199 protein-coding genes, 1 tRNA gene, 3 rRNA genes and 7 pseudogenes (2 of these 210 running past the window's edge) are annotated in these 230,686 nt (G+C 56.0%); 81 read left to right on the forward strand and 129 right to left on the reverse strand.

The genetic code is table 11. The features are described from left to right. From JW799_RS06780 to JW799_RS06790, 3 genes are all read left to right on the forward strand, one after another. A protein-coding gene (locus JW799_RS06780) for a bifunctional glycosyltransferase family 2/GtrA family protein (RefSeq protein ID WP_205429177.1) crosses the window boundary here: on the forward strand, window positions 1–220 show its 3' portion. Its footprint begins 791 nt before the window's first position; 220 of the gene's 1,011 nt are visible here — the last part of the coding sequence; its start codon lies off the left edge, out of view; it ends in the stop codon at window positions 218–220. Window positions 221–367: 147 nt separating this feature from the next. Beyond that, on the forward strand, window positions 368–1,285 hold the full coding sequence (locus JW799_RS06785) for an aldo/keto reductase (protein ID WP_080832286.1): 918 nt from the start codon (window positions 368–370) through the stop codon (window positions 1,283–1,285). 250 nt (window positions 1,286–1,535) lie between these two features. Next, window positions 1,536–2,843, forward strand: a complete 1,308-nt coding sequence (locus JW799_RS06790) for an ABC transporter substrate-binding protein (protein WP_205429180.1) — start codon at window positions 1,536–1,538, stop codon at window positions 2,841–2,843. A gap of 63 nt (window positions 2,844–2,906) precedes the next feature. Here the strand turns inward: JW799_RS06790 and JW799_RS06795 are convergent, their stop codons facing one another. From JW799_RS06795 to JW799_RS29255, 11 genes are all read right to left on the reverse strand, one after another. Continuing rightward, entirely contained in the window at window positions 2,907–5,636 is a 2,730-nt protein-coding gene (locus JW799_RS06795; RefSeq protein ID WP_205429182.1) for an S-layer homology domain-containing protein, read from the reverse strand. Further along, window positions 5,557–6,258 carry an MIP/aquaporin family protein gene (locus JW799_RS06800; RefSeq protein ID WP_205429184.1) on the reverse strand — a complete coding sequence of 234 codons (702 nt, stop codon included), beginning with the start codon at window positions 6,256–6,258 and terminating at the stop codon, window positions 5,557–5,559. Before JW799_RS06800 ends, JW799_RS06795 begins: the two co-directional genes overlap by 80 nt. Window positions 6,259–6,341: 83 nt before the next feature. Further along, window positions 6,342–7,112, reverse strand: a complete 771-nt coding sequence (locus JW799_RS06805) for an SDR family NAD(P)-dependent oxidoreductase (protein WP_205429187.1) — start codon at window positions 7,110–7,112, stop codon at window positions 6,342–6,344. A 14-nt stretch (window positions 7,113–7,126) separates the two neighbouring features. Then, a complete protein-coding gene (locus JW799_RS06810) occupies window positions 7,127–7,552 on the reverse strand; it encodes a hypothetical protein (protein WP_205429189.1) in 426 nt (141 codons plus the stop codon). Window positions 7,553–7,577: 25 nt separating this feature from the next. Beyond that, window positions 7,578–8,558, reverse strand: coding sequence for a DUF4179 domain-containing protein (locus JW799_RS06815; RefSeq protein ID WP_205429191.1), 981 nt, complete (start codon window positions 8,556–8,558; stop codon window positions 7,578–7,580). Window positions 8,559–8,562: 4 nt separating this feature from the next. Further along, window positions 8,563–9,099 carry a sigma-70 family RNA polymerase sigma factor gene (locus JW799_RS06820; protein ID WP_205429193.1) on the reverse strand — a complete coding sequence of 179 codons (537 nt, stop codon included), beginning with the start codon at window positions 9,097–9,099 and terminating at the stop codon, window positions 8,563–8,565. 290 nt (window positions 9,100–9,389) lie between these two features. Continuing rightward, a complete protein-coding gene (locus JW799_RS06825) occupies window positions 9,390–10,280 on the reverse strand; it encodes an SMI1/KNR4 family protein (RefSeq protein WP_205429194.1) in 891 nt (296 codons plus the stop codon). Next, window positions 10,277–10,834, reverse strand: coding sequence for a Crp/Fnr family transcriptional regulator (locus JW799_RS06830; protein WP_205429195.1), 558 nt, complete (start codon window positions 10,832–10,834; stop codon window positions 10,277–10,279). Before JW799_RS06830 ends, JW799_RS06825 begins: the two co-directional genes overlap by 4 nt. After that, on the reverse strand, window positions 10,831–11,694 hold the full coding sequence (locus JW799_RS06835; RefSeq protein WP_205429196.1) for a MerR family transcriptional regulator: 864 nt from the start codon (window positions 11,692–11,694) through the stop codon (window positions 10,831–10,833). Before JW799_RS06835 ends, JW799_RS06830 begins: the two co-directional genes overlap by 4 nt. Window positions 11,695–12,089: 395 nt before the next feature. After that, window positions 12,090–12,632, reverse strand: coding sequence for a JAB domain-containing protein (locus tag JW799_RS06840; RefSeq protein WP_080832294.1), 543 nt, complete (start codon window positions 12,630–12,632; stop codon window positions 12,090–12,092). Continuing rightward, window positions 12,619–12,753, reverse strand: coding sequence for a hypothetical protein (locus JW799_RS29255; RefSeq protein WP_275901448.1), 135 nt, complete (start codon window positions 12,751–12,753; stop codon window positions 12,619–12,621). Before JW799_RS29255 ends, JW799_RS06840 begins: the two co-directional genes overlap by 14 nt. 226 nt (window positions 12,754–12,979) lie before the next feature. On the opposite strand from JW799_RS29255, the gene JW799_RS06850 reads away from it, so the two are divergent. After that, the gene (locus JW799_RS06850; protein WP_240353188.1) at window positions 12,980–13,360 is read left to right on the forward strand and encodes a helix-turn-helix domain-containing protein; all 381 of its coding nucleotides are present in this window, start codon (window positions 12,980–12,982) and stop codon (window positions 13,358–13,360) included. A gap of 183 nt (window positions 13,361–13,543) precedes the next feature. Here the strand turns inward: JW799_RS06850 and JW799_RS06855 are convergent, their stop codons facing one another. Further along, the gene (locus JW799_RS06855; protein WP_205429197.1) at window positions 13,544–14,431 is read right to left on the reverse strand and encodes an alpha/beta hydrolase family protein; all 888 of its coding nucleotides are present in this window, start codon (window positions 14,429–14,431) and stop codon (window positions 13,544–13,546) included. Here JW799_RS06855 and JW799_RS06860 point away from each other — a divergent pair. The 7 genes from JW799_RS06860 (at window position 14,417) to JW799_RS06890 (ending at window position 20,186) form a co-directional block, all read left to right on the forward strand. Further along, window positions 14,417–14,980, forward strand: coding sequence for a helix-turn-helix domain-containing protein (locus tag JW799_RS06860; RefSeq protein ID WP_205429198.1), 564 nt, complete (start codon window positions 14,417–14,419; stop codon window positions 14,978–14,980). The two genes, JW799_RS06855 and JW799_RS06860, sit on opposite strands and share 15 nt — an antisense overlap. Window positions 14,981–15,067: 87 nt before the next feature. Further along, on the forward strand, window positions 15,068–15,547 hold the full coding sequence (locus tag JW799_RS06865) for a YbaK/EbsC family protein (protein WP_205429199.1): 480 nt from the start codon (window positions 15,068–15,070) through the stop codon (window positions 15,545–15,547). A 63-nt stretch (window positions 15,548–15,610) separates the two neighbouring features. Continuing rightward, the gene (locus JW799_RS06870) at window positions 15,611–16,759 is read left to right on the forward strand and encodes a phosphodiester glycosidase family protein (protein WP_240353190.1); all 1,149 of its coding nucleotides are present in this window, start codon (window positions 15,611–15,613) and stop codon (window positions 16,757–16,759) included. A 447-nt stretch (window positions 16,760–17,206) separates the two neighbouring features. Continuing rightward, window positions 17,207–18,190: a WYL domain-containing protein gene (locus tag JW799_RS29260; protein ID WP_205429200.1), complete on the forward strand. Its 984-nt coding sequence runs from the start codon at window positions 17,207–17,209 to the stop codon at window positions 18,188–18,190. Then, window positions 18,187–18,357 carry a TfoX/Sxy family DNA transformation protein gene (locus JW799_RS06880; protein ID WP_205429202.1) on the forward strand — a complete coding sequence of 57 codons (171 nt, stop codon included), beginning with the start codon at window positions 18,187–18,189 and terminating at the stop codon, window positions 18,355–18,357. The genes JW799_RS29260 and JW799_RS06880 overlap by 4 nt, the downstream gene beginning before the upstream one ends. A 46-nt stretch (window positions 18,358–18,403) precedes the next feature. After that, window positions 18,404–18,769 (forward strand): hypothetical protein, encoded by a 366-nt coding sequence (locus JW799_RS06885; protein ID WP_080832305.1) that lies wholly within the window; start codon window positions 18,404–18,406, stop codon window positions 18,767–18,769. Window positions 18,770–19,562: 793 nt separating this feature from the next. Further along, entirely contained in the window at window positions 19,563–20,186 is a 624-nt protein-coding gene (locus tag JW799_RS06890) for a hypothetical protein (RefSeq protein ID WP_139787057.1), read from the forward strand. Between the two features lie 81 nt (window positions 20,187–20,267). Here JW799_RS06890 and JW799_RS06895 read toward each other — a convergent pair. Both JW799_RS06895 and JW799_RS06900 read right to left on the reverse strand, forming a co-directional pair. After that, window positions 20,268–20,546: pseudogene (locus tag JW799_RS06895) on the reverse strand (transposase); the annotation flags it as partial. A 308-nt stretch (window positions 20,547–20,854) separates the two neighbouring features. Further along, complete coding sequence (locus tag JW799_RS06900; protein WP_080832309.1) at window positions 20,855–21,412, reverse strand: hypothetical protein; 558 nt, start codon at window positions 21,410–21,412, stop codon at window positions 20,855–20,857. 684 nt (window positions 21,413–22,096) lie between these two features. Here JW799_RS06900 and JW799_RS06905 point away from each other — a divergent pair. The 8 genes from JW799_RS06905 to JW799_RS06935 all read left to right on the forward strand — a co-directional run bounded on the left by JW799_RS06905 (window position 22,097) and on the right by JW799_RS06935 (window position 30,059). Then, on the forward strand, window positions 22,097–23,296 hold the full coding sequence (locus JW799_RS06905; protein WP_080835221.1) for an ISAzo13 family transposase: 1,200 nt from the start codon (window positions 22,097–22,099) through the stop codon (window positions 23,294–23,296). 187 nt (window positions 23,297–23,483) lie between these two features. Then, window positions 23,484–24,158, forward strand: coding sequence for a hypothetical protein (locus tag JW799_RS06910; protein WP_205429205.1), 675 nt, complete (start codon window positions 23,484–23,486; stop codon window positions 24,156–24,158). 108 nt (window positions 24,159–24,266) lie between these two features. Next, window positions 24,267–26,003 carry a glycoside hydrolase domain-containing protein gene (locus JW799_RS06915; protein ID WP_205429207.1) on the forward strand — a complete coding sequence of 579 codons (1,737 nt, stop codon included), beginning with the start codon at window positions 24,267–24,269 and terminating at the stop codon, window positions 26,001–26,003. Window positions 26,004–26,180: 177 nt separating this feature from the next. Further along, a complete protein-coding gene (locus tag JW799_RS29965) occupies window positions 26,181–26,783 on the forward strand; it encodes a DUF6431 domain-containing protein (RefSeq protein WP_420830677.1) in 603 nt (200 codons plus the stop codon). Window positions 26,784–26,955: 172 nt separating this feature from the next. Continuing rightward, window positions 26,956–28,338, forward strand: coding sequence for a DDE-type integrase/transposase/recombinase (locus JW799_RS06920; protein ID WP_080832306.1), 1,383 nt, complete (start codon window positions 26,956–26,958; stop codon window positions 28,336–28,338). Further along, on the forward strand, window positions 28,335–29,138 hold the full coding sequence (locus JW799_RS06925) for an ExeA family protein (protein ID WP_205429208.1): 804 nt from the start codon (window positions 28,335–28,337) through the stop codon (window positions 29,136–29,138). Before JW799_RS06920 ends, JW799_RS06925 begins: the two co-directional genes overlap by 4 nt. A 12-nt stretch (window positions 29,139–29,150) precedes the next feature. Beyond that, window positions 29,151–29,372 (forward strand): DUF5348 domain-containing protein, encoded by a 222-nt coding sequence (locus JW799_RS29970; RefSeq protein WP_176220599.1) that lies wholly within the window; start codon window positions 29,151–29,153, stop codon window positions 29,370–29,372. A gap of 93 nt (window positions 29,373–29,465) precedes the next feature. Further along, entirely contained in the window at window positions 29,466–30,059 is a 594-nt protein-coding gene (locus tag JW799_RS06935) for a hypothetical protein (RefSeq protein ID WP_205429209.1), read from the forward strand. A 238-nt stretch (window positions 30,060–30,297) separates the two neighbouring features. On the opposite strand, the gene JW799_RS06940 is transcribed toward JW799_RS06935, so the two are convergent. Then, window positions 30,298–30,885: a hypothetical protein gene (locus tag JW799_RS06940; RefSeq protein WP_080832313.1), complete on the reverse strand. Its 588-nt coding sequence runs from the start codon at window positions 30,883–30,885 to the stop codon at window positions 30,298–30,300. Window positions 30,886–31,046: 161 nt separating this feature from the next. On the opposite strand from JW799_RS06940, the gene JW799_RS06945 reads away from it, so the two are divergent. Next, window positions 31,047–32,240 (forward strand): transposase, encoded by a 1,194-nt coding sequence (locus JW799_RS06945; protein WP_080832042.1) that lies wholly within the window; start codon window positions 31,047–31,049, stop codon window positions 32,238–32,240. Window positions 32,241–32,728: 488 nt separating this feature from the next. On the opposite strand, the gene JW799_RS06950 is transcribed toward JW799_RS06945, so the two are convergent. The 5 genes and pseudogenes from JW799_RS06950 to JW799_RS06965 all read right to left on the reverse strand — a co-directional run. Beyond that, window positions 32,729–33,949: an IS256 family transposase gene (locus JW799_RS06950; RefSeq protein WP_080831775.1), complete on the reverse strand. Its 1,221-nt coding sequence runs from the start codon at window positions 33,947–33,949 to the stop codon at window positions 32,729–32,731. Between the two features lie 202 nt (window positions 33,950–34,151). Next, window positions 34,152–34,511, reverse strand: a complete 360-nt coding sequence (locus JW799_RS06955; protein ID WP_080832314.1) for an MmcQ/YjbR family DNA-binding protein — start codon at window positions 34,509–34,511, stop codon at window positions 34,152–34,154. Further along, window positions 34,508–34,642: a hypothetical protein gene (locus tag JW799_RS29265; RefSeq protein WP_275901450.1), complete on the reverse strand. Its 135-nt coding sequence runs from the start codon at window positions 34,640–34,642 to the stop codon at window positions 34,508–34,510. Before JW799_RS29265 ends, JW799_RS06955 begins: the two co-directional genes overlap by 4 nt. A gap of 99 nt (window positions 34,643–34,741) precedes the next feature. After that, complete coding sequence (locus JW799_RS06960; RefSeq protein WP_080832315.1) at window positions 34,742–35,326, reverse strand: uracil-DNA glycosylase; 585 nt, start codon at window positions 35,324–35,326, stop codon at window positions 34,742–34,744. 117 nt (window positions 35,327–35,443) lie between these two features. Continuing rightward, window positions 35,444–36,964 (reverse strand): annotated as a pseudogene (locus tag JW799_RS06965) (malate:quinone oxidoreductase); the annotation flags it as partial. A 326-nt stretch (window positions 36,965–37,290) separates the two neighbouring features. Between JW799_RS06965 and JW799_RS06970 the strand changes: the two are divergent. Next, window positions 37,291–38,388, forward strand: a complete 1,098-nt coding sequence (locus tag JW799_RS06970) for a DNA alkylation repair protein (protein WP_205429210.1) — start codon at window positions 37,291–37,293, stop codon at window positions 38,386–38,388. A 50-nt stretch (window positions 38,389–38,438) separates the two neighbouring features. On the opposite strand, the gene JW799_RS06975 is transcribed toward JW799_RS06970, so the two are convergent. The 6 genes from JW799_RS06975 to JW799_RS07000 form a co-directional block, all read right to left on the reverse strand. After that, entirely contained in the window at window positions 38,439–39,434 is a 996-nt protein-coding gene (locus JW799_RS06975) for a DUF1835 domain-containing protein (RefSeq protein ID WP_205429211.1), read from the reverse strand. 227 nt (window positions 39,435–39,661) lie between these two features. Then, window positions 39,662–41,119 carry an ABC transporter substrate-binding protein gene (locus tag JW799_RS06980; RefSeq protein ID WP_205429212.1) on the reverse strand — a complete coding sequence of 486 codons (1,458 nt, stop codon included), beginning with the start codon at window positions 41,117–41,119 and terminating at the stop codon, window positions 39,662–39,664. A gap of 131 nt (window positions 41,120–41,250) precedes the next feature. After that, a complete protein-coding gene (locus JW799_RS06985) occupies window positions 41,251–42,117 on the reverse strand; it encodes a carbohydrate ABC transporter permease (RefSeq protein WP_205429213.1) in 867 nt (288 codons plus the stop codon). A 1-nt stretch (window position 42,118) separates the two neighbouring features. Beyond that, window positions 42,119–43,069, reverse strand: a complete 951-nt coding sequence (locus JW799_RS06990; RefSeq protein WP_205429215.1) for a carbohydrate ABC transporter permease — start codon at window positions 43,067–43,069, stop codon at window positions 42,119–42,121. A gap of 93 nt (window positions 43,070–43,162) precedes the next feature. Next, complete coding sequence (locus JW799_RS06995) at window positions 43,163–44,497, reverse strand: response regulator (protein ID WP_205429216.1); 1,335 nt, start codon at window positions 44,495–44,497, stop codon at window positions 43,163–43,165. A 19-nt stretch (window positions 44,498–44,516) separates the two neighbouring features. After that, the gene (locus tag JW799_RS07000; RefSeq protein ID WP_205429218.1) at window positions 44,517–46,352 is read right to left on the reverse strand and encodes a histidine kinase; all 1,836 of its coding nucleotides are present in this window, start codon (window positions 46,350–46,352) and stop codon (window positions 44,517–44,519) included. A gap of 397 nt (window positions 46,353–46,749) precedes the next feature. Between JW799_RS07000 and JW799_RS07005 the strand changes: the two genes are divergently transcribed. Then, window positions 46,750–50,001, forward strand: a complete 3,252-nt coding sequence (locus JW799_RS07005; protein WP_420830678.1) for a galactose-binding domain-containing protein — start codon at window positions 46,750–46,752, stop codon at window positions 49,999–50,001. A gap of 63 nt (window positions 50,002–50,064) precedes the next feature. Here the strand turns inward: JW799_RS07005 and helD are convergent, their stop codons facing one another. After that, complete coding sequence (helD, locus tag JW799_RS07010; RefSeq protein ID WP_205429222.1) at window positions 50,065–52,482, reverse strand: RNA polymerase recycling motor HelD; 2,418 nt, start codon at window positions 52,480–52,482, stop codon at window positions 50,065–50,067. A gap of 405 nt (window positions 52,483–52,887) precedes the next feature. Here helD and JW799_RS07015 point away from each other — a divergent pair, with 405 nt between their 5' ends. Beyond that, entirely contained in the window at window positions 52,888–53,100 is a 213-nt protein-coding gene (locus JW799_RS07015) for a hypothetical protein (RefSeq protein WP_205429225.1), read from the forward strand. Window positions 53,101–53,145: 45 nt separating this feature from the next. Here JW799_RS07015 and JW799_RS07020 read toward each other — a convergent pair whose 3' ends face one another. Beyond that, window positions 53,146–53,559: an NUDIX hydrolase gene (locus JW799_RS07020; RefSeq protein WP_205429227.1), complete on the reverse strand. Its 414-nt coding sequence runs from the start codon at window positions 53,557–53,559 to the stop codon at window positions 53,146–53,148. Between the two features lie 150 nt (window positions 53,560–53,709). Between JW799_RS07020 and JW799_RS07025 the strand changes: the two genes are divergently transcribed. Further along, entirely contained in the window at window positions 53,710–53,976 is a 267-nt protein-coding gene (locus JW799_RS07025; RefSeq protein WP_205429228.1) for a YkgJ family cysteine cluster protein, read from the forward strand. A 137-nt stretch (window positions 53,977–54,113) separates the two neighbouring features. Here the strand turns inward: JW799_RS07025 and JW799_RS07030 are convergent, their stop codons facing one another. Next, entirely contained in the window at window positions 54,114–54,854 is a 741-nt protein-coding gene (locus JW799_RS07030; protein WP_205429229.1) for a glycoside hydrolase family 16 protein, read from the reverse strand. Between the two features lie 148 nt (window positions 54,855–55,002). Between JW799_RS07030 and JW799_RS07035 the strand changes: the two genes are divergently transcribed. From JW799_RS07035 to JW799_RS07065, 7 genes are all read left to right on the forward strand, one after another. Next, the gene (locus tag JW799_RS07035; protein WP_205429230.1) at window positions 55,003–55,923 is read left to right on the forward strand and encodes an ABC transporter permease; all 921 of its coding nucleotides are present in this window, start codon (window positions 55,003–55,005) and stop codon (window positions 55,921–55,923) included. Window positions 55,924–55,942: 19 nt separating this feature from the next. After that, window positions 55,943–56,827, forward strand: coding sequence for a carbohydrate ABC transporter permease (locus JW799_RS07040; RefSeq protein ID WP_240353192.1), 885 nt, complete (start codon window positions 55,943–55,945; stop codon window positions 56,825–56,827). Between the two features lie 30 nt (window positions 56,828–56,857). Beyond that, a complete protein-coding gene (locus JW799_RS07045; protein WP_205429231.1) occupies window positions 56,858–58,522 on the forward strand; it encodes an extracellular solute-binding protein in 1,665 nt (554 codons plus the stop codon). Between the two features lie 150 nt (window positions 58,523–58,672). Further along, entirely contained in the window at window positions 58,673–60,511 is a 1,839-nt protein-coding gene (locus JW799_RS07050) for a sensor histidine kinase (protein WP_205429232.1), read from the forward strand. 3 nt (window positions 60,512–60,514) lie between these two features. Next, window positions 60,515–62,086, forward strand: coding sequence for a response regulator transcription factor (locus tag JW799_RS07055; RefSeq protein WP_205429233.1), 1,572 nt, complete (start codon window positions 60,515–60,517; stop codon window positions 62,084–62,086). 131 nt (window positions 62,087–62,217) lie between these two features. Next, entirely contained in the window at window positions 62,218–64,839 is a 2,622-nt protein-coding gene (locus JW799_RS07060; protein ID WP_205429234.1) for a family 16 glycosylhydrolase, read from the forward strand. 539 nt (window positions 64,840–65,378) lie between these two features. After that, window positions 65,379–66,248, forward strand: coding sequence for a cell wall hydrolase (locus JW799_RS07065; protein ID WP_205429236.1), 870 nt, complete (start codon window positions 65,379–65,381; stop codon window positions 66,246–66,248). A 123-nt stretch (window positions 66,249–66,371) separates the two neighbouring features. Here JW799_RS07065 and JW799_RS07070 read toward each other — a convergent pair whose 3' ends face one another. Beyond that, window positions 66,372–68,156, reverse strand: coding sequence for a helix-turn-helix transcriptional regulator (locus tag JW799_RS07070; RefSeq protein ID WP_205429238.1), 1,785 nt, complete (start codon window positions 68,154–68,156; stop codon window positions 66,372–66,374). Window positions 68,157–68,356: 200 nt separating this feature from the next. Between JW799_RS07070 and JW799_RS07075 the strand changes: the two genes are divergently transcribed. From JW799_RS07075 to JW799_RS07085, 3 genes are read left to right on the forward strand one after another with little or no spacing between them, the layout of a single operon-like run. After that, window positions 68,357–69,268 (forward strand): ABC transporter ATP-binding protein, encoded by a 912-nt coding sequence (locus JW799_RS07075; protein ID WP_205429239.1) that lies wholly within the window; start codon window positions 68,357–68,359, stop codon window positions 69,266–69,268. Further along, window positions 69,265–70,200, forward strand: a complete 936-nt coding sequence (locus tag JW799_RS07080; RefSeq protein WP_205429240.1) for an ABC transporter permease — start codon at window positions 69,265–69,267, stop codon at window positions 70,198–70,200. The genes JW799_RS07075 and JW799_RS07080 overlap by 4 nt, the downstream gene beginning before the upstream one ends. Before the next feature lie 53 nt (window positions 70,201–70,253). Continuing rightward, on the forward strand, window positions 70,254–70,967 hold the full coding sequence (locus JW799_RS07085) for a DUF4097 family beta strand repeat-containing protein (protein ID WP_205429241.1): 714 nt from the start codon (window positions 70,254–70,256) through the stop codon (window positions 70,965–70,967). Between the two features lie 4 nt (window positions 70,968–70,971). Here the strand turns inward: JW799_RS07085 and JW799_RS07090 are convergent, their stop codons facing one another. Then, window positions 70,972–71,874 (reverse strand): methyl-accepting chemotaxis protein, encoded by a 903-nt coding sequence (locus JW799_RS07090; protein ID WP_205429242.1) that lies wholly within the window; start codon window positions 71,872–71,874, stop codon window positions 70,972–70,974. A gap of 258 nt (window positions 71,875–72,132) precedes the next feature. After that, the gene (locus JW799_RS07095) at window positions 72,133–72,963 is read right to left on the reverse strand and encodes a reverse transcriptase domain-containing protein (protein WP_205429243.1); all 831 of its coding nucleotides are present in this window, start codon (window positions 72,961–72,963) and stop codon (window positions 72,133–72,135) included. An 82-nt stretch (window positions 72,964–73,045) separates the two neighbouring features. On the opposite strand from JW799_RS07095, the gene JW799_RS07100 reads away from it, so the two are divergent. Next, window positions 73,046–74,347: an IS1380 family transposase gene (locus tag JW799_RS07100; RefSeq protein ID WP_080832311.1), complete on the forward strand. Its 1,302-nt coding sequence runs from the start codon at window positions 73,046–73,048 to the stop codon at window positions 74,345–74,347. Between the two features lie 172 nt (window positions 74,348–74,519). Here JW799_RS07100 and JW799_RS07105 read toward each other — a convergent pair whose 3' ends face one another. Continuing rightward, entirely contained in the window at window positions 74,520–75,143 is a 624-nt protein-coding gene (locus JW799_RS07105) for a reverse transcriptase domain-containing protein (RefSeq protein ID WP_240353193.1), read from the reverse strand. Between the two features lie 440 nt (window positions 75,144–75,583). Continuing rightward, window positions 75,584–76,462: an AraC family transcriptional regulator gene (locus tag JW799_RS07110; protein ID WP_205429244.1), complete on the reverse strand. Its 879-nt coding sequence runs from the start codon at window positions 76,460–76,462 to the stop codon at window positions 75,584–75,586. Between the two features lie 190 nt (window positions 76,463–76,652). On the opposite strand from JW799_RS07110, the gene JW799_RS07115 reads away from it, so the two are divergent. Further along, window positions 76,653–77,123, forward strand: coding sequence for a sigma-70 family RNA polymerase sigma factor (locus JW799_RS07115; RefSeq protein ID WP_205429245.1), 471 nt, complete (start codon window positions 76,653–76,655; stop codon window positions 77,121–77,123). Between the two features lie 135 nt (window positions 77,124–77,258). Here the strand turns inward: JW799_RS07115 and JW799_RS07120 are convergent, their stop codons facing one another. Next, a complete protein-coding gene (locus JW799_RS07120; RefSeq protein ID WP_240353194.1) occupies window positions 77,259–78,020 on the reverse strand; it encodes a DUF4386 domain-containing protein in 762 nt (253 codons plus the stop codon). On the opposite strand from JW799_RS07120, the gene JW799_RS07125 reads away from it, so the two are divergent. After that, on the forward strand, window positions 77,982–78,860 hold the full coding sequence (locus tag JW799_RS07125; protein WP_205429247.1) for a helix-turn-helix transcriptional regulator: 879 nt from the start codon (window positions 77,982–77,984) through the stop codon (window positions 78,858–78,860). The two genes, JW799_RS07120 and JW799_RS07125, sit on opposite strands and share 39 nt — an antisense overlap. Window positions 78,861–78,986: 126 nt before the next feature. Here JW799_RS07125 and JW799_RS28430 read toward each other — a convergent pair. Together JW799_RS28430 and paiA are read right to left on the reverse strand one after the other, a co-directional pair. Then, window positions 78,987–79,118 (reverse strand): annotated as a pseudogene (locus tag JW799_RS28430) (polyketide cyclase); the annotation flags it as partial. Between the two features lie 52 nt (window positions 79,119–79,170). Continuing rightward, on the reverse strand, window positions 79,171–79,698 hold the full coding sequence (gene paiA / locus JW799_RS07130; RefSeq protein ID WP_205429249.1) for a spermidine/spermine N(1)-acetyltransferase: 528 nt from the start codon (window positions 79,696–79,698) through the stop codon (window positions 79,171–79,173). Between the two features lie 227 nt (window positions 79,699–79,925). Between paiA and JW799_RS07135 the strand changes: the two genes are divergently transcribed. Then, window positions 79,926–80,798: an SDR family NAD(P)-dependent oxidoreductase gene (locus JW799_RS07135; RefSeq protein ID WP_205429251.1), complete on the forward strand. Its 873-nt coding sequence runs from the start codon at window positions 79,926–79,928 to the stop codon at window positions 80,796–80,798. 90 nt (window positions 80,799–80,888) lie between these two features. Here the strand turns inward: JW799_RS07135 and JW799_RS07140 are convergent. Further along, window positions 80,889–82,111: pseudogene (locus JW799_RS07140) on the reverse strand (MDR family MFS transporter); the annotation flags it as partial. Between the two features lie 422 nt (window positions 82,112–82,533). Here JW799_RS07140 and JW799_RS07145 point away from each other — a divergent pair. Next, window positions 82,534–82,905: a MerR family transcriptional regulator gene (locus JW799_RS07145; protein WP_205429253.1), complete on the forward strand. Its 372-nt coding sequence runs from the start codon at window positions 82,534–82,536 to the stop codon at window positions 82,903–82,905. Further along, entirely contained in the window at window positions 82,905–83,666 is a 762-nt protein-coding gene (locus tag JW799_RS07150) for an SDR family oxidoreductase (protein WP_205429255.1), read from the forward strand. The genes JW799_RS07145 and JW799_RS07150 overlap by 1 nt, the downstream gene beginning before the upstream one ends. A gap of 244 nt (window positions 83,667–83,910) precedes the next feature. On the opposite strand, the gene JW799_RS07155 is transcribed toward JW799_RS07150, so the two are convergent. Further along, window positions 83,911–84,435, reverse strand: a complete 525-nt coding sequence (locus JW799_RS07155; protein ID WP_240353195.1) for a TetR/AcrR family transcriptional regulator — start codon at window positions 84,433–84,435, stop codon at window positions 83,911–83,913. 152 nt (window positions 84,436–84,587) lie between these two features. Between JW799_RS07155 and JW799_RS07160 the strand changes: the two genes are divergently transcribed. Together JW799_RS07160 and JW799_RS07165 are read left to right on the forward strand one after the other, a co-directional pair. Further along, window positions 84,588–85,343, forward strand: coding sequence for an SDR family oxidoreductase (locus tag JW799_RS07160; RefSeq protein ID WP_205429259.1), 756 nt, complete (start codon window positions 84,588–84,590; stop codon window positions 85,341–85,343). 106 nt (window positions 85,344–85,449) lie between these two features. Then, on the forward strand, window positions 85,450–86,181 hold the full coding sequence (locus JW799_RS07165; protein WP_205429261.1) for a DinB family protein: 732 nt from the start codon (window positions 85,450–85,452) through the stop codon (window positions 86,179–86,181). 356 nt (window positions 86,182–86,537) lie between these two features. On the opposite strand, the gene JW799_RS07170 is transcribed toward JW799_RS07165, so the two are convergent. Both JW799_RS07170 and JW799_RS07175 read right to left on the reverse strand, forming a co-directional pair. Then, window positions 86,538–87,206 (reverse strand): ABC transporter permease, encoded by a 669-nt coding sequence (locus tag JW799_RS07170; RefSeq protein ID WP_205429263.1) that lies wholly within the window; start codon window positions 87,204–87,206, stop codon window positions 86,538–86,540. Window positions 87,207–87,318: 112 nt separating this feature from the next. Continuing rightward, window positions 87,319–88,518 (reverse strand): ISAzo13 family transposase, encoded by a 1,200-nt coding sequence (locus JW799_RS07175; RefSeq protein ID WP_205429265.1) that lies wholly within the window; start codon window positions 88,516–88,518, stop codon window positions 87,319–87,321. Between the two features lie 224 nt (window positions 88,519–88,742). On the opposite strand from JW799_RS07175, the gene JW799_RS07180 reads away from it, so the two are divergent. From JW799_RS07180 to JW799_RS07190, 3 genes are all read left to right on the forward strand, one after another. Then, window positions 88,743–89,495: a recombinase zinc ribbon domain-containing protein gene (locus tag JW799_RS07180; protein WP_275901509.1), complete on the forward strand. Its 753-nt coding sequence runs from the start codon at window positions 88,743–88,745 to the stop codon at window positions 89,493–89,495. A 254-nt stretch (window positions 89,496–89,749) separates the two neighbouring features. Continuing rightward, complete coding sequence (locus JW799_RS07185) at window positions 89,750–91,108, forward strand: IS4 family transposase (RefSeq protein WP_205432865.1); 1,359 nt, start codon at window positions 89,750–89,752, stop codon at window positions 91,106–91,108. Window positions 91,109–91,312: 204 nt separating this feature from the next. Beyond that, window positions 91,313–92,614 carry an IS1380 family transposase gene (locus JW799_RS07190; protein ID WP_080832311.1) on the forward strand — a complete coding sequence of 434 codons (1,302 nt, stop codon included), beginning with the start codon at window positions 91,313–91,315 and terminating at the stop codon, window positions 92,612–92,614. A gap of 673 nt (window positions 92,615–93,287) precedes the next feature. Here JW799_RS07190 and JW799_RS07195 read toward each other — a convergent pair. The 3 genes from JW799_RS07195 to JW799_RS28435 are packed head-to-tail and all read right to left on the reverse strand — an operon-like array spanning window position 93,288 to window position 96,082. Next, on the reverse strand, window positions 93,288–94,088 hold the full coding sequence (locus JW799_RS07195) for an ExeA family protein (RefSeq protein WP_080832321.1): 801 nt from the start codon (window positions 94,086–94,088) through the stop codon (window positions 93,288–93,290). Next, window positions 94,081–95,433 carry a DDE-type integrase/transposase/recombinase gene (locus JW799_RS07200; RefSeq protein ID WP_080832320.1) on the reverse strand — a complete coding sequence of 451 codons (1,353 nt, stop codon included), beginning with the start codon at window positions 95,431–95,433 and terminating at the stop codon, window positions 94,081–94,083. The genes JW799_RS07195 and JW799_RS07200 overlap by 8 nt, the downstream gene beginning before the upstream one ends. 37 nt (window positions 95,434–95,470) lie before the next feature. Beyond that, window positions 95,471–96,082, reverse strand: a complete 612-nt coding sequence (locus JW799_RS28435; protein WP_338026234.1) for a DUF6431 domain-containing protein — start codon at window positions 96,080–96,082, stop codon at window positions 95,471–95,473. Window positions 96,083–96,161: 79 nt separating this feature from the next. On the opposite strand from JW799_RS28435, the gene JW799_RS07205 reads away from it, so the two are divergent. The 3 genes from JW799_RS07205 to JW799_RS07215 all read left to right on the forward strand — a co-directional run bounded on the left by JW799_RS07205 (window position 96,162) and on the right by JW799_RS07215 (window position 98,664). Beyond that, window positions 96,162–96,968, forward strand: coding sequence for a prenyltransferase/squalene oxidase repeat-containing protein (locus tag JW799_RS07205; RefSeq protein ID WP_420830601.1), 807 nt, complete (start codon window positions 96,162–96,164; stop codon window positions 96,966–96,968). A gap of 39 nt (window positions 96,969–97,007) precedes the next feature. After that, entirely contained in the window at window positions 97,008–97,190 is a 183-nt protein-coding gene (locus JW799_RS07210; protein WP_205429268.1) for a hypothetical protein, read from the forward strand. 253 nt (window positions 97,191–97,443) lie between these two features. Then, window positions 97,444–98,664, forward strand: a complete 1,221-nt coding sequence (locus tag JW799_RS07215; RefSeq protein WP_080831775.1) for an IS256 family transposase — start codon at window positions 97,444–97,446, stop codon at window positions 98,662–98,664. Here JW799_RS07215 and JW799_RS29975 read toward each other — a convergent pair. The 4 genes from JW799_RS29975 to JW799_RS29980 all read right to left on the reverse strand — a co-directional run bounded on the left by JW799_RS29975 (window position 98,567) and on the right by JW799_RS29980 (window position 101,865). After that, window positions 98,567–98,905, reverse strand: coding sequence for a DUF5348 domain-containing protein (locus JW799_RS29975; RefSeq protein ID WP_420830602.1), 339 nt, complete (start codon window positions 98,903–98,905; stop codon window positions 98,567–98,569). The genes JW799_RS07215 and JW799_RS29975 overlap by 98 nt on opposite strands. A gap of 107 nt (window positions 98,906–99,012) precedes the next feature. Next, on the reverse strand, window positions 99,013–99,711 hold the full coding sequence (locus tag JW799_RS07225) for an ExeA family protein (RefSeq protein WP_205429270.1): 699 nt from the start codon (window positions 99,709–99,711) through the stop codon (window positions 99,013–99,015). Beyond that, the gene (locus JW799_RS07230) at window positions 99,708–101,090 is read right to left on the reverse strand and encodes a DDE-type integrase/transposase/recombinase (RefSeq protein WP_080832306.1); all 1,383 of its coding nucleotides are present in this window, start codon (window positions 101,088–101,090) and stop codon (window positions 99,708–99,710) included. The genes JW799_RS07225 and JW799_RS07230 overlap by 4 nt, the downstream gene beginning before the upstream one ends. A 172-nt stretch (window positions 101,091–101,262) precedes the next feature. Further along, window positions 101,263–101,865, reverse strand: coding sequence for a DUF6431 domain-containing protein (locus tag JW799_RS29980; protein ID WP_420830679.1), 603 nt, complete (start codon window positions 101,863–101,865; stop codon window positions 101,263–101,265). Window positions 101,866–102,272: 407 nt separating this feature from the next. Between JW799_RS29980 and JW799_RS07235 the strand changes: the two genes are divergently transcribed. Further along, window positions 102,273–103,040, forward strand: a complete 768-nt coding sequence (locus JW799_RS07235; RefSeq protein WP_205429271.1) for a hypothetical protein — start codon at window positions 102,273–102,275, stop codon at window positions 103,038–103,040. 225 nt (window positions 103,041–103,265) lie between these two features. Here the strand turns inward: JW799_RS07235 and JW799_RS07240 are convergent, their stop codons facing one another. The 9 genes and pseudogenes from JW799_RS07240 to JW799_RS07280 all read right to left on the reverse strand — a co-directional run bounded on the left by JW799_RS07240 (window position 103,266) and on the right by JW799_RS07280 (window position 113,458). Further along, entirely contained in the window at window positions 103,266–104,486 is a 1,221-nt protein-coding gene (locus JW799_RS07240) for an IS256 family transposase (RefSeq protein ID WP_080831775.1), read from the reverse strand. A gap of 248 nt (window positions 104,487–104,734) precedes the next feature. Then, entirely contained in the window at window positions 104,735–104,902 is a 168-nt protein-coding gene (locus JW799_RS07245; protein ID WP_205429272.1) for a hypothetical protein, read from the reverse strand. A gap of 12 nt (window positions 104,903–104,914) precedes the next feature. Continuing rightward, a complete protein-coding gene (locus JW799_RS07250) occupies window positions 104,915–105,763 on the reverse strand; it encodes a serine/threonine protein kinase (RefSeq protein ID WP_205429273.1) in 849 nt (282 codons plus the stop codon). Between the two features lie 12 nt (window positions 105,764–105,775). Beyond that, window positions 105,776–106,189: a hypothetical protein gene (locus JW799_RS07255; RefSeq protein WP_205429274.1), complete on the reverse strand. Its 414-nt coding sequence runs from the start codon at window positions 106,187–106,189 to the stop codon at window positions 105,776–105,778. Between the two features lie 108 nt (window positions 106,190–106,297). Further along, a complete protein-coding gene (rlmH, locus tag JW799_RS07260) occupies window positions 106,298–106,777 on the reverse strand; it encodes a 23S rRNA (pseudouridine(1915)-N(3))-methyltransferase RlmH (RefSeq protein WP_205429276.1) in 480 nt (159 codons plus the stop codon). 181 nt (window positions 106,778–106,958) lie between these two features. Continuing rightward, on the reverse strand, window positions 106,959–109,292 hold the full coding sequence (locus JW799_RS07265; protein ID WP_205429278.1) for a DNA topoisomerase 3: 2,334 nt from the start codon (window positions 109,290–109,292) through the stop codon (window positions 106,959–106,961). Between the two features lie 252 nt (window positions 109,293–109,544). Beyond that, window positions 109,545–111,217 (reverse strand): annotated as a pseudogene (locus tag JW799_RS07270) (glycerol-3-phosphate dehydrogenase/oxidase). A 165-nt stretch (window positions 111,218–111,382) separates the two neighbouring features. Next, window positions 111,383–112,879: a glycerol kinase GlpK gene (glpK, locus tag JW799_RS07275; RefSeq protein ID WP_205429280.1), complete on the reverse strand. Its 1,497-nt coding sequence runs from the start codon at window positions 112,877–112,879 to the stop codon at window positions 111,383–111,385. After that, a complete protein-coding gene (locus JW799_RS07280; RefSeq protein ID WP_028598486.1) occupies window positions 112,880–113,458 on the reverse strand; it encodes a glycerol-3-phosphate responsive antiterminator in 579 nt (192 codons plus the stop codon). Between the two features lie 354 nt (window positions 113,459–113,812). On the opposite strand from JW799_RS07280, the gene glpK (JW799_RS07285) reads away from it, so the two are divergent. Further along, a complete protein-coding gene (gene glpK / locus JW799_RS07285) occupies window positions 113,813–115,357 on the forward strand; it encodes a glycerol kinase GlpK (protein ID WP_205432867.1) in 1,545 nt (514 codons plus the stop codon). A gap of 1,212 nt (window positions 115,358–116,569) precedes the next feature. Here glpK (JW799_RS07285) and JW799_RS28440 read toward each other — a convergent pair. Next, window positions 116,570–117,523: an alpha/beta hydrolase family protein gene (locus JW799_RS28440; RefSeq protein WP_240353196.1), complete on the reverse strand. Its 954-nt coding sequence runs from the start codon at window positions 117,521–117,523 to the stop codon at window positions 116,570–116,572. 313 nt (window positions 117,524–117,836) lie between these two features. On the opposite strand from JW799_RS28440, the gene JW799_RS07295 reads away from it, so the two are divergent. The 3 genes from JW799_RS07295 (at window position 117,837) to JW799_RS07305 (ending at window position 120,308) form a co-directional block, all read left to right on the forward strand. After that, window positions 117,837–118,808, forward strand: coding sequence for a lipoate--protein ligase family protein (locus JW799_RS07295; protein WP_205429281.1), 972 nt, complete (start codon window positions 117,837–117,839; stop codon window positions 118,806–118,808). Between the two features lie 618 nt (window positions 118,809–119,426). Beyond that, window positions 119,427–119,759, forward strand: a complete 333-nt coding sequence (locus tag JW799_RS07300; protein WP_028598482.1) for an ArsR/SmtB family transcription factor — start codon at window positions 119,427–119,429, stop codon at window positions 119,757–119,759. Window positions 119,760–119,795: 36 nt separating this feature from the next. After that, a complete protein-coding gene (locus tag JW799_RS07305; protein ID WP_028598481.1) occupies window positions 119,796–120,308 on the forward strand; it encodes an SRPBCC domain-containing protein in 513 nt (170 codons plus the stop codon). Window positions 120,309–120,384: 76 nt separating this feature from the next. Here JW799_RS07305 and JW799_RS07310 read toward each other — a convergent pair whose 3' ends face one another. Further along, window positions 120,385–121,023: an NADPH-dependent F420 reductase gene (locus tag JW799_RS07310; RefSeq protein WP_205429282.1), complete on the reverse strand. Its 639-nt coding sequence runs from the start codon at window positions 121,021–121,023 to the stop codon at window positions 120,385–120,387. Between the two features lie 137 nt (window positions 121,024–121,160). Here JW799_RS07310 and JW799_RS07315 point away from each other — a divergent pair, with 137 nt between their 5' ends. From JW799_RS07315 to JW799_RS07325, 3 genes are all read left to right on the forward strand, one after another. After that, entirely contained in the window at window positions 121,161–121,502 is a 342-nt protein-coding gene (locus JW799_RS07315) for a winged helix-turn-helix transcriptional regulator (protein ID WP_028598480.1), read from the forward strand. Window positions 121,503–121,635: 133 nt separating this feature from the next. Then, window positions 121,636–122,181 (forward strand): P-loop nucleotide/nucleoside kinase family protein, encoded by a 546-nt coding sequence (locus tag JW799_RS07320; protein ID WP_080832368.1) that lies wholly within the window; start codon window positions 121,636–121,638, stop codon window positions 122,179–122,181. A gap of 273 nt (window positions 122,182–122,454) precedes the next feature. After that, entirely contained in the window at window positions 122,455–123,348 is an 894-nt protein-coding gene (locus tag JW799_RS07325) for an HNH endonuclease (protein ID WP_240353197.1), read from the forward strand. Window positions 123,349–123,391: 43 nt separating this feature from the next. Here JW799_RS07325 and JW799_RS07330 read toward each other — a convergent pair whose 3' ends face one another. The 3 genes from JW799_RS07330 to JW799_RS07340 all read right to left on the reverse strand — a co-directional run bounded on the left by JW799_RS07330 (window position 123,392) and on the right by JW799_RS07340 (window position 124,747). After that, window positions 123,392–123,607 carry a YwbE family protein gene (locus JW799_RS07330; RefSeq protein WP_028598479.1) on the reverse strand — a complete coding sequence of 72 codons (216 nt, stop codon included), beginning with the start codon at window positions 123,605–123,607 and terminating at the stop codon, window positions 123,392–123,394. A gap of 71 nt (window positions 123,608–123,678) precedes the next feature. Beyond that, on the reverse strand, window positions 123,679–124,014 hold the full coding sequence (locus JW799_RS07335; RefSeq protein ID WP_028598478.1) for a hypothetical protein: 336 nt from the start codon (window positions 124,012–124,014) through the stop codon (window positions 123,679–123,681). A gap of 31 nt (window positions 124,015–124,045) precedes the next feature. Continuing rightward, entirely contained in the window at window positions 124,046–124,747 is a 702-nt protein-coding gene (locus JW799_RS07340) for a pirin family protein (RefSeq protein ID WP_205429283.1), read from the reverse strand. A gap of 265 nt (window positions 124,748–125,012) precedes the next feature. Here JW799_RS07340 and JW799_RS07345 point away from each other — a divergent pair, with 265 nt between their 5' ends. After that, the gene (locus tag JW799_RS07345) at window positions 125,013–126,203 is read left to right on the forward strand and encodes a copper amine oxidase N-terminal domain-containing protein (protein WP_205429284.1); all 1,191 of its coding nucleotides are present in this window, start codon (window positions 125,013–125,015) and stop codon (window positions 126,201–126,203) included. A 724-nt stretch (window positions 126,204–126,927) separates the two neighbouring features. Here the strand turns inward: JW799_RS07345 and JW799_RS07350 are convergent. From JW799_RS07350 to JW799_RS07360, 3 genes are all read right to left on the reverse strand, one after another. Further along, complete coding sequence (locus JW799_RS07350) at window positions 126,928–128,574, reverse strand: DEAD/DEAH box helicase (RefSeq protein WP_338026235.1); 1,647 nt, start codon at window positions 128,572–128,574, stop codon at window positions 126,928–126,930. 401 nt (window positions 128,575–128,975) lie between these two features. Beyond that, window positions 128,976–130,757: a cache domain-containing sensor histidine kinase gene (locus JW799_RS07355; RefSeq protein WP_205429285.1), complete on the reverse strand. Its 1,782-nt coding sequence runs from the start codon at window positions 130,755–130,757 to the stop codon at window positions 128,976–128,978. Next, window positions 130,736–131,500 (reverse strand): response regulator transcription factor, encoded by a 765-nt coding sequence (locus JW799_RS07360; RefSeq protein WP_080832359.1) that lies wholly within the window; start codon window positions 131,498–131,500, stop codon window positions 130,736–130,738. The genes JW799_RS07355 and JW799_RS07360 overlap by 22 nt, the downstream gene beginning before the upstream one ends. Before the next feature lie 280 nt (window positions 131,501–131,780). Between JW799_RS07360 and JW799_RS07365 the strand changes: the two genes are divergently transcribed. Genes JW799_RS07365 through JW799_RS07375 form a run of 3 tightly spaced genes read left to right on the forward strand, consistent with a single transcriptional unit; the run spans window position 131,781 to window position 134,878 of the window. After that, window positions 131,781–133,085, forward strand: coding sequence for an ABC transporter substrate-binding protein (locus JW799_RS07365; protein WP_176220601.1), 1,305 nt, complete (start codon window positions 131,781–131,783; stop codon window positions 133,083–133,085). A gap of 24 nt (window positions 133,086–133,109) precedes the next feature. After that, complete coding sequence (locus JW799_RS07370; RefSeq protein ID WP_205429287.1) at window positions 133,110–134,051, forward strand: carbohydrate ABC transporter permease; 942 nt, start codon at window positions 133,110–133,112, stop codon at window positions 134,049–134,051. Next, complete coding sequence (locus JW799_RS07375; protein ID WP_080832356.1) at window positions 134,048–134,878, forward strand: carbohydrate ABC transporter permease; 831 nt, start codon at window positions 134,048–134,050, stop codon at window positions 134,876–134,878. The genes JW799_RS07370 and JW799_RS07375 overlap by 4 nt, the downstream gene beginning before the upstream one ends. 218 nt (window positions 134,879–135,096) lie before the next feature. On the opposite strand, the gene JW799_RS07380 is transcribed toward JW799_RS07375, so the two are convergent. Further along, window positions 135,097–136,266 carry an IS3 family transposase gene (locus JW799_RS07380; protein WP_338026346.1) on the reverse strand — a complete coding sequence of 390 codons (1,170 nt, stop codon included), beginning with the start codon at window positions 136,264–136,266 and terminating at the stop codon, window positions 135,097–135,099. After that, window positions 136,158–136,661 carry a transposase gene (locus JW799_RS29540; RefSeq protein WP_139787343.1) on the reverse strand — a complete coding sequence of 168 codons (504 nt, stop codon included), beginning with the start codon at window positions 136,659–136,661 and terminating at the stop codon, window positions 136,158–136,160. Before JW799_RS29540 ends, JW799_RS07380 begins: the two co-directional genes overlap by 109 nt. A gap of 1,628 nt (window positions 136,662–138,289) precedes the next feature. Here JW799_RS29540 and JW799_RS07385 point away from each other — a divergent pair. Further along, window positions 138,290–139,672: a sulfatase family protein gene (locus JW799_RS07385; RefSeq protein ID WP_205429289.1), complete on the forward strand. Its 1,383-nt coding sequence runs from the start codon at window positions 138,290–138,292 to the stop codon at window positions 139,670–139,672. A gap of 325 nt (window positions 139,673–139,997) precedes the next feature. Here JW799_RS07385 and JW799_RS07390 read toward each other — a convergent pair whose 3' ends face one another. The 37 genes from JW799_RS07390 to rpsF all read right to left on the reverse strand — a co-directional run bounded on the left by JW799_RS07390 (window position 139,998) and on the right by rpsF (window position 185,735). After that, on the reverse strand, window positions 139,998–142,019 hold the full coding sequence (locus tag JW799_RS07390) for an ABC transporter ATP-binding protein (protein WP_338026236.1): 2,022 nt from the start codon (window positions 142,017–142,019) through the stop codon (window positions 139,998–140,000). Between the two features lie 135 nt (window positions 142,020–142,154). Beyond that, the gene (locus tag JW799_RS07395; RefSeq protein WP_205429291.1) at window positions 142,155–143,903 is read right to left on the reverse strand and encodes an ABC transporter ATP-binding protein; all 1,749 of its coding nucleotides are present in this window, start codon (window positions 143,901–143,903) and stop codon (window positions 142,155–142,157) included. 711 nt (window positions 143,904–144,614) lie between these two features. After that, the gene (locus JW799_RS07400; protein WP_080832353.1) at window positions 144,615–145,067 is read right to left on the reverse strand and encodes a hypothetical protein; all 453 of its coding nucleotides are present in this window, start codon (window positions 145,065–145,067) and stop codon (window positions 144,615–144,617) included. A 64-nt stretch (window positions 145,068–145,131) separates the two neighbouring features. Then, window positions 145,132–146,439: a PQQ-dependent sugar dehydrogenase gene (locus JW799_RS07405; RefSeq protein ID WP_205429293.1), complete on the reverse strand. Its 1,308-nt coding sequence runs from the start codon at window positions 146,437–146,439 to the stop codon at window positions 145,132–145,134. Between the two features lie 467 nt (window positions 146,440–146,906). Beyond that, window positions 146,907–147,074 (reverse strand): CxxH/CxxC protein, encoded by a 168-nt coding sequence (locus tag JW799_RS07410; protein WP_080832351.1) that lies wholly within the window; start codon window positions 147,072–147,074, stop codon window positions 146,907–146,909. 14 nt (window positions 147,075–147,088) lie between these two features. Further along, the gene (locus tag JW799_RS07415) at window positions 147,089–148,384 is read right to left on the reverse strand and encodes a S1C family serine protease (protein ID WP_080832350.1); all 1,296 of its coding nucleotides are present in this window, start codon (window positions 148,382–148,384) and stop codon (window positions 147,089–147,091) included. 218 nt (window positions 148,385–148,602) lie between these two features. Further along, window positions 148,603–149,409 (reverse strand): MBL fold metallo-hydrolase, encoded by an 807-nt coding sequence (locus tag JW799_RS07420; RefSeq protein WP_080832349.1) that lies wholly within the window; start codon window positions 149,407–149,409, stop codon window positions 148,603–148,605. 193 nt (window positions 149,410–149,602) lie between these two features. Beyond that, window positions 149,603–150,382: a two-component system regulatory protein YycI gene (gene yycI, locus JW799_RS07425; protein ID WP_080832348.1), complete on the reverse strand. Its 780-nt coding sequence runs from the start codon at window positions 150,380–150,382 to the stop codon at window positions 149,603–149,605. Window positions 150,383–150,458: 76 nt separating this feature from the next. Then, window positions 150,459–151,736 carry a YycH family regulatory protein gene (locus tag JW799_RS07430; protein WP_080832347.1) on the reverse strand — a complete coding sequence of 426 codons (1,278 nt, stop codon included), beginning with the start codon at window positions 151,734–151,736 and terminating at the stop codon, window positions 150,459–150,461. Beyond that, on the reverse strand, window positions 151,733–153,565 hold the full coding sequence (walK, locus tag JW799_RS07435) for a cell wall metabolism sensor histidine kinase WalK (protein ID WP_080832346.1): 1,833 nt from the start codon (window positions 153,563–153,565) through the stop codon (window positions 151,733–151,735). Before walK ends, JW799_RS07430 begins: the two co-directional genes overlap by 4 nt. Beyond that, complete coding sequence (gene yycF / locus JW799_RS07440; protein WP_080832465.1) at window positions 153,565–154,302, reverse strand: response regulator YycF; 738 nt, start codon at window positions 154,300–154,302, stop codon at window positions 153,565–153,567. The genes walK and yycF overlap by 1 nt, the downstream gene beginning before the upstream one ends. Window positions 154,303–155,152: 850 nt before the next feature. Continuing rightward, window positions 155,153–156,727, reverse strand: coding sequence for an amidase (locus JW799_RS07445; RefSeq protein WP_338026237.1), 1,575 nt, complete (start codon window positions 156,725–156,727; stop codon window positions 155,153–155,155). A 410-nt stretch (window positions 156,728–157,137) separates the two neighbouring features. Further along, complete coding sequence (locus JW799_RS07450) at window positions 157,138–158,661, reverse strand: M23 family metallopeptidase (protein WP_205429297.1); 1,524 nt, start codon at window positions 158,659–158,661, stop codon at window positions 157,138–157,140. Between the two features lie 190 nt (window positions 158,662–158,851). Next, the gene (locus JW799_RS07455) at window positions 158,852–159,640 is read right to left on the reverse strand and encodes a hypothetical protein (RefSeq protein ID WP_205429299.1); all 789 of its coding nucleotides are present in this window, start codon (window positions 159,638–159,640) and stop codon (window positions 158,852–158,854) included. A gap of 92 nt (window positions 159,641–159,732) precedes the next feature. After that, a complete protein-coding gene (locus JW799_RS07460; protein ID WP_205429301.1) occupies window positions 159,733–160,740 on the reverse strand; it encodes an ABC transporter permease subunit in 1,008 nt (335 codons plus the stop codon). After that, entirely contained in the window at window positions 160,730–162,031 is a 1,302-nt protein-coding gene (locus tag JW799_RS07465) for an ATP-binding cassette domain-containing protein (protein ID WP_205429302.1), read from the reverse strand. Before JW799_RS07465 ends, JW799_RS07460 begins: the two co-directional genes overlap by 11 nt. A 686-nt stretch (window positions 162,032–162,717) precedes the next feature. Then, window positions 162,718–164,004 (reverse strand): adenylosuccinate synthase, encoded by a 1,287-nt coding sequence (locus JW799_RS07470; protein WP_205429303.1) that lies wholly within the window; start codon window positions 164,002–164,004, stop codon window positions 162,718–162,720. Window positions 164,005–164,319: 315 nt separating this feature from the next. Continuing rightward, entirely contained in the window at window positions 164,320–165,945 is a 1,626-nt protein-coding gene (locus JW799_RS07475; protein ID WP_205429304.1) for a PucR family transcriptional regulator, read from the reverse strand. 38 nt (window positions 165,946–165,983) lie between these two features. Next, the gene (locus JW799_RS07480; protein WP_205429305.1) at window positions 165,984–166,655 is read right to left on the reverse strand and encodes a cysteine hydrolase family protein; all 672 of its coding nucleotides are present in this window, start codon (window positions 166,653–166,655) and stop codon (window positions 165,984–165,986) included. 18 nt (window positions 166,656–166,673) lie between these two features. Beyond that, entirely contained in the window at window positions 166,674–167,684 is a 1,011-nt protein-coding gene (locus JW799_RS07485; protein ID WP_205429306.1) for a formamidase, read from the reverse strand. A 33-nt stretch (window positions 167,685–167,717) separates the two neighbouring features. After that, window positions 167,718–168,896 (reverse strand): BMP family ABC transporter substrate-binding protein, encoded by a 1,179-nt coding sequence (locus JW799_RS07490; RefSeq protein WP_205429307.1) that lies wholly within the window; start codon window positions 168,894–168,896, stop codon window positions 167,718–167,720. 95 nt (window positions 168,897–168,991) lie between these two features. After that, window positions 168,992–169,903, reverse strand: coding sequence for an ABC transporter permease (locus JW799_RS07495; protein WP_080832336.1), 912 nt, complete (start codon window positions 169,901–169,903; stop codon window positions 168,992–168,994). Next, the gene (locus tag JW799_RS07500; protein WP_080832335.1) at window positions 169,900–170,958 is read right to left on the reverse strand and encodes an ABC transporter permease; all 1,059 of its coding nucleotides are present in this window, start codon (window positions 170,956–170,958) and stop codon (window positions 169,900–169,902) included. The genes JW799_RS07495 and JW799_RS07500 overlap by 4 nt, the downstream gene beginning before the upstream one ends. Further along, the gene (locus JW799_RS07505) at window positions 170,955–171,263 is read right to left on the reverse strand and encodes a hypothetical protein (protein ID WP_205429309.1); all 309 of its coding nucleotides are present in this window, start codon (window positions 171,261–171,263) and stop codon (window positions 170,955–170,957) included. Before JW799_RS07505 ends, JW799_RS07500 begins: the two co-directional genes overlap by 4 nt. Next, complete coding sequence (locus JW799_RS07510; protein ID WP_205429311.1) at window positions 171,218–172,489, reverse strand: ABC transporter ATP-binding protein; 1,272 nt, start codon at window positions 172,487–172,489, stop codon at window positions 171,218–171,220. The genes JW799_RS07505 and JW799_RS07510 overlap by 46 nt, the downstream gene beginning before the upstream one ends. 222 nt (window positions 172,490–172,711) lie before the next feature. Further along, on the reverse strand, window positions 172,712–174,457 hold the full coding sequence (gene atzF / locus JW799_RS07515; protein WP_080832333.1) for an allophanate hydrolase: 1,746 nt from the start codon (window positions 174,455–174,457) through the stop codon (window positions 172,712–172,714). Between the two features lie 229 nt (window positions 174,458–174,686). Next, a complete protein-coding gene (biuH, locus tag JW799_RS07520) occupies window positions 174,687–175,373 on the reverse strand; it encodes a biuret amidohydrolase (RefSeq protein WP_205429314.1) in 687 nt (228 codons plus the stop codon). A 1,500-nt stretch (window positions 175,374–176,873) separates the two neighbouring features. Continuing rightward, on the reverse strand, window positions 176,874–178,094 hold the full coding sequence (locus JW799_RS07525) for an IS256 family transposase (protein WP_080831775.1): 1,221 nt from the start codon (window positions 178,092–178,094) through the stop codon (window positions 176,874–176,876). Window positions 178,095–178,415: 321 nt separating this feature from the next. After that, window positions 178,416–179,786: a replicative DNA helicase gene (gene dnaB / locus JW799_RS07530; RefSeq protein ID WP_240353198.1), complete on the reverse strand. Its 1,371-nt coding sequence runs from the start codon at window positions 179,784–179,786 to the stop codon at window positions 178,416–178,418. A gap of 6 nt (window positions 179,787–179,792) precedes the next feature. Further along, complete coding sequence (gene rplI / locus JW799_RS07535; RefSeq protein ID WP_080832330.1) at window positions 179,793–180,236, reverse strand: 50S ribosomal protein L9; 444 nt, start codon at window positions 180,234–180,236, stop codon at window positions 179,793–179,795. Beyond that, on the reverse strand, window positions 180,233–182,200 hold the full coding sequence (locus JW799_RS07540; RefSeq protein WP_205429315.1) for a DHH family phosphoesterase: 1,968 nt from the start codon (window positions 182,198–182,200) through the stop codon (window positions 180,233–180,235). Before JW799_RS07540 ends, rplI begins: the two co-directional genes overlap by 4 nt. A gap of 59 nt (window positions 182,201–182,259) precedes the next feature. After that, a complete protein-coding gene (locus JW799_RS07545) occupies window positions 182,260–183,165 on the reverse strand; it encodes a DUF2232 domain-containing protein (protein WP_240353565.1) in 906 nt (301 codons plus the stop codon). Between the two features lie 11 nt (window positions 183,166–183,176). Continuing rightward, window positions 183,177–183,479, reverse strand: a complete 303-nt coding sequence (locus JW799_RS07550; protein WP_080832327.1) for a MazG-like family protein — start codon at window positions 183,477–183,479, stop codon at window positions 183,177–183,179. A gap of 219 nt (window positions 183,480–183,698) precedes the next feature. Continuing rightward, window positions 183,699–184,127, reverse strand: coding sequence for a CBS domain-containing protein (locus JW799_RS07555; RefSeq protein ID WP_080832326.1), 429 nt, complete (start codon window positions 184,125–184,127; stop codon window positions 183,699–183,701). Window positions 184,128–184,527: 400 nt separating this feature from the next. Next, window positions 184,528–184,857 (reverse strand): 30S ribosomal protein S18, encoded by a 330-nt coding sequence (gene rpsR / locus JW799_RS07560; protein WP_080832325.1) that lies wholly within the window; start codon window positions 184,855–184,857, stop codon window positions 184,528–184,530. 21 nt (window positions 184,858–184,878) lie between these two features. Next, window positions 184,879–185,382 carry a single-stranded DNA-binding protein gene (ssb, locus tag JW799_RS07565; RefSeq protein WP_080832324.1) on the reverse strand — a complete coding sequence of 168 codons (504 nt, stop codon included), beginning with the start codon at window positions 185,380–185,382 and terminating at the stop codon, window positions 184,879–184,881. A 65-nt stretch (window positions 185,383–185,447) separates the two neighbouring features. Beyond that, entirely contained in the window at window positions 185,448–185,735 is a 288-nt protein-coding gene (gene rpsF, locus JW799_RS07570) for a 30S ribosomal protein S6 (protein WP_080832323.1), read from the reverse strand. 224 nt (window positions 185,736–185,959) lie between these two features. Between rpsF and JW799_RS07575 the strand changes: the two genes are divergently transcribed. After that, window positions 185,960–186,142 (forward strand): YjzC family protein, encoded by a 183-nt coding sequence (locus tag JW799_RS07575; protein WP_080832322.1) that lies wholly within the window; start codon window positions 185,960–185,962, stop codon window positions 186,140–186,142. Window positions 186,143–186,736: 594 nt separating this feature from the next. Here the strand turns inward: JW799_RS07575 and JW799_RS07580 are convergent. The 9 genes from JW799_RS07580 to JW799_RS07615 all read right to left on the reverse strand — a co-directional run bounded on the left by JW799_RS07580 (window position 186,737) and on the right by JW799_RS07615 (window position 192,344). Continuing rightward, window positions 186,737–187,063: a hypothetical protein gene (locus tag JW799_RS07580; RefSeq protein ID WP_139787059.1), complete on the reverse strand. Its 327-nt coding sequence runs from the start codon at window positions 187,061–187,063 to the stop codon at window positions 186,737–186,739. Window positions 187,064–187,242: 179 nt separating this feature from the next. After that, on the reverse strand, window positions 187,243–187,473 hold the full coding sequence (locus JW799_RS29985; protein WP_080832308.1) for a DUF5348 domain-containing protein: 231 nt from the start codon (window positions 187,471–187,473) through the stop codon (window positions 187,243–187,245). Between the two features lie 3 nt (window positions 187,474–187,476). Beyond that, window positions 187,477–188,280, reverse strand: a complete 804-nt coding sequence (locus tag JW799_RS07590) for an ExeA family protein (protein WP_080832318.1) — start codon at window positions 188,278–188,280, stop codon at window positions 187,477–187,479. After that, window positions 188,277–189,659, reverse strand: a complete 1,383-nt coding sequence (locus tag JW799_RS07595; RefSeq protein WP_080832306.1) for a DDE-type integrase/transposase/recombinase — start codon at window positions 189,657–189,659, stop codon at window positions 188,277–188,279. The genes JW799_RS07590 and JW799_RS07595 overlap by 4 nt, the downstream gene beginning before the upstream one ends. 172 nt (window positions 189,660–189,831) lie before the next feature. After that, window positions 189,832–190,434: a DUF6431 domain-containing protein gene (locus tag JW799_RS29990; RefSeq protein ID WP_420830679.1), complete on the reverse strand. Its 603-nt coding sequence runs from the start codon at window positions 190,432–190,434 to the stop codon at window positions 189,832–189,834. Between the two features lie 376 nt (window positions 190,435–190,810). After that, window positions 190,811–190,901: transfer RNA gene (locus JW799_RS07600), tRNA-Ser, on the reverse strand. Between the two features lie 41 nt (window positions 190,902–190,942). Beyond that, the gene (locus tag JW799_RS07605) at window positions 190,943–191,170 is read right to left on the reverse strand and encodes a DUF951 domain-containing protein (protein ID WP_080832429.1); all 228 of its coding nucleotides are present in this window, start codon (window positions 191,168–191,170) and stop codon (window positions 190,943–190,945) included. 2 nt (window positions 191,171–191,172) lie between these two features. Continuing rightward, window positions 191,173–192,075, reverse strand: coding sequence for a mechanosensitive ion channel family protein (locus tag JW799_RS07610; protein WP_139787066.1), 903 nt, complete (start codon window positions 192,073–192,075; stop codon window positions 191,173–191,175). A 17-nt stretch (window positions 192,076–192,092) separates the two neighbouring features. Then, the gene (locus JW799_RS07615) at window positions 192,093–192,344 is read right to left on the reverse strand and encodes a putative Se/S carrier protein (RefSeq protein WP_080832430.1); all 252 of its coding nucleotides are present in this window, start codon (window positions 192,342–192,344) and stop codon (window positions 192,093–192,095) included. Between the two features lie 111 nt (window positions 192,345–192,455). Here JW799_RS07615 and yyaC point away from each other — a divergent pair, with 111 nt between their 5' ends. Next, window positions 192,456–193,073 carry a spore protease YyaC gene (gene yyaC, locus JW799_RS07620; RefSeq protein ID WP_080832431.1) on the forward strand — a complete coding sequence of 206 codons (618 nt, stop codon included), beginning with the start codon at window positions 192,456–192,458 and terminating at the stop codon, window positions 193,071–193,073. On the opposite strand, the gene JW799_RS07625 is transcribed toward yyaC, so the two are convergent. From JW799_RS07625 to rpmH, 12 genes and pseudogenes are all read right to left on the reverse strand, one after another. Next, window positions 193,048–193,512, reverse strand: a complete 465-nt coding sequence (locus JW799_RS07625; protein WP_205429318.1) for a DUF4446 family protein — start codon at window positions 193,510–193,512, stop codon at window positions 193,048–193,050. The two genes, yyaC and JW799_RS07625, sit on opposite strands and share 26 nt — an antisense overlap. Before the next feature lie 61 nt (window positions 193,513–193,573). Next, window positions 193,574–194,739: pseudogene (locus JW799_RS07630) on the reverse strand (aminotransferase class V-fold PLP-dependent enzyme). Window positions 194,740–194,847: 108 nt separating this feature from the next. Further along, window positions 194,848–195,696, reverse strand: a complete 849-nt coding sequence (locus JW799_RS07635; RefSeq protein WP_080832433.1) for a ParB/RepB/Spo0J family partition protein — start codon at window positions 195,694–195,696, stop codon at window positions 194,848–194,850. Further along, complete coding sequence (locus JW799_RS07640) at window positions 195,677–196,450, reverse strand: ParA family protein (RefSeq protein WP_080832434.1); 774 nt, start codon at window positions 196,448–196,450, stop codon at window positions 195,677–195,679. Before JW799_RS07640 ends, JW799_RS07635 begins: the two co-directional genes overlap by 20 nt. A gap of 159 nt (window positions 196,451–196,609) precedes the next feature. Beyond that, complete coding sequence (noc, locus tag JW799_RS07645; RefSeq protein ID WP_080832435.1) at window positions 196,610–197,425, reverse strand: nucleoid occlusion protein; 816 nt, start codon at window positions 197,423–197,425, stop codon at window positions 196,610–196,612. 329 nt (window positions 197,426–197,754) lie between these two features. After that, window positions 197,755–198,495, reverse strand: a complete 741-nt coding sequence (gene rsmG / locus JW799_RS07650) for a 16S rRNA (guanine(527)-N(7))-methyltransferase RsmG (RefSeq protein WP_080832436.1) — start codon at window positions 198,493–198,495, stop codon at window positions 197,755–197,757. Then, window positions 198,488–200,392 carry a tRNA uridine-5-carboxymethylaminomethyl(34) synthesis enzyme MnmG gene (gene mnmG, locus JW799_RS07655; protein ID WP_205429319.1) on the reverse strand — a complete coding sequence of 635 codons (1,905 nt, stop codon included), beginning with the start codon at window positions 200,390–200,392 and terminating at the stop codon, window positions 198,488–198,490. The genes rsmG and mnmG overlap by 8 nt, the downstream gene beginning before the upstream one ends. 31 nt (window positions 200,393–200,423) lie before the next feature. Then, entirely contained in the window at window positions 200,424–201,800 is a 1,377-nt protein-coding gene (gene mnmE / locus JW799_RS07660; RefSeq protein WP_080832438.1) for a tRNA uridine-5-carboxymethylaminomethyl(34) synthesis GTPase MnmE, read from the reverse strand. Window positions 201,801–201,936: 136 nt separating this feature from the next. Continuing rightward, on the reverse strand, window positions 201,937–202,554 hold the full coding sequence (jag, locus tag JW799_RS07665; RefSeq protein WP_205429320.1) for an RNA-binding cell elongation regulator Jag/EloR: 618 nt from the start codon (window positions 202,552–202,554) through the stop codon (window positions 201,937–201,939). Beyond that, window positions 202,493–203,362 (reverse strand): YidC/Oxa1 family membrane protein insertase, encoded by an 870-nt coding sequence (locus JW799_RS07670; protein ID WP_080832440.1) that lies wholly within the window; start codon window positions 203,360–203,362, stop codon window positions 202,493–202,495. The genes jag and JW799_RS07670 overlap by 62 nt, the downstream gene beginning before the upstream one ends. Window positions 203,363–203,577: 215 nt before the next feature. Beyond that, a pseudogene (rnpA, locus tag JW799_RS07675) lies at window positions 203,578–203,919 on the reverse strand (ribonuclease P protein component); the annotation flags it as partial. 104 nt (window positions 203,920–204,023) lie between these two features. Beyond that, entirely contained in the window at window positions 204,024–204,158 is a 135-nt protein-coding gene (gene rpmH / locus JW799_RS07680; RefSeq protein WP_019004989.1) for a 50S ribosomal protein L34, read from the reverse strand. A 506-nt stretch (window positions 204,159–204,664) separates the two neighbouring features. Between rpmH and dnaA the strand changes: the two genes are divergently transcribed. The 6 genes from dnaA to gyrB all read left to right on the forward strand — a co-directional run bounded on the left by dnaA (window position 204,665) and on the right by gyrB (window position 211,015). After that, entirely contained in the window at window positions 204,665–206,014 is a 1,350-nt protein-coding gene (gene dnaA, locus JW799_RS07685; RefSeq protein ID WP_080832442.1) for a chromosomal replication initiator protein DnaA, read from the forward strand. A gap of 182 nt (window positions 206,015–206,196) precedes the next feature. Beyond that, window positions 206,197–207,339 (forward strand): DNA polymerase III subunit beta, encoded by a 1,143-nt coding sequence (dnaN, locus tag JW799_RS07690; protein WP_080832443.1) that lies wholly within the window; start codon window positions 206,197–206,199, stop codon window positions 207,337–207,339. A gap of 10 nt (window positions 207,340–207,349) precedes the next feature. Then, window positions 207,350–207,565 (forward strand): S4 domain-containing protein YaaA, encoded by a 216-nt coding sequence (gene yaaA / locus JW799_RS07695; RefSeq protein WP_080832444.1) that lies wholly within the window; start codon window positions 207,350–207,352, stop codon window positions 207,563–207,565. A 60-nt stretch (window positions 207,566–207,625) separates the two neighbouring features. Beyond that, window positions 207,626–208,744, forward strand: a complete 1,119-nt coding sequence (recF, locus tag JW799_RS07700) for a DNA replication/repair protein RecF (protein ID WP_080832445.1) — start codon at window positions 207,626–207,628, stop codon at window positions 208,742–208,744. 27 nt (window positions 208,745–208,771) lie between these two features. Then, complete coding sequence (gene remB, locus JW799_RS07705; protein WP_080832446.1) at window positions 208,772–209,020, forward strand: extracellular matrix regulator RemB; 249 nt, start codon at window positions 208,772–208,774, stop codon at window positions 209,018–209,020. Window positions 209,021–209,104: 84 nt separating this feature from the next. Next, window positions 209,105–211,015, forward strand: coding sequence for a DNA topoisomerase (ATP-hydrolyzing) subunit B (gyrB, locus tag JW799_RS07710; protein ID WP_080832447.1), 1,911 nt, complete (start codon window positions 209,105–209,107; stop codon window positions 211,013–211,015). A 94-nt stretch (window positions 211,016–211,109) separates the two neighbouring features. Here gyrB and JW799_RS07715 read toward each other — a convergent pair whose 3' ends face one another. After that, entirely contained in the window at window positions 211,110–211,886 is a 777-nt protein-coding gene (locus JW799_RS07715) for a YheC/YheD family protein (protein WP_080832448.1), read from the reverse strand. Between the two features lie 115 nt (window positions 211,887–212,001). On the opposite strand from JW799_RS07715, the gene gyrA reads away from it, so the two are divergent. The 5 genes from gyrA (at window position 212,002) to rrf (ending at window position 221,255) form a co-directional block, all read left to right on the forward strand. Then, on the forward strand, window positions 212,002–214,470 hold the full coding sequence (gene gyrA / locus JW799_RS07720; protein WP_205429321.1) for a DNA gyrase subunit A: 2,469 nt from the start codon (window positions 212,002–212,004) through the stop codon (window positions 214,468–214,470). Between the two features lie 28 nt (window positions 214,471–214,498). After that, on the forward strand, window positions 214,499–215,560 hold the full coding sequence (locus tag JW799_RS07725; protein WP_205429322.1) for an HD-GYP domain-containing protein: 1,062 nt from the start codon (window positions 214,499–214,501) through the stop codon (window positions 215,558–215,560). A gap of 498 nt (window positions 215,561–216,058) precedes the next feature. Further along, window positions 216,059–217,609: ribosomal RNA gene (locus JW799_RS07730) — 16S ribosomal RNA — on the forward strand. 376 nt (window positions 217,610–217,985) lie between these two features. Next, window positions 217,986–221,031, forward strand: a 23S ribosomal RNA gene (locus tag JW799_RS07735). A 107-nt stretch (window positions 221,032–221,138) separates the two neighbouring features. After that, window positions 221,139–221,255, forward strand: a 5S ribosomal RNA gene (gene rrf, locus JW799_RS07740). The 16S, 23S and 5S rRNA genes sit together here, the layout of an rRNA operon. Before the next feature lie 282 nt (window positions 221,256–221,537). On the opposite strand, the gene istB is transcribed toward rrf, so the two are convergent. The 3 genes from istB to JW799_RS07755 all read right to left on the reverse strand — a co-directional run bounded on the left by istB (window position 221,538) and on the right by JW799_RS07755 (window position 224,601). Then, a complete protein-coding gene (istB, locus tag JW799_RS07745; protein WP_205428207.1) occupies window positions 221,538–222,341 on the reverse strand; it encodes an IS21-like element helper ATPase IstB in 804 nt (267 codons plus the stop codon). Further along, window positions 222,338–223,561: an IS21 family transposase gene (gene istA, locus JW799_RS07750; RefSeq protein ID WP_205428206.1), complete on the reverse strand. Its 1,224-nt coding sequence runs from the start codon at window positions 223,559–223,561 to the stop codon at window positions 222,338–222,340. The genes istB and istA overlap by 4 nt, the downstream gene beginning before the upstream one ends. 509 nt (window positions 223,562–224,070) lie before the next feature. Further along, on the reverse strand, window positions 224,071–224,601 hold the full coding sequence (locus JW799_RS07755; RefSeq protein WP_205429323.1) for a transposase: 531 nt from the start codon (window positions 224,599–224,601) through the stop codon (window positions 224,071–224,073). A gap of 174 nt (window positions 224,602–224,775) precedes the next feature. On the opposite strand from JW799_RS07755, the gene JW799_RS07760 reads away from it, so the two are divergent. The 7 genes from JW799_RS07760 to holB all read left to right on the forward strand — a co-directional run. Continuing rightward, complete coding sequence (locus tag JW799_RS07760; RefSeq protein ID WP_080831681.1) at window positions 224,776–224,961, forward strand: sigma factor G inhibitor Gin; 186 nt, start codon at window positions 224,776–224,778, stop codon at window positions 224,959–224,961. Between the two features lie 138 nt (window positions 224,962–225,099). Next, complete coding sequence (locus JW799_RS07765) at window positions 225,100–226,590, forward strand: aminotransferase class I/II-fold pyridoxal phosphate-dependent enzyme (RefSeq protein WP_205429324.1); 1,491 nt, start codon at window positions 225,100–225,102, stop codon at window positions 226,588–226,590. A gap of 45 nt (window positions 226,591–226,635) precedes the next feature. Further along, entirely contained in the window at window positions 226,636–228,114 is a 1,479-nt protein-coding gene (gene wsfD / locus JW799_RS07770; protein WP_205429326.1) for a glycan biosynthesis hexose transferase WsfD, read from the forward strand. Between the two features lie 21 nt (window positions 228,115–228,135). Next, window positions 228,136–228,765 carry a dTMP kinase gene (gene tmk, locus JW799_RS07775; protein ID WP_205429328.1) on the forward strand — a complete coding sequence of 210 codons (630 nt, stop codon included), beginning with the start codon at window positions 228,136–228,138 and terminating at the stop codon, window positions 228,763–228,765. Window positions 228,766–228,897: 132 nt separating this feature from the next. Further along, the gene (locus JW799_RS07780; RefSeq protein WP_080831677.1) at window positions 228,898–229,227 is read left to right on the forward strand and encodes a cyclic-di-AMP receptor; all 330 of its coding nucleotides are present in this window, start codon (window positions 228,898–228,900) and stop codon (window positions 229,225–229,227) included. Window positions 229,228–229,255: 28 nt separating this feature from the next. Continuing rightward, window positions 229,256–229,699 carry a DUF327 family protein gene (locus tag JW799_RS07785; protein WP_205429330.1) on the forward strand — a complete coding sequence of 148 codons (444 nt, stop codon included), beginning with the start codon at window positions 229,256–229,258 and terminating at the stop codon, window positions 229,697–229,699. A gap of 14 nt (window positions 229,700–229,713) precedes the next feature. Next, on the forward strand, window positions 229,714–230,686 hold the 5' portion of the coding sequence (holB, locus tag JW799_RS07790) for a DNA polymerase III subunit delta' (protein WP_205429331.1). It continues 5 nt past the right edge of the window; the window shows 973 of its 978 coding nt (coding positions 1–973); its start codon is at window positions 229,714–229,716; the stop codon falls past the right edge of the window.

The following is a 230,686-nucleotide window of genomic DNA, read 5'->3' on the forward strand; positions in this document are numbered from 1 at the left end:
GATGAATCGCAAATTCGTTTTCGCCAAAGGCAGAAAGGCCGCCGTATCCCGGTCGATGCCTAAATACTTCACCCTGGTCGTCCTTATCGTTTTGCTGAATTACGGGGTGCTGCATTTGTTTCATGAACATATCGGCATTCCGCTCGTCCCGGCCAAGCTGATGACGGAAGCCGCCCTGTTCTTGTTCAGCTACTGGGCGCAGCGGAAATTCGTTTATTGAACGGGCTTGGCCGCTCCCGATAAGTTAGTTAGTAAACTCGGGGATATTAAGTAATGAATTTTACAGTTCTTACGGGCGCCTCCGGAATTCGTTACAATTGAACCGTGCCCCATTTTTTATCGAAACGAACCAGGGAGGACATCGACGATGAGAACAATCCCGTTGGGAACAAGCTCTTTAGAGGTACCGGTCGTCGCGGTCGGCTGCATGCGCCTCAATTCGCTGGACAAAGCCGGAGCGGAACGATTCGTCAAAACGGCGCTGGACGAAGGCGCGAACTTCTTCGATCATGCGGACATCTACGGCGCGGGCCGTTGCGAGGAGATTTTCGCGGAGGCGGTCGGGATGAACGCGACGGTTCGCGAAAATCTCATTCTTCAATCCAAATGCGGCATCCGCCAGGGCATGTTCGATTTTTCCAAGGAGCATATCCTGCAGTCGGTGGACGGCATTTTGGAGCGGCTGAAAACCGAGTATCTGGACGTGCTGCTGCTGCACCGCCCGGATGCGCTGGTCGAGCCGGACGAGGTGGCCGAGGCGTTCGACCGGCTGGAAGCGTCCGGCAAGGTGCGCCATTTCGGCGTTTCCAACCAGAACCCGCTGCAAATCCAGCTGCTCAAAAAGTCGGTCAAGCAGCCGATCGTCGCCAACCAGCTGCAGCTCAGCATTACGAACGCCACGATGATCTCCAGCGGCTTCAACGTCAACATGGAGAATGAGTCGGCGGTCAACCGGGACGGCTACGTGCTGGACTACTGCCGGCTGAACGACATCACCGTCCAGCCGTGGTCCCCGTTCCAGTACGGCTTTTTCAAGGGCGTTTTTCTCGACAATCCGGAGTTCCCGGAACTGAACCGGAAAATCGACGAAATCGCCGCCAAGTACGAAGTGAGCAACACGACGATCGCGATGGCCTGGCTGCTGCGCCACCCCGCGAACATGCAGCCGGTAACCGGCACGATGAATGTCGATCGCCTGAAGGACTGCATCAAGGCAAGCGATATTCGGCTGACGCGCGAGGAATGGTACGAGATCTTCCGCGCCGCCGGCAACGTGCTTCCCTGACCGGCCGGCCCGGCATTCCCGAGAAAAACGAGCTTCTTCCTGCGAGCTGCGGAAGAGGCTCTTTTCTTTTTCTTGTTCATGCTCTTCGCCGCCGAATGTGTTTTTCTCTCCCCGCTCGGATTTCATTCCTCTTCCATTTATGTCATAATAAAGGGAGGCATTGTTCCTGTACGCGTTGCTATCGTTTCAGACAAGTTGTCCCGGCCGGAGCATAGAATGGATATAGCCATATCGGGAAGGTGCTGATGGAATGAAAGCGCTTAATGTATGGATCGTGTTGGTCGCCTTTCTTCTTGCAGGCTGCGCGGGAACGAGAACGGGACAGGGGCAAGCGGTCGAAATCGAACGGCTTAAAGTGCTGGATTGGGACAGCGACAGCTTTTATTCCCGATATGGCAACTATTTTCTCTACGAGTTTCCCCAAATTCGTTTCGAGGTTGTCCCGCTGAAACAAGTTTATGCAAGCGGAAGCCCTCCGGAGCAGGAGCAGGAATTGGCCAGGCTGGTTGCGAGCGAGAAACCCGATCTTATGTTTTTAAACCGGATGCAGTACCAGACCTTGCAGGCCAACGGGGATCTGTTTCCGTTAAAAAGCCTGTTGGGAGACCGGGTATTCGAAAGCTTGCACAAGGGCGTTTTCGAGCTGCTGAAGTTTTACGGGGGCGACGAGCTTTACGGGGTTGCCGCTTCCATGAATTCGAGCTTCCTTTTTTATAACCGGGATTTATTCGATCGTTACGGAATCCGGTTGCCGGACGACCAAATGGATTGGGAGCAGTTTGCCTGGCTGGCGATGCGGTTCCCGGCCGGTCGGACCCTGGGGCTGTATTCCCCGAGCCCCGAGCCAAGCTCGTTTTTGACCAATATCGGCGTCTCCGAAGGCCTGTCCTATCTCTCTCCCGACAAAAGCAAAGTGACGATGAACACGGACGGCTGGGCCGAATTTGCGGAGCTGCTCAAATCGCTTTATGCCGGGAAAACGGTGAACGCGTGGGAGACGCCGTACAGCCGGGAAAATCATCCGTTCCTGAACGGGGAGGCCGCGATGACCTTCGGGGATTACGGCTTTTATCGATTGCTGGAGGAACGAAATTTGCCCTTTGCGTGGGGGGTCATGCCGTTGCCCGGCTCGGACCGGACGCGGTCTGCGATCGACCTGGAGCAAGTCGTCTCCGTTTACAAGGACAGCGAAAAGGCGGAAACCGCGGCCAAGCTGATCGAATATATGACCGGCGAGAAAATGACCCGAATGCTGGAACGCACGAAGGCCTCCTTGTCCGCGTCGCTGCATGCTTCGGCCGCTGCGGACGCGGCCCATCCGTTTCATTTCTTGTACGGTCGGAACGCGAATCTGGACGCTATCGCCAGTTACATGAACGTGAGCGAAATGCCCGATGCGTTTAACGCGGAATTTTCGGCTTTCTACGAGGATACGATTCGTAAAATTGTGCAAGATCAAGTCGGGGTAAGGGACGGACTGGCCGAGATCGAAAAGTTCGGCAATGCGCTTATCGCGAATATTCCGGAACCGGCTCTCGACGCCGGCGTTCGACCATAAAGGAAGGGTTGCCCCCGGTCATTCGCATGACCTTCGGGGGCAACCCTTTTTTCGAACTCCTTCTTACTCGACGATCGTTTCGCCGCCTTCCGGACGGCTCGTAAAGTAGTGGTCTCTGGACGCTTCCTCGATGTGATGGAAGGCCCAGTGGCTGGCCGGAACGTCGGACCAGGAGGCTTCTACGCCGTACAGCGGCCCTCTCTCCAGCACCCGGTTGAACACGGTGACGCCTTCGGCGCGGGTCAGAACCTTGTTCGGCTGGAAGCTGCCGTCCGGCATGCCTTCCATGTAACCGGCTTGGTAAACCTTGCCGATCATCTCTTCCGCCCAATGACCGCCGACGTCGGCGAAGCCGTGCTCCGACTCGCCCGCGAGCGCCTTCCAGCGCCCGATAATGACCGCCATTTCCGCGCGGGTAATCTCTTTCTCCGGTTGGAAGCTGCCGTCCGGCATGCCTTCCATGAGACCGGCTTTCGTCACCTGACGAATCGCTTCCGCTGCCCAATGCGTCGCTTTGACATCCGGATAGCTCATCGTGGCGTCTGCCGCCTGCAGATCCAGCACGCGATACAGAATCGTGGCGACTTGCGCCCGGGTCAGCGCGACCGTCGGACCGAACGTTCCGTCCGGAAGCCCGATCATATACGCGCTATGATAGCTTCCTTCGATTCCGTTCCCCAGGGTTCCGTTCGCCCCGTCGTTCAGGTTGAGAATCGTGAAGGTACTGAACTTCTCGATCGTAAAGGTCAAGCCCAGCTTGCCTTCGGCATATTCCCCGATTTCCGGCTTCACGACTTTCCGTTCCCCGTCGCTGTGCTCGATGAAAATGACGAGGTTCGACAGGTACGCTTCTCTTGCGGCCGGGGAAGCCGGCACATGGCTGTCGTTCATCGGCAGCGTGATGTTGACGGAACGGCTCGTCATGTTCGTTTCGATCGTCATCGGGCGATCCACAACGTACACGTTTCCGTTATTCAGGATTTGCCGTACGATCTGTTCCGTTCTCGCCCGCTCTTCCACTTGCTTGCGCTCGCTCTCTTGCTTGATCGGCACCAGGTGGAAGTAAAGATTCGGGTTGATGCCGGCCAGCGAAGCGTTCGGAATGGTGATCATGCCGTTATCGGTGTAAATCTCCAGATCTAGTCCGGCGTCTTGTACGGCTTTCAGCGCCGCATCCGGCAATTCCACGCGAACGTCCTTGACGACGTCCTGTTGGTCCGGAATGACGATGCGGACCGCCGGCGCGTTTGCGGCCAGCGTTTTGTCCACGGCTTCGATAGCTTTGTTCGTCGTAAACGTCACTTTATCGCTCTTCGTGCCGTCCGTGTTCGTCGTTCTCTCGATCTCCGTTTGCGCGACGACGCCATGACCGCTGGCTTCGACGTTAACGGTGATCTTCTCGACGCTCGGCGACGGCGACGGTACCGAAACGACCGGTGCCGCTTGACGCGTTACGGTGATCGTGTACGTTTTTTCGCTGCCGTCCTTCTCTTTGACGACGACCGTCACGACATTGCTGCCTACGTTCAGCGCGATCGGATCGCCGGCTTGTCCGCTCGTTGCGGCCTTGCCGTTGACGGCGATCGTCGCTTCCGGATGAGCGGCCGTCAGCGTAAATTGAAGCTCCGATACGCTGTAGTCCACGCTCATCGCGTAGTCGTACACGCCGGCTGCTACGCTCGGCTCGATCGTTCCCGTCGACGGGACGATCGCTACAAGTCCGCTTTTCAGCGTCAAGGCTTGGCGGGCTGCCTGCAGGGCAGCAAGGGCCGCGTCGACTTCCGCTTGGGTCGCGCCTTCGTTGTTTAGCACCGCTTGCGCTTCCGTCAGCTTCGCCTGGTAGTTCGTCCAGCTTGCGGTCGTGTACTCCGCTTCGTTCAGATCATCTGCACGGTCTGCTTCGGCTTGCAGTGCCGACTTGTCGACGACCGGCGTTTGGACGACTTCTTCCAGCGCTTCTCTTGCCGCCGTCAGGGCTTCCAGGGCTGCATCGACTTCCGCTTGCGTTGCGTCTTCGTTGTTCAGCACCGTCTGTGCAGCTTCCATCGCGTCTTGCAGCGCTTGCCAACTCTCCTGCGTATAACCCTCTGCTTGCAAGTTCTCTTCGTTGATCTCGGTTACTTTTGCTTTCAGAGCCGTCTTGTCAACGGCTGGCTCGGTCGGCTGGTCTACGGTATACGTCTCCGGTTCCGAGGCTTCCGAATCCGTATACGCCGGATTGTCCGACTTCGCCGTCACCGTCACCGTATAGGTGCCCGGCTGAAGCGCCGGATCCAGCGTCGACAGGTCAACGGACGTTCCCGTCGTAACTTCGACTGTCCGGGTCGTGCCATCTTCAAATTCAATCGTTACTTCATATTTGTCCGCATTGGCAACGGCTTCCCATGTCAGATCGTCGCCGGTCAAGTCAACTACCGGCTTCGCCAGCGGAGTCGCCGGTTCAGGTACCGTATACGTCTCCGGTTCCGAGGCTTCCGAATCCGTATACGCCGGATTGTCCGACTTCGCCGTCACCGTCACCGTATAGGTGCCCGGCTGAAGCGCCGGATCCAGCGTCGACAGGTCAACGGACGTTCCTGTTACTTCGACTGTCCGGCTCGTGCCATCCTCAAGTTCGATCGCCACTTCGTACTTGTCCGCATTGGTAACGGCTTCCCATGTCAGATCGTCGCCGGTCAAGTCGACTACCGGCTTCGCCAGCGGAGTCGCCGGTTCAGGTACCGTATACGTCTCCGGTTCCGAGGCTTCCGAATCCGTATACGCCGGATTGTCCGACTTCGCCGTCACCGTCACCGTATAGGTGCCCGCCTGAAGCGCCTTCCAGCGCCTGCCCGCCGAGCAGCAGCGCCGGGCCGAAGCTCCGGGCCGGGTTGACGGAGGTTCCCGTCAGGCCGATGCCGAGGATATGGACGAAGGCCAGCGTCAGGCCGATGACCAGACCGGCTACGGCTCCGTTGCTGGCGGAGGAGGTCACGCCCAAAATTGCGTAAATGAAGACGAAGGTCAATACGATCTCGACGACGACGGCCATCCCCGTCGGAATGCCGATCCCGTAGCCTTCGCCGAACCCGTTCTGCCCGAGGCTGGTGACGGCGGCTCCCGTGGAGTCGATGATCGCGAACAGAACGCCGGCTCCCGCGATGGCGCCGGCAACCTGAGCGACGACGTAGCCGATGAAGTCGGCGCCGGACAACTTGCGGCTAAGCAGCATGGCGAGCGAAACCGCCGGATTGATGTGGCAGCCGGAAACCGGACCGATGGCGTAAGCCATCGCCACGATGGACAGGCCGAACGCGAGGGCGATGCCCAGATTGCCCAGGTTGTCCCCCGCCGTCGCGGCGCTGCCGCAGCCGAACAGCACGAGCACGAACGTCCCGATGAATTCGGCGGCATACTTTTTAACGGATGTGTTCATGTTCTCCTCCTGATTCATAGTCGAAATCGCCTAGCCTATTGTAATCAGGAGGTTTGAACAAATTCTGAACGGGATCCCCCGGATCAGTTGCTGATCCAGCCGCCGTCGACGGGCAGCTCGATGCCGGTGATGAACTTGGATTCGTCCGAAGCCAGGAACAGATAAGCGTTGGCGATGTCCATCGGCTCTCCGGCATGCGGAGGCAGCGGCGCGTGGTTTTTATAATGCTCGCCCATCTCGGCCTGCGATTTGATGCCGGCCTTTTCGACCATGCCGGTAAATACGGCGCCCGGATGAACGGAGTTGACGCGAATGTTGTCTTTGGCGAACCATTGCGCCGTATGCTTCGTGAGCGAACGGACGGCGCCTTTCGATGCGCTGTAGGCGGCGCCTTGCGCGTCGGCCATGCCGCCGATGATCGCCGCGATGGACGACGTATTGACGATCGAGCCTTTGCCGTTCTTCTGCATGTGCGGGATGACGGCTTTCATGCCCAGCCATACGCCGGTCGTGTTGATGTCCATGACCTTATTCCAGTCGGGGACGTCCGCGTCCAGAACGCCTTTGGCGATATGGATGCCCGCGTTGTTGATCAGGATGTCGATTTTTCCGTATTTCGCGACGGTTTCCTCCACGACGGAGTTCCAGGACTCCGGGCTGGAGACGTCGAGCCTTAACGCGATCGCCTCTCCGCCGTTTGCCACGATTTCGTTCACGCGTTGTTGCAGCGCTTCGACGGCTACGTCCGTCGCGACAACCTTCGCGCCTTCTTTGGCGAACAACTGCACGCCGGCCAAGCCCATGCCGCTAGCCGCTCCCGTAATAATCGCTACTTTTCCCGAAAGTCTACCCATGTTCGTCATCCTTTCTATAGTCGGCTATGACAGGTTCCTGCCACTTCAAGTATAGAAAGCACGGAAAGCGCGCTCAATCGGCAAAATATTCGCGCTTTGTACGTTAAACGAACGGGGAAAGCCTTCTGTTCAAAAAAAGAGCGTTCGCGAACAAAAACGGAACGAATTGCTCGCTTGCGGAACTGACGGTTATGGGTGCGCGTCGCCTCGCCCTTAAGCCTACGTTGGAAAACGTCCAACGAAGAGCCGCCAAAAAGCGATCCGCCCCCGCTACGCTGGATTTTATCCAACGGAATCAAGCGATTTGGCTCCATTTGGAGAATACCCGGCTTTTTCGTTGGATAAAATCCACTGCAGCCGGCCGAATCGGCCAAAAGGCGCTTCCTCGTTGGACAAAATCCACTGCAGGCAGTCGCTTTCCCCTCGCCTTCGATCAGCATCCCCTCGGCTCGACTCCTTCCCGATCTAAGGAAGAGGGATTCCCTCGCTTAACTCCTCTCCCGTCCGGTCGAATCCGTCATACGGGACGAGCCTGTATTTCTCCTTCCGGAGATCGATCGGAGCGTATCGGCCATAGGAGATCTCCCCGGCCTCGTCGGATACGTAAGCCTCCCGGTACGTCAGCTCCTCGCCGTCCGCCGATACGATCTTAAAATGGACGGCCTCCGACGCCTCCGTAACGTCATAGTAGACCATCGTCGAGACGGGCGTCGACACGACCTTTGACACCGTCACCTTTTGCCCGTTCTGAAGCCTGACGGTCTTGTTCAGCTCGATCGTCGTCGTGTCCTGCGCCAACCGGCTTGTCGGGACCGAAATGTCGAAGACCCAAGGCTCCTCGATCGGCTTCCGAAGATCGAACGTGTCGTAAGCAAGGGTCACCCGAAGATGCTCGTCATCCGGCAAATCCCGCAATTCGATATCGCCGTAAATCGTATACATGCGGTCGTTGACTTCGATGGACTGTCCTCTTCGCGTACGAACGAGATCTTCACCGTTGACAAGAACGCGCGGAATGAGGTAGGTTCGGTAATCGAACGAAACCCCCGCCGCCGGCTCGTACGTCGAGCTGATGAGCAGGTTGTCGTTATCGACCAGAACCTCGTTCAGGGTCAGCTTGCCGTAGGCGTTTTGCGCCGTTTGGCCGATTTGCGTTTTATAGGCCGAATAATCGAGAAGCTCGTTTTGATCCAAAAAGCGCTCGATAAGCCCCGCCACGAAGGGCACGTTCGCGATCGTCGCAGGATTAAGGGGCACGATCAGCCCCATAGCCAGCAAGAAGGCGGACGCCATGCCGACCCATTTCCCCGATTTTGCCCGTTCGGGTTTCCGCAGCTTCCGAAGTACGCGATGCTCCCACCGCTTTTGCTCCTCCTCGGTCAGAGCCGATTCCTCGAACTGCGAGACGTCCAGCCGCAGTTCGTTCAACTCCCGATAGATGGACATGCCGTCACACCCCGTTTCTTGAAGTGAAAATCCGTCTAAGCTTTTGGCGGCCGCGCGACAGCTTGTTGTGGATCCACGATTCCTTCACGTCGAGCTGCCGGGCCAGTTCGCGAGAGGGGACTCCCTCCAGGTAATATTTCTCGAAAATCATTCTCTCCCCGGCCGTCAGATGGGCCAGCACTTCGTCCACGTCCTGCCGGTCGCAAAGCGGCTGCCGGCCGGGCAGCGTCTCGGCCAATTCCGCATCCGTCAACGGCTCCCGATGCTTCCTCGCTTTCCGATAGCTGTCGATAGCGCGGAATTTGGCGATGGCGGCGATCCATTGTTTGAACGTGTTTTTTTCGGGATCGAAGGCATCGATTTGGTTCCAGACGGCCAGGAGCACGTCATCCAGACACTCCTCGCAATCCCGGCGGTCATAAGGCACGTAGCGCTTGATGATCGACACGAGCAAGCCCCCATAGCATTGAATGAGAAACGCGATGGCCTTTTCGTTCCGGTCCCGGATGTGCCGCACCACGTTTTCCTCGGTTATGTCCACAAACGCTTTCCCTCCTTGCGCTGATCATTGGCGCCTACAGGGTAATTCGTTGCATCACGGGCGATTCTATCATTGGGAAAAAATAAAGCATATATCGGGCCTATCCAGCAATAAAAAGCCCGCCCCTCAATCGGGACGGACTCCTTATCGGCAAAGCTTCCGTTCATCGCTCGAACAACGGAAATAGCTGGTTGTTTGCCGCTTCGAAAAGCAGCTAATCCCTCTTTTGAAGCGTGGCCCGTACGATCGTTCCTATCGCCCGTGCCCGAACGGCGCTCTTTTCGCACCTTTTAGGAAACGTTCACGAGCCCCCGAACGAAGGCCTCGAAATTCGGGGCGAGTCTTGTAATTCGGTACCCGTTCTCTTTATCGACGTAGACAATCTCGGGCTCCCCGTCGTTGCCGCAGTCGCGGTAGTCCAGCATCACCACGCCGGCCTCGGAAGGACAATCGCAAATGACCACGCCGATTTCGGGGTAGCCTCCGTTTTCGATCGTGGCCCGGCTGCCCAAATCCCCGCACAGCGAGCGCTTCTTCTTCCGCCCGATTCCCGAAATTCCCGAAATCTCGATAAAGCCGTCGGTCCCGGAGTCCGATTCGCCCAGCGGATAAAACCGGTTGCGGGGAACGCCCCCGTTCTGTGCCTTCATCATCCGCACGTAAAAAGTTGGCAGCCTGAACACCAGTTCTTCTTCCACGGAAGCGATCAGTTCGTCGCTCGGCCATTCGGAGCTATAGTCGTTCGCCCGCCCGCCTTCCTCCCAGAAGTCCTTCAAATCGATGCCGATATCGGCTTTCGCTTCGGCCTTGGGCGCTTTCGCGGGCTTCTTGGGGAGCTTGCTTTCGATCCAGCCCAAAAACTCCAGCGTGTCCTCGTCCCCGGGCTCCAGCCGGTCGGCCGTTTCAAACGCTTTCCTGGCGTCTTCGTACCGTTCCAAATAATAATAGGCGAGCCCGATGCGGTAATGCCACAGCGGGTCCTCCTTGCCCTCTCTTTTCACCGACAGGAACTGCTTGACCGCTTCTTCATAGCGTTCCAGATTGTTCAGCGCCCGGCCCAGGTGGCTGGTCAGCGCATAGCCCCGGCTTTTCGCCGGAATTTCCGTGACGGCTTCCACGATTTTCTCGTATTCTTCTTCCTCGTGCCATTGTTCCAGCTTGTCCAAGAGCTCTTCGCTCATGCGTTCAGGCCTCCCCCTCGAACTTCCATTGCTGCCATTATACCATTTCCCGCAGGCCGTCTGGAAATGCCGGCCCTCCGGTTTGTCTCGTCATGCTTTTTCTGGAAGCGTTCGAAACGGTGTGGTCGCTGGGGCTGGCTTCGGTCGGCTATATCGCCGTTCACCTGGGCCATGCTTTTCTTCCTCGCTTCCAGCTGATCGAATCGGGCGTACATGTCCCGCTCGGTTTCCAGAGGTCCGACGACCAGTACGCAATCCTCCAGGCACGTAAAGGTATACTCGGAAGATTTATCGGATTTATGGTGATTAAAAACCGCGATCGCCTGCTCTTCCGTATAAAAGTTAGAAGTGACCTCTTTGCCCGCTTCGTCGACCGAATGCTGCCGGATGCAACCCTTCAGTACGAAAAAACAGGTGTCGGGAATGTCCCCTTGCCGGAGGAGCACCGTCCCTTTCGGATATTCCTCGACCCGGATGGCGTCCACGATCGCCCGCTGCTCCACCTCGGCAAGCGTCGTGTGCCGGTTCAGGTACTTGAACAATATGCTCTTCATGCCGGGCCCCTTTCCTTTGTCCTCTCCATCCACAGCTCGTTGGCCTTTTGGAGTTTTTCCGCATACGCGCGATAAGACGGGCTCAACGTTTTCATATTGGCGATCAACACCTCGTCATAACCGCTGCTTTTCCGGAATTCCGACAATGCCTGCCGCAGCTTGTATGCCGGAGTCGTCTTAAACGCATCCGAAGACAGGAACTTCATGTACTCTTCCATGTTCTTTCGATTGTCGGTCATGTAGCCTTCGGGATTTTCGACGGCGTTGTGCAGCGTGCCGGTTATGTGATCGATGTCCTCGGTCCGCATGAGCGAAACATGCTCCAAATCCCTTTCGAGTTCATCCGGGATCTTCAGGTTGTCGAGGAAATCGACGATTTCGGCGTATGCTTTTTCTTGTTCGGCGGTTTCCGCTTTCCCGTCCAAAAACCGGCCGAAATGGATCGACAGGAACGTGCCGTACGAGCCCGGAAAAGACAGCGCCAGTTTTTCCTTAAGGGCAAGCATGCGGTCCAGACCGGTCCGAATTTCTTCCATTGCTTTATCGATATTATAATTTCGGATTAACTGCTCGATTCCTTTTTGTTGTTCGCTTATTCTCTGCTTTTTTAAATCCGTCAGGTATTCGTATTTGGATAAGGTTAACGGCTTGTTCTCGCTTGCAAGCACGTCTTTTATCTCCGAAACGCCCAGCCCCAATTTCCGGAGGACGGCGATTTCCTTCAGCAGGGACACCTCCTCATCGCGATAATTCCGGTACCCGCTATCTCCGACCTCCGGATGCAAGAGTCCCTGCTTTTCGTAATATTCTACCGCCTTCTTGGTAAGCGAGCATTTTTGGCATACTTCGTGAATCAGCATCGCGATCACCTCGAAACCATCATAAACTCATCCCCAAGGCGGCAGTCAAGGAGAAATCATTCCGGACCGTCAAGCGCAAGCGTCTCAAGCAGGCCCGAACCTGCTTTCAATTGCCAACGATGAGGACCCGCTTCCGTCAGGAAGTTCCGCAAACAGTTTTGTATGATATTTCATACAAAAACCCTTCATTTACGGCTTACGCGGTGACTTTTGTACGATTTTTCATACAGAATAGCCTCGTCAGGCGATTCCGTTAACAGTATTTTCGTGCATACCTCCGCCATCTGCCGTTCGTTTATGTTTACGAATGAGGCAACTTCCGAATTGGCCAATTGGAGGAGTAGACAAAAAATACGTCTTCATTCACCGTGAAAACGTACTGGTTAACCTATAAATCAAAACCCGCCCCGAAAAAGCGGGACCGTCTTCATGACGCCGTATTCCCGCAAGCTCAAGTAATCGTCGTCCGCCCCGAGAATCAGATGATCGAGCAGCTGGATGCCCAACAGCTCCCCGGCCTGGGCGAGCCGGTGCGTCACCTTCACGTCCTCCGGGCTCGGGTCCGGATCTCCGCTCGGATGCCAGTGGGCGCAAATGATGGAGGCGGCGTTGGCCAGAATCGCCGTTTTGTACACTTCCCTCGGATGGATCAGCATGCTGTCGAGGGTGCCGATGGCAATGACCTGAAGCGCGGTCGGCCGATTTTTGATGTCGAGGCAAAGCAGCACGAACAGCTCCCGGTCCGACTCCGAGCCGATAAACCGGCGGAACAGACGGTGGGCTTCTTCCGGGGATTCGATCTTGGACAGAGCCAGAATGCTCTTTTCCCTGATCAGCTTCAAATTGACGATATCGACTCGTTTTAGTGGCGCATACTCTTCCTGCTGCACGGCAACCTCCCGCATCGTAACGTGTCCGTTCTCTTCACTCTTCGGCATCCAGATTCAGAAGCTCCGCCACCTTGGCCCGGTACTTGTTCCCTTTTCCGCCGATGAGCCGCGAAAGGCCGTATTCCGGAATGCCGTGCCGCTGGCAAAACGTCTTTTGGTTGACTTGCATTTCCGCCAGTTTTCTCTTGATGGCCCAACCGAAGCTGCTAATGGGTTGCTTTCGCTGCACAAGCTTCCCCCCATATTCCATCATCAAGATCGGAATGTGCTATAATTTACATGCAATCGGATTGCATATCTTTCATTATAGACGCATATGCGCCTATTTTCAATCATTTTTTGTCGAAAATGCGCCAAATTAGGCGATTTATATCTGCGGCTTCGAGGTGTGATAGATGAGCGAAAAATTGAACGCGCACGGGATGCGGATCGCAAGGCGCATCGAGTACGTGCTTGAAAAACGCGGCATCAAGAAAAGCGAGCTCGCCGCACAAACCGGCGTGAGCACGGGCAATCTGGGCGACTGGAAACGGGGAAAGTCGGCGCCCGGCGCAATTGCGCTGATCGAGATTTCGAAGTTTTTGGGGGTCAGCGTCGACTGGCTGCTGGCGGAAGGCGAGCCGTCTTACGAGCTGAAGGAGGGGAGTCCCGCTTATTTTTTTGGCGAAAAATTGCAATCGGATTGCAGCGACGCCGATCTGACCGACGAAGAGCGGAGCTTCATCCGGGAGTACATCGAATTCGCCAGGCATCGGAGACAACGCGGGAAAAACTAAGCGAAGCCGAAGCCTGCCGGCGCAGGCCGACTTCGCTATTCAAGCGGATCAGCGCCGCCCGTGCAGGATCGGCTTTTCCATGTACAAGGCTCTATTTATTTTACACGAAAAACCGTCCCGCAAATGAAAAAAGCCGCTCTTGACGAGGGCTTGTTTACGGATCGGGATCCGGCCGGCCTGCTGCTATTCGTACTGGGCGGCAAGAAACGCCAGCACTTCGGCCTGAAGCCGTTCATGGAACCGTTCCCGGTCAAAACCGGGAGGATCCTGGGCCGGAAGAAACCCGGGGACGGCCATGGATTCCGGAAAAGGACTCAGAAAGGAAAAATGGCCCGCGTTTTCGATCGTCCGGTAATGAACTTTGCGGGGATCGGCTACCCCATTAACGACAATTTGCGCGTGAAAAGGGGGCGTATACGGGTCCCGCTCCGCATCCAGCATGAGAATGGGAAGGTCCACCGCCCGCAGCGCCCCCTCATCGCGAAACCAGACGGATGCCGGGGCCAGCAGCACCAGCGACCGGATTCGGGGATCGGGCGTTACCTCGATCGCCTGCGGCGTACCGTCCGGCGTTTCATGCGGGAAAGCCCTTGGCAAGCCGCCCGCCGCCGCAAGCGCCGTGTACCCTCCCATCGAATGCCCGATGACGGACGCGGCATCCGGCACAAGCTTCCCGCGGAACGCGTCCTGCCCGAAAACCCAATCGATCGCCATCCGGAGATGCCTCGGCCGATACGCGAGATTGCGGGCCGTCCCTTCCAGGCTGTTATCGTTCCGATTATTGTACGGGTGCTCCGGCATGCCGACGACGAAGCCGTTGCGCGCCAAGTGCCGGGCCAGCGTCCGGTAGACGAGCGGCGAGCCGCCCGTGCCGTGCGAGAGGATCGCAAGGGGGAACCGGCCTTCCGCCGGTTCGGCGCCCCTCGCCAGCTCCAGCGCATACGGCCCCAGCCGGTCGGGCCGTTCCGCCGAGGCGGCCGGGTACAGGACCGTCCTTATGTATTGTATATCGATATAATCGTATACTATAATGAACAAAAGGGGCGATTTTTTCCCATGGATCCCATCCATATCCGCATCGGGCACAACCTGCAAAAGATCCGGAAACAAAAAGGGCTCAGCCTGGACAGAGCGGCTCAACTGACGAAGGTGAGCAAGAGCATGCTTCACCAGATTGAACGCGGAGACATTCAGCCGACGGTGACGACCGTCTGGAAAATCGCGACCGGGCTGCATGCTTCATTCTCCGATTTTCTCAAGGACGACGAAACGTCGGTGTCCGTCGTGACGCCCAAGGACGAGCCCGACATCACCGAGGACAACGGGAAATGCAAGCTGTACTTGCTGTTCCCGTTCGACCCGCAAACCCGCTTCGAAATGTTCACGATCGTTCTCGATCCCGGAGGCAGCTATCTTTCTTCCCCGCATAACGAGGGCGTTCACGAGTACATTACGGTGACGTCCGGCGACTTCCGGATCGAGATCCAGGATCGGACCTATACGCTGGGCGAAGGCCAGTCCATCCGGTTCGCCGGCCATGTGCCGCATCGCTATGAGAACCCTTCCGGGGAAAAAACGATCCTGCACGTCACCATGCACTATGCCGAACGGCAGGGATGAAGCCGCCGCCACGACCATGACCATGACCATGACCATGACCATGACCATGACCATGACCATGACCATGACCAAGGAGGAACGTACGCCATGAATTCCATGCTGAACGAAAGCGCGCAGCGGGTGCAGGACTTGCTGCAGCGGCTCGGGCACCCCAACCGGGTCGTCGTCCTGCCGGACAGCGCCCGCACGGCTCAGGAAGCCGCCGACGCGATCGGCTGCGACGTCGCGCAGATCGCCAAATCGATTATTTTCCGGATGAAGGAGTCGGATAAGCCCTTATTGGTCGTTGCCAGCGGAGTCAACCGCGTCAACGAGAAGCGGGTTTCCGAGGCGGTGCGGGAGACGCTCGGCAAAGCCGACGCCGATTTCGTCCGCGAGCGGACCGGGTTTGTCATTGGCGGAGTTGCGCCGCTGGGACATACGGAGCCGGTTCGGACGCTGATCGACGAGGATTTGTTCCGGTTCGAGACGTTGTGGGCCGCCGCGGGTCACCCGAAAGCCGTCTTCGAATTGACGCCCCGGCAACTCGCCGACATGACGCAGGGGCAGGTGCTGGCGATTAAATAGGGGTTCACCCAGCCGATCTTCCGACCGATAAATAAGGAAAAGTAGTCATAAGGAGATCGCGAAATGAGGATAAGAAAGGTTGGGCTGGCGGCTGTCACGGCAGCCCTGTTGACGATGGCGGCCGTTTCGCCGGCAGCGGCGGAGGCCAAGGCGAAAACGTACGGTTATCTGGATCCGGCGTCCGGCCAGACGTTCGTGCCGATCCGGTTTTTCAGCGAGCAGAGCGGGGCGTCGGTCGCATGGGACGGCACCGCCAAGCAGGTGACGATCGTACGGGACGACGTGCAGGTGAAGCTGGGCGTCAGCCGGAAAACCGCGGAGGTCAACGGCGAGAAGCGGGAGCTGAGCGCGTCGCCCTTTACGGACGAAGGCGTCGCCTACGTGCCGCTCCGCTTCGTTGCCGAGGCGCTGGGAATGAACGCCAAGTGGAACTCGTCGCTCGCCTCGGTCGAGCTGCGGCGAGAAAACGGAGTCGCGAAGCTGCCGATCATCGAACGGGGCTCCAAGGCAGCCGTCCGGGAGCCGTTCGAGCGGCAGACCCGCTCCTTCCGCGTCGGGTCACGGACGATCGAAGCCGAGCTGCTCTACGTCTCGCTGCTCGCTCCACGAGTCGATCTGTCCGTCGCGCTCGCGGGCGGCGAAGTCGGCAAGACGGAGGAGCTGAAGGCCATCGCAAACCGGGTGGGCGGGACCGCCGCCGTGAACGGCACGTTTTTCGATGCGTATACGGATTCCGCCTTGAAAAACCCGTACGGCTACGTCGCGAGCGGCGGGGACATCGTCTGGAAGGCGTCCGGGGACAAGCGGACGGTCTTTCTGTTCGACGCGAACGACAACGTGGAGTTCGTGAACGGAGCGGACTTCCCGGAGCGGTTCGGACGGGGCGACGTTGAGGGAGCGCTGCAGGCCGGGCCTCGCCTCGTACGGGACGGCAAGGTGGAGCTGAACGTAGAGGACGAAGGTTTCAAGGATCCGAAAATATTGACCGGCGGCGGCGCGCGAACCGCGATCGGCGTCACGCGCGACCATCGGCTCGTTCTGGCGACGGTGCCGGGCGCGACCATTCCCCAGCTGGCCGAGATCATGAGGCAGGCCGGCGCCCTGCAGGCGATGAACCTCGACGGCGGCGCCTCCAGCGGTCTGTATTACGACGGCAAGTACGTGACGAAGCCGGGCCGTCCGATCGGCAACGCGCTGGTTGTGTCGGAGTAAGGACAAGGAGCAGGCAGGCTCAAGCCGCGCCCGTCAAAGCCGATCGCATTGGGGCGGCGGGTGCGGGGGATGCCATGCGAGATGGCCGCATCCTCAAAATCTGTCTATCCAAAACTGAGAAAACGTCCATTGCGCCCCGCCGCCTCCGAGGGTAAGATGTTAATCGACTCATTTGAGAACGATTATCATCGCAAGGAGAGATTCGCCCGATGTCCTTCCCGTTTCCAAGAAAGCCGCTCATCCCTTTTCTGATTGTCCTGCTGTCGGCAGCGCGGCTGTCCGCCTGCGGCACAGGCCATAACGCCGCTTCCCCGTCGCCTTCCTCCTCCCCGGCCGCGTCCGTGGCTTCGTCGCCGGCCGCGACGGAATCGGCAACCCCGGCAGCCGGCGAAGCGGCGGTTCGCTCCTACATCGGCCTTCATTCTCCGCTCCAACAATCAGTTTTACGTGTACAACAAGCAGCGGCTCGGGCCGACGCTGTACGAAGCGTTCGGCTTCGGGGTACCGCCGAAGGTGGCCGAGCTGTTCGCGGACAAGCCGAACGAACTGTGGGCGGCCATCCCTCTGGAGACACTGCCGGACTATGTCGGCGACCGCGTTTTCCTGGTGTACCAGAGCAATACCGATGAAGCCAAGAAGGCAACCGAGGAGCTCATCCAAGGACCGGTATGGAAAAACCTCCCCGCCGTCAAGGAAGGCAGAGCCTACGTCGTCGAGAGCCGCTGGGCGAAGCAGCTCGCCGAGGAATTCGGCGTTTCGAAGCGGACGATCATTCGCAATATGCAGGATTTGGAGACGATGGGAGTGCCTTTGTTCGTCGAATACGGCGTTAATGGCGGGTACCAGGTTTTAAGAGAGCGGACGCCTTTTCTCCGGGGCCTGCTGGACGCTGCGCTGGATCGAACGCTTCTGGAGACGGTCTATGAATCGGAACGCGGGGTACGAACGCGCAGGATGCTGCCGTTGGGTTTGTATGCGATGAACGGTCTCTGGTACTGTCCGGCTTTGGACGCCAAAAGCGGCCGAATTCGCGTGTTTCGTGCCGATCGCTTTGTCTCCGTTCGCCCGGCCGCGATCGAACCGGCGGAACGGGAGACGGTTGCCCGTTTGCAAACGCAAGTTGATTCGCCCCTTGACCGTTGGCTCGGACCGCAAGAAGACGAACCTCAATTGGATCTCGAGGTGGCGCTTACCCGCCGCGGGGTGCTTCGCTGCCAATCCGACGCATGGCTGGAGAGCGGACTTCAGGTCATGGACGATGGAACGGGACGGATTGTCCGGAAGATGAGCGAATCCTACGTTGAATGGGCGGCGGCTTTTTTCATCTCGTTGGGTTCGGATGCCCGCGTCATGCGCCCGGAGCCGGTGCGGGAACAAATCCGCAGCATCATTGCGGAGCTGACGCCCGTCTACAAGGAGGTTACGGAATGACGAAAAATACCGCCAAAAAGCTGAATTTGAAGAACATCGGACCCAAAACCGAATGGATGCTGCTGGAGATCGGAGTTGACGGATATGAATCGCTGAACCGGATCGGCTCGGTCGAAGCGTACCGGCGGCTTCAGGCGCGTTTTCCCGGAAAGTTGAATTTTGTATAATGGCCATAAGGATTCGAAATATTGGCCGGTTTTGCGGAGGTGCGGGATGGGCGTGTGGGTATGGATTGCGCTTGCGGTTGCGGCTATGGGCATCCTGTTTCTGGCGTTTGCCGGAATTTTGGCTGCCTCCAAGAAGGATGCGGACGTGAGACGGGATGCCCATGGGAACATCATTTTGCTCGATACGCCAAACAGGCGGGTCGGAGCCGCATCCGCCTACGATTCGAACATTGAAATGGAACTGCGAGGCCACAAAATGTCCGACGGCATGAGCTGGAACGAAGTTTGGCTGAACACGATCCGTAATATCCGGCGAAGCACCGAGAATCCCGAGTGGTACGTTCAGTACATCATCGAACAGCGCCGGAAGGCGGGACTGCCGGAGCTTGAAGGCGTCGACGAGGCGAGGTAAGTTTGGCGTTCGTCTACTTCTCTGGCGCCCTTTTCATCCCTTAGAGCGAACAGATGAAGAAAAGACAGAACAGCGGTCAAAATCCCTAGTCGAAATACACTGACCAGATCGCGGCGAAAATGGACAGGACAAGGATGAGCTTAATTTTTTTAACTTCCTTGCTGCCATGACAAACCGGCGGGGATAGCACCATCCGAAACCAAGGAACGAAATATACCCGACAACCGAAGGTACTAATCCTATGTTTCCATTTCCGGATATTCGCGTGGCCGGAATCGTAAAGAAGTCGACAAGTTAAATCATGACCTAGTTTAAAAGCAAAAAAGCAATTGCGCATTTGTCGTAGTTGCGCATTGATTCCCTCCGTTATAAATCCTCAGCAGTTGCAAGTTAGGGAGTTATATACAATTCATAATGTTCTTGAATCATTCTATCCCTACTCCTAAGTTTGATGTCCCTCTGTCAAACGGCCGGAACCACTACACTCGGCGATTCCAACTTCTTGGTGAAGCTCACTCTGATTATCCGTTCAGACAACGGAGCATGACCGCTACTTCCGGTACCCATGTATTTATAGGTTTGCTCTGCCTTTCGCAAGAATTTATATTACTGAAAGGAATAACCACCTCTGTTCTAAAGTGTTGGTTTTTAAGTCTGATGATTACTGTTGAGCATAGTATAAAAAAATTGTGGAATACGATCACAAAATAATAATCAATAACGACATAGAGTGTTGTAAGAACGGGGGCGCGTCACCGTAACTACAATAAATTAAATACCGAGGTGTTGCAAAATGTGGGTTTATGTTTTTAATCCCGGGAGTATTCTTGGAGATACTGAGGAAGTTCGGCTAACGCAATATGTAGCTTCGGTTCCAGGCCAAGCGGGTGGATTCAATGTACCGGTTCGTAAAGGTCACCTTTTGTTTCTCGATTTGAATGGGACTGCTCCTCGTTTCCATACATTCGGAACTGACGGTGTATGGAGAGAAGCTCGAGCTTATCCTGTCAATACCGACTATGGCTATCAAGTTTCGTTTAGCCGACCCGGTGAAGGGACGACTACAGTTACTTGCTACAGACTGAACTACTTTAATTGCAAGACTTACGGTTCCGCCTACTGTTCGATGCCGCTTAACGGAGCATTTGGTTCCGTATACAGTCTACGAAGTAGTGTTACTTGTTATACCGGCGCAGGAACCGGGAGCCAAGTAATTAATTTGAACGAACAAATTGTCTTTGCTCCTGGATACGGTTATTCTAGAGGCGATTTTAACGCCAGCATTCCCAACAATCAACGATTTATCCGGGTTTGGGGTAAAAAAGTCGGCAATATTTATACTGAATTTGTGGGTGACTGGTATGCAGATATTGATTATACAAAATACCCTCACCAGTATTCTATTAATACGTTTTAACTTAAAAGAGGGTGTCCCAAAAGTAAACTCTGGGACACCTTCAGCAGCAAAATAGGACGGCATTCGGAATAAACGAAGGAGCTAAGCGGCCTGTTGTCGCTTAGCTCCTTCGTTTTTGGCGTCCACCACTGCTTTATTGAGCAGATTGTGGGCAAGCGAAAGCCACCCGACCTCCAGACTTACTTTGGGTAAGCCTCGAAGCAGGAACCTTTTAAAGCCTCGGTTGTTCTTCATATCGCCAAACACAGGTTCCGGCTCGATCATACGCCTTACGGCCAGGGCATACCCTTCTTCACTGCGGAGCTTTTCCCTGGCCTGGTTCTTTAGCCGCCAATACTTCATGCTCACTTTGATCTCGCGATGGAGGCATCATACGCTGTACTATGCACTGCTTGAATTCTTTGGTTACGGGATTCAATGTTCTCCACCTCGTCCTCGTTTCTCCCCACTATATATTCATTTTGGGGGCACGACAACTATTCTGACAGAAGGGGAGGGGCACTCAACCTCTTAAACTACATGCTTTATTAGGTTGCCTTAGACATTTTTCGCTCTTGGACCACCAAAAAAGAACCCAAAACCGTCTAGACAGTTTTGGAAATCGGGTTCTTAAATTTCCGTCCCTCTAATCTTATAAAAGAATTATGAAAATTGGTTCTTCGCAACTATTAATTGTTTTTGCCAATGTATGTTTTAATTTTGTTTACCATACTTTTGTCATCATATAGTTGCAGAGTTTCCGTTGCTGCGAAGTACTTATCTGTCTCTAATTCAGGATTAAACACCCAGTGGTTTAAGTCATTCAAAATATAATAAGCATATACTATTGATTGGACATCACGCTTAGCTTTGGCAATATGAATGAGTTTCTTTATATTTTGAAGATCATCATTTATGATTTTCATCTGATTTATTGAAATTGCATTTTCTAAATCTTCTTCATCAAATGAAGCATTTTCAATAAACTCCTGCCAGTATGTATCCGCAAGTATTTCTGTTGTAAAAAAATCAGTACCATCTCCAACTAAAACAGTTAGATTATCATCCATGCTCGAAATCAACTCATCGATTTCCGTTTGCGTTTGAACTTCTTTTTGAACAATGGTTGCATAATCTTCATTTGGAGCTGACTGTATAGTATTATTACTACTTATTAAATAGATGGATATTACAGCAGTAACAATAGTTAGGGCAATAAGTGACGCCCATATTATTCGTGGTTTCATAAAGTACCCCTCCTTTTACTTATACCTTTTAATTAGACTTTGTTATCTGGGAGTAAGTTGCATCTTAGGAGCATCTAATTACAAGCTGTGGTAATGAGGTTATATTGGAGAAAAACCATTAAATGAAAATAAATTATCGAATTATTCGCTCAAAATTAATTTGGGCATTCAAATTGCCTTGGATGTAAACTATTAAATGACGCTGCCAGCTGCTATAATAGCTTCACAATTGGGCGTATTATCCTATTTTGTTATTTTTTAATATGGTATACTTAAAGGGATCAACACATTCCCTCATCAAAACATAATTTATGCATCCCTAGAGGAATCTATTTTATCTTCTAAGATTTCTATTTTAATATTGCTTACATCTTCAGCAATTGATGCATACTGTTTTACTCGTCCCTCAATATTGTCTTGTAATGGTCTCGTGTTGCTTAACTAACCCTTCAAAAAAACTGCTTAGTAATTTCATTAATAAAATTTGTTAATTTGTCCACGCTGGCCTCCGAACCTGTTTCGTGTCGTTTGCTTTCTCTTAAGGGACTGTAGCGAAATAAACACCCTAATAAATTACACATAAGGCTGGAAATGAAGAAAGCGCGATGTAGCGAAATCTGGTAGACTGGTAGAAACAACGGCTTGGCAGGAGAACGGCCTCCAACCCGAAGGAGGAATCCTCTCATGCAGAATACGTTGAAGCAACGTTACGAACAATTGAGCCCCTTTCTGAATGAACGTCAGAGACGATTATTTGCGGCAACTGAAGCCCTCGCTTATGGTCGTGGAGGGATCGCATTCGTCGAACGAGAATTGGGAATCAGTCATAAAGTCATCCAAGCGGGCATTCGGGAATTGAAGAACCCGGAGCAGATCGACCCTGAACGGATTCGGAAATCGGGTGGGGGTCGGAAGCGAACGGTGGATACGGATCCGACGCTGCTGAGCGATCTGGAGAAGTTGATTGATCCCGCTACCCGAGGTGAACCCGACTCGCCTCTGCGCTGGACGAACAAGAGTACGCGTAAACTCGCTGCCGCCTTGAATGAAATGGGGCACAAGACCGACAACAAGATGGTAGCCACGCTATTACACGAGCTCGGCTACAGTCTGCAGGCCAATCGAAAAACAGAAGAAGGCGGTCGTCATGAAGACCGTGATGCGCAATTTCAGCATATTCACGATCAGGTGCAGGCCTTCCAAAACGAAGGAGAGCCGGTGATCTCCGTGGATACCAAGAAAAAAGAGTTGGTCGGCGACTTCAAAAACGGCGGTGTCGAATGGCAACCCAAAGGCAGCCCGGAGAAGGTACGCGTTCATGATTTTCAAATCCCCGAGCTCGGAAAAGTCAATCCATACGGCGTCTATGATCTCAGCGCGAATGCCGGATGGGTGAGCGTAGGCACGGATCACGATACGGCAGCTTTTGCGGTAGAAAGCATCCGCCGTTGGTGGACGGCGATGGGTCAAGCTACCTATCCAAACGCCACGAAGCTCCTGATCACAGCGGATGGAGGCGGAAGCAACGGCTCTCGTGTACGGCTGTGGAAGACGGAGTTGCAGACGTTGTCGGACGAAACGGGGTTGTCCCTATCGGTCTGCCACTTTCCACCGGGGACGAGCAAATGGAACAAGATTGAGCATCGTCTGTTTTCATGCATCACCCAGAATTGGCGGGGAAAGCCGCTAACCAGCCACGAGGTCATTGTCAATCTGATTGCGTCCACGACGACAACAACCGGGCTGAAGGTACAGGCCGAGTTGGACACAACAGCGTACCCAAAAGGAATCAAAGTAACGGATGAAGAACTGGCCCAAGTAAACCTAGAAAAAAATGACTTTCATGGAGAATGGAATTACACGATTTCACCTAGAAATAGGTAGTTTAATTTGCTACAGTTCCTAAGTTGTAAAAATAAAGTGAAGTTGAATAAGAGTGCAAAGCACTGTTCAATTTTACCTCTTACATGTTGCGTATTTTTTACAACATGTTTATTTTCGCCAATGTCACGAACGCATATTCCCTTACGACATATATATTACCATATAAATGGGTGGGTGGTAAAAAAATATGGGAATCAAGGTAAATGAGGACTCTGTGAACATGCTAGCAATGGAATACGTCCAGACCAAAAGCCCTGATAAGTTTCGTGATTTGTTCTTTGAAGTTTATTCATTTCTTCACTTTATGGCCATGAGAGCCAGCAGGAGAGCCGCTAGAACTAGCCTCACAATACCTACTGAGGATTTTGAATCTTATTTTGGACTGGCTCTATATCAAGCAACATTGGGTTATGAAAGTCAGAAGGGTGATTTTATTCCCAGGTACATGAGCTTCATTCGACTGAGAGAAGCCGACGTTTGGCGGAGTTATAGAACAAAAAATTCGAAAGAGATTGAATTTGACGGTGTTCGTTACCATAAAGCACAGTGGGACTCCCTTGATCGAAAAGTAAGCGAGGATGAAGATGGGCCACTCCTTCGGGACGTTGTCCTTCCTTCAAGCCCTTCTGCAGAGGAGGCCTATTTAGAGCTTGTTGAATTACGAAATTTGCGCGAAGACTTGAGGAGAATGAACACCCAGCACGCGAAAATCATCTGTTTAATAGAATATGGAGCAAGTAAAAAAGAGTTGGCTCAAGCATTTGGAGAAAGCGGATATAATGCACGAGTACGGAAGATGGTTCAGCGTGCGCGCTCTTCCTTCCAACGGTTTTTAACCGAACGAAACATGACGAGACAATAACATAAACCAATTTACATCTCATTAAAATTCATTTGCCCCATACCACACAGATCCAATAATTGGGCATATATAACATATTTTATAATTATATCTGAGGAGATGATTGAAATGGATGAAATGGTACTGGCGGTGCAAGAGTGGCTAAACGATACGTATGAAACGGTGTCTGGGTTTACTCCTATTGACGAGGATGGTATTACGGGGTGGGGAACCATCCGTGGCTTAACCATGGCCCTCCAAATCGAACTAGGAATCTCACCAGTTGACGGCAGTTTCGGGCCACAGACAATGAATGCATGTCCAACTCTTTCTACATCATCTGAATCAGGAAACCTTGTTAAAATTGTTCAAGGTGCATTGTTCTGCAAAGGATACGACCCAACAGGTTTTACAGGTACTTATGGTAACGGTACAAAGACAGCCATTTCAAATTTACAATCTGATGCCGGTTTATCGAATCCGGATGGAATTACAACACCAATGATTTTTAAGGCACTTCTCTCCATGGATGCATTTGTTAACCTCGGGGATGCAAATATCCGGACTATTCAACAAAACCTAAACGACGATTACAGTCATGTGTATGGACCACATTTGGGGCTAATTCCATGTGACGGATTGACGTCGAAGAATCTAATTAGAGCCCTTATTTATGCACTGCAAATTGAGACAAATAATCCGGCACCTGATGGAGTATGGGGACCGCAAACCCTTTCTCTAATTCCAACTGTTTCTCAAGGTAGCACTCGGACGAAATTGGTTTACTTGTTGCAATATGGATTGTATCTTAACAATTTTGATCCCATTGTCTTTAATGGCATCTTTGATGCAACTGTAAAGCAACGAGTGTTGGCCTTCCAAGAGTTTTGTAAGTTGACGGCCGATGGTATTGCAGGAAAACAAACATTTGCATCACTATTTATTAGCTATGGTGATAAAAACCGACCAGGTACAGCATGTGATTGCGTAACAACCATTACGCCGGAGCGGGCGCGAACCCTATATAATAGCGGCTACCGCTATGTCGGAAGGTATCTTGTTGGAGATTGGAAAAACATCAAACCGGGAGAGTTGGAAACCATCTTTGCAGCTGGGCTTCGTGTTTTTCCAATTTATCAAACTTCCGGTAATGACGTAAACTACTTTACAACTTTTCAAGGGGCAAAAGATGCTATCACAGCAACTAGCGCTGCAATGAGTTATGGATTTAAAACTAATACTATCATATATTTTGCTGTTGATTTTGATTGTCTCGACGGACAAGTGACGAGCCATATTATTCCATATTTCCGGGCGCTTAATAATACGATGCAATTAGGTGGTGGAAAATACAAAATTGGGATCTATGGACCGCGGAATGTCTGCAGCCGTGTATCCGACCTTGGCCTTGCTGTTACAAGTTTTGTTAGTGATATGTCTTCAGGTTTTAGTGGCAATTTAGGTTACCCGCTTCCATTCAACTGGGCTATAGACCAAATCGCGACGATCACTATTGGTAGTGACGCAGGACAAATCGAAATCGATAAGAATATATACTCTGGGAGAGATCTGTGCGCAGATTCAGTAGAAGATGAATCTGAACTTCCATTCGATCCAGAACTAGAAAACCAAATTTTTTTTGGATATATTGATGAGATTTATCAGCTAGCAATTAATAGAACAAACGGTAACGTATATGATGCAAATCAAAAGGTAATGCAATATATAAGAAAGCAACAGGGATATGATGAATTTATATGGACATTAGCTGCAGGATCAATCGATAATGATTTCTGTGATCTTGTAGATGCTACACTGGGAAATACAGTTGAAAAACTATATGATCCCCGTTTGTTCGCCGCCTGACTTTATGGCGGGAAAAAGGCATGAATTCGCCATTCGGTGTGGCGGAGCCAAACCGAATAAACAGCCGACAATAGCCTAATCCCTTCTGTACAATGACGGTGGATTAGGCTATTGTCGATTAAAAAGGAAAATGCTCCCGAACCTTTGGCGAGGATCCCCGGGAGCATTCACTTCATCATGTCAAAAATACTTTATTTCGGCCTTTCTTGCAAGGCTTATTTACGCACATTCGGAAATCAATCTCCTGACGTCCAGCTCTGCTGTGAAAACTGCGGTCGGCTTCTCCATAAACACGGTCGTTATTGGCGAGGAATTGTGACGAAGCATGAGGTCATCCAGATCCCGATCTACCGTCGATATTGTCCTACCTGTAGAATAACAATCTCCCTCCTGCCGGAGTTCCTGATTCCATGGGCCCGGTATGCGACTTGGGTGCGAGAAGCGGCATTAAAGCGCAAGCACAAGGGATTCTCTTGGCGGCAGACGACAGAAAGCACAACAACTCCTGCCGTGTGTTATAGCCGCCGTACGTTGAAACGCTGGTGGGCAAGACATCTGCGCCGCGCAGCGGATGCAGCACTATGGGTTGCTGGGAAACTCGTAGCCCAGGGGGACGACACGGATATGCTCCACCTTTACCCCACCATGATGAACCCAACGCCAATGGATACATTGGATTGGCTGGACAAACTGTTACCCCGATTCATCCCCGCTGGCGCATCCAGACGGGGCTATTGGACGTTTCTAAATGCGAGGTTACCTGTAGCATCACGCTTATAAATCCCTTCAGCATCCACCGCCAAGGAGCAAGGCAAACGAAAATCGCCTCCAAAATTGCTTTAAAAATCGCCTGGACGGCAAGTTGCCCTCCTGATCCCACAAAATATGCGCCCTCCCTGGCTTCTAGCGTCTATGCGATACTCTCATAGACCACAGGGAGAGGAGATTTAGCATGGATGAGCAAGCAAGGCAGCAAGAAGCCAACTTCCGTTATGGCTTAATTGCATCACTGGTTAGCCGCAAATTGGATCCCGGAGAACAGATGGCGTTGATGCGCGAAATTGTAAGCCATGAGTATGAAACGTCGTCGGGACAGCGAAGGAGAATTAGTCTACGAACGCTTGAGCGATATTTAAAAGCGTATCGCGAAGGCGGATGGGAGGCGCTGTTGCCCTCCGTCCGAGCAGACAAACTCACGACCAGGGAAATCCCCGAGGATGTGCTTGCCAAAGCGATTGCCTTAAAGCAGGAGCAACCCGGCCGAAGCGTCAGGCAGATTATTGCGATTCTGGAACTGGCGGCATTCGTGGCCCCCGGCACCCTGAAAGAAAGCACGCTTAGCAAGCAGCTTCGCCGCCGCGGCGTCACGCGCAAAGCGTTACTGAATACGGGGTGGAGCCACTTTCGCCGGTTTGAAGCCACGCACCGAAATAGCATGTGGCAAGGCGATGTGCAGCATACCCTTTACCTTCCGCATCCGGACAAGCCCGGCAAGAAGGTCATGGCCTATCTGGTTATTTTCATTGACGATTACTCTCGCTTCGTTGTGCATGGCCAGTTCTATTTCGAGGAACGTGTGGCCCGGCTGGAGGATTGCCTGAAGAAGGCGATTTTAAAGAACGGAGTGCCGGAAATGATCTATGTCGATAACGGCGCCATCTATTCTTCACACCATTTTGAGCGGATTTGCGGGCGACTGGGGGCAGAGCTTAAGCATACTCGCCCCGGACGTCCTATGGGACGCGGGAAGCAAGAAAAGTTCTTCCGATTTGTCGACCAGAGCTTTGTGCCGGAGGCATACGACCTGATTGAACAAGGGAAGATCCAGACGCTTAACGATTTGAATCGATTCTTCTCGGCGTGGCTTGAGATTGCTTACCACCAGAAAGTCCACAACAGCTTTAAGCAGCGCCCAGTCGACCGATACCAAAAAGACGACCACCCGATTCGCATGTTGCCGCCGCATGAACTCATAGAAGTATTCTTGCTGGAGGAATCCCGCAAAGTGGACAAAACGGGATGCATCTCGCTGCTGGGCACGATATTCGAGGTCCAGACAGAGCTTGCCGGCTCGAAGATTCAGGTGCGATTCGATCCGCACGACCTGTCCGTCATCCAGGTGTGGAAGGACGGCCAGCGCTATGAAGACGCGAAGCCAATGAAGCTCCGCGATCCGAAAAACCGGCCGAAGCAGGATGAACCGAAGGCCGTCATGCAACCGCCGAAGACGGGCCTCAACTATGTGGAATTATTGGTGGAAGAACAGAAACGGCAGACCCGCGAAGCGCAAGGCGCTGCGCTTTCGCGAGCGATGAAAGAGGTGAATCGCTCATGATTCGTGGTTTCTTCGGGTGGGAGCGCGTTCCGTTCACCCGGGAGATTGAAACACGGCATCTGCACCGCTCCAAGCGATTCGAAGAATGTGTAGCACGGATGCAGTATATGGTGATGACTCGCTCGATTGGCTGCGTCACCGGTGAAATTGGCTGCGGCAAGTCGACAGCCGTTCGCTACTTGAAAGACCAACTGGATCCGAACAAGTACCGGTTTATCTATCTGTCGGATGCGAATCTGAAACCAAGGGACTTTTACCGTGAACTCCTCCACCACTTCGGCTTGCCGCCCAAGTTTCTGCGCAGCGAAGCCAAACGGCAATTCCAGCACCTCGTATGGGATTTGTACGAGAACCAGCAGAAGGTCGCCGTTATTGTCGTGGATGAAGCGCACCTGCTTTCAGGAGACATGCTGCAAGAAATACGCTTTTTGACGAATTTTCGTATGGACTCGATTTCGCCGCTTGCCCTGCTGCTCATTGGACAGCCGGAACTACAGGCCACGTTGCAACTGAGAATCTTCAAGCCGATTACACAGCGGATGAACGTGCGTTTTCATTTGGAATGCTTGTCGCTCGAGGAGTGCCGCGATTACATCTCCCACCAATTGGAGGTTGCCGGAAGTACAGGGCCGGTGTTTACGACAGAAGCGATGGACGCCATATACGCGCATGCTCGGGGGATATGCCGAGAGATAAATAACGTCTGCACCGCTGCGCTTCTGGATGCAGTGCTGCGAAAAGACAAAATGATTGATACCGTCCATGTGACGAGGATCCTAGCTGAATTTAAGGAACAGTGAGGGATGACAAATATGAATGAGATACGATTTCATGGAGATACCGAGCGTTGGAACGTGTACGATGGAGAAGAGTTGCTTTGCTCGCTACGTTGTGGTGATGCCGTGATGATTCAAGTAGGAAAGCACTTCTTGCCATCCAACCTTGAGCTCGATACGGACTGGTACGTGAAGTTTGGAAATTCGAAGTTCTGGCTCCACCGACATGCCAAGTACCGCGTCCGACCGCTGTTCTAACTGCTCTTCGGAGCAGTTTTTTTACGCCGACAAACAAAGGCGAAATATAATTGTCTCCGAAACGGCGGTGAGGAAAGCAAAAAGCCACCGTCATTGGCGGTTCCGAATCTACCGTCAATTAAAGTGGCTGATGACACCCGTTCAGGTGTCGAAATTGATTGTGAACACATGTTGGCTTCCTGCAACGCCTTTACCTATACAATTGGTGAACCTCTGATTAATGAACTAACTAGTATGATAGGAGACCTCATAACTCTCACTGGAGAGTGCGCCGAAGCTGTTCGTAATGGTGAATATTTAAATTCTTATGTTGCAGCTAAGGCCTTAATTGCCCATCCTGTAGAAGGAGGGAGTACACTAAGCTTAGCGGATTTCCTCGCTGACGTAGATGCATGGAATCTCGGGAAAATGATGAATGACGACATAAACCTTCCGATAAACCAAGCAATTCGAACATACTACACCAATTTGAATTACTATAATAAACGGCATGAGTTGTATCTTGAACGTTATGGGAGTTTGGAGCAACTTGAAGATCATACACAGTATTTAATTAATGATGGTCCGTTGGGTTATAATATAATGAGAGGGCAGTTCATTGAAAGGTTTCATGTACCTAATTATTCACAGTCAGATGGAGAAAATATTGCACAGGCATTTCGTGAGTATGTTGAAGAAAGACTCTGATATTGGAGGACTATCCTAGACCATCACCATAAATGAAATTGTACTTGGCCTGTGTATCTACGCATTACATGTTCGAGCTGTAAAACACAGGCCAATACTTTTTCTTAGGACAAACAATCTGGAAGCACAACCCGGTGGTTGTATCCCATGATAACCGCAATTTATAAGAAGAAAGCTCCTTAGTGCAATTGTTATCTATCTTTATTCAAAGTTTTACGCTTTTTAAAAATAAATGCAACTAATGGTAATTATCTAAAATCGGTAGGTGTGTACCATTTTTAAATTCTACAATCCATTTATTATGCTCTACTTGTTTAATTGTTGGAAAACCGTGCGCTAATTCTCTTGAAATAGCTCTCTCTTGTGCTATAGACTCTGTGTTTAACTTTCTATATAGAAAGTTTGCATATTTCTTATAGAAGGTAATTGATCCATTATCTAGTTGATTTGTTTTGCTTCTTTTAACCACTGCATAAAATACCTCCCCTCCCTCCATTGGATAAATCACTTCCTCATCGCCAAGACTCCAAGCTAAAGAAATTAAGATAGCTATGGCGAAGGAAATGGGGATAATTAACAAGGTAATGATTGTGTTATTCATACGATTTGGGTATATCAATTGAAATATAGTGATTATGACAAAAAGTCCAATAAGAATATTAAGTAGGGAAATTAAAAGGTCCTGAGAAAATATAAACCAGAATATAAAAATATCTTGAAAAGTATTCAACAAATAAATACCGACACGAATAAACACAAACAGTAGAAGAATATATAGACTATAGAAATGAGATTTAAAAATCCTGAACCAATCAATTGTTTTCAATCTATAACGCCCCTTACTAGTATTAATTATTAATTTGAGCATTTTGCATTAATCTGAGCCCTTGCTGTACAAAGGTTTTTGAGCAAAAAAAAGGGACTTCACCCCAACTTGGAGAAGTTTTCAAGTGACCAAACCAGAAAACCCAAGGGAGGGAAGTCACTTTGTATATTCTCCAAGAAAGTCTATTTTCCTTTGATGTGCTTCAAAAACTTGAATCTAAAGAACGATTGCCTATCTTTTTCAGCGCCCTGGACTTACGCCCCTATGCCAAGGAATTGAGAAGTCATTCACCCCGAGGTGCCGACGGACATTGCAGGCAAGGGATTCTTCGTGCGCTACTTGCTGCCCCGCTTGAGAACATCGATACATTTACGGGTCTACATCATCGTTTGGATGTCGATCTTCGCTTTCGTTATCAATGTGGACTTAGACTGGACCGTGAGGCTCCTTCTATCGCGACTTTAAGCCGCGTGTTCGCTGAGTTAACCAGCAAGGGGCAAGCTCAGCGCCTGTTTGATGATCTCGTTGTACAATGCAAGAAGGAGGGAATCATCGACGGAAGTCATGTGGCGATCGACAGTGCAGCGATTCATGCTTATGAGAAGAAGCAACCGAAACGGAAAAGCGAACGGACTGGCAATGCCAACTGGGGGGCTAAGTTCGATTCGTTTGGCAACAAGGTCAAGTGGTTTGGCTACAAGATTCATCTCGCCGTCGACACAACAAGCGAGCTGCCGATGGCGCTCTCCGTTACACCGGCTCACGTCAATGACGGCGATATGGCTCCGATTCTCATAGAACAAGTGGCTGCGGGTACACAGGTGAAGTTCTTTATGCTTGATGCCGGTTATGACCAGCTTAAAAACTACGAAGCAGCGCGAAATGTAAAGGCGCAGGCGATTATTCCGATGAACCTTCGCAACGAGAAGGAACCACCTGCGGGCATGACATCCAGTGGCACACCCTGTTGCTCGATGGGCTATGAAATGACTTATTGGGGCGTTGATGGAGAATACCTGAAATTCCGCTGTCCCCATGCCACGGGCAAGGTAGACTGTCCGCTTGGGATGGCTGCTTGCTCATCTTCCAACTATGGAATGGTCGTCAAAGTCGATACGAAAAGCGATTTGCGTCGTTATTCAAGTCCACATCGAGACACCAAACGCTGGAAGGAGTTGTATAACGAAAGAACCAGCGTAGAACGATGCAACTCCAGGTTGAAAACCTATCTCACCGCAGACGCCATGCACGTCTGGGGTATTCAAAAGGTGACAACTCACCAATACCTAAACGCCATTGTGTTATTAGCTTCTGCGTTAGCGATGGCTCGTCAATCCAAGAACGCCGCCGCTTAAATTTTTTGATTCAGTAAAAATTCTGCAGGTCTGCCCATTTTTGAAAATTAAAGTCGATTTAGCTAGAAAGCTGGTTTAATTGGCCCCATAATTCCACTACCTACTTCAAAAACGGAATTATGCAAAATGCTCAATTTAAAAATCCCCTTTATTTGACGTAACTAACAAGGGGAAAGTTTACTCAAATGTTTCTATGGGAACAGCTTTGCCGGATTTTTCATACTTCTGAGAAGACAGCGAATACGCTAGGTAGGGCTATGTTTTCGCCACGACCAACAAACACGATGATCGCGTCCGGCAAAGTAAACTTGGCTTAAGCTTCCGGTGGGGTAATTATCCGGAAATGGGGTGTTCGGCTTTGGACAGGCAGAGAAGATTGCGCAGTTACTGGAGAAGTTACACACGGAGGCGGTCTGAGATACCGGGTCTGTCAATAATTTTGTGTAAACTCTTTTATAGGCATCTCTCCGAAGGGGAGATTAGCCTCCTCAAGGTAAGTGCTGGCCGATCCGGTCCGGAAAGAAGACGGAGAGCTGCAGGAGCATCTGTCCCCAGTTTTGAACACGACCGGTCCATTTGCGGGTGACGTCCATCGTGACTAAGTACAGCATTTTCAGTAGCGCCTCGTCGCTTGGGAAGATGCTTTTCCCTTTGGTGACTTTTCGCAATTGGCGATGATAGCTCTCAATCATGTTCGTCGTGTAGATGAGCTTACGAAGCTCAGGCGGATACTTGAAGAAGGTGGCGAGTTCGTCCCAATTGCTGCGCCATGAGCGGACAATAAGGGGATACTTGGCGCCCCACGTCTCCTCAAAGCGGTCGAGTTCCAGCAGAGCCATTTCCTCCGTAGCAGCCTTGTAGATGGGCTTCAGATCGGCCGTCACCTTCTTCAGATCCTTGTAGGAGACGTAGCGCGTGGAGTTGCGGATCTGGTGGATGATGCACTTCTGAATCTCCGTCTTCGGATAACAGGCAGAGATCGCCTGGGAGAAGCCCGTGAGGTTGTCGACACAGGTGATAAGGATGTCCTGAACGCCGCGATTCTTAAGATCGTTCAAGACGCTCAGCCAGAACTTCGCGGACTCGTTCTCGCCGATCCACATGCCCAGCACGTCCTTGTTGCCGTCCATGTCGATCCCAATGACCATGTAGGCAGCTTTGTTCACGATCGCCCCGTCTTGCTTCACCTTGAAGTGGATGGCGTCCAGGAAGACGACCGCGTATACGCCCTGCAACGGCCGATTCTGCCACTCTTTGATGAGCGGAATGATCTTATTCGTGACATTGGAAATAAAGGTTGGCGAGACCTCCAAACCATAGAGATTCTGCAGATGGTCCTGGATCTCCCGCGTGCTGACGCCTTTGGCGTACAGGGCGACGATCTGATCCTCGATCCCCGTCACGTTGGACTGATGCTTCTTCACCACGAGCGGCTCGAACTCGCCCAGGCGATCCCGTGGCACGGCAATCTCCTGGTCGCCGTACTCGCTAGTGACGATTTTCTTGCTCTTACCGTTGCGACTGTTCTTCGTCTGCTTGTTCTGCACGTCATGCTTGCTATAGCCCAGGTGCGTATCCATTTCGGCCTCTAGCATTTCTTGCAGCGTTTCGGCAAACAGGTCCTTTAGCGCATTCTGCGCATCCTGTGCGGTGACCAGATTATTCTCCTTGATGAAACTCCGCAGCTGCTCTTTCGTCCATAATCCCATGTGTGCTCCCCAACCTCTCCATGATTTCATTTTAGTAGGTTTGAGAGTTTACACAAAGTATTTTACAGACTCGAGATACCTGGGCTACCTTCACCGCGCGCATTTTATGGAATATGCACGATTTGTTCTTCCAGGATATGCATAATTTGAAATAATCCCAGGAGCGTATGGTCGCAACTGCCGCCCCTTCGCTTCCTCCGGTTCACAGCGAACGAATCGCCTCTCGAACGTCTTTCTTCAAACTTTGAAATATCAGCTCATAGGAGTGATCGATCCAGGCGGCCACTTCCTCCTTCGTCAATCGGCCGGTCAAATCGATTGAATTCCAATGCCGCTTGTTCATGTAGTATCCCGGCGTGACTTCGGCATATTGTTCGCGCAGCTCCGCCGCTTTGTGCGGATCGCACTTGACGTTCATGAACGAATCCTTGAACGAAGCGAACATCTTCCCTCCGACGCTCACAACGGGAATATCCGCGCCGAACGGGTAGACGAGAGCGGCACCTTTCTTGTTCAAGCAATACGCGATCCATGTCTGCGCTGGCGAATCCGCAGCCTTCATTCGAGACCGCCCCCCTCTATCAGTTGCTCTACGGCAATCGGCTCCCCGATCTCCAGCCAATCTTCATAGAAGGTTCTGGAACGGTCCATATGTTCCACCTTCAGCACTGCAGAATCGTAACGAAACGTCATGAAATTGCCCTCCCTCAAAGATATTCATATCGAATATATCAAGCGAAGGGCAGTCGTTCTTGAACAAAAACGACATCATCATCGGTCATGAATAAACGCTCAATCGGCCTTCATCGATTTCGTCCACTTGTCTTTAAGCGCAACCAGATCCTCGACAAAAAATTTCATCAAGTTCGGACGCCTTCGGACGGCTAACGGGTGATAGGTAAATCCAATGGGGATGCCCTGGAACTCATGCCAGACTCCTCTTAGTTCCTTAACGCTGGGATTCTCTTTCTCTGGGAGTAACCTTTCCGCCACGACATTTCCGAAGCCGAACAGGACAAGGGGCTGTTTCTCCTGCAGTTGCAACCGCAAATGCGGAAAACACGCGGCCCGAGCCTCCGGCTTGTCGTAGGCGCGGAGCGGCCGGCATTTAAGCAAATAAGTCATATAAACCGCGTCCGCAGGCACCCCCGCCTCCATCATCCCGCGCTGAAGGGTTTCGCGGGTCCCGCACAAAAACGGGTTCCCCTCCCGATCCTCGCGGGCTCCGGGATTATCCAGGATAAGAAAGAGCGGGGCGTCGGGATTGCCTTCTCCCCAAATGACGCGGGACCGCTGACCGGCCAGTTCGCAGCGTTCGCAATGCTTCGCGTCGGGCGGCGCCGCTTCTTCCGGCCACAGTTCAAACGGATGCTCCATCTCGTCCCCGCCGCTCCTTCCCGCTGCCGAATGAACTCATTATGCCCTGGACAAAACAAAAAGAAGCACAAATTGCCGAAACGGCAATTTATGCCTCCTTGCGGCTCGGCCTTCAGGCTAAGCCGTATGAGCTTGCTTTACGCCTGCCAAGCCGAGCGTCCGCGAAGTCGAAGTCTGAATGTCGCGAATCAAATCCGGGTTCTTCAGCAGGGTGACGCCGTAAGACGGAATCATTTCCTTGATTTTTGGCTCCCACGCTTTCAGGTGTTGCGGGAAGCATTTCCGGATGACTTCCAGCATGACGGAAACGGCCGTGGACGCGCCCGGCGAAGCCCCGAGCAAAGCGGCGATCGACCCGTCGGCCGCGCTGATGACTTCCGTCCCGAATTGCAGCGTTCCTTTGCCGGCGGAAGTGTCCTTAATAATTTGCACGCGCTGGCCGGCGACGAGCAAATCCCAGTCCTCGCTTCGGGCGTCCGGAACGAATTCGCGCAAAGCTTCCATGCGCTTTTCCTTCGACAGCATGACCTGCTTGATCAGGTAGGTCGTGAGCGAAGCGTTTTTCACGCCGGCCGCCAGCATCGTCAAGAGGTTGTGCGGTTTGACGGAAGTGATCAAATCGAACATGGAACCGAATTTCAAAAACTTGGGCGAGAAGCCCGCAAACGGCCCGAACAGCAGCGATTCCTTATTGTCGATAAACCGGGTATCCAGGTGCGGAACCGACATCGGAGGCGCCCCGACCGGAGCTTGGCCGTATACTTTGGCATGGTGCCGGGAGACGACTTCCGGGTTTTTGCAAACCATGAACAAGCCGCTGACCGGAAATCCGCCGATGCCTTTCCCTTCGGGGATGCCGGATTTTTGCAGCAGATGAAGGCTTCCGCCGCCGCCGCCGATAAAAACGAATTTGGCCGAAATGCGTTCCACGGCGCCGCTGCCGACATTCCGCACCTTCAATTCCCAGGAGCCGTCGCTGCCGCGTTTAATATCCTGGACATGATGGTTGTAGTTGATGTCGACGTTTTGATTTTTCAAGTGGGTAATCAGCATGCGCGTTAAGGCGCCAAAATTGACGTCCGTTCCGGCTTCGCTGCGGGTGGCCGCGATCGGCTGGTTCCCGGTCCGGTTTTTCATCATCAGCGGAATCCATTCCGCCAGCTTCGCCGGATCGTCGGAAAATTCCATCCCTTGGAACAGGGGATTGTTAGACAACGCTTCGAAACGTTTTCTCAGGAAGGCGACGTCCTTCTCCCCCTGCACGAAGCTCATGTGGGGAACGGACACGATGAAATCCTTCGGATTCCGGATCAGATTGCTCTCGACCAGATAAGACCAGAACTGCTTCGAAACCTGGAATTCTTCGTTGACCTTGATCGCTTTGCTGATATCTACCGATCCGTCCGGCTTCTCGACGGTATAGTTAAGCTCGCACAGGGAGGAGTGGCCCGTTCCCGCATTGTTCCATTCGTTCGAGCTTTCCTCGCCCGGGATGGCCCGTCTTTCGAACAAGGTGATTTCCCAGTCGGGGACCAATTCCTTCAACAGAGATCCCAAAGTCGCACTCATGATTCCGGCACCGATCAAGACAACGTCTGTTTTCGTTTGTTTGCTGCTCATATTTACCGTCCCTAACCCTTTCGATTTGCAGAAAGATGCAGCCGCTCCGGCTTAGGCATCACAGCAAACCAGGTCGCGACTTCGTTATGCATCTATTCTGGACCAATTTTTTAACTCTTTCTATTGTATCACTATGAAAAATAGATTAAAGTATTTAATTCATATTATAAAACATATCTGCTATATATAAGCTGGTAAATGTCGTTGGCGAACTTAAAAAAAGACACTTGCTCCGTAAAATGGAGATAACGGACAGGCTATTTACATAAAGACGACATGTTCTGACCACTTTGTTCCGGTATGATAGGAGGGAATAAAAAAGACATTTATTGGAGGGGACAACGATGGGGGAATTGCTTAAAGACATCTACGATCTGCATTTTTTCGACGGGCTTATTCACGGTTTAAAAAATGAGTATCCGGCCTTTGACGGCCACCGGTTCATGACCGGGGTGCTGAGCGGCGATTGGGACTCGTTGGCGCTGAAACAGCGCATGCGGCGTATAACCGAAGGCCTCGTTCAAGGTTTGCCCGCATCCTATGAAGAAGCATTGGCTGTATTAGCGGCGGTTGCTCCCCATTTTAACGGCTTTGCGTACATGATCTTTCCGGATTTCGTGGAAGCGAGAGGATTGGACGACCCCGATCTCTCCATCCCGGCCCTGGAGCGCTTCACTCCCTATTCGAGTTCGGAATTTGCGGTGCGCCCGTTCATCATCCGATACCCCGACAGAATGCTGAAGCAATTGGAGCTTTGGGCGCAACATGAAAACGAGCATGTCAGAAGGCTGGCAAGCGAGGGTTGCCGTCCCCGTCTGCCTTGGGCGATGTCTTTGCCGCCATTCAAACGGGATCCCGTCCCCGTTCTCCGCATCCTCGAGCATTTGAAAGAAGACTCTTCCCTGTACGTGCGGCGAAGCGTTGCGAATAACTTAAACGATATTTCAAAGGATAACCCCGATATCGTTCTTCAACTGGCAAAGGAATGGCGAGGGAAACATCCCCATACGGACTGGATCCTTAAACACGGCTGCCGCACTTTGTTAAAAAAATGCGATGCCGATGCTTTGGAGCTTTTCGGTTTTATCGGGACGGATGCCGTAGCGGTAAAAGATTTTGCGCTGGAGCCCCGAACCGTCCGCATAGGCGAAGAAGTCACGATGTCTTTTTGCGTGCAAAACGAGTCCGATAAACCCCAAAAGTTAAGAGTCGAGTACAAGGTCGACTTCTTGAAATCGCGAGGGACGTACTCGTCCAAGCTTTTTAAAATTTCCGAGAAGCTCTACCGGCCCGGAGAGACCGCGGTTAGCGTATCCCACTCCTTTAAACCGATGACGACAAGAACCCATTACCCGGGGGAGCATTTCATTTCGGTGATCGTAAACGGAAAAGCCTTGGCGAACCAATCCATGCTTCTGGAACGAGGCGATCCTCCATCCTAATCGGCGAGTCTGTCCTCCCTGCCCGGGCCTCGCCCGGAACGGGAGGATTTTCATTCGCGTTCCACCAACCGCTTCTCCGCCCGATCCCAGCGCCACCCCATATCTCCTCTTACGAACAGGCCGCCATACCGCTCTTCCAGTCCTTTTTCCCTGGCCCAGTCCCTTTCGCCCGCCAACACCTCCTGCCCCATCTTGGTTAAGGACACCCTGCCGTTCCGGCCGGAAGAGCGCTTATCGGAACCATCGAAAAAGGAATCCGGCCCTTCGACTTCCAGGAGCGCATGCGGCGGCTCCGCCATCGTTCTTAACCGGTACCGGAACTCCAGGTCTCCCATCCCCAGCTCGTGCAGCCGTTCCCCCGCTTCCTTAAACAACGCGGAAGGACTTTGCGTTCCGTTTGCGACAAGTTCTAACGCGGTTTGCTCCACGATGCCCAATCCGTTGACCGGCGACGGAAGGCGAGCCAGGTGCATGGCAAACGCCGCATTCGCGAAAGGAAGCGCGGACGTGTCGGACCGCAAAATCCCGATATGCTTTTCGATATCCGGGGAGGCGTACGCCTCCCAAATTTCGCCGCCCAGTCGGAGCTCTTCCTTTCCGATCCGCCTCCACGTGCCCGATAAGGTCTCCAGCTGCTCCGTCGTCAGCTGCCCCAATCCCCGAAACGGGGTCACGCCGGGATATTCTCCGATACACAGCAAATTCAACTTTGTGCTGCCTAACGGCTGCTTTGCAAACCAGGACAATAGAAAACTCAGCATGGTCTGATCGAACAAATCGTGCTCGAACCACAGGACGACCTCGTCGTATTTGCGGAAGTCCCGGAGGCAGCGTTCCTGCGATTCGCAGCTTTTGATGTATTCCGATGCGGGGATGCCCAAGGTTCTTTCCAAATAGGCCGCTCTGAACAGCCTCTCATTTTTCCCGTCCATGTTCTCGAACGCCGGACCTACGGGATAGATTTCTCTCCAGACCAGGACATCTCCCTGCACGTTCCCCTGTTTCAGCTTATCCCCTACGTGATCCCCGTTCACGATATGAAGCATCTTTTCCCCTCCTTGGTACAAGTCTTGAAACACGATTTGCTGCCCTATATTCTAAGTGACATCAACATGGAAAAAGGTTACGCCGTTTCGATGAAAGAGTTAAAAAGTTTCCGCGATTTGCGATTCTTCGGTCCGACGTTCCCGCCGAAAAACGAAAAAGAAGAGCGCCGCTCCCGGCGCTCTTTATCGTAACAAAAGCCGTTATCCGCGTAAATTCGTTTGCGGCGTTACTGCTGCGGAGCCTTGTCGAAGTAATTCTCCTGCACGTATTTGGCCGCGGCGTCCAGCTGCGCTTTGGAGTCGGTGTTCTTCTCCGAGAACGACTCCTGCACGACGTTGGACATGGTCGCGTAGTAATCCTGCGTGCCGAATTGCGCTTCCGGCTTGCCCTCGAGCAGGCCGAACAGCTGCGGATCGTATTTGTACACGTTGTCGTATTTGTCGTAAATGGCTTTCACTTTCGCGGCGTATTCCGAATCGTCGCCGAAATACTCGAGCGGCGTCGGAATGAAATATTTGCCCTCGTCCTTGCGGGCCTTGATCGTATCCTCCACCGACTTCAGCGCGTCGTCCGTGAAATAATCGAACGTGATATAGCGGAAGGCCATCTCCTGCTCGTCTTTCGTCGCGTTCGGATTGATGACGAGGTAGTTGCCGCCCAGAATGCCGTAGTGCTTGCCGCCCTTTTCCGCCGCCGGCATCGGATAGGCGATGACGTCCTCCGGCTTCATGCCGCCCTCGTTCAGCGCCGCCTGGATGACGTCGAACGCCCCGGCCATCACCATCGCCGTCCGGCCTTGCTTGAACGAGTTGATCGCGTCGCCCCAGCCGAGCGCCCAGTCCTGCGGAATCGCGTTCGCTTCCCAGCGCAGCTTCTTGTAGAAGTCCAGCGCCTTGACCCCGGCTTCGGAGTTGAACACCGCCGTCAGCTTCCCGCCTTCGCTCGTCTGGATGTCGCCGCCGGCTTCGAACAGGAAGTTCGTCCAGTTCCAGCCCGCCTCGTTGCCTTTCCCCATCGGCGCGATCCCGGAGATGCCCTTCTTCGGATCGGCCACGGCCTTGGCCGTGTTGTACATGTCGTCCCACGTCCAGTCGAGCGGCGGAAGCGGCACGCCTTTTTCGTCCAGCAGCTTCTTATTGATTACCGTCGAGGTAACGTAGCCGTTTTGCGTAATGCCGTATACCTTGCCGTCGACGATAAACTGGCTTTGCAGCACGGGATTGATCTGATCCTTGTACTCCCAGGCGTTCCAAAGCTCCGTGATGTCGGCCACCCAGCCGCGCTCCACGAGCAGCTGCGCTTCGGTCGCCCACGTATTGTAGAACGTCGGCGCTTCGTTCGACGCCATTTTCGCGCCGATCTCGTTCACGTCGTAGTCCCAATCGTCCTTGACGATCGTTACGTTCGGATATTTCGCCTGAAATCGGGCGATTTTATCGTCCTCCTGCTTGCGCAGCGTCGTTTCGTCCGGCAGCGGATAGTGGATTTTCAGCGTAACCTTTCGCTGCGTAATATCGTCCGCCTCGCCCGCCGCTTCCGTCCCGCTGCCGCCGCTGCCGCCCGTGCCGGCGCCGGCTCCGCCATTGCCGCTTCCCTCCGCGTTATTGCCGCCGCCGCCGCTGCAGGCCGACAGCAAGGCGCCCAACAGCATCAACCCCGTCAAAACCGCCGATAACTTGCGCATGTTCGCTCCCCTTTTCTTCAATTGGATGTTCTTGCCTAATCATCATAAAAGAGAATGTTTTTCCGATCGATGTGCAATCGTATTCCTTTCGTGTGCGGTTCTTCGACATGAAACCGGAACGCGCCGGCCCGCTAGCCCTTCACCGCGGACAAGCTGACGCCGCGCATGATGAATTTCTGGAACGCCAGGAAGACGAAGATCGGCGGAATCATCGCCATGAACAAAATCGTGAACTTCACGTTCGTGTCCAGACTGCGCGCGCCGATGACGTATTTGTAAATGGCGGTCGCCAGCGTGTACTTGTCTTCGGTTTGCATGACGAGCGACGGCCAGAACCAATCGTTCCAGGCGGTGGAAAAAATAAAGATCGCGAGCGTGCCGAAAATCGGCAGCGACAGCGGCACGGCGATCCGGCTGAACCCGATCCATTCCGAAGCCCCGTCGATGCGCGCCGCCTCGAAAATTTCCGGATGCAGGCCGTCGAAAAAATTTTTGATCAGCAGAAAATAGTAGGCGCTCGCTCCCGCCGGCAGCCAGAACGCCCAGAAGGTGTTCAGCAGGCCGAGCTCCTTCAGGTTGACGAAGTTCGGAATCAGGTAGCTGGAAGCCGGGATGAACAGCGTCATCAAAATGAAGAAATAAATCGCCCGGCCGTAAGGCACGCCGATCCGCGACAGGCTGAACGCGGCCAGCCCCAGCACCAGCACGGTCATGATCAGGTTCCCGGCGAAAATCAGCAGCGTGTTTTTCAGATACGTCGCCAGATCGATGTACGACCAGCCTTTGGCGAAGTTTTCCAAGTGCCACTCCCGCGGGAAAAACCGCGGCGGAAACGAGTTCACCTCCGGATTGCTCTTGAGCCCGTTGAACAGCGTCATCGCGATCGGATACAGCATGGTGACGACCATGACGGCGACGCACAGCACCATGAACGCGTAGACGGCTTTGTTGAACGGCTTCCGCAGATCCGACGGCGACAAAATCCCTCTCTCTTTCATGCTAATATTCCTCTCTGTTCAGCTTGTATTGAACGATCCCGAGGACGACCAACGCCAGGAACATCAGCACGCCGAGCGCCGTCCCCGCGCCGTAGTCCAGTTGGGTGAACGCGTATTTCACCGTCAGCAGCGCATAGGTTAGCGTCGCTTTGTTGGGGCCGCCGTCCAGCATCGCCAATTGGGACTGATAGGCCTGGGAGGTTCCGATCAGCTGCAGGATCAGCATCAGCACGATCAAATTTCGCAGCGCGGGCAGCGTAATGTACCGGATCCGGCTCCAGACGCCGGCGCCGTCGATTTCCGCCGACTCGTACCAGTCCCGGGGCACGCTCAGCACCCCGGCCAGATAGATCAGCATCGCCGAGCCGAACTGCTGCCACGTTTCCATGAACACGAGCGAAACCATCGACCAATTCGGATCGGAGACGAACGCGACCGGATCCAGGCCGAACGAGCCGAGCAGCGCATTGATCGGGCCGACCGGGTCGTACATCCACCGCCACAGCCCGTACAGGACGACGCCGGGCACGACGTAGGGCAGATAAGCGGCGATCCGCGCGAAGCCCTGAAAAATCCTTAACTCCGAAATGGCGATGGAAGCCGCGATCGGCACCCAAAACCCGATGACCAGGCAGAGCAGCATGTAATAGAGCGTATTTTTGACCGACAGCAGCACGTCGGGATTGTTCAGCACCTTGGCGTAGTTGTCCAATCCGACGAACGTATTTCCGTTGACGAAATCGATATGGTAAAAGCTGTAGACCATCCCTTTCGCGATCGGCACCCACAAGAAGACGATGAAAATGACGATCGCCGGAACGAGGAACAAGTACCCCGTCCGATATTTTTTTCCGTTCGAGCCCCGCCGCGGAGCGGTTCGAGCCGCCTGCGCCGACGGGCGCTCCGCAGGCCGGCGCCGCCCGCCGTCCGGCGAAAAGGCCGTTTCCCCCATCCGTATCCCTCTTTTCCCGTAATGTCTGGTTTCCATTGTAGAAAAGAGGGCCTGCCGCGAACATGTCTAAAACTATGCGAAAGATGGCCGATCTTACTTCTTCAGCTCGCTGGGGCTGACGCCGAAATATTTTTTAAAAATTTTGCTGAAATGCTCCGGGGATTCGTAGCCGACCCGCTCGGCGATTTCGTACCGGCGCAGGTCGGTGTTCAGGATCAGCGCCTTGCTTTCCTCCATCCGCAGCTTGATGACGTACTCCCACAGGTTGTGCCCGGTATGTTTCTTGAACAGGTAGCTCAAATAGTTCGGACTGACGTGGGTTTTCCGCGCGACCTCGTGAATCGTCAGCCCTTTTTGGCCGTAATTTTCCTCGATGTACGCCTTGGCGCTTTCGACGATCCGGTTGTTTTGCGTGTGAAGCTCTTCCCGGGAAGGGTCCCGGGCATAATGGTGCCAGTTGAAATCGCCGTAATAAAACACGTGGTAATCCCCGTGCTCGCCGCTCCACAGAATCGCCTTGTCCGCCTGGCGGCTCAGCGCGCCGAGAAAGCGGACCCCCTGCATAATCTGGCTGATCCCGACCGTGCACAGGATGCCGAGATATTTATGGATGTGGTGGTGCAGGCTGCGTCCGATCATTTCGAGCCGGTTGAGCTTGTTGACGCCGGGATCGGCGTATTCCGCCTCGCTCCACTGGACGATGACCGCGATCTCCAAATCCCGCGTATAAAAGGACAGCGCGTTCCATTCCCCGTGCAGCAGCTCCTTGACGACGTTCAGCGCGGCATATTGAAACAGCCGGACGTCCCGGTCGGGGGTCCCGGTCCGCTCCTTCTCCCCGGGAAGGGCGAGCTTGAGCTTGATCACGGCAAAATAAGGCCCGGACAGCCCCAGCTCCCGCAGGTCTTCCGCCGCTTCGCCCGGGTCCGCCGCCGACGGCTCGCCCGCTTCCGCCAGCAGGCGGTTCAGTCGCTCGGCATTGTCGGCGTCCGGCTCCTCCATCCGGAAAGGCTCCCGGTCCCCGGACAGCCATTCCTCCGGCTGCGGCGCCGGCTTATCCAATTTCAGCAGCGCGTTGCGCACCGAATCCAGAAACTGCTCGCCGTTGAGCGGCTTGACCAGGTAGTCCCTGGCCCCGAGCCGGACGGCCATTTGGGCGTACTGGAACGTCTCGTGGGCTGAAATGATGATCGTCTGCACCCACGGCTTGAGAATTTTCGCCTGGTGCATCAGCTCGATGCCGTCCATCTCTCCCATCCGGATGTCCGTCACGATCAGGTCGATCTCCTCCATCCGAACGTAGTCGAGCGCCTCATGGCCGCTGCAGGCCGTCACGATCCGGCCGACCGGCAGGCCCGAGGACGCCAGCAGCCCGGCCAGCCCCTGGCAAATCAGCTTCTCGTCGTCCGCGACCAAAATGTTGTACATGCCTTCGTCCCCCTCTGCGTTATGCGCCGAAGCTTTCCGTCCGGGGCAGCGCAATCGTCGCGACGGTGCCGCCCTCCGGCCGGGCCGCGTAGCTCAGGCCGTATTCCTCCCCGAAGTGCAGCCGGATGCGCTGATGAATGTTGCGGATGCCGTAACCGGCGGACGGGCTCGGATTCTCGTCGTTCAACAGCCGGCCGATGGCCGCCGGATCCGGCGCTTTATACCCGTTGTCCTCGATGGCGATCCGCACGCGGCCTTCTTCTTCGGCGGCCCGGATCGCGATTTCGCCGTCTTCGCCCATGTTTTTCACGCCATGGATGATAGCGTTTTCAATCAGCGGCTGGAGCGTGATTTTCGGTATCGCGCACGAGCGCAAAGCCGCGGGAATGTCCCAAATTACCCGGAAGCCGTATTCGTGCCGGTGCTCCTGCAGCTTGATGTAGGCGGAAGCGTGCTGCAGCTCCTCCTCCAGCGTAATCAGCTCCCGTCCGCGGCTCAGGCTGATTTTCATCAGCTTGGACAGCTCCTTGATCATTTCCGCCGAAGATTTGCCCCCCTCCATCGCGCTTTTCCAGTAGATGCTTTCCAGCGTGTTGTACAGCAAATGCGGATTGATCTGCTGGTACAGGATTTGCAGCTGCGCCTCCTTCTGCTTGATGTCCATTTGATATTTGTAGCGCACGAGCCCGTTCAGCCGGCGGGCCATGTCGTAGATGCTGGAGACGAGCACGCCGACTTCGTCGTTTCTTCGCTGCTTCGGCGTTTCCGGCACCGTTTTGCCCGGTTCGTATCTTCGCACGAAATAGACGAGCCGCTGCAGCGGAGCCATCAGCCCTCTCCAGAAGTACAGGATCAGGGCCAGCCCCACCGCGAAATAGGCCACGGAGATGAGCCAAATGATCCGCTTGATTTCGTTTTGCTGCTGCAGCAGTCCCTTCAGCGGAACCTTGTAGACCAGCTTCTGCTGAAGCGCCGCGTTATGATGGACGACGTAAATAAAATCGCGGGTGATGACGTCCCGGCTCCCGGCGACCGGGCCTCCCGCGGCCGCCTCCGCCGGCAATTCCAGCACCCGCCCCGCCTCCGGCGGCAGGGCGAGCTCCCCGTCCGCCCCCGGCATCGCCGCCGTCAAAATCCGGTTGTTCCAGTCGGTGAAATAAAGCTCGCCTTCCGGGACCGAAACGGTTTGCAGCGATTCTCCGATCCGCGCCTCCACGTTCGAGACGACCAGCACGCCGATCGTCCCGCCCTCGTCGATGCGGTTGATCGCCCGGACGTACGCGAGCGTTCGCTGATTTTTTTGCCCTTCGGCCGGAGGCGACAAATGCTCGATCAAGCGCAAATAGCCGTTCCCTTTTTTGGCGACGGCTTCATCGAACCATTCCGGCTTCTCCCGTTCAAGAAAAAAATAAACCCCGGCTTTTCCGGATTCCGGATAATAAGGAGCAAACGAATACGCGTTCGTCGGGTCGTACACAAACAGCGAATAATAGAGCCGCTCATGCTGGCCGGCTTCCTCGGAATAACTGTTGAGCAGATTGCCCAGCCTCTCGTAGGTTTTCACCCGCTCCGTCACCGAACCGTCCGCGGCCGGATCCAGCTGCTGGACCAGCGGATGCTGAAACACCGTCGAGGCCACCTTGTGGATCGATTCGATATCCCGGCTGATCAGCCGAAAGTTTTGATTGTTCAACTCGAGATAGGCGTTGGTGACGTTTCGTTTCAAAATTTGATCCGCTTTATAGTTACCATACGAGTTCAAAATGAACAAAGGGACGACCAGCGCCAAAAACACCAGGATCAGCTGCTGCTTCAGGCCGATCCGCTTGAACGGGCTTTGGAATCCCGCATTCACCTGTTTTCCACCTCCGGCTCTTTCACTATAGCAAGCCCGAAAACCCGCAAGGGATGCGCATTTCTACGCATATCGTGGCGATTCCTAAGATTTGGCGCGGATTCAAAATGAAGTGTAATCAATCCGGCGGTTAAAAGCAACGAAGTTCGTTCGGCCGATGCATAGTCCCGCACACAAAAACGATAGAATCGCTCCTTCATCCGCATGCGCATCTATTTTATGATCGCCTTGCAACACGTCTTGGCAGGATGAAAAAGGAAAGGAGGGCAGCCGGTTTTTTTGATACCGCTTACATCCTCTAGAGGGATGGCTATTCCATTTCGAAGGGAGAATGAAGTTCGTGAACATGCAAAGACGATTAGCCGCCTGGGTCTGCATCCTGTCCATAGCGGCGGGAATGTTCCTGGCCGCCATCGGCGCGCCCGGCCGCGTTCAGGCGGCGGGAGGACCGAATCTGGCGGCGGGCAAGCCCGCGACGGCTTCGAGCCACGCGGACGTGTACGTCGCATCCAACGCGACCGACGGCAATCCGGGCACATATTGGGAAAGCGCGAACCACGCTTTTCCGCAATGGATCCAGGTCGATCTCGGCAGCGCGGTCCCGATCGACCGGGTCGTGCTGAAGCTGCCCGCCGGATGGGAGAGCCGGTCGCAAACGCTGACCGTTCAGGGGAGCGCGGACGGAACGAGCTTCGCGACTTTGAAAGCGTCGGCCGGCTACGTCTTCGATCCGAACGCCGCGAATGCGGCGACGATCGACTTCGCTGCGGCCAGCGCGCGTTACGTGCGGATCCACATCGCCGCCAACACCGGCTGGCCGGCGGGGCAGGTGTCCGAGCTCGAGGTGTACGGCGCTTCCCCGTCCGGAGGCAACGAGACGAACCTGGCCGTCGGCAAGCCGATCGCCGCGTCCTCCTCCACTTTCACCTATGTCGCGGCCAATGCCAACGATAACGACCTCGGCACCTATTGGGAGGGCAACGGCCATCCGAGCACGCTCGCCGTCGACCTCGGAGCCAATGCCCACGTCTCGTCGGTCGTCGTCAAGCTGAATCCGGACCCGGTATGGGCGACGCGCACGCAGACGATCCAGGTGCTGGGGCGCGATCAGAGCTCCGCGGCGTTCGCGAACCTGGTTTCCGCCGCCTCGTATACGTTCGACCCGGCTTCGCAAAATACCGTGACGATTCCCGTCAACGCTACGGCCGGCAGCGTGCAGCTGCGGTTCACGGCCAACTCGGGAGCGCCGGGCGGGCAAGTCGCCGAATTCCAGGTTATCGGCGCGCCGGCTCCGAATCCGGACCTGACGGTCACCGGAATCTCCTGGTCGCCCGCCTCTCCGCTGGAGACGGACGGCCTTACGCTGAGCGCAACCGTCCGAAATGCCGGTTCCGTCGCGTCCGCCGCGACCGAGGTGAACTTCTACCTCGGCGACGACCTTGCGGGAACGGCTTCCGTCGGCGCGCTTGCCGCCGGCGAGTCGGCGACCGTCTCCGCGAACGCCGGACCGAAGGACGCCGGCTCCTATGCCGTCACCGCCAAGGCGGACGAGAGCAACGCCGTCATCGAGACCGATGAAGCGAACAACAACTACACGCACCCCGAGCCGCTTGTCATCGGCCCGATTCAAAGCTCCGACCTGATCGGAACCGTGTCATGGACGCCCGGCAATCCGAACGGCGGCGATGCCGTCGCCTTCTCCGTCACCCTGAAGAACCAGGGCAACATCGCTTCCGCGGGCGGCGCTCACGGCGTTACGGTCGAGCTGAAGAACGCGGCGGGCGCCGTCGTTCAAACGTTTAGCGGCTCCTACAACGGAAGCCTGGCTCCGGGAGCGTCGGCCATCGTGACCTTGGGCTCCTGGACGGCGGCCGACGGCAGCTATACGGTCACGACGACGGTTGCGGCGGACGCGAACGAAGCCGCGGTCAAACGCTCCAACAACGTCAGCACGTCCAGCCTGTATGCCGGCCGAGGCGCGAACATGCCGTTTACCGTCCTGGAGGCCGAGTCCTCCTCCAACGCCACGAACGGCACGAGGCTCGCTCCGAACTTTACGCCGGGCGACTTCGCGGGCGAAGCCTCCGGACGTTCGGCCGTCTATCTGGATGCGACCGGAGAATACGTCGAGTTTACGCTGCCCTCCCCGGCCAATGCGTTCGTCCTGCGCAACGCCGTGGCGGAGAATACGGCCGGAACGATCAGCCTTTACGCGGACGGCGTCGACAAAGGCGACTTTTCCGTCACCTCCAAGTTCTCCTACGTGTACGCCACGCCTTCCACGCTCGGAGAGCTGGGCTATAACAACTCGGGCTCCAAAGCTTACTGGCTCTACGAGGATTCGCAGCTTTTGCTCGATCAAACGTATCCGGCCGGAACCAGGATCCGGATTCAGAAAGACGCCGGAGACGTTCCCTGGATCTACGTGGATATGATCGAGACGGAGCATGTCGCGCCGCCCGCTTCGAATCCGGACCCGGACAAATACGTGGAAGTGTCGGGCGCCAAATCGATCGAGCAGGCGCTGAACGAGTTCAGGCAGGATTCGACCAAGAAAGGAATCTTCATTCCGGCCGGCGAATGGACGCTGTCGTCGAAAATTTACTTGTACGGCCGGGCGACCGAAATTATCGGCGCCGGTCCCTGGCACACGAAGCTGGTCGCTCCGCAAAACCAGACGAATACCGACATCGGCTTCAATATCGGCTCTTCCGCGAACGGCTCCACCATCAAAAACTTGTCCGCCTGGGGCAACTACGTCTACAGGGTGGACGGACCGGGGAAATTCATTGACGGGAACGGCATGCAGAACGTCACCGTCGAGAACGTCTGGGCCGAACACTTCGTCTGTCTGTATTGGGGAGTGAACTCTTCGCACAATACGTTCCGCAACAACCGGATCAAAAACATGTTCGCGGACGGCATCAACATGACCAACGGTTCGTCCTACAACGTCATCGACAACAACTATGCCCGCGCCACCGGCGACGACTCGTTCGCCCTGTTCAGCGCCATCGATGCGGGCGGCTCCTACAACGTCGGCAACGAATACACGAACCTTACGGCCGTCAACGTCCGGCGCGCTGCCGCTTTCGCCGTCTACGGCGGCCAGGACAACCGGTTTCAAAATTTGTACGGCGCGGATACGCTGACGTACCCGGGCCTGACGATCAGCAGCCTAAGCTTCGGATACAACACGCTGGGGTTCGGCGATCTCGATACCGTCATCGACGGCGTAACGCTGGACCGCACGGGCGGCGATTTCTGGACCAGCGTCGGAGCGGACGACAAGATCAACGATTACCAGAACTTCGGCGCCATCTGGTTCTACGGAGGCGATCGGGACTTCAAGAACATTCTGGTGAAAAATGTGGACATCAACGATCCGGTTTACTTCGGCTTGATGTTCCAGTCCAAGTCGCCGGAGAACCTTCCGATGCAGAACGTTCGCCTGGAAAACATCGCGATTAACAACCCGGCCCGCTACGGCATCAAGCTTGTCGCCAAAGCCGAGGAAGGGCAAGGCCCGGTCGTCGGGTCGGCAAGCTTTACGAACGTCCAAGTGAACAATCCCGGCGTCGCAGCCATCTACGGCGAGGACAAATCCCCGAACTTCAACGTCATTCGGATGTCGGGGAATAACTGGTAGCCGCTTCCGCCATGCTGCGCTTTAGGGCCATCCGCAGCGGATGGCCCTTCGTTTGAATTTAACCTATTGCCCCACCTCATACAAGGACTTATCCATCGCCTGAACGAACGGGCTCCACTCGCCGGCCGCGTAAAGCAGCAGCCGATGCATGGCGCGCGTGCACGCCGTATAAAACAGCTTGCGCTCGCTCTCCCGATAATACGTCCGCGAAGAGGCGTCGTAAATCAGAACGGCATCGAATTCGACGCCCTTGGCGAGATACACGGGAATGATCAAGGTTCCCTTCTCGAAGGCGGGCGTGTTCTTCGTCACATGCTTCAGCCCCCGGCAGCCCAGAGACGTCAAGAGATCGTAGGCCTCCTTGCTCTCGGCCGCCGTCTTCGTCACGACGCCGATGGAGGCGAAGCCTTCCGCCTGCAGAGCCGCGAGATCCTCCGCGATGCGCGCCGCCGACTGCTCCGCGCTGTCCGTCTTCGCGAGGAGCGGCTTCTTCCCGCTTCTTTCGAAGGGCACGATCTCCTCGCCGCCCGGCAGCAGCGATTTCGTGAACTCCACGATCTCGCGGGTCGACCGGTAACTGCGAACGAGGCGGAACAACGTTGTTTCAGACTCGCCGTAAAGCCGGACGAGCGGCGAAGCTTCGCCGTACAGCTCCGTAGCCTGAGCGAAGATGGCCTGGCCGAAATCGCCAAGCACGGTCATGCGGGCGCGGGGGAACATTTTTTTGAGAAACTCGTATTGAAACATCGAATAATCCTGACCCTCGTCGACGAAAACGTGCCGGATCTCCGTGTTCGTCCGCACGCCCTCGACGAGCTCTTTTAAATACAGGTACGGCGTCGCATCCTCATAAAAAAGTTCGAGCCGGCCGAGCTTCTCCCGGGTCTGTCGGCAGATTTCCGGCCAGAGCGCGGGAAGGTCCGCTTCGTTCGTCCACTTTGGAAAGGCCCCTTCCTCTTCGAACAACTGGACGTAAAGGCCCGCCATATCGATGAACGACATCCGCTTCACGGCTCGTCTCAGCGGCTTAAAGCGCTCCTTCACGATCATCCGGCGCAGCAGTTCTTCTTCCCGCTCGGCAAAGTCGAAATCGCCCTCGTCCGATCGGCTTTGGCCGGTCAGCCTTTCGCGGACTTCCTCGTAATGTTCGGCAAAATCAAAAACGCCCCTCTCTTTTTGCAGTTGGCCGTACGCCTCGGCGTACTGATCCTTGTCGAGATAATCGAGCTCCTCCCGAACCCAGAACGCCTCCCGCTCCTTGCGCTCCAGCAAGGTCAATTCGCGCAGCAGCCACTCCTGCAGCTGAGCGACGCGGTTGTTCAGGCGAACGGAAGGATCATAGCCGTAAAACTTCGCTTCCATTTGCTCCGCCGTAATCAAATCGCGGTCCTGAAACCGAATGCTCTTGAATCGCATGCCCTCCCGCTCCAACCGCTCCGCATAATTCCGGAGGGCCCGGAGGAACGCCGCGGACGCCTTATACCGCATCCCGTTCAGCCGAGCTTCGTACCCTTGCCCCGATGGTTCGGTCAACACGTATTCGATCTGATCGAAGGGATCCTCCAACCGGAACGTCTTGCCCAGCCAATGGTCCAGATATTCCTGGAAGGTCGTCTGCTGCATGTTTTCTTCGCCGAGCTCGGGAAGGACGGTCGAGACGTAACTGTTAAACATCGGATTCGGAGAAAAAAGAACGATCTGGTCCGCCTTGAGACGCTCGCGGTTTTTGTACAGAAGGTACGCAACGCGTTGTAGCGCCGCCGAGGTTTTCCCGCTGCCGGCCGCGCCCTGCACGATGAGCATGCGGCTTTCGTCGTCGCGGATTATGGCGTTTTGCTCCTTCTGGATCGTCGCGACGATGCTTTTCATCTGGTTGTCCGCGCCCTTGCCGAGCGCCTGCTGCAGCAATTCGTCACCGATCGTCAAGCTCGTGTCGAACACGTTCCGAAGCCTGCCCTCGCGAATCTGGTACTGCCGTTTCAGCGTCATCGTCCCCGCGACGCGTCCCCCCGGCGTGTCATATCCGGCCGCTCCCGGGGAATAGTCGTAGTACATGCTCGCGATCGGAGTGCGCCAGTCGTACACCAGAAAATCCATGCCGTCCGAATCGACGAAGGAGGACACGCCGATATAGATCTGCTCGGTAAAGCCCAAACCGTCCTCGCGAAAATCGATGCGCCCGAAATAAGGAGACGGCAGCAGCCGTTTCATGTTTTTCCATTGCTGCACCCGGAGGCGGTGGCTTCGCTCCCGTTCGGACAACAACGCTTCCTGCTGCTTGATGCTATAGAAGGTCTCTTCAAAATCTTCGTCCGTGCTTGTGTTTACGGTCACTTCCTCCCAAAACCGTTTGCGAATGTCCGCGGCCTGATCGTACAGCCCGGACACCTCCGGCTCCAATTCGGCGATTCTCGCCTGCAGCTTTTCCATAACCGAATCCAGCCGCTCCTGTTCTTGCTTCCAATCCTCAGCGCCGATCATCTTTCGCACCCGCTCCTTCATTCGAATTTGAAGAACAAAAAGGTTTGACAAACCGTCATGCCGCATGGTAAGATTAAATTGTAAATAAGATGGATTAACTTTGCGCAATTTTGAAAAACTGCGCACTGGTTCTCCAATCGTACCACAGTGCTTCTTTGCACGCAACTTTATTTATGCATATGTAAACCCGGCAGCTCTGCCGGGTTTTTTTGAATATAGCGGATTCAGCTCCGGCGGCGCCGGTCGGCCGAGGGGAAGTCCTCGTTGGGAGGCCTCGTATTGGAGTCTACTGAGTTTACTGTGGAGCCTTTTGGAAGGCTATTTGGGAGGCTATTGGGAGGCATTGGGAGGCATTGGGAGGCATTGGGAGGCATTGGGACTTTATTGAGGAGTCATTGGGAGCCTATGTTGGATTTTATCCAATCGACGGAGCGAAAAACGAAAAAGCTTCGATCTAGAGTGGATTTTGTCCAACGAAGAACGGCCATTTCGGCCGAAATGAGCGAAACGGCCTCGCCAGATTGGACAAAATCCACCGAAGCTCAAGGATTTCGCGAAAATGCCGGTTTTGATTGGACAAAATCCACTGTAGCTCCGCCGCACCGCGCTTCTCGATGAAGCTCTTCCGTCCGGATCCGGACAGAAATGCGCAAACAAGCCGAACTATCGTTCCTCCAGAATTCCGCTCATTCTCACTTGCTCGATCATATGTCCGATATTTCCTTCGCCTGCATACAGGGACATATCGAAAAAGTCCCGATGCAAATCCGACCAATATAATTCATTCTCATCCCCGGACACCTGAACGTCGCGCATTAATTTGCCGGCGTACACTTCGACATAGCAATCTTGCAAATAGTAAGTAAAATCCATCAAGTGGCGCAGGACGATATCTTCCTTCGAAATGCCGGTCTCTTCGAACAGTTCCCGGTAAGCGGCGTCGATCCCCGATTCTCCGGGTTCGATTTTTCCGCCGACCAGGTTGCTTAGCCCCTTGTAGGGGTCTTTTAATCTTTTGCACATGAGCAAGCGGTCCATTTCGTTGTTGTAAACCATGAGAACATTATACCCTTGCATGATGGACCTCCGTTTATTTTCTTATGTATGTGTTTTATTCGCCGAATTCTAAAATCCTCCTTCGATCAGGCGCTCTTTGAACTTGCATCCGAGCTTCGAATCTTATACTCTTGTTGAAACGATGGCGATGGATATGAGGGGGCAGCAGCTTTGGAATGTAGAATCGGTTGCGCGGCTTGCTGTATCGTCATCTCGATCTCTTCCCCGATTCCCGGCATGCCCAGCGGCAAGCCGGCAGGCGTTCCCTGCGCGAACCTGACGCCAGACAGGCGCTGCGGCCTGTTCGGCAAGCCGGAACGCCCGGCCGTCTGCGGCAGCTTGCCGCCCTCTCCGGAGATGTGCGGATCGTCGAATGAGGAAGCCTTCGCGATTTTAAGCGAACTCGAACGGGCGACCCGGCCTGACGATGCGCGTTAGCCGCACTTCGCGAGCAAATAACGGTCCCCATACGCCGTTATTGGCGAATTTTCCCGCCTGATAAGCCAATAACGGCCCCGGGAGGCCGTATTGGCGAAAATATCCCCCGCCGCGAGCTAATAACAACCTCCGCTTCCCTACTCGTACAACCAGATCCCCGCTACCGTCATGACCGCCGGCAGCGCGGCTTCGTCCACCGGCACATCGTCAAACCAGCCGCCCACGGCCAGGTTGAGCACGAGGTAGAACGGCTGGTCGAAGGGCATGCCCGGCTCCAGACGGCGCTCGGCGAAGCAGTGCCCGTCGACCAGCCAGCGGATGGAGCCGGCGTCCCATTCCAGCGCATAATCGCGGAATTGGTCGATGGCGCCGTTCTCGAACGCATAGGAAAACTCGTCGATGCTTTTGTTGTCCATATCCTTCCCGTAATGCAGCGTTCCGAGGACTTGCCGGGGCAAGCGGCCTCTCGCTTCCATGATATCGATCTCGCCGGAGGCGGGCCAAGGACCGTAAGCCTGGTCCTGCGGCAACAGCCAGATGGCCGGCCATAGCCCCTGCCCGACCGGCAGCTTGGCGCGCACGACCAGCTTGCCGTTGCAAAAGGAAAGATGGTCCCTCGTGTCCAGACGGGCCGAGGTATAGGCAAAGCTCCGCCCGTCCGTTTCGACGGTTTCGCGGCGGGCGCACAGGTTTAACCCGGATTCGTCGATATACAGGTTGCCGGAATTCCCCGTATAAAACTGCCGCTCCCCGTTGCCCCAGCCCGGGCAGACCGGATTGCCGTCGTTATCGAGCAAATCGTTGCCCAGGCGAATGTTCCATGCGCTCAAATCGGCATGGCCGCCCGCAAAATCCTGCTGCCAAATCAGCTTGTTCATCCTCTGCACGCTCCCTTCGTTTACCCTCAGCATACTTCATTTCCGCGCCCGGTCAAACGAATCCAAAAAAATGGGATAGGGTCAAAAATCATGGCCTTTTTTTCCTATGCCCCTTCTCTTACGATGAGAAAAGAAGGAGGCACGGAGCATGCTTCAATCCAGGACAGGACAAATCAAAACCTTTTTCAGGCAGTGGCAGCTGCAAAGCATGGTCATCCCGGGCATTGTCTGGATGTTCATCTTCTGCTATATCCCCATGTTCTGGCTCATCATCGCCTTTATGGACTACAGCATCGCCAGGCCGATGCTGGAATCGCCCTTCGTCGGGCTGAAGCACTTCGAGGATTTCGCGACGGACGACCGCTTCTGGCGCTCGATCCGCAATACGCTGGGGATGAGCGCCATCAAGCTCGCGCTGGGCTTCCCCATTCCGATTTTGTTCGCCTTGCTGCTGAACGAAATCCGGAACGTTCGGTTCAAGCGCACGGTGCAGACCATTTCGTACCTGCCGCACTTTATCGCCTGGACGATTTTCGGCGGCATTATCCTCAACTGGCTGGGCGAGGGCGGCGTAATCAACCAGCTGATGATGGGGCTGGGGCTTCAGGAGCGCGAAATTCTGTACAACAGCGACCCGAAGTACTTTTGGTGGACTATTTTTTTCTCCGATATTCTGAAAGAAACCGGCTGGAGCGCCATCATCTACATCGCGGCGATCACGAGCATCGATCCGGGGCTGTACGAGGCGGCGGAGCTGGACGGGGCCAACCGCTGGCAGCGAATGTGGCATATCACCATTCAAAGCATCCGCCCCACGATCGCCATTCTGTTTATTCTGGCGGTCAGCGGGATGCTCGGCAGCAACTTCGAGCAAATCTTTATGCTGCAGAACAACATGAACCTGAGGATGGCGGAAAGCCTGGATTTGTACATCTATAACATGGGCTTGGTATCCGGGCGCCATTCCTTCTCGACGGCCGTCCTGTTCGCCCGCTCGATCGTGGCGCTTGGGCTGCTGCTTCTGGCGAACCAAACATCCAAAAAACTGACCGGCGACGGCATTTTCTGATCGGGGAGGCGGCGGATCCATGAACATACGCAGAACGTATCGGCGCATCGGAGCCTTCGAGGTCTGCAATACCCTGCTGATGCTGGCCGTTTGCTTTATCACGCTGTACCCGATGTGGTTCGTCTTCATCAACTCGCTCAATTCGCCGGAGCAGGCGCTGCTCGGCACGGTCAACTGGTTTCCGAAGGAATGGTCGCTGGCCAGCTACAGCGTCGTGTTCAACGACAAAAGCCTGATGAACGGCTTTTATATCACGACTCTGCGCACCGTGATCGGAACCGCGGCGCACGTGCTGTTCACCGCCATCGTGGCTTACGGCATGAGCAAGACCCATTTGATCGGCCGCAAAGTGTACATGAAAATCGCCTTGATCACGATGCTGTTCTCGGGCGGGCTGATTCCCACGTTTATCCTGATGACCAAGCTGGGCCTGTACGACAACTTTTTGGTCTTCATCATTCCGGCGATGTACACGTTTTTCAATATGGTCATTTTCATGAGCTTTTTTCGCACCATCCCCGAAAGCCTGGAGGAATCCGCAAAGGTGGACGGGGCTTCGGACTACGGGGTCCTGTTCAAAATCGTCCTGCCCAACAGCATGGCCGTGATCGCCACCATTTCGCTTTTTTCGGCCGTTTACCACTGGAACGATTATTACCAGGGCGTCATCTACATCTACTCGCAGGAGAAGCTGCCGCTGCAAACCATTTTGTATAAAATCATTGCGGAGAACTCCATGTCGTTCATGCAGCAGCAAGCGATGGCGCAGTTCGGCGCGAGATTGCCCGGCAATTCCATCAAGTTCGCCTCCATGATGGTGGCCACCCTGCCTATACTGGCGTTCTATCCCTTTATTCAGCGCTATCTCGTCAAAGGCGTGATGATCGGCGCCATTAAAGGGTAAGCAATAGACAAACGAAAGGATGATCATGGAATGAAAAGCAACTCCGTCAAGCAATGGATGGCCGTCGCGATGGCCGTCGTCCTGATGCTGGGCTTGGCCGCGTGCACCGGGTCCGGGTCCAACGAAAGCACACCGAGCCCGCAGCCGTCGGGCAGCTCGCAGCAGCCCTCGGGCGAAGCGTCGCCGAACCCCGACGAACCCGGATGGAAGCTGGATACCAGCCCCGTGGATTTGACCTGGTTCGTAGGCGCCAACTGGTACGCCCATTCCTGGGGGGAAAGCCTGGCCTCCAAGTACGTCACGGAAAAAACGGGCGTCAACGTCAAGCTGGAAGTCCCCTCCGGCGAAGCGAACGAGCAGATCACGCTGATGATGACCTCCGGCAAGCTGCCGGACCTGATTACGCTGGGCTCGTGGGAAAACGCTGTCAAAAAGCTGTGGGAAGGCGATCACGTATATGCCCTGAACGAATTGGCGGACCAGTACGATCCCTACTTCTTCAAGGTGGCGGGCGACGGCGCGCTGAAGTGGTATCGCCAGGAAAACGGCAACACGTACGGCGTTCCGAACGATTCCTACAGCCCAAGCCTGATGCGCGAAACCGGCATTTCGGCCGCCAACCAGACCTTCCTGGTGCGCAAAGACCTGTATGAGGACATGGGCAAGCCGGACTTGACCACCCCGGAGGGCTTCCTGAACGCGCTTCAAGTGCTGAAGGATCAGTATTCCGAGTACAAGGGCCAGCCCATCAGCCCCTTCTTCGCGCAGGGGAACGTGCCTTACGGGATGACCGAGTACCTGCAAAACCTGCTGGCCGTTCCGCACGAGAAGGACGGCAAAGTGTACGACCGCATGACCGATCCGGATTATATCGCCTGGCTGAAAACGTTCCGAACCGCTTACGAGCGCGGGCTGATCAACGTGGATTTCCTGGTCGATTCCGATACCCAGGTCGAGGAAAAAACGAACAACGCCCGCTATTTTATGATGATTCGCGAGTGGACGGGAATGACGGCCGTCAACCCGATGCTGGCGGCAAGCGGCAACCCCGATTCGTACTACATCGCCGTGGACGGACCGCAGAATAGCAACGGCGACAGCGCCAAGCTGTTCCCCGGCAACATGGACGGCTGGATGGTGACGATGATCAGCAAAACCACGAAAAACCCGGAACGGGCCATCCGCTTCTTGTCCTATCTGGCAAGCGAAGAAGGCCAAAGGGATTTGTTCCTCGGCAAGGAAGGCGAAACGTGGGACATGGCGGACGGAAAGCCGCAATTGAAGGCTGAAATGGTGCAGCTGCTCGAAACCGATATCGAGAAGCTGGAAAAGGAATACGGCATCGTCGACACCTACTGGATGATGCGAAACCCGGTCCTCGTCAACCAGTGGAGACCGGAGAAAGCTTCGGTTATCAAGCAGATGGAGGACTTCGCCAACGGGCAGGCCGATATCGACGGCGGCATTTACAAGGGCCTGGATCCGCTGGGCGACTCCGACGCGGCGGTAGCCTGGTCGCGAATCTCGCAAAATTGGGAGGAAGTGCTGCCCGAGCTCATTACCGCCAAGGACGAAGCGGCCTTCGATAAAATCTTCGAGAGTTTTCTTGCCCGCCGCCAGGAATACGGCTTCGACAAGGTGATGGAATACCGTCAAGCCGAACTGGACGCGCGCAAAGCCAAAATGGCGGAGTAACCCTGCCTATATCCCGATTGCTGCCGGCCGCCGATAGGGCGGCCGGTGTCCCTGCTTTTTCGGTCCGGAAGGTTTTGGCCGCAACGCCCGGTTACCCGCCAGCCGGTTTGTAATATATGGTATATTACAGAGGTGGGGAGGGCGTTTGCCATGAACGTTTTGCTGACGAAAACGAGGAAGCTTTACCGCAATGCCCGCATCTCGCAAAAGCTGTTTCTGGCCTTCAGCCTGGCGATTGCCATCCCGGCCATTCTGGTCTCCTTTTTATTTATCCGCACGCAGGAAGTTCAGTTGTACGAGGAGGCGATGGCGGCCGGAAACAGCCATGTCTCGCGGTTGAACGAGCAGCTGCGCAACCGGATGGACATGATTGAAAACGCTTCCTCTACGGCGCTGACGCAGAAGGCGTTCGTGGATTTTATCCACTCCAACATGCGCGGGGACGGCCTGGGGCTGGTGAAATTCCGGCAGAACCAGTTCGAGCAGATGCACAACATTATTCAGAGCAACGAGATGATCAGCCAGCTCAGCTTTTATGTCGACAACCCGAACCTGCATGAAATCTGGCCCGAAATCTATCATTACGACAGGTTTTGGCCGCAGGATTACTGGGCGGAGCTTCGGGAGGAGGGCGGCTCGGCCTACCGCTTGTTCGCTTTCAAGGACGGCGAGCATACGCTGTCCTACTACCGGCTGGTCCGCCTTCAGGGCCAGCAGATCAAGCGCCCCAGCATTATGGAAATTCGGGTGGAGCACGAGGCGTTGTTCGGCGACCTGCTGGAGGAGAGCGAGGGAGACTTCTTTTCGGTCGTAATGGAGGGAACGAATCCATCCCGTTATATATACAACCCGGAGCATGCGTTTGCCCGGAACGCCGGGGAGGCGCTGAACGACATCCTCGACCGCGTTCACCGGGAGCTGGACGTGCTTCAGCAGAACAGCCCCATCAAGGTCAGGGCGGGCGATCATGCTTACTATGCGCTGTACCGCTACATCGCCCCGCTGAACGCTTATGTGGTGGACATTGCCTCGCATGACGCGCTGATGAAGGGCCCGCGCAGCTGGTACGGACTGGTGTTGGCGATTACCTTTTGCGTGCTGCTGCTGATCATGCTGCTCGTGTCGCACACGACGCGGCGCATGTTCCGCCGGTTGGACAGCGTGCTGGTTTCGATGCGCCAGGTGCGAAAAGGCCGGCTGGACGCGAAGATCGATACCGGCCTGGGCGAAAATGAAATCGGCGACGAGATCGACGAGGTGGCCGTGAGCTACAACAACATGCTTGACGAAATCCAACGCCTGATGACGCAGGTGGTCGATAAGCAGCTGATCGCCAAAAACGCGCAGCTGCACTCGCTGCATTCGCAGATCAATTCGCATTTTTTGTACAACGCGTTGGAATCGATCCGGATGAAGGCGGAAGTTCAGCGGCAGCCCGCCATCGCCGATGCGCTGGTGTCGTTAGGCTCGCTGCTGCGATACAGCATGCAGTGGCGCAGCGATACCGTCGCCCTCCGCGAGGAGCTGGCCAACATCCGGAGCTATATCCGGTTCGTCAACTTTATGGAAGGCGGCAGCATCGAGCTTGCGGCGGATCTTCCCGAGGAGGTGCTTCGGTATGCCATTCCGAAAATGTGTTTGCAGCCCATCGTCGAAAACGCCGTTCACCACGCGGCGCCCTCGGGCGGCAGCGTACGCATCCGAATCGCCGTGCGGGTAGAGAACGACAGCCGGTTGCTCATCGAGGTCCGGGACGACGGCGCGGGCGTCGATCCGGAGATCCTTTCCCGCCTGCAAGCCGTGCTGCAGGGCGACTCGGATACGCCGATCGTCGCCGGCAACAACGGACTGGGCCTGGAGAACGTGCATAAACGCCTGCAGCTTCATTACGGCAAGGGCTGCGGCCTTTGGATCGACAGCGTACAGGGCTCCTATACCTGCGTGACGATACGCTTGCCTTGGGAAAATGCGAACCTGGGAGGATGGTAGAACATGATCAATCTTCTGATTGTGGACGATCAAAAGCACATCCGCGACGGCCTGCAGGCGATGCTGCGCCAATTTCCTCTGCAGCTGGACAACATTTACTGCGCCGCCAGCGGAATCGAGGCGTTGCAATTGCTGCGTCAGACCGGCATCCAGCTCGTCATTACCGATATCCGAATGCCGGATATGGACGGGCTGGCGCTAATGGCGCAAACCCGAGAAGAACGCCTCAAAGTCGATTACCTGATTATAAGCGGCTACGGCGATTTTGCCTATGCGCAAAAAGCCATCGAGCTCGGGGCCAAGGGCTACCTGCTCAAGCCCGTGAAACGGGAGGATCTGCAAGCCGCGGTCGAGCATGCCTGGCAGGAGATCCGGACGCGGCAGGCGCTCTCGCGCAATATGAAGCATTTCTCCCGCCGCGCCCAGGAGACCGACCGCAAAGAGCTGCGCATGTTCATGCAGGGCGCGGCAAACGATGAGGCGTGGGTCCTTCAGACCCAGCGGCAGCATCCGGAGCTGTGGCGGAACTACCGCCTGTTCCTGCTCCGGGAGAAACGATGGATCAACCAGCCGGGGGCCAGCAGCGCCCACGGCATGGAGTCCATTGCCTACCGGGTTTACGGCAGGCGGGGGTGCCTCTGCCTGCAGCACCGCCCGTACCTGATCCTCGCGGTGGACGCGGCCGCAGATCCGGACGCTTTGCCCGCCGCGCTCGAAGCCGCGCAAATTGACGCGATTGCGGCGATAACCGGCCCGCAGCAAGGCTTGAAGGCGCTGCCGGACAGTTACGCGCAAGCGCTGGAGCTGTACCGCCACAGTTACCTGTTCCCGGATAAGCGCAGCATCCTGCCGCCGCATATCGAGCGGCTGGAGCAGCAGTGGCAGCTTCCCTATGAGGAGCTGTACGCCCTGTTCCAGCTGATCGGCACCAAAAACAGCGGCAAAATCGCCCAAGGGATTTCCATGTTGTTCCACAAGGACGTGCTGCAGCGCTACCACATCCGCTACACGCAGCAGCTATGCCGCGCCGCGGTGGAGATGCTGGAGGAATATGAGCGCGTAATCCGTCCCTACATGGGGGAAGAAGCGCTGGATATCGAGTGCTTGCGCAATTTGTTCGATTATTCGGGCATTCGCGATTATATCCAGGCGCTGCAGCAGCAGCTGCTTCGGCTGAACCAGTTTTATTACGAATATAAGTGCAGCTATCGCAACTCGCAGGACTTGAAGGAAGCCATCCGCTTTATCCACGAAAGTTATCATAAGCCGCTGGACCTGGCGATGGTATCCAACCACGTGTCTTTGAATTATGCCTATTTTTCCAACCTGTTCAAGAAAAATATCGGCAAAGGCTTTGCCGAATACCTTCGCGACGTGCGCCTGGATAAAGCCCGGCGGCTGCTGGCCGAAACCGAATACAAGATCGTCGAGATCGCCGCCATGGTCGGGTACGAAAGCTACAAAAGCTTTACCCGGGCGTTTCGGGACGTGATGAACATGCAGCCGACGGAGTACCGGCAGCTGATGCGGCAGAAGGAGGAAAGCGAGGAGAAATATCGGGATACGGCGCTATAAAAGCCAAAAAATTGGGGCAAGACCAAAATGATTGTCTCTTTTCACCCGATCGATCCTTTCGATAGAATAAAGGTGATCTTCCGTGTAAGCGGTTTCCTCTATTGCCATTTATTTTATCGAAGGAGGCAAGGATGATGCGATTTCACGATCCGGAGAAACGGCTTCAGCGAAAGGTATTGAGCCTGTGGCTGGCGGTCGTCATGCTGGCCGGCGCCGGCCTGTGGCCGGGAGCTCGGGCCGCCGAGGCGGCGGGAACCGCCGTGACCTCGATGGCCTACTTTTCGGCGGCGGACGGACCTGTCATCACGAAATCGGGAGTCGGGCAAGCGAGCTTCGGTTTCGTCATGCCGATCTTCAACGGAGGTTCCGCCACCTGGGCGGACGTTTCCGACGACGTGGGCGTCCGGGTGAAAGCAGGCGGCAACTGGGTCGATATCGACAGCGCCGGCGGCTTCGTCTACAACCAGAATTGGGGGCATTGGAACGACGGCGGCTTTTACGGCTATTGGTTCACCCTTTCCGCTACGACCGAGATCCAGCTCTACTCCAAGGCGAACGGGGTCACGCTGGATTACACGCTTGTTTTTCAAAACCTAAACGAAACCACGATCACGGCGATGACGCCTACGCAAGGGCCGCAGATTACGGCGGGCTTTACGGGCGGCGCGGGCTTTACCTATCCGATTTTCAACAACGATCCGGCCATCACATATGAAGCCGTGGCCGACGACTTGAAGGTGTACGTAAAACCCGTCAACAGCGGCACCTGGGTCGATATCGACAACAATCCGGCCAGCGGCTGGATCTACGACAGCAACTTCGGCCAATTTACCGATGGAGGCGGCGGCTACTGGTTTACCGTAACCGAATCGATCAATGTCAAGCTGGAGTCCAAAACCTCCTCGGCCAGCCTGGTTTATACCATCATCTTTAACGAACCGGTCCGCAACGCCTACACCTTGACCCCCTATGACGGAACGACTTATTCGGCCGACGCGAGCGGCGCCATCGGCATCCCGCTGCCCAAGATCGACGGAGGGGCGCCGATCGGCACCGAGCTCGGGAATTTCGTCTATCAAATCAACGTCGACGGACAATGGGTCGAGCTGGCGAACTCCGGCCAAAGCGGATTCGTCTACTCCGGCAACGGCTACAATAACCTGTCGGCCGCCAATCAATGGGGCTATTGGGCCGACTATATTTACGGGCTTTGGTTCCAGCCCATCCAGGAGGATATGCAGATCCGGATCGGCTATCCGTTGAACGGGCAGGCGGGCGGAAACGTCGGGAACAATTTCGTCACCTACACGTTGATCGGAAACCCGAACGCTCCCCGTCCGGACGAATCCGATCAGGAGGATGTCGCGATCGGAACGCCAAGCGATCCGACCATCGCGGGCATGACGCTCGTCTGGCAGGACGAATTCGACGGAACGGCGCTCGATACGAGCAAATGGAACTATGAGCTGGGCTATTATATCAGCGACGATCCCAACAGCTGGGGTTGGGGCAACGCGGAGCTGCAGCACTATACGAACAGCGCGCAGAACGTATTCTTGCAGGACGGAATGCTGAACATCCGGGCGTTGAACGATCCGAAGTCCTTCCCGCAGGATCCGAGCCGGTATGCGCAATATTCGTCCGGCAGAATCAACACCAAGGACAAATTCTCCTTCCAGTACGGAAGAGTGGATTTCCGGGCAAAGCTGCCTACAGGCGACGGACTGTGGCCGGCCTTCTGGATGCTTCCGGAAGATGCCGTATACGGCGCGTGGGCGGCATCCGGGGAAATCGACGTCATGGAAGCGAAAGGACGGCTGCCCGGCACGGTCAGCGGCGCGGTGCACTTCGGCGGGCAGTGGCCGGTAAACCGGTATATTGCCGGCGAATATCACTTCCCCGCCGGGCAAACCTTTGCGAACGATCACCATGTCTATACCTTGATCTGGGAAGAAGATGACTTCAAATGGTACGTGGACGGCAAGTTCTTCTTTAAAGTCACCCGGGATCAATGGTATTCCGTGGCGGCGCCGAACAACCCGAACGCCCCGTTCGACCAGCCTTTCTATCTCATTATGAACCTGGCGGTCGGCGGGCACTTCGACGGGGGCCGGACCCCGGATCCCTCCGATATCCCGGCGACGATGCAAGTCGATTACGTGCGGGTTTATCATCCGAGCGGCGGCGAGAACCCCGGAAACGTGGCGGTTACCGGCGTTACGTTGAATCCGGCCTCCGCGCAGGTGGAAGTCGGACAGAACGTACAGCTGACCGCCAACGTAGCGCCGTCCAATGCGACGAACAAGCAGGTCTCCTGGTCGGTTTCCAACCCGGCCGTCGCTTCCGTGAATGCGCAAGGCGTCGTGACGGGGCTCTCTCCGGGCACGGCAACCGTGACCGTGACGACCGCGGACGGCAATAAAACGGCCGTCAGCGCCATTACGGTCGTGCCGGAGCCCCCCGCCGTCATCGTCATCGGCGACGAGGTGCGCGGCCTGAAGAAAATCGGCGACGACCTGCTGTTCTACGTGAACGGCGCAACCTTTGCCGATTTGCACTACAAGATTAATAACGGCGTGCAACTGAACGTAGCCATGAACCCGACGGGGAACGGAAATTACACCTACCCCGTCAACAACCTGCAGCACGGGGATACCGTCGAGTACTTCTTCACCTACAATCCGGGGCAGGGAGCGCTGGATACCCCTTGGCAAACGTACGTCCACGGGGTGACGCAGGGGACGCCGGAGTAAGGCGAGGATCCCGATATAGGCCGCGAACAGGCGAGGGGGAAGTCTTACGTCTTCTCTCTTGCCTGAAAGCCTTCCCTCTCCCTCCCGAGACCCGAAGTCGCGCAACAAGCGGATCGACCCATAACGGTGGAGAACCCAGCTTACGGCGAAAAAGCTCGCGAACGACAGGGCCGCGAATCCCCCAATTACTCCGCTGTAGAACGATGCCGGCAGCCCGATCCGATTCAACAGGTCCACTTGATCGACCGTCAAATAAAAAAAATCGTCGCCTCGCTTTGGGGAATCGCCTATATCGGCATGGGGCATGCCGTCTGGTCCGCTCGACAATCGGCGAAAACCCCTTAAGCTGACGCTCCCGCAACCATTAAAATTCCCTCACCATTATCAGAAAAGGAAGACCCCCTATCTGCGGAAAACCCGCATCCTGCCGCGTTTGTTGCGCCTTCGAGGACCCGCTGCCGAATCTCATCATCCTCAATCTTCCAGTCGGACGGCCTTCAATTATGTCGTATGATGTTGCGTTGGGAGGGGAAATGATCGTGTTGAACAAACGTTGGACGATGCCTTTGGGGTTATTGTTGGCTATGGTTGTTTTGGCTTGGCCGGCGCATGGCGTTTCGGCGCAAACGCCGGACCGTACCGCGGTGTACGTCGACGGCCAACGAGTCTCGACGACCGCAATCGTGCAGAACGGATTTCAACTGGTGCCGGCCTCGTTTTTTCGCGGCTTGAACGTCTCGGTCGGCTGGAGCGAGCGTTACCGCTCCGCGGTGCTCGGAACGCCGGCGATCCAAATCGGGTTTCCCGCCGGCGAGCGCCACACCGACTATCAGCATGCCGGAGCGGCGGCCTGGCAGCGGGACTTCCTGGACACGCGGACGACGCTGATCGGCGGAATTGCCTACGTGCCTCTCGCCTATACGGCGAAAAAACTCGGCCTAAGCGTTCATTACGATACGGGGAAACGCGCGCCGGTCATCTCGACGGGAGAAAGCGGTCCCATCGCGCTGGCGAAGCAGAGCCAGCCGACCGACGAAGAGCTTCGCTGGCTTTACCGGATTACGGAAGCGGAGGCGGGAGGCGAGAGCTACGCCGGCAAGGTCGCGGTCGCGGCGTCGATCTTGAACCGGGTCGATCACCCCGATTGGCCGGATACGATCATCGATACGATTTTTCAGGTCGACTATTATAATGGAAAAGCTTACTATCAGTACTCTCCGGTGTTGGACAAGCGCATTCATGCGGTGACGCCGACCCAGGAGACGATTCGCGCCGTGCGCGATGCGCTGAACGGCTCCGATCCGGGGCTGGGAGCCATCGTCTTCTACAATCCGGATAAAACGGACAACGCCTGGGTGCGGAGCCGTCCGGTCACGGTGCGGATCGGGAATCATATCTTTGCGAAATAGTGCAGGCTCGGCGGTTCCCCCGATCCGGGGGGTTCCCTTCATAAAATGCGCAAATGGCCGCCGAAGTCATCGGCGGCCTTTCCGCATGGCCGGGCAAACGGGCGGTTCTCTCCCCCGCCGTCATCAAGTCAGGCTTTCGACCCTCGCTTTTTCAACGGCTTGTTCCCTTCCGTCGACTTGCAGCTTCAGGTAAATGGATGAAATATAATTGCGTACCGTGCCTTCCGACAAATGCAGTCTCAGCGCGATTTCCTTGTTGCGGATCCCTTCCGTCAGGCACCGGAGAACATTCGCTTCCTGCTCGGTCAGCCCGTACGGGTTCGGCGCCTTGTCCCCCGTCTGGTATTGGAACAATCGATGGGCCACGTTTTGAGAGATCATCGTTCCCCCGCCGTAGATGAGCCGGATGGTCGCGGCGAGCTCCTTGGGGTGGATCGATTTCAGCAAATACCCTTCCGCCCCGATCCGAAGCGCCTCGGACGCCAAAGAAACGTCCTCGATCGTCGTCATCATGATGATCCGGATATCCGGCCACGTCTCTTTGATTGACTTGGTCGCCGCAATCCCGTCCATTTCCGGCATGTTGATGTCCATCAAGACGACGTCGGGGCGATCGCTCCCGCAGTGCGCGACCGCCTCCTTGCCGTCGCCGGCGACCGCGACTTCGAAGTCCCTTTCTTCGCCCAGCAGCAGCCGCAGGCTCTCGCGGATCAAGGGCTGGTCGTCCGCGAGCAAAATGCGGATCTTCCGCCCGCTTTCGCGGGACGAATTGGGAATCGTGCAGGTGACTACCGTGCCCGCATCCGCTTGCGAGTGGATATAGAGCTTGCCCTGCAACGGAGCCAGCCGCTCCTTCATGCCGTTCAGCCCGAACCCGTACTGCAGGTTATCGTCGCCTTTGCCGTTATCCTGCACCTGCAGCATCACCTGGGCCTGGTCATATTGGAGAAGGACTTGAATTTTGCCGGCCTGCCCGTGACGGCTGGCATTGGTCAGAGCCTCCTGCAGGCACCGATACAACGCCAGCTTGGCCTGCTTCATAACCGGGTAGGGTTCGCCCATCGTGCGGAACACGACCCGAATCCCGGTGTTTGCCTTGAATTCGTCGATCATCTGCAGCAGCGACCGATCCAGGGGCAGCGCCTCCTCGATCGGATCCATCTGATGAACCTGACGGCGAATGTCGTCCAGCCCCGTTCTCGCCAGCTTGAGCATTCCCTGCAGCTTGGCCTCCCCCTCGCCCGATCGAAGATGGGATTTCAACGTCTCCATCCCCAGGATCAAGGAAGTAAACGTATGCCCGATCGTATCGTGCAGCTCCCGAGCCATGCGGTAGCGTTCCTCCAGCAGCGTCATTCGCTCGATCTGGGAGGAGTACTGCTCCAAAATCGTATACTGCTCTTTGATCAGCGCCAGCTTCTGCCGGATGCCGTTGATTGCCAAGGCTCCTTTTTGCAGAGCGTAACTTATGCCGTAGAGGAAGCTCGCATCGAATAAGCTTTGCCAGATGACGGCGTGCGATAGCGACGAGCCGACGGAATTTCCCGCGCTCAGAACGAACAGCGTCACGGCGACGGGCATCGCGGCCCCATGGGCCCGGCCCCGGCTGTAGAAGGCGACCGTAAAAAGAGCCGGGGGAAACAGCCGGACCAGGCCGAGATCGTAAGCAAGAAATAAAGATACCCCTCCGGCAAAGAAGCACTCCGCAAGCAGGTAGGGATAGTAGCGGCCTTTTATAAACCAAAAAGGGACCAGATGGCACAGCAAAAGAGGAACGAACACCGTCCAAAAAGGAAAGGAAGGCTGATCCCGATACATCAAAATGATGACGGCAACGACCCACAGAACGCGAATCGCAAGCAGAGTCCAATCCTGCCATGACCACCGATGAAGAGCAAGGAAACGCATGAATCCAACTCCGTTCACTCTTGTTCAATTGAGCGGCAACCCGTCCGGGCAAGCCCGATTTTCCTTGTCATGCAAGGCGATGACGCTTTGTCACTGGGCTTTATGACAACCGTTCGGTTACGGTGAGGATGGCCGAGATGATTCCGTCGGAACACGGAAATTATATCTCATTCCAAATGCTAATAAAAGGAGCGGTTAGATTGTCGCTGCTGCAAATTCGCGAGCTGACGAAAAAAATCGGAAACAAGACGCTCGTCGATCGGGTAACGCTGGAGATGGAGAAGGGAGAAATTCTGGGACTGCTCGGTCCGAACGGGGCCGGAAAAACGACGACGATCCGGATGATCGTCGGCCTCATGTCCAAATCGGGAGGCCAGGTGTTCATTAACGGCATGGACGCCCACAAAAACTTCGAACAAGCGATGCGGCATGTCGGCGTCATCGTGGAAAACCCGGACTTGTACAAATATTTATCGGGCTACGACAATTTGCTTCATTTCTCCCGCATGACCCCGGGCGTGACGGAAGCCAGAATCCGGGAAGCGATCGCTCTCGTCGGGCTGGAGAACAGCATCCATGACAAGGTGGCCACCTATTCGCTGGGCATGCGGCAGCGGCTGGGCCTCGCGGTCGTTCTCGTCCATAAGCCTTCCCTGCTTGTGCTCGACGAACCGACCAACGGACTCGATCCGGCGGGGATTCGCGAGCTGAGAAACCATTTGAAGCAGTTGGCCCATCAGGAAGGCGTCGGCATCATGATCTCGAGTCACTTGATGTCCGAGATGGAAATGATGTGCGACCGCGTCGCGATTTTGCAAAAAGGAAAGCTGGTCGGCGTTCATCCCATAGCGGACATGGCGGACGACGAGCGAACCGAAGTCCGATTCGAGGTCGATCGGCCGGACGCGGCGGTGCAAATCCTGCAAACGATCATGGCCGGCGACGAAATCGCGGCCGATCAGCGCCATATTCAAATCCGCATCGACAAATCGCGCATTCCGGAGATCAGCCGAAAGCTGATGGGCGCGGGAATCAACGTGTACGGCGTGAATGCCGTCAAGAAGACGCTGGAAGACAAGTTCATGGAGATTACGGGAGGAGAAGACCATTGATTCCGTTCATTCGCAATGAAAACATGAAGATTTACAAGCGGAAACGCACGTGGGTGATGGTGGCGATCGTTCTGCTGTACGTGCTGCTGCAAATCGTGAATTTGCGGACGGCCGGCGAAGGCACGGCGAGCGACAATTGGCGGGAGCAGCTGGAACGGGAAAATGCGCAGCTCGGCCTGGAAGCGGCCGAACCGGATGCGCTGCCGATTGAAATCAAGCAGGCCGAGAAACAGATCCTGCTGAATCAGTACCATCTGGACCAAAATACCCCGCCCGGCACCAGCGGGTGGAGCTTTGCGGTAGATCAGGTTCGGAATATTCTATTCGCGGCGTCTTTGATCGCCGTCATCATCGCGGGCGAGATCGTGGCGGCCGAATTCGCGTCCGGGACGATCAAGCTGCTGCTGACCCGTTCGGCCAGCCGCACCAAAATCCATCTGTCCAAGTACATCGCCGCCATCCTGTTCGGCCTGTTGGTATCCGCGGCCGGCTTGCTCGCTTCCATTCTCCTCGGAGGGTTCATCTTCGGGTTCGACGGACTGACGGACAGCTTCCTCTATGTCAAAGACCAGGCGGTAAGGGAAGCTCCCGCGCTGCAAGCTTTGCTGTCGGGTTATGCGCTTAATATACCGTTCCTGCTGATCGCCGTTACGCTCGCTTTTATGATTTCCGCCGCCTTTCGCAGCGCGACCTTCTCGATCGTCATTTCCCTGCTGGTCTCGGTCGCCGGATTCGTGATCGCGATCGCCATGGACGGCTGGGCCTGGACGAAATACTTCGTCTTCTCGCACACCGATCTTACGCCGTTACTCTATGGAAATCCTTCCGTCGACGGGGTCACGTTAGGGTTTTCGTCGGCGCTGATCGTGCTTCATCTTGCCGTCATGCATCTGGTCTCGTACCCCTTGTTCGTCAAGCGCGACGTCGTCTGAGAAGCCTGCCGACTTATAGAGTCAAAAAAATTCACAACGAACGGAGAATCCACATGATCAAAGCGAAAATCGTGCAGGGCGCCGTGCTTGCGGCGTTGCTGCTCTTGACGGCGGCCTGCGGGGCAAAGGAACCGTCCGCCGCGACGCCCGCCGAGAACCTGGAGCTGCAGGCGGACGGTCTGACGAAGCTCGTCATCGACCATCGGAACGGGGACATTCGGATTGCCGGCAGCGCCGATACGGATAAAATCGAGGTCGTTCCGCTGGTCAGAGCGGGCGGAGCCGACATGGACAAATTGGAGTTGAGCCTGGAGCAACAGGAGGATGCCGCCTATTTGAAGGCGCAGTTTAAAGCGCAATTCCTGGCCATGGGATCGGGGTCCGTCGATCTGGAAATCCGAGTTCCGGAGCAGCTCGAGCTGGAGATCCGGTCCCATCGGGACGGCCATATCCGCCTTTCGGATCTGTCGTCCGGGGCCAAGATCGACAACGTCAACGGCGATATTCAGGTGTCCGGTCTTTCCGGCCCGCTCGAGATCGAGAATCGGGACGGCGACGTTACGGTTGCCGATATCGGTTCGGACGTAACCATCCGCAATCTCAACGGACATCTTCAGATCGATCGCGTCGGCGGCTCGGCCCGGATCGATGTAGGCGACGGCAGTCTCGAGATCGACCACGTGGAGAAAGATGTGACCGTTACGCAATCCGGCAACGGGGATATTGCCATTGGCGAGGTAGGGGGCCAAATCTTTCGGAAAAATTAGCCATTTAGATATTTTCGGCAACCTTCCGTGCCTGCTCGTCCAACTTTCGGGCAAAGGCAACGATGCCGTCGAAGTCTTCCATGGTCACGCGTATCTGATGTTGACTTTCCGCGATCGAGGACTGGATACGGCCGATCCCGTCCGACATCCCGGATATTTCCTTCGTAATGCCGCTAATGGTGCCCTGAACTTGGATGATGGATTCCGACACTTCATTGGCCAGCTTGCGCACCTCCGAAGCGACGACATCGAACCCTCTGCCATGCGGACCTGCGTGGGCGGCCTCGATGGCGGCATTCAAGGCGAGCAGATGGGTCTGGGAGGCGATGTCGCGGATCGTTCGCACAATTCCCTGGATCGACTTCGCCTGCTCCTGCAGGCTCTTGAGCGCAAGGTTGTTATCCTCCGAAACCTCGGCTATCCGGTCCACGCCGAACAGGAGCTCCCGGCTCCGGTCGATCCCCGCTTCGGCGCGCCGGTTCAAATCATGGGAAGTCGTTTCCAATTCCTTGACCACGGTGGACAAGCTGAATTGGCGTTGCGTGATATCCGTTGCAATTTTCAAGATCCCGATGACTTCGGAATCCCGTTCATCGAATATCGGCATATACGTGGCCTCCAGCCACACCGTTTCGCCGCGGGCATTTTTTCGTTCGATTTTATCCTGAAAGCTTTGCCCGGACCTGAGCTCTCTCCAGAACCGCTCATAGGCCGGCGAGTCGGCAAACGAGTCGAAGCAGAAGTCCCGATGCTGCATCTTGAGTATGTCTTCGATGGAATACCCCATCGTTTTCGCGAATACGTCGTTTACATAGGCAACCTTTCGATCGAGGCTAAAACGAATAACCGCCAGATTCCTCTCCATGGCTCTTACGACCCGTTCGTTCATCGCCGCTTGTTGGATCATCCTTGAATTAGCCGACCTCCATTGAACATGATAAGAAACATTTGGCCTCCTGCGCCCTATCCTCACTTTACCAACGCTATATGCACAAAAAATAAACAAGCTGTAAACGCGAAAATTTTTATTTTCCGGTATGTCTCCGCCTAAGAGGTTCCTGGGCTTCGCTTAGCCCAGGCGGATAATCGGGTAGGAGGCTACCCATTAATTGGGCAGCCGACCTCCCACACCACCGTACGTACCGTTCGGTATACGGCGGTTCCATTAGGAATGCGCAGTAACTTGTCGATAATAATCAGAAAAGAAAAGGAATCCGAGGTTCTTCAGCCTATTGTTACCGAGGGACTTCGAGAGGATTGGGCTATTGGAGATTCTCCAATAGCCCTTTCTTGTGTTTGCGTATTCCCACGCCTTCTGTTCATGAATTCCGAGCGATATAAGCCTTTCGAGTTTCGTCCTCACTCGTTTCCATTGCTTCCAGAAGACCATTCGGATACGCCTTCTCATCCATTTATCAGTGGTTTGGAGTAGTTGTTTCATGTCAGCAAGCTTGAAATAATTTACCCATCCCATGATGTAACGCCTAAGCTTCAGCGCCCGGTCGGTGTTGCCCATTCCGTTGCTTCTCGACGTTAGCTCTTTCACTTTAGCTTTCATCTTGGATACGGATTTGGGATGGATTCTGACCCGCGTTTCCCCTTTGCTCTGGTAGAATGAGAAGCCAAGAAATTTAACTTTTGTCGCATCGTCCACAATCGTTTTCTCCCGGTTTACCTTGAGAAACAACTTCTTCTCGATGTAAGGGAGAATTTTCGTCAGGGTACGCTCCGCACTCCTCCTGCTCCGGCAGAATATGAGCATATCGTCTGCGTATCGCACGAATCGATGTCCTCTTGCTTCCAGTTCCTTGTCCAATTCATTCAGCATGATATTGCTGAGAATCGGACTTAGGTTCCCTCCCTGCGGTACGCCGATTTCCGTGTCCTCAAACTTATGCTTCACGACGACTCCCGCCCGGAGATACTTATGGATGAGCGAGATCACTCGTCCGTCTTTGATCGTTCTTGAACCTGAATTACGAAAGTACCACCTCATAAAAACATGAAAAAGTGCCCAGATCTTTGGTAGAATGGTGTTTGCCTAGAACATCACCAACCAAGAGAGGAGCACCCTTAAGGTGAAGTCTACCACAAAAATCGCGTCATTGAAAACGGCATTTTCTATGAGAAATGCAACAAATTTTGCAGGAAGCAAGGTGATCCTCGGATTTCTTGAAAACATCGGTTTGAATCAAGCCCTTCGGAGCCTTGGACTAGCCAAAGCGGCGAATGCCATCTTTCCGACGCATCGCATTCTGCAGATGCTCATCATCGGCTGGATTTTGGGCTGCGAACGTCTCTTTCATTTCAAATCCCTACAAGGTGATGCCTTGATCGCCCAGGCGCTGGGCGGCCGGGTGCCGCATCACACATTGTTAAACAAGGAATTGCTTCGTCTGGGCAAAGCCCACGACCATTTAGCGCCAGCCCTGCGAAACCTGAATGTCGAAATCATTGCACCGCAGCTACCCGACTCCTTGATTCTCGATCTGGATTCGACTGTTGAGACGGTGTACGGCAACCAGCAGGGAGCGGAAGTCGGTTTTAACAGTCAGAAGCGCGGCCGAAAGAGCTATCATCCCCTTCTCGTGTACGAAGGGCAGTCGCGAATGCTAGTGAATGCCGCGCTGCGTCCCGGCAACACGAGCAGTTCGACCGACGTCCTTTCGTTTGCCCGGCAAACGCTGGCGTTGTTGGAATCCCACCACGTACGCTATGCCCGGTTTGACAAAGGCTTTGGCGGAGAAGACTTCTACGCGTTCTGGGAGTCCCGTCAGATCGGCTACGTCGGCAAGCTGAAATGGACAAGTCGTCTCCAGGACCAAGTCAAAACCTGTGCGCATTGGACACGCTTTGTGGACGAGGACTGGATCATTGAAGGCATCGTGCTGGCCTACCAAGCGATCGGTTGGAAGAAGATGCGTCGTGTTGCTGTCATCCGCAAAATGCCGCGTTGGGACGGGGATCAGTCTCAGTTGGAACTGGATTTGCTTTGGCAATACGAAGCCATGGTCACAACGGAGGAATGGGAAGCCATCGATGTGTGGCGGTTCTACAACCAGCGCTGCTGCATGGAGAACTACATCAAGGAAGGCAAGAATGGCTTTGCCATCCACCGCATTCCAACGCAGTCGTTTGCCGCCAATGAAATCGACCTGCTCTTAAAGCTGCTCGCCTATAATCTCTTTGAGCGATTCAAGCATCATTGTTGTGAGCCGATTCACCGATCCTACACCATCCAGCGGTTCCGGCGAACGTTTTTTGTTTGTGCAGGTGTGTTTGTCCAGCATGCCCGCCAAATGACATTGAAACTGAGTACGTCTTTCCAAAACCAGTGGGCATGGCGACGAATGGAGCGAAAAAGTATTTTATTGGAATAAACGATAATCCCAATTTGTGTCTTGGAAATCCCGTTGCCCCTTCATGTGGGGAGGGGGAAAGTAACGGCATTTTTGCTCGCATTCCATTTTAACTGCATATTCTGCCTCCATAATTGGTTGTGAAATCCAAGTTCTGCGTCTTCAAAAGCCTGATTCTATAGGCTTTCGTAATTTAGGTTGAAAGCACCTCGATGAGCTTGCTTTGGTTGACGGTGTCAAAGTATTTCTCCAAGTCCATATCCACCACGTAACGATATCCCTCTTGCACGTATTGTTGGCTTCGTTTCATCGCGTGGTGTGCGCTCCGTTTGGGTCGGAATCCGTAGCTGTTGTCTGAAAACTGCCTCTCATAAATTGGCGTAAGCACTTGGGCGATTGCCTGCTGGATGACTCGGTCAACCACTGTTGGAATGCCAAGGTTTCTCTTCTTTCCGTTCTCTTTGGGAATCTCTACCCTTCGAACGGGATTCGGGCGGTACTTGCCGCCCAAGATCAGTTGCTTGATGGTCTCGCCGTTGTCTCTGAGATATTGTAGAAGTTCATCTACTCCCATCCCGTCGATTCCGTGCGATCCCTTGTTCGCTTTGACTCTCTTGAATGCTTCGTTCAAGTTGTCCCTGCTAACGATTTTCTCAAGCAACCGGTCCTTCGACTCGGTTGCGTTGGTGTCGTCGGTTTCGGTTATCCTCGCAGGACTGTGCACTCCCGCATATCCTTCGTGTTCCGCACTATTCTTTTGCAAAGAGTCTTCCGTTAGAAGTTGGCTGCCCTTGGCTCCTGTTTCGGTAACTTTCATTGACTTCACCTCCTAAGGTTCAGCCCTTCCCTCGAACCGTCGACTGTTCGCGGTACTATGGCGTCTGCTGACTTCTCATGATAAATCTTGTTTCAACCGTGATTCGAAGTGCATCTCCTCACGTCCATGAGACCTCCCACGGTAAGACGATTCACTTTCCTTCCATATACCCACATCATTTACATTGGTACGTCCGTGTAGTTAATTGGACTTCGTCTTGTTTAGCAGACTCATCCCGTATCCTATGCCTGATGATGTTCGTGTTCCTTGGGCCGGAAGTTTGCCTCCAGCTTCCTTTGGATTCCACCTCGCGGTGGACACCCTTGCTCTTGGCTAGTGGTTGGTAACTACAAACCCCCACAGTGGACTTTCACCACCTAGTTAATCGCCATGCGTGGCACACTAAAAGAACCAAGCCGTTCAGGCTTGGTCAGTCAGGATCAGTGAGCTTTTTTCAAAACCGGGATCCAAATTTCGCTTTTGAAGGTCGGCGAAGCGACGTCCTTGCTCTCGTTCCATAAGATTTCCGGTCCCTTCGCCACCTCGTAGCCGGAGGAGGGAAACCATTCGGAATAGATGCGTCCCCAGACATTTTGCAGCGTATCGGGAAAAGGTCCGACAGCTTCGAATACGGCCCATGCGGAAGCCGGAACGTCCAAACTCGCGAAAGATTCGGGGCACTCTTCGGTCGTGGCCGTGCCGATATAGTGGTCAAGCTCTCCTTTTTCCTCCATTCGCCCCTCGGAAAAATTCGTCGACGCTTGAATCAGGCCCGGAGGTTCGACATTCGAGAGCCGTTTGAGCCTGTCGATGTCGTCGCCGGTCAGGCTTTTCCACATGGACTCGATTTCGGGGTTCACGCCGTTAAATTGAATCGGCACCCTTCTCCTGAGGCCCACGATCCGAAACGGTTCTTTCTCTACGATACGGTATTTCATGGCATCGCCTCCCTGAATGGTTAATTGAAAGGTCAGGCGAGGATAGGCTTTCAAGGACGGGCCATGCGACTTTACCGAAGAGGGCGGAATGCCGTGCAAGCCTTGAAAGGCCCTGGAAAAGGCGTCCGCCGAGCTGTATCCGTATTTGACCGCCACGTCCATAATTCTTGAACCCCCGGTTTGAAGGTCAAACGCGGCAAGCGTCAGGCGTCTGCGGCGAATGTACTCCGACAGCGGGATGCCCGCAAGAAACGAGAACATTCTGGACAAATGATATTCGGAACAGCGTGCCAGCCTCGCCGCTTCTTTGAGGTCTACCTCTTCGGCAAGGTTTTCTTCAATATAACGCATGGCCTCATTCAAATTCGCAAGCCAGTTCATTCGGATGACCTTCCTTCCGTAAACAGGATAACAAGTTTCGGCTGCGCCGGTCCGACATTTCGTGCACCGTTTTGCGGGGTCGCTTATTCTCCTTATATTTGCCTCTCGTCTATTATAGAGAGAAAAAAGCACTGAATTAATTGTAACGAATCCTAAGATTTGCGGATATATAGTCGAAGGGAGTGAGAAGGTGGCGAAGGATTTGGAGGAAATCTATAAAAGTTATGCCAAAAGCGTTTACCGATATTTGCTCAGCCTTACGCATGATAAAGATTTAGCCGAGGAATTGACGGGGGAAACCTTTTACCGCGCCGTATACTCGATACATACCTATAACGGTTCCTGCAAAATAAGCGTTTGGCTTTGCCAAATCGCCAAGCATGTGTGGTATCAGGAGCTTGGGAAAAGAAAAAGGCATCTGAACCAGGAGCTGCGCGAGGACATTCCTTCGCCGAATATGTCGCCGGAGGAAGCCAGCCTGTTCCAGATCGACAAAATGGATTTGTATCGCGCTATTCACCAATTGAGCGAACCGATGCGGGAAATTGTCCATATGCGGATAACCGGCGAATTTTCCTTCGCGGAAATAGGCGAAATCCTGGGCAAAAGCGAAAACTGGGCGCGTGTCACTTTCTACCGGCTTCGGCGAGCGCGATTATAAAGTCATTCTCCGGTTAGGAGATGGCGACATTGTTTTTACATTGGACAACGATGACGAGCGGCACCCTTAGGCGCAAAGGAGAATGACGGGCTCTAAAAGAAAAGCCCCCGCATCGGGGGCCCGTCATCGGGATTCTCACCTTCCGGTCAGCTTTTCGAGATTTTGCTTATGAAACCCCTTCGCGATCAGCCAGACGGCCAAGCTCATCTCATATACGCCCACGGGCAGGGCAATGAATCCTTTGGCCGCGGAGAGAGGTTCCACGATACCGAACATTTCCAAAAGTCCCGCCACGAATACGAGCACGGCCGTAACCATGCCGAACAGCGCTAACGGTCGGGGCACCAACCCCGTTCGGAAAAGCAAGTAGCTGTACAAGACGGTATTGATCCCCAACATAAAGTTCGGGCCCAACATCGACGTCCAACGGTGGAAAGCTTGCAGCATGTATCCGATCTCGAGAAGATTTTCTTTATTTGCCAAGCCGTTAGCCTCATAATGGATACTGAGCTGCAACAAACCTAAAATGCTTACCACGCCGATTGCGATAAGAATGGCTTCCATAAATCGGAAGCACAGATGTCCTAAAGCGATCTGTTCATTCCAACGGCGAAGATACGGAAACAGCATCGCCGCCGTGCCTACGGCCGACACCACGAGCAGCAGATCGTTCACGACGCCGAGCAGTACCCTTGTTTTAAATCCGTTTGCCGCGGACATGTACCATTGTTCCGACAATACCGGCTCGTAAGAAATAACGGCGATGATCGAAGAGACCGCAGCTACAATATAAAAAATGCCGATCAGAATTCCGTTTCTTCTGTCTTGCGTCATCATTCTTGCCTCCTGGAGGTTATTATGGACCATCATGAAGCGATAGAGAGCGCTTTGCTCCATATCGAGAACAACTTAGACCAGCCTTTATCCCTGGAATCGGTGGCCGCTGCCTTCAACATGTCCAAGTTTTACTTTCACCGGCTTTTTTCCGCTATGATGGGTTGTTCTTTGAATCAATACATCCTGTCCAGAAGATTGAACGCCTCGCTGAAGCTCATTCAAGCCGGGCGGGTTCCGCTAACCGATATCGCTTACCAGCTGAACTTCGGAACTCCATCCTCTTTCACCCGCGCTTTCAAACGCCAATACGGCGTGGCTCCAAGCTCTCTGAAAGCCAAAAGTTCGATCTTGCCTGCAAGTCCGGTGCCTGCCGTCGTGAAAAGACCGATTAAAAACATCAACGGCGATGTCGTCGCGGATTTTACCCTGGCGGAGTTCGAATCCATCCGATTGAGCGGGATCGCCTTCGAGGTTGACCTGGCAACGGACGATTACAAAGCGAAAATTCGGTCCCGTTCGGACCAGCTGTTAAAAGAGATCGATCAAACCGTCAACGGCCCCGGTTATGTCGTTTATTCGAATTGCCAGCCCGATTCGACCCGTTTCAAGGTTCTGTTCGGAATTCCTGGCGACATCCGGATCGAGAAGCCGTTTTATTTTACCGTTGACGTGCCGCAGCTGTTCTGTGCCCGATTCAACTACTTCGGCGATCTCCTCGAGATCGGCGATGTCCTCAAAACGGATTACGCAAGGTTTTTGAAAATTTCCAGGCAGGAAACGGAGGACTCGCCGATCGAACTGATTCAGGCTTTCGACGATGTCCGCCGGCTTGATTCTGCTTACCGCATCTATGCGCCGGTCAAAAAATTGCCGATGGACTCGGAATGCGAAGAGCTCTGAACACAAAATAACACAGCGGACTGAAGATCCACTTTCCAAATCTTGCTGTAATGAAAAAAGCACCTCTTTCGAGGTGCTGCCGCTCGCTCCTATTTGTCCAACATCTGCTTGTTCCTCCTCGCGCTTTTAAAACAAACTTGCCAGATGCTCCTTCAGGCGATCCATCGTCTGTTCGGCGCCCGGGACGGCATAGGTCTTCACCTTATCGAAGGTAGCGGCCGTTTCTTCAAAAACCGTGCGATAAGTAAGTATGGTCTTGCATCATAACAAATAAATCATGCGTTCATTTCTTTCCGATTGCTCTCTCGAACTAGCGTTCGCCGTGGAGCTTTTTGGTCATGATAAAATCGGTTTGTTCTTCATCGCCCATATGGAAAGAATGGGCTCCCGTCCGGACAAACCCCATTTTTTCATAAAAGGCAATGGCGTTCTCGTTCTTTTCCCAAACCCCTAGCCAGATTTTCGCTTTATTCCGTTCCGCCGCTATGTCCATCGCTTTATTCAGCAGATATTTGCCAAGGCCCTGTTTATGAAATTTTTTTCGGATATAAATTCTTTCGACTTCAAGCGAATCCTGGCCCATCATTTCAGTTTGAGCATCATCGTCGTTTACCTTCAAATACCCGGCCAGTTCTTCATTCGAGTAAATCAAATAAAATGCCGAAGAGGGATTCGACAGCTCTTTCTCCAACTGGTTCAAGTCAAAAGCTTTTTCCAGGTAGGCTTTCATATTCTCGGGGGAATTTTGATCTTCGAAGGTCTCATTAAAGGTTTCAGCGCCGACTTCCTGAAGCAGGACGAGATCGTCAAGCATGCATCTTTTTATCGTTATCGTCATTTTGGGTTATCATCCTTTTATCCGACTCTGGCCGGTACTGAAAAGTAACTCCTCCGAACTGCCGAGACGGGCTTTGAGTTCGGTTCTCCCGGCTTGCATTTTGTGCATTATACATCGTGGTACCGGCTCCAAGTCAAGTCTCTTGGCCTAACTTGACCTGGAGTCGACTCCAAGTTGTAGAGTATGCATGATCAGGAGAAGATCCCGAGATGAGGAGGAGACGCGCAATGAACAAGGTACGACGCGACAATATCGCGGCGATTACGGGCGCAAGCGCCGGGATCGGGCTGGCCTTAACCCGGAAATTGCTGTCGGAGGATTGGCAGGTGGTCGCTTTGAACCGCTCCGACTTTCCGCCGGACGATAGGACAATCCGGGAAGCGGTCAAGAGCGGACGGCTTCGAGTGTATAAAACGGCCGATCTTGCCGATTATGCCAGCTTGAGACGGACTTTGGAAGAAATCAAAAGCAAGGAGCGGCGAATCGATATTTTGTTCAACAACGCCGGCGGGTCCTTTCCCGAGCTGAGCTATTCGAAACAAGGACGCGAAAAGCATTATGAGCTGATGACGGTCGTCCCGTATATCATTCTGATGGAACTAAAGGAACTCCTGAAAAACGGCCGCTTAAAAACGGTAATCAACACCTCGTCTGCGGCGTTAAAATTTACGAAAGAGTTTACGATTGAAACGCTGGAGAGCCCGAAAATTTTCCGCAAGCTGATCGGTCCTTACGCCACCTCGAAGCTGGCGCTTTCGCTGTGGACTCAGGCCATCGCGCCGCAGCTTGCCAAGGACGGCATCAAGATCCGCAGCGTAGACCCGGGCAGCAACAATACATTAAGAAAAGGGAAAAAATCCGGCCTTCCCCTATTGGTGTTCCCGTTGATGAAGCTGTTTTTCTCGCCGCCAACCCACGGCGCAAACAAGCTGTACGAGGGCGCTCTCGGGGAACATCGCAATGAGACCGGCGTGTTTCTGCTGAAAGGCCGGGTTGCGGAATTAAAATTCAAGGATCAAGCGCGGAACGTTCTGGAAAGGATTCAGGCGATTTACGAACGCGAATTTTTACGGGTTGCCCCTGGCTTTTACGAAAATTGAGAACAGCCGGATGCTCGAGTTCACGAAATCGGCCTGCCCGGAGGCGCGATCGCAAATGTCTCGATTATTTCGCTGCCTCCGGATGTCCCCATAAATACGAAATAACTGAATGTATAGCAAGATACTGATGAACGAAAATACTAAAATGATACTGAATATGCCGATAGGCGGCACCCAACCAGACAGGAAAACGGTCACCGGCGCCAGAAATTTCCCGATCGTGGACTGCAAACTATTGGCTCCCATGTATTGTCCTCTTGCATGCTCAGGGGCATAGTTGCTAATAAAGCTCTGGCTCACCGGGGATCGCACCAGCTCGCCAAAGGTGAAGATTATCGTAACGATAAATAAGAACCATATATTGTTGTTGAGACCAACGGCGAATGTCCCCGCTCCGGACAACAGCGATGAAAGAATAAAGACATTACGCTCTTTCCAATTGCTAAACCACTTCGTAACGGGAAGGATAAACAGGACAAACAAAAGACCGTTGAGACCTAGTACCCATCCAAATATCTCTGAACTGGATAGCATAAGGGAATCGCCATTCCACCTGAATATTGCCTGGGCAGGGACTTCATTGATCACGTATACGGGTAAATAAAGATCCAATTGCATGATAGGTACCAGAGCAAAGATGCCAGCCAAGATATAAAGGAGGAACGCTTTATCCCGAAAAATAATGCGATATCCTTTCCACTGTTCCTTGAATATACGGAAAATCAAAGTTGAATCTTTCTGGAGTTTCGCCGAATTTGGCAATGTTTCATGAACCAAGAAATAAATGGCGATGGAATACAGCAGCAAGACCAATGCACAAGTCCCCAACAGTTCTTCCCGGTAATGGAAGAAGAAGATGGCCCCAAGCGCGGGCCCAAGCACTGCGCCGATGTTATTAGCCGTCGTAAACGTCGCGAATATCTGGCGACGGTTATGTGCGGGAACCACGTCAGCAACCATAGCTGAACTGGCAGGACTATAGAGGGCTCCCCCCAGCCCAATGCCAATAAATGCGATATAATCAATCCAATGGGACGGTGACACCGCAAACCATGCAAACATAACCGTCTGAAGCGAAGCTCCCAGCAACATTACCGGTCTTCGTCCTAACCGATCTGCTAAAGCTCCCCGAGCAGAGTTCCTATCATACTGAATAGAGGAGGGACGATCATTAAAATACCTGCGATATGATTGCCTATAGCCGCGCCAAAATATACGGTCATAAACGGGAAGTACATCCAAAACAGCATGTTATACAAAGCTTCTCCGATTAACCGGACTTTCAAGTTGTTATCCCATAACCGCATTTGCACATTCCTCCTCCTCTCTCCGTCACACCAGCTCCAAGCAAACAAACTATAGAGCTTTTTCCAGAAAAAATATAGACTTATAATTAAGGCTGGTTTATACTAATAATATGAAAGTCAAATTTACGCCGATTTTTTTTAATTGCTTCAAAAACCGAACATTCGTTCCGCAATATGAAAGACGCTCCCATCGGAAGCGTCTTTTTTGATGATCATCAAGCTGGCACCGCTCTAAAACCGCCCTTTAGCTTAATGAAAACGGCAGCTCATCTTTTGGCCCCATGCAAACATTATTTTCGTTATTTTCCCCTTCAAGCGTTCACGTCAGCCTGCCCGTTTGCATGAAACTTCCCTGTTGACTTAAACCATGGTTTAAGTCGTATCATAACCTTGTCGACAACCGAAATAAAAAATTTGGGGGCCTCCGAATGAAGTATTTTTCCATCGGCGAAGCTTCAGCCCAGTCCAGCATTCCGGAATCCGCATTGCGGTATTATGAGAAGAAAGGGCTCCTTCCTCTGGTCGAGCGCGACGAAGCGGGCAGACGGTTATTTTCGGAACGTCAGATGGCGCTCCTTCAAGCCGTTACTTGCTTAAAAAATACGCACATGCCAATAAGCGACATTAAGCAGTATATGGAATGGGTTGTAGAAGGAGATGCCACCATCGAACGCCGGCTTGACATGATGAAAGCGCACAGGCAGAAAGTTTTGGATGAAATTTCATTGATGACGCAGTACCTGCAAGGAATTGATGAAAAGATTGAACGCTACCATAAACAAATCGAGGCGATGCGGTGATGAAGCTTTCCGGCAATACCATACTGATTACGGGCGGCGGCTCCGGAATAGGGCTTTCGTTTGCGGAACGATTTATGAACGCGGGGAATCGGGTAATCGTTTGCGGCCGGCGCGAAAACGCGCTCCAACAAGCCAAGGAAAAACTGCCCGGCCTTATTACTCGCGTAAGCGATCTCGATTTGGAATCGGATCGTATCGCGTTGTTTGACTGGGTAACTGGGAGCTTTCCGGAAGTCAACGTGTTGGTGAATAATGCCGGAACCCAACAACGCTTTAATGTGCTCAAAACGGATGCGAAAAACGATTGGGATTATTACCGCAAAGAAATTACCACGAACTTAGACGCCCCTGTCCATCTGTCCATGCTGTTTGCTCCTTATTTTGCGACCAAAGAAACGGCGGCCATCCTAAACGTTACATCCGGACTGGCTTTTACGCCTTTCGCGATTGCCCCGATCTATTCGGCAACCAAAGCGGCGCTTCATTCCTTTACCATGAGTCTCAGACATCAGCTTTCCGATACGTCCGTCGAAGTCATTGAAGTCGCTCCTCCCGCCGTGAATACCGATCTCGGAGGGGCAGGATTGCATGTCCAAGGAGAACCGCTGGACGAATTCTCGGACGGAATATTCAGCCAATTGGCCGAAGGCAAGCAGGAAATCGGGTATGGCACTTCTGCCGCCCGCTTGCGCATGTCTCGAGACGAAATAGACGCATACACGGAGAAAATGTATCAGGCAACGAAAAGCTTGCTGGAATAATCTGCCTTGGCTTGGCACAGGACGAGCAGATCGTTCCCATCCCGGGAACGAACGATTGGACCGTGTCCATGAGAACCTTGGCGCGCTGCAAGTGAAGCTGACAGCCGACGATTTGGCAGAGATTGAACGCATATCTCCCAAAGGCGTGGCCGCAGGCAGCCGCTTTGGGGCCTTTTGATACCTTTAGCCGTACGGGTGAACTCCCGTACGGCTAAAATTGGCTGTATCGCAACGTTGCTCAGGCTTACCACTCGTTTATCCCCGCTTCGATCAGTTTCCAGACCGCTTCGAATTCGGCTTTGAAATCCATCCTCAGCCAATTGTCCGCGTAAGCCGGCGCGGAAAAATAAGAAAAAGCCAACAAAATCGCATGCAGACGCCCAGTGTCCTCAATGCCGCTCGCCGCCTTCAAGCTGCCCGCCAAATCGCCGATGTGCCGAGCGAGTACCGCCGGATTTCGATCGATATAGGCCGTATACAGCTTAAACATTTCCGGCTCTCGCACATAAGCTTCATATTTCGATTGGCTTACGATCCATAGCCAGTCGTGCACGATGTCCTTCGTAGACGAATACTTATCCGTGTCAAATGGAAAAATCCTCGCCAGTTCACGGTCCAGCCACGACAATGCAAGCTCGGTCCACAACTCTTCCTTGCCCGAAAAATACTTGTAGATCGCAGCGTGAGTCGTCCCCAGCTCGGAGCCGACCTTGGACAGATTCACTTTCTCCATCCCGTGTTCGACGACCATTCGATGTGCGGTTTCCAAAATAAGTTCTCTGCTTAACGTTTTCATGGTCTTATTATAAAGATTGACGCGATCAGTTACAACTATTGACTTTTGTAACTTGGCATTGTATGCTGAATTTGCTCGCAGGTTACAAATATTAAAATGTGTAACTCGAAAAGGAGAGACATCTTATGAAGCTTTCAAATCGTACGATCGTCATTACCGGCGGCACTTCGGGCATCGGACTTGCATTCGCCTTGAAATTGCTGAGTCTTGGCAATAAAGTTATCGTCATCGGCCGGAATCAAGCAACACTCGATCAAGCGACAACCAAACATAAGGGGCTTATCGGGCTGCAAGGCGATGTCTCCAATGCGAACTCCGTTCGCGAAATGGCCGCATTCCTTCGGGACCGCTACCCGGAAGCCTCGATCTTGTTCAACTCGGCAGGGATTATGCGCGCATTCGAACTGATGGACGATAACCTCGATTTGGAGCGAACTACCGCGGAGGTTGACACGAACTTAAACGGGACCATCTGGATGACGGAAGCGCTGCTCCCGCAATTGGCCCAACAAGACGAAGCCATGATCGTAACCGTAAGCTCCGGTCTTTCCTACGTCACTTCGCCCATTCATCCCGTCTATTCGGCTACTAAGGCAGGAGTTCATATGTTTACCGACGCGCTGCGAATCCAACTCAAGAAATCAGGAAAAAATATCCACGTTATGGAGCTTGTCCCGCCCCTCGTTGCGGAAACCAATCTTGAATCGGACAGCCAAAGCGGCGGCCGCGCTCCCAATATGAGCCTGGATACGCTCGTGAACCACGGAATCCGAGGAATGGAGCGCAACAAAAAAAGGGTTGTTCCGGGCTTCTCCAAATTTTTGCGCTTTGCCGGGAAATACTTTCCGGATGCCCTTTCGAATGCAATGGCTCGGGGGTGAGAGGTTAATCTTAGCAAAGCCAGGATAATGAGGACACGCCGTCGAATTAGAACTACATGCGGGTTCTTCCTGTCAAGCTTCCCGATTTTTATTGGAGTTGATTCGAGTGGATTTGGAACAACGAAGGGCCTGGAATGAAAACCATAAGCTGTTAACCGAAATCATTCTAAAACCAAACGAACATTTCCGGGCGCTTGAATTATTTCTTCATCATCACGCTTTGTTGCATTCCTCAAAGATGAGCAACGAATGCATCCCTACATTGGAGGATGTCGTTCTGGAACGCCTGGAGGAACGTACATTCAGGAGATATCCGGTAAATGCTCCGGATACCAAAAATTCAATCGCGTGGCATCTCTGGCACATGGCAAGGGTCGAGGACATGACGATGAATATTTTGGTCGCTGACGGTCAGCAGGTGCTTCACTCCGATCATTGGCTGCAAAAATTGAACATCCGATTTCCCCATAGCGGCAACAGCATGAGCGATGACGATATCGCGGAATTAAGTTCGCATATTCATATAGATGCGCTTTTCGAATATAGAATCGCCGTGGGAAAACAAACGCGGCAAATCATTTCGTCACGGCAACCGGGCGAATTCAGAGACAAAATTCCAGATCGCAGAATCAAAAGGCTGTTCGAAGAAAACGCCATTCTTCCGGAAGCAAGCGGCATTGCCGAATATTGGAGCAAAAAAACGATTGCAGGACTCGTGTTAATGCCGGCAACAAGACATAACTTTTTACACTTGAACAAATGTGTCCGCATAAAGAATAAATGGCAAAAGCAAACTAGCAAATCAAATGGATTCGAGACTAGCTCCCGCCTCCGTTAAAGCCAAATCGGAGGGCATACCCAATCAGGTATCCCTCCGACTCGTTGCAGCCATGCCTAAATCACCTTTTTACCGCAGACAACGCCAAATATCCGCCGCCAATAAGGGTTAGCTCCGCGATTTCTTCCGCTGTTTAAAATCCCTACTCCGTTACAAGAATTCTCGCCAGGCCCGCGCTAACGCCCCCATTCAGGACGAGCGGCAGTTGTACGATTCCATATGCGGACAACACCTGCTCCAAAATAACGGGCAGCACGTAAATTCCGACAAATATGCCGACAATGGCGCCAATCGCGCTAACAACCGCGCTCCCGGTCGCAAGAGCCAACCGAACCCCGTTGGCGGTCATTCCGACGCTATACACCGGATCGATAAGCGTCTGCTGCGGGACGATCGTTGCCGAATTCTGGAATTCGGCATTGTTCGTTTGCGACTGCGGTGGCCTGCGCGTTGTCCTTCAATCGGATCATATAGTCTAGCAAGCCTTCACTGGTTAGCGGCAACGCATTCGATGCCGAAAACGGGGTTTCCCCTGTTAATCGCGCTGAATTGGACATGTTCGCAATGGCCTGATAAATACCGGTTACCAGGTATCGGTTTCGCTGACCCTGTATATACACGACCACGGTGTCGCCGACATCATTGTTGAACGTTCGCGCCACGTTTACCCCGATGGCAATCTCGTTCTTATATTGCGGGTTGCGGCCGGATAATGTTGCATAGCCGAATTCGTCGAGGCTTCCTTCGAATGTCATAATGGCAATCCCGGCCGATTCCGAATCGGAATCGCCCTCCACAATGCCGGTCAGGCTGTGAGCCCGTCCGATGGACAGGATACGACTGTCGGATTGAAGCGCCCGCTCGAATTCATCTCGATTAAAGCCCGACGGATTGAATACGGTGGCGACAACGTCGGAGGTATCGTACCCCCATTGACCCGCTTTCTCCTGCAGGGCAGACATGCTGCTCGTGATCGCATAACCGAACACGATCACGGCGGATGACAAAGCCGCCATGACAAGCATAAGCAAGGAGCCTTTCCGATTGCGCAGAAGGCTTCGAATCCCAATGACGAGGGATACCGGAAGCTTGTCGAAGCCCCAAAATGGCGAGCCTAAGGAACTGTAGCAAATTAAACTACCTATTTCTAGGTGAAATCGTGTAATTCCATTCTCCATGAAAGTAATTTTTTTCTAGGTTTACTTGGGCCAGTTCTTCATCCGTTACTTTGATTCCTTTTGGGTACGCTGTTGTGTCCAACTCGGCCTGTACCTTCAGCCCGGTTGTTGTCGTCGTGGACGCAATCAGATTGACAATGACCTCGTGGCTGGTTAGCGGCTTTCCCCGCCAATTCTGGGTGATGCATGAAAACAGACGATGCTCAATCTTGTTCCATTTGCTCGTCCCCGGTGGAAAGTGGCAGACCGATAGGGACAACCCCGTTTCGTCCGACAACGTCTGCAACTCCGTCTTCCACAGCCGTACACGAGAGCCGTTGCTTCCGCCTCCATCCGCTGTGATCAGGAGCTTCGTGGCGTTTGGATAGGTAGCTTGACCCATCGCCGTCCACCAACGGCGGATGCTTTCTACCGCAAAAGCTGCCGTATCGTGATCCGTGCCTACGCTCACCCATCCGGCATTCGCGCTGAGATCATAGACGCCGTATGGATTGACTTTTCCGAGCTCGGGGATTTGAAAATCATGAACGCGTACCTTCTCCGGGCTGCCTTTGGGTTGCCATTCGACACCGCCGTTTTTGAAGTCGCCGAGCAACTCTTTTTTCTTGGTATCCACGGAGATCACCGGCTCTCCTTCGTTTTGGAAGGCCTGCACCTGATCGTGAATATGCTGAAATTGCGCATCACGGTCTTCATGACGACCGCCTTCTTCTGTTTTTCGATTGGCCTGCAGACTGTAGCCGAGCTCGTGTAATAGCGTGGCTACCATCTTGTTGTCGGTCTTGTGCCCCATTTCATTCAAGGCGGCAGCGAGTTTACGCGTACTCTTGTTCGTCCAGCGCAGAGGCGAGTCGGGTTCACCTCGGGTAGCGGGATCAATCAACTTCTCCAGATCGCTCAGCAGCGTCGGATCCGTATCCACCGTTCGCTTCCGACCCCCACCCGATTTCCGAATCCGTTCAGGGTCGATCTGCTCCGGGTTCTTCAATTCCCGAATGCCCGCTTGGATGACTTTATGACTGATTCCCAATTCTCGTTCGACGAATGCGATCCCTCCACGACCATAAGCGAGGGCTTCAGTTGCCGCAAATAATCGTCTCTGACGTTCATTCAGAAAGGGGCTCAATTGTTCGTAACGTTGCTTCAACGTATTCTGCATGAGAGGATTCCTCCTTCGGGTTGGAGGCCGTTCTCCTGCCAAGCCGTTGTTTCTACCAGTCTACCAGATTTCGCTACATCGCGCTTTCTTCATTTCCAGCCTTATGTGTAATTTATTAGGGTGTTTATTTCGCTACAGTCCCTGAGGCACTTTGGGAGAAAGTTCAGTACCTCCGTAGCAAGAAGTCTTTCGAGTCACCTAAGCACTTTGACGGCAAGTTCCTGCTGACAGGCCTCCTCCGCTGCCCACAATGCGGCGCAGCCATGACCGCCAGCGTCACCAAGAACACCGCGAAGGACGGCAGCAAGATAGTACGAACCTACTATTCCTGCGGCAACTTCCGCAGCAAGGGGAGCGCCGTGTGCAGCGCCAACAGCATCCGCAAGGACGACGCCGAGCGGTTCGTAACTGACCGAATCCGGGAAGTGCTCGTCAAGCCACACATCCTCCGAGGCATCGTCGCCAGCATCAACAATCGGAAGAAGAACCGGATCAAACCGCTCCAGGAGGAACTCGAGGCGATCAGCGAAAGGATCGCGAACATCGAGGAAAAACGGAAGAAATACTTCGATCTTTATGAGATGGATGACTTCGACCGTGAGCTCTTTTCAGGAAGGATGAGCGAGCTTGACGCCGAACGCGACCAACTGCTTACGCGGAGGTCCGAGATTGAGTTCGAGCTAAGCGGCGATAATTCTCAGACGGTCAGCTACGAGCAAGTGAGCTCCCTGATCGAGCGTTTCGAGTACCTTCTACAAAAGTCATCCTTTGACCAGCGTAAGACCCTGTTGCATCTCATCATCCAGAAAATCACGCTAAATGACAAGCGTCGGATCGACAAGATCGAGATGGCCTTCGACGAGACAACCGAACACCATTTTTTAAGCGTGGCCCCTTCTGCCGACATTGCGGAAGGGGCATTTTCTTTCAACGGGAAAGCCCCAAAAATCAAACACAAGCTAATAATCATCATTTAATCATTTAATCGAACGTAAAGATCATCCTTATCACCGATCGACGATCCAACCCCTACACCGGAAGAAAATGCGTGAAACTAAATTACAGATAGTATCTAACTCAACTTTCGCAGAGCAATAATGACGATAATCCTTTGATAGGATTGGGTTTGTGCTGATTTGGTTCTGGGGTTGACGAAATGAAAAACACCGTTCTGTGTGGTATAATTGGAATTGTCGAGATCCCAAAACCACGCAGAAAAGGTGTTTCCTACATGATAAAACAAAATGAGCTATTCAATCAACTGCCAAAAGAAATCAAGCCGGCCTTTCAAGACTTGAACGTCATCAAACACTTGAACGGCGCGGGTTTCAAGAAGAAATTCGGATTTACTTGCGCGTTTTTGTTTACGCTTGTATTTGTTCTTCTCTTCCACCAGAAGAACTGGTTTCGCCTGCTGGAGAGCAAGAAAGGCGAGTCTCTTCCGGGAAAGGATACGCTCTATCGATTTCTCAATCATAGCGGGCACCCGCGGCGGAAATTTTTGTTATCGCTGAGCAGCGACATAATTCAGCGCGTCGAAAAGTTGACCTCCAACGACCGGGATACCGCGTTCATTTTTGACGACTCGATGTTCGAACGCAATCGAAGCAAAAAAGTGGAACTGCTCGCCCGCTTTAAAGATCATGCGACGGGTGCGTTCTACAAGGGATTTCGCATGCTGACGATGGGCTGGTCTGATGGCCATTCGTTTATCCCGGTCGATTTTAGTTTGCTGAGCTCCGTGAAGTCCAATATCAACGGGATGATGAAGGAAATCGATAAGCGAACTTCCGGCTATAAGCGTCGCCAGGAAGCGCTTCTCCCCGCACCGCAAGTTGTCGCGGCTATGCTGGACCGCGCGATTGCCGCAGGGATGACTGCTTCCTATGCCCTGATGGACAGTTGGTTTACTCATGCGCCTCTTATTCGAGAAATCGTCGAGCGCGGCGTCCATGTGATTGGCATGGTTAAAAACGATACCAAGCGCTACATCGTTGACGGCCAACGACTTTGCTTGAAGTCGCTGTATGAAGCTGCGCCACGAGTGGAAGGCAAGAACCGCAACATTCTGCGTCTTATTCGAACGGAGCTCGCGCCGGGCATTCCCGTGACGGTGTTGTTTGTCCGCCATCGCTCCAAGAAAAACGAAGGGCTCGCCATCCTTTCGACTGACCTCGCCTTGACTGCTGAGGAGATCATCCGGATCTACAAAATGCGCTGGGACATAGAAGTTTTCTTTAAGTGCGCAAAGTCTTTGCTGCGCCTGCAAAAAGAGTTTCAAGGCCGTTCGTATGACTTGCTGGTCAGCCACACGACGGTTGTGTTTACGCGGTACATTCTGCTCGCTTGGCAACATCGACAAAGCACCGATCAACGCTCGTTTGGCGGCCTGTTCTATTTGCTATGCGATGAAGTTGGCGCAATTGACTGGGCAGTTGCCTTGCAACAACTGATTGATCTGATCAACGAAATCGCTACGAAAGCCGGTAAGAAGATTTCAACGCTTATTCAGCGTCAACTCCAGCAATGGATTGCGGCTTTACCCAACTACATCAAGGCTTATCTGCCGATTTCAAGCTGCGAAAGTTGAGTTAGGAAGTCCCTCTGCCTTAATCTTCTTTTTTTTTCTTAATAACATTCAGCAATTCTTTTTGTATTTCCAGAAGATCATTAAATTTTTTATTAACCTGAATTACGAAAGTACCACCTCATAAAAACATGAAAAAGTGCCCAGATCTTTGGTAGAATGGTGTTTGCCTAGAACATCACCAACCAAGAGAGGAGCACCCTTAAGGTGAAGTCTACCACAAAAATCGCGTCATTGAAAACGGCATTTTCTATGAGAAATGCAACAAATTTTGCAGGAAGCAAGGTGATCCTCGGATTTCTTGAAAACATCGGTTTGAATCAAGCCCTTCGGAGCCTTGGACTAGCCAAAGCGGCGAATGCCATCTTTCCGACGCATCGCATTCTGCAGATGCTCATCATCGGCTGGATTTTGGGCTGCGAACGTCTCTTTCATTTCAAATCCCTACAAGGTGATGCCTTGATCGCCCAGGCGCTGGGCGGCCGGGTGCCGCATCACACATTGTTAAACAAGGAATTGCTTCGTCTGGGCAAAGCCCACGACCATTTAGCGCCAGCCCTGCGAAACCTGAATGTCGAAATCATTGCACCGCAGCTACCCGACTCCTTGATTCTCGATCTGGATTCGACTGTTGAGACGGTGTACGGCAACCAGCAGGGAGCGGAAGTCGGTTTTAACAGTCAGAAGCGCGGCCGAAAGAGCTATCATCCCCTTCTCGTGTACGAAGGGCAGTCGCGAATGCTAGTGAATGCCGCGCTGCGTCCCGGCAACACGAGCAGTTCGACCGACGTCCTTTCGTTTGCCCGGCAAACGCTGGCGTTGTTGGAATCCCACCACGTACGCTATGCCCGGTTTGACAAAGGCTTTGGCGGAGAAGACTTCTACGCGTTCTGGGAGTCCCGTCAGATCGGCTACGTCGGCAAGCTGAAATGGACAAGTCGTCTCCAGGACCAAGTCAAAACCTGTGCGCATTGGACACGCTTTGTGGACGAGGACTGGATCATTGAAGGCATCGTGCTGGCCTACCAAGCGATCGGTTGGAAGAAGATGCGTCGTGTTGCTGTCATCCGCAAAATGCCGCGTTGGGACGGGGATCAGTCTCAGTTGGAACTGGATTTGCTTTGGCAATACGAAGCCATGGTCACAACGGAGGAATGGGAAGCCATCGATGTGTGGCGGTTCTACAACCAGCGCTGCTGCATGGAGAACTACATCAAGGAAGGCAAGAATGGCTTTGCCATCCACCGCATTCCAACGCAGTCGTTTGCCGCCAATGAAATCGACCTGCTCTTAAAGCTGCTCGCCTATAATCTCTTTGAGCGATTCAAGCATCATTGTTGTGAGCCGATTCACCGATCCTACACCATCCAGCGGTTCCGGCGAACGTTTTTTGTTTGTGCAGGTGTGTTTGTCCAGCATGCCCGCCAAATGACATTGAAACTGAGTACGTCTTTCCAAAACCAGTGGGCATGGCGACGAATGGAGCGAAAAAGTATTTTATTGGAATAAACGATAATCCCAATTTGTGTCTTGGAAATCCCGTTGCCCCTTCATGTGGGGAGGGGGAAAGTAACGGCATTTTTGCTCGCATTCCATTTTGACTGCATATTCTGCCTCCATAATTGGTTGTGAAATCCAAGTTCTGCGTCTTCAAAAGCCTGATTCTATAGGCTTTCGTAATTTAGGATTAATATTCCTTAAAGATATCTCTATTCCTAGAAGAATCAATATTAGGAAAATAAGCACAACATTTGACAACATACAATCCCCCCTTTCCCGAAAAACCAATTATACATAAATCTACAAAAAAATACAAAAATTATAAAAAAATAGTACCACCGGTCCTGTAATTAATTTGCAAAACATTTAAAATAAAGCAAGGTGGTGCAGATGAATGAAAATGGTTAAACTTATTCTTATAATGTCTATGTGCTTTGTGTTACTTTCATGTACATCGAATAGTGAAACTCAAAGTCATCAAGTTCCCAAATTAGTTAAAACAATAGATCTATACAACGCTTTTTATTATTCAAAGATATCCCAAATAATTGATAAGAGTTTTTGTTATATTGATTTAAGTTATTACTGTTACTGCCAACGCATAATGCCCGCCAGTTGACGGTGTAAGTTGTCCTGCTGGTGATGGTCAATCTGTCCCCTGATGTTTAAGGAAAAGGGAGAATCACGATAATTCTCCCTGGATGACACGCTTGACCATATGATCGTCAATGATCCGATGTTTGTTCTGTGAGCCGTAGATGAGTGCATGTGTACATACTTTGTTGATCAGCCTTGCGGCGCCGCTCGAGAATCGGTAGATGTCGTCGATCGCGCTGTCGGTAAAGATGTCATGCTCCGCGCCAGCGAACGTCATGTGACGCCTAATGTAATCGCCGGTCTGGGCACGATCATAGTGCGGCAGCTTGCACTGCAGGTCGATCCGCTGGCGGATCGCCGCATACGCTTGCATATTCAGGCGATCCCACAGCTCGCTTTGACCGACCAGGATGAGCGCCATAGGGCTCTGTGCATCCATCTTGAAATTGAGCAGGAAACGCACTTCCTCCAGCATTTCGCGATCCAGCAGATGGGCCTCGTCGACGACGACAACCGGCTGCAATCGATGAATACCGCGCATAAGCTCAATCTCGCGGTGCAGCTGGCGCTTGGCATCGCCGCGGTAGAACTTCGATTCGCAGCCGAGTTGTTCGAGCAACCCCTTGTAAAAATGCCGCGGCGTCAGCTTAGAGTCCGATAGGTAGAGCACCTTGTACTTTGCCGGATCCAGCACTTCGGTGAACCGCCGAATCGTCGTCGTCTTCCCCGTGCCGCAATCGCCGGTAACAACCGCAAACCACTGCCGCTGGGCAGCGTACTCCAGACGCCCGAGCGTTTCCTCGAGCGTGACCGATTCGTACAACTCGCTGGTCGAGATGTCCCGGGAGAATGGTGAGCGGGTAAGGCCGTAGAAGGACTCAAACATGACCGTCCTCCTTGGTCATCCGGCGATAAGCCACGGCCGGCGCCTGCTCCGCTTTGCGACTCCTGCTGCGATCCTCCGCTGCCGCGAGCAGCCTTGACGCATCTGCCGGCAGCGGACCGATATGCTCCGGAAGCTGCGGCCGCTTGCCTGCGCGTTCGCCGATGATGAGTTCCCGCACGCGCCAAGGTATATGGCCTTCGTACTCGATCGTAAGCTCGGTGATGTCCGCAGGGTCGAACACCACATCCACCGTGCAGCCGATGAACGGCAGGCCGACCTCGTACTTCCGGTCCATGAAGCTGATGCAGCCGGATTTGTCGACCTTGCGTGTCTCGCAGTGCAGGAATGCATTCGCGAGCTCGTCCGGATCCACGAACCGAAGCGCTTGCTTGTCGCTACGGTACGCCGTTTCCGGACTACGCTTGTTCTCCAGCGCCGAATGCGGCTTGTTCTGATAGCACTCCGACAGCCATACGGCAAACAGTTCGTTGAGCCGCTCGAGCGTTTTCGGTTTCTCAAGCGCGGACTCGCTCAGGAACGCATCCACCACGCGATTAAACCGTTCGACCTTGCCGGTCGCCTCCGGCGAGTAGGGCCTCGCGAATAGCAGCCGGATCCCGAGCTTGGAGCATGCCCTCGTCATCCATTTGGTCCGGTACTGCTTGCCGTTGTCGAAATAGACCGCCTCGGGAGCGCCGAACTTCTGAATGGCTTGGCGGAAGCAGTGCTCCACGATGGTCTTGTCCATGACCGGGTAGAATTCGCCATGAAGCACAAACCGCGTCGCGTCGTCGATAAACGTCACCAGAAATACCTGCTTCATGGTACCTCCGGGGCCGATGGGCAAGTACGGGCCATACTTGATATCCGAGTGCCACAAGCGATTACGATGGCGCTTTTGGAACCGCCGTGCGGCGACGCCCGATTCGGCGTACATGCGCATATGGCGCGTGCTGTAACCGCGCTCTGCTAATCTTTCCTGCAGCGTGCTGCGCTTGATCTGCCCGGGTTTTATACGGCCTTCCCATTCCAGGATCTGAATGAGCTGGGCAACGCTTCGGCCGGGCACCTCCCGGCGCAGCAAAATGGCCTGCTCCACAATTTCTGGTGGAATGATCTCCTCTGACGGCTGGCGTCCCTTGCCTCGTGGCTTCAGGCCGCCGAAGCCGTCTTGGCGATACTTGGCCAGATACCGGCGCAGCGTCCGCTCGGAGAGTCCAGTTTGCTCACATATCTGTCGCTTGATCTGGCTGGCTTTGGCGGTGTCCAGCCCTTCCGCCAGCAGCGGCGACAGGAGCTGCATGCGTTCCGACGCGACGGCCTCTGCTTTCTTCTGATCTTTCATCTGTTCTGCACCTCGCTTGGTAGACTTCCAGATGAGTCTACCGCAGCATCTTGCCGGACAAGAATGCAGAACGGGTATGTAACCACAAATTTGAATTTGCGACCGGGCGGACAATTCGCGCCAGCCAGCCGGGGGCGTCCCCGACGTAGTGTCCGAAAGGGTGATGTGCAGTCTGCGTAGAGACGGACGGCTTCTTCGCAGGGTCCTGATGAAAGCGAATGGCGATAGATCTTAGAGCTCCGAGCAGGTATGTGGTCTGTTCGCGAAACCAGTTCTTCCAGCGAAGCAAAGTCGCGTCATCTGCCGCTACCGTAGATGGAGCCGCATGTTCCGATACGACTTGTTCCACGCATGCCGATTCGTACCGTTTGTACGGCACCACACAATCCGGGAGCTCATGGTGGATCTTCCGGCATTGTGTACAACGCAGCCGGCGAATGACGAGCAAGCGGCGATCTCCGTCCTCGCTGGTGAGCTTCCGCTTCCGACTGCCAATGACACTAAGCGCTTCTCCACAGCAGGGAGAGGGAACCAATTCTGCACATCGAACAAAAAACGCCGGGTGACTTCTCATCCAGCTCATACTTTGATACAATGACCATGTTGTTTGGGGGATGCATCCCGTGAGCCTGTTCCCGCAGGCCCACATACATGGGAGGCATCCTTTTCCTTTTCTGTGATACGGTCATTATATTCAGCAACTCTCGGACAGGCAATCCCGCCAGCAATTGGACGTTATCTTTCGGCGGCAACATTATTACACAAACACTCCTTCATTCTTTATTAATAGTAGCAATTTTGACAATTTGTCCAATATTTATTATACACTGAGTATTTTGAATTATCAAAAGGATGAATTGGAAGATGATTTTAAAAAGGCCATATTCAATTACTTGGAGAGTTTACAGTCGAATATAGGGAACTTTGGGTTCTCTATAATTGATAGGGAAAATATCGATAGAGAAAAAAACGGTGGGAAGGAAACGTATTTATCAACCTACTATGCAATAGAGTCGTATCATCTCTTAGGAATGGAGATGAAAGATAGTACAAAATATAAATTAATGAATTGGTTTAAAAGTAAACTTGAGGATGATGCCTTCTGGAGAGAAATAAACTTTTCTGGGATTGGACATTTTTATATTTTTTTAAAAAGCGCAAAAGCTGTAAATTTTGACTTAACGAATTATAATCAAAAAATTAAACAAAAGATTAGTGGATCTATCGCTGAAATGAAACAATCTTATGATACTGAAGAAATTACAATGCTAGATATAAATAGCTTATCTCATTTAGGGGCAGATTATAAGTTGAATTTAACCGATATATTTAATCCTGCTTTTTTTAAGGATTATGTTTTGGAAGACGGCGGTTATTCACTTTTTAAGGACGAAGAAAACAGCCATATTCTTGCAACTAATTTAGCGTTGGAAGCTCAAGTAATTAATGGGATTCGAATCCAAGAATTGAGCAATTATGATGATCTTGTGAATACTTTGGACAATTTTGGTAGTGCGTCCTTTTGTAATCTTTAGCCCCCACTTATTTCAAATAAAAAAAATGGAGGAAGATTAATGAAATTAAACAAGGTTGTCTTGTCATTATTTTGTATGATTTTATTTGCTGGAACTACAAGTGCATATGCAAAATCTAATTCACAAGATCCTGTGTTTCACAAGATAATTGTGAATGGACAACAAGTTACAATTAAAGAGTATGAAGACAAGGGTATAAAAATTTGTCATCAGCCACTTTAATTGACGGTAGATTCGGAACCGCCAATGACGGTGGCTTTTTGCTTTCCTCACCGCCGTTTCGGAGACAATTATATTTCGCCTTTGTTTGTCGGCGTAAAAAAACTGCTCCGAAGAGCAGTTAGAACAGCGGTCGGACGCGGTACTTGGCATGTCGGTGGAGCCAGAACTTCGAATTTCCAAAGAGTCTGTAAAATACTTTGTGTAAACTCTCAAACCTACTAAAATGAAATCATGGAGAGGTTGGGGAGCACACATGGGATTATGGACGAAAGAGCAGCTGCGGAGTTTCATCAAGGAGAATAATCTGGTCACCGCACAGGATGCGCAGAATGCGCTAAAGGACCTGTTTGCCGAAACGCTGCAAGAAATGCTAGAGGCCGAAATGGATACGCACCTGGGCTATAGCAAGCATGACGTGCAGAACAAGCAGACGAAGAACAGTCGCAACGGTAAGAGCAAGAAAATCGTCACTAGCGAGTACGGCGACCAGGAGATTGCCGTGCCACGGGATCGCCTGGGCGAGTTCGAGCCGCTCGTGGTGAAGAAGCATCAGTCCAACGTGACGGGGATCGAGGATCAGATCGTCGCCCTGTACGCCAAAGGCGTCAGCACGCGGGAGATCCAGGACCATCTGCAGAATCTCTATGGTTTGGAGGTCTCGCCAACCTTTATTTCCAATGTCACGAATAAGATCATTCCGCTCATCAAAGAGTGGCAGAATCGGCCGTTGCAGGGCGTATACGCGGTCGTCTTCCTGGACGCCATCCACTTCAAGGTGAAGCAAGACGGGGCGATCGTGAACAAAGCTGCCTACATGGTCATTGGGATCGACATGGACGGCAACAAGGACGTGCTGGGCATGTGGATCGGCGAGAACGAGTCCGCGAAGTTCTGGCTGAGCGTCTTGAACGATCTTAAGAATCGCGGCGTTCAGGACATCCTTATCACCTGTGTCGACAACCTCACGGGCTTCTCCCAGGCGATCTCTGCCTGTTATCCGAAGACGGAGATTCAGAAGTGCATCATCCACCAGATCCGCAACTCCACGCGCTACGTCTCCTACAAGGATCTGAAGAAGGTGACGGCCGATCTGAAGCCCATCTACAAGGCTGCTACGGAGGAAATGGCTCTGCTGGAACTCGACCGCTTTGAGGAGACGTGGGGCGCCAAGTATCCCCTTATTGTCCGCTCATGGCGCAGCAATTGGGACGAACTCGCCACCTTCTTCAAGTATCCGCCTGAGCTTCGTAAGCTCATCTACACGACGAACATGATTGAGAGCTATCATCGCCAATTGCGAAAAGTCACCAAAGGGAAAAGCATCTTCCCAAGCGACGAGGCGCTACTGAAAATGCTGTACTTAGTCACGATGGACGTCACCCGCAAATGGACCGGTCGTGTTCAAAACTGGGGACAGATGCTCCTGCAGCTCTCCGTCTTCTTTCCGGACCGGATCGGCCAGCACTTACCTTGAGGAGGCTAATCTCCCCTTCGGAGAGATGCCTATAAAAGAGTTTACACAAAATTATTGACAGACCCTTTCCAAACTTCACGTACCAGTCCGTATCGAGCTCAAGGTTGGATGGCAAGAAGTGCTTTCCTACTTGAATCATCACGGCATCACCACAACGTAGCGAGCAAAGCAACTCTTCTCCATCGTACACGTTCCAACGCTCGGTATCTCCATGAAATCGTATCTCATTCATATTTGTCATCCCTCACTGTTCCTTAAATTCAGCTAGGATCCTCGTCACATGGACGGTATCAATCATTTTGTCTTTTCGCAGCACTGCATCCAGAAGCGCAGCGGTGCAGACGTTATTTATCTCTCGGCATATCCCCGAGCATGCGCGTATATGGCGTCCATCGCTTCTGTCGTAAACACCGGCCCTGTACTTCCGGCAACCTCCAATTGGTGGGAGATGTAATCGCGGCACTCCTCGAGCGACAAGCCTTCCAAATGAAAACGCACGTTCATCCGCTGTGTAATCGGCTTGAAGATTCTCAGTTGCAACGTGGCCTGTAGTTCCGGCTGTCCAATGAGCAGCAGGGCAAGCGGCGAAATCGAGTCCATACGAAAATTCGTCAAAAAGCGTATTTCTTGCAGCATGTCTCCTGAAAGCAGGTGCGCTTCATCCACGACAATAATGGCGACCTTCTGCTGGTTCTCGTACAAATCCCATACGAGGTGCTGGAATTGCCGTTTGGCTTCGCTGCGCAGAAACTTGGGCGGCAAGCCGAAGTGGTGGAGGAGTTCACGGTAAAAGTCCCTTGGTTTCAGATTCGCATCCGACAGATAGATAAACCGGTACTTGTTCGGATCCAGTTGGTCTTTCAAGTAGCGAACGGCTGTCGACTTGCCGCAGCCAATTTCACCGGTGACGCAGCCAATCGAGCGAGTCATCACCATATACTGCATCCGTGCTACACATTCTTCGAATCGCTTGGAGCGGTGCAGATGCCGTGTTTCAATCTCCCGGGTGAACGGAACGCGCTCCCACCCGAAGAAACCACGAATCATGAGCGATTCACCTCTTTCATCGCTCGCGAAAGCGCAGCGCCTTGCGCTTCGCGGGTCTGCCGTTTCTGTTCTTCCACCAATAATTCCACATAGTTGAGGCCCGTCTTCGGCGGTTGCATGACGGCCTTCGGTTCATCCTGCTTCGGCCGGTTTTTCGGATCGCGGAGCTTCATTGGCTTCGCGTCTTCATAGCGCTGGCCGTCCTTCCACACCTGGATGACGGACAGGTCGTGCGGATCGAATCGCACCTGAATCTTCGAGCCGGCAAGCTCTGTCTGGACCTCGAATATCGTGCCCAGCAGCGAGATGCATCCCGTTTTGTCCACTTTGCGGGATTCCTCCAGCAAGAATACTTCTATGAGTTCATGCGGCGGCAACATGCGAATCGGGTGGTCGTCTTTTTGGTATCGGTCGACTGGGCGCTGCTTAAAGCTGTTGTGGACTTTCTGGTGGTAAGCAATCTCAAGCCACGCCGAGAAGAATCGATTCAAATCGTTAAGCGTCTGGATCTTCCCTTGTTCAATCAGGTCGTATGCCTCCGGCACAAAGCTCTGGTCGACAAATCGGAAGAACTTTTCTTGCTTCCCGCGTCCCATAGGACGTCCGGGGCGAGTATGCTTAAGCTCTGCCCCCAGTCGCCCGCAAATCCGCTCAAAATGGTGTGAAGAATAGATGGCGCCGTTATCGACATAGATCATTTCCGGCACTCCGTTCTTTAAAATCGCCTTCTTCAGGCAATCCTCCAGCCGGGCCACACGTTCCTCGAAATAGAACTGGCCATGCACAACGAAGCGAGAGTAATCGTCAATGAAAATAACCAGATAGGCCATGACCTTCTTGCCGGGCTTGTCCGGATGCGGAAGGTAAAGGGTATGCTGCACATCGCCTTGCCACATGCTATTTCGGTGCGTGGCTTCAAACCGGCGAAAGTGGCTCCACCCCGTATTCAGTAACGCTTTGCGCGTGACGCCGCGGCGGCGAAGCTGCTTGCTAAGCGTGCTTTCTTTCAGGGTGCCGGGGGCCACGAATGCCGCCAGTTCCAGAATCGCAATAATCTGCCTGACGCTTCGGCCGGGTTGCTCCTGCTTTAAGGCAATCGCTTTGGCAAGCACATCCTCGGGGATTTCCCTGGTCGTGAGTTTGTCTGCTCGGACGGAGGGCAACAGCGCCTCCCATCCGCCTTCGCGATACGCTTTTAAATATCGCTCAAGCGTTCGTAGACTAATTCTCCTTCGCTGTCCCGACGACGTTTCATACTCATGGCTTACAATTTCGCGCATCAACGCCATCTGTTCTCCGGGATCCAATTTGCGGCTAACCAGTGATGCAATTAAGCCATAACGGAAGTTGGCTTCTTGCTGCCTTGCTTGCTCATCCATGCTAAATCTCCTCTCCCTGTGGTCTATGAGAGTATCGCATAGACGCTAGAAGCCAGGGAGGGCGCATATTTTGTGGGATCAGGAGGGCAACTTGCCGTCCAGGCGATTTTTAAAGCAATTTTGGAGGCGATTTTCGTTTGCCTTGCTCCTTGGCGGTGGATGCTGAAGGGATTTATAAGCGTGATGCTACAGGTAACCTCGCATTTAGAAACGTCCAATAGCCCCGTCTGGATGCGCCAGCGGGGATGAATCGGGGTAACAGTTTGTCCAGCCAATCCAATGTATCCATTGGCGTTGGGTTCATCATGGTGGGGTAAAGGTGGAGCATATCCGTGTCGTCCCCCTGGGCTACGAGTTTCCCAGCAACCCATAGTGCTGCATCCGCTGCGCGGCGCAGATGTCTTGCCCACCAGCGTTTCAACGTACGGCGGCTATAACGCACGGCAGGAGTTGTTGTGCTTTCTGTCGTCTGCCGCCAAGAGAATCCCTTGTGCTTGCGCTTTAATGCCGCTTCTCGCACCCAAGTCGCATACCGGGCCCATGGAATCAGGAACTCCGGCAGGAGGGAGATTGTTATTCTACAGGTAGGACAATATCGACGGTAGATCGGGATCTGGATGACCTCATGCTTCGTCACAATTCCTCGCCAATAACGACCGTGTTTATGGAGAAGCCGACCGCAGTTTTCACAGCAGAGCTGGACGTCAGGAGATTGATTTCCGAATGTGCGTAAATAAGCCTTGCAAGAAAGGCCGAAATAAAGTATTTTTGACATGATGAAGTGAATGCTCCCGGGGATCCTCGCCAAAGGTTCGGGAGCATTTTCCTTTTTAATCGACAATAGCCTAATCCACCGTCATTGTACAGAAGGGATTAGGCTATTGTCGGCTGTTTATTCGGTTTGGCTCCGCCACACCGAATGGCGAATTCATGCCTTTTTCCCGCCATAAAGTCAGGCGGCGAACAATTTTTGACCCTCAGTTATATTTCCCAAGAACAGAGCGAGGGAAACTAAGGGAGTGGTCTTATTTTCCATCAGATATTGACACGACAATTATTTCCAATGAATCGTGGTGGCAGAAAGTTGTTCGAGATATTGTAGTTACTTGTCAAAGGATCAACTGTCACTCAGCTTGTTCTCCAGTGTTTGCTCCTAGGTCATATACCAACGATTATTACTCTATGATGATCAATATTGGAAATTACTTTGCTGGTGAAATTAATAAAATAAATGTAACTCCGCTCCAAACAGTTTTAGTAAGTCTAAATGATTTATCATCTGAACAGAGATCGCAATATATTGCATCAGTTGTTAGTCAAACAATTGCAGAACGAGTTTATTTAGTCTTTGTAAGTGATGTTGTTCCACGTAGAGAGTTTACGAATGCTGATGAGCTAAAGAATGCAATGAAGCTGATAAGTATTTTGGAGGATTCTGGAATAGAAATCCTCGTTGGTTTCTGTTCATCTGATTTTGTTCTTTGGAAGGCAGCCGGAGCTACATCGTGCGCTACTGGGAAGTTTTTCAACTTACGAAGATTTACAAGTTCTAGATTTGATGAACCAACCGCGGGCGGAGGACAGTTGCCCTACTGGTTTGAAGAAAACTTAATGGCATTCCTGCGAGAATCGGATGTTATTCGTATTCAAAGAAGTAACTTAATAAGCGAGGTAAGCCAAAACAACCCTTTTTCTCAATTGATTTTAGAGCATATGAGGATGTCGCCGGGAACGGCATGGTTAAGTCTAAGTTGGAGACAGTATATGTATGCTTTTGCTGATCTTGAAAATCGAATAGACCTGGGTAAAGTTGTGGTTAGCAAGCTGTTGAAACAAGCAGAGGACAATTGGTTAGAGTTGGAAGATAAAAACATACTTTTGGAAGAGGCTAGGAATAATGGAGAATGGATAAGATTGTGGAGACGAGCTTTGTCTGAATATTCGCAGTAGCAAGCTTAAGGTCTTGACTAAAATTGATAGTGGAAGCTAGAACTCGAACAAGGAACGTAGTAAAGCATGTCTCGTGTCGAGGACATGCTTTAGATATTCGCTTATGTCCAGAGAAGTCTCTAGCTAATTACAAGTTGGTCGCTATTTAGGCGCAACGTGAGGGTCTGTCAATAATTTTGTGTAAACTCTTTTATAGGCATCTCTCCGAAGGGGAGATTAGCCTCCTCAAGGTAAGTGCTGGCCGATCCGGTCCGGAAAGAAGACGGAGAGCTGCAGGAGCATCTGTCCCCAGTTTTGAACACGACCGGTCCATTTGCGGGTGACGTCCATCGTGACTAAGTACAGCATTTTCAGTAGCGCCTCGTCGCTTGGGAAGATGCTTTTCCCTTTGGTGACTTTTCGCAATTGGCGATGATAGCTCTCAATCATGTTCGTCGTGTAGATGAGCTTACGAAGCTCAGGCGGATACTTGAAGAAGGTGGCGAGTTCGTCCCAATTGCTGCGCCATGAGCGGACAATAAGGGGATACTTGGCGCCCCACGTCTCCTCAAAGCGGTCGAGTTCCAGCAGAGCCATTTCCTCCGTAGCAGCCTTGTAGATGGGCTTCAGATCGGCCGTCACCTTCTTCAGATCCTTGTAGGAGACGTAGCGCGTGGAGTTGCGGATCTGGTGGATGATGCACTTCTGAATCTCCGTCTTCGGATAACAGGCAGAGATCGCCTGGGAGAAGCCCGTGAGGTTGTCGACACAGGTGATAAGGATGTCCTGAACGCCGCGATTCTTAAGATCGTTCAAGACGCTCAGCCAGAACTTCGCGGACTCGTTCTCGCCGATCCACATGCCCAGCACGTCCTTGTTGCCGTCCATGTCGATCCCAATGACCATGTAGGCAGCTTTGTTCACGATCGCCCCGTCTTGCTTCACCTTGAAGTGGATGGCGTCCAGGAAGACGACCGCGTATACGCCCTGCAACGGCCGATTCTGCCACTCTTTGATGAGCGGAATGATCTTATTCGTGACATTGGAAATAAAGGTTGGCGAGACCTCCAAACCATAGAGATTCTGCAGATGGTCCTGGATCTCCCGCGTGCTGACGCCTTTGGCGTACAGGGCGACGATCTGATCCTCGATCCCCGTCACGTTGGACTGATGCTTCTTCACCACGAGCGGCTCGAACTCGCCCAGGCGATCCCGTGGCACGGCAATCTCCTGGTCGCCGTACTCGCTAGTGACGATTTTCTTGCTCTTACCGTTGCGACTGTTCTTCGTCTGCTTGTTCTGCACGTCATGCTTGCTATAGCCCAGGTGCGTATCCATTTCGGCCTCTAGCATTTCTTGCAGCGTTTCGGCAAACAGGTCCTTTAGCGCATTCTGCGCATCCTGTGCGGTGACCAGATTATTCTCCTTGATGAAACTCCGCAGCTGCTCTTTCGTCCATAATCCCATGTGTGCTCCCCAACCTCTCCATGATTTCATTTTAGTAGGTTTGAGAGTTTACACAAAGTATTTTACAGACTCTCGCGATATCCGTCCCGATGACCAATGTTGTTTCAGAAATTCTCGAAATCCGTTGATTTTGCTTGCTCGATTGGTTAAACTTCATAGTGAGCGTCCTCCTCTTAATTAGGGCAGTGAATGTGCACCATTCCGAGACCCAGCATACAGGAGGCGCTTTTTGTTTTGCAAACCGCATTTTAATTCATTACAGGAATGGCTCCTTTTTGCCTCATTCCTACCACTTGAGCAATAACTTTTTCCTCGTTGTAGTTAACCGGACTAAGAACTGCTCCTTTATATTGATTCAGATTTTGATCTGATACAAGATTAATCGTGTCATGTCCCATCTGATGATAGCTACCCATACATAAATCCCCCTATACTTTGTATAAGTTCCAAGCATCCTTCAGTTGTTTCGGTGTTCTATATCTACCAATCGGCCAAGGGGAGACCATTTTGAATAATACGTCTAGCTTACATTCTCGGCAAAAGTGTTCAAATTCTGTACTAAAATTGCTACGTCTTATTATTCTATTAACAACATCACCTGGATCATCTCCGATAAAACCGTAAGGATGCATACCTAACAAAGATAACGAAAAAGTAATGCCTAGGGAAAATTGATCGGACCTCCAGTCAATTAGTTCTTTTTGATTGTTAAGTTGTTCTGGAGATGAAAAATATGGTGAACCTGGACCTTGCATCAGCCAAGTTTGAGTTAATGACTCGCTGTTCAAATCCCTGACTAAACCAAAATCAACAATGACGGGGGTTAAACCATCTTCCCTGAACATAATATTATCAGGTTTTATGTCCCTATGTACTAAGCCATGAGACGAAATATGAGAAAGTGCGTCGATTAATGAATTACCTATAAGATAGAACTCGCTAATATTCATGGTTCTGAGCTTTAATTTTTCTGTCAATGTGCCGCCTAGCAGAAACTCTTCAAGTAAATATAAATAATTCTGACCTTTGTACTCGTATTTAGTAACCTGAATAAGCTTCCCTATGTTGGGATGATTACAAACAAGCATTGCATCTATTTCTCGTTTCGTTCTCTCGCTTATTTTACCAGATTTGAAAACCTTTAAAGCAATGTTAAATCCATGCTGATTAATGACATGGTATGTCTCCTTAAATGTTCCCTCCCCGCTGCCACCAATAAAATCTAAATTTAACTCATCACATATAGCCCGAGCGACATCCTCCAGAACAGTCGACATAAGATCGTCCCCCTAGCATTGAACAAACTCTAATGCTCTCTCCCTAAGCCATGGTTGCAGTGGTTCAGAGTCACTTGCATCCTGAACAATACTTATACCCTGATCCGTAATACAGCACAGACCAACACCTCTCTTACTGAACTCTAAATTATGCTTAACAGCGTTATCCACTTCCGTTTCAGGGAGAAGCACATATGATAAGTCGGCAAAACACTGATTGCGATAAGCTTGCTGTAATGCTTGTTTCCATTTAATGAGCTTGGCCTCAATTGCAATAACTTTTCCGTTTGTAGAGACAGCAACGATGTCTGTTCTTCCTCGCTGGTAATCAAATTCCGTTGCACACTTGACTTCACCCCACGGTGAGATATTAGTATGTAGTTGACTCACAAAACTTAGTACCAAAGTTTTTTCATCTGAAAACACCCTATGTTCCCCCATTCAATTGCAATTCATGTTGGTTCGTGCCTCAAGACATCTGATACCCCTAATTTTACCATATAAATTATGGTTACTGAATAAAAATCGTTGCCGTTATTTATGATACGGTTCCCCCCGATTAATCCGAAACGCCCGATACACCTGCTCCACCAGGATCAGCCTCATCAGTTGGTGCGGGTAGGTGAGACGGCCGAAGGAAAGCTTCTTGTCGGCGCGCTTTAAGACGGCGTCGGACAGGCCGAGGGAGCCGCCGATGACGAAGGCGACGTGGCTGGAGCCGTAGGTGGCGAGTTTGTCGAGATGGGAAGCGAGGTCTTCGGACGACCAGAGCTCGCCGCCGATGGCGAGGGCGATGACGTGCGCGTCGTCCTTCAATTGCAAAAGGATGCGCTCGCCCTCTTTGTCCTTGACCTGGCGTTCTTCGGCGGGGCTGAGGATTTCGGGGGCTTTTTCGTCGGGGACTTCGGTTAGGGTGATGCGGGCGTAGGGGCCGAGGCGCTTGACGTATTCGGCGATGCCCTGGACGAGGTATTTTTCCTTCAGCTTGCCGACGGAGACGATCTGGATATGCAAAAAGGGTTCTTCCTTTCCGGCCAAGCCGCGCGGCGGCCCGGGTTCTGAGTGAAGGGGATATCGCGATAAAGCGAAAAAAAGGGAACGATGACGCACCGGCCCCGAAGACCGCGCACCCCGCGATTCCTCCTCCCGGGACGCGGCCATCGTTCCCTTTCCGAAATCCGGCATCTCCGGACGGTCAAGCTTCCAGCGCCAGCTCACCCGTGCCCGGATTGACCAATAAAATGCGAGCCTCGTACGCTTCGCCAGCGCCGTTCTTGAATTTAAGTTTGCCCGTTTTGCCCTTTTCGATCAGGCTGCGGACCATGGCGTCGGTGAGGCTGCGGCCGAAGCTCATCTTCCAGATGACGAAGGAGCAGCCGGTTTTGTAGTGGCTGCAGCCGTAGCCTTTGCGGCCCATGAAGATTTGGCCGCCGCAGCCCGGGCGCGGGCACGCGCCGATGACGGCGGGCGCGGCAGGGGCGGCGGACGGCGCGGGGGCCGCGGCTGTCGCGACCGCGCTGCGGCGGCGCGTGCGGGCGGGCGCAGCCGCGCCGGCGGCCTTGCCCGCGGCCCGGCGCGACTTGCCGCCCGCGGGCGCGGAACCGCCGCCGACGCCGCCAGCCTCGCCGCGCCCGAAGGCGGTGCGGACCGCGGGCGGCTGCACGCGGACCTTGTCGACGATCTGCACCGTGAACCGCTTCACGTTGTTCATGAACGTCTCCGCCGACGCCTGGCCGCGGGCGATTTCGTTCAGGCGCTTCTCCCACTGGCCGGTCATCTCCGGCGAGGTGAGCAGCTCGACGCCCGCGCCGCGGATAAGCTCGACGGCGGTGCGGCCCTTCGGCGTAATGACGATCTTCTTGCCCTGCATGTCGATGTAGCCGACCTGCTTCAGCCGCTCGATCGTCGCCGCGCGCGTGGCCGGGGTTCCGAGCCCCGAGTCCTTCATCGCGTCGCGCAGCTCGTCGTCCTCGATCTGCTTGCCCGCGCTTTCCATCGCCTTGAGCAGCGTGCCCTCCGTATAGTGCTTCGGAGGCTGCGTCTCCTTCTCCTTCGCTTCCGCGTCGGCGCACAAGACAGGCTGCGAAGCGTCCAGCTCGAACGGAGCGTCCGTCTCCTCGAGCGGCTCCTCCTGCTCCTTGTCCCCGCTGCCCGAAGCGCCCGCCGAGGCCCCGCCGCCGCCGCGCGCTTTTTTCCCGCTGCGTCCGCCGTCCTTGCCCGCGCCGCCGTCCGGCAGCAGCGCCTTCCAGCCGAGCGACAGCAGCTGCTTGATCGTCGTTTTGAACCGTTCCTGCTCGACTAGCGTCATCACCGTATGCACCTTGTACTCCGCCGCCGGATAGAAATGCGACAGGAACCGCCGCACGATCAAATCGTACACCTTTCGCTCGTCCGGGCTCAGCGCCCCGGCCCGCTTCATCGTCGGCATGATCGCGTGGTGATCCTCGACCTTGGCCGGATTGCAGACGCCCCGGTTCCCCTTGTGCACGAACCGCTTGTCCGCTCCCGCGACGAAGTCCCGGTAGTCGTCCGCCCCGCGCAGCGAGTCGAGGATGCGGTGCATTTCCGGAATGTTTTCCTCGTTGACGTAGTTGGAGTTCGTGCGCGGGTAGGAGATGACCTTGTGCTTTTCGTACAGCGCCTGGGCGACGTCGAGCGTCTTTTTCGCGGAAAAACCGAACTTGCCGTTCGCGTCCCGCTGCAGCAGCGTCAGGTCGTACAGCTTGAACGGATACTCCTTCGTGTCCTTGACCTCGTAGCTCTCGACCGCGCCGGTCTTGCCCTTCGCCTTGGCCGCGATCGCCTCCGCCTTCGCCGGATCGAGAATCCGGTCGCCCTGCCACAAGCCGCGGTAAGACGTCGCCCCCTGCTCGAACAGCCCGGCCACCTCGTAAAACTTCATCGAATCGAACGCCTCGATCTGTTTTTGCCGATCGTAAATAAGCGCCAGCACCGGCGTCTGCACCCGGCCGACCGACAGCAGCTCGTTATGCTTCGTCGTGAACGCGCGCGACCCGTTCATCCCGATCAGCCAGTCCGCTTCGCTCCGGGCCCGCGCCGCTTCGGTCAAGTTCGCGTACTCCGCCTCGTCCTTCAGCTCCTCGAACCCGCGCCGGATCGTCTCGGCCGTCAGGTCGGAAATCCACAGCCGCCGCACCGGCTGCCGCAGCCCCAAATGCCGCCGAATCAACGAAAAAATATGCTGTCCCTCCCGCCCGGCGTCGCACGCGTTCACAAGCGAATCGCAGCGCGAAGCCAGCTCGCGGATAACGGCAAGCTGATCCTTCGTCTTCGGGTTCGGCAGCAGCTTGAACTGCTCCGGAATGATCGGCAAATCGCCGAAATTCCATTTTTTGTACTTGTCGTCGTAACGATCCGGCTCCGCCAGTCCGATCAGGTGGCCGATCGCCCACGTGATAATGTACCGCTCCCCCTCCAGATAACTCCGCATGTTTTTCGCTTTCGGCTCGATGACCGAGGCGATGTTGCGGCCCATATCGGGTTTTTCCGCGATTACCAGCGTTTTCACAAGGCATGTCCCTTTCCGGATTCACTAGAATACGCGACGGAGGCTTTCCGATCCGCAAGGCTTTGTTCCATTTTACCACATCCGGCCCCGCTGCCGGCCCGAAAATCGAAACGCGAAAAAACCCATCGCGGGGTTCATTCCGACCCTGCGACGGGTTTTGCTTGCTTTCGAGTCGTACACGCCGTGCGCGCCATGCGCTCGATGGGCGTCCTGCATCAAGCGCGCGCCGCGCAAACAACGCCTCCGGGCCCCTTAACGGCCGCCGAGCGATTCGCTCGGCGTCGACGCCGCGGCCAGCTCCCGCTCCAGCTCTTCCGTATACTCGCGCTTCTGCTCGTCCGAATAGGCCAGGCAGTCCGCCATGAAATCGATCGCGGCTTCCTTCCAGCGCTTTGCCCAGTCGATGTCGAACAGAACGGCCCCCGTTCTCCGCAGAAAGAAATCGACGGGCTTGACCGCCATCTCCTCCTCGATCGCGTACAGCAGCTCCGCCCGCAGCTCGGGCGGAAGCCCGTTCGGATCGGCCTTCCCTTTCCCGTTCCGGATCCGGTCGTGCACGGCCGTCACGTTCGACCCGTACCGGCGGGCGAGCCGCTCCGCCGCCTCCTTCGTCAAGCCGAGCTTCACGCCGGCTTCCGTCATCTTCTGCACGAAGGACGGGAACTGCCGCGATCCCCCCACGTCGCCCCCGAGATCGGCAGCGTCTTCGTGCCGCACGGCTCGAACGGCCCGCGCCCGGCTTCCCGCAGCTTGGCCGCGAGAAGGTCGGTCACCGTTTCCGCCATTTTGCGGTAACCGGTCAGCTTGCCGCCGGCGATCGTGATCAGCCCGGAAGCCGAGACGAAAATTTCGTCCCGCCGCGACACTTCCGACGGCGACTTGCCCGCTTCGTAGATCAGCGGACGCAATCCCGCCCAACTGGACTCGACGTCCGCTCCGGTCAGCTTCAGGTCCGGGAACATGCCGTTGGCGGCGGCCAGGATATAGTCCCGATCCTCCTCGCTCATGCGGGGATGGACCGTATCTCCGGCGTAGTCGGTGTCGGTCGTGCCGACGTATGTTTTGCCTTCGCGGGGAATCGCGAACACCATCCGGCCGTCCGGCGTATCGAAATAAATCGCCTGACGAAGGGGAAACCTCCGTCCGTCGAACACGAGATGAACGCCTTTCGTCAGCCGCAGCGTCTTCCCTTCCTTGGAGCGGTCGAGCTCGCGCAGCGTATCCACCCAGGGACCGGTGGCGTTGACCACCTCGCGCGCCTTGATCCGGTACGTCCCGCCGCCGATGACGTCCCGGGCGACGACTCCGACGAGCTTGCCCCCTTCGTACAGAAGCTCCTCCGCCTTGACGTAGTTCGCCGCGCGCGCTCCGGCTTCGACCGCTTTTTTCATGACCTCGATCGTCAGGCGGGCATCGTCCGTCCGGTATTCCACATAGTAGCCGCCGCCCTTCAGCCCTTGCCGCCGCAGCAGCGGCTCCTTGGCCAGCGTCTCTTCCTTGCTGAGCATTTTGCGGCGCTCCTCGCGCTTGACCCCGGCCAGAAAATCGTATACGCGCAGCCCGATCGACGTCGTGAACGCCCCGAACGTCCCTCCCTGATAGAACGGCAGCAGCATCCATTCCGGCGTCGTCACGTGGGGGCCGTTCTCGTAGACGACCGCGCGCTCCTTCCCGACCTCGGCGACCATCTTCACCTCGAACTGCTTCAAATACCGCAGCCCCCCGTGCACGAGCTTCGTCGAACGGCTCGACGTCCCGGCCGCGAAATCCTGCATTTCGATCAGCGCCGTCGACATCCCCCGCTTCCGGGCGTCCAGCGCGATGCCCGCGCCCGTAATCCCGCCGCCGATAATCAAAACGTCGAACACGCCGTCTTCCAATTCCGACAGCCGTCCCCGGCGATCCGTACCGTAGTTTCCGTTCATCCGTCATCCCTCATTTTCCCGTTAATGTAAAAAAAGAACCACTGCCATCCCGCCGCGCAAGCGCGGCGGGAACGTCCGTGGTTCTCCCGATCTCCTACCGTGTATGAACTTGTTAAAGTGATTATAGCATTTTACCCGAAAGAACGAAAGCAAACGGCCGCCCCATTACGGCTTGAACGCCATGGCGGCCTGGACCGCCTTCTTCCACCCCGCGTACGCGCGGTCCCGCTCGACTTCCGGCATCGCCGGCCGGAACGTCCGCTCCAGCTTCCAGCCGTCGGCGATCTCCTGCTTATCCGCCCAGTAGCCGACGGCAAGCCCGGCCAAATACGCCGCTCCGAGCGCAGTCGTCTCGTTGACGACCGGGCGCTCGACCTCCGCCCCGAGCAGATCGCTCTGGAACTGCATCAGAAAATCGTTGCGCACCGCGCCGCCGTCCACGCGCAAGCCTTTGAGCGGCAAGCCCGAATCGACGGCCATCACGTCCAGCACGTCCTTGGTCTGATAGGCCAGCGATTCCAGGGTCGCCCGAACGAAATGCTCCTTCGTCGTTCCCCGCGTAAGCCCGAATACGGCTCCCCGCATTTCGCTGTCCCAATAGGGCGTGCCCATGCCGACGAAAGCCGGCACGACGTACACCCCTTCCGACGACGACACCCGGGTCGCGTACGTCTCGCTGTCCGCGGTCTGCTTCAGCATCCGCAGGCCGTCCCGCAGCCATTGCATCGCCGATCCGGCGACGAATACGCTCCCTTCCAGCGCGTATTCGACCCGGCCGCCGATGCCCCAGGCGATCGTCGTCAGCAGCCCGTGCTCGGAGCGGACGGCTTCGTCGCCCGTGTTCATGAGCATGAAGCAGCCGGTTCCGTACGTGTTTTTGGCCATCCCTTTTTCGAAGCAGGCCTGCCCGAACAACGCCGCCTGCTGGTCGCCCGCGATGCCGGCGATCGGCACCTCGTTGCCGAAAAAGTGGTGCTTGACGGTCCGGCCGTACACCTCCGACGAAGAGCGCACCTCCGGCAGCATGGACGCCGGAACCCCCAGAATGTCGAGCAATTCCTCGTCCCAGGCCAGCTCGTGAATGTTGTAGAGAAGCGTCCGGGACGCGTTGGAATAGTCGGTGACGTGAACCTTGCCCCCGCTCAGCTTCCAGACGAGCCAAGAATCGATCGTGCCGAACAGCAAATCGCCGTTTTCCGCCTTCTCGCGGGCTCCTTCGACGTGATCGAGCAGCCACTTGATCTTCGTCCCGGAAAAATAAGGGTCGATCAGCAGGCCCGTTTTCCCGCGGAAGCGCTCCTCATGCCCTTGCCGCTTCAGCTCCTCGCAAATGTCCTGCGTTTGCCTGGACTGCCAGACGATCGCGTGATGGATCGGCCGGCTCGTATGGCGATCCCATACGACCGCCGTCTCCCGCTGGTTCGTGATGCCGATCGCCTCGATCTGCTCGGGGAGAATTTCCGCCTGGGACAGCGAGCTGGCGATCACGCCCAGCACCGATACCCAGATTTCGCTTGCGTCATGCTCCACCCAGCCCGGCTGCGGAAAATATTGCCTGATCTCCTGCTGCGCCGTGCTGACGATGCGGCCCTGCCGGTCGAACACGATCGCCCGGGAGCTCGTCGTCCCTTGGTCAATCGCCAAAATGTATTTCTGCGACACTCAACCTTCCCCTTTCCGCCCTGCGGGCTCGAAATGCTTCCACAGCTCGTAATTCGACGTCGTTACCGCCGACGCCCCGGCGCGAAGCGCCTGTTCGACGTCGTTCACCGTCCGGATCAGGCCGCCGGCGAAAATCGGAATCCCCGTCCGTTCGGACACTTCCGCGATGATGTGCGGAATGACGCCGGGAAGGACTTCGATGAAGTCCGGCTTCGTCCTCTCGAACATGGCGTAGCTTTTTTCCAGGGCGTTCGTATCGAGCAGGAACAGCCTTTGAATCGCCAGCAGCCCGTTCTGCTTCGTTTTCCCGATGACGCCGGCCCGGGTGGACACGATGCCCGCCGGCTTTACGACCTGGCACAAATACTCTGCCGCGTATTCGTCGTTTTTCAGTCCTTCGATCAAATCCGCGTGCAGGATCGGCTTCTTGCCATGCGATTTCGCCAGATCGACGATCGGCCGGATCTGACTGATGTGGGTGTCGAGGATCACGATATATTCGTACGACAGCTTGATCAGCTTCTCCAAATCCTTCACTTTCCGGGCAGCAGGCAATACGCTCTGGTTACGGAAATTCATGTCGGCCTCTCCCTCCGCTCCCCTGAACGGGGGGCTTAAATGACAAAAAAGGAGAATGACGAACCGGTCCGACGAGGACCCAATTCGCGTGTTCTCCTTTTCTCCGCCACACATATCAACTTGAGCACATTATAAACCAAACGGAAAGGAGTGTCTATATGAAAGCGTCTTTTTTCGGATGGCATTCGGCTTGCCAAGCATTGACATCCTGAATTTGTCAAGTATGATAGAAAATAAATTAATCTGCAGGCTGCCACGGAGAAGCAGAGCCGGCAGCTAGTCCTTGCGTACTCGCGAAGGGCTAGCTGCCGGCTTTTTCTTTTTGCGTGCGCTCCGCACAAGGAGGTTACCGTCATCCGCCAAAACGCCGAAAACGCCGGGAACGCCAAGTACGTCCTTACGCTGGATCAGGGCACGACCGCCTCCCGCGCCATTCTGTTCGACCGCAAGGGGAATCCGAAGGCCGTCGCCAAAAAAGAATTCAAGCAACATTATCCTAGGCCCGGCTGGGTCGAGCACGACGCCGAGGAAATTTGGGAGAGCCAGTCCGCGGTCATGTACGAGGTTTTGCAGCGGGCGGACGTCGCCCCCGAGCAGATCGCCGCGATCAGCATCACGAATCAGCGAGAAACGACCGTCGTCTGGAACCGGCTGACGGGCCAGCCGATCTATCGGGCGATCGTCTGGCAGAGCAAGCAATCGGCGGACATCTGCAACCGCCTGAAAGCGGAAGGCTTCGAACCGGCGGTGCGGGAAAAAACGGGGCTCATTCTCGACCCGTACTTCTGCGGCTCGAAAATCCGGTGGATTCTGGACCATGTCCCCCAGGCGCGCGAGATGGCCGAGCGCGGGGAGCTGCTGTTCGGCACGATCGACACCTGGCTGCTGTGGAAGCTTACGGACGGCAAGGTGCATGCCACCGATTGCTCCAATGCCTCCCGAACGTTGCTGTTCAACATTCATGAGCTCGAGTGGGATCCCGGACTGCTGCGCATGCTGGATATTCCGGCTTCGATGCTGCCGGAGGTCAAGCCTTCCAGCCATATTTACGGCTACGTTTCCGAATCCCTGTTCCCCGTCCCCATCCCGGTCGCGGGGATGGCGGGCGACCAGCACGCTTCCCTGTTCGGCCACGCCTGCTTCGAGAAGGGAATGGCGAAGAACACGTACGGGACGGGCTGCTTTTTGCTGATGAACACCGGCTCGGAGCCGGTTTCGTCCGACAACGGGCTGCTGACGACGATCGCCTGGGGCATCGACGGCAAGATCGTTTACGCGCTGGAGGGGAGCATCTTCATTGCCGGCGCGGTAGTCAAATGGCTGCGGGACGGGCTGAAGACGATCTGGAAAGTATCGGATTCGGACGAGCACGCGGCGGCCGTTCCCTCGGCCGACGGGGTCTATTTCGTGCCGGCGTTCGTCGGCCTCGGCGCCCCTTACTGGGACATGGAGGCGAAAGGAGCCATCTTCGGGCTAACCGCGAGAACGACGGAGGACCATATCATCCGGGCGGCCGTCGAGTCGATCGCGTACCAGACGAAGGACGTCTTGACGGCGATGGAGGCGGACTCCGGAATCAGGCTCGTCAAGCTGACGGCGGACGGAGGCGCCGCGGCGAACGAATTTCTGATGCAGTGGCAGGCGGACTTGCTGAACGTCCCGATCGAACGGCCGAGGGTGCTCGAGACGGCCGCGCTCGGAGCCGCGTACCTGGCCGGACTTGCCGTCGGGTTGTGGAGGGATCAGGAAGAGATTTCCCTGCAAATTCGGACCGGCAAGGATCGAACGTACGAACCCGATCTGGCCGAGGAGGTCCGGCAGGAGCGGTACGAAGGATGGGTGCAGGCCGTTCATGCCGCGATGGCCTTCAAAACGAAGAGCCCAAACGGCAAACGATAAGCAAAAAGCCCTTCGGCAGACGGCGCGCAGCCGCCAGGCCGAAGGGCTTTTTTAGGTGTCGTCAGACCAGATTCCAGAACAACGCCGTGTTCGCGACCGTAATCATGGTGAACAGGATCGTATTCACGAAGGAGGCGAGCCAGACGTTGTTCGTTTTCTCGAACAGCTTGCGGGCGTAGACCGCCGCGACGACCAGGCAAGGAACGAGCGCGAAGAGCAGAATGCCGTTCAACGCTTGATCCGGGTACAGCGAGACGCCGGTCAGGAAGTCTTTGCCGTATTGGGCGATCAGCCACAGCACGAGCCCGCCTACGTTCAGAACGACGGACAGCAGATAGCCGCCCTTGCGTCCCCGCGTGTTCGCGTTGAGCGCCACCACGCTGACGAAATAGTAGAACAGGAAGAACGGCAGGTACCGCAGCGCGGTGACGACGTGCTCCATTTCGAACGTGCGGACCGCAAGCACCCACAAGCGGAAGTCGGTTCCGAAAACGGCCTGCAGCGCGAACAGGAGCGCATAGCCGACGACGACCGCGATCGCCGCCGTGCACAGGCTGGCGACGATGACGACGGGGTTCAGGCTGATGCCGTACTGGCCGAACGAGGTTCCCGCCCCTTTATTCGAGAAGTAGTGGAACGCCATCGTCAGGAAGGCAAAGATCAGCGCCACCGAAATCGCCCAATAGCCGATCTGGTTCGTCGTCGGTTCGTTGAACGTCGATCCGAGCTGCAGAATCGATCCCGCATTGTCGAAGACGAGCCACATGACGAGGGACACGACTGCCAGCAGCGCGCTGCCCGTGCCGATGTTTCTTTTCTTCGCCGCGAAGCCGGCGATCGCCCCGACAACGCCCAGACCGAGCAGGACGAGGGAGATGACGACAAGGGCGTTCATTCCGCCCTCTTGTTTGTCCATCAGCGTCGGGAACAAAATCGCCGGGATGAGCACGCTGAAGGCGAACGCGATCCAGAAAAGCGCTTTTTGCAAGCCGGTCGCCGGCGCCGGTACGGCGGCCGTCGATTCCGTCACGGACTTGCGCAGGAACGGCGCTTTGAGCAGCAGGCCGATCAGCGGGACGAACATCAGGAAGAAGCCGACGAGCGCGACGCCGTTGAAGGCTTCCTTCAGCCACCAAATTTGATTGCCCGAGCCCAGCTCCGACCGGATGTCGGACGTGGCGACGCCTTCGAACGCATGGTTGTAAAAATCGATCAAGTTGGCCGTGACCGTCGGCGAGAAGTGGTTCCACGGGTGGGTCTGATTCGGCGTGAAAATGATGCGCTCGCCCGTCTCCGAAGGCCGGACCGCCTTCTCCTCCACCAGAACGTCGCCCGACTGCACGGTATAAAACTTGCCGGCCTCGGCCTGCTGATCCGCCGGCACGCCGAGAAACGATTTGCCCGACAGCGTCGCGACGAAATCCTTGCGCGTAACGGTTCCCTGCACTTCCAGCTCCGACGGAGTTTTCTCCGCGTCTGATTTGTTGAAGAAAAATTCATCGTATTGCCCCCGATCACCCCGACCGTGCGGCTGCCGAAGGCGGCCTGGAGCTGATCCTGCGGCGCGACCGCGGAGGCGTAGGAGAAGTCCGCGCCGACGGCGATGCCCGCATGAATCATGCGGTGCCCGGCCTGCAGGGCGTTCATCTCGTCGAAATACATGGCGAGCAGCGACGAGAACCCGCCCATGGAGTGGCCGCTGACGGCGACGTAGGCGTTGCCGTTCTCGTCCTTCAGGGTGTACGGCTGGTCGTAAATATATTTGGCCGCGTCGAACTGGGAATAGATCCAGAACGTCGAGAACATCTGGTCGACCGGAATGTCGGTCGTCCAGCGGGAGTCGCCGTGGTCGTATTGGTCCAGCGCCAGGACGATGTAGCCCCGTCTGGACATTTCGATAGCGGGCGCGTCCTGCATTTCCTTCGAGTTCAAATAGCCGTGCGTCGTCACGATGACCGGCCGCGGATTGTCGGGGCCCGCTCCCTCCGGCATGTACAGCAGCCCGTGAAGCTGGCCGTGATCGGCATCGAACGAGATTTCCTTTACTTTTACCGAGTAGAACGAGGTGTGGAACATGCCGGCCAGGAAGCTTCCGACGATCATAAGCGCCAACGAAATGGCCAGCAGCCCCTGCGGCTTTTTCCAAAACGATCGAGATTGTGCCATGTGCAGACTCCTTCTGAGTTTTATTAGCGGGTGACAGCGCTGTCATTCCCTTGCCGAATGAAAAAAACCACAACGCCATCGACCGCGCGATTCGCGCAGCCAAGTGTTGTGGTGTCTCCCGTTCTCCAACCCGCTATTAATTTGTGATCATTATAACACGGAAAATTTGGGTTGAATAGCCCTTCGCGGGAGTTGGGCCCGGACGGGAGGCCTGCTACAATAAAAGGAACCCCTGCCGGATTCCCGGCGGCGGTCATCGGGCATGATGCGCAGTACCTATTCGAAAATAGACCGGACGAAGGAGCGGCTGAAGATGAACGACGAAACGTTGGACTGGGCCGGCGCCATGAGGCTCGTGGATCGGCTTGACGCGGAGGCCGCCGCCGATCCGCTGGAGGCGTTCGCTCTCGACGAGCTGCTGTGCAGGCGCGCCGGCGAGACCGGGGAGGCTTTCTGCCATATGTGGCGGCATCCGAACGCCTTCGTGCTCGGGCAGCGCGACAGCCGGCTGCCGCACGCGGCGGAGGCGGCGCGCTGGCTGGAATCGCAGGGCTGGCAGGTCGTCGTGCGCCATTCCGGCGGCGCGGCGGTGCCGCTCGATGCCGGCGTCGTCAATCTCTCGCTTATTTTTCCGAAAAGCGGCGGCGCGGGCGCGCATTTTCGCCAGGACTTCGAGCGGATGTACGCGCTCGTTCGCGAGGCTCTCGCCTTCGCCGGCGTCGCCGTGGACAAAGGCGAGATCGCGGGCGCCTATTGCCCCGGCGACTACGATCTTAGCATCGCGGGCCGCAAGTTCTGCGGCATCGCCCAGCGCCGGCAGCTGCGCGCCGCCTGCGTGCAGGCGTTCGTCGTCGCGGGCGGAGCCGGCGACGACCGGACGCGCCTCGTGCGCGCGTTCTACGAACGCGCCGCGCCAGGCGCGGAGCCGTCCGCCTACCCGCGGGTGGCGGACGGCAGCACCGCCAGCCTCGAAGAGCTGGCGGGCTTTGGCGCGAACGCGGCGCGCGCGTTCGCGGACGCGGTCCGGCGCGCGATCGGGCGCCGGCAGGGCGCGGCGGGCGCCGCTGCGGCATTCGGCGCCGCCGGGGCAGCCGCCGCCGGGACCGCCGGGGCCGGGGCCAACGCCGCCGGCGAGCCCGGCCCGCTTGCCGGCCGGCCCGCCGAACCGGCCCCGCTCGCTGTCCCGGCCCCGCTTGCCGTCCCGCCCGCCGAACTGCCGGCCGCGGCCGACATCCGCGCCATGGCCGAAACGCTTCGGCAGCGGTACCGCCCGCGGAGCCAGTAGCTCGTTCCTGCCGAGCAACATTTGTGCTCGGCTATGAGGCTTTCGACCGTCCCGGCCCGGTTATGGGCGGGAACCCGGGAACCGAATGGGGTTGGGGTCGGTTTGGCTTTGACGCGGCGGGATGCGGTTATGCCGATTGGCGCCAAGCGCTAAGACGAAGGTTCGTACGAAACCATACAAAAACGTCCACAGAACCGCCCAACAGACCGATTTTGTATGAAAAATCATACAAACGGCATCACAAAAGCGCCAAATGACGGAGTTTTGTATGAAATATCACACAAAAACGCCAGCAGAACCGCCCGACGAGCCAATTTTGTACGAAAAATCATACAAATGTCTTCGAAAAAGCGCCAAATGACCGGATTTTGTATGAAATATCACACAAAAACGCCAGCAGAACCGCTTGGAGGCCGGCTTTGCAGAGTAATCGTATGGTTCACGGACAGGCGGATGGAGAAATTTTAAATATTCCTTTACAAGAATATTCCGTTCATGGTATATTCGATTCGAGGTACGGTTTACGAACCGAGGAAACGAGGTGGATCGCATGATTCAAACCGAAGTTGCAATCTCCGCCGTACTTCGCGCAACATGGCTTAAAGGAATGGCCAGATGATGGAAACCGCGATATTCAGCGCGCTGGCCGAGCCCCATCGGCTGCGCATCGTCGAGCTTTTGAAAAACGGTCCCCTGACGGTGAACGAGATCGCCGAGCGCCTGCAAATCCGGCAGCCCCAAGCCTCGAAGCATTTGCGCGTCCTGCTGGAGGCCGGGCTCGTCGAAGTCGAAGCGGTCGCCAACCGCCGGAATTACAGGCTGCGGTCGGAGCCGTTCCAGACGCTGTACGATTGGCTGAAGCCTTACCTCAACGTTTGGAACGAGCGTTTCGACAATCTCGATATTTACCTGCAGAAGCTGCAAGCCCAGGAAGACGATCAGCCCGAATAATGACCCTGTCAACCCAAATCCAGGGAGGAGTCGCGCATGTCGAACCGGATGTCGATCAAAGCGGAAGGCCGGGAGTTTACGATGGAGAGGATTTTCGATGCGCCCCGCGAGCTTGTGTTCAAAGCGTTTTCGGAAGCGGAGCATTTAAAGCAATGGTGGGGGCCGAGAGGCTGGGAGCTGACGGCGTGCGACATCGATTTCCGTCCCGGCGGCGTCTGGCATTACTGCATGAAATGCATGGACCCGAATCAGGGAGATTTCTACGGCATGGAATCCTGGGGCAAATCGGTCTATCAGGAGATCGTCCCGAACGAAAAGATCGTCTATATCGACTACTTCTCCGATGCCGAAGGCAACATTTCGGAGGACATGCCGGCTCCCGAATCTACGGTGGTTTTTCAAGAGCATGAGGGCAAGACCAAGGTAATCAGCATTTCCCGGTACGATACCCCCGAAGCGCTCAAAACCGTTGTGGATATGGGCATGGAGGAAGGGGTCACCCAAACGTGGGATCGTCTGGCCGAGCACCTGCAGGCGGCACAACCATAAAACGGCGTTTTCCGAGGGGGTGCCGCGGCGGATTTGTCCGCCCGCCGGCAGCCCCTTCCCTTTTCGCAAGCGGAGCTCATCCCCGCAGCAGCGCAAACGCCATGCCCGGCGACCCCAGCCGAATTTCACTGATGACGCAGGCCAGCATGAGCGCCTCCTGCAGCCGGCTTTGCCGGATGTCTCCCAGATCGATCATGTCTCGCCAGCCCAAGTCCTCCAGCAGCGATTTGACCTGATTTTTCGCGCGAGCGTCGTTGCCCGACACGAACATCGCGGGCATGCCGTCCCGGAAGCTCGGATGGACCATCCGACGGTCGCTGACCGTGTTCAGCGTTTTGACGACGCTGCTGTCCGGCAGCCACCGCTGAACGAGCTCGCCGGCCGACGTGTCGCCGTACGTCAACCGCGGACCGTCTTCGAAACGGACGGCGTTGGTGACGTCGACGACCGTTTTGTTTTTCAAAACTCCGGGCTCCAGACGTTCGAGCGCCTCCTTCAAGCCGTCCCAGGGCAAAGCCGCGAAGACCGGATCGCCGAACCTTGCCGCTTCGTTCAAGGATACGACGTCCCCTTTTCCCCCCGCCTCCCGCTTCCATTCCCGATGCTTCGCATGCTCGGGGTCGCGGCTGCCGATGCGGACTTCATGACCCGCCCGGATCAGCCCCTCGCCTATGGTTTTTCCCACGCGTCCTGCGCCGAAAATGCCGATCTTCATGAATACCCGCTCCCTTCTACGGGAGATTATAGGAGCCGAGCCCGCGGGCCGGCAATAAGGCACTTTTTCGTTTCCCGCCCATGCCGCATGCGAATGCATTATAATATGAATAAAAAAACGGAGGACGCGATGAAACGATGCCCGCTCAATTGAACGATTGTCCCGTGGAGCGCGTGTTTTCGATGCTGAGCGGCAGATGGAAGATCCCGATTTACCGACACTTGCACACCAGCCGGGGGCCCGTGCGTTACAGCGAATTGCTGCGCCATCTCCCCGCCATTTCCGGAAAAATGCTGACCGAACAACTCCGCGAGCTGGAAGCCGACGGGATTGTCGAAAGAACGGTCACCCCGGATATCCCGCCCAAAACAAAGGTCGAATACTCCCTCACGCCTCAAGGGAGGTCCATGATCGGCTTTCTGGATCGGATGAGCGAATGGGGAATCGCGCATATCCGGAACTTGGGCCCCGAACAATGACAGGATGGCGCCGCTCCAACGTCCCGCCGACGCAAAGGCGCAATTTTTTATCGCCATTCGGCAACCTCCGGAAGGAGTCGGCCCGCCGGGAGACGAATGTGTTCACGATGATTCCGGCAAAGGAGGAAAACCGATGAACGCCGGGCAGCCCTTTATTTTACTCGTCACCGGAATTATGGCGAGCGGCAAATCGACCGTCTCGCAGCTGTTGGCCGAACGGTTCGACCGGTCCGTGCATTTGCGCGGGGACATTTTTCGAAAAATGATCGTCAACGACCGCCGGGAAGTGCGGCCGGACTCGGACGACGACGGGCTGGACCAGCTGCGGCTCCGCTACCGGCTGGCCGCACAGGCCGCGGATGACTATCTGGAGGCGGGATTCAACGTCATCGTCCAGGACGTGGTCGTGGGACGAGTGCTGGAGGACTTTGTCTCGTACGTGCGGAACCGTCCGTTTTACGTCGTCGTGCTGTGCCCGAACGCGCAGGCCGTCGAGGCGAGGGAAGCCGCGCGGCCCAAGAAAGGCTACGGCATCTGGACCGTATCGGGCCTGGACGACGTGCTGCGCAAAGAGACGCCCCGGATCGGGTGGTGGCTGGATTCGTCCGAGCTGACGCCGGAGGAGACCGCCGACGCCATTCTGCGGCAATTCCGGGAAAAGGCGCTTGTCGCCGAGTAGCGGCGCTGCGATCCGACGAAGGATAAGCCCGTTTTCCATCAGCCGGTGCCGGAAGCCGCTTGTCCGAGAACGACGCGAGCCTGCTCGGCATGAGCACGACACGCTCATCCCCGCCGACAAGGTGCAGGGTCCCGCGCGGAACAGCCGAATTTTGCACGCTGCCGAACTGCGGCGGGACGGGCTCGAGCAGCTTCGGCAGGCCCGCGCGAGCATAACCGGTAAAATGAAGTCTCCCGACAGACTAGAGCCGCGCAGGTATGATATACTCGGGCTATGACAAACGAGACGATGCATCGCGATAAAGGGGCCTCCGGCAAAACGTGCCGGCAATGCCTCGAATTCAAGCCGCTGGCGGAGTTTTCCGGCAGAAGCGGCAGAAGATCCGGCCGCAGGAGGCGCCGCGGCGTCTGCCGCGAATGCCGGCGGAAGGAGCGGTCCGGCGCGGCGGCAAGCCCGGCCCTTCCCGCGCCGGCGGCTTCGGGGCCCGCCGCCGCGGACGCGGCGCCCGGGTCGGCGCCGGCAGTTCCGCTGGCGGCAGTTCCGCTGACGCCGGCGCAGCCGGCCGGCATGAACGCCGCCGGGCTCGCGATCCCGGACCCCGGTGCGGCGGCCCCGGAGTCCGGCGCGGAAACCGCGGAAGCCCCGGCGGCGGACGCTCCCAAGCCGAAGCGCAAGCGGCGGCGGCGCAAACGCAAAAAAGCGCATGCGGCGAACCCCGCTGCGCCTTCCGCCCAAGCTCAACCCCAAGCCCTGGCCAAAGCCAGGCCCGTCAAGCTCCCGGCCGATCCTCCTCCGGCTCCGGCCGGCCTGAGACCGACGAAGCAGGGCTTCGTCCGCATGCTCGGCAAGTCCGATAACGGCCGCCGCTGGTATCAGGAGATCGAGCCGGAGCTTGCGTTCATTCTCGTGCGCGAGCGCGCCGCCGTCGTCGCGAGCCGCCACACGATCCGGCGCCTGTACAGCAACAAGGAGTTTCGCCGGCTTATTCTGGAACGCGACAAGTATACGTGTTACTTCTGCGGACAATACGGGGACACGATCGACCATCTGCTCCCCCGCGCCAAAGGCGGCCATACGACTCCGGTCAACTGCGTTTGCGCCTGCAACCTGTGCAATCAGTCGAAAGCGGACCGCGACCTCGACGAATTCATTCGCGCTTCGGATTGAAGCGCCGAACGAACCCGCCGGGACGCGTCCGCTTTCGGCCGTTTCAGTCTTCGTTCGGCTGCGAAACGATATGCCGGACCCGGCCCACCTGGCCGTCCGTCAATCTCACCTTGATGCCGTGCGGGTGAAACGCCGACTTCGTCAGCAAATCCTTCACGATGCCGCGCGTCGTTTTGCCCGTTCGCTGGTCCTGCTTCAGCACGATGTCCACTTCCAGTCCCGGCCGGACATCGCCGCGGTTTTTCCCGTTTCCTTCCACCTGTCGTACCCTCCGCTGTCGGTATCTGTTCTGCCATCTTACCATACCGCAAGCCGAGGACGAAATTTCGGTCAGCTCAAATACCGGTCGGGCACGTATTCGATTTTCGATTCGGCGTCGATCGTCAGCGCCTGCCGACCGTCGTCGTACGCGACCGGTCCGTCTTTCACGTAGAACCACGTTTTGATCGTCGGCTCGTTTTCCTCCGAGTAATCCCGGAACACGAACACGTTAAGCTCGCGAGCCAGCTCCAGCAGCTCCTCGATTTCCGGGCCGCGGGGCGTCGTCACCGTAAACCGGTAGCCGCCGTCCGCTTTTTCCTCCAGCTTGTACGGAACGGGGCGCTTGCCCGTATCGATAAAAATTTTGCCCCCTACCGCATGCTTGACGATAAACGTTTCCTTCATCCCAAGCTCCCTCCTTTCGGCTTTCGGCCGCTTACGGCAAATCGATCAGCATCAAAAACGTCTCTTCCCCGCCGGCCGCAAGCGCGAGCTCCGGTTCGTCCGCGATCCGGGCTTCGTCGCGGGTGCCGAGCGCCAGGCCGTTCGCCGTCAAGCTTCCTTCGATAACAAACAGGAAAACCCGCCGTCCCTTCTCCTGCCGGAACGCAAGCTCCCGCCCCGCGTCCAGCCGGCTCAAATAAATCGTCAGGTCCTGCTCGACCTTGGCGACGCCTTCCGCAGGAACGGCCGCCGCCACCGGCAGCAGCGCATTGCGCAGCTTGGCCTGATCGTACCGGGCCGTCTCGTAGGAAGGCGTCAGCCCTCTTTCCCTCGGCATGAACCACAGCTGGAGCAGGTTCAGCTCCTCCGATTCGGACGGATTGTACTCCGCGTGAACGACGCCGCTGCCCGCCGTAATCCGCTGCACTTCGCCTGCCGATGCGATTTCGACGTTGCCGAGGCTGTCCTCATGGCGGATTTGCCCCTTCAAGATGATCGAGACGATCTCCATATCGCTATGCGGATGAGCGCCGAAGCCCCGTCCCGGAGCGACAAAATCGTCGTTGCACACGCGCATGACGCCGAAGCCGCTGTTTTCCGGATCGACATATTCTCCGAACTGGAAGCTCGGGCGGCTTTTCAGCCAGCCCAGATCCGTCTTGTGGCGCAATCGCTCGGGATAAAGTTGAATCATGGGACGCCTCCTCTTTTTTATAAAATCGAAAGTAACTAACCGAATTGTAGTTGAATCTCGGCGGAATCACAACCGCGTTTTTGGCGGACATAACGGGAGCCCCGCTTCGAACGTCTCCGGAGCCCGGAACGGCGGGGGTTCGCCGTCTTTGCCGTCACCTTTTGCCCTTGTTTTTCCAAGCATAAGCTTCTTTTGCGAAACTAATTCCGCATGGCCCGCGTCTAATCAATGGATCTTATTTCCAATGTCGCAGGAGGCTCCCGATATGCAGGCTTCATCCTTGATTAGCAAAAAATGGATCGCTTTAACCGCCGTGTTCGCGTTGGCCGCGGCCTTGTTCGCCGGTTTCCGTCCCGGCACCTCTTCCGCCGCCGGAACGCCGGACGATCCGCCTCCGGTTAACGTCCCCTCGTACCAGTGGGCGTACAACATCAAGCAATCGAATCCGGAAATCGCTTTGAAAAAAGGCACGACGTTTCTGTCGCTGAACGAGCTGTCGACCCTGTTCTCCGATCTGGTGCTGTCCTACGACCAGACGACCCGCTACCTGATCGCGACCGCTCCGAACCTGCGGCTGAAGTGGCGCGTCGGCTCTTCCAAGGCGCTCATCAACGACTCGGTGCATGCGATGTCGACGGCTCCATTTTTGAAAAACGGAACGCTGTTTGTTCCGCTGAGAGACATCGTCATGGTCGCCGGCGCTACGATGAAGCTGGACACGAGCGGCACCCTGCTCGTCGACTACGGCCCGCGAAGCCTGCTTGGAGGCAGCCCGGCCGGCTGGTACTGGGTGCGCAAGGACAACGGAAACGTCTATACGGCAGTCGGCTCCGAAATGCCGCGAAGAATCGGCTATTCCGGCGTACGGGTCACCCAATACGGGTACCTCGACGTGAAAAAGACGGGCGAAACCTCGCTGCTGCTTACGGTCACCCATTCGCACGGCGAGCCTGCGCTCGGCACCGACATTTATCGCCTGGTCGTATCCGGAGGAAAGCTCGTGCGGGAGACGGCCGTGGAATACTACGGCATGGCCCGCGCGCAGAGCGTCGAGGAGGCGGACGGCCTGCTCGTCCTGCTGGACGGCTCGGAGCTGCAGCTCGTCCGCCCGGACGGCTACGTGCAGGAGCGGTTCGATCTGAAGGCGCTGGGCGGCTACGACGACACGTATACCGTGGAGTATGCATCGGTCGAGGATCGGCTGCTGCTGATCCGGCCTTATATCCGCGGCACGACCCTGCTCGTCGATTTGCGGGACGGCTCGGCTGCCGCGCTGTACAAGGAGCTTCTGTCCGAGGAGGAAATTACGCGGATCGAAACGACGGAGCCCAGTCCGTTTGTTCCGGATGCGGCCGACAATTTAACGTTCGTGAAGCGCGACGGAGACAGCTTCGTTTTCGACTATCGCAACCTGTTCACCGGGGAACAGTCGCAGCTGACCTACACGCTGCAATAGCGCCGCCGCGCGCATACGGTTCATAAGCGAACGGGGCTGTCCGCCAGGTCAGATTTGACCCTGTGGACAGCCCCTCGCATGATGCGCCGCCGGGCCGATTGCGCCCCATGAGGTGCACATGGTGCGCTTCTTCGGCCTCGCCGGCGCCGTTAGCGCCCCATGTGGTGCACGGGGCGCGCTTCTTCGGCCTCGCCGGCGCCGTTAGCGCCCCATGTGGTGCACGGGGCGCGCTACTTCGGCTTCGCCGGCGCCGCTTGCGCCCCATGTGGTGCACGGGGTGCGCTACTTTAGCTTCGCCGGCGCCGCTTGCGCCCCATGTGGTGCACGGGGTGCGCTACTTCGGCCTCGCCGGCGCCGCTTGCGCCCCATGTGGTGCACGGGGTGCGCTTCTTCGGCTTCGCCGGCGCCGCTTGCGCCCCATGTGGTGCACGGGGTGCGCTTCTTCGGCTTCGCCGGCGCCGCTTGCGCCCCATGTGGTGCACGGGGTGCGCTTCTTCGGCCTCGCCGGCGCCGTTAGCGCCCCATGTGGTGCACGGGGTGCGCTTCTTCGGCCTCGCCGGCGCCGCTTGCGCCCCATGTGGTGCACGGGGTGCGCTACATTAGCCTCACCGGCGCCGCTTGCGCCCGTGTGGTGCACGGGGTGCGCTACTTCGGCTTCGCCGGCGCCGATACTCCCTCACGTTTCTGCCTCATGCAGCCCGCCGGACGGACTTCTTCGGCCGCTTTACCTTCTGCCCCGCTGCGGCTTCGGCTTCCCGCCGCCGCCCGGTCCTTTGCGGCCGGCCGATGAAAACGCCGGCTTGGGCGGGCGGCCGCCCCTGCCTCCGGGGCCCGCCTCCCTGCCCGGTCGGCCCGCGGGCCCGGCTCCCCTGCCGGTCCGGCCGCCAGCCCCGGCACCGCGGCCCGCTTGCCCGCCGGCTCGCGAGCCCCATGCGCCCGGCGCGTTTCCGCCGTCGCCGCTCCGGGCGCCAAAGCCGCGCCCGCCCGGCGGCCTGCCGCTCGCGCCGGATGCGCCGCCCCGGCCCGCGCCGCCGCCGAACGCGCCGCTCCGCTCGCCGCGACCGGCTCTGCCTCCGGGCCCGGCGCTTCGCCCGCCCCGCTCGCCGCCGCCCGCCGCGGCTCCGGTCCTACGGCCGGCGCTTCCGGGCGCCCCGGCTCCGCCGCCAGCGCCCGCGAACCGCCCGCCGCGAGCCCGCGGTTCCCGCTCGCCTGCGCCCGCACCTGCTTCAGCGCCGTCGGCCCGAGCCCCGCGCGGCGTCGGCACGCCCGCCCGGCGCTCCAGCTCCTGGCCGATGCCGTATTCGATGACGCCGAGCTCGGCCCGGTCCTTCGGCGCGACGAACGTAATCGCCATGCCCGCGCTTCCCGCACGGCCCGTCCGGCCGATGCGGTGAATGTAGCTTTCGGTGTCGTGGGGAATGTCGTAGTTGTAGACATGGGTCACCCCTTCGACGTCCAGACCGCGCGCGGCGATGTCGGTCGCCACCAGCAGCTGCAGCTTCGCCTCGCGGAACCGCTTCATCACCTGCTCCCGCTTCGCCTGCGACAAATCGCCGTGAAGCTCGTCGGAGGCATAGCCCATCGCCTGCAAAGCGGCGTTAAGCGTCGAAGCCCGGCGTTTCGTCCGGCAGAAAATCATGCCCAGGAAGGGCTGCGTCTCCTCCAGCATCGCTACCAGCGCCGCCTGCTTGCCCCGGTCCGTCGTTTCGACGACGAGCTGCTTGATGTCTTTTACCGTTACTTTCGGGCTTTTGACGGTGACATGTTCCGGATTCCGCAAAATCCGGCCCGCCAGCTCGCGGATTTTCTCCGGCATCGTCGCCGAGAACAGCAGCGTTTGCCGCCTCGCCGGCACCGCCCGCAAAATGTCCTCCACCTCGGTCAAAAAGCCCATGTGCAGCATTTGATCCGCTTCGTCCAGCACGAGCGTCGAAACCGTCGACAGGTCCACCGTTTCCCGGCGCATATGATCGAGCAAACGGCCCGGCGTCGCGATGATCAAATGAACCCGCCCGGCCAGCTTCTTCATTTGCGCTTCAACGTCCTGCCCGCCGTAAACGGCAAGCACGCGCACGCCCTCGTCCGGAACGAGGAACCGCTTCACTTCCTCCGTAATCTGCAGCGCCAGCTCCCGTGTCGGCGTCACGATCAGCCCTTGAAGCGACTCCGAACCAACGTCGATCTTCTCCAAAATCGGCAGCACGAACGCCAGCGTTTTGCCCGTGCCCGTTTGCGCCTGGCCGATCATATCCTTACCTTGCATGACGACCGGAATCGCCATCTCCTGAATCGGAGTCGGCTGCTTTATCCCTTGAACGTTCAGAACGGCCGACCGTTCTTCCGAAATTCCCAACTTCGCGAAGCTTGTCACGAAAGCACCCCATATTCGAAAAATGTAACGCCATCTGCCGTCCGCCGGCCGCAAGCCAAGGCGGCAAAGCGGCCGCTTCTGTCCGCCGCTCCGATCGCCGTTCGCATCCTTCCCGGCCGACCGCCGCGCGGCAACGTTTCACCTATCGTACCATAACGGCGGGATGCTGAGCCAACGGGATATCGGCGAGAGGTCCGAAAAAAAGCAAAATCCGGATCCCCGATTTCCTCGCCGAATCCGGACCGCCATTCCGAATCCGGCCTTGCTCCGGACGCGCAGCTCCCCGCCCGAGAGTCCGGACAGCCGGATGCGCTTGTTCAGGCCGATCACGATCCGCCGTAAGCATCGCGCCCTCCCGCCCGCCCGGCCGGCCTCGCCGCTTCCGGCACCCGCGTCCGTCCCTATCGTCCGACCCCGATCCGGATGACGACCGCCGTTCCGAACCCGGCCTTGCTCCAGACGCGCAGCTCCCCGCCCGCGGGATCGGACAGCCGGATGCGCTTGTTCGTGTTCGCCAGGCCGATGCGATCGCCCGTCTCCGAATCGCCGGCCTTCGAATCGCCCGCGCTCTCCAACCGGGCCCGGATTTCCGCCAGGCGCCCGCGGCTCATGCCGACGCCGTTGTCGACGACCGCGATGCGGAGAAAATCCGCATCCCTGTCCATTTTAACCAGAATCGCGCCGTTCCCCTCTTTTTCCTTGATGCCGTGGTACAGGCTGTTCTCGATCAGCGGCTGCAGCAGCAGCTTGACGATCCGGCAGCCCCGGATTTCCTCGGGAATGTACCGCCACCGCACCTCGAACTTGTCCCCGTACCGCTCCTTCTGGATGGCGATGTAGTGCTTCGTGTACGTAATCTCCTCTTCGACATCGACGACCCGGTCGGGCGTATCGAACGAATACTTCAGGATTTCCGACAGGTGCCCCAGCATGCCGTTCGCCTCGTTCGGCCCGCCCGTCAGCCCCATCACCTTCCAGTTCAGCGTTTCCAGCGTATTGAACAAAAAATGCGGATTGATCTGCGACTGCAGCGCCAGCAGCTCCGCGGCCTGCAGCCGGTATTTTTTCTCCGACAGCTGCACGGTCAAGTAATGCTGCTCGATGAAATTGCGCGTCATCGTCTGGATGATGTAGTTGTACTCGTCCTGTCCCCTGGCCGGCTTCACTTCGGGAAGCGGAAGTCCCTTGCCGGCCGCTTTGATGATCGCGATCATCTGGCGGATGTGCCGCAGCGACCGCCGGGTCAGGAAATACGTCAGCACGAGTCCGAGCGCGAACGACAGGAACACGACGTACACCGTAAACTGACTCAAACGGAACGGCACCTGCACGAGCTCGTGCCGGGGAATGAGCGAGACGAACGTCCAGCCGCTGCTGGCCATCGTCAGCTTGGCGCCGTTGTAGGCGACGCCGTCCAGCTCCATGTCGAACGAATCGTCCTGCGCGGCAAGCCCGGTCGGCAACGATGCGCCGAACTCCGCCCCGCCGCCGGACTGAAACAGCGGCGTTCCGTTTTCGTCCAAAATAAAAAGCCGCTGGCCGGGCACCTGCTCGATGGACCGGAGCGTTTTGTCCATGTAATCGTTGTACACGTTCATGACGATGACCGCGTACGGCTTGTCGGTCAGCACGGAAGGGAGCGTCTTGTAGAAGGTCGTGACGGAAATCGGCCCTTCGAAGGAATAGCGGGTAATTTGCCGGCGGGAGGTCCACCTGTCTCCGGCCCCCGCGCGCGCTTCGAACTCGGCCTTCCACCCGACGTCGTGGAACCGGTCGAAGCTCGTGAGCCCCTCTCCGCTCGCGAGAAACTGCCCGTACGGATTAGGCACGTACATATAGATCGATTCGATGAAAGGCCGGGCGTTGGCCGGCGCGTTGACGTAATTGACCATCGATTCGATCAGGCGCAAATTGTCGAGCGACACCGTCAGCGTCCGCAGCACTTCCTCCACGCGAAACAGCGTCTGGGAATTGCCGAACACGATGGCGAGCGAGTCCATCTCGTTCAGGATCATGTCGGCGTTCCGTTCCAGCTGCTGCAAAATTTGCGTCTGCGTCGTATGAATCTCGCCTTGAATGTAGCGTTGGGTCAAATTAATCGACAGCACGCCGAGGACGCACGTCGGAATAAGCAGCGGAATGAGGAACAGCAAAAGGTTTTTCAGGAAAAATTTTCGGCGCATGGCGGTGCGGCGTCGGTGCGGCTGCTGCGAAACTCGCGCGGACTGAGCCCGAAATGCTTGCGGAACGTCCGGGTGAAATTTTTGGCGTAGCCGTAGCCGACCATTTCGCTGATTTCGTAGGTTTTGTAGCGGATATCCATCAACAGTTCGGCCGCTTTGGCCATTTTGACCCCGACGAGATAATCGGAGAACGTGTCTCCCGTCTTGTCCTTGAAGTATTTGCTCACGTAATGCGGGTTCATGTGCACCCTCGCGGCCGCTTCCTCGAGCGTCGCGTTCGGATAGTTTTCTTCCACGTAGCTTTTGATCGCGGCGATCACCTTCTCGTCGAAGGAAGCCCCGGAGGCGGGCGCGCCTGCGGACGAGCTTTCGTCCAGCTCCAGCTTGAGCGACGTAAACACCCGGCTCAGCTCGCCGAACTGGGTAGGCTTGACGATATAGTCGTGCACGTCGTAGGAAAGTGCCTGTTTGGCGTATTCGAAGTCTTTGTAGCCGCTCAGGAACACGACCTTCGTTTTGCTCTTCGTCTCGTGAAGGCGCTTGGCCACCTCCAGCCCGTTCATGACCGGCATCCGGATGTCGCACAGCAGCACGTCGACCGGCCGGCTGTCCATAAACCGGAGAGCCTCCTGTCCGTTCTCGCACAGGCCGACAAGCTCGTAGCCGGTTTCCGCCCAAGGGAAATACTGGGACAACCCGTTCCGGATCTCCTTTTCGTCGTCCGCCAGCAGCAGCTTATACATGAACGCGCACCTCCAGGCTGTGATCGAAGTCATATGCTACCGCATTCACCAGAATAATGGATTTCTTCTTTTTTTTACAGGGCGCCGACATAACCGTCCGCTCCTGCCCAAAACGCATTTGCACTCCGGATTCTCCCGGACCCGGGAATCCGGATACCTTTTGCGCAAACAAGCGGTTTACGGATACCTTTTGCCGTTTTGTATGCCTTTTCATAACCGGAGACGCCTCGTTATAGTAAGAGGGCAACCATATGAAAACAACCGAGGGGGCTTCATGAACATGAAACTGAAACGTTTCTCGAAGTGGGCCGGGCTGCTGTGCCTGGCGTTGACGGTCGCGGTGACGGCGGCTTGCTCGTCCGATTCCGGTTCTTCCGGAGCGGAAGAGGCCAAAGAAGAAAAAGCGACGCTTCGCTTCTCCTGGTGGGGGTCGGAAGTGCGGCATCAGGCGTTGCTCGAGGCTATCGATTTGTATATGGAGAAAAATCCGAACGTCACGATCGAGCCGGAATACGGCGGCTTCGACGGCTATTACCAGAAGCTGGTCACCCAGTTCGCCGGCGGAACCGCGCCCGACCTGACGCCGCTGTCCGTCGACTGGATCGAGGAGATCGCGGTCAAAGGCAATCTGGTGCTCGATCTGAACACGCTGAAGGATCACCTCAACCTGGATGCTTTCGATGCTGAGTTTCTGAACGATTACGCGACCTTCGACGGCAAGCTGATCGGGCTGCCGATGGGCGCGAACGGAATTGTAACCCTTTACAACCGGGAGTTTTTCGAAAAGTTCGGCATTTCGGAAAATACGAAATGGGACTGGAACACGATTCACGAAATCGGCAAAAAAGTCCACGAGCAGGACCCCGACGCCTATCTGCTCGGGCTGTTCGATTACCGGATTTTCCTGCAGCCGTTCGTGAACCAATTGACCGGCAACCAATGGATCAACGACGACAAATCGCTCGGCTTTGATGCCGCGGCGGCGGAAAAAGCCTTCGCCTACTACCGCCAGTTGCTCGACGACGGCGTCATTCAGCCGGTGGAAGAAAGCAGCCTGTATCCCGATTTGGCGGAAAACCTCCAATGGCAAAACGGCAACATCGGCATGATGTTCACGCTCGCGTCCACGATCGCCAAAGTAAAGTCGTACACGCCGGACGTCGGCGTCAGCATGTTCCCGGTGCCGGCCGACGCGAAAACGTCCGCCGTGCTGGTCAATCCGAGCAACCCGCTCGCGATCAACAAAGATACGAAGTATCCCGAAGAGGCGGCCAAATTCGCCAGCTGGCTGCTCACCGACCCGGAAGCGGCCCGGATTCTGAAGGACGTCTACAGCGTTCCGGCCGCCACCGCGAACGCGGCCATGCTCGCCGAGGAAGGGCTGATCGATCCGACCGTCGCCGAAGCGGTCGAGATCGCCCTGAGCAATCCGGGAGCGCCCGTCAACGGGCTCAGCAACAACAACGAGCTGAACCAGATTTCCCAGGACATTCTGGAGCGCGTCGCCTTCCGCAAGCTCGAACCGGCGCAAGCCGCCGAGGAGCTGACCTCGCGCCTGGCCGACAAACTGCAAACGATTAAGTAAAAAACGACGAACGGGGGCTTAAGCATGAGTACCAGACTCGACCATCGTCGGCAGCCCGCTGCGGCTCCCGTACGGAGAAAAAAACGCAAAGGCCAGGCCATCGGACTCGCCTACATCAGCCCGTGGCTGATCGGCTTTCTCGTCCTGACGCTGTTTCCCTTCGTCGCCTCGCTCGTCTACTCGTTTACCGATTACAACATGGTCGGCAGCTTCCATTTCGTCGGGCTGGCCAACTATGTCGAGATGTTCACGAACGATCCGACGTTCGCGCAATCGCTGAAAGTGACGCTGCTCTACGTGCTGATGGCCGTACCGGCCAAGCTGGCCATCGCGCTGCTCGTCGCCATGGCGCTGAATATCAAGATGAAGGGCATCGGTTTCTACCGGACGATCTATTATCTTCCGTCCATTCTGGGCGGCAGCATCGCCGTGTCGGTGCTGTGGCGGTTTCTGTTCATGAAGGAAGGGCTCGTCAACTCGATGCTGTCCTCCCTGTCGATCTCCCCGATCAACTGGCTCGGGGATCCGAAGCTGGCGCTGTTCACGATTTCCTTGCTGCCGGTATGGGAATTCGGTTCCTCCATGGTGCTGTTCCTCGCGGGTCTCAAGCAGGTGCCGCAAGAGCTGTACGAGGCGGCGAAGGTGGACGGGGCCGCCCGGATCCGGACGTTTTTCCACATTACGCTTCCGCTGCTGACGCCGATCGTCCTGTTTAACCTGATCATGCAGACGATCAACGCATTTCAGCAATTTACGGCCGCTTTCGTCATTACCGACGGCGGGCCGATGAAATCCACCTATTTGTACGGGCTTATGCTTTATGACAACTCGTTCCAGTTTTTCAAAATGGGGTACGCTTCCGCCCAATCGTGGATTTTGTTCGTCATCATCCTGCTGTTCACGCTCGTGCTGTTCAAGACGTCCAACCGCTGGGCGCACTATGAAGACGGAGGCGATGGCAAATGACCTTGCGCAAAATATTGACCGTCTTCGGCCTATCCGCGTTCGGGCTGCTGTTCTGCTATCCGCTGCTTTGGCTCGTCGGCGCTTCGTTCAAGCCGAATCAGGAGGTGCTGTCGACGATCGGCCTGTTTCCGTCCGAGTTCGTCTGGGACGCGTATGCCCGCGGCTGGAAAGGCGTCGGCAAAACGAGCTTCGGCACCTTTTTCGCCAATACGTTCCTGCTGGTCGTCCCGGTCGCGGCGCTGACCGCCCTGTCCAGCACGATCGTCGCCTACGGCTTCGCCCGCTTCCGCTTTCCGCTGAAGGGGTTGCTGTTCACCCTGATGATCTCGACGCTGATGCTGCCCGACGCCGTCATCATGATTCCGAGGTACATCCTGTTCAAAAATTTCCACTGGCTCAACACGTATTTGCCGTTCTACGTCCCGGCCCTGCTCGCCGCCAACGCCTTCTTCATCTTCCTGCTCGTCCAGTTCCTGCGCGGCATTCCGCGCGATTTGGACGAAGCGGCGGTCATCGACGGCTGCAACTCGTTCGGCATCCTCGTCCGGGTGCTCGCCCCGCTCATGGTGCCGGCGATCATCTCGACGTGCCTGTTCCAGTTCATCTGGACGTGGAACGAGTTTTTCAACGCCTTGATCTACATCAACAGCGTGACCAAGTTCCCGGTGTCGCTCGGCCTTCGCCTCGTCCTGGACACGGAGGGCGCCGTCAACTGGAACCAGATCATGGCGATGTCCGTCGTGACGATCATTCCTTGCGTCGTCATTTTCTTCATGGCGCAAAAATATTTCGTGGAAGGCGTCTCGACGACCGGCTTGAAGGGATGACGGCACGGCAAGAATTACTCAACGGAGTGCGGCGGCATGCGCATGGTCGGATTGACGTATGGCGGATTGAGATGAGTAGCTACGACTCAATTGGATTGTTAGCGTGCTTGCGAAGACGACTCAACTGGGTCGATAGCGTGCGCACGAAGGCGCGAGATGAGTCGTGGTTACCGGTATTTGTCAAGATAGTTGTCGCGATTCCTTAGGGAAAGTAAATGTTAAGATAGCGATTTTTTTGCAGCCGGAATAAGCGTCACTTTTTCAGGATTCAGCCAGACTTCATCTTTCAGGCTCCAGTCGCGAATGGTGCCAGACCAGCGATTAGGGTTTCTGGCTTTTGCGGCCAAATAAATCTCCTTGCGTTTCTCAAACACTTGGTGTGCTAATCCTTCATGCCGCTGGTTAGGTGTAATAAAATTCAGTCCGCTGTGTCGATGTTGTTCGTTGTACCAGCGAACAAATCGCATGACCCATTCACGCGCCTCTGACAAGGCCTTAAAGCCTTCCGTTGGATAGCCAGGACGGTACTTGCATGTGCGGAAAATCGATTCTGCGTAAGGGTTGTCGTTGCTGACGCGTGGTCGGCTTCGAGAGGGGGTAATGCCCAAACTGTACAGGGTCTCCAGCAACGTGGCCCCCTTCATCGGGCTTCCGTTATCCGAGTGAAGCACAAGCGGCTGCCGACGAATCACGCATTGCTCTCGCACGACCGTACGACGGATCAATTGACTGGCATGCTCGGCAGACTCTTCTTCCCAAATCTCCCAGCCTACAATTTTACGGCTGTACAAATCCAGGATGAGATACAGGTAGAAGAACAACCCCTTCACGGGCCCGGGCAACCAAGTGATATCCCACATCCATACTTCATTCGGGCCGCTCGCAGCGTGGCTGGTGATGGGTTTAAGGGTGCGTTTCTTGCTGCGCCCGCGATGGTGCTGCTGATTGTATTTATGCATCACCCGGTAAAAGCTGGACTCGGAGGCGATGTAGGTTCCTTCATCGGCCAGCGCCGGCACAATCTGGCTTGGCGGCAGGCTCCTGTACGGCGGCTGCTGAAGAACCTCCAGCACCTGCTGCTCTTCTGCATCGCTTAGCTTGTTAGCGGGTGTCGGCCGTTTGGCGTGAGGGCGTCCGTCTACGGTACCGCCTTGCTTGCGCCAGCGTTGCAGCGTTCGCTGAGTCAGTCCGAGCTCTCGGCAAGCAGCCGCTTCTCTTGCGCCGGCAGCAACGGCTTCTTGAATCAGTGTAAGGGCATGCTCGCGATCTGAGGCACTGATCATTCGTCCTCTTGGTCCCCCCAGATCGCTTGGGCCTTTTTTCGCAACACCAACAAGGCGGCGGCTTCGGCGAGCGCTGCTTCTTTGCGCTTTAGCTCTCGATTTAATGCCTTGTTCTCTTGCTCTTTCTCGCGGAGTTCCTTCTGAAGCCTGTTCGCTTGCGAGGCCATTCCGCCATTAGCTTGCATACACGCATCGCGCCATGCTTCCACCTGCTCAACAAACAGCCCTTTTGTCCGACAATACTCCGCCAGCTCGATTTCGCTCAAACTTGCGGTTTCGACAACGACAGCGAACTTCTCCTGCGTACTCCAACGTTCGGGCTGTACGTCATCGGCAGGCGTCATACCTTGTGCTTTTGCCGCCTTCTTCCACTTAAATAAAGTCGTCTCCGATAGACCGATTTCCTTAGCAAGCCGACTGACCGGCTCGTTGTACGGGGGCATCATACGCTGTACAATGCTTTGCTTGAATTCTTTGGTTACGGGATTCACGTTCTCCACCTCGTCCTCGTTTCTCCTCACTATATATTCAATTTGGGGGTACGACAACTATTCTGACAGAGGGGGTTACTCAAATGAGTCCGGCTGCATGCGCATGGCGGGCTGAGATGAGTAGCTACGACTCAACTGGGTCGATAGCGTGCGTACGAAGGCGCGAGATGAGTCGTGGTTACTCAAATGAGTCCGGCTGCATGCGCATGGCGGGCTGGGATGAGTCGCCACGACTCAACTGGATCGTTAGCGGACCTGCGAGGGCTGCGAAATGAGTCATGGTTACTCAAATGAGTCCGGCTGTATGCGCATGGCGGGCTGGGATGAGTTACTACGACTCAATTGGATTGTTAGCGGACCTGCGAGGGCTGCGAAATGAGTCGTGGTTACTCAAATGAGTTCGGCTGTATGCGCATGGCGGGCTGAGATGAGTAGCTACGACTCAACTGGATCGTTAGCGTGCGTGCGAAGACGGCGAGATGAGTCATGGTTACTCAAATGAGTTCGGCTGCATGCGCATGGCGGGCTGGGATGAGTTACTACGACTTAACTGGATCGTTAGCGGACCTGCGAGGGCTGCGAAATGAGTCGTGGTTACTCAAATGAGTTCGGCTGTATGCGCATCGCGGGCTGAGATGAGTCGCCACGACTTAACTGGGTCGATAGCGGACCTGCGAGGGCTGCGAAATGAGTCATGGTTACTCAAATGAGTCCGGCTGTATGCGCATGGCGGGCTGGGATGAGTTACTACGACTCAATTGGATTGTTAGCGGACCTGCGAGGGCTGCGAAATGAGTCGTGGTTACTCAAATGAGTTCGGCTGTATGCGCATGGCGGGCTGAGATGAGTAGCTACGACTCAACTGGATCGTTAGCGTGCGTGCGAAGACGGCGAGATGAGTCATGGTTACTCAAATGAGTTCGGCTGCATGCGCATGGCGGGCTGGGATGAGTTACTACGACTTAACTGGATCGTTAGCGGACCTGCGAGGGCTGCGAAATGAGTCGTGGTTACTCAAATGAGTCCGGCTGCATGCGCATGGCGGGCTGAGATGAGTCGCCACGACTCAACTGGATCTTTAGCGGACCTGCGAGGGCTGCGAAATGAGTCGTGGTTACTCAAATGAGTCCGGCTGCATGCGCATGGCGGGCTGAGATGAGTCGCCACGACTCAACTGGGTCGATAGCGTGCGTACGAAGGCGCGAGATGAGTCGTGGTTACTCAAATGAGTCCGGCTGCATGCGCATGGCGGGCTGAGATGAGTCGCCACGACTCAACTGGATCGTTAGCGGACCTGCGAGGGCTGCGAAATGAGTCATCGTTACCCGGTCAGCGTGCGTGCGAAGGCGGGGGAGCACGAACCCGGAGGAGCTCTCGGCGAAGCTTCGTTGGATTTTGTCCAATCAAACCGGCTTTTTCGCGGAACTCGCCGGCTCCGTTGGATTTTGTCCAATCTAGCGGGGCCTTTTCGAGGATTCCGCCCGATTTCGTCGTTTCTCATTGGATAAAATCCACTCCAGACCGAGGTTTCCCCGTTTTTCGTTTCGCCCATTGGACAAAATCCAACGTAAGTTCCACGCTGCTTCGCTATATATCTAGAATGGGTAAGCAACAATCAAACAAAGGAGGCCAAAACCATGCAACCGTCCGCCAACCCGAACGCAAAAGCCGCGGAACGGCCGAACGTCATCGTGTTTTTCACCGACCAGCAGCGCTGGGACACGACCGGCGTTCACGGCAATCCGCTCGGCCTGACGCCGAATTTTGACCGGATGGCCCGGGAGGGCACCCATCTGGAGTACGCCTTCACCTGCCAGCCGGTGTGCGCGCCGGCCCGTTCCAGCCTGCAAACCGGCCTGTACGCGACCGAAACCGGCTGCTATCGCAACGGTATTCCGCTTCGGGAGGAGCTGCCGACGCTCGCGGATTATTATAATGAGGCGGGCTACGATACCGGGTACATCGGCAAGTGGCACCTGGCCGTCACCCGCGACCGGCCGGTGCCGCCCAACCTGCGGGGACGCTACCGCTACTGGCTCGCGGCGGATTCGCTGGAGCATACTTCGGACGCCTACGACACGACGGTGTACGACAACGACGGCCGCCCCGTGAAGCTGCCGGGCTATCGGGTCGACGCGCTGACGGACGCCGCCATCCGGTACGTCGCGGCTCCGCGCGACAATCCGTTTTTTCTGTTTCTGTCGTTTCTGGAGCCGCACCATCAGAACCATCGCGACGATTACCCCGCTCCGGACGTCTACCGGGACGCCTACACGTCCCGTTGGACGCCGCCCGATCTGGCCGCGCTGACGGGAACGGCGCCGCAGCATCTCGGCGGCTACTACGGCATGGTCAAGCGGCTGGACGAAGCGCTCGGCCGGATCATGGACGCGCTGCGCAGCCTTGGCCTCAAGCGGAACACCATCGTGCTGTTCGCCTCCGACCACGGCTCCCACTTCAAAACGCGCAACGGCGAATACAAGCGCTCGTGCCACGAGAGCTCGATCCGCATTCCTTGCGCGATCGGCGGTCCCGGCTTCGACGGCGGCGGGCGGATCGACCGCCTCGTCAGCCTCGTCGATCTGGTGCCGACGCTGCTCGAAGCGTCCGGCATCGAGGTGCCGGAACGGATGCAGGGCAAGTCGATCGTCCCGCTCGTTCGCAGGCAGCCGTCGGATTGGAACGACGAAGTGTTCGTGCAGATCAGCGAATCGCAGGTCGGCCGGGCCATCCGCACGAAGCGCTGGAAATACGCCGTGCACGCGCCGGACCGCGATCCGATTCGCGATTCGCACTCCCTGCGGTACGAGGAGCAGTTCCTGTACGACCTCGCGGCCGACCCGTACGAGCTGACCAATCTGGCCGGCTTCCGCTCCCACCGGGAAATCGCCGACCGGCTGCGCGAGCGGCTGATCCGCCGCATCGTCGAGGCCGGCGAACCGGAGCCGGTCATCGCGGAGGCTCCCCCGGTCGAGCCGGGCCAGCGCTACTTGCGGGAAGGCGAGGAGCTTTGGAGCTGACGGCAAAACGCGGCGGGAGACAGCAACCGGACCAGCCGAACTAGCTGAACCAGCCGGACCGTTCGGCTGGCGGGATGTTCCTTGGGGTCGACGGCGCCCGTTTCTCGCTTCGCCGCGCTCCCCCAGCCGAGACCCGGAAAATGCCGCATCGGCCGTCCGAACCGACAAACGCCTCCCTAACGAGAAGGAATCGCCGGCCCTTAGCGGCAATAGAAAAAGCCCGCCGATCGCGCGAAGCCCGCACCCCCGGACCGGGGATGCGGGCTTCGTATTTTTGCGATCCGATGGGCTATCGTAAGCCGCCGCCTCGCTAAGCTAAGCCAAGCTAAGCGCTCAGCACGGGCGCGCCGCCCTGCTGCAGCTGGTACATCGCGTAATATTTGCCCCCGTGCTGCATCAGCGTCTCGTGGTTGCCGCGCTCCACGATTTCGCCGCGGTCGAGCACGAGAATCTGGTCCGCCTGGCGGATCGTCGACAGCCGGTGCGCGATGACGAACGTCGTCCGCCCCTGCTTCAGCACGTCGAGCGCCTGCTGGATGATCGCCTCCGTCTCGGTGTCGATGCTGGCCGTCGCCTCGTCCAGGATCAAAATCGCCGGATCGTAAGCGAGCGCCCGCGCGAACGAAATGAGCTGCCGCTGACCGGCGGACAGTGTGCTGCCCTTCTCCAGCACCGGCTCGTCGATGCCGCCGGGCAGGTTCATGAACATGTCGTACGCGCCGACATCCTTGAGCGCCTGCACCACCTTGTCCCGGGTGATGGCCGGATTGTCAAGGCTGACGTTCGAAGCGATCGTCCCGGTGAACAGGTACGGGTCCTGCAGCACGATGCCCATATGCTGGCGCAGCAGCTGCTTCGGAATGTCCCGGACGTCGGTTCCGTCCACCTTGATGCTGCCCTTCTCGATGTCGTAGAAGCGGAACAGCAGGTTCAGGATCGAGCTCTTGCCCGAGCCGGTATGCCCGACCAGCGCCACCGTTTCCCCCTGGCGCGCTTCGAACGAAATGTTTTTCAGCACGTAATCGTCGTTCTTGTAGGCAAACGTAACGTCTTCGAAACGCACCTCGCCCTTGTAGCGCGGAAGCGCGCCCGTCGCCACGTCCGTGCCCGGTTCGTCGAGCAGCCGAAACACCCGCTCCGCCGACACCCGGGCCGTCTCCAGGTTCGCCAGTTGGTTCACGATGCCGACGATCGGCTGGAACATCCGGTTCATGTAATCGATAAAAGCGTACAATACGCCGACCGTCACGATCGAGCCGAGCCAGTCGCCCCAGAACAGCCAGATGACGACGATGAACAGCGCGTTCCGCACGACGTTCACCAGGTTGTGCGAAGTCAGCGAGTTCAGGTTGAGCAGCTTGTTTTGATATTTGTAAAATTCCTTGTTGTGCTCCTCGAATTCCTCCATCGTCCGCTTGCTCCGGCGGAACGCCTGGATGATCGGCATGCCGAGGATCGACTCGTTGATCATGGCGTTGATGTCGCTCAGCTTGTTGCGAATCACCTCGTTGTACCGGCCGGCGAATTTGCGGTACACGACGATCCAGACGGCCAGAATCGGCACGATCGGAAGCGCGAGCGCGGCGAGCCACGGCTCAAGCATGAACAGCGCCCCGAAGATGGCGACCATATAGACCGCCCCGGCAAAAAAGTTCGTCAACACCGCGACGAACAGCTCGCGCACCGCCTCCGTGTCGTTCGTGATGCGGGAAACGACTTTGCCCGCCGGCAAGTTGTCGAAATACTGCACCGGCAGCCGCTGCGTATGCGCGAACACGTCCTCCCGCATCCGCTGCACGATCCGGTTGGCCGACTTCTGCAGCAGCAGCCGCTGGAAGTAGGTAAACACCGCGGCGACCGCCAGCAGCCCCAGGTAGGCGGCCGCCAGCGTAAGCAGTCCCGGCAGCTCCGGCTTGTAAAACCGGTACAGCTCCTCCGACGTCAGCGGGGTAACCGGATAGACGGCCGCGGTCCCGTCTTCGGCGGTTACGGTAAGCGTTCCGTCCGTCACCGAGCGCTTGCCGTCGAACGCCAAATCGCCGCGCAGGAAGTAATTTTTCCCTTCCATCTGCAGCACCCGGGCGACTTCGCCTTTCGTTTCGTCCCCGGAAAAATGATCCTCTCGCTTGTAGCGCACGCCTTCGTACTCGACGCCGTACCGGCTTTCGGACGCTTCGACGTGCCACTTCTTTTCGATGCCCATAATATTGTTGTCGATCATCCGCTGCGCGATGAGCGGCCCGAGCAGCTCGACGCATACCGCGATGAGCATGAACCCGAGCGCCGCAAAAATCGGCTTCTTATACAGCATGGCATAGCGGAACAACCGTTTGCCCGTACTTCCCACGTTCGCACCTTCCTTCGTTCGTGACGCCCTGGCGGCGTCGGCTTGCGGGACTCCCCGCTTCTCCTCCGGTTTGCCGGCCTGCCCGTTCTCCGTCAGATCGCTGCCCGCTCTTCCATGCGCCTTCCGGCGCCGGCTTTACGAAGCCTCGACGTACGCCTCCAGCTGCTGCCGGTCGTATTGCTCCCGGTACCAGCCTCCTCGCTGCAGCAGCTCCTCGTGCGTGCCGCTTTCCACGATCCGGCCCTCGTCGAGCACGACGATCAGCTCGGCGTGCTGAACCGCCGACAGCCGGTGCGTCGCGATCAGCGTCGTCTTGCCCGCGCGTTCCGTCCGGATGCCGTCGATGATCTCGGCCTCGGTCTTCGCGTCGACCGCCGACAGCGCGTCGTCCAGAATCAAAATTTCCGGATTCGCGATCAGAGCCCGCGCGATGCTGACCCGCTGCTTCTGCCCGCCGGACAGCGCGACGCCCTTCTCCCCGACCAGCGTCTCCAGGCCGTCCGGGAGGAACGCGATATCCTTCGCGAACGAAGCCCGCTCCAGCGCCCGCCGAAGGTCCTCCTCCGTCGCCCGTTCCGCCCCGAACAATATATTTTCGCGAATCGTCCGCGAGAACAAAATCGGCTGCTGCGGCACGTATCCGATCCAGCCGATCAGCCGGTCGATTTCCAGCTTGCCCAGCGGCACGCCGGACACCGAGATTTCGCCGCTCCCGAGCGGATATTCGCGCAGCAGCTGCTTGAGCAGCGTCGTTTTGCCGCTTCCGGTGCGTCCGACGATGCCGAGCGTCTGTCCCGGCTTCAGCGTGAACGACACGTTCGCGAGATTGTCCGTCACCGAGCTCGGATACCGGAAGGTGACGTTGTCGAACGCGATCTCGCCCGGCTTTTCCATCGCGACGAGCTCGTCCCCGTCCTCCACGTCCGGCCGATAGCCGAGGGTTTCGGATACCCGGTCGAGCGACGCGTTGCCCCGCTGCATGATGTTGATCAGCTCGCCGATCGCGAACATCGGCCAGATGAGCATGCCGAGAAACACGTTGAACGATACGAGCTCGCCGAGCGTGATCTCGTTGCGGAACACCAGGTAGCCGCCGTAGCAAAGGCCGATCAAATAGCTCATGTTGACCAAAATCTTGTTCGTCGGCTCGAACAGCGCGTCGATCTTCGCGACGGCGATGTTCTTCGCCAGCACTTCCGACGTTTTCGCGTGAAACCGGCCGCGGTCCGCTTCCTCCTGCACGTACGCCCGCACGACCCGAACGCCGGACACCGATTCGAGCACCTGGTCGTTCAGCTCGCCGAACGCGTCCTGCGATTTCATGAAACGCTCGTGGATGCGCTTGCCGAACGTCTGCATGAGCAGCGCGAGCAGCGGCAGCGGCAGCAGCGCCGCCAGCGTCAGCTCCCAGCTGATCAGCACCGCCATCATGAACAGCACCGTCAGCATGAACAACGTCGAATCGATCAGCGTCAGAATGCCGAAGCCCGCCGTATTCGAAATCGCCCACAAGTCGTTCGTCGAGCGGGCCATCAAATCGCCCGTCCGGTTGCGCTCGTAAAAGGTCGGCGTCATTTTGAGAAAATGGCGCATGAGCCTTCTGCGCAGCAGCAGCTCCAGCAGAAACGCCCCGCCGAACAGCTGCCGCATCCACACGTACGTAATCGCGTAGCTGCCGACCGTGATGCCGATCAGAATGAGCAGCGTTTGAACGAATTCCTCCCGGGTAAGCGTTCCTTGGTGAATGCCGTCGATGACCGTCCCCATCATTCGGGGAGGCAGCACGTCGATGACGCCGACGATGGCCAGCAGCACGACCGCCACCGAATACCTGCGCCAGTGCAGACGGAAAAACCATCCGAGCTTTCGCAATACCGTAAACATTTCCTTTTTCCCGCCTCGCTTTCTTGCTTGTTGGCCCAAGTCGATTCCAAATAAAAAACGTACCGCTCGCAAGCGATACGCCCTGCCGCGAAATCCCGAACAAACGTTCGATTTCAGCGGCGCAAAAAGGGCGCACGATTACGAGAACGTAACCATGCGCCCGATCTTCTGTCGTTAATCGTGCGCTATCGGATTACGTTCGGCGACATACCGACGGCAAACATGGGGTAACCGTTATCGACACGCATCGAACGCACTCCTTTCTGAAAGTGAAATCTATTTGTCACTTTACCATCCCATGGAAGGACTGTCAATCGGTTTTTTCAATCGGCAATATGCTTTTTTTCGCTTCGCCCGCTTCGAACCCTTTCCGTTCCGCCGCCTTCTTCGCCCCCGGCAGCGGGCAAAGCGCAAGCCCGGAAACGCGCTCCGGGCTTGCTCGAGAGACGATTAAGTTTTACCGGAGCGGTTAGCCAGACCGACGATCATGACCACAAGCGCAAGCAACTGGATGAGAAGTTCGGAGCTCATTCCATTCCCTCCAAATCGGCGGAATGCTCCTTCGCCGGCTTCTCCTCTCCCGCCGGATCGACGTTTCGTCTCCCGCTACCATATCTATGCGCGCGTCCGCGGCAATATGAGAACGGATGGACGGCTCAAACGCCTGCCGCCTTCAGCTTGCCGTCGAGAAACCGTTTGGCGCGCGGAAAGTCATGACCGGAAAAGCTTCAACCGCTCGTACCCGTTAAGGGTCAAAAGCGCCACCCAGGTGGACAAAACCGCCAGCAGCAAATGCATCGCGATGCCCAACAGGCTCGACCAAGCGAATCCGTCCGCGGCGGCCAGCGTCCACCAGAACAACGGCGGCAGCTGCCCCGCGATCAGCAGCAGCGCGGCCAGCAGCCCGAATCCGAGCGTGGCGAGTTTGAAGGGCCGGGATTGGGAAAGATTCAACAGAAAGGAGGCGGCAAAAAGGACGATGCCCCCGAAGACGGCGTACGTTGCCCATAATTCGCTCTGGCCTTCCACCCATTCGGGACCGAGGCCGATGGCCGGGACGGCAATGCGGAAGCCGGACGACGGAATGTACAAAACGCCCATGACGACGGACATGACGGCGGCCGCTCGGATTAACGCCGCGTTGCTGAATTTGGTTAACACCATCGGGGACACCCCTTCAACCTTTGTTATACATTTGACGATCCCCGATGACCGATTGTTTCGCGTTTCAGGCTGCCAATAGTCGCCAAATGCCCCTCGGCGAGCACACGTACAATTCGCCTTTCGCGTCGATGCCGAACGACATCACGTTCAGTCCGGATTCGAGCAGCAGCCGATTGTCGGCGCTCCCGTCCTCGCGCTGCCGCAGCGCCCATATTTTGCCCGAACCGTAGTCGCCGTAAACGTACCAGCCCTCCAGGCCGGCGAGCTGGCCGCCGCGGTAAACATAGCCGCCCGTCACCGAAATGCCCTCGTCGCGGCCGTACTCCCAGACCGGGTCGATCAGCCCGTCGCTCTCGCAGCCCTCGGCCGGCTCGAAGCAGGCGGTGCCCTCCTTGACGTTCCAGCCGTAGTTGCCGCCCTTTTCGATCCGATCGATCTCCTCGATCTCGTTCTGTCCGACGTCGGCCGCCCACAACCGGCCCGTAGCCGGATCGAAGCTGAACCGCCACGGGTTGCGCAGCCCGTAGGCGTAAATTTCCGGCGCGCCGCCGCCGCTCGCGAACGGATTGTCCCCGGGAATCGCGTAGGCTTTGTTCCCGTCCGTCCGGTCCACGTCGATGCGCAAAATTTTCCCGAGCAGCGCGTTTACGTTTTGCCCGTTTCCATGCGGATCGCCGCCGCTTCCCCCGTCGCCTGTCGCGATGTACAAATAGCCGTCCGGGCCGAAGGCGAGCTGGCCGCCGTTATGGTTCGAATACGGCTGCTCGAACGTCAGCAGCACGCGTTCGCTTGCCGGATCGGCTTTGCCCGCCGCGGGGTCGGCCTCGTACCGGGCGATGACCGTATGGGTTGCGGTCGTGTAATTGACGTAAAAGTAACCGTTCGTTGCGAACCGAGGGTGAAAAGCGAGACCGAGCAAGCCTTGTTCCATGCCCTCGTCATGCACGCGGTCTCGAATGTCCAGCAAAAGGACCGGCTCTTTCCCGGGATCGGCCGGATCGACGGCCGAGATCGTTCCCGGCTGATCGACGACGTAGATGACCTCCGGATTCCCGGGCGCGACCTCGATTCCGACCGGGGACTCAAACACGCCTTCGCCGATCAGCGGCTCCAGCTTGACTTCCGGCAGCTCGGCCTCGTTTCCGCCGCCGCTCGCGGACGGGTCAGCCGCGCCTGTCGCCGTTTCGCCGGCCGGCTCGCTCTCTCCCGCATCCGTTTCGCCGGACGGTTCGGCCGCCCCTGCGTCCGATTCCGCCTGCGCCGGGACTTCCGTCTCGTTCCCCGTCGACCCGGCGCTCCACGGGAGCCAATCGCACCCCGCGCACAGAACGATCAGTATCGCTATCGCCGCTATTCGTCCGATTTTTTTCATCCTTCTACCCCCTTGTTGTAGGCCTGATTCATGCCCGATAAGCTCCGGTCGACCATTGCTCCATGCCTTTACGCGGCGCGAGACTATCGCTGCCAGGCAGAGCTGTGACGGACTCGTTGCCACGTTGTACAGTATTTGACATGAGCGACCCGTTTCCTGCCGAAGGACGGCCGCATGCGGGGACGGGTTAAGATGAGTCGCCATGACTCAACCGGATCGTCAGCGGGCATGCGGGGGCGGCAAAATGAGTCATTTTTACTCAACTGCGTGCGGCCATATGCGTTTGGAGGGTCGAGATGAGTCGCCACGACTCATCTGGATCGACAGCGGACATGAGAAGGCGGTGAAATGAGTCGTTTTTACTCAAAAAACCCCCGATCCCGCGGGATCGGAGGTTCTCCTTGTGTCTTCTTCGTTTGCGCCCGACATCTTGGCCGGTTCAGGCTTGCGCCCGACTGCCGGCCGACTCAGACGACCAGCACGATCGCCGGTTCCTCGCACCAATCGCAGCTCTTGGGCGGATCCCAATCGGAAAACTTCGTCGTTTTCAGATCGACCAAATCCGGCGCATCCTCATACTCGTCGACGAATTTGTCGATCGCAAGCTCGACGTGCTCCTTGCAAACACAATACATTCCGTTAGTCCTTCCTACTCGGTGTCTTCGTCTTTTTCGATCAGCTTCACGGCGATCTCCATCTTCTCGCTTCCGCGATAGAACGTTACCGTCAGCGTTTCCCCGATTTTCTTGCGGTTATACAGATGCTTCCGAAGCTCCATCGTGCTGCCGACGCTCGCGCCGTCCAGCTTGACGATGACGTCGTTGAGCATGAGACCCGCATCCTTCGCCGGACCGACCGCTTCCAGCACGACGACGCCTTCCTTCACGCTGTCCGGAATGCCCAGCATCTCCTCGGGCGATTCCTCTTCGCTCGTCTCCGGCGATTCGCTTTCGTCCTCTTCGAACAGAAAGTCCTCCGTCGCGTTGTAATCGAGAAAAGCGGACAAATCCATCGAGTAAACGCCCAAATACGGGCGAAGCACCTTGCCGCGCTCCTCCAGCTCCTTCACGACCGGCATGACGTCATGGATCGGCAGCGCGAACCCGATGCCCTCGATGCCCATGTCCGCAACCTTCATGCTGTTGATGCCGATCAGCTCTCCATCCAGATTGACGAGCGCGCCTCCGCTGTTGCCGGGATTGATCGGCGCGGAAATTTGGATGACTTCTTCTTCCCAGTCGTAAATGCCGTCCTGATTGAGCGAAACCGGGATGATCCGGTTCAGGTTCGATACGATGCCGTCCGTCAGCGAGTCGTTGAACCCGAGCGGGTTGCCGATCGCGATGACCGTCTCGCCTTCGCGAAGACGCGTGGAATCGCCGATTTCCGCGACGGTGTCGATGCCTTTGCCGTCCACTTCAAGCACCGCCAAATCGGCAATCGAATCCTTGCCGACGATGGTCGCTTCCTTCTGCTCTCCGTTCAGCAGCGCGACTTGCACGTGCGCGGCGTTCTGAATGACGTGAGCGTTCGTAATAATTCGCGCTTTGCCGCCCTTTTTCTCGAAAATGACCCCCGAACCGAGGCTGGCGTTCGTCAGCGAATCGTCGCCTTCGTCCCCGGATCCCGGCTCCTCCGCCCGGTTGACGATGCTGACGACGGCGGGCCGGACTTTGGCCGAGGCGGTGATGATCCGCTCCGAGGTCTCGATCACCGGCTGCCCGGTGACGACGGCGGGACGACTCTCCGAACCTCCCGGCCGAACGATGAAGGTAAACAAGAGAGCGACGGCAAGCGAACTGACTAAAGAAGATATGATAGCCACCCGAAACATCGAGGCTTGCGAGCGGCCGCCGTTTCCGAACGAACCCGGCCACTCGCGCCGTCCGCCTCTGCTTCTTCGTTTTACTCGGGTCGAAAAAAAATCGTCGTCAAAAAAGCTCATGCGCTGCACCTGCTTTCAGGGAGTCCCGCTCCCGATGCCGTAAGCCGGAATTCGCCGCAAACGAGCGATTCCGCGAATCCATGAACGGCTTCCAAATGCGCCGAAAATGACTGGTTTGTCTAAAATACTAATTGAATTCGGCAAGCGAAGCAAGAGTCCCCGAACCCGCATTCGGTATGTAAAGATAGGAAACGGAACCAATTTTCCCGAATTCCGCTTCAAGCCTTCACCAGATCCCACGGCGTCGGACGATCCGCGTACGTTTCGCAAAGCGCGAATTCATGTTTTTGATAAAAATAACCGTTGTCTTCGAGCACCGTATTGACGGTCAGTTTGGCCAAATCCATCATGTTGTGCTCCTGGCTCAAATGGGCCAGATACACCCTGCGCAAATCTCCCGAATCCAGCAGCCGGCAAAGCGCTTCGCCCGCCGCCTCGTTCGACAGATGGCCGCTGTCCCCGAGAATCCGGCGCTTGATGTTCCACGGATAACGCCCCATCCGCAGCATGTTGATGTCGTGATTCGCTTCCAGCACGAGCACGTCGGACTGCTTCAGCTGCTCCATCACCTTGTCGCTGACGTAGCCGAGGTCCGTCGCCAGGCTCAGCTTGCGGCCGCCCGCGCGGAAGCAGTAGCCGACCGGCTCCGCCGCGTCGTGCGAGATGGCGTACGATTCGATGCGCAAGTCGTAGATTTCCATTGCGGTCCCCGTCGGCAGTATATGCCGCTGCTCGTCGGGTAATTCGCCTATGCTTTTGTGCATCGCGGTCCATGTTTTCTCGTTCGCGTACACCGGCAAATTGAACTTGCGCGCCATCGCCCCGAGTCCCTTGATATGATCGGAATGCTCGTGCGTGACGAAGATGGCGTCCAGATCCGCTCCGGACACCTCGCGCTCCTTCATGAGCTCTTCCACTTTGCGGGCGCTCAGGCCCACGTCGACGAGCACGGTCGCCGCGTCGGAGGACACGACGGTCGCGTTGCCGGTGGATCCGCTGCACAATACGCTGAATTGCAATCCCATGATGAAAAATCCTTTCCTCTCCCAGTCCCGCGGGTTCCTTGCGCGCCGGCGGCGCGGGATGCCGGCCGCATCGGCCGCGCGCCCTTTCGGGCGCGAACCGAAACTCCTCGATCCTTACCGAAACGTCTATTCTGCATCCGTATCGCCGCCGAAATGCTCCTTCGCCGTCCGGGGACGCCGGCCGTCGATGCGGCTACCCGGCTTCGGAGGAAGCCTCCTCCATCTCCCCGCCGGCGGCGGCGTTATCGGATTTGTTCGTGACGACTTCGCTGCTAATGGCATGTACATAGTAAACTTCGCCGTCTTCCAGCAAAACCCTCCAAGAAGGCGCGGCAACCTGGGTCTCCGAATCGAAAATAATTTGGCCGTGGTAGCCGAGCTGGACTTCCTTGATGTTCGACCCGGCCGGCAAATAGTTTTCGATCAGGTTTTTGACCACTTTGGCGGCCGGCAGCACCTTCTGGGCGGCGCCGCCTTCCGACGGCAAAATCGAAATGACGTCCTGCGTGTAGCCGTTGATTTTTTGATTGCTGTAGTAAAGCTCCAGCCAAACGTCGAAAATCGGCCACCCGCCCTCCGTCCGGTTCAGCACGAAAACGCCTTCCCGGCTTGCCCAGTTGTCGAAGCGGTATTTGGCAAGGTCGGGGATGACGCCCCCCAGCTCCTGCCGCAGCTCCTGCTCCGCGAACACGATGCGCGAATCCTTCGGGGGTTCGATCGCCTTCACGCGGCCGCTGCCCTCCTGCTCCAGCTTGTAGGTGATTTCCTGCATCGCCGGCGTTTCGGTCGGAATTTGCGCTTCCACTTTAATCGATTTTTCCTGCATGACCTGCTGCGTCTCGGGAGGCAGCGACGTCCAGTCGACGGCCGTATCGAGCCGCTCCTGCAAATTCAGCCACAGCTGATACCCGAGCAACGCGTTCAGCAGCAAAAAAGCGAAGATGAGCACGCTTTTCGTTCGGCCCCAGTCCATGATCGCCCCTCCTTTGACTCCTGTTCGTTCGCCAAGCGCGCCGGCCGTCAGCCGATCGTGCGAACTTCGCCCGTCGTCAGGCGATCGTGCGAACTTCGCCCGTCGTCAGGCGAATCGCCCATACCGGCGTCAGCGTCAGCGAATTTTCGCCGAGCTCCGGCCGATAAGCCGGATAGACCGCTTCGACGATGCCGCCGTCCGCCGCTTCGCGAATCCGCTTCTTGAGCGGGTCTCCCGCCTGCAGCTTGCGCTGCTCCGTCTTCGCGGGCTCCGGGTCGAGCATGATGAGCGACCGCTCGTACGAGGAGACGACGCCCTGCTGAATGCTGAGCTGCATGTAGCCGAACCGGAATCCGTCGTGCGAGACGATCGGCAATCCGTTCATGTATTGCTGAAACCATACGACGTCCGTTCCGGCGGTCGCCTCCGTGCGCTCGAGCCGATGCGTGCCGTTCCAGCCGCCGTGCTGGTTCACGAACTGCACGGCGCTGGCGATGTTGTCGGTCAGCTTGTTTTCGCTGTCGGTCGGAGCCACCGGATCGGTGTACGTCAGCCAGCCGCCCTCCTGCTCCACCTTCAGCCCCCGCTTGCCGTCGGTATAAATTTCCGTTCCGTCCTGCCGGTCCTGGATGGTCCGGGTCGTGGTCGGATCGAGGAACAGGTTGCGCTGCATCTGTTCCGGCGTAAGCCGGCTGTAGGTCGCCTGGACGGCCGGGTAGCTCTTTTCCTGCATCGGGACGTAATAGCCGTCCCAATATTCATAGGGCGTCCAATACTCCCCGAAGCCGGTGTACTGCTGAACGTCCTGCACGGTCAGATCGGCCCGCAGCGACTCGTACACGCTGACGCCGTCCGCGCTGAAGAAAAACGTGCGAACCTCTTCCCTGTCGTCGCGCGAGAAAATCCAGATCCGGGTGACGGAGTCGCCCGAGAACAGAAAGTCGGAATCGACCTTGAACACCCGCTGCACCAGTTCGAACGGAATCGGCCGGCCGAAGCGAACCTCGACGCCCCGGTATTCCCTGCGCACCTCGTCCCAGTCGACCGATTGGATCGAGTCGCGCTGAAACCCGGTGAATTCGCGGCTTTGCAGCTTCGTCAGCACCATATCGTAAAACGTATCCTGCGGGTAAAAAATCGTATGCCGGTCTTCCCCCATGTGCAGGATGAGCTGCTCGGGAAACAGCAGATTTTCCACCTTTTCCTCCGGTCCGAGCGGCTCCATTTTCACGTAATCCTGTTCGATGCCGACCTGCGTCTCCATGCCGGGCGTGCTGTACATCAGAAAGTAGCTCTGCACGAGGCTAAGCGCGACAAGCAGCGCCAGCAGCACGGTCTTCGCGCCTTCGATCATGGCCGCTCACTTCCTTCCTGCGCCGCCGGCACGGTGACCGTTACCTTCGTTCCGACGCCGGCCTCGGATTCCAGATGAATATGGCCTCCGTGGGCGCGGACGATTTCCCGGGCAATGGACAGCCCGAGCCCGGTACCGCCCATGCTGCGGGAACGGGCCTTGTCTACCCGGTAAAACCGTTCGAAGATGCGCTCGATGTCTTTTTTCGGGATGCCGATGCCCGTATCCTGAACGGCGATTTCCAATTGCCCGTTCTCGCCCAGCCGCGCCGCCAGAAGCACCCTGCCGCCGTCCAGCGTGTACTTGATCGCATTGGACACCAGGTTGTCGAGCACCTGGTCGATGCCGTCGCGGTCCAGCCATACTTGCGGCAGGTTCGCTTCGACCTGCACCCCGGCGGTAATCGCCTTCTGCCTGAGCTGCAGCGAAAACCGGTCGACGACGTCTTCCATGATCTCCTCCACGTCGACCATCTGCCGCCAGAGCTGCGACTGCTTCGAATCGAAGCGCGACAGGTGCAGCAGATCCGTCACAAGCCGGATCATCCGCTCCGTTTCGCTGCGGATGACGCCCACGAAACGCTCGGCGAGCGGCGGCTCGCTCAGCGCCCCGTCGTTCAGCGCTTCGGCGTAGCTCTTGATCGTCGTGAGCGGCGTCCTTAGCTCGTGCGACACGTTGGCGACGAATTCCCGGCGGGATTGCTCCAGCTTCTCCGACTCCGTGGCGTCGTGAAGCACCGCGATGGCGCCGACGACCCCTTTGTCGCGGCGGCGGATCGGCGTCAGCGTCACGCGGAACAGCAGCGCCTCCTCGCCATCCTCCCCCGCCCGCTCGATCAGCAGGGTAAACTCCTTGCCCTGCAGCGTCTCCGCGATCGACTCCTTGTCGATGTTCAGGCACTCCGACATCGTCATGCCCTCGATCCGCTCCAGACCGAGCATGCCCCGCGCCCGGCGGTTGGCCACGATGACGCGGCCGAGCTCGTCGGAAGCGAGCACGCCGTCGCTCATATTCGCCAGGATGGAGGAGAGCTTCTCCTTCTCCTCCTCGTTGAGCGACAGCGCTTCGCTGAGCCGGTCGGTCATTTCGTTGAACGCCGTGCTGAGCTGGCCCAGCTCGTCGTTGCCGAACACCGGCACCCGCTCGTCGAAGTTGCCCTCCGCCACCGCGGACGCCTGCCGCGTCAGCGCCTTGATCGGCTGGGTGATCGTGCCGGCCAGCAAAATCCCCAAAATCGCGGTCAATCCGAGCGCGAGCAGCATGCCCGTCACGAAAATCCGGTTCACCCGGTCGATCGTGTCGTACATCTCCTTCATCGAGGCGACGATGTACACCGCGCCGACGATTTTGCCGTTGCTGATGACGGGCTTCGCGATGACCTTTTTGCGGACGTTGTCCTCGTCGATGATCTCCTCGGAGTTGTCGCTGATCCCTTGCAGCGCACGGCTGACGAGCAGCGACGTGTTCTTGCGCCCGACATACGACTGGTGCGACTGCATCGACGTCGCGAGCACGCGGCCGCTGGCATCCAGCACCTGGGTTTCCGCCCCGTTGATGTTGAACAGGTTGCTGACCAGCTGGTTCAGCTCGGCGCTCGTTTCCTCCGCCGGATTGCCGGTATCGCCCTGACGCTCCACGAGCGCGCCTTCCGCCAGCACGGTCAGCAGCCGCGCCTGCGAATTGATGCCGTTCGTGAACGACTCGATGAGCGAGCTTTTCATCGTGCTTATAAAATAAACCCCGATCAGCTGCACCGCGATCAGGATCAGAAGCAGTACCATAATGATGAACTTCACCTGAATGGTACGGAAAGGGCGGAACAGATTCATCATCCGTAACCGCCCGTCATTTTCGGATTGCGCATTAAGTAGCCCAGGCCGCGCCGGGTCAAAATGATTTCCGGCCGTCCCGGATCGTCCTCGATCTTCTCGCGCAGCCGCCGGATCGTCACATCGACCGTGCGGACGTCGCCGAAATATTCGAAGCCCCATACCGCCTGCAGCAAATGCTCGCGGGTCATCACCTTGCCGCTGTTGCGGGCAAGATAATGCACGAGCTCGAACTCCCGATGCGTCAGATCGAGCGGCTGCCCGTTCTTGTACACGACGTACATATCCGTGTCGATGAACAGGTTGAACAGCTTGAGTCCCTGCCGCTCGTTCTCCGCCGCCGCCTCCCCTTCCGGGCGCGCCGGCCCTTCCTTGCGCTGGCGGCGCAGATGCGCCTTCACCCGCGCGAGCAGCTCCCTCGTCCCGAAGGGCTTGGTCACGTAATCGTCGGCGCCGAGCTCCAGCCCGAGCACCTTGTCGATTTCCGTGTCCTTGGCCGTCAGCATGATGATCGGAACGGACAGCTTGCTGCGCACCTCGCGGCACACGTCCATGCCGTCCTTCACCGGCAGCATGAGGTCGAGCAAGATCAAATCGGGCCCGGTCTCGAACGCGAGACGAACGGCCTCCTCGCCGTCGAACGCGCAGACGACCTCATAGCCCTCTTTTTCCAGGTTGAATTTCAAAATATCCGCAATCGGCCGCTCGTCGTCGACCACCAGTATTTTACCCGGCATATACGTTAACGCCTCCTCGTCTCCCGGAAGCTGCATTGTCCCTTCTATATTACCATACCTGGGCGCTCTCTCCCAACGAATCGCCGGCGCCAGCGATTGGAAATGATTCGGAGCCGTCGGCCATCGCGGGTCGGCTCCGTTACGGTCGTTCTGCTTCGGGCGTCTTCTTGCGATCGCGCCGCTTCTCTCATCTTAAAAACGGATCAACTGCTTCTCGTGAACATGGGCCTGTTCGCGATTATACGCGATTATTAGAGAGGTTGCAGCATGGCGGGATTTGACGGACTCCTAGGCAGACGGGCCCGAGTTTGGGCAGAGCTTCAGTGGATTTTGTCCAACCGAAATCGGCTTTTTCGCGCAATCCGTTAGCTTCAGTGGATTTTGTCCAATCTGGCGAGGCCTTTTCGGAGATTCGTCTCTCATTCCCGGTTTCTCGTTGTATAAAATCCACTATAGACGGAGGGTTTCACCGTTTTCCCTTCTGTAGATTGGATAAAATCCAACGAAGGCTCCCTCCGCCCGGGCCCGTCCCCGTTTCCGCTGTCCGCAAGCCGTGCCGCTCGCAGCCCCGGCGCGCAAAGGTGAGCTTCGCAGGGCATGACGAGCAAAGGCGGAACTTCATGGCGCCTGGCGCGCGGAGGCCGCGGCTGCGCAATGACCAAATCACGCTCGCGCCCATATGCGGCGCAAACGCGAAGCAAAAAACCGTCCCCCTGAATCGGCAGTCGCCGAGGAGGACGGCTATCCCTCTTCCCCGGTTCGGCATTTGCCGAGGGGGACGTCTATCCTTTTCCCCGAACCGGCACCTGACGGCCAGGGAAAGCTTTTTTTCTACCCTCTATCCTTCCCCTTAAGGCTTGACGACCAGCGTCGGCGCAACGCGATATTGCGTGGCCCGCTCGTAGTCGAATGCCATGCCGAGCAGGTCGGCTTCGCTCCACAGCTTGCCGAGAAACGCGAGGGAGAACGGGGCGCCGCTGTCGTAGTAACCTGCCGGCACCGTGATCAAAGGAACGCCTAGAATGTTGATTTCCGGAACGGTCGTGTCGTAAATCCGTTCCTCTCCGTCCAGCAGCGGCGTCTCCTCGTACATTTGCGGGAAAACGAGCGCGTCCAGATCGTTGTTGTCCATGACGTCGTTGAAAATGCGAAGCAGCTTCGTGCGGGCCGCCGCATACGTCGACAGGTCCGGAATTTCGTCCGGATTTTCCAGAGCTTCCTTATATCTCTCGAACAGCGAGGGCGTTTCGCCCGTTTTTGCGATCAGCTCCGTTACCGATTGAATCGGCGAGTCCGGGCCGAGGCGCTCCAAATATTGTTCCATGTCGTATATCAGCGATTCGAGACCGAGCGATCCGACCTCTTTCGCGTATGCGGCGAACTCCGAACCGGCAAAAGGATCGGTGACGACGACCGCGCCCTGGCTTTCCAATTCCTTGACGGCGCGATCGTACAGCGCCTGCGTCTCCTTCGACATTTCCTGGTCGAGCCAGCCCGGCCCGTAAAGGCCGATCCGCTTGTTCTTCAGCGCCAGCGTGCTGAGCTTGGACGTATAGCCGTTGCGGGGAATGTTGCCAATCGAGGCGACCGTCTTCGGATCTTCCGCCGAATAGCCCGCAATGACGTCAAGCATGAGCGCGGCGTCCCGCACCGTTCGCGCATGCGGCCCGATGACGTCTCTCGTGCTTCCGCCCAGCGGCACGACGCCCGCGTTCGGAACGAGGCCGAACGTCGGCTTAATGCCGACGAGCGCCTGCGCCGCCGCCGGATTTTGAATCGAGCCGCCGGTTTCCTCCGCGATGCCCAGCACCGCGAAATTCCCCGAGACGGCCATCGCGGTTCCGGAGCTGCTCGCCCCGGGAACGAGCTTGCGGTCGACGGCGTTGTACGTGTCGCCCGCCCAGCTCGTGCTCGCGCGAGTACCGTCGGCGCTGAACGCCGGAATGTTCGTTTTGCCGAGAATGATCGCCCCGGCCGCCTTCAGCCTGGCGACGACGGGCGCGTCTTTTTCGGGGATGATTTCGATTCCTCCCGACTCCTTGCTGAGCGGCGCCCATCCGAACGTCGAAGGGAAGCCGGCGACGTCGACCGCTTCCTTAATGACGATCGGCACGCCCGCCAGCGGCCCCAGCTCCTCGCCGGCCGCCCGGCGCCGGTCGATTTCGCGCGCTTCCGCCAAAGCCTCCGGATTCATCATCGTAAAAGCGTTATAGTTCGGTTCATAGATTTCGATGCGATCGAGGTACGACTGTACGACTTCCTCCGCCGTATATGCCCCTTCTTCGTACCCTTGCTGCAAATCTTTTACCGTTATTTCTTCATAGGAAAAGCTTTCGGCCGCAGATACGGTCAGGCCGCTCATCAAAAGACCCGTCAATAGCGACATGAAAACAACACGCTTGAAAAAAAGACTTCGCAAATTCACTTGGTCGTCCTCCCAAAGAGTAGTTTCATCGTCCGCTTCGTTCTTGTTGTCGGCATGCGTTTTCCGTTCCCGATCCACGGCATTTACGTTAACATACATAACACTGCTTTTCGTTATAAATCGCATATCCTCCTTTATAAAATAGGAATTATATCCATATTTTGCAGATACACTTGCATGGTACGCCCTATACATGTCAGATGTCAATCTATTTTTCTCTTTCTTCCGACCATATTGTCAAATTACTTAACATTTCCTAGGGTGAATTTCGACAAGGGGGTACCTAGCCCCGGCGGGTCGTCCGACCGAAGTTCGGGGAGGCCGTTTTATTCGACAAAAAAACCGACCCGCCCGGCATCGAAAGGCGCCAAACGGATCGGTCTTCTCTCTGTATCTGTTTATCTTTTCTATTATAAATAACTCGTAGGATTGCGAATGACGCCGTTCAAATGAATTTCGAAATGCAGATGAGTGCCGGTGGAGCGTCCTGTATTTCCCATGACGCCGATGGAATCGCCTTTCGAGACGACCTGGCCTTCCTTGACGCTGAAGCTTTTCAGGTGGCCGTAAAGCGTTTTGAAGCCGTTGTTGTGATTGATGATGATCGTGTTGCCGTAGCCGCTCTTCGTGCCGACGAATTCGATCGTGCCGTTGTCGGCGGCCATGATCGTCTTGCTGCCGGTCAGGTCGATGCCTTTGTGCGTGCGGCCCCAGCGCTTGCCGTAATAGCTTGAAATTTTCGCGTTCGATACCGGCCAGGCGAACGTTCCGGTGCCTTCGCTCGGAATGACTTTCGTTCCTTTTAAAATGACGGTCGAAACGGCGGGCACCAGCACTTCGCTGGACACCAACTCTTCTTCGATAGCCACTCCGTTCTGCTTGACCAATTTGTAGGTGACTTTCCGCTTGCCGTTCGTGCCTTCCCGCACCGTCTTCGATTGGCCGAGCTTCAGCTCGTCCGTCTTGCGGATTTCGACCGGCGGATCGATCACTTCGATTTCCGTCACCTGTTCTTGCGTTTGGACGTTCAGCACCGGTTGAATTTGGGTAAGGTTAAGTACGTCCCCGACATCGATTCGATCGTCTTCGATCCAGGTGTTGTTGGCGTAAATGAGAGATTCCGAAACGCCCTGCTTCTGCGCGATGCAGCCGATGCAATCTCCCTCCTGAACGGTGTAGGTAACCGTTTCGGGATTGCCGGTCGTCAGCAGCTGGTAAAGCTCTTCGGGATCGTCGATGTCGGCCTTATACAGATCGACCGGGATCGTGTTCACTTGCTCCAAAAATTGAATCGACTCGACGATGCGCTCTTCTCCGGGCGTCGCATTCGCCGAAGCGGCGGTATCCGCAGCGGCGGTCGCGCCGGCGCTGTAAGAAAGCGCCTGAACGTTCGATTTGACCTGGGCCGAGGCGGGAACGAACTTTTCCTTGACTCGCGCCAGAATGGCGTCCGCCGTGGCCTTGTCCTTGACGATGCCGACCTCTTTGCCGTTGATCATCAGCTTGACGCCCGTAGGATGCGTCTTCAGGCCCGCAGCCACGAGCTCGAGCGTCGACTCGTCGTCGGGCGTTTTCTTGTAGGCGGTTTCAGGCTCGAAACTCACCTGGTCATCGTACAGCTTGTAGACGACGTCGCCTTCGGCGGCGGCGAGCTCCTTCGCCTTTTCGTCGAGTAAATCCTGAACCAGCTTCGTATCGCTTATATCTCCGATCGGCTCTCCGTTTAATAGAACTTGATAATAGGAGACCGAGTTCGCCTTCACATATTGGATCGAGCCGACGAAAACGCCCGAAACCGCGATAAGCGCGGCCGCCGTGGCGAGAATCGGTTTCTTGTAATGTTGCCAAAAACTTGCGGACTCGAGATCCCGGATGCGTTGTCTAATGGAAGACCGCACGTTCCGGATCGGGCCCGCTTTCTTAAAAACGGCCATGATTTTCTCCTTTTCGCTTCCATTCGGTAAACTTTTCCGTTTCTTTTGTCGCAGCCTGTCTATTACTTTAGCATACCTTTAACAAACCCATCAATGAATATAGCAAAGCGTGAGAGAATTCTAATAATAGCCAAAAAGACCTCCGAATCTCGTTCGAAGGTCCCGAAACGTTTTATAAAAGGGTCCTGACTTACGGTTGATCCTCTGGCGGCGATTCGCCAAGAAGCTCCATCATTCGCGCAAATTCATCGTCGTCCAGCACGCCGCGCAGCATCCGCTCCAATTCCGCCAATTCCTCCGCCGATACGCCCTCCGACAAATAGCCGCTCATTTGCCGGAGCTGGGCCGAATCGAGCTTCGACACGACGAGCGAGAACAGCTCTTGCCGCTCGCCGTCGGACAAGCCTTGAATCGCGCCGATCGCTTCGTCTTCGCCGATGACCGGCACCGTGTCCGGTTCGGCCGCCCCGTCTTCGCCGTCGAGGCCGCCGCTTGCGGGCGCGTCGTCCGCTCCTGCCTCCGGCGGTTGTCCGGGTCCGCCGGTTCCATCGGCTTCATTCGCTCCATCCGTTCCATCGGTTCCATCCGTTCCATCCGTTCCGCCCGCGCCCGCAAGGCCGCTTTCCTCCGCGCCCGGCTCCGGCGGTTCCGCCTCGCTCCCCCCGCCGATTCCGTTCTCCGGGCCGGGATCCGCGCCCGTCTCGCCGCGCTCCGAGCCGGTTGCCGCCTTCTCGCCCGGCGCGGGTCCCGGCTCGGGAGATTCCGCCTCGGCGTCCGCGGCCGCGGGTTCCTCGGCTCCCCACAGCTGCCCCCATACGCCCGACAACGCGAACGGCTGCACCTCGAGCGGGATGTTCATTTGCTTCAGCAGCGTTTCCACGTAGCTGTTCACAATGTACCCCGTCGTCCAGATGCACAGAAAACTGAGCAGCAGCGCGCTTGCGATCAGGCGGCCGAGCCAGCCTATCCATTTGAACATCCTTCTTGCCCTCCTGCCAAACTATGATCATAGTTTTCAGTATGGGCAAACCGGGCTTCTCGCATTCTTTTTTTCCGGAAAATGCCTTTCTTCTATGATTTCAACCGAATTCTTTTTAACTTGGCCGTCAGCAGGAGACTTGCCGCGCAGCCGATCGCCAAACCGAACAAAAATCCGAGCCGCCCGTCCCCCAACCGAACGACCCCGGCCGCGAAATTGCCCGCAAGCAAGGAAGCCAGGACGACGATCGCGGTCTGGACAGCCAGCTCCAGCCAGCCGAACATCAGGAACTTCCCGTTGTTTTCCGGCTTGTTCCGCTCATAGCCCCGCATTCCAAGCAGGACAAGCGCTCCGGCAACAAGAGCGAATACAACCATTTTCCCCCACGTAATGAATTCATAGCTTAACGCTATGTACCCCGGAATATTAATAAAATCCTGCAACTCCTCGTATAAATACGAATCGGGAAAAAGATCCCGTCCGAACATAATCCCAAAGCTCTCATCCGCGACAATGTACATCGACATAGGCGCTGCCCACAGGAACAACGAGAGCGTCGTTTGGGAAGCAACCGTGCCCGTTATCGTCCCGACGAGCGCAACGAACGAATAGGCCGCAAGAAGGAGGACGATCGAGTACAGCCATTGCGTAAAGTGATAGCCGAGGCTGAACAGCTCCGCCGCCGGCGAGGACAGCACCGCGACCATGTCTATTGCCGTATTCAGGCTGAACGTACTTACGATCAGCGCGGCTCCGAACAGCCATTTCGTACAAAAAATCCTTCGCCTCGAATAAGGCAAGGAGAACAGAAACTCCTGCGAGCCATTGCGCCGCTCCGTTCCGAACTGGACCAACGCAAGCACGAACGCGGCGAGCAGCATCCATCCCCTGCCGACCGACTCCAGATTCCCGAACTGGTAGACCTGCATCGCGTCTCCGGAGCGAAGCGCGGCCTCCAATCGCTCCGGGCTCCGGCTGCCGTCGAACAACAAGTCGTTTATTCGGGCGAAGCCCAGCGTAAAGAAGTGAAGAGCCGGCACGAACCAGACGAACAGCTTGGCCTGCGCATACTCCCGGCTCCATAACGCCTTATCCCGCATTGGTCGGCCCTCCCAGCTTCCATTCGAACATGTCCTCCAGCTTCAGCGGCAGCGGCTCCAGCAGCAGCGGCTCCATCGCTTCCAACTCCCCGTAAGCGGAAGCTTGCGGCTCCGCACCCGCAAGGAACGCCCGCGGTCCGGCCTCGTTGCCGAGCAGCAGCGTATACACCTTGCCGACCCGCTCCAGCACCTTGACCCGAGGCGAAGACAGCCACTCCTCCGGCGCGTCCCCGCGGAACACGACCTGTACCTTGACGAGCTCCGGATAGGCATCGCCGTTCCGGTCGTGCACCTCGATCGTGCCGTCCTTCAGCAGCAAAACCATGTCCGCGATCCGTTCGAGCTCATCCAGCATATGCGACGAAATGACGAGCGCCGTCCCGTCGGCCGCCGCCTCCATCAGCAGCGTCAGCATCTGCTTTTTGGCGATCGCGTCGATGCCGTTCGTCGGCTCGTCGAGCAGCACGAACCCGGCTCGAGTAGCCAGGCCGAGCGCGGTGCCGAGCAGCATTTTCATCCCTTTGGAAAAATGCTTGATGTTTTTGCCGACCGGCAGGCCGAACCGCTTCATCGCCTCCAGGAAAAACGTCTTGTCGAAACGGGGGTAGATCATCCCGTACAAATCGGCGCACCCGTACGCCGTGTACCCGTACAGCGCCTCCGGCGAGTCCGGGATAAACACGACTTCGCGCTTCGCCTCCGGATGCGCGTGAATCGGCATCCCTCCGCAGCTCACCTCCCCTTCATCCGGCGTCAGAATGCCGGCCAGCGTTTTCAGCAGCGTCGTTTTACCCGAGCCGTTCCGGCCGATCAAGCCGGCGACTTGCCCGGGGGCAAGCGAGAAGTCAATATGATGAAGCACCGGCTTGCGTTCAATCGTTTTGCGCAGATTGCGTGCCGTGAGCATGCATTTCCCCCCGTAACGTGCGGTTTCTTCTTCGATCCAGGCTTTAAGCTGACTTTCGCCAATGCCCAGGTGATGGGCTTCGACCACTAGCAGCCGCAGCCGCTCCTTCAGCTCTCTCAGCCGCTCCGTCAGCATGCCCGGCGATTCAGCCGCCTTGGCGACATAAGCGCCCTTGCCGCGGATCGACAAGATCACGCCTTGCCGCTCCAGCTCCTGATACGCCTTCGCGACCGTATTGTGGTTCACGAGCAGCGTGGCCGACAGCTCGCGGACCGAGGGAATTTTGTCCCCTTCGACAAGCGCCCCTTTTGCGATCAGTTCTTTCACCTGGCTCACGATTTGCTCGAATATCGGCAGAAGACTCCGTTCATGGATTTGGATCATGCGGCATTCGTTCGGCTCCTTCCTTTTTCCGTACCGGGTTGTTGCGGACGACTGTACTACTTTATCTAGTACACATTGTACAGTTGATTGGCGGGGATCGCAAGAGGCTGGATTCGGCCCGCGGACGGGAACGCGCTCTCTCCGGCAATTTCCCGGCGATCTAACGTTTGGTATCTCGGTGGAGGCGGATGGTTGGAGTTGGTGGAACGGGTGATTAGGCGATTTGGCGGGGCGGCCGGATTGGAGGTTGGTTGAGGGGGCGGGTTGGAGAGGCCAATCGATTTAGAGCAAAGCCAGGTTCGGGACAATAGGCAGCAGTTGCAGTTCCGCGCGTATAAAGGCCTCGTTGACCCGTCTTCCCGCGATTGCCCTATACACGACGCCATACTTCGGCCCGATGACGCCGCCCTGCTGCCCCGACAGCCCGCGAAAAACACGAAAAACCCCCCACGGAGCTTCACGCTCCGCAGAGGGCATCCCTCTATTGCGCTATGACCTTCGCGTCGGATCCCTCCAGGATTTGCTGCGCGCATCTCGCTTGGCATCCGTGCTGCGCATCTGGTTCAGCATCCGCGTTCGCTTCCGGCCTTTCGCTAAAATATCCTATTCCGCATTTAACTTCCGCCTATCGCCACTAACTTTCACTTATCGCCATTTAACTTCCGCTTATCGCCTTCAACTTCCGCTTACTCGTAAATCGCCGTCACCTGATTCGTTTGCTCGCGGTTGCGGCCGACGGAGAAGATGGCGATCGGAATGCCGGTCAGCTCCGATACGCGCTCGACGTACTTGCGCGTGTTCTCCGGCAAATCCTCCAGCGTCTTGGCGCCGGAGATGTCCTCGCTCCAGCCCGGCAGCTCCTCGTACACCGCCTCGCACTCCCCCAGCACCTTCAGGTTCGCCGGATAGTGGTGAATGATTTCGCCGCGGTACTTATAGGCCGTGCAAATTTTCACCGTTTCCAGCCCGCTGAGCACGTCGAGCGAGTTGAGCGAAAGGCCGGTAATGCCGCTGACGCGGCGCGCATGGCGGACGACGACCGTGTCGAACCAGCCGACGCGGCGCGGGCGTCCGGTCACGGTGCCGTATTCGTGGCCCTTGTCGCGAATCCATTGGCCCAGCTCGTCATGCAGCTCGGTCGGAAACGGGCCGTCGCCGACGCGCGTCGTGTACGCCTTGGCGACGCCGATGACCTGGCGGATTTTCGACGGGCCGACGCCCGATCCGATGCAGACGCCGCCCGCGGACGGGTTGGAGCTCGTGACGAACGGATACGTGCCTTGGTCGATGTCGAGCATGACGCCTTGGGCGCCTTCGAACAGCACTTTGCGGCCTTCGTCGATGGCGTCGTTCAGCACGACCGACGTATCGGTCACGTAGGGGCGCAGCTTCTCGGCCAATGCCAAATACTCGGAAATGATCTTGTCGGCATCCAGAGCCTCGCCTTGATACATTTGCGTGATGATCTGGTTTTTCTCCTCGATCAGGCGGCGCGCCTTCTCCGTAAATTCCTCCGCCACCATCAGGTCGGCGATGCGGATGCCGTTGCGCGCGGCTTTGTCCATGTAGCAGGGGCCGATGCCTTTGCGGGTCGTGCCGATTTTGTTGTCGGCCTTGCGGTCTTCTTCCAGCCCGTCGAGCACGAGATGATACGGCATGATGACGTGGGCGCGATCGCTGATCCGCAAATTGTCGACGCTGAATCCGTTATCGATAATGTATTGAATTTCTTCCACGAGCGCGGCGGGGTTGATGACCATCCCGTTGCCGATTACGCATACTTTGTTTTGATTGAAAATTCCGGAAGGAATCATCGTCAGTTTATACTTTTTGTTTTCAATGAGAATCGTATGGCCGGCATTGTTGCCCCCTTGATAGCGGGCGACGACGTCCGCCTTCTCGGCGAGAAAGTCCGTGATCTTCCCTTTGCCTTCGTCTCCCCATTGCGTTCCTACGACAACGACTGTAGACAATGCAATCCCTCCACCCGGCAGCTTCGTTCCCGCCGGCATGATGATGCTCCCGTTGCGCCGATGAATTCCCGTCCGGCCGTTGCCGGAAGGCACGCGCAAGCGCATCGGAGACGGCTTTCGTCCCGACGCGATACCAAATGGCCGCAAGGCAGCAACATTAGTGTAGCAATCCGAGCAGACGAAGTCAACTCAAAAAGCCGAACAATTGTACAATCACCCATACAATCGTTCGGAATTTTTTCAAAATATGCGCTTCCTTTCCGGACAACCCGCAACTAAACCGGATTCGTTCCGAAAGGAGCCCGTCTTTTCCCGTCAGGCAAGCTCCTTGATTTCATGCAGCTTGAGCGCCAGCTGCAAAACGAACTTCGTATCGGGGTCGTCCAGCCTCATGCCCAGCTCGCCCTTGATCCGTTCCAGCCGGTAAATGATCGTGTTGTAGTGCACGAACATCCGTTCCGCCGTTTCCTTTGCATTGCAGTTGCATTGAAAATACGTCCGAAGCGTGCTGAGCAAATCCCCCTGCTGCTTCCGGTCAAGCTCGAGCAGCGGATGCAAATACAGGCGGCGGTATTCGGCCAGCTCTTCGGTGCCTTTCAGTCGGTACAGCAGCAAATAAACGCCCAGATCCGCATAATGCAGCACGGGAGAAGTCAAAAAGCAAATTCCGGCGATCTCCAGCACGCGCCGCGCGTCGATGTAGCTGCTCGCAGCCTTGACCTGGTCCCCCGCCTCCCGGCCGAGGCAAAGCGACACGCCCGACTCCGGAACGGCTTGCTGGAGCAAGGTCGAGACTTCGCTTAGCAGCTGCTGGCGATCGGCCGCCTTATCCGGTTCCGAATGCGTCAGCAGCACGACGAGATCGCCCTCGAGAACGGTCCATTTCGCTTCCAGCTTGCGGGCGGCGCACTCCCAGTTCAGCCGTTTGGCCAGCTCCTGCAGCCCCTTCACTTCTAACTTCCGGTTGTGAAAATAAACGACGCCGGATGTGTAGTGCGCCGCTTCCGCGAGCGGCCAGCCGCACGCTTCGGCCCGCAGCCGCAAATCGACCGCGGTGACGATTCTTCCCGCCAGCCAGTCCTGCAGAAACTGGTCGGCGTATTTCGTTTCGATATGCGAACGCGCCTGCATGTTGCTGATTTCGAACTCGAGCAGCCTTCCCGCCCAGTTCAGCGTCAGCGTATCGACGACGTTGTATTCGTTTTTCCGGTCGATGACGAGCAGCAGGTAAGGCTGAAGCTCGTCGTCGTTCACCACTGCGACGTGAACGCGGATGCTGGATTCCTTTCCGCCGATCACGTTCGTCTCCAATGTTCTTTCCTTCCGGATGCGGTCCCATTCCTCCGGGCCGATACCGCCGCACAGAGGCATCGCTTCCGGAGACGCCACGACCCCGTTTTTCGGATCGAGGAGCACGACCGGGTTTTTGATCATGAGCTCCAAATGCTGCAAAAACGCGGGAAGCCCATCCCCGTGCAGCAGCACGTGGGACAGGCGCTGCACCCGTCCTTGGAGGATCGTCAAATCCTTGAACTCCGAGACGAGCACGCGTTCCATGATTTCGCGGACGGCGTCCGAAAACGTCGTGCCCGGCGGAAGCTCGATCAGCGGCAAGCCGTGCCGCTCGGCGGCTGCGATCGCGGCGGGCGGCACCTCGTCGAGGAAGCGTTTCGTCTTGATGCCGAGCGCGACGACTCCCCGCTGGGCCAATTGGCCGATCAGCGTCGCCAGCACCTCCGGGTTGTCCCGGAACGGATACCCGGTCGTCATCAGAAATTCCCCCGGCCGCACCCAATCGATGACGTCCGGGACTTCCATGACGTTGACGCGGCTGATCACTTTGTCCGCGTTGGCGCCGCCGCCGAGCAGAACGGCGTCTTTAAAGTGGGGGATCATAAACAAATCGCTCACGGTGAACCCGACTTTGGCCAGCTGTTCCATTCAGGTCATCTTCCTTTCTCGGCGGCGGCCGGTCAGCGTCAAACTCGCAAAGATCGGATAAAAGCCGCCGAAGACGACGTCCAGCCGAAAATGCCGCCCTGCTGGCGAACCATATGAAGCGCCGCCTCGTGGTCGGCCGGATCGAACGCCGCCGTCGCATCCTCGAGCACCAGGCAGCGGTACCCGCGGTCGTTCGCCTCCCGCAGCGTCGTATGCACGCAAACGTGCGTCGTCACCCCGGTCAAAATCAGATGCTCGATTTCCCGTTCCCGGAGCATCCGCTCCAAATCCGTTGCGTAAAACGCCCCTTTGCCGGGCTTGTCGACGATCGGTTCCCCTGCCGCCGGCGCCAGCTCGGCAACGATATCGTGGCCGCGTTCGCCGCGGATCAGGATGCGCCCCATCGGCCCCGGATCGCCGATTCCGGCCCCTTGCTTCCGGCTCCGCTCGAGCTTCGCCGGCGGACAATCGGACAAGTCGGGCAGATGGCCCTCCCGCGTGTGGATGACGAGCAGCCCCGCTTCGCGCGCCGCCTCCAGCACCCCGGCAATCGCCGGAATGATGCGGCGGGCGGGAGCGATATCGTTGCCGAGCCGCTCGCCGAAGCCGCCCGGCGCGCAAAAATCGTTCTGCATGTCGATGACGAGCAGAGCCGCGCGGCCGGCTTCGTATTCGAACGGATAGGGAAGCGACGCGTTTACTCGTTTCATCGAAATCGACCTCCCCGCCTACTTCGTTCCTTCGAGCGTTCCTTGATACGTTCTCGTCGGCTTCGGAAAGCCTTCGGACGTGCCGTCCTTGACGACGACCTCGTCCTCCCACGGGAGCCGGTAGTTCCCGGCCGCCATGTCCTTCATATAGGTATAAGGGCAATCTTGCGCTCCGCCGTCGACCGCGACGTAGCCGCGATGGCCGAGCTGGTAGATGTTATTCTCCACGCCCCACAGCCGCCGCGCCTCGCGGGCGAGCGCCGGACGGACTTCGCCGGCGACGATTTCGTCCGGCCGTCCGCCGCCTTCGACGAGCGGAACGCCGTCGAAGCCGACGATCATCGCCTCGCCCATCGAATCGAACGTGCCGTCGCTGCCGCTCATGCAGACCGAGACGGTATACATGAGATTGCAGAAAGCGTTCGCCTGGTTGGTGATCTTCCAGGCGTGGCGAATCGGCGCCGTGTACCCGGCGGTCCGGATCATGATGTCCGCGCCCCGGTACGCGCATTCCCTCGCCATTTCCGGGAACATGCCGTCATGGCAAATAATCAGCGCAAGCTTGCTGCCGTTGGGACCGTCGCAAACCGGGATGCCCAGATTGCCGGGCTCCCACGGCTCGACCGGCACCCACGGGTGCAGCTTCCGGTAATTCAGCCGAATTTCGCCTTCATTGTCGATAATGAGGCCGGTGTTGTACGGATTGCCGTCCGGGTTCGCTTCCATGATGGAGAAGCAGCCCCAAATGTCGTTGTCCCGGCACGCCTGGCGGAACGCTTCCACCTCCGGGCCGTCGACCCGGCACATCAGCGCCGGATCGGTATTCATCGAGAGCCCGTGGAGCGAATATTCCGGAAAAACGACGAGATCCATATTTTTCAGTCCGCGCTTCGCCTTGGCCGTCATGTCCACGATTCGCCGGGTTTGTTCCGCCAGCTGCCGCGGCGTGTCGACGACGGGCAGCTGCATCTGGACGAGACCGATGACGACGCCGTCGGGCGATTTGTTGAGTCCTCCCAATCCGCTCATTCCGATCCGCTCCCCTTTCCTCGCGCGTTCTTTTTACTGGCTGATGTTGCCGATGACGCCTTCCACGAGGAAGTCCGTCGCTTCCAGCTCGTCGATCGTCGGCGTCGTGCCCTCCGCGAAACGGACCGTGCCGGCCTGATCCTTGACCGGACCCGCGAACGGATGAAGCTCTCCGCTGATCAGCTTGGCCTTCGCCTCTTCCACCGCCGCTTTGACGTCTTCCGGAACGTTTTTGCCGAACGGCGCGAGCTGAACGACGTCGTCGGCCAGCGTGCCGCGGAATTTGCCGTCATAGATGCTGCCTTTGAAGCTGCCGTCGACCGCCGTTTGCACCATGTCGACGAACAGATCCGGCCAGTTCCATACGGAACCCGTTATCCAGCCTTCCGGAGCGAGCGAGGACGAATCGGCATGGTAGCCTACCGTCATGACGCCGCGGCGTTCGGCCGTTTCGACGATCGTTTTGCTGCAATCCTGGTGCTGGGTCAGCACGTCGGCGCCGCCGTCGATGAGCGAGTTCGCCGCGTTCGCTTGCTGGCCCGGGTCGCACCAGCTTCCCGTAAAGACGACGGACGTCGTCGCGTTCGGGTTGACCGACTTCGCGCCTTGTTCGAAGGCGTTCACGTTAAGCAGCACTTGCGGGATCGGAACCGAAACGATGTAGCCGAGCTTGCCGGTTTCGGACATTTTGCCTGCCGCTACGCCCGCGAGGTATACCGGCTCCCACATCGTGCCGAAGTAGGTACCGAGGTTTTCCGCCGTTTTCAGGCCGCCCTGGTGGTAGAACACGACGTCCGGGTGGCGTTTCGCCACGTTGAGAGCCGGATCGAGATGGCCGTAGGAGGTCGGGAAAATGATTTTCGCGCCTTCCTGGATCATCTGCTCCATGACGCGCTCGGCTTCGGCCGTTTCCGGCACGTTCTCGGCGCGAAGCACCTTCAGGTCGGGGAACGCTTCCTCGACGGCCACGCTGCCTTGGTACGCCGCTTGATTGTAGCCGTAATCGTCCTTCGTTCCGACGAAAATAAAGCCGACGGCCGAGCCGCCCGTGCCGATCGCTTCGCCCGAACCCGACGCCGCCGCGGACGGCGAGGCGCCGCTTGACGGAGCGCTGCTGTTGCCGCCAGGCTGGCTGCATCCCGCGAGCAGCGCGATCAGGGCCATCAGGCCGAATACCATGCTTTTTGCCAACTTTTTCGTTTGTTTTCTCATTGGTTTCTCTCCACCTTTGCCCTTTTTATATGGAAATTGCCTTGTTGCCTCTCTTTAATAGAACGAACAGGGCGGGATCGCCGACCCAAGGCCGATCAGCCGCTTCCTTCGCCGGCGAACACTTTGCCCAGCGCCTCCGGGGTCGTGCTTCGCTTCCGCCGCTCCACGATAAGAAGCGCGGCCAGCGTCAGCAGGTACGGGACCATGAACAGGAAAAACGGGGAAATCGGAAGCCCCTGCTGCTGCACCGTAAGCTGCAGCGCCTGGGCGGCGCCGAACAGATAAGCGCCGAGCATCGCCCGTCCCGGCAGCCACGAGGCGAAAATGACGAGCGCGACGGCCACGACGCCGCGGCCTTGCGCCATGTTTTCCACCCAGCTGTGGGTGAACGCAAGCGACAGCTGAGCGCCGCCGAGGCCGGCCAGGAAGCCGCCCGCCAGCACGCCGGCGTATCGGACGAGCTTCGGGTTGATCCCGCTCGCGAACAGCACTTCCTCCCGCTCGCCCGCGGCTCTAAGAATCGTGCCGACCCGGGTTCGGAACAGCACGAACCATAAGCAAGGAACAAGCAGAATCGAAAGGTACGTCAGCGGATCGTGGTTGAACAGGATGCCGCCGATGAACGGAATGTCCGAAAGCAGCGGGATCGGCACCGGATTGAAGCCGACGATCTGCTCGCTAACGAAATCCCGGCCGAGAAACGAGGTAAGGCCCATTCCGAAAAACATGAGCGTAAGCCCCGTGGCCAGCTGGTTCGCGCCCCGGCTGATGACCAGAAACGCGTGAATCGCCGAGAGCAGCATGCCGCAAACGCCGCCGGCCAAAGCGCCGAGCCACGGGTTGCCGGTCCAGACGGTAACGGCGAAGCCGCCGAGCGCGCCGGCCAGCAGCGACCCTTCCGTTCCCAAATTGATGACTCCGGCCCGCTCCGAGACGAGCTCGCCTTGCGACGCCAGCATGACGGACGTTCCGGATCGGATCGCCCCCGTAAGAATATCCGCAATCATCGCTTCGCCCTCCTTCCGCTTCCGAGAATGAACAGAAGCACCAGCGCCATCAGGATCATGACCGAGGAAGACGGCAATCCGGAACGGATTTCGAGCGTATTGCCCGCCACGCTGATCATGCCGAGGAGAAACGCGGTTCCCAACAGCTTCAGCGGACTGTTCCATGCCATCATCGCCGCGAGAAACCCGAAGTAGCCGTAGTTGACGCCGGTCGTCGGACGAAGGCGCCCTTCGATGCCGGCAATTTCGATCATGCCCGCGACGCCGGCGACGGCGCCGGCCGCGATCAGCACCCAGAAGTACGTTTTATTGATGCTCATGCCGGCTCTTTCCGCCGCGTACCGGTTGCTGCCGAGCACCCGGATCCGGAAGCCGAGCCTCGTTTTCGCCAGCACGTACCATGCCGCCAAGGCCAGCACGATCGCGATTGCAAAGCCGATGTGCAGCCGCGTGCCGTTAAAAATCGGGAGCCGCAGCGACCAGGAAATTTCCGGAGAAAACGGCCAGTTGAACGATTCCGGATCTTTCAGAAACCCGTGAACGCATAAGCTGACGGTGTAAGCCGCGACGTAGTTGAGCAGAACGCTCGTAATCGTTTCGTTCAGGCGGCCTTTGACTTTGAGCAGCGCGATGATCGCTCCCCATGCCGCGCCGCCGAACGCGCCGGCCAGCAGCATGAGCGGAATGCCGATCCAGGCGGGATAGGAGCCGAGGACAAAGACCCCCGCCGTCGTCGCGAACAGCGCCCCGATCGCCAGCTGCCCTTCCCCGCCGACGTTGACCAGCCCCGCTTTGGCGGGCAGCGCCGCCGCAAGCCCCGTCAGCACGAACGGCGTGGCTTTGAGCAGCACTTCGCCGAAGCCGTACAAATCGCCGAACGTCGATTGAATCATCGAGGCGTACAGCTCGAGCGGGTTGACGCCATAGAACAGCAGGAAAATGCCGTACAGCACGAACGGGGACAGCCAGACGAGCGCCTGTTTGCCGATCGGGGCCCATTTGCTCCGCGCGGCACCGGAAGCTTCGGGCAAGATCGCGGATGCTTGATGGCTCATGCGGATTCCCCCTTCAACATGCGGTTGCCGATTTGCGAAATATCGGTTTCGGACGGCAGATACGGCCCGAGCAGCCGTTTGCCCGACAGCACGACCAACCGGTCCGACAGCTTGAACAATTCGTCCAAATCTTCCGAAAACAACAGAATGGCGGTTCCTTGCTCGGCCAGCTCGATCAGGCGCTGCTGAATCGTTCTCGTCGTGCCGATGTCGAGGCCGCGGCTCGGATAGCTGATCACGAGAATGTCGGGCTTGCGAATCAGCGCCCGGGAAAGGACCATCCGCTGCACGTTGCCGCCGGACAATTGATCCGCTCTCCGTTCGGGAGCGGCGAGGGCCAGCGACCTCGCTTCCTCGCTCGCCTCGAGCTCCGACCGGAGCCGTGCCCAGTCGATGCCCGCCCCTTGTTGCGGACCGGCATGCCGTCCAGCACCATATGCTGCAAAATCGTGAAGCCCGGAATGACCGATTCCTTGATCGGATCCTCGGAGACGAAGCTAACGCCCGCTTCCAGAAACGCCTTGACGTCGCCTTTCATCTCCTTGCCGTGCACGGCGAGCGTGCCGGCGGACAGCTTGCGAAGGCCGAACAGCGTTTCCGCCAGCTCTCGCTGGCCGCTGCCGGAAATGCCTGCGACGCCGACGATTTCGCCTTTCCGCAGCGAAAGCTTCACGTCGGAGAGCACCGCCTCGCCGTGATCGCCTTTGATCGTGCCGTTGTCGAGGCGAAGCACCTCGGACGGCGTTTCCGACAAGTCGGGAGCCGGCTTCACGACGGCCTTCAGCGACTTGTCGCCCATCATGGCCGCGACGAGCGCGTCTCCGTCGAGCCCCTCCTCGCGGGTCACCTGGTGCGTGATTTTTCCCGCTCTCAGCACCGTCGCCTGGTCCGCGCAGGCGAGAACTTCGTTGATTTTATGAGTGATGAGCAAAATGCCGTAGCCGTCCTTGCGCAGCAGGTCGAGCATTCGGAGAAAGGATTCCACTTCCTGGGGAACGAGCACGCTCGTCGGCTCGTCGAAAATAATGATTCTCGTGCCCGGAACGAGCAGCACTTTGACGATCTCCAGCCGCTGCCGCTGTCCCAGGTCAAGCTGCCATACGTAAGCGTCCGGATCGACCGCCAGGCCGTATTTGGCCGAAATTTGCCTGATTTGCTCCCGCAGCTGCTTTCTCCGCAGCCGCCAGCCTTTTCCGACCGCCAGCGCGATGTTGTCCAGCACGGTCAGCGCCGGAACGACCCGGAAGTCCTGAAACACCATCCCGATCCCTTTCGCCCTTGCCTTCGTCGGCGGGTGAAGTTCGACGACCTGTCCGTCCATCAGGATTTGGCCTTCATCGGGCACGTACACGCCGTAGAGCATTTTCATCAGCGTGCTTTTACCCGCGCCGTTTTCCCCGAGGATGGCATGAATGGAGCCCGGTCTGACCTCAAGGTTAATCGACTCATTCGCCGTAAGGATTCCGAACCGTTTCGTCAAGCCTTGCGCCTTCAGAAGGCAGGAGTCCGCGTCGATATCGTGCGCCTTCATCGAATCGCCCCCTTGGTGTAAAAATTCATAACACGATTCATTAGATTTGTTTACTTTAACTCATTATAGACGATAATTCTAGTCGTTTCTTTATAAATATCTAATATAATTGACATGAAAATATTGTAAGCCACAAATAAACATAACATATATATTACACAAAAAAGAAGGCCTCCCGATCCGATCGGCTTCAGCCTTCTTGCGCAGGGTTCGATATGACGATTATGGAACGGCGCGCCAGCTTCCCAGCGCCGTTATTTTTTCTCCCAGGGCTTCCGCATAGCCTTCGCAAATGAACCCCGGAACCTCGGTTCCGTCCTGCAGCTCCACCTTGCCGATGCCGAGAGGCGCTGCGATTCCCGTCACGAACGCGCCGAACGACTTGACCGGCACTTCCCACAGCTCCAGGCCGATCGAGGCGCCTCCGTCCGTTTTTTTGATCAATCCGGGCCTTGGCGGCGTCGCGGCGAGCTTGATCATCTCGTACTTCGGAGCGGTCCGGTCCTCCCGGACGAATCGGGCGCCCATGCCCAGCATTTGCTTCTCGAGCGGAAAGCCCCGCATATGCAAGCCGCATACCGCGACCAGCGTTCGATCCGCTTCGCCGGACGGCCATGGGCTTCCGTTCAGAAACGTTTCGGCCGCGCTTGCGACCAGGCCTTCGTTTGCCGCGAGCGCAAAAAACGTAATCCCGAACGGCAGACGGTCCGCCGCGCTCGCCGCCGGAACCGCCGCCGCGCACAAATCGAGCAGGTTGCAATGGTTCGTATAAATACCCATTTCGCTGTTCGTTTTGATCGGGTCGGCCCGCACCTCGTCTCTCGTCCAGGTGCCGCCCGCAGTCGGCATGACGAGCACCGCGTCTTCGAGCAGCTTGCCCGCTTCCAGACGGTAGGCTTGCAGCTCGTGAAGCGATTTGAACAAGGATGCCGCGCGGTGGCGCTCTTCCGCTCCGGAACGCAAAACCTGCTCGGTCACGGGAAACGCGCTTCCGGGATGATGCTCAACGAAGCCTCCTAAACTCGCCCAGCGTTCCGCCACATACGGGCCGCTGTAGAGCATCGCCGCCGCCTGCATGAACATCCCGATGTCGACCGGCTCCCAGTCCGCGCCCATCGCGGCAAGCCGCCGCTTCGCCTCCTCCCATGCCGCTTCGTATTCCTTCGCGAACGGTCCGAAAAACCGCAGCGGCTCCTTCGGCAGCAGAAAGCGCTTCGGCTTCCTTGGCGCGGGCGCGGGAATGTCCTTCGACCAAGGGTCGCCGGCGTCGAATCCTCTCGCAACGCGGTCGACGGCCAGCGCATCCTCCAGGCTCCGGGCGAACACCGTCACGCAATCGAGGCTGGCCGAGGCCGGCACGACCCCTTTTGTCGGCCAGGCGCCCAGGCTTGGCTTGTAGCCGACGATGCCGTTCAGCGCCGCGGGCACCCGGCCCGAACCGGCCGTGTCCGTGCCGAGCGCGAAAGCGGCCTGGCCTCTCGCCACCGCTACGGCCGACCCGGAGCTGGAGCCTCCGCTGATCAGTTCGCTCCTTAGCGCATTATGCGTCTCCCCGTAAGGGCTTCTCGTGCCGACGAGTCCCGTGGCGAATTGGTCCAGATTCGTCTTGCCGAGCGGAATGGCCCCGGCCGCGACGAGACGTTCCACGACGGTCGCGTTTTCCGTCGGCATATATTGATAATCCGGGCATCCCGCCGTCGTCGGAATGCCGGCGCAGTCGATGTTGTCCTTGATCGCGAACGGTATTCCCCACAAAGGCAAAGAAGACGGATCGGTCGCTTCGAGTCGTTCCAGATACGGCCGGATTCGTTCCATGCGCGGAGGCGTAATCCAGATGTTCATGTCCGCGTCCGCTTCCGCGCGGGCGATCAGTTCGCGGATCACGTCCTCCGGCTCCAATTCCCGATTCGCGTAAGCCGCGCTTAGCCACTCGATGGTTAGGTCGGTCGGAATGTGGCGTTTCCCCATAGGATCGGTCTCCTTCCTGCAGCTTCGGCCAAATCGATGTTCGATGACAGGCCTTCTCTTTTTTCATCCATGCGCCAGCCATCGCTTCCTGCGCTCGCTTTTCGGCTTTTATGGCTTCTGACTTCTTTCTGACTTCTTTCTGACTTCTTTCTTGCTTCTTTCTTGCCTCTTACTTCTTTTTTGTTTCTTGCTCCTTACTTTCCGCAATCCCTCGTCCGTTTTTCGCCATTCAGGCCAAGCCGCCCAAAGCCGCGATGACCTTCTCCGAGTCGGACACGCTGCCGAACACGCCGCCTTGCATCTTCACCATCTGGAGAGCGGCGAGGTGGTTGTTGAAATCGGTCGCGCCGGTGCAATCCTCCAAAATCAGACACTCGTAGCCCCGGTCGTTCGCCTCGCGCATCGTCGTATGGACGCAAACGTCCGTCGTAATGCCGGTCAAAATGAGATTGCGGATCCCTTTCGTTTTCAAAATCAAATCCAGATCCGTCGCGTAAAAGCTTCCTTTGCCGGGTTTGTCGATGACGATTTCCCCTTCGGCCGGCGCCAGCTCCTCGATAATTTGCCAGCCGGGCTCGCCCCGGACCAGTATTTTTCCGGCCGGCCCCTGCGAGCCGATTTCGGCCCCGATCTGCTTGCTCCGCCATCTCTTGTTTTCGGGCAAGTCGGACAGGTCGGGACGATGGCCTTCGCGCGTATGAATGACCGTAAATCCGGGAATCGCCCTTGCGGCGGCCAGCAGCTTCCGGATCGGCCCGATCGCCCGCCGGGTCAGCGAAAGATCGTACCCCATCCGATCCACGTACCCGCCGGGACCGCAAAAATCCGTCTGCATATCGATCACGATCAGCGCCGTATTGCGAGCCGTTATATTTCCGTCAAAAGGATACAGGTAAGGATCCGCTTGAATATACATGTTCATCGCTCCTTCTTTCGTTCATGTCATGGTTTCAGGCAGCTTCGCTTCTTTTGTAATATTATATAACACCAAAATTCGAAGATCATTGTAAGTTCATAACATATGTTTGTTGATTTTTTTATAATTCGCTTATAAATGGCACGTCGGATGCCGAAATCTCAATAATCCACGCTCGGGTTGGGGGCGAATAGCTGACATGGAGATCGGCCAGAGTGCAGCCGGATACATGCGGCAGGTTGAGATGAGTCATCACGACCCAACTGGACCGTTAGCGGACTGCGAGGGCGGCGATATGAGTCGTGGTTACTCATTTGAATGCGGCTTTATGCGTATGGCGGGTAAGATGAGTCATCACGACCCAACTGGGTCATTAGCGGACCTGCGGAGGGGGTGAAATGAGTCGCGGTTACTCAAATGAGGGCGGCTTTATGCGTATGGCGGGTCAAGATGAGCCGTCACGACCCAACTGGATCGTTAGCGGACTGCGAGGGCGGCGAAGTGAGTCGTGGTTACTCATTTGAGTGCGGCTATATTGCGCATTGCGGGTCAGATGAGTCGCCACGACTCATCTGGATCGCTAGCGGACTGCGAGGGCGGCGAAATGAGTCGTGGTTACTCATTTGAGTGCGGCTATATTGCGCATTGCGGGTCAGATGAGTCGCCACGACTCATCTGGATCGCTAGCGGACCTGCGGGGGTGGCGAAGTGAGTCGTGTTTACTCAAATGAGGGCGGGTAAGATGAGTCGTCACGACCCAACTGGACCGTTAGCGGACTGCGAGGGCGGCGAAATGAGTCGTGGTTACTCAAATGAGGGCGGCTTTATGCGCATGGCGGGTCAAGATGAGTAGCCATGACTCAGTTGGATCCGCCGGGGAGCACGCCGACCTCCGGAGTGGATGGGAGAAGATGAGGTGCTCTGGAGAAATGAGCTGAAAAAGAGAGCGGTCCCCATGAAAATCGCAATATGAAGTGAAAAAGAAGATGATGGCCATAACCTTGCATCTCGCCGCGAACCCGGCGACTTCCATTTCGACGGCAGCCTGTCCGAATGCGAAAGGACGACATCGGCTCCTTAGGCTGCGGATTCGTCCGCGTACATACGTCAGTGTCTCACAACTAACATTAAGCGTCTCTCTGCGCTGCAACCTTCTTTGCTTACTTTATGACAAACTCAATAAACGTTATAATAAATCACAGATAGTGGTCGGTGGGTGCTCGGTGCAGTTCCTTCGAAAGGAGGGATGCCCGTGAATCATGACAAGTTGTTCGACGTCCTTAAGTGGATTTCCATGCTTATGACACTGTTTTTTAGTGTTCGGAAATTCGCTCGCTGGATACGTCGAAAGCTTCGTAACATGAAAAAACCCACCGCTTAAGCTTGGTCTGCTTCGGTGGGTTTTGCAGTTACTGCGCGCCGTGGTTGCCCACTAGGGTCTGTCAATAATTTTGTGTAAACTCTTTTATAGGCATCTCTCCGAAGGGGAGATTAGCCTCCTCAAGGTAAGTGCTGGCCGATCCGGTCCGGAAAGAAGACGGAGAGCTGCAGGAGCATCTGTCCCCAGTTTTGAACACGACCGGTCCATTTGCGGGTGACGTCCATCGTGACTAAGTACAGCATTTTCAGTAGCGCCTCGTCGCTTGGGAAGATGCTTTTCCCTTTGGTGACTTTTCGCAATTGGCGATGATAGCTCTCAATCATGTTCGTCGTGTAGATGAGCTTACGAAGCTCAGGCGGATACTTGAAGAAGGTGGCGAGTTCGTCCCAATTGCTGCGCCATGAGCGGACAATAAGGGGATACTTGGCGCCCCACGTCTCCTCAAAGCGGTCGAGTTCCAGCAGAGCCATTTCCTCCGTAGCAGCCTTGTAGATGGGCTTCAGATCGGCCGTCACCTTCTTCAGATCCTTGTAGGAGACGTAGCGCGTGGAGTTGCGGATCTGGTGGATGATGCACTTCTGAATCTCCGTCTTCGGATAACAGGCAGAGATCGCCTGGGAGAAGCCCGTGAGGTTGTCGACACAGGTGATAAGGATGTCCTGAACGCCGCGATTCTTAAGATCGTTCAAGACGCTCAGCCAGAACTTCGCGGACTCGTTCTCGCCGATCCACATGCCCAGCACGTCCTTGTTGCCGTCCATGTCGATCCCAATGACCATGTAGGCAGCTTTGTTCACGATCGCCCCGTCTTGCTTCACCTTGAAGTGGATGGCGTCCAGGAAGACGACCGCGTATACGCCCTGCAACGGCCGATTCTGCCACTCTTTGATGAGCGGAATGATCTTATTCGTGACATTGGAAATAAAGGTTGGCGAGACCTCCAAACCATAGAGATTCTGCAGATGGTCCTGGATCTCCCGCGTGCTGACGCCTTTGGCGTACAGGGCGACGATCTGATCCTCGATCCCCGTCACGTTGGACTGATGCTTCTTCACCACGAGCGGCTCGAACTCGCCCAGGCGATCCCGTGGCACGGCAATCTCCTGGTCGCCGTACTCGCTAGTGACGATTTTCTTGCTCTTACCGTTGCGACTGTTCTTCGTCTGCTTGTTCTGCACGTCATGCTTGCTATAGCCCAGGTGCGTATCCATTTCGGCCTCTAGCATTTCTTGCAGCGTTTCGGCAAACAGGTCCTTTAGCGCATTCTGCGCATCCTGTGCGGTGACCAGATTATTCTCCTTGATGAAACTCCGCAGCTGCTCTTTCGTCCATAATCCCATGTGTGCTCCCCAACCTCTCCATGATTTCATTTTAGTAGGTTTGAGAGTTTACACAAAGTATTTTACAGACTCGCCCACTACGCTATCGAAGCGGTGTCGTGTTGGCGCACGGCACCGTTCTTTATTAGGATTACCATTATTATAACGCGAAAAACATGGATATACAATCGTCAACTAAACGGTTTACACTATACGCTCAAAAGGATCAAAAAACACAAACTCTTGCGTCTCGCTATGCCGCAAACTGCGCGAACTCTTGCGCTTCGCATGCCGCAGATGCGCGAGCCCCCTCCGCTCAAGCCCCCCGTTGCCCGCTTCCGCTCACGCGGTGCCGGCCAGTGGATCGCTGTGGGAGCGGTCGAGGCTGACGAACTTGTTGAAGTTCTTCAAAAAGACGAGCTCGACCGTGCCGACCGGCCCGTTCCGCTGCTTGGCGATGATGATCTCGATGATGTTCTTCTTCTCGGTATCCTGATTGTAGTAATCGTCACGGTACAGGAACGCGACAATGTCGGCGTCCTGCTCGATCGAGCCCGATTCCCGCAAGTCAGACATCATCGGCCGCTTGTCCTGCCGTTGCTCGACGCCGCGGGACAGCTGGGACAGCGCGATGACGGGCACTTCCAGCTCCCGCGCGATCTGCTTCAGCGTCCGCGAAATTTCCGATACTTCCTGCTGCCGGTTTTCCCCGGGCTTGCCCCGGCCCTGAATCAGCTGCAGGTAGTCGATCAAAATCATGCCCAGCCCTTTCTCCTTCTTGAGACGGCGGCACTTGGCGCGGATGTCGGCTACCGTAATGCCGGGCGTATCGTCGATGTAGATTTGCGCCTCCGACAGCGAGCCGATCGCCATCGACAGCTTTTCCCAGTCGTCTCCCTCGAGGAAGCCGGTCCGCATCCGGCCCGCGTCGACGTTCGACTCCGCGCAAATCATCCGGTTGACGAGCTGCGCGGCCGACATTTCGAGACTGAAGATCGCGACGGTTTCCGAAGCGCGCACCGCGACGTTTTGCGCGATGTTGAGCGCGAAGGCCGTCTTCCCGACGGAAGGACGGGCCGCGACGATGATGAGATCGCTTCGCTGGAAGCCGGACGTCATTTTGTCGAGATCGGGAAACCCGGACGGAATGCCCGTCGTGCCTCCCTTATGGTTGTAAAGGAACTCCACGCGCTCGAAGACGTCCATCAGGACGTCGCGAATGCTGATGAACCCGTGCGCCGCCCGCCGGTTGGACAGCTCCATGATCCGCGCTTCGGCGTCGTTCAGCAGCGCTCCGACGTCGTCCTCCGTCGTGTAACCGCTGGAAACGATTTGCGTCGCGGTCCGGATGAGCCGGCGCAGCATCGACTTCTCTTCGACGATCTGCGCGTAATACTCCACGTTGGCGGCCGTCGGCACGGCGTTGGCCAGCTTGGCCAGGTAACTGACGCCGCCGATTTCCTCGAGCTGCCCGCGGTCCTGAAGCAAGGCGGTGAGCGTGATCAGATCGAGCGGCTCGTTGTTTTCGTTCAGATCGATCATCGCTTCGAAAATCCGCTGGTGGGCGACGCTGTAGAAATCCTCGGACCGAAGCCGCTCCATCGCCGTGATGAGCGCTTCGATTTCCAGCAGGATGGCGCCGAGCACCGCTTGTTCCGCTTCGAGATTTTGCGGCGGAACCCGGTCGTACAACATCGTTTCCCCGCTTGCCATTGCCGGTTACTCCTCCGCGACTTGCACGTTCAGCGTGCCTTTCACTTCAGGGTACAGCTTGAGCGGCACTTGCGTCACGCCGAGCGTGCGAATCGGCTCGTCCAGGTCGATCTTCCGCTTGTCGATGGCGATGCCGAGCTTCTCGAGCGCCTCCGCGATTTGCTTGCTCGTGATGGCGCCGAACAGGCGGCCGCCCTCGCCGGCCTTCGCCTTGATGACGACCGTCGTTTCGCCAAGCTTCTTGGCAAGCGCCTGCGCGTCTTCCTTCTCTTTCGCCTTGCGCTTGTCGGCGGAGGCTTTCATTTGGTCGAGCGTCTTTTTGTTCCCTTCCGTCGCCACTTGGACATAGCCCTTCGGCAGCAGAAAATTGCGCGCATACCCTTCGGATACTTCTTTCACTTCGCCCTTCTTGCCTTGTCCCTTTACGTCTTGCAGGAAAATGACCTTCATTCCAGAATCCCCTCTTCCTCTTCCAGTTCTTTTAACGCTTTTTTCAACTTGGCGGCCACTTCCTGCGGCGTGCCCTGCATTTGGCACGCCGCGTTCGACAAGTGTCCCCCGCCGCCCATGCGTTCCATGACGACCTGTACGTTGATCTGCCCGAGCGAGCGGGCGCTGATGCCGACGAGCCCGTCGGCACGCATCCCGATGACGAACGAGGCGCGAATGCCCGTCATCGTCAGCAGCGTGTCGGCTGCCTGCGCGATGAGCAGCTGCGTCACCGGCTGCGTGCCGCCGGCGACGGCGATCGCGATGTCGCCGCGGTAAATTTCGGCGTGCTGGATGATTTGCGCCTTTTTGATGTATTCCTCAAGGTCCTCCTTGAGCATCCGCTGGATGAGCATCGCGTCCGCCCCGTTGCGGCGCAGGAACGATGCCGCTTCGAACGTGCGGGAGCCGGTCCGCATCGAAAAGCTTTTCGTGTCGACGGTTATGCCCGCGAGCAGCGCGGTTGCCTCCCTGACGTCCAGCACGATCCGGTCCTGGATGTACTGCAGCACCTCGGTGACCAGCTCGCATGTCGAGGACGCATACGGCTCCATGTAGACGAGCACGGCGTCGTCAATGAACTCCTCGCTGCGGCGATGGTGGTCGATGATGACGATCCGTTCCGTCTGCTGGAGCAGCTTCGGTTCCGCGACCATCGAAGCCCGGTGCGTGTCGACGACGACGGCGAGCGTCCGCTTGCCGATCATGCCCAGGGCCTGCTCCGGCGACACGAACCGTTTGTAAAGCTTCTCGTCCTCGCGAATCATATCGACCATCCGCACGATGGCCGGATTGACCGATTCCAGGACGATGTGCGCTTCCTTGCCGAACTGCCTGGCCGCTTTGACGACCCCGATCGCCGCGCCGATCGCGTCCATGTCCGGCATTTTGTGCCCCATAACGATAATGTTGTCGCTCTCCTTGATCAAATCCCGCAGCGCGTGGGAGATGACGCGGGCGCGCACCCTCGTGCGCTTCTCGACCGCGTTGCTCTTGCCGCCGTAGAAGCTCTGCCTGTCGCCGACTTTGACGACCGCCTGGTCGCCTCCGCGCCCGAGGGCGATGTCCAGGCTCCCCTGCACGAGATGCCCCAGCTCCTCCATATTGTCGGTGCCCGAGGCGAAGCCGATCGACAGCGTCATCGGGAGCTTCAGATCCATCGTGATCTCCCGCACCTCGTCGAGCAGCTCGAAGCGCGACTGCTCCAGCCTGCGCAGCGCGCTCTGGTTCGTGATGACCATATATTTGTCCGACGAAAGCCGACGGAGCAGCAGCCCGTACTCCCTCGACCATTCGTTGATTTCCCCGGTCACCTTGGACAGCATAAGCGCCCGCTGCTGCTCGTCCATTCCTTGCGCGACTTCCTCCAGATTGTCCATCATGACGATGCCGAGCGCCAGCTTTTCGTTTTCGTACTTTTGCTTGATCGTCCAGCTCTCGGTGATGTCCGTGGCGTAGAGGACTCTTTCGCGGGTACGGAACAGCATTTCATAGACCCGGCTGTTCAGCGTCATCTCGATCCGGTGCGCGTCCTTTTCCTTGACGGGGACATGAATGCCGGGAAAAAGATCGGTCAGCGTCAAGCCGACGATATTCGACCGGCCCGCCATTTGCGCGAGATAATTGTTGTGCCATTGGATTTCCCGGTCTTCGTTGTAGAGCGCGATGCCGAACGGAAGCGTGCCCATGACATCGTTGCCGACGCCTTTGATGCGGTAGGACAGCGTGAGGACGTAGTCGTCCAAATCTTTGCGGAACGCCCGTTCTGCCAGCAGCGCGTACACGGTCACGCCGGCGCCCAAAACGAGCGCGATAAGACCGAGAACCCACTGATACAAGGCCAAAGCGACCGTCAGCAGCAAAATGAGGACGAGCGCCCATACATTGTGCATACCGTGCCATCGCTGAACGAGAAACTTGGGCATGTCATGCTCCGCTCCCTTGCTCGGTTAATTCTTGTACTTTCCGCCCGTGCCGCCCGCCGTCAATTTTTAGTAAAATGCTTGCGCAGCGGGAACGCCACGTCTAACAACCCGATCAGGTAAAATGGAGGATACAGCAAAATCGGCACCGCGATTGCGATCGGAACCGCCTTATGCCACCGCTTGACGCTCGCGAGGAAAAAGAAAAAGGCGATCGCCTGGATCGTAAAGGCGAACCGTAAAACCGGGACCGCATTGGCGACGACCAGCGTCAGAAAACCGGGATCTTCCGCCGAAACCATAAAACTGAGCACCAGGGCGATCAAATAATAAAACACCAGGCTGCGGGGCAGCATCCACGTTTTCATCTGGGGCATCGACGGGGTTTGAATCCCGGTGAGCGCCAGCGCGCGCCGGGACAAGAAATGCGTCAGCCCGGCCAGCCCGAACGAAGTAAGCAGCAGCAGCGCCGGCAGCATCGTCATGATCGTATCGGTCAACTGACTGGCCGTATCGGCCGCCCAGCCTTCCGGAAGAAGCGTTCCGGACGTATCCAGCGCCTGCGAGGCGTCCTCCAGCAGCACCGTCAAATAAGAAGTCAAATCGACGTCGTACTGCGACGAAAAAATCATCAATTCCACGAGCAGCTGCGCCAAGATCACGACGAACCCGATCAGAACGACCCGTTTCGGGGCCGCCCTTTTTTTATACAGGTGTCCCATGACGATCGACGGAATCAGAAAAAACAAGCCGAAGGTCAACGCAACCAGAGCGTAGGATCCCGACAGCACGAAGGCTGCGGCGACGACGCACGCCATATGCAGCGCAAACGACAGCGGTTTAAGCATCGTGTACAGCACGACCATCGGGGTCATCAGCAAAAACAGCGTAACGATGTTGAGCGACGTCGGAATGCTGAGCAACAGCAAAAGCGCCGTCGCGCTCCAGGCTACGGACTTCCAGCCCATGTTCAATGAGGTCACCTCTTGCGAATATGTTCTTCGAGCGCCGACAAATCCTTGTACTGGTCCTCGAGCTGATGGCCTTCCTGCCGGAGCCGGACGACCTTCTCGGCAACCGCCTTGTCCAGTTCTTTATAGGAAATGCCGAGTCTCCGTCCCAAAATGTACCCTCCGGCGATCAAGCCGGCCAAACTGTCCGCAATGCGAACGGTGCTCCCATCCCACATCGCCTTGAAAAGCCGGGATACTTGGTCAAGCAGTTCCGTCTTCAACCATTCAATCAGTTTCGCCCGGGTGGCGACATCCAGTTCGCGTTCCATCGCTTGAACCCATCCCTTCCTTCGGATTCTTTCAAGCCCAAACTCGGTGTCTGACCGCAAAAGCTGCAATCTCCATTATAGCACAAATTGCCCTCGCACCAAGCATCCCCGCAACATCGCAAAGGCGCGCCCCCTGCTGTGAAAATAAAGCAAATAACGGCCAAAAAGCGACCGTTATCCGCAAAATACGCTGCGTTTCCCGCAAGCCGTATGCGATTGTTAAGCGCTTCCGTTATCCTTCGCGGGAGCCAGCATGAGCCGGGCGCAGTAATCGATCACGTCGCTGCGGCGGACGATGCCGATGAACCGCCCCATGTCGTCCACGACCGGCACGAAGTTTTGCGTTTTGGCGAGCGAGATCAAGTCCTCCATATTCGCATCGATGCGCACGGGAAGCACGTTTCGGCGGAACTCGATTTCGGACAGCGTGACGCGGTGGGCGTTATCGAATTGGATGTCGGGACTGTTTTTCAAAAACCAGAGCAGGTCGCCTTCGGTTACGGTGCCGATATAAACGCCCTCGTCGCTCAGGACGGGAACGGCGGTATAGCGGTGGCGCTCCATCCGCTCAAGCGTCTGCCTTAACGTCGCGGTCTCCGGCAAACAAACGACCTCTTGCTTCGGCAGAAGAAAAAAAGCGATATTCATAATTCCTCTCTCCCTGTCGCGAGGGTTTCAAGCAAAAACGGCCGAAGCGTCTGAAGCTCCGACCGTTCCATTATATCACGCCGAGGCATGGCCTCACCACGACCGGGCGAAACCGCCGCGAGGGAAATTGTGCTTGGCGAGGATTCATTTTACCGTCGGGTGCCGTCGGGGCCGGCCTCAAGCTTCGGGATGATCGACATAGGCGAATTGTCGAATGCATGAAATGGCGCTATTCGCTCTATCGTCCGTTTCGCCGGAACAACCAAGCAAGAGAATCAGCGAAGCACATAGAAAGAACAACGTACGAATCATCGCATGAACTCCCTTCTTCCTCAGCGCGGCGCAAAAAAACCCCACCAAGACGGCTTGACCGGTTTGGTGGGGTTTTGCGCGCTTTGTCTTACTCCGTCGTGTAAGGCAGCAATGCCATTTGGCGGGCGCGTTTGACCGCAACCGTCAGCATGCGTTGGTATTTCGCCTTCGTGCCGGTTACGCGGCGCGGCAGGATTTTGCCGCGTTCGCTGATGAACTTGCGGAGCAAGTCCAGGTCTTTGTAATCGACGTGCGTAATTTTATTAACCGTGAAGTAGCACACTTTGCGGCGCTTGTTGCGGCCGCGGCGGAATTTGCGGGGCTCGCGTTGTTCGCGGCCTTCGCCTCCCGGTCCACGATTTTCGCGGGGTGCGCGCTCTTCACGAGCAGCTGGCGCAGTTTGTTGTTGTTCGCTCACGTTTTCTCCGTCCTTCCTGTCTTAGAATGGCAAATCATCGTCCGATATATCGATCGGCTTGCCGTCATCCGCAAACGGGTCCCCGTTGTTGCTGCCGCCACGCGATCCGGAACTGCGGTTTCCGCCGCCGTATCCGCCGCCTCCGCCGTAATTCCCGGACGGTGCGCCGTAATCGTCGCGTCCCTGTCCGCCGCCGCCTTCGCGGTTCGGCGATTCGAGAAAACGCACGTTATCGGCCACAACCTCCGTCACATAAACCCGGCGGCCTTCGTTGTTCTCGTAGTTGCGCACTTGCATGCGCCCTTCCACGGCGGTCAAGCGACCTTTCCGAAGGTAATTCGCGCAGGTTTCCGCCTGTTGGCGCCATACGACGATCGGAATAAAATCGGCTTCGCGTTCTCCGCCTTCGCGGGAAAACGGCCGATCCACCGCAAGCGTAAATTGCGCAACGGCGACGCCCGAGGGCGTGTAACGAAGCTCGGGATCCTTGGTCAGGCGTCCGATCAGAATGACCCGGTTCAACATCGTGGATTCCCCCTAACTATGACGGCCTCGGGCGGCGAGCCGCCAGGCTGTCGTGCAGTGTTCAATTAAGCAACGACTTCTTTGACAACGATGTGGCGAATGACTTCGTCCGAAATTTTCAGGACGCGTTCCAGTTCGGTCACAACCGATGCCGGCGCCGAGAAATGAACCAGCACGTACGTACCTTCGCGGTACTTCTTGATCTCGTAAGCCAGGCGCTGTTTCTTAGGCGCTTCCGCTTTCAAGATCTCGCCGCCGTTCGCGATGATGCCCTGGAATTTCTCCGTGACAGCTTGAACGGCTTCTTGGTCCACGTCCGGACGGATGATGTACATCAACTCATAGTTGCGCATGTCCGTTCTACCTCCTTTTGGTCTTTGGCCCCCCGCTTGTCATACCGCGCGGCAACGCCCGCGGCCGAGGAGCAAGGAGTATACGATAAGGGGAATTGCTTAAATCGCATACCTGACTAGATTACCACATCGCAGCCCAAAACTCAATAGATCTGCCGCTTCCGCTTTGCTGTCCCGAATCGCCCGGCCCCTTTCGCGGAACACTACAACCGGAGGTGAGCACGATGGGAGAATGGAGCGAATTCGAGCCCGGCGACCGCGCGCCCAACGACGGCGTGTACATCGAGATCGGCGAGGCGTCGTTTCATACCGGAATTACAGATCCGAAAAGAGTGCATCTGAAGAAAGGCGAGCGTTTCCCGGAGACGCAAAACAAAAATCGCAAGTGGAAAAAATTCAACAGCTGATTTCCGAAAACCGCGCATAGGCGATTCCGGTTCCGGACATTCTAATTACCGGCGACGAACAGAGAGGTGTGGTTCCATTGAACCCTGTGAGGCAACAGCCGGATTTTGGCAAGCCGGAAGGTTCGTACCAAACGGAGTAGGAATGGAGTGTTGCGCCAAAGACACGTTCTAGGCAACACCGCACAGCCCTTGAGGCTCGGCATCCGAATCGCCGGTGATCGCCCTCTGGGGTATTGCCTTGAAGGCAACGTTTAGGAATACGACTTCAACTCATCCATCGTCGCCCGGAGGGCCCCGCAAGGGGCCCTTCGTCATAGTCTGTTAAGATATCACTCATGCTATGTTCATTCCTCTAGCCCAAACCCTGTTCATACATCCTACGGAGTAAAAGTTATGGTTCCCGACAATACCTACAAATAATTTTTTTATTTTGGTTTTATTCTATCGGTTCACCCCCCATTGTAGGCCAAACCTTTCAAAAAAATCTGATCCTTCTACAAATTATTACAAACTTTTCAATTAAATGGTGGTATCATTGGGATGTAATTATCTTCATTTTAAGGGGGGATCTTATGATTCAAGAGTTATTTTTTTCTAAGATATTTTAGGCATGCCAAGACAATGATTACTATTACTACAATTCCGAGTAACCAGAAAAAAATTCCTAATAACTGCATCCCTAATACACTCATCACGATTTTCCTCCCTATTTGTATAAGTAAATTTTATACCACTATATAATAACATTGAAAAGGATAGGATAAAAATGAAATATTTTTCTCTTAAGTTTTCTAAAGTGTTTTTATCAATTAGCGTGCTTTTTCTTGTCTTTTCGTCCAATATTTCAGCATCCACTGAAAGTAATTCCAGTAAAATTTCTGTTCGAGACATTGTTCCATCTGAATATTTAGCTGCATACAAGGGTAAGTTTTCTTCCTACGAAGAAGTGAACCACGTAGCAGGGTGTCATCAGCCACTTTAATTGACGGTAGATTCGGAACCGCCAATGACGGTGGCTTTTTGCTTTCCTCACCGCCGTTTCGGAGACAATTATATTTCGCCTTTGTTTGTCGGCGTAAAAAAACTGCTCCGAAGAGCAGTTAGAACAGCGGTCGGACGCGGTACTTGGCATGTCGGTGGAGCCAGAACTTCGAATTTCCAAACTTCACGTACCAGTCCGTATCGAGCTCAAGGTTGGATGGCAAGAAGTGCTTTCCTACTTGAATCATCACGGCATCACCACAACGTAGCGAGCAAAGCAACTCTTCTCCATCGTACACGTTCCAACGCTCGGTATCTCCATGAAATCGTATCTCATTCATATTTGTCATCCCTCACTGTTCCTTAAATTCAGCTAGGATCCTCGTCACATGGACGGTATCAATCATTTTGTCTTTTCGCAGCACTGCATCCAGAAGCGCAGCGGTGCAGACGTTATTTATCTCTCGGCATATCCCCCGAGCATGCGCGTATATGGCGTCCATCGCTTCTGTCGTAAACACCGGCCCTGTACTTCCGGCAACCTCCAATTGGTGGGAGATGTAATCGCGGCACTCCTCGAGCGACAAGCCTTCCAAATGAAAACGCACGTTCATCCGCTGTGTAATCGGCTTGAAGATTCTCAGTTGCAACGTGGCCTGTAGTTCCGGCTGTCCAATGAGCAGCAGGGCAAGCGGCGAAATCGAGTCCATACGAAAATTCGTCAAAAAGCGTATTTCTTGCAGCATGTCTCCTGAAAGCAGGTGCGCTTCATCCACGACAATAACGGCGACCTTCTGCTGGTTCTCGTACAAATCCCATACGAGGTGCTGGAATTGCCGTTTGGCTTCGCTGCGCAGAAACTTGGGCGGCAAGCCGAAGTGGTGGAGGAGTTCACGGTAAAAGTCCCTTGGTTTCAGATTCGCATCCGACAGATAGATAAACCGGTACTTGTTCGGATCCAGTTGGTCTTTCAAGTAGCGAACGGCTGTCGACTTGCCGCAGCCAATTTCACCGGTGACGCAGCCAATCGAGCGAGTCATCACCATATACTGCATCCGTGCTACACATTCTTCGAATCGCTTGGAGCGGTGCAGATGCCGTGTTTCAATCTCCCGGGTGAACGGAACGCGCTCCCACCCGAAGAAACCACGAATCATGAGCGATTCACCTCTTTCATCGCTCGCGAAAGCGCAGCGCCTTGCGCTTCGCGGGTCTGCCGTTTCTGTTCTTCCACCAATAATTCCACATAGTTGAGGCCCGTCTTCGGCGGTTGCATGACGGCCTTCGGTTCATCCTGCTTCGGCCGGTTTTTCGGATCGCGGAGCTTCATTGGCTTCGCGTCTTCATAGCGCTGGCCGTCCTTCCACACCTGGATGACGGACAGGTCGTGCGGATCGAATCGCACCTGAATCTTCGAGCCGGCAAGCTCTGTCTGGACCTCGAATATCGTGCCCAGCAGCGAGATGCATCCCGTTTTGTCCACTTTGCGGGATTCCTCCAGCAAGAATACTTCTATGAGTTCATGCGGCGGCAACATGCGAATCGGGTGGTCGTCTTTTTGGTATCGGTCGACTGGGCGCTGCTTAAAGCTGTTGTGGACTTTCTGGTGGTAAGCAATCTCAAGCCACGCCGAGAAGAATCGATTCAAATCGTTAAGCGTCTGGATCTTCCCTTGTTCAATCAGGTCGTATGCCTCCGGCACAAAGCTCTGGTCGACAAATCGGAAGAACTTTTCTTGCTTCCCGCGTCCCATAGGACGTCCGGGGCGAGTATGCTTAAGCTCTGCCCCCAGTCGCCCGCAAATCCGCTCAAAATGGTGTGAAGAATAGATGGCGCCGTTATCGACATAGATCATTTCCGGCACTCCGTTCTTTAAAATCGCCTTCTTCAGGCAATCCTCCAGCCGGGCCACACGTTCCTCGAAATAGAACTGGCCATGCACAACGAAGCGAGAGTAATCGTCAATGAAAATAACCAGATAGGCCATGACCTTCTTGCCGGGCTTGTCCGGATGCGGAAGGTAAAGGGTATGCTGCACATCGCCTTGCCACATGCTATTTCGGTGCGTGGCTTCAAACCGGCGAAAGTGGCTCCACCCCGTATTCAGTAACGCTTTGCGCGTGACGCCGCGGCGGCGAAGCTGCTTGCTAAGCGTGCTTTCTTTCAGGGTGCCGGGGGCCACGAATGCCGCCAGTTCCAGAATCGCAATAATCTGCCTGACGCTTCGGCCGGGTTGCTCCTGCTTTAAGGCAATCGCTTTGGCAAGCACATCCTCGGGGATTTCCCTGGTCGTGAGTTTGTCTGCTCGGACGGAGGGCAACAGCGCCTCCCATCCGCCTTCGCGATACGCTTTTAAATATCGCTCAAGCGTTCGTAGACTAATTCTCCTTCGCTGTCCCGACGACGTTTCATACTCATGGCTTACAATTTCGCGCATCAACGCCATCTGTTCTCCGGGATCCAATTTGCGGCTAACCAGTGATGCAATTAAGCCATAACGGAAGTTGGCTTCTTGCTGCCTTGCTTGCTCATCCATGCTAAATCTCCTCTCCCTGTGGTCTATGAGAGTATCGCATAGACGCTAGAAGCCAGGGAGGGCGCATATTTTGTGGGATCAGGAGGGCAACTTGCCGTCCAGGCGATTTTTAAAGCAATTTTGGAGGCGATTTTCGTTTGCCTTGCTCCTTGGCGGTGGATGCTGAAGGGATTTATAAGCGTGATGCTACAGGTAACCTCGCATTTAGAAACGTCCAATAGCCCCGTCTGGATGCGCCAGCGGGGATGAATCGGGGTAACAGTTTGTCCAGCCAATCCAATGTATCCATTGGCGTTGGGTTCATCATGGTGGGGTAAAGGTGGAGCATATCCGTGTCGTCCCCCTGGGCTACGAGTTTCCCAGCAACCCATAGTGCTGCATCCGCTGCGCGGCGCAGATGTCTTGCCCACCAGCGTTTCAACGTACGGCGGCTATAACGCACGGCAGGAGTTGTTGTGCTTTCTGTCGTCTGCCGCCAAGAGAATCCCTTGTGCTTGCGCTTTAATGCCGCTTCTCGCACCCAAGTCGCATACCGGGCCCATGGAATCAGGAACTCCGGCAGGAGGGAGATTGTTATTCTACAGGTAGGACAATATCGACGGTAGATCGGGATCTGGATGACCTCATGCTTCGTCACAATTCCTCGCCAATAACGACCGTGTTTATGGAGAAGCCGACCGCAGTTTTCACAGCAGAGCTGGACGTCAGGAGATTGATTTCCGAATGTGCGTAAATAAGCCTTGCAAGAAAGGCCGAAATAAAGTATTTTTGACATGATGAAGTGAATGCTCCCGGGGATCCTCGCCAAAGGTTCGGGAGCATTTTCCTTTTTAATCGACAATAGCCTAATCCACCGTCATTGTACAGAAGGGATTAGGCTATTGTCGGCTGTTTATTCGGTTTGGCTCCGCCACACCGAATGGCGAATTCATGCCTTTTTCCCGCCATAAAGTCAGGCGGCGAACAACCAGAGACACGCCTAATGGCATCGGCTATATACAGATTACATTGTATATTACATCGGGTGTTCATACAGAAAACCCGTTAAAAATTCAGAGTTCAAGTACTTTTATCTCGTACGTGAATCAAAATGGGCGAGAAATAAAAAAACAGCCCCTGCCGGGACCGTCGTTCGATGTTCGATATTCAGGTGGCGGAGAGGGTGGGATTCGAACCCACGCACGCCTTGCGACGCCTAGTTGATTTCGAGTCAACCCCCTTGGGCCTCTTGGGTACCTCTCCGCAACAGGAGTTATCATATCATAATTTCGCTGGACATGCAACTATGAATTCTCCTGCCCGCTGTCCGTCTCCTGCTTGCCGGCAGACCGCAACACTTTCTTCATGCTCTTCTCGAACTTCGCCCGAGGCAGCAAAATGCTATGCTTGCATTTCACGCATTTGATGCGGATGTCCATCCCCATCCGGATGATTTCCATTTCGTTGGCCCCGCACGGATGCTGCTTTTTCATCTGGACGATATCGCCGAGCTCGAATTCTTTTTTATCCATCGTCATCCCACCACCCGTTCATTGGCCTCGCGGGAAACATAGCGCGGGTTGCCCGCGTTTTCGAACGCTTTCTTGATTTCGGCGTTGAGCCGTCGGGAAACCGCAGCTTGCGTGTTCGGCTTGCAGACAGCGGTCATTCTCAGCACGACATCGCTTGCGCTTATTGTCTGGATGCCAAGCAGCTCGGGCGTGCCGACGACGTTGGCATCCTCGAACCGCTGCAGCACGCCGCGGACCGTTTCCATCGCTTCTTCCACCGAGTCGGTGGCGGCGACCGAGACGTCGACGACCGCAAGCGATTCGTTGACGGAATAGTTGGTCACGTCCACGATCGAACCGTTCGGGATAATATGAATTTCCCCCGTCCAGTTGCGGATTTTCGTCGAGCGAAGCCCGATCATTTCGACCGTGCCCTTGAACTTACCCGTTTCGATGACATCCCCGACCGAGAAATGATCCTCGAAAATGATGAAAAAACCGGTGATGACGTCCTTCACGAGACTTTGCGCGCCGAAGCCGATCGCAAGGCCCACGACGCCCGCGCCGGCGAGCAAGGGCCCGAGACTGATGTTGAATTCGCCCAGAATAAGGAGAATGACGATGAAGTTGATGACGTAGCCGGCCGTGTTTTTCAGCAGCTTGCCCACGGTCTGGAAGCGGCGCGTGCGGACTTTGATCCGTTTCGGCGAACGCACGTTGGTGAACTGGTCGATCATTCGGTTGACGATTATGCGGACGATTCGGCTTATAATCAAAATGGCGACAATCCGCAGCAGCACCGTGAGCGCCGCCATCCACATCGCGGTATCGTTCAGCGTATTCCAGATGCTATCCATAAACTCTTGCCATAGGCCGATATCGGCATTCCCGGCAAGCGTCCATCCCCAATGACTGCTCCCCTTCAAGGCTTCTCCTCCTCCTCTTACATGTCGATCTGTTCGTACCCCCCCGAACCAAGGGGCCGGAACATTCCCCGAATTTCAACCTTTTCGCCGATCAGCACCGTCCGCGCCTGCTCCAGCTCTGCCTCGGGAAACTCGATCGACAACGCGCACCCGGCCGTGATTTCCTTCGGCGTCGGGCGAATATCGATATTGATTTCGGCGTATTCCAGCAGCATTTCCGCCCGCAGCGCTTGCTGCGTCGAATCGAAAGCGATCAGAAGCGAATCCATCCGTGAGCCTCCTTCTCCTGGACGCCCGCAAAAGCCCGTCCCAATTGAGTATAAAAGCGTTATTCCGTCCATATACTAGTAACAACCTATGGGAGGAGGCGAAGCAGACGAATGAACGGCGCTTGGGAGAAACGGCAGCAATCATCCGGCGAATCGGCTGCGCTCTCTTTAAAAATTCATTACAACGAACCTGCCGTCCATCATCGATTGACCGAACGTTTGAGAACTCAACTGGAGTCCCTGCAGCCGGACAGGCCTATCGCCGTCGTCTGCGTAGGCACGGACCGCTCCACGGGCGATTCTCTCGGCCCGCTTGTCGGCAGCCTGCTCTCTCGGGAGACGAACCCGCAATTCGACCTGTACGGAACGTTGGACGAACCCGTCCACGCCATGAACCTGAACGACACGCTTGCGAAAATAATGCGGACGCCGCGCCAGCCGTTTGTCATTGCCGTCGACGCTTGTCTCGGACAAGTCTCCAGCGTCGGCTGCATTCAGCTGGGCATCGGTCCCGTCCGTCCCGGCGCTGGCGTCAACAAGGACCTTCCGCCCGTCGGGGACGTTCATCTGACCGGCATCGTCAACGTCGGAGGCTTTATGGAATATTTCGTCCTGCAAAACACGCGCCTGAATTTGGTGATGAAGATGTCGGACATCATCGCCCAAAGCATCCTTCTCGCCATCCGGACGGCGAGATCGGCTCCTATTCCTTTTGCAGCGCCTGATTGATCGCGGTCTTTTCCTCGGGGGTCAGCATGTAAGCCGACTGGCCTTTGTCGAGCGGCTTGGCGTACAAAAACGCCTGTTCCCGGCTGTGAATGCCGGTAATGACGACCCCGTCCTGCTGGTCGTTCACGATCGCGACGGAAAAGCTGAGGTCGCTGCCCGTATCCGCAAACGCGTTGAAACGATGAACGCCGATCCGTCCTTTCAGCGCGGTCAGGCGTTTATCCTGTTTATTCTGGCGCGCTTCAAGCTCGTCTTGGCGCGCGCTCGTTTCGCCGAGTTTTCGATGCAGCGACTCCATCACCTCTTCCAGCTTCGGCACGCCGGTTTCTCCGACGAGCTGGCGATGGGACTTTTTCAGTTTGCGAACTTTGACACCCAATACGATCAATCCGATCAACGCCGCGGCAACCATCAGGCCTTCCAATGCAACGATCGCCAACCAAACTTCCTCTTCAAGCCCGAACATGCCTTCTCCCCCATGCCCATTCAATCGATATTAGTTATGTTTTACCCCGTGCGCCCGACAGTTCGCGCACCGCTTCGATCAACGACGCGATTTCCGATTCGGTCGTAAAATATCCGGGACTGGCTCGCACCGCTCCCGTCTCCGTCGTCCCCGCGCTCTCGTGGCCGAGCGGCGTGCAGTGATAGCCAGCTCGGACGGCGATGCCGAATTCGCGGTCGAGCCGAAACGCGATTTCGGAAGGATCGGCCCCTTCCGTCAGAAACGAGACGATCGCGGTGCGTTCCTCCGCGATGCCGGGTCCGAGCAGCTTGACGCCCGGAATCGCCTCCAGCCCTTCCATCAGTCGTCTCGTCAACGCAAGCTCTCGCTCGTGAATCCGCCGCGGCGTTTGTTCCAGGATGAACTTGACTCCTGCCGCAAGCCCGGCGATCCCCACCGTATTCGGAGTGCCCGCCTCATACCGGTCCGGCCGAACCGCCGGCTGCTCCGGCGCTTCGGATTTGCTGCCCGTTCCGCCGTGCATGAGCGGCTCCAGATCGAGATCGGGGTGAATATACAGTCCCCCGTCCCCTGCGGCCCCAGCAGCCCCTTATGGCCGGGAAAAGCCAGCATGTCGATCCCCATCGCCTCGACGTCGAGATCGAGCACGCCGGCGCTCTGCGCCGCGTCCACGAGCAGCTTGACGCCAAGCTTTCTGGCGATTTCGCCGATCTCGCCGACCGGGGCGATCGTGCCGAGCAGATTCGAACTATGCCCGAGCGCGATAAGCCGCGTTTCCGGCCGGATCGCCTCCCGGACTTTTCGCGGGTCGAGGCGGCCCTGCGCATCGGTTCCTACGTAAGTAACGTTTAAGCCAAGCTTCCGTTTCATCGCTTCCAGCGGCCTGCGTACGGAATTGTGCTCGACGCTGGTCGTCACGACATGATCGCCCGCCCGAAGCCATCCGGCAAGCGCCATGTTGAGCGCATGCGTCGTATTGAGCGCGAACGCGATATCGTTCGGATTGCCGACGCGAAACAGCTTGGCCAGCGCCTTGCGGCCCTCGAACAGCACCCGGCTCGCCTGCACCGCCATGCGGTGGCCTCCGCGCCCCGGATTCGCGGCCGCTTCCCGCATACAGCGTTCCATCGCTTCCATGACCTGCGGCGGCTTCGGCCAAGTCGTGGCCGCGTTATCCATGTATATGATTGCTTTATCCATCGTATCCATCAGTATTCCCCTTCATCGTCATCCTGACGCAAGGATAGCATACCTCAGTTTAATCTTTTGGTAAAAAGATTACAACTTGGGTATGCCATCCGATTGTCATTATGCCAACGCCTGAAGAATTTCCAAAATCCGTTCCAGATCGTTTTTGCTGAAATACGTCAATTCAATGCGGCCTTTATCTTTGCTTGCCTTGATTCGCACGGTCGTCTTGAACTTTTCTCGAAGCATCGCTTCCATCTCGTCGATGTAGGGATCGCGTTTTTTCGCTTTCGGTTTTTCCTTCCCTTTCGCTTTGACGTCGAGTTGTTGGACCGCATCCTCCAGCTCCCGCACGCTCCAGGAATTCGCCACCGCCTGCTTGGACAGCTCGATTACTTTTTTATTTTCTTTGACCCCGGCGAGCGCTCTCGCGTGTCCCATGCTCAATGTTCCACGTGAAACATGTTCCTTGATTTCGTCCGGCAGCGCCAGCAATCTCAAAAAGTTGGCGATATGCGAACGGGACTTCCCGACCTTGAGCGACAGCTCCTCCTGGGTTAACGAAAACTGATCCATAATCGCCTGATAGGCGACCGCGACCTCGATCGCGTTCAAATCTTCCCGCTGCACGTTTTCGATCAAGGCGATTTCCATCACCTGCTGATCGCTGTACGTGCGCACGACCGCCGGAATCGTCGGATTGCCCAGCAGCTGCGATGCCCGGAACCGCCGCTCGCCGGCGATGATTTCGTAACCGCGCAGCGCCGCCCGTACGACGATCGGCTGAATGACGCCGTGCTCGCGAATCGATTCCGCCAGTTCCTTTATCGCGTTCTCGTCGAACGTTTTCCGAGGCTGATACGGATTCGCCCGCAATTGCGCGAGAGGAATCTCTATGATTTTATCGTCTTCATTGATCGACAACGAATTGAATAAGGCGTCAATTCCCTTACCTAGCCGCTTGCTCATACGTAATCACTTCCTTCGCCAGTTCGAGGTATACCTCAGCGCCTTTGGATTTAGGATCGTATGTGATGATGGATTGACCATGCGAAGGGGCTTCGCTCAGTCGAACGTTTCGAGGGATGACCGTCTGGTACACCTTTTGTTGAAAATACTTTTTGACTTCTTCGATGACCTGAATGCCCAAATTCGTCCGCGCGTCGAACATCGTGCACAGAACGCCTTCGATTTGCAGCGACGTGTTCAAATGTTTCTGCACGATCCGGATCGTGTTCAGCAGTTGGCTCAATCCTTCGAGGGCGTAATACTCGCACTGAATCGGAATGAGCACGGAATCGGCGGCCGTAAGCGAGTTGATCGTCAGAAGGCCGAGCGAAGGCGGACAATCGATTAAAATGTAATCGTAGTCGTTGCGCACCGTCGCCAACGCTTTCTTCAAACGAACCTCCCGCGAAATCGTCGGCACAAGCTCCACTTCCGCTCCGGCCAATTGAATCGTGGCGGGAATCAGCTTCAAATTCGGAAGCCCCGTCTCGACGATCGTTTGGCTCGGATGGACATCGTTGATCAGGATGTCGTAGATGCAATATTCGACATCCGCCTTGTTAATTCCGACACCGCTCGTCGTATTCCCTTGGGGATCGATGTCGACAATGAGCACCTTGCGGCCCAATGTTGACAAGCAGGCCCCCAAATTGACCGATGTCGTGGTTTTGCCGACGCCGCCTTTTTGATTGGCTATGGCAATAATTTTAGACAAACTCATTCACCTCAATATAAACTGCTCTTGCATAATGCGGAAAAGAAGAACATGCGGCCCGTATTCGGCACCGCATGTGCAAGTGTCCCAGGAGTTTATCCGCCTTGCGGCGCCGCTTCGATGCCGAAACAACCGGCAATGCCGGACGTCGGACAATCGTTACCGCTTCGGAATATGGATGACGATCTCAATATGGTCTTCGCAGTCGCGTTCGCTCGATTTGATCGGGATTCCCGAACCGGTAACCATGTCGACCGATTGGCGAATCGTATTCAGCGCAAGACGCACGTCCTTCGTGAAGGAAACCCGCTTGGATTTCGGCTTCTTGTTCGCCTCCAGCAGGAAGGCGATTCTCGTTTCCGTCTGCTTGACGTTCCATTCTTTGTCGATGATGTCTTGCAGAACTTTATTTTGCAGTTCCTCATCGGGCAAAGCCAGCATGGCGCGAGCATGCCGCTCGGTAATCTTCCGTTCGAGCAGCGCGGTCTTTACGGTTTCCCCCAACTGAAGCAGCCGAATTTTGTTCGCGATGGTGGATTGACTCTTCCCGAGTCGCTGCGCAAGGCTTTCCTGCGTCAATTGATGGAGATCCATCAATTTCTGATAAGCGACCGCTTCCTCGATGGCCGTCAACCCTTCGCGTTGAAGGTTTTCGATCAATGCCATCGATGCCGCTTGCGAATCGTTAATTTCGCGTACGATTGCCGGAATGTTATCCATTCCGAGCTTGGTCACGGCACGCCAACGACGCTCGCCGGCAATCAGCTCATATTTGCCGTTGCGAAGACGGACGACGACCGGTTGAATGACACCAAGCGTTTTGATCGTTTGACAGAGTTCGTCGATTCGTTCGTCGTCAAATACCGATCGGGGCTGATACGGACTCGGAACGATATCCGCAACAGGGATTTGCTTCACTTCTTCCTGATTGCTCCGATCCGACAGCCCGAAAATACGCGACAACGGTTCTCTCATATTCCTTTTACCACCACGTTCATATTATATAGGAGATTCTAAACCAGCGAAACACAAACGAGCCTAAACTGCTTTTGGAAAATAACGTCTTCTTGCGATTTCCGGCTTGACTTCACAAAAACGCCGCTGCATATTGACGAAAAAGCGCCGCATTTCCACGCCTTTACAGCGCATATGCGGCACGTCGCTTTTCTCCGTATGTATTTAATTCGCTATCGAAAGCCATTCTCCTGCTTTTGAAAAAACTTTCATAGCTTTGACAAGAAAAAAATGTTCCACGTGAAACACGTTCGGCGCGAACGCCGTCATGTTCCACGTGAAACATTCGATCAAATGCGGATGCCCCCGGACAACAATGGGGTTTTGAGCGGTATGCCCGCTTTTCGCGGATATGCCTTTGGCGTCGAATCCTTTTTGCTCATGACGATCAAATGACGCTCGGACTTTTCGATCGGCAGCTCCAGCCGCTTCGTCCATTCGATTTCGGCATTCAATTTCCCCGCGCTGAATTTGCTTTCCTCCAGCTCTTCGGCGATATCCGAACCCTTCATGGCGATAAACCTGCCTCCGGGTTTCGCAAAAGGAAGACAAAGTTCGTTGAGTCCGGCAAGGCGGGCCACCGCTCGCGCCGTCACGATGTCGTGTCGGTCCCGTTGTTCGGGAAGCCGGGCCACATCCTCCGCCCGACCGTGCAGACAGGCAACATCCTCCAATCCGAGCGAAGCGACGACTTCCTCCAAAAAACGAATGCGCTTGGCCAGCGAATCGACGATCGTGACCCGAAGCGCCGGGAACGCGATTTTCAGCGGGATCGACGGAAAGCCGGCTCCCGAACCGATATCCGCAAGAGAAGCCGGTCCGGAAAGATCGGCGACGGTCGCCGGCGTTAACGAATCGTAAAAATGCTTTTCGTAAACGGCTGCTCTTTCCGTGATGCCGGTCAAATTCATTTTTTCGTTCCACTCGACAAGAAGCCGGTAATACGTTTCGAACTGATCCAACTGCCGAGCCCCGAGCTCGATGCCGAGGCCGGCGGCCTCGTTTTTCAGCCAGGTTTGGAGCTCATCCATGCTGCACCCGCGCTGCCGTCACCCGGTTGTAATGCTCCAGATGCACGAGCAGAATCGATAGGTCGGACGGCGTGACGCCCGAAATCCGCGATGCCTGGCCGAGCGAGATCGGTCGGATTTTATCGAGCTTTTGCCGGGCTTCCGTCGCGAGCCCGTGAATAACGCTGTAGTCGATATCGTCCGGAATCCGCTTTTTCTCCATTTTGGCCAATCGTTCGACTTGCTGAAGCTGCTTTTCGATATATCCGGTATACTTCGTTTGGATTTCGACTTGTTCCTTCATATCGTCGGTCAATTCGAACGGCGACGGCGACAAAGCTTCCAAGTGCGCGTACGTCACTTCCGGACGGCGCAGCAGCGTCAACCCGTCGACCGAATTGACGATCGGCGCCGAACCTGTCGAAGCGAGCATCGCCTGCACGCGTTCGTCGGGACGGAATTTCGTTTCCTTCAATCGTCCGATTTCCGCTTCCACGGTGTTTTTCTTGTGCAGGAATTTTTGATAGCGTTGTTCGGAAATCAAGCCGATTTCGTAGCCGAGCGGCGTCAGCCGCAAATCCGCGTTGTCGTGGCGAAGAAGCAGCCGATATTCCGCCCGCGAAGTAAGCAGACGATACGGCTCGTTCGTTCCCTTCGTCACCAGGTCGTCGATCATGACGCCGATATAGCCCTGCGAACGATCGATAATGACCGGATCGAGGCCTTTCGCTTTCCGCGCCGCGTTGATCCCGGCCATAATTCCTTGTCCGGCCGCTTCCTCGTACCCCGACGTTCCGTTGATTTGGCCGGCGGTGAACAGGTTCGGGACCTGCTTCGTTTCCAGCGAAGGCCAAAGCTGCGTCGGCACGACCGCGTCGTATTCGATCGCATAGCCGGTGCGCATCATTTCGACCTTTTCCAATCCCGGAATGGAACGCAAAATGCGCAGCTGCACGTCCTCCGGCATGCTCGTCGAAAGGCCTTGCACATAGTATTCCTTCGTATTGCGGCCTTCCGGCTCCAGGAAAATCTGATGCTTCGGCTTGTCGGCGAAGCGAACGATTTTGTCCTCGATCGAAGGGCAGTAGCGCGGTCCGGTGCCCTCGATCGCACCCGAGAACATCGGGGCCCGGTGCAGGTTATCGTTAATGATCTTGTGCGTTTCTTCCGACGTGTACGTCAGCCAGCACGGCAGCTGCTCGTTCGCCCGCTCTTCGTACTCGGTTTCGAACGAGAAATATTTCGGCTGCGCGTCGCCGGGCTGAATTTCCGTTTTCGAAAAATCGATCGTATCCTGGTGAACGCGCGGCGGGGTCCCCGTTTTGAAGCGAACGAGCTCAAGGCCCAGGTCCTTCAGCGATTGCGACAGCTTGACCGAAGGCTGTTGATTGTTCGGACCGCTCTCGTACATCAGCTCGCCGATGATGACTTTCCCGCGCAAGTACGTCCCGGTCGTCAGTACGACCGTTTTCGCGCGATATTCGGCCCCCGTTTTCGTCACGACGCCGCGGCAAACGCCGTCTTCGACGATCAGTTCCTCGACCATGCCTTGGCGAAGCGTCAGCTTCTCCTGCTTTTCGATCGTTTCTTTCATCATATGCTGGTACAAAAATTTATCGGCTTGCGCCCGAAGCGCATGCACGGCCGGACCTTTGCCCGTGTTCAGCATGCGCATTTGAATAAACGTCTTGTCGATATTGCGGCCCATCTCGCCGCCGAGCGCGTCGATTTCGCGGACGACGTGGCCTTTGGCCGGGCCGCCGATCGACGGGTTGCATGGCATAAACGCCACCATATCCAAATTGATCGTCAGCAGCAGCGTTTCGCATCCCATCCGGGCCGCGGCCAGCGCTGCTTCGACGCCCGCATGGCCGGCGCCGACGACCAATACTTCGTATTGTCCTGCTTCGTAACTCATTTTCGTCCCTCCTTATAGCTAACCCATTATATCATTTGCCCAAGCAAAATTTAGAGAAAATTTGATCCAGCAGCGACTCTCCGACGGAATCGCCGACAATTTCGCCCAGCGTCTCCCACGCCGAGGAAAGATCGATTTGAATCAAATCGATCGGCACGCCGCTCTCCGCTCCCTCCATCGCATCCCGAAGCGACGATACGGCCTGGTGAAACAGCGCGATATGGCGCGCATTGCTCACGTACGTCATATCCTCCGTCTCGACTCCGCCGCCCAAGAACAGGCCGGAAACGGCTGCTTCCAAGTTTTCCAGTCCAGTTCCTTCCTTCGCTGACAAATAAATCAATCGTTCCTTCGGGAACCTCTTCTCCACCTCTTCGATCTCCAGCTTGCGCTCGAGGTCGATTTTGTTGATAACGGCGATGGCGGGGCGATCTTGCAGTTCGTCCAGAAGGCGGAGCTCCTCTTCGTTAAGCGGTTCGTTCATATTCAAAACGAGCAGGATCAGATCCGCTTCGTTCAAAGCTCCGCGCGAGCGTTCCACGCCGATCTTCTCCACCACGTCGCTCGTTTCCCGAATGCCCGCGGTATCGAGCAACCGCAGCGGAATGCCGGCGAGCGATACCGACTCTTCTATAATATCGCGCGTCGTCCCGGGAATGTCGGTCACGATCGCCTTGTTTTCCCGAGCGAGCGCATTTAATAAGGAAGACTTGCCCGCGTTCGGCCGGCCGACGATCGCCGTCACGATCCCTTCCCGCAAAATCTTGCCTTCGTTTGCGGATTTCAATAAACGCTCGACTTCTTCCAGCACTTCGGCGCATCGCTCTTTGATCATTCCGGCCGTCACTTCGGCTACATCGTGCTCCGGATAATCGATGTTCACCTCGACGTGGGCCAACAGCTCGATCAGTTTGTTCCTGAGCGGAGCGATCCGCTGCGACAGCAGCCCTTCCGATTGCCGCTTCGCTACCTGGAACGCCCGCTCCGACTTCGAGCGGATCAGATCGATGACCGCTTCCGCCTGCGCCAGATCGATGCGGCCGTTCAGGAACGCCCGTTTCGTAAATTCGCCCGGCTCCGCCAGGCGCACTCCGCTGCGAAGCACGAGCGCAAGTACCGCCTGAACCGCGACGATGCCGCCGTGGGTGCTGATTTCCACCACGTCTTCGGCCGTGAACGACCGCGGCCCCTTCATCACCGACACCAGCACTTCGTCGATTTTGCCGCCGCTGGCCGGATCGACGATATGGCCATAATGAATCGTATGCGAATCCGCCTCGCGCAAATCGATTCTCGATCGGAACAGGGAGGCGATTTTCGTTATCGCTTCGGGACCGCTCACCCGGATGACGGCAACGCTGCTCTCTCCCATCGCGGTGGCGATCGCCGCAATCGTATCTTCGGTCATGCTGCATCCCTCCAATATCGGTTCGCTTCCTTAATGCAAGTAAAACGGCTGCGCCAGCTTGCCCAGGCGCACCCGTTTCCAGAAAAAACGCAATGTCCCGCAACTCGTTGCGGTTTCCATTGCGCAGCTGCATCGATTATTTCAAAGCGATGACGACGCTTCGATTCGGTTCATCGCCTTTGCTGTACGTCTTCACCAGCGGATGGGATTGCAGACGGGCGTGAATCACTTTGCGCTCCTGCGAGGACATCGGTTCGAGCACGACTTCTTTCCGCGTTTTGACGACTTTATCCGCCATTCTCTCCGACAGCGACTCCAACGTCGTCTGACGGCGTTCGCGAAAATTTTCGGCATCGAGCACGATCCGCAAATGCCGGTCCGAATGCCGGTTCGCCACGATGTTCATCAAAAACTGAAGCGAATCCAGCGTCTGGCCGCGCCGTCCGATCAGCATGCCGAGGTCCGAGCCCGTCAAATTGATCCGCACGCCGTCGCGGTCGTCCGACCGCTCCGCTCTTACGTTCACGTTCATGGCTTCGGTCACTTCGCCGAGAAAGCGCATCGCTTCTTCCACGCCGTCGGGAATCAGCTCGAGCTCCACTTTCGCATCCTTGGCTCCGAACAGACCGAATAACCCCTTGCTAGGTTGCTCCAGGACCGCGACTTTTACCCGATCCTGGCCGACACCGAGCTCATTTAGACCGTTTTTTAGTGCTTCTTCCACCGTTTTTCCTGACGCCACCAGCTTTTTCATGAGCTTTGGCCTCCTTGCCAGAAGTCGCTTCCGGTTTCGGGGAACGTCCGCGTCCGTACATAAAGTAGTTTTGGATGATCGTATAGATGTTGCTGTAAATCCAGTAAAGCGGCAAAGCGACCGGGAACGAGAGCGCCATGACGAAGATCATGATCGGGAATACGAACATGAGCACCTTCATCGGTCCCATTTGCTGCTGCGGCTGAAGAGCGATCATCATCCACGATTGGACGAACGTCGTCAGCGCGGCGACGACCGGGATCAAATAATAGTACCAGGTTCCGGACTGCGACGGGGACAACCCGAGCTCAAGTCCGATAAACGTATGGGTCCGAATCGCGCTGTTCATGAAAATCGAGTTATAAAGCGCGATGAAGATCGGCATCTGGATGAGAAGCGGAAAACAGCCGGCCAGCGGGTTGACCTGATTTTCCTGGTAAAGCTTCATCATCTCTTCCTGCATTTTCTGCGGGTTGTCCTTATGCTTCTCCCGCAGCTTCATGATTTCCGGCTGCAGCTTCTGCATCGCCTTCGAACTCTTGTACTGTTTGATCGAAAGCGGCAATATAAGCGTCCGCACGATAATGGTCAGCAGTAAAATGGATAACCCGTAAGACCCCTGGAACCAATCCGCGAACGTGTCCAGCATAAGCGAAAACCAGTAAACGACGTTTCGCTGCCACCATCCGCCCTCCAGCATATCTTCGGTCGTCGTCGTCGCCGTATTGGTAGGCGCGCATCCGGACAACACCAGAATCGCCGTCAGCAGCAAGCCGCCGGCAATCCACCATTTGCGATTTCGCAGCAACACCAAAAACTCCTCTCGAGCATGTGCGTAAGCAAGCTTGGCTTGTCCAAGCAGAAACGCCGGAAAATATCGATACGATTCGATTGAGTTAAAACGATTCCATCTTCCAATATACCATAAGACTAAAGGCAAAGAAAAGCGCGCGGCTGACCGTTTTTCGACTTGGGGGACACGCCTCCGGCCCCTCTCCCTTTAGGCGATTTCTCGGGAGGAACGGAACCTTTCGTCAAACCCGCTTTTCGCAGCACGTGCAGGATGCTTTTTTCCATTTCCCAATAAGAGAGAGAAAGCGCCGGTTTGCGAACGATAAGGATGAGGTCGTGGCCTTCGTTCAACTTGTGCGCATTGCGCCGAACGATTTCCTTGATCATTCTGCGAAGCCGGTTGCGAACGACCGCGCCCCCCAGCTTGCCGCTGGCGGAAATGCCCAGGCGGAATTGCTCCGTCTCCGGGAACTTGCGCCAGTAGACGACAAACTGCGAGTTGGCAAACGATCGTCCGTGCCGGTATATTCGGTTGAAATCCTCCCTGTTCCGCAGCCGCAGTTTTCTTTGCATCCTTCAACGCTCCATTGCCCGTCATTCTTTTTCTCGCGAAAGCATCCTCATCCAGTATCGTCCGGATATAAAGAAAAAAGACCACCTCACGTGGTCTTTATCGATTAAGCGGACAGCACTTTCCGTCCCTTTTGACGGCGAGCTTTCAGAACTTTACGTCCGTTCTTCGTGCTCATGCGCTTGCGGAAACCGTGAACTTTCTTCCGCTTGCTTACATTCGGTTTAAATGTCGGACCCACCGTTCAATACCCCCTAACTTGAAAACTCAGGTCTTTCTATTAAAGCACAGCGCCTTCGGATTGTCAAACCAAAAAAACGGCGCCAAGTTATCCCTATCTCTATATAGAAAGAACGCGTTAATCGAAAATAATTATGCACATGTGAATAAAAGAAACGAAAAAGACGGTCTTTGCGACTGTTTGTCGAATTATCTCACAATTTATCAACAATATCTTGTGTTGTGCACAGAATTCATCCACAAGTTATTGAATTTGTGGATAACGTCCGCAAATTCGTTGAATTCCGCGGGTTGATCTGCTATGATTAGTTCGATATTTTTCCGTGGATAACCGAATTTAACCTCAAAATTATCAACAGATTGTGTATAACATTGTGAACAACATCCCCTTCTTATGGACATCTATATAAAGAATTCAGGGAATTTTGTGGATAACTTGTCGATCTCGCCTTTTTTTCGACATTTCCTCTCCCTCGTCCGCCTGTTGGGTTAAAGGAGTGACTTCATGTGGACAACCGAAGCAGCGAGATCTGGCAGCAAGTATTGTCGGTCATTCAAACCAAGCTGAGCAAACCTAGCTACGATACGTGGTTCAAGGCAACGAAAGCGACGTTCCTGGACGAAGGCACCGTTATCGTTACCGCTCCTACGACGTTCGCGGTCGAATGGCTGGAAACCCGCTATACGAAGCTGGTCGTCTCGACGCTTTCCGAATACTTGGGAACTCCCGTGGAAGTGAGATTCGCCATCGAGGAGAACCGACCGACCGAGCCGCCGGCTCCGTTTCTTCAAGCTCCCGTAGTCAAACCTGCGGTTGCCGAAGAGAACGTCTCGATGCTGAATCCGAAATATTTGTTCGACACGTTCGTCATCGGGGCGGGCAACCGGTTCGCGCACGCCGCTTCGCTCGCCGTCGCCGAAGCGCCGGCGAAAGCGTACAATCCGCTGTTCCTTTACGGGGGCGTGGGCTTGGGCAAAACGCATCTGATGCATGCGATCGGGCACTATATTTTGGAACACAATCCTCATATGAAGGTTCTGTACCTGTCGTCCGAGAAGTTCACGAACGAATTCATCAACGCGATCCGCGACAACCGCGGAGAAAGCTTCCGCAACAAGTACCGGAGCATCGACGTGCTGCTGATCGACGACATCCAGTTTCTCGCGGGCAAGGACGGGACGCAGGAGGAATTTTTCCATACGTTTAACGCACTGCATGAAGAACATAAGCAAATCGTCATCTCCAGCGACCGGACGCCCAAAGAAATTCCGACGCTCGAAGAGCGGCTTCGCTCCAGGTTCGAATGGGGATTGATCACCGACATCCAGCCGCCGGATCTCGAGACGCGCATCGCCATCCTCCGGAAGAAGGCGAAAGCCGAAAACCTCGACATTCCGAACGAAGCGATGGTCTATATCGCCAACATGATCGATTCAAACATTCGCGAGCTGGAAGGCGCGCTCATCCGCATCGTCGCATACTCGTCCCTGACCAATCAGGACGTCACGACGCATTTGGCCGCGGAAGCGCTCAAAGACATTTTGCCCAACGGACGCAACCGGATGATCACGATCCAGGATATTCAGCAGCGGGTAGGCGAATTTTACGGGCTCAAGCTGGAGGATTTCAAAGCGCGAAAACGGACGAAAGCCGTCGCGTTTCCCCGTCAGATCGCCATGTATTTGTCGCGGGAGCTGACGGACTACTCCTTGCCGAAAATCGGCGAAGCGTTCGGCGGGCGGGACCATACGACCGTCATCCATGCCCACGAGAAAATAACCGGACAACTGAAAGTCGACCCGGAGCTTTACAAAATCGTGCAGAACCTGACGGAGAAAATCAAAAACCTGTCCTGATTCGGCAACAAGAACCAAAAAACGCAGTGGAAAAACCGGAAGCCTGTACACAAAGCATACACATGTGGATAGGCTCCGTTTTCGCGTTTTTTCGACTTATCCACATATTCACGCCGCCTACTACTACGGCCTTAATGATTTTATAAAACAGCTACTTTAAAACTGAACGACGAGGTGCGCCCATGAAACTGACCATATCACGCCACGAATTGAACGAAGCGGTGCAGCAGACAGTCAAAGCCGTCTCGTCCCGCACGACGATTCCGATTCTGAGCGGCATTAAAATCGACGCCAACGAGCGGGGAATCACCCTTACCGCCAGTGACACCGATATTTCGATCCAAAGTTACATCCCGGCCGAAACTCCGGAAAAAAGCGTAGCCGTCATCTCCAAAAGCGGCAGCGTCGTGCTTCCCGCCAAGTTTTTTTCCGAAATCGTCCGCAAGCTTCCGCATGAGGAAGTCAATATCGACGTCGGAGACCGGTTCCAGACGGTCATCCATTCCGGAACGAGCGAAATTCAAATCGTCGGCATGGATCCGGAGGAATTCCCGGTTCTTCCAAATCTGGAAGAAGACAAAGTGTTCAGCGTTCCCGGCGATCTGCTTCGATCAATGATTCGCCAGACCGTGTTTGCCGTCACGACGAACGAATCGACGCCCGTGCTGACCGGCGTGCTGTGGAGCCTTCAGGACGGAGTTTTCAAATTTCTCGCGACCGACCGTCACCGGCTGGCGACGGCTTCCATCCAGGTCGAAACCGATTCGGACATCCGCTTCGCCAATGTCGTCATTTCCGGGAAGACGCTGGGCGAATTGTCCAAAATCATTCCCGACCAGATCACGCTGGTCGACATCGTTGTCGCCGAAAGCCAGGTGCAGTTCAAACTCGGAAATGTGTTATTCTATTCCCGGATGCTGGACGGGACGTTTCCGGACACTACAAAGATTATTCCGACCAGCTACAAAACAGAACTCGTTCTGCCGACGCGGGTGCTCAGCGACGCGCTCGACCGGGCCTATTTGCTGTCGCGGGAGGAAAAAACGAACATCGTTCGCCTGTCGACGACGGAAAACGGCGGCGTCGAAATTTCGTCCAGCTCCTCCGAGCTCGGACGGATGCAGGAGCAGCTGGAAACGACCGAATTGACCGGGGATCCGGTGCGCATCGCGTTCAACTCGAAATATATGCTCGACGTGCTCAAAGTAACGGACAGCGAGCAGCTTTTTATCGGCTTTACGGGATCGATGAGCCCGATCATCATCAAACCGCGGGAACACGATAACGCCTTGCATCTTATTCTTCCGTACCGGACCACGAATTGAGGCGGCGAACATGAAAGAAATTTCGATTCGGACCGAATACATTACGCTCGGACAGCTGCTGAAGCTGGGCGATTGCGTCGGAACGGGCGGAGAAGTCAAATGGTTCGTCAAGGAGACGCCCATCCGGGTCAACGGAGAAGCGGAAAACCGCAGGGGACGCAAGCTCGTTCCGGGCGATAAAGTCGAGGTGGAAGGCTTCGGCACGTTCGTCGTGAGGTCCATTTGAGTTGAGGCGGAATCGCGCGGGTTGCGTCGTCTCCCGGATTCCGAGGAAAGGAAACAAGGCATGCAATTGAATCGGCTCACTTTGCAGGGCTACCGGAATTACGAGCGGCTTTCGCTGAATACGAGCGCGGGCGTGAACATTTTAGTGGGGCCGAACGCCCAAGGGAAAACGAATTTGCTCGAAGCGATCCACGTGCTGGCGCTGACCAAATCCCACCGCACGTCCAAGGACAAGGAACTGATCGGCTGGAACCAGCCGTTCGCGCGCATCCGCGCGGAGCTGACCCGCAAATACGGGGACATCTCGATGGAACTGCAGCTGTCCCCGCAAGGAAAGCGAGCGAAAGTGAACGAGCTCGAGCAGCGCAAGCTGAGCGGGTTCGTCGGCACGATCAACGTCGTGCTGTTCGCGCCGGAGGATCTCGATATCGTCAAGGGAGCGCCGGGAGTGCGCCGCCGATTCATGGACATGGAAATCGGCCAGGTGCATCCCGGCTATTTGTACGATCTGCAGCAATATCAGAAGATCATGCAGCAGCGGAACAACTACCTGAAATCGACCGATCTCGCCCGCGCTTCGCAAGCGATGCTCGACGTCTGGAACGAGCAGCTCGCGGCCTCAGGTGTTAAAATGATGCAAAAAAGGAAAACCTTTATTCATAAGCTTCAAGGATGGGCCGAGAAGATCCATCGCGGAATTACGGGCGGAGGCGAACTCCTGACGGTGGAATACCGGCCGTCGTTCGGGGGCTCGGAAGACGGCGCTTCGCAAGATGAAGCTTACTTATTCGAGCAATTTATGTTAAAGTTAACACAAGGCAAAGAACAGGAATTCCGCCGCGGCATGACGCTTGCAGGACCTCATCGGGACGACCTGGCTTTTTTCATTAACGGCAAGGACGTTCAATCGTTCGGGTCGCAAGGGCAGCAGCGGACGGCGGCCTTGTCGCTCAAGCTGGCCGAACTGGAGCTGATGCGGGAGGAGATCGGGGAATATCCGCTCCTCCTGCTCGACGACGTTCTGTCGGAATTGGACCAACAGCGGCAAACTCACCTGATCGAGACGTTTCAGAGCCGGGTGCAAACGTTCATTACGACGACCGGCCTGGAAAGCGTGAATATGAACCGGCTCCATGACGCGGCCGTCTACGAAGTCCGCAACGGGGAGATCGTGAGCTGAAACGAACTTTGCAACGGGAGGCGCGGCATGTACATCCATCTCGGCGGAGAGAAGATTATCCGTACGTCGCAGCTTGTGGCCATTTTCGATATTTCCATCGAGCAGTCTTCCAAGTTGTCTAGGCAATTCGTAACGAACGCCCGCAAAAACCGCGAGGTGGAGACGATCGGGGAAGAAGAGCCGAAATCGATCGTCGTTACGGAAGAGAAAGTCTATTATTCGCCTATTTCATCGTCAACGTTGAAAAAAAGGGCTCATCTATTACTCGATTTATAGCGGGGAGACTGCGGCGCATAGGCGCCGTTTCGCCTGTCGGTGCCATAATCGCGTTTACGAAAGAAGGCGGTGGAGGGTTTGTCCGTGAATACGCAACAGAATACGTATGACGAAAGTCAGATTCAGGTCTTGGAAGGTTTGGAAGCCGTCCGCAAGCGTCCGGGCATGTACATCGGCTCGACGAGCGGCAAAGGGCTGCACCATCTCGTGTGGGAAGTCGTCGACAACAGCATCGACGAGGCGCTCGCCGGCTATTGCAGCCGGATCGATATCATCGTACACGAAGACAACAGCATCACGGTTATCGATAACGGCCGGGGCATTCCGGTAGGCGAACATCCGAAACTGAAAAAGTCGACGCTCGAAGTCGTCATGACCGTTTTGCATGCCGGCGGGAAATTCGGCGGCGAAGGGTACAAAGTATCCGGCGGCTTGCACGGCGTCGGGGTTTCGGTCGTCAACGCCTTGTCCGAGCATGTGACCGTTCAAGTCAAACGCGACGGCCACGTCTACAAGCAGGAATATCGCCGCGGGGCGCCGCAATACGACGTGGTCATCGCGGGCGATACCGACGAGACCGGGACGCAAACCCGTTTCAAACCGGATCCGGAAATTTTCACGGAAACGACCGAATACGACTACGATACGTTGGTTGGACGGATTCGCGAACTGGCGTTCCTGAACAAGGGAATCGAGCTCAACATCAAGGACGAAAGAACGGGCAAAAGCGATACCTTCAAGTACGACGGAGGCATCAAGGAGTTCGTCCTCTATTTGAACCGGACCCGGGAAGCGCTGCACGAGCAGCCGATTTACGTCGAAGGCAGCAAGGATTACATCCAATGCGAAATCGCGATGCAGTACAACGACGGATACACGGAAAATATTTATTCGTTCGCGAATAACATCAATACGCACGAGGGCGGGACGCACGAATCCGGCTTCAAGAGCGCTCTTACCCGCATTATCAACGACTATGCGCGCAAATCGGGCATGGTCAAGGAGAGCGAAGGGAACTTGACCGGCGACGACGTGCGGGAGGGACTCACCGCGATCATCTCCGTCAAAATTCCGGACCCGCAGTTCGAAGGCCAAACGAAGACAAAGCTTGGCAACAGCGAAGTGCGCGGCATCGTGGAATCGCTGTTCGCGGACAAGCTGCTGGAGTTCATGAACGAAAATCCGTCGATCGCGCGGAAAGTCGTCGAAAAATCGCTCCAGGCGTCGCGCGCCCGCGAGGCCGCGCGCAAGGCGCGCGAGCTGACCCGGCGCAAAAGCGCGCTCGAGGTCAGCAGCCTGCCCGGCAAGCTGGCGGATTGTTCGTCCAAGGACGCGTCGATCAGCGAGCTGTATATCGTCGAAGGCGACTCCGCGGGCGGCTCGGCCAAATCCGGCCGGGATCGGAATTTCCAGGCGATCCTGCCGCTGCGGGGCAAAATTTTGAACGTCGAAAAGGCGCGGCTGGACCGCATTCTTTCCAACATGGAAATTCGCGCGATCATTACGGCGCTCGGAACGGGCATCGCCGAAGACTTCGACATTGCGAAGGCGCGGTATCACAAGATCATCATCATGACCGACGCCGACGTCGACGGAGCGCACATCCGCACGCTATTGCTGACCTTCTTCTACCGCTACATGCGGGAGCTGATCGAGGCGGGCTATGTCTATATCGCGCAGCCGCCGCTGTTCAAGATCGAGCGGAACAAAGTCGTTCGCTACGCGCAAAACGAAGCCGAGCGCGACCGGATTATCGCCGAGTTCGGCGAAGGCGCCAAGGTGAACGTCCAACGGTACAAAGGTCTCGGCGAAATGAACGCGGATCAGCTGTGGGACACGACGATGGACCCCGAAACCCGAACGATGCTGCAAGTCCGCATCGAGGAAGCGATGAAGGCCGACGAGCTGTTCGACATGCTGATGGGCGACAACGTCGAGCCGCGCCGGGAATTCATCCAGCAGTACGGCAATCTGGTGAAAGATCTCGATATTTAATCCGCCGCGATTTCAGGGTTGTTCACCCGCCATTGCACCGTACCCGAGCAGGCCGTTTTAAGCTCGGCGTTGCGGCAACGGCGGGTGTTTGATTTCAACTGCCGCTGCGGTTGCGCCGAAAGCGCCCGTAAGCGTTGGCATAGCGATAAATGCGGCGGAAAATCGCCGAATTCGGCAGCTTCCGGAAAATATACGGATCAGGCAAGGTGTTGACCTCGAGAATCCACGGTTTCAGATTCCGGTCGACGGCGATATCGATGCCGATTTCCTTGATTCCGGGAAAGCTGCGTTCGAGCGTGACGGCGATTTTTTTGCCCAGCCCTTTCAGTTTGTCCTGAAAAGCGTTTAATTTTTCGCCGCTGCCAAGATAGCCGCCCATCAGCTTTTCGAACGGGTAAAGCGTTCCGCCGCTGTGATAGTTGGTCACGATTTTGCGGGGATGGGCAAGGCGGCCGATAATGCCGGTCGCTTCCCATTCCTTCGCCGGGTTGATCTGGACCATCACGCGCAAATCGAACCGGCGCTTATTGAACTTTAGCAGCTCGATGCCCTGTTGGGAGATGTAGCGCCTGCGAAGCTTGACGCGAAGAAGCTTCGCATACATTCCTTCGAACGTGCGGAAGCGGTATTTTCGCTCGCCGGATTGCAGGGAATAAGGGAGCAGCAGATCCGGGTTTCGTTCCAAGCGGATAACGCCCTTGCCGAAAGTGCCGTTCACCGGTTTCACGTAAATCATGCCGTATTTGTGCAGCATGTCATGGACCGTATTCCGGTTGAATTCGCGGGTTTCGGGGATGGAGTCTTTCAATTCGGGGTTAGCCAGCAGCGCAACGGTTTTGGCCCGTTTACTTTGAACGCGGCGGATCGGCATCGGGCTTCATCCAACCTTTCCCGTAGACATTATGCTATAATAAATTCATTCATCCTTTTTACTTTATGACGATTGTACGGTTGGTGTTCGTTGGTAACAAAGAAGGAGGATCCACATGTCGGAAGAGCAACGCTCCCAAGTTCGGGACCGCGATATCGGTCTTGAAATGCGGGAATCGTTTTTGAGTTATGCCATGAGCACGATCGTATCCCGCGCCCTGCCCGACGTTCGGGACGGTTTGAAGCCCGTGCACCGGCGCATTTTGTACGGAATGTCGGAAATGGGCGTTACGCCGGACAAGCCGTTCAAGAAGTCGGCCCGGGTCGTCGGCGACGTCATGGGGAAATACCATCCGCACGGCGACTCGGCGCTTTACGAAGCGATGGTCCGGATGGCGCAAGATTTCTCCATGCGGTATATGCTGGTCGAAGGCCAGGGGAATTTCGGTTCCGTCGACGGCGACGCCGCGGCCGCCATGCGGTACACGGAATCGCGCCTGTCGAAGATCGCGATGGAAATGCTGCGCGACATCAACAAGGAAACCGTCAACTTCGTTCCGAACTACGACGGCGAGGAAGTGGAGCCCGAAGTGCTTCCGGCGCGGATTCCGAACCTTCTGGTCAACGGTACGACGGGGATTGCCGTCGGGATGGCCACGAACATTCCTCCGCACAATCTGACCGAAGTGATCGAGGGGGTCCAGGCGCTTATCCATAATCCGGATCTGACGGCTCTGGATTTGATGGAATATATCAAGGGACCCGATTTCCCGACATCCGGCATTATTTTGGGCCGGGAAGGGATCCGTTCGGCATACGCGACGGGAAGGGGTTCCATTACGATCCGCGCGCGGGCGGTCATCGAGGAGACGAACGGCAAGGCCCGGATTATCGTCACCGAAATTCCGTACCAGGTCAACAAGGCGCGCCTCGTCGAGAAGATCGCCGAACTCGTCCGCGAGAAGAGGATTGACGGGATTACCGATTTGCGCGACGAATCGGACCGTACCGGGATGCGGATCGTCATCGAGCTCCGCCGGGACGTCAATCCGAGCGTCGTGCTGAACAATCTCTATAAGCACACGTCCATGCAGTCGTCGTTCGGCATCAATATGCTCGCGATCGTGAACAAAGAGCCGAAAGTGCTGAACCTGCGCGAGGTGTTGGGCTACTATCTGAAGCACCAGATCGAAGTCATTCGCAGGCGGACCGAGTACGACCTCAAAAAGGCGGAAGCCCGCGCGCATATTCTCGAAGGTTTGCGCATCGCGCTCGACCATCTCGACGAAGTCATCGCCTTGATCCGCTCTTCCCGTTCCGACGAGGAGGCCCGCAACGGGCTGATCGAGCGCTTTGGGCTGTCGTTCGACCAGGCCCAAGCGATTCTCGACATGCGTCTGCGCCGGCTGACCGGCTTGGAACGCGAGAAGATCGAAGAGGAATACAACGAATTGCTGCAAAAAATCGCCGAATACAAGGCCATTCTCGGAGACGAGCAGCTGGTGCTGGGCATCATTCACGACGAGCTGGAAGAAATCAAGCTCAAATTCGGCGACGAGCGCCGCACGGAAATTACGGCCAGCGACAACGAAATCCTCGACGAGGACTTGATTCCGCGCGACGAAGTGGTTATCACGATGACCCATACCGGGTACATCAAGCGTTTGCCGGTTTCCACGTACCGCAGCCAGAAGCGTGGCGGAAGAGGCGTCGTCGGGATGGATACGAAGGACGACGATTTCATCGAGCATCTGTTCGTATCCAACACGCACCACTACTTGCTGTTCTTTACGAACCGCGGACGGGTGTTCCGGCTTAAAGCGTACGAAATCCCGGATTTGAGCCGAACCGCCCGGGGGACGCCGGTCATTAACCTCATTCAGATCGAGCAGGGCGAGACGATCAACTTCGTCATTCCGGTCGAGTCGATGGAACCGAACCGCTACCTGTTCTTCGCCACCCGGAACGGGATCGTGAAGAAGACGCCGCTGGACGATTACGCCAACATCCGCAAAGTCGGGCTGATTGCCATTTCCTTGCGCGAAGACGACGATCTGATCGGCGTCAAGCTCACCGACGGCAAACAGGAAATCGTCATGGGCACGGCGCAGGGCATGTCCATACGCTTCTCCGAGCAGGACGTCCGCGCCATGGGTCGCTCGGCTACCGGGGTCAAAGGCATCCAGCTCGACGAGAACGACAGCGTCATCGACATGGATGTCGTCGATCCGGAGCGGGACGTGCTGATCGTGACGGCCAAAGGCTACGGCAAACGGACGCCGATGACCGAATACCGTACGCAGACGCGCGGCGGGAAAGGGATCAAGACGCTGAACGTCACGGACAAGAACGGCTCGATCGTCAGCCTGAAGGTCGTCCAGGACGATGAGGATTTAATGATTATCACCACCAACGGAACGTTGATTCGGATGAGCATGTCCGGCATCAACACGATGGGACGCATCACGCAGGGCGTCAAGCTCATCAACGTGAAGGAAGACGAGTCGGTCGCTACCGTCGCCCGTGCGCCAAGCAGCGCGGACGACGAAGAAAACGCGCAAGAAGCAAGCGAAGACAGCGAGTAATCCAGCGAATTGTTCAGGGGGAAGCGTCATGCCGGTATTGCCCGTGGCGCAGGTGCAGGAAGGCGACTGCCTGACCTCGGACGTGATCACGTCTTTGGGCAGCTTATTGCTGCCCGAAGGCCGGATTTTGTCCGATCGCGATTTGGAGATATTGCAGGCTTTTCTAATACCGAACGTAGAGGTTCGCCGCAACGGTTTGATCGAAACGACGGAGAAATCCGAAGAGAACGTTCCGGAGAGCGAAGTTCAGCCGCTTCAGCAGAAATTTCTGGAGATGGAAAAGCTGCTGAAGCATTCGTTCGACAGGACGGGGCCGGGAGATAAGCTGCCGGTACTGGAACTTCGGAAATCCCTCCTTGAGCTCATCGATCGCATCGAAGAGTACAACGTATTGACGTTCGTTCCCGTTCAGGATGGAAGTCCTGTCGAACGATGGATTCGCAACAGCGTTCTATGCGCCCTGACTTCGTACAAGCTCGCCAAATGGTGCAAGCTGCCGGAAAAGGACTGGACGCAAATCGCGCTTGCCGGGCTGCTGCACGATATCGGGAACGTCCGGATCGACCCGGCGATTTTTCATAAGCCGACCCGGTTGACGCCTGCGGAAATTCAGGAGATGCGGCAGCACACGGTGTACGGATTCCGCCTTCTCGAGGGCGTTCCTTCCTTGAGCCAAGGGGTAGCCCTGGCCGCGCTGCAGCATCATGAGCGATTGGACGGCAGCGGGTACCCGATGAAGCTTTCCGGGGACAAAATCCACCAATACGCCAAAATCGTGGCGATCGCGGACATGTATCATGCGATGACGACCACGCGCAATGAACGGAAAGGCCAGTCGCCCTATTTGGTGCTGGAGGAGCTTCAGTCCGAGTCGTTCGGCAAGCTGGATCCGTTGTTCGTGCGTACGTTCATCGACCGGGCAACTCATTTTCACAACGGGATGCTGGTTCAGCTTAACGATAACCGCGTAGGCGAAATCGTATTTACCGACGTCCAAAATCCGACGCGGCCGATGATCTCGATCTATGGGGAAATCGTGAATTTAAGCAAGCAGCGGGATCTGTACATTTGCGCGATCTATTCCGCCTGACCGGCTAACTGCCGGACGAAGCGCGAAACCGGAGCGAAGACCGATGGCGGTCGGGCTCCGGTTTTCGTTTATTATTTCGATATCTCGCGCAATATATTGATCTTGAACGGCGCGAACCCACCATCCTCCGAAAGCGATCCGTTGCCAAGGCGGAAGATCGTCCGTTCAAGGCAGAGAAAACGGAAAGCGGCGGGCCATTTGCATGGGGAAATCTGTCAGTTAAAAAAAGCGAAAAAAACAGTTGCATAGGCGATTCAAACGTGATATATTATTTAAGTCGCCGCTGAACGGGCGACGCGAAAGCGAAGGCCTTCGGGCTAACGCGATTGCTCCTTGAAAACTGAACATCGAGCGTAATTGGAAACAAGTCGAATGCAGGCTTTGAGCCTGTGCGAGACAAACCAGCAATAACTTTTTGAGCCTAAGGGCTCTTCAATAAAGTAGTTGGACATTTTGACTCTCAGGATTTCCTTCGGAAACCCTGCCGTCAAAAGTCCCTTTATGGAGAGTTTGATCCTGGCTCAGGACGAACGCTGGCGGCGTGCCTAATACATGCAAGTCGAGCGGATCTTTTTAGGTAGCTTGCTACTTAAGAAGGTTAGCGGCGGACGGGTGAGTAACACGTAGGCAACCTGCCCTTTAGCCTGGGATAACATTCGGAAACGAATGCTAAGACCGGATACGCAGCTTGGTCGCATGAGCGAGCTGGGAAAGACGGAGCAATCTGTCGCTAAGGGATGGGCCTGCGGCGCATTAGCTAGTTGGTGGGGTAACGGCTCACCAAGGCGACGATGCGTAGCCGACCTGAGAGGGTGAACGGCCACACTGGGACTGAGACACGGCCCAGACTCCTACGGGAGGCAGCAGTAGGGAATCTTCCACAATGGGCGAAAGCCTGATGGAGCAACGCCGCGTGAGTGAGGAAGGCCTTCGGGTCGTAAAGCTCTGTTGCCAGGGAAGAATAAGGGCTAGTTAACTGCTAGCTCGATGACGGTACCTGAGAAGAAAGCCCCGGCTAACTACGTGCCAGCAGCCGCGGTAATACGTAGGGGGCAAGCGTTGTCCGGAATTATTGGGCGTAAAGCGCGCGCAGGCGGTTCTTTAAGTCTGGTGTTTAAGTGCGGGGCTCAACCCCGTGACGCACTGGAAACTGGGGGGCTTGAGTGCAGAAGAGGAGAGCGGAATTCCACGTGTAGCGGTGAAATGCGTAGAGATGTGGAGGAACACCAGTGGCGAAGGCGGCTCTCTGGACTGTAACTGACGCTGAGGCGCGAAAGCGTGGGGAGCAAACAGGATTAGATACCCTGGTAGTCCACGCCGTAAACGATGAGTGCTAGGTGTTGGGGGGTCCACCTCTCGGTGCCGAAGTTAACACATTAAGCACTCCGCCTGGGGAGTACGGTCGCAAGACTGAAACTCAAAGGAATTGACGGGGACCCGCACAAGCAGTGGAGTATGTGGTTTAATTCGAAGCAACGCGAAGAACCTTACCAGGTCTTGACATCCCTCTGACCGGTCTAGAGATAGGCCTTTCCTTCGGGACAGAGGAGACAGGTGGTGCATGGTTGTCGTCAGCTCGTGTCGTGAGATGTTGGGTTAAGTCCCGCAACGAGCGCAACCCTTGATCTTAGTTGCCAGCACTTCGGGTGGGCACTCTAAGGTGACTGCCGGTGACAAACCGGAGGAAGGCGGGGATGACGTCAAATCATCATGCCCCTTATGACCTGGGCTACACACGTACTACAATGGCCGGTACAACGGGAAGCGAAAGGGCGACCTGGAGCCAATCCTAAAAAGCCGGTCTCAGTTCGGATTGCAGGCTGCAACTCGCCTGCATGAAGTCGGAATTGCTAGTAATCGCGGATCAGCATGCCGCGGTGAATACGTTCCCGGGTCTTGTACACACCGCCCGTCACACCACGAGAGTTTACAACACCCGAAGCCGGTGGGGTAACCGCAAGGAGCCAGCCGTCGAAGGTGGGGTAGATGATTGGGGTGAAGTCGTAACAAGGTAGCCGTATCGGAAGGTGCGGCTGGATCACCTCCTTTCTAAGGAACCCTTCGGGGAATAAAGTCCGATTACGCTCGAGTTCAGTTTTGAAGGAGGAATCCTTCAATCCTATCGCTTGCCTCGCTGGAAAGATTTGCGTCTTGAGAGCGGAAGGGCAATGTGATAAGATGATATTCTGTCGCCGATTGGCGATGGGGATTTGCTAACAACCGACACGCGGCGAACGCCGCAGGGTAACGGTTGCAGCTTGCACCTTGACAACTGGATACGAAACGAAAGCAACGAACCGACACGCAGCGAACGCTGCTGGGTAGCGGTTAGTTGTAGCGCAAAAGAAGATCATCTAATGACCTTATGTGTTGTGGAGCGGAGAGTACGAAGGTACTTGAAGTGAAAATGGCAAGCTAACCGAGAGGTTAAGCTAATAAGGGCGTACGGAGGATGCCTAGGCGCCAGGAGCTGACGAAGGACGCGGCGAACAGCGAAATTTCCTCGGGGAGCCGTAAGCAGGCTTTGATCCGGGGGTGTCCGAATGGGGAAACCCGGCTGTGGTAATGCACAGTCACCCATGAGTGAATTCATAGCTCATGAGGGAGCATACCAGGGGAACTGAAACATCTAAGTACCCTGAGGAGAAGAAAACAAAACAGTGATTCCGTCAGTAGCGGCGAGCGAACGCGGATTAGCCCAAACCAGGGAGCTTGCTCCCTGGGGTTGTGGGACGTCTTACACGGAGTTACAAAAGAGCAGGTTAGGCGAAGAGGTCTGGAAAGGCCCGGCAAAGAAGGTAAAAGCCCTGTAGCCGAAAGTCTGCTCTCTCCAAGACGGATCCCGAGTACCGCGGGACACGAGAAACCCCGTGGGAATCCGGCAGGACCATCTGCCAAGGCTAAATACTCCCTGGCGACCGATAGCGAAGCAGTACCGTGAGGGAAAGGTGAAAAGCACCGCGGGAGCGGAGTGAAAAAGAACCTGAAACCGTACGCTTACAAGAAGTCAGAGCCCGATTCTTAAGGGTGATGGCGTGCCTTTTGTAGAATGAACCGGCGAGTTACGTTTACGTGCGAGGTTAAGCTGGAGAAGCGGAGCCGAAGCGAAAGCGAGTCTGAATAGGGCGATTGAGTACGTAGGCGTAGACCCGAAACCGTGTGATCTACCCCTGTGCAGGGTGAAGGTGAGGTAACACTTACTGGAGGCCCGAACTCATGAACGTTGAAAAGTTCTGGGATGACGTGGGGGTAGGGGAGAAATTCCAATCGAACTCGGAGATAGCTGGTTCTCCCCGAAATAGCTTTAGGGCTAGCCTCGAGGTTGAGCATCGTGGAGGTAGAGCACTGATTGGGTGCGGGGCCCGCCAAGGGTTACCAAGTTCAGTCAAACTCCGAATGCCACAGATGTATACTCGGGAGTCAGACGGCGAGTGCTAAGATCCGTCGTCAAGAGGGAAAGAGCCCAGATCATCAGCTAAGGTCCCCAAGTGTGTGTTAAGTGGGAAAGGATGTGGAGTTGCGAAGACAACCAGGATGTTGGCTTAGAAGCAGCCACCATTTAAAGAGTGCGTAATAGCTCACTGGTCGAGTGACTCTGCGCCGAAAATGTAACGGGGCTAAACACACCACCGAAGCTATGGCAGGTCGTCGTCTTCACTTTGTTCTGGTAGAACCGGGACATTTGGTCAGAATCAACCGTAAAGGTTGTTCAAAGATTCTGACCCAAATGCCCCAGCTAAACACACCAGGGTGAAGTGAAGACGACGAACTGGGTAGGGGAGCGTTGAATGCGGGTTGAAGTCGGACCGGAAGGACCGGTGGACTGCATTCAAGTGAGAATGCCGGTATGAGTAACGAAAAGACAGGTGAGAATCCTGTCCGCCGAAAGCCTAAGGGTTCCTGAGGAAGGTTCGTCCGCTCAGGGTAAGTCGGGACCTAAGGCGAGGCCGAAAGGCGTAGTCGAAGGACAACAGGTTGAAATTCCTGTACCACCGTAAGCCGTTACGAGCGATGGGGGGACGCAGGAGGGCAAGAACGCGAGCTGATGGATATGCTCGTCCAAGCAGCGAGGCTGATGCGCAGGCAAATCCGCGCATCGAAAAGGCTGAGCTGTGATGGGGAGGGAAAATCACAGTACCGAAGGTTCCGTGCTCACGCTGCCGAGAAAAGCCTCTAGCCAGGCGAAGGTGCCCGTACCGCAAACCGACACAGGTAGGCAAGATGAGTATTCTAAGGCGCGCGGAAGAACTCTCGTTAAGGAACTCGGCAAAATGACCCCGTAACTTCGGGAGAAGGGGTGCCTCGGTAGGGTGAATAGCCCGAGGGGCCGCAGTGAAGAGGCCCAAGCGACTGTTTAGCAAAAACACAGGTCTGTGCGAAGCCGCAAGGCGAAGTATACGGGCTGACGCCTGCCCGGTGCTGGAAGGTTAAGGGGAGCGGTTAGGAGCAATCCGAAGCTGTGAACCGAAGCCCCAGTAAACGGCGGCCGTAACTATAACGGTCCTAAGGTAGCGAAATTCCTTGTCAGGTAAATTCTGACCCGCACGAATGGCGTAACGACTTGGGCGCTGTCTCAACGAGAGATCCGGTGAAATTTTAGTACCTGTGAAGATGCAGGTTACCCGCGACGTGACGGAAAGACCCCATGGAGCTTTACTGTAGCTTGATATTGGACTTTGGTACGGTCTGTACAGGATAGGTGGGAGCCTGAGAAGTCGGTGCGCAAGCATCGATGGAGGCGCCGTTGGGATACCACCCTGATCGTATCGGAGTTCTAACCTGTCACCGTGAATCCGGTGAAGGGACCGTGTCAGGCGGACAGTTTGACTGGGGCGGTCGCCTCCCAAAATGTAACGGAGGCGCCCCAAGGTTCCCTCAGAATGGTTGGAAATCATTCGAAGAGTGCAAAGGCATAAGGGAGCTTGACTGCGAGACCTACAAGTCGAGCAGGGACGAAAGTCGGGCTTAGTGATCCGGTGGTACCGAATGGAAGGGCCATCGCTCAACGGATAAAAGCTACCCTGGGGATAACAGGCTTATCTCCCCCAAGAGTCCACATCGACGGGGAGGTTTGGCACCTCGATGTCGGCTCATCGCATCCTGGGGCTGAAGTAGGTCCCAAGGGTTGGGCTGTTCGCCCATTAAAGCGGTACGCGAGCTGGGTTCAGAACGTCGTGAGACAGTTCGGTCCCTATCTGTCGCGGGCGTAGGAAATTTGAGAGGGGCTGTCCTTAGTACGAGAGGACCGGGATGGACGCACCGCTGGTGTACCAGTTGTTCCGCCAGGAGCATGGCTGGGTAGCCAAGTGCGGGAGGGATAAGCGCTGAAAGCATCTAAGCGCGAAGCCCGCCTCAAGATGAGATTTCCCAATTCGTAAGACCCCTGGAAGAACACCAGGTTGATAGGCTCGGGGTGGAAGCGCGGCAACGCGTGGAGCTGACGAGTACTAATCGGTCGAGGGCTTATCCTAAAGCGAAGCGCCTGCGGGCACGGAGCAGACGGGAAGCAAGCCAACAAACAACAATGCGCAATCGTTTCGTATCCGGTTATCAAGGCGCAAGCCTTGAAGAACTTCGATCTGGTGGCAATGGCGGAGGGGTTCCACGCGTACCCATCTCGAACACGACCGTTAAGCCCTCCAGCGCCGATGGTACTTGGACCGCAGGGTCCTGGGAGAGTAGGACGTTGCCAGGTTGGAGAACAGGAAAGCACCTCATTTGGGGTGCTTTTTTGTGCTTCTTTTTTGGCTTTTTCGCTTGATATGCTTGATATAAGGTTGGTTCGAGTACTTCTTCAAATTTAAGGTATGGGCTGTTATATGGATGCATGTGAACTCCTGGCGTGATCACTCAGGCGCGAAAACGGCATTCTCCTCCAAAAGTCGTACACTGGCGAGCTCTGTGCGAATGGTACTTGGGCAACGGCCACCGGGGAGCTCTGCGAATGGGTACTTGGGTAAGGATGTCAACGCCGGAATTAAATTGACCCACTAGCGCCGGGATAATTTTGACCCACCTGTGCGCTTGGTGACGAATAGATTCCGGTTTTTAGTTTTTCTTTAAGCCTGTAGCTGTTCCCACGGATGTTTACTACGTGGGAATGATGGAGGAGGCGATCAAGCACGGCCGTTGCAAGAACGGCATCTCCCATAAGTTCGCCCCACTCACCAAAGCTTTTGTTACTGGTCAGGATCATGCTGCTTTTCTCGTACCGAGCACAGACCAGTTGGAAAAACAGGTTCGCACCCAGTGGGTCCAGGGGGAGATAGCCCACCTCGTCGACGATGAGTATCCGAGGACGAAGATAAACCCTCATTCGCTTCTCCAATCGGTTTTCCTCGTACGCCTTTCGCAAATCGCTAACTAGTTGAGCGAGCGAAACGAAATACACCGGCAAGCCTTGTCCAATCGCCTCCATCGCAATTGCGACGGCTAAATGGGTCTTCCCGACGCCGGGAGGGCCGAGAAAGAGAACATTCTCCTGCCTCCCAACGAATGTTAATGCAGCAAGTTCACGAATCAGGCGCTCATCAAGCCCAGGTTGAAACGTGAAGTCGAAATCACTTAGCGTTCGTCGATACGGTAGATGCGAAAGTTTCATTCGTACCTCAACGTTTCGGCGTTGACGCTCCAAAATCTCAGCCTCCAGCAACTCGTTTAGGAAAGTGAGGTAAGTGCTTTGGCTTCTGCCGGCGGCCTCTAACTTTGCATCGAGAGCTTGGGCAGCTTGTTCTAAGCCGAGTTCCTCCAGACGGAGGCGAGCTTGTTCTAGTGCAATCATGCGCCCACCTCCACAAGGCGATCATAAACATCGAGAGATCGCACCTCCACATCTTGTTCAGGTATCTGAAGCCCTTGAGGCCTTGGGTAGGCATAGCCTTGCGCCGTACTCAGGTTGGTGTACTGGTTCTCGCACATGACAAGCGTTCGTGATCGGTATTGCTTTTCATGCTGGGCAATGAGCTGCTTCTCAGAATAAATCTCGACTATGCCATTCACTTCACGCACCTTCACATCACGGCCACTGAACCGCCAAGGAACGCCGTACCGTACGCCATCGTAGCTGACGAATCCGTCCCGGCTGGCCTTTCGAGGCTCGAATCGGTACTTTTCCCAGCGCTCCGGAGTTGGCAACGGCCCAAGCGCTTCATTGGCCAAACGGTCGAATGGTCTTTCGCCGGTTGTGCCATGAATGCGGCGATTTTGTTCGTCACACCACTTCCGGGCCTGGCGGTTCAGATCACCGAGATCCGTGAATTGTCTTCCTGGCATGAAGTTCTGCTCGATGAACTGAACGCTTCGTTCGACTTTGCCTTTGGTTTGTGGACGTCGTACGCGGCAGACCTTAGGGATCATGCCGATGGCTGCGGCGAAGTCTTCAAACAACGGATGCCAGCGCGGCTTTCGGTCGTCGCCCATGCCCAAGATGACGGTTTTCATCTGGTCGGTGAGCATCGTTTTCGGGACGCCGCCAAAGTATTCTAGGGCGTTCATCAAGCAGCGTAGAAAGCTGTGGATGTCACAGCGTTTCGTAAACTCCATATACGTCGCGCGGGAGTGGCCCAAAACCATTGCAAAGACAGGGATCTTCCGAACCTCCCCGGTTAGATCGACGTACTCGCAAATCTTCCAGTCTACCTGTGCTTGTTGTCCAGGTTTCGTCTCGTAGCGTTGCACAGCCGGCGCCTGTTTTGGAGGACGATGCGGCTTCACATAGTCCTTGATGATCGTAATTCCACCGCCATATCCTTGTTCTCTTAAGAGACGTAGTAGAACTTCACAATTGAATATTCCTTTGGCCAAGTAAAGATCCAACTGGGACTTGTATGGATCTAGTTTGGAAGCTCTTTTCTTGCGGGGATTGGGTTCAGGGATACCATCGGCTCTAAGATATTTACGAATCGTATTTCTCGAATGACCCGTCTCCCGCATGATCTCACGGATACTCTTGCCGCTAGCTTGAAGTTCATGTAATCTAATCACTGTCCCACTCCTTAGCATATTTCCTCCTCTCCAAATATCTTGGCCGATATTCTCGAGGAGATATATTCTACAGGGGTGGGTCATTTTCATTCCGGCGCTGGTGGGTCAATTATATCCCGGCGGTGACAAAGGACAACGGTGAGCTGCTATGAGTGACATGGGCGGCGGAAACCTGCGGGTTCCGCCTATGTTGGATTTTATCCAACCGACGGAGCAAGAAATGCGGAAATGTTGATCTACAGTGGATTTGATCCAACGAGAAACGGGAAAATCGGGCGAAATCCCCGAAAGGGCCGCTCCTGATTGGACAAAATCCAACCAAGCCGGTGGGTTTCGCGAAAAGGCCGGTTTTGGTTGGACAAAATCCAACGTGGCCAAGGCGAGCCAAGCAAGCTGAACCAGAACCAGAACCGAACCAGGAACCGGAATCCTAAGAAGACGGCAAGCCGGTCTTACTGGAGAGTAGGACGTTGCCAAGTTGGAGAAAAGGAAAGCAATATAAACATGTCTAGCGCTTGGTTGCGAAGTTAGCGGTGATAATAAGAAACTTCATCCGAGGACAATCGCAGGACGCCGTCTCCTTTTTCCCCGATCATATTGAACAATAGCGTTACCCGCGGCGTAAGCAGCCAGAAATGCCAATAAACCAACGAAACGAGCAAGGAAGAATGGGCCCAGGGATATAGCAGGCCGACAATGCAGCAGCCGACGATAAACAGGTGAAAATGAAGCCTGCGAAACAGCCACAGCGTCGTATCCATCACCGGCAGCGGTCCGAACCACGGCCAATCGTAACGGAACGCCCAGCGCTTCATCGAAGGCTCGTCCACGCGGCGCAGGGTCAGCCTCAGAACGACGGCATGGATAGCCGTCATGATCAGGAAGCCAATGAGCGTATTGAGCAGTCCCTGCCAGCGGTATATGGCGGTTATTGCCCCGATTCCCATGACGGCGGTCGTAATGTAACTATACCTAGCCTCGGGGCGGAGGGGAATTTTGCGAATCAGCTTGTAATGATAGATGACCGGATCTTGGTTCAAAAGCGATTCGGAAGCCATGCTTTATTCTCTCCTTCTGCCTGCGGAAAGCTTCGCTACTTCTTATCATCGGTTGTTTGGCGAGCGAATGTTATGAATTCGGGCGATCGGAACGAATTTTTGCTAGGAAGCACGTTTATTTTCATAGAATTCGATCCATACTGTATATAATAGAGCCTGAAGGGGGCAGTGTCGATGGATGCAACCGATCTGAAAACATGCATTATATGCGGGGAGCCGAAGCAAGAAGGCATTACCGTCGTGAGCGAATTCATCTGTCAATCTTGCGAAGCCGAAATGGTTCATACGAAAGTGGAAGACGAGAGATATCCTTTTTTTGTTCGCCGTCTGAGGCAAATATGGGTTCGTTTCCACGCGTGAATGTTCGCGCGCGTCGCCGTATCCGCTTTTAAACCGTCAGATCCTTATGCGGGGGCTGGCGGTTTTTGCCGTATGCGTTTTTATTCCCGGTCATTTTGTTATAATGTACCATAAGTAAACGGAAAGGCGACGTTCGATATGCAAAAGCCGATTGACTTGGCGGCCGCCAGAGCCCCGCTTTATGAAGCGCTGGAACGCCATGCGAAAAGAAACGGAAAGCCGTTTCACGTGCCGGGGCATAAACAACGCGCCGCGTGGAACGATGAAGGGGCAAACGCCCGGTTTGCTTCCATCCTGCCGATCGATCTGACCGAGCTGTTGGATACCGACGATTTGCACCATCCCGAGGGTGTCATTGCCGAAGCTAAGGCGCTTGCCGCCGATTGTTTCGGGGCGGAGGAGACTTGTTTTTTGGTAGGGGGAAGCACGGCGGGCAATCTGGCGATGATATTGGCCGTCTGCCGGCCTGGCGATCTCGTTCTCGCGCAGCGCAATTCGCATAAATCGATCATTCACGGGCTTATGCTCGCCGGCGCCAGGGCGGTTTTTTTGCAGCCCGAACCGGAAGAGGCGTCCGGTCTTGCCGTAACCCCGTCGGCGCAAACGATCGTTCGGGCAATGGAACGGCATCCGGAGGCGAAAGCCTTGCTGCTGACGAACCCGAATTATTACGGCTTGAGCGTCGATTTGAGCGCCATTGCGGCCCTGGCTCACGAGCGCGGACTTCCGGTATTGGTCGACGAGGCGCACGGGCCGCATTTCGGCCGGCATGCCGCTTTTCCGGGCGGCGCGCTGCAGGCCGGGGCGGATATCGTCGTTCAATCGGCGCATAAAATGCTGTCCTCGCTTACGATGGGCGCGATGCTCCATATGCAAGGCGGTCTCGTCGACCGGGAGGCCGTGAGGGAAATGCTGCGCATGGTGCAAAGCTCGAGCCCGTCCTATCCGATCATGGCTTCGCTGGATTTGGCCCGGCGCGAGCTGCACGTTCGGCGCGAGCGCATGTTCGAGCTTGCCGTGCGAACGGCCGAATGCGTTCGGGACAAGCTGGCCGATGCGCCTATTCGACCCGTTCGCCCGATCGAGCCGGTGAGGCTCGACCCGCTGAAGCTCACGCTTTACGACACGTCCGGCCGCCTGTCCGGCTACCGGCTGCGGGACGAGCTGGAGAGCCGCGGCTGCGTGCCCGAAATGGCGGACGACCGGTTCGCCGTGCTCGCGCTCGGTGCCGGGACGGTGCCGGAGGACGGCGAAGCGCTCGTCCGCGCGCTATGGGATATCGCGGCAACGTTCCGGCTTGACCGGCTGCCGGAAGCGCCGGACGGCGAGCCGGCCCGCCGCGCGGCAGCTGCCGCCGCCGAAGCGTTCCCTTACCGCGAGCTGTCCGAACCGGTGGCCTTCGACCGGAGCCGAGCCGCCACGGAGAAGCTGCCGCTGGATCGGGCAGCCGGCCGGACGGCCGGGGAATGGGTCATCCCTTATCCCCCGGGCATCCCGCTGCTCTATCCGGGCGAGCCGATCACGCCGGATGTCGTAAGCGCGCTGCGGAAGCTGCGGCAGAGCGGGGCGAAGTTCCAGGGCGCCGAGGATTCCGCTTTGGAATCGATCCGGGTCCGGCTGCAAGAATAAATCGGAATTTGTCCATCCGTTCCATTACGACAAGCGAGGTAAAGCATGAAACGTTTTTTTGCTCGTATTCGCGATTATCGCAAGCCGATTGCCTGGATTTCGGTGCTGGGCGCGGCCGTTCTGCTCGTTTATATGCTCATGGTCCCTCCCGTCGTCGGCGTGGCCGACAACGGCGATTTCGCGCGCGTCATGGGCGCATCCGGCATCGCGCCGCTCGATCCGAACGAGTCCTACGACGATCGGTATTTTGCCTATTCTCATACGAAATATGCCTACGGCGGCTATGCCGCCGGCGGATACGTGTCCACCCACATTTTTCTCGTCGCCCTCTCCGGCTGGATTTCCCGAATTTTCAGCTGGCAAACGTACGATATCCGATTTTTGGGCGCCTGCTACATCGCCCTCTTCGCGACGGCCTTATATTTGCTGGCGCGCCATACGCCCGCCGCAACGGGCAAAAAAACGACGGCCATAGCCGCCTCCGTCGTCGCGCTTCTCGTCGTCTGGATCTTCGGCGATATCGGGTATGCGGCGTATTTCCAATCGTTTTTCGGCGAGCCGTACGCGCTGGTCGGCATGCTGCTGGCCGTCGCCTCCGCCTTCGCGATTTCGACGACCGAGAAGCCTACGGGCAAACTGCTTGCCCTGTTCATCGGAGCCGCGCTTGCCATCGCCAGCTCGAAAATCCAGAACGCACCGCTGGGCTTTGCTTTCGCCCTCCTTGCCTGGCGAATGATGGGCCTCCGCCCGGACCGCCGATGGCACCGGCAGGTGCTGGCGGGCGTCTGCATTCTTATCGCGGGATCCGTTCTCATGATCGTGGCCGCGCCCGACCGCCTGAAGCATACGAACCTATACCAGTCGATCTTTTTCGGGGTGCTCAAGGATTCGCCCGACGTCGCCGGGGATATGCGCGAGCTCGGCATTCCGGAGAAATACGCGGTGCTGGCGGGCACGAACTATTTTCAAAAAGATACCGCCATCCCCCAGCGCGATCCGACGCTCCGGGAGGAAGTGCTGGAACGGCTGAGCCACAAGGATATCGCGATGTTTTATCTCAAGCACCCGGGCCGCTTTATCGGCAAATTGGAAAAGGCGGCGGCGAACGGCGCATCGATCCGGCCGTATTACCTGGGAAATTTCGACCGCGAGGCCGGAAAGGCGCCGGGGACGATTGCTTATACGTTCAGCGGATGGAGCGAATGGAAGGCGAACCGGATGCCGCATACGCTCGGATGGTTCGCCGGTATCTACGCCGTCTTTATCGCGGGACTGGCCGTCTGGTGGCGGCTGCGGTCCGACCGGAAATCGAGGCTGAAGGCGGAGACGCTGGCGATCGTGGCGCTGACCGGCCTGATGGCGATCGTCATTCCGATCGTCGGGGACGGGGAAGCGGATTTGGGCAAGCATTTGTTTATGTTCAATGTCAGCTTTGATATGATAGTGGTGAGCATCCTCGCCTTTGCGGCGTACGGCTTGCTGAGACTGCCGGCGCTGATCGGGGCGCGCATGCGGAAGGGATAGAAGCGGGAAGGGGCCGTATCGGTGTCGAAAGGGAAGTTCATTACGATAGAAGGCGGAGAAGGCTCCGGAAAAACGACGCTGATCGGGCGATTGGCGGATCGGATAAAAGAAAAGGGCTATGAAGCGGTGACGACGCGGGAGCCGGGAGGCAGCCCGATCGCCGAAGCGATTCGGAACGTCATTCTCGAGCGCAGCCACACGAAGATGGACGGCCGCACGGAAGCGCTGCTGTACGCGGCTTCGCGAAGGCAGCATTTGGTGGAAATCGTCGTTCCCGCCATCGAGAGAGGCGCGGTCGTTCTGTGCGATCGCTTCATCGACAGCAGCCTGGCTTACCAAGGGCACGCCAGGGGGCTCGGCATGGAAGCGGTTTGGGAAATCAACCGGTTTGCCGTCGACGATTGCATGCCGGATCTGACGCTGTTCCTCGATCTCGAGCCCGAGGCGGGCTTGGCCCGAATCGAGGCGAACGCCCTGCGGGAGGTTAACCGGCTCGATCTGGAAGGGCTCGCGTTTCACCGGAAGGTCAGGGAAGGCTATTTGGAAGTTGCTGGGCTGTTTCCGGAACGGATCGTGACGATCGACGCGATGCGGTCGCCGGAATTCGTACTGGAGGATGCTTGGCGATATTTGGAGGCAAGGCTCGGATAAATTCGGAAAAGAGGAATTTGACCGGAGCGTGTATAATTAATATAAGTAGGAAGAAAACGACATCGCGGTTTCACAACAACGGAGAATGTCGTTTTTGCAAAAAATCTGGATAACTAAAGGAGGAGTATGCCGATGAAGCTTGTGATAGCGGTTATACAGGACAAGGACAGCAATCGTTTGTCAACGGCTCTGATCAAAGAAGGCTTTCGCGCGACGAAGTTGGCCAGTACGGGCGGGTTTCTGAAAGCCGGCAATACGACGTTTCTGATCGGGATCGAGGACGACCGCGTGCAGCAGGTGCTGGACGTCATTCGCTCCAACTGCAAAGTCCGCGATCAGCTCGTTACTCCCGTGTCCCCCGTTAGCGGAGCGGCGGATTCGTATATTCCTTTTCCGGTGGAAGTCCAGATCGGCGGAGCGGCCGTTTTCGTTCTGCCGGTTGAACGCTTCGAGCATTTCTAACTAGAGCGAACGCTGGCGGTGATGGATTGTGAAAATCGAACCGGGCTACTTTCCCCGGAACAAAACGGTGCAGAGAAACGATCTGCCGTCCCGCCCTCCCCAAACGCAGACGTTTGGCGATTTCCTGCAGCAGCAGGAGGGGGAACGGACCGAAGAGGAGCTTCAGCGCAAGCTCGAGGACATCCGGGCCCAGGGAGACCGTCTCATGCGTTCGATGACGGTGCGCGAGCTTCGCTTGTACCGGAACATGGTCAAAAGCTTTTTGGAAGATACGCTGCGCCGCGGCGTCGGGCTGAAGGAAACGAGAGGCTGGGACCGCCGCGGACGGGGCAAGCGATATAAAATTTTGGAAGAGGTCGACGAGATGCTCGTCCGAATGGGAGAAGAACTGCTCGAGACGGAAGAAGGCCGGCTGGAGCTTCTGGAAAAGGTAGGGGAAATCCGCGGACTGCTCATCAACCTCGTCTTTTAAGGGGGATTCACACGATGCCGATGCGCGATATCCCCGGGCAGCACCGGGCCAAAGCGCTGCTGCGGCAGGCGATCCGCACCGGCAAAGTGGCGCACGCCTATTTGTTTGCCGGGCCTTCGGGCAGCGGCAAGCGGGCGATGGCCGAAGCGCTGGCGCAGACGCTTCTGTGCGAGCGGCAGGGGGAGGACGCCTGCGGGGAATGCTTGTCGTGCCGGAAGGTCATGCACGGCAATCATCCGGACTGGCATACGATCGTCCCGGACGGCACGGCGGTCAAGATCGAGCAAATCCGGGAGCTGCAGCGCGATCTTTCGTACCGCAGCTCCGGAGCGGGCCGCAAAATCTACAAAATCGAAGGCGCCGAATCGATGACCGTTCAGGCCGCCAACAGTCTGCTTAAATTTTTGGAAGAACCTCCGTCGCCGGTCGTGGCGATTCTTATCGCGCCGACCGCGCAATCGCTGCTGCCGACCATTCTGTCGCGATCCCAGCTCATTCCGTTCGTGCCGGGCCACCCCGAGGAAATGGAGCGGATTCTTGTCGCCGAAGGCAAACCGCCGCTCCTGGCGCGAACGGCCGTTCATCTGTCCGCAGGGCTCGACGCAAGCCGCGAGCTGATCGAGCAGAATTGGTTTGCAGAAACTCGAAACGTAGTGATACAATTGGGGAAGGAGATGTCTTCCCGGTTCCCTGGCGTTTTGCTGACCGCTCAACAACAGGTGTTTAAGACGGATCTTGCAAGTCATGTAGAAACGTTACTGCAAATGTTCGCTCTGTGGTATAGAGATATGATATACGCGATGACGGGGCGTCATCAAATGATGGTGTTTTCCGATCAGGCGGATTGGATTGCAAAGCATGCCTGGAGCCGGAGCATCGGGTCTTGGGTTCATGCGATGGAAACGGCGCTGACGGCGGCTCGCCGCATCAAGGCTCATGTGCAGCCGCAGTTGGCCATGGAGCAATTTCTGGTAAACTCGCGGGAGG

Source organism: Cohnella algarum (assembly GCF_016937515.1).
Classification (GTDB): Bacteria; Bacillota; Bacilli; order Paenibacillales; family Paenibacillaceae; genus Cohnella; species Cohnella algarum.

Excerpts from the sequence above, each read along its gene's own strand:
- JW799_RS07725 (WP_205429322.1), top strand. The coding sequence starts at position 214,499 with ATGCCGGTATTGCCCGTGGCGCAGGTGCAGGAAGGCGACTGCCTGACC.
- biuH (WP_205429314.1), bottom strand. The coding sequence starts at position 175,373 with ATGTATATTCAAGCGGATCCTTACCTGTATCCTTTTGACGGAAATATA.
- JW799_RS07465 (WP_205429302.1), bottom strand. The coding sequence starts at position 162,031 with ATGATCCAAATCCATGAACGGAGTCTTCTGCCGATATTCGAGCAAATC.
- JW799_RS07200 (WP_080832320.1), bottom strand. The coding sequence starts at position 95,433 with ATGAAAGATCAGAAGAAAGCAGAGGCCGTCGCGTCGGAACGCATGCAG.
- JW799_RS06865 (WP_205429199.1), top strand. The coding sequence starts at position 15,068 with ATGAATTCCATGCTGAACGAAAGCGCGCAGCGGGTGCAGGACTTGCTG.
- JW799_RS07230 (WP_080832306.1), bottom strand. The coding sequence starts at position 101,090 with ATGGATGAGCAAGCAAGGCAGCAAGAAGCCAACTTCCGTTATGGCTTA.
- dnaN (WP_080832443.1), top strand. The coding sequence starts at position 206,197 with ATGAAACTGACCATATCACGCCACGAATTGAACGAAGCGGTGCAGCAG.
- JW799_RS06830 (WP_205429195.1), bottom strand. The coding sequence starts at position 10,834 with ATGAAGAGCATATTGTTCAAGTACCTGAACCGGCACACGACGCTTGCC.
- JW799_RS06900 (WP_080832309.1), bottom strand. The coding sequence starts at position 21,412 with ATGAAACCACGAATAATATGGGCGTCACTTATTGCCCTAACTATTGTT.
- JW799_RS07455 (WP_205429299.1), bottom strand. The coding sequence starts at position 159,640 with ATGTTCAAATGGATAGGCTGGCTCGGCCGCCTGATCGCAAGCGCGCTG.
- recF (WP_080832445.1), top strand. The coding sequence starts at position 207,626 with ATGCAATTGAATCGGCTCACTTTGCAGGGCTACCGGAATTACGAGCGG.
- JW799_RS06925 (WP_205429208.1), top strand. The coding sequence starts at position 28,335 with ATGATTCGTGGTTTCTTCGGGTGGGAGCGCGTTCCGTTCACCCGGGAG.
- JW799_RS29970 (WP_176220599.1), top strand. The coding sequence starts at position 29,151 with ATGAATGAGATACGATTTCATGGAGATACCGAGCGTTGGAACGTGTAC.
- JW799_RS07210 (WP_205429268.1), top strand. The coding sequence starts at position 97,008 with ATGAAATTAAACAAGGTTGTCTTGTCATTATTTTGTATGATTTTATTT.
- rsmG (WP_080832436.1), bottom strand. The coding sequence starts at position 198,495 with ATGGATGAGCTCCAAACCTGGCTGAAAAACGAGGCCGCCGGCCTCGGC.
- JW799_RS06915 (WP_205429207.1), top strand. The coding sequence starts at position 24,267 with ATGGATGAAATGGTACTGGCGGTGCAAGAGTGGCTAAACGATACGTAT.
- JW799_RS06825 (WP_205429194.1), bottom strand. The coding sequence starts at position 10,280 with ATGAGCGAAGAGCTCTTGGACAAGCTGGAACAATGGCACGAGGAAGAA.
- JW799_RS07780 (WP_080831677.1), top strand. The coding sequence starts at position 228,898 with ATGAAGCTTGTGATAGCGGTTATACAGGACAAGGACAGCAATCGTTTG.
- walK (WP_080832346.1), bottom strand. The coding sequence starts at position 153,565 with ATGAATCTGTTCCGCCCTTTCCGTACCATTCAGGTGAAGTTCATCATT.
- JW799_RS07045 (WP_205429231.1), top strand. The coding sequence starts at position 56,858 with ATGAAAAGCAACTCCGTCAAGCAATGGATGGCCGTCGCGATGGCCGTC.
- JW799_RS07420 (WP_080832349.1), bottom strand. The coding sequence starts at position 149,409 with ATGGGATTGCAATTCAGCGTATTGTGCAGCGGATCCACCGGCAACGCG.
- JW799_RS06815 (WP_205429191.1), bottom strand. The coding sequence starts at position 8,558 with ATGTCCATCTATCGGGAGTTGAACGAACTGCGGCTGGACGTCTCGCAG.
- JW799_RS28440 (WP_240353196.1), bottom strand. The coding sequence starts at position 117,523 with ATGGCACAATCTCGATCGTTTTGGAAAAAGCCGCAGGGGCTGCTGGCC.
- JW799_RS07225 (WP_205429270.1), bottom strand. The coding sequence starts at position 99,711 with ATGATTCGTGGTTTCTTCGGGTGGGAGCGCGTTCCGTTCACCCGGGAG.
- JW799_RS07160 (WP_205429259.1), top strand. The coding sequence starts at position 84,588 with ATGAAGCTTTCAAATCGTACGATCGTCATTACCGGCGGCACTTCGGGC.
- JW799_RS07030 (WP_205429229.1), bottom strand. The coding sequence starts at position 54,854 with ATGAACAAGCTGATTTGGCAGCAGGATTTTGCGGGCGGCCATGCCGAT.
- JW799_RS07325 (WP_240353197.1), top strand. The coding sequence starts at position 122,455 with ATGACAAACGAGACGATGCATCGCGATAAAGGGGCCTCCGGCAAAACG.
- yycI (WP_080832348.1), bottom strand. The coding sequence starts at position 150,382 with ATGGACTGGGGCCGAACGAAAAGCGTGCTCATCTTCGCTTTTTTGCTG.
- JW799_RS07370 (WP_205429287.1), top strand. The coding sequence starts at position 133,110 with ATGAGTACCAGACTCGACCATCGTCGGCAGCCCGCTGCGGCTCCCGTA.
- JW799_RS07295 (WP_205429281.1), top strand. The coding sequence starts at position 117,837 with ATGAACGACGAAACGTTGGACTGGGCCGGCGCCATGAGGCTCGTGGAT.
- JW799_RS29265 (WP_275901450.1), bottom strand. The coding sequence starts at position 34,642 with ATGACGTTTCGTTACGATTCTGCAGTGCTGAAGGTGGAACATATGGAC.
- JW799_RS07170 (WP_205429263.1), bottom strand. The coding sequence starts at position 87,206 with ATGCTTGTCATGGCGGCTTTGTCATCCGCCGTGATCGTGTTCGGTTAT.
- JW799_RS07315 (WP_028598480.1), top strand. The coding sequence starts at position 121,161 with ATGCCCGCTCAATTGAACGATTGTCCCGTGGAGCGCGTGTTTTCGATG.
- JW799_RS07385 (WP_205429289.1), top strand. The coding sequence starts at position 138,290 with ATGCAACCGTCCGCCAACCCGAACGCAAAAGCCGCGGAACGGCCGAAC.
- JW799_RS07365 (WP_176220601.1), top strand. The coding sequence starts at position 131,781 with ATGAAACTGAAACGTTTCTCGAAGTGGGCCGGGCTGCTGTGCCTGGCG.
- JW799_RS07005 (WP_420830678.1), top strand. The coding sequence starts at position 46,750 with ATGTTCCTGGCCGCCATCGGCGCGCCCGGCCGCGTTCAGGCGGCGGGA.
- yyaC (WP_080832431.1), top strand. The coding sequence starts at position 192,456 with ATGAACGGCGCTTGGGAGAAACGGCAGCAATCATCCGGCGAATCGGCT.
- JW799_RS07400 (WP_080832353.1), bottom strand. The coding sequence starts at position 145,067 with ATGGTGTTAACCAAATTCAGCAACGCGGCGTTAATCCGAGCGGCCGCC.
- JW799_RS07605 (WP_080832429.1), bottom strand. The coding sequence starts at position 191,170 with ATGGATAAAAAAGAATTCGAGCTCGGCGATATCGTCCAGATGAAAAAG.
- JW799_RS06985 (WP_205429213.1), bottom strand. The coding sequence starts at position 42,117 with ATGAAAGAGAGAGGGATTTTGTCGCCGTCGGATCTGCGGAAGCCGTTC.
- JW799_RS07555 (WP_080832326.1), bottom strand. The coding sequence starts at position 184,127 with ATGAATATCGCTTTTTTTCTTCTGCCGAAGCAAGAGGTCGTTTGTTTG.
- JW799_RS07760 (WP_080831681.1), top strand. The coding sequence starts at position 224,776 with ATGGATGCAACCGATCTGAAAACATGCATTATATGCGGGGAGCCGAAG.
- ssb (WP_080832324.1), bottom strand. The coding sequence starts at position 185,382 with ATGTTGAACCGGGTCATTCTGATCGGACGCCTGACCAAGGATCCCGAG.
- JW799_RS07085 (WP_205429241.1), top strand. The coding sequence starts at position 70,254 with ATGATCAAAGCGAAAATCGTGCAGGGCGCCGTGCTTGCGGCGTTGCTG.
- JW799_RS29975 (WP_420830602.1), bottom strand. The coding sequence starts at position 98,905 with ATGACAAATATGAATGAGATACGATTTCATGGAGATACCGAGCGTTGG.
- JW799_RS06835 (WP_205429196.1), bottom strand. The coding sequence starts at position 11,694 with ATGCTGATTCACGAAGTATGCCAAAAATGCTCGCTTACCAAGAAGGCG.
- JW799_RS07305 (WP_028598481.1), top strand. The coding sequence starts at position 119,796 with ATGTCGAACCGGATGTCGATCAAAGCGGAAGGCCGGGAGTTTACGATG.
- JW799_RS07525 (WP_080831775.1), bottom strand. The coding sequence starts at position 178,094 with ATGGGATTATGGACGAAAGAGCAGCTGCGGAGTTTCATCAAGGAGAAT.
- JW799_RS06990 (WP_205429215.1), bottom strand. The coding sequence starts at position 43,069 with ATGGGGGAAACGGCCTTTTCGCCGGACGGCGGGCGGCGCCGGCCTGCG.
- JW799_RS07185 (WP_205432865.1), top strand. The coding sequence starts at position 89,750 with ATGATAAAACAAAATGAGCTATTCAATCAACTGCCAAAAGAAATCAAG.
- JW799_RS06855 (WP_205429197.1), bottom strand. The coding sequence starts at position 14,431 with ATGGATGGGATCCATGGGAAAAAATCGCCCCTTTTGTTCATTATAGTA.
- jag (WP_205429320.1), bottom strand. The coding sequence starts at position 202,554 with ATGAAAAAGCTGGTGGCGTCAGGAAAAACGGTGGAAGAAGCACTAAAA.
- JW799_RS29965 (WP_420830677.1), top strand. The coding sequence starts at position 26,181 with ATGTCAAAAATACTTTATTTCGGCCTTTCTTGCAAGGCTTATTTACGC.
- JW799_RS07095 (WP_205429243.1), bottom strand. The coding sequence starts at position 72,963 with ATGAGGTGGTACTTTCGTAATTCAGGTTCAAGAACGATCAAAGACGGA.
- dnaB (WP_240353198.1), bottom strand. The coding sequence starts at position 179,786 with ATGGCAAGCGGGGAAACGATGTTGTACGACCGGGTTCCGCCGCAAAAT.
- JW799_RS07250 (WP_205429273.1), bottom strand. The coding sequence starts at position 105,763 with ATGTCGACTGTTCTGGAGGATGTCGCTCGGGCTATATGTGATGAGTTA.
- JW799_RS07430 (WP_080832347.1), bottom strand. The coding sequence starts at position 151,736 with ATGATCGAAGGCGCGAAGACCGTGCTGCTGGCGCTGCTTGTCGCGCTT.
- JW799_RS07195 (WP_080832321.1), bottom strand. The coding sequence starts at position 94,088 with ATGTTTGAGTCCTTCTACGGCCTTACCCGCTCACCATTCTCCCGGGAC.
- JW799_RS07545 (WP_240353565.1), bottom strand. The coding sequence starts at position 183,165 with ATGGGCTGGAAGTCCGTAGCCTGGAGCGCGACGGCGCTTTTGCTGTTG.
- mnmG (WP_205429319.1), bottom strand. The coding sequence starts at position 200,392 with ATGAGTTACGAAGCAGGACAATACGAAGTATTGGTCGTCGGCGCCGGC.
- JW799_RS07415 (WP_080832350.1), bottom strand. The coding sequence starts at position 148,384 with ATGAGCTTTTTTGACGACGATTTTTTTTCGACCCGAGTAAAACGAAGA.
- JW799_RS06810 (WP_205429189.1), bottom strand. The coding sequence starts at position 7,552 with ATGCTGATCGAAGGCGAGGGGAAAGCGACTGCCTGCAGTGGATTTTGT.
- JW799_RS06785 (WP_080832286.1), top strand. The coding sequence starts at position 368 with ATGAGAACAATCCCGTTGGGAACAAGCTCTTTAGAGGTACCGGTCGTC.
- rpsF (WP_080832323.1), bottom strand. The coding sequence starts at position 185,735 with ATGCGCAACTATGAGTTGATGTACATCATCCGTCCGGACGTGGACCAA.
- JW799_RS07495 (WP_080832336.1), bottom strand. The coding sequence starts at position 169,903 with ATGATTGCGGATATTCTTACGGGGGCGATCCGATCCGGAACGTCCGTC.
- JW799_RS07550 (WP_080832327.1), bottom strand. The coding sequence starts at position 183,479 with ATGGAACGCGAACTGGATGTCGCCACCCGGGCGAAACTGATTGAATGG.
- JW799_RS07460 (WP_205429301.1), bottom strand. The coding sequence starts at position 160,740 with ATGCGGGATAAGGCGTTATGGAGCCGGGAGTATGCGCAGGCCAAGCTG.
- JW799_RS07240 (WP_080831775.1), bottom strand. The coding sequence starts at position 104,486 with ATGGGATTATGGACGAAAGAGCAGCTGCGGAGTTTCATCAAGGAGAAT.
- JW799_RS07345 (WP_205429284.1), top strand. The coding sequence starts at position 125,013 with ATGCAGGCTTCATCCTTGATTAGCAAAAAATGGATCGCTTTAACCGCC.
- JW799_RS06885 (WP_080832305.1), top strand. The coding sequence starts at position 18,404 with ATGGGCGTGTGGGTATGGATTGCGCTTGCGGTTGCGGCTATGGGCATC.
- JW799_RS06960 (WP_080832315.1), bottom strand. The coding sequence starts at position 35,326 with ATGGAGCATCCGTTTGAACTGTGGCCGGAAGAAGCGGCGCCGCCCGAC.
- JW799_RS07215 (WP_080831775.1), top strand. The coding sequence starts at position 97,444 with ATGGGATTATGGACGAAAGAGCAGCTGCGGAGTTTCATCAAGGAGAAT.
- JW799_RS07410 (WP_080832351.1), bottom strand. The coding sequence starts at position 147,074 with ATGTATTGTGTTTGCAAGGAGCACGTCGAGCTTGCGATCGACAAATTC.
- JW799_RS07340 (WP_205429283.1), bottom strand. The coding sequence starts at position 124,747 with ATGATTCAACTTTATCCCGAGCGATTGCGCCACAAGACGGATCTGGGC.
- JW799_RS28435 (WP_338026234.1), bottom strand. The coding sequence starts at position 96,082 with ATGTGGGCCTGCGGGAACAGGCTCACGGGATGCATCCCCCAAACAACA.
- JW799_RS06870 (WP_240353190.1), top strand. The coding sequence starts at position 15,611 with ATGAGGATAAGAAAGGTTGGGCTGGCGGCTGTCACGGCAGCCCTGTTG.
- JW799_RS29990 (WP_420830679.1), bottom strand. The coding sequence starts at position 190,434 with ATGTCAAAAATACTTTATTTCGGCCTTTCTTGCAAGGCTTATTTACGC.
- JW799_RS07040 (WP_240353192.1), top strand. The coding sequence starts at position 55,943 with ATGAACATACGCAGAACGTATCGGCGCATCGGAGCCTTCGAGGTCTGC.
- JW799_RS06920 (WP_080832306.1), top strand. The coding sequence starts at position 26,956 with ATGGATGAGCAAGCAAGGCAGCAAGAAGCCAACTTCCGTTATGGCTTA.
- JW799_RS07280 (WP_028598486.1), bottom strand. The coding sequence starts at position 113,458 with ATGAATTTCCGTAACCAGAGCGTATTGCCTGCTGCCCGGAAAGTGAAG.
- JW799_RS07145 (WP_205429253.1), top strand. The coding sequence starts at position 82,534 with ATGAAGTATTTTTCCATCGGCGAAGCTTCAGCCCAGTCCAGCATTCCG.
- yaaA (WP_080832444.1), top strand. The coding sequence starts at position 207,350 with ATGAAAGAAATTTCGATTCGGACCGAATACATTACGCTCGGACAGCTG.
- JW799_RS06905 (WP_080835221.1), top strand. The coding sequence starts at position 22,097 with ATGCAGAATACGTTGAAGCAACGTTACGAACAATTGAGCCCCTTTCTG.
- JW799_RS07475 (WP_205429304.1), bottom strand. The coding sequence starts at position 165,945 with ATGGAACAGCTGGCCAAAGTCGGGTTCACCGTGAGCGATTTGTTTATG.
- JW799_RS07110 (WP_205429244.1), bottom strand. The coding sequence starts at position 76,462 with ATGAACTGGCTTGCGAATTTGAATGAGGCCATGCGTTATATTGAAGAA.
- JW799_RS07765 (WP_205429324.1), top strand. The coding sequence starts at position 225,100 with ATGCAAAAGCCGATTGACTTGGCGGCCGCCAGAGCCCCGCTTTATGAA.
- istB (WP_205428207.1), bottom strand. The coding sequence starts at position 222,341 with ATGATTGCACTAGAACAAGCTCGCCTCCGTCTGGAGGAACTCGGCTTA.
- JW799_RS06880 (WP_205429202.1), top strand. The coding sequence starts at position 18,187 with ATGACGAAAAATACCGCCAAAAAGCTGAATTTGAAGAACATCGGACCC.
- JW799_RS07490 (WP_205429307.1), bottom strand. The coding sequence starts at position 168,896 with ATGAGAAAACAAACGAAAAAGTTGGCAAAAAGCATGGTATTCGGCCTG.
- JW799_RS07590 (WP_080832318.1), bottom strand. The coding sequence starts at position 188,280 with ATGATTCGTGGTTTCTTCGGGTGGGAGCGCGTTCCGTTCACCCGGGAG.
- JW799_RS07485 (WP_205429306.1), bottom strand. The coding sequence starts at position 167,684 with ATGAGCGGATTGGGAGGACTCAACAAATCGCCCGACGGCGTCGTCATC.
- JW799_RS07120 (WP_240353194.1), bottom strand. The coding sequence starts at position 78,020 with ATGGAGCAAAGCGCTCTCTATCGCTTCATGATGGTCCATAATAACCTC.
- mnmE (WP_080832438.1), bottom strand. The coding sequence starts at position 201,800 with ATGACCGAAGATACGATTGCGGCGATCGCCACCGCGATGGGAGAGAGC.
- JW799_RS06970 (WP_205429210.1), top strand. The coding sequence starts at position 37,291 with ATGGGGGAATTGCTTAAAGACATCTACGATCTGCATTTTTTCGACGGG.
- JW799_RS06975 (WP_205429211.1), bottom strand. The coding sequence starts at position 39,434 with ATGCTTCATATCGTGAACGGGGATCACGTAGGGGATAAGCTGAAACAG.
- JW799_RS06910 (WP_205429205.1), top strand. The coding sequence starts at position 23,484 with ATGGGAATCAAGGTAAATGAGGACTCTGTGAACATGCTAGCAATGGAA.
- JW799_RS07480 (WP_205429305.1), bottom strand. The coding sequence starts at position 166,655 with ATGAAACGAGTAAACGCGTCGCTTCCCTATCCGTTCGAATACGAAGCC.
- JW799_RS07375 (WP_080832356.1), top strand. The coding sequence starts at position 134,048 with ATGACCTTGCGCAAAATATTGACCGTCTTCGGCCTATCCGCGTTCGGG.
- JW799_RS07575 (WP_080832322.1), top strand. The coding sequence starts at position 185,960 with ATGGGAGAATGGAGCGAATTCGAGCCCGGCGACCGCGCGCCCAACGAC.
- gyrA (WP_205429321.1), top strand. The coding sequence starts at position 212,002 with ATGTCGGAAGAGCAACGCTCCCAAGTTCGGGACCGCGATATCGGTCTT.
- JW799_RS07175 (WP_205429265.1), bottom strand. The coding sequence starts at position 88,518 with ATGCAGAATACGTTGAAGCAACGTTACGAACAATTGAGCCCCTTTCTG.
- JW799_RS07105 (WP_240353193.1), bottom strand. The coding sequence starts at position 75,143 with ATGAAAGTTACCGAAACAGGAGCCAAGGGCAGCCAACTTCTAACGGAA.
- JW799_RS06800 (WP_205429184.1), bottom strand. The coding sequence starts at position 6,258 with ATGAACACATCCGTTAAAAAGTATGCCGCCGAATTCATCGGGACGTTC.
- JW799_RS06980 (WP_205429212.1), bottom strand. The coding sequence starts at position 41,119 with ATGCGCAAGTTATCGGCGGTTTTGACGGGGTTGATGCTGTTGGGCGCC.
- JW799_RS07070 (WP_205429238.1), bottom strand. The coding sequence starts at position 68,156 with ATGCGTTTCCTTGCTCTTCATCGGTGGTCATGGCAGGATTGGACTCTG.
- JW799_RS07510 (WP_205429311.1), bottom strand. The coding sequence starts at position 172,489 with ATGAAGGCGCACGATATCGACGCGGACTCCTGCCTTCTGAAGGCGCAA.
- JW799_RS06950 (WP_080831775.1), bottom strand. The coding sequence starts at position 33,949 with ATGGGATTATGGACGAAAGAGCAGCTGCGGAGTTTCATCAAGGAGAAT.
- JW799_RS06890 (WP_139787057.1), top strand. The coding sequence starts at position 19,563 with ATGTGGGTTTATGTTTTTAATCCCGGGAGTATTCTTGGAGATACTGAG.
- JW799_RS07755 (WP_205429323.1), bottom strand. The coding sequence starts at position 224,601 with ATGGCTTCCGAATCGCTTTTGAACCAAGATCCGGTCATCTATCATTAC.
- JW799_RS07135 (WP_205429251.1), top strand. The coding sequence starts at position 79,926 with ATGAACAAGGTACGACGCGACAATATCGCGGCGATTACGGGCGCAAGC.
- JW799_RS06955 (WP_080832314.1), bottom strand. The coding sequence starts at position 34,511 with ATGAAGGCTGCGGATTCGCCAGCGCAGACATGGATCGCGTATTGCTTG.
- JW799_RS07310 (WP_205429282.1), bottom strand. The coding sequence starts at position 121,023 with ATGAAGATCGGCATTTTCGGCGCAGGACGCGTGGGAAAAACCATAGGC.
- JW799_RS06790 (WP_205429180.1), top strand. The coding sequence starts at position 1,536 with ATGAAAGCGCTTAATGTATGGATCGTGTTGGTCGCCTTTCTTCTTGCA.
- JW799_RS07360 (WP_080832359.1), bottom strand. The coding sequence starts at position 131,500 with ATGTATAAGCTGCTGCTGGCGGACGACGAAAAGGAGATCCGGAACGGG.
- JW799_RS07125 (WP_205429247.1), top strand. The coding sequence starts at position 77,982 with ATGGACCATCATGAAGCGATAGAGAGCGCTTTGCTCCATATCGAGAAC.
- JW799_RS07235 (WP_205429271.1), top strand. The coding sequence starts at position 102,273 with ATGATGATCAATATTGGAAATTACTTTGCTGGTGAAATTAATAAAATA.
- JW799_RS07300 (WP_028598482.1), top strand. The coding sequence starts at position 119,427 with ATGGAAACCGCGATATTCAGCGCGCTGGCCGAGCCCCATCGGCTGCGC.
- remB (WP_080832446.1), top strand. The coding sequence starts at position 208,772 with ATGTACATCCATCTCGGCGGAGAGAAGATTATCCGTACGTCGCAGCTT.
- JW799_RS06805 (WP_205429187.1), bottom strand. The coding sequence starts at position 7,112 with ATGGGTAGACTTTCGGGAAAAGTAGCGATTATTACGGGAGCGGCTAGC.
- paiA (WP_205429249.1), bottom strand. The coding sequence starts at position 79,698 with ATGACGATAACGATAAAAAGATGCATGCTTGACGATCTCGTCCTGCTT.
- JW799_RS07405 (WP_205429293.1), bottom strand. The coding sequence starts at position 146,439 with ATGAAAAAAATCGGACGAATAGCGGCGATAGCGATACTGATCGTTCTG.
- JW799_RS07540 (WP_205429315.1), bottom strand. The coding sequence starts at position 182,200 with ATGCCCAAGTTTCTCGTTCAGCGATGGCACGGTATGCACAATGTATGG.
- JW799_RS07060 (WP_205429234.1), top strand. The coding sequence starts at position 62,218 with ATGATGCGATTTCACGATCCGGAGAAACGGCTTCAGCGAAAGGTATTG.
- JW799_RS07150 (WP_205429255.1), top strand. The coding sequence starts at position 82,905 with ATGAAGCTTTCCGGCAATACCATACTGATTACGGGCGGCGGCTCCGGA.
- JW799_RS07395 (WP_205429291.1), bottom strand. The coding sequence starts at position 143,903 with ATGTTTACGGTATTGCGAAAGCTCGGATGGTTTTTCCGTCTGCACTGG.
- JW799_RS07020 (WP_205429227.1), bottom strand. The coding sequence starts at position 53,559 with ATGCAAGGGTATAATGTTCTCATGGTTTACAACAACGAAATGGACCGC.
- istA (WP_205428206.1), bottom strand. The coding sequence starts at position 223,561 with ATGCTAAGGAGTGGGACAGTGATTAGATTACATGAACTTCAAGCTAGC.
- JW799_RS07355 (WP_205429285.1), bottom strand. The coding sequence starts at position 130,757 with ATGCGCCGAAAATTTTTCCTGAAAAACCTTTTGCTGTTCCTCATTCCG.
- JW799_RS07090 (WP_205429242.1), bottom strand. The coding sequence starts at position 71,874 with ATGATCCAACAAGCGGCGATGAACGAACGGGTCGTAAGAGCCATGGAG.
- JW799_RS07500 (WP_080832335.1), bottom strand. The coding sequence starts at position 170,958 with ATGAGCCATCAAGCATCCGCGATCTTGCCCGAAGCTTCCGGTGCCGCG.
- JW799_RS07245 (WP_205429272.1), bottom strand. The coding sequence starts at position 104,902 with ATGGGTAGCTATCATCAGATGGGACATGACACGATTAATCTTGTATCA.
- JW799_RS07615 (WP_080832430.1), bottom strand. The coding sequence starts at position 192,344 with ATGGATTCGCTTCTGATCGCTTTCGATTCGACGCAGCAAGCGCTGCGG.
- JW799_RS29255 (WP_275901448.1), bottom strand. The coding sequence starts at position 12,753 with ATGCAAGTCAACCAAAAGACGTTTTGCCAGCGGCACGGCATTCCGGAA.
- JW799_RS07450 (WP_205429297.1), bottom strand. The coding sequence starts at position 158,661 with ATGGCCGTTTTTAAGAAAGCGGGCCCGATCCGGAACGTGCGGTCTTCC.
- atzF (WP_080832333.1), bottom strand. The coding sequence starts at position 174,457 with ATGGGGAAACGCCACATTCCGACCGACCTAACCATCGAGTGGCTAAGC.
- JW799_RS07715 (WP_080832448.1), bottom strand. The coding sequence starts at position 211,886 with ATGCCGATCCGCCGCGTTCAAAGTAAACGGGCCAAAACCGTTGCGCTG.
- JW799_RS07050 (WP_205429232.1), top strand. The coding sequence starts at position 58,673 with ATGAACGTTTTGCTGACGAAAACGAGGAAGCTTTACCGCAATGCCCGC.
- JW799_RS06850 (WP_240353188.1), top strand. The coding sequence starts at position 12,980 with ATGAGCGAAAAATTGAACGCGCACGGGATGCGGATCGCAAGGCGCATC.
- rplI (WP_080832330.1), bottom strand. The coding sequence starts at position 180,236 with ATGAAGGTCATTTTCCTGCAAGACGTAAAGGGACAAGGCAAGAAGGGC.
- JW799_RS07035 (WP_205429230.1), top strand. The coding sequence starts at position 55,003 with ATGCTTCAATCCAGGACAGGACAAATCAAAACCTTTTTCAGGCAGTGG.
- wsfD (WP_205429326.1), top strand. The coding sequence starts at position 226,636 with ATGAAACGTTTTTTTGCTCGTATTCGCGATTATCGCAAGCCGATTGCC.
- JW799_RS07595 (WP_080832306.1), bottom strand. The coding sequence starts at position 189,659 with ATGGATGAGCAAGCAAGGCAGCAAGAAGCCAACTTCCGTTATGGCTTA.
- JW799_RS06860 (WP_205429198.1), top strand. The coding sequence starts at position 14,417 with ATGGATCCCATCCATATCCGCATCGGGCACAACCTGCAAAAGATCCGG.
- JW799_RS07335 (WP_028598478.1), bottom strand. The coding sequence starts at position 124,014 with ATGAAGGAAACGTTTATCGTCAAGCATGCGGTAGGGGGCAAAATTTTT.
- JW799_RS06840 (WP_080832294.1), bottom strand. The coding sequence starts at position 12,632 with ATGCCGAAGAGTGAAGAGAACGGACACGTTACGATGCGGGAGGTTGCC.
- JW799_RS29985 (WP_080832308.1), bottom strand. The coding sequence starts at position 187,473 with ATGACAAATATGAATGAGATACGATTTCATGGAGATACCGAGCGTTGG.
- JW799_RS07635 (WP_080832433.1), bottom strand. The coding sequence starts at position 195,696 with ATGAGCAAGCGGCTAGGTAAGGGAATTGACGCCTTATTCAATTCGTTG.
- JW799_RS07055 (WP_205429233.1), top strand. The coding sequence starts at position 60,515 with ATGATCAATCTTCTGATTGTGGACGATCAAAAGCACATCCGCGACGGC.
- noc (WP_080832435.1), bottom strand. The coding sequence starts at position 197,425 with ATGAGAGAACCGTTGTCGCGTATTTTCGGGCTGTCGGATCGGAGCAAT.
- JW799_RS29980 (WP_420830679.1), bottom strand. The coding sequence starts at position 101,865 with ATGTCAAAAATACTTTATTTCGGCCTTTCTTGCAAGGCTTATTTACGC.
- JW799_RS06995 (WP_205429216.1), bottom strand. The coding sequence starts at position 44,497 with ATGTACAACATTTTGGTCGCGGACGACGAGAAGCTGATTTGCCAGGGG.
- JW799_RS07015 (WP_205429225.1), top strand. The coding sequence starts at position 52,888 with ATGTTGGATTTTATCCAATCGACGGAGCGAAAAACGAAAAAGCTTCGA.
- yycF (WP_080832465.1), bottom strand. The coding sequence starts at position 154,302 with ATGCCGGGTAAAATACTGGTGGTCGACGACGAGCGGCCGATTGCGGAT.
- JW799_RS07320 (WP_080832368.1), top strand. The coding sequence starts at position 121,636 with ATGAACGCCGGGCAGCCCTTTATTTTACTCGTCACCGGAATTATGGCG.
- helD (WP_205429222.1), bottom strand. The coding sequence starts at position 52,482 with ATGATCGGCGCTGAGGATTGGAAGCAAGAACAGGAGCGGCTGGATTCG.